206 protein-coding genes, 1 tRNA gene, 1 other RNA gene, 1 pseudogene and 1 riboswitch (1 of these 210 cut by a window edge) are annotated in these 230,686 nt (G+C 34.5%); of the genes and pseudogenes, 81 read left to right on the top strand and 128 right to left on the bottom strand.

The genetic code is table 11. The features are described from left to right. Both CXF59_RS02405 and CXF59_RS15545 read right to left on the bottom strand, forming a co-directional pair. On the bottom strand, nt 1-993 hold a 993-nt coding region (locus tag CXF59_RS02405), incomplete at its 3' end, for a hypothetical protein (protein WP_157824506.1). Nucleotides 994-1,777: 784 nt separating this feature from the next. Then, on the bottom strand, nt 1,778-1,906 hold the full coding sequence (locus tag CXF59_RS15545) for a hypothetical protein (RefSeq protein ID WP_255416289.1): 129 nt from the start codon (nt 1,904-1,906) through the stop codon (nt 1,778-1,780). Nucleotides 1,907-2,531: 625 nt separating this feature from the next. Here CXF59_RS15545 and CXF59_RS02415 point away from each other — a divergent pair. The 3 genes from CXF59_RS02415 (at nt 2,532) to CXF59_RS02425 (ending at nt 6,047) form a co-directional block, all read left to right on the top strand. Beyond that, nucleotides 2,532-3,017 carry a histidine phosphatase family protein gene (locus tag CXF59_RS02415; protein ID WP_101136133.1) on the top strand — a complete coding sequence of 162 codons (486 nt, stop codon included), beginning with the start codon at nt 2,532-2,534 and terminating at the stop codon, nt 3,015-3,017. Between the two features lie 5 nt (nt 3,018-3,022). Continuing rightward, a complete protein-coding gene (gene ppk1, locus CXF59_RS02420; protein ID WP_101136134.1) occupies nt 3,023-5,092 on the top strand; it encodes a polyphosphate kinase 1 in 2,070 nt (689 codons plus the stop codon). A 64-nt stretch (nt 5,093-5,156) separates the two neighbouring features. Continuing rightward, a complete protein-coding gene (locus CXF59_RS02425; RefSeq protein WP_101136135.1) occupies nt 5,157-6,047 on the top strand; it encodes a Ppx/GppA phosphatase family protein in 891 nt (296 codons plus the stop codon). A 261-nt stretch (nt 6,048-6,308) separates the two neighbouring features. Here the strand turns inward: CXF59_RS02425 and CXF59_RS15175 are convergent, their stop codons facing one another. From CXF59_RS15175 to CXF59_RS02455, 6 genes are all read right to left on the bottom strand, one after another. Further along, on the bottom strand, nt 6,309-6,860 hold the full coding sequence (locus CXF59_RS15175; RefSeq protein ID WP_232758596.1) for a DNA polymerase III subunit gamma/tau: 552 nt from the start codon (nt 6,858-6,860) through the stop codon (nt 6,309-6,311). An 89-nt stretch (nt 6,861-6,949) separates the two neighbouring features. Further along, a complete protein-coding gene (gene dnaX / locus CXF59_RS02435) occupies nt 6,950-8,035 on the bottom strand; it encodes a DNA polymerase III subunit gamma/tau (RefSeq protein WP_101136136.1) in 1,086 nt (361 codons plus the stop codon). 131 nt (nt 8,036-8,166) lie between these two features. After that, nucleotides 8,167-9,252, bottom strand: a complete 1,086-nt coding sequence (locus CXF59_RS02440) for a class I SAM-dependent methyltransferase (RefSeq protein WP_101136137.1) — start codon at nt 9,250-9,252, stop codon at nt 8,167-8,169. Nucleotides 9,253-9,349: 97 nt separating this feature from the next. Beyond that, nucleotides 9,350-9,646 carry a hypothetical protein gene (locus tag CXF59_RS02445; RefSeq protein WP_101136138.1) on the bottom strand — a complete coding sequence of 99 codons (297 nt, stop codon included), beginning with the start codon at nt 9,644-9,646 and terminating at the stop codon, nt 9,350-9,352. Between the two features lie 85 nt (nt 9,647-9,731). Then, entirely contained in the window at nt 9,732-10,031 is a 300-nt protein-coding gene (locus CXF59_RS02450) for a hypothetical protein (protein WP_101136139.1), read from the bottom strand. Nucleotides 10,032-10,107: 76 nt separating this feature from the next. Then, entirely contained in the window at nt 10,108-10,419 is a 312-nt protein-coding gene (locus CXF59_RS02455) for a hypothetical protein (protein ID WP_101136497.1), read from the bottom strand. A gap of 116 nt (nt 10,420-10,535) precedes the next feature. Here CXF59_RS02455 and rnpB point away from each other — a divergent pair. Beyond that, nucleotides 10,536-10,865: RNase P RNA component class A (rnpB, locus tag CXF59_RS02460), an RNA gene on the top strand. Nucleotides 10,866-10,994: 129 nt separating this feature from the next. Continuing rightward, entirely contained in the window at nt 10,995-11,927 is a 933-nt protein-coding gene (locus CXF59_RS02465; RefSeq protein ID WP_101136140.1) for a ketopantoate reductase family protein, read from the top strand. Nucleotides 11,928-12,034: 107 nt separating this feature from the next. Here the strand turns inward: CXF59_RS02465 and CXF59_RS02470 are convergent, their stop codons facing one another. Continuing rightward, nucleotides 12,035-12,625, bottom strand: coding sequence for an RsmD family RNA methyltransferase (locus CXF59_RS02470; protein WP_101136141.1), 591 nt, complete (start codon nt 12,623-12,625; stop codon nt 12,035-12,037). Next, a complete protein-coding gene (locus CXF59_RS02475; protein ID WP_101136498.1) occupies nt 12,622-13,443 on the bottom strand; it encodes a DUF3822 family protein in 822 nt (273 codons plus the stop codon). The genes CXF59_RS02470 and CXF59_RS02475 overlap by 4 nt, the downstream gene beginning before the upstream one ends. A 223-nt stretch (nt 13,444-13,666) precedes the next feature. On the opposite strand from CXF59_RS02475, the gene CXF59_RS02480 reads away from it, so the two are divergent. From CXF59_RS02480 to kdsB, 3 genes are read left to right on the top strand one after another with little or no spacing between them, the layout of a single operon-like run. Then, complete coding sequence (locus CXF59_RS02480) at nt 13,667-15,088, top strand: ATP-dependent RecD-like DNA helicase (RefSeq protein WP_101136142.1); 1,422 nt, start codon at nt 13,667-13,669, stop codon at nt 15,086-15,088. Between the two features lie 45 nt (nt 15,089-15,133). Further along, nucleotides 15,134-16,213: an acyltransferase gene (locus CXF59_RS02485; RefSeq protein ID WP_101136143.1), complete on the top strand. Its 1,080-nt coding sequence runs from the start codon at nt 15,134-15,136 to the stop codon at nt 16,211-16,213. A gap of 42 nt (nt 16,214-16,255) precedes the next feature. Beyond that, nucleotides 16,256-16,981 (top strand): 3-deoxy-manno-octulosonate cytidylyltransferase, encoded by a 726-nt coding sequence (gene kdsB / locus CXF59_RS02490; RefSeq protein WP_101136144.1) that lies wholly within the window; start codon nt 16,256-16,258, stop codon nt 16,979-16,981. Nucleotides 16,982-16,985: 4 nt separating this feature from the next. On the opposite strand, the gene CXF59_RS02495 is transcribed toward kdsB, so the two are convergent. Together CXF59_RS02495 and CXF59_RS02500 are read right to left on the bottom strand one after the other, a co-directional pair. Continuing rightward, the gene (locus tag CXF59_RS02495; protein WP_101136145.1) at nt 16,986-17,693 is read right to left on the bottom strand and encodes a potassium channel family protein; all 708 of its coding nucleotides are present in this window, start codon (nt 17,691-17,693) and stop codon (nt 16,986-16,988) included. A gap of 85 nt (nt 17,694-17,778) precedes the next feature. Continuing rightward, on the bottom strand, nt 17,779-18,444 hold the full coding sequence (locus CXF59_RS02500) for a spermidine synthase (RefSeq protein ID WP_101136146.1): 666 nt from the start codon (nt 18,442-18,444) through the stop codon (nt 17,779-17,781). Nucleotides 18,445-18,506: 62 nt separating this feature from the next. Here CXF59_RS02500 and CXF59_RS02505 point away from each other — a divergent pair, with 62 nt between their 5' ends. Then, the gene (locus tag CXF59_RS02505) at nt 18,507-19,058 is read left to right on the top strand and encodes a 1-acyl-sn-glycerol-3-phosphate acyltransferase (RefSeq protein WP_101136147.1); all 552 of its coding nucleotides are present in this window, start codon (nt 18,507-18,509) and stop codon (nt 19,056-19,058) included. 65 nt (nt 19,059-19,123) lie between these two features. Here CXF59_RS02505 and CXF59_RS02510 read toward each other — a convergent pair whose 3' ends face one another. Next, nucleotides 19,124-19,600, bottom strand: coding sequence for a helix-turn-helix transcriptional regulator (locus tag CXF59_RS02510; RefSeq protein ID WP_101136148.1), 477 nt, complete (start codon nt 19,598-19,600; stop codon nt 19,124-19,126). Nucleotides 19,601-19,911: 311 nt separating this feature from the next. Here CXF59_RS02510 and CXF59_RS02515 point away from each other — a divergent pair, with 311 nt between their 5' ends. From CXF59_RS02515 to CXF59_RS02530, 4 genes are all read left to right on the top strand, one after another. Then, nucleotides 19,912-21,066, top strand: a complete 1,155-nt coding sequence (locus tag CXF59_RS02515) for a M14 metallopeptidase family protein (protein ID WP_101136149.1) — start codon at nt 19,912-19,914, stop codon at nt 21,064-21,066. A gap of 78 nt (nt 21,067-21,144) precedes the next feature. Next, nucleotides 21,145-21,624 carry an Lrp/AsnC family transcriptional regulator gene (locus CXF59_RS02520; RefSeq protein ID WP_101136150.1) on the top strand — a complete coding sequence of 160 codons (480 nt, stop codon included), beginning with the start codon at nt 21,145-21,147 and terminating at the stop codon, nt 21,622-21,624. 100 nt (nt 21,625-21,724) lie between these two features. Beyond that, nucleotides 21,725-24,310 (top strand): phosphoenolpyruvate carboxylase, encoded by a 2,586-nt coding sequence (locus CXF59_RS02525; RefSeq protein WP_101136151.1) that lies wholly within the window; start codon nt 21,725-21,727, stop codon nt 24,308-24,310. An 11-nt stretch (nt 24,311-24,321) separates the two neighbouring features. Next, on the top strand, nt 24,322-24,837 hold the full coding sequence (locus CXF59_RS02530) for a DinB family protein (protein WP_101136152.1): 516 nt from the start codon (nt 24,322-24,324) through the stop codon (nt 24,835-24,837). Between the two features lies 1 nt (nt 24,838). Here the strand turns inward: CXF59_RS02530 and CXF59_RS02535 are convergent, their stop codons facing one another. The 7 genes from CXF59_RS02535 to CXF59_RS02570 form a co-directional block, all read right to left on the bottom strand. Beyond that, a complete protein-coding gene (locus CXF59_RS02535) occupies nt 24,839-25,315 on the bottom strand; it encodes a DNA-deoxyinosine glycosylase (RefSeq protein WP_101136153.1) in 477 nt (158 codons plus the stop codon). A 9-nt stretch (nt 25,316-25,324) separates the two neighbouring features. Further along, complete coding sequence (gene recQ, locus CXF59_RS02540; protein ID WP_101136154.1) at nt 25,325-27,439, bottom strand: DNA helicase RecQ; 2,115 nt, start codon at nt 27,437-27,439, stop codon at nt 25,325-25,327. A gap of 118 nt (nt 27,440-27,557) precedes the next feature. Then, nucleotides 27,558-27,974 (bottom strand): DNA primase, encoded by a 417-nt coding sequence (locus CXF59_RS02545; protein WP_101136155.1) that lies wholly within the window; start codon nt 27,972-27,974, stop codon nt 27,558-27,560. Nucleotides 27,975-27,983: 9 nt separating this feature from the next. Continuing rightward, complete coding sequence (locus CXF59_RS02550; RefSeq protein ID WP_101136156.1) at nt 27,984-28,955, bottom strand: deoxyhypusine synthase family protein; 972 nt, start codon at nt 28,953-28,955, stop codon at nt 27,984-27,986. A gap of 92 nt (nt 28,956-29,047) precedes the next feature. Beyond that, on the bottom strand, nt 29,048-30,448 hold the full coding sequence (locus CXF59_RS02555) for an arginine decarboxylase (protein WP_101136157.1): 1,401 nt from the start codon (nt 30,446-30,448) through the stop codon (nt 29,048-29,050). Nucleotides 30,449-30,740: 292 nt separating this feature from the next. Then, complete coding sequence (aroB, locus tag CXF59_RS02565; protein WP_101136159.1) at nt 30,741-31,808, bottom strand: 3-dehydroquinate synthase; 1,068 nt, start codon at nt 31,806-31,808, stop codon at nt 30,741-30,743. Between the two features lie 144 nt (nt 31,809-31,952). Next, nucleotides 31,953-32,234, bottom strand: coding sequence for a hypothetical protein (locus CXF59_RS02570; RefSeq protein WP_101136160.1), 282 nt, complete (start codon nt 32,232-32,234; stop codon nt 31,953-31,955). A gap of 288 nt (nt 32,235-32,522) precedes the next feature. Between CXF59_RS02570 and CXF59_RS02575 the strand changes: the two genes are divergently transcribed. Continuing rightward, nucleotides 32,523-33,692, top strand: a complete 1,170-nt coding sequence (locus CXF59_RS02575; RefSeq protein WP_101136161.1) for a proline dehydrogenase family protein — start codon at nt 32,523-32,525, stop codon at nt 33,690-33,692. A 78-nt stretch (nt 33,693-33,770) separates the two neighbouring features. Here the strand turns inward: CXF59_RS02575 and CXF59_RS02580 are convergent, their stop codons facing one another. Next, a complete protein-coding gene (locus CXF59_RS02580) occupies nt 33,771-35,093 on the bottom strand; it encodes a hypothetical protein (RefSeq protein WP_101136162.1) in 1,323 nt (440 codons plus the stop codon). A gap of 13 nt (nt 35,094-35,106) precedes the next feature. Then, the gene (locus CXF59_RS02585) at nt 35,107-36,894 is read right to left on the bottom strand and encodes an ABC transporter ATP-binding protein (protein ID WP_101136163.1); all 1,788 of its coding nucleotides are present in this window, start codon (nt 36,892-36,894) and stop codon (nt 35,107-35,109) included. 215 nt (nt 36,895-37,109) lie between these two features. Between CXF59_RS02585 and CXF59_RS02590 the strand changes: the two genes are divergently transcribed. Both CXF59_RS02590 and CXF59_RS15655 read left to right on the top strand, forming a co-directional pair. Then, nucleotides 37,110-37,184: transfer RNA gene (locus CXF59_RS02590), tRNA-Val, on the top strand. 46 nt (nt 37,185-37,230) lie between these two features. Next, nucleotides 37,231-37,476, top strand: coding sequence for a GIY-YIG nuclease family protein (locus tag CXF59_RS15655; RefSeq protein ID WP_101136164.1), 246 nt, complete (start codon nt 37,231-37,233; stop codon nt 37,474-37,476). A 177-nt stretch (nt 37,477-37,653) separates the two neighbouring features. Here CXF59_RS15655 and CXF59_RS02600 read toward each other — a convergent pair whose 3' ends face one another. Then, a complete protein-coding gene (locus CXF59_RS02600; RefSeq protein WP_101136165.1) occupies nt 37,654-39,822 on the bottom strand; it encodes a TonB-dependent receptor domain-containing protein in 2,169 nt (722 codons plus the stop codon). Nucleotides 39,823-39,898: 76 nt separating this feature from the next. After that, entirely contained in the window at nt 39,899-40,222 is a 324-nt protein-coding gene (locus CXF59_RS02605; RefSeq protein ID WP_101136166.1) for a DUF6660 family protein, read from the bottom strand. Between the two features lie 172 nt (nt 40,223-40,394). On the opposite strand from CXF59_RS02605, the gene CXF59_RS02610 reads away from it, so the two are divergent. Continuing rightward, complete coding sequence (locus CXF59_RS02610; RefSeq protein WP_101136167.1) at nt 40,395-41,312, top strand: bestrophin family protein; 918 nt, start codon at nt 40,395-40,397, stop codon at nt 41,310-41,312. Here the strand turns inward: CXF59_RS02610 and CXF59_RS02615 are convergent. Continuing rightward, nucleotides 41,309-43,567, bottom strand: coding sequence for an acyl-CoA dehydrogenase (locus CXF59_RS02615; RefSeq protein WP_101136168.1), 2,259 nt, complete (start codon nt 43,565-43,567; stop codon nt 41,309-41,311). The two genes, CXF59_RS02610 and CXF59_RS02615, sit on opposite strands and share 4 nt — an antisense overlap. Before the next feature lie 197 nt (nt 43,568-43,764). On the opposite strand from CXF59_RS02615, the gene CXF59_RS02620 reads away from it, so the two are divergent. Then, the gene (locus CXF59_RS02620) at nt 43,765-44,766 is read left to right on the top strand and encodes an LLM class flavin-dependent oxidoreductase (protein WP_101136169.1); all 1,002 of its coding nucleotides are present in this window, start codon (nt 43,765-43,767) and stop codon (nt 44,764-44,766) included. Between the two features lie 6 nt (nt 44,767-44,772). Here CXF59_RS02620 and CXF59_RS02625 read toward each other — a convergent pair whose 3' ends face one another. From CXF59_RS02625 to CXF59_RS02660, 9 genes are all read right to left on the bottom strand, one after another. After that, entirely contained in the window at nt 44,773-45,705 is a 933-nt protein-coding gene (locus tag CXF59_RS02625) for a transglutaminase (protein WP_101136170.1), read from the bottom strand. A gap of 22 nt (nt 45,706-45,727) precedes the next feature. Next, nucleotides 45,728-46,579: a substrate-binding domain-containing protein gene (locus CXF59_RS02630; protein WP_101136171.1), complete on the bottom strand. Its 852-nt coding sequence runs from the start codon at nt 46,577-46,579 to the stop codon at nt 45,728-45,730. After that, nucleotides 46,576-47,109 (bottom strand): GNAT family N-acetyltransferase, encoded by a 534-nt coding sequence (locus tag CXF59_RS02635; protein ID WP_101136172.1) that lies wholly within the window; start codon nt 47,107-47,109, stop codon nt 46,576-46,578. The genes CXF59_RS02630 and CXF59_RS02635 overlap by 4 nt, the downstream gene beginning before the upstream one ends. A gap of 125 nt (nt 47,110-47,234) precedes the next feature. Further along, nucleotides 47,235-48,359, bottom strand: coding sequence for an SDR family oxidoreductase (locus CXF59_RS02640; protein ID WP_101136173.1), 1,125 nt, complete (start codon nt 48,357-48,359; stop codon nt 47,235-47,237). Between the two features lie 85 nt (nt 48,360-48,444). Further along, the gene (locus tag CXF59_RS02645; protein ID WP_101136174.1) at nt 48,445-49,314 is read right to left on the bottom strand and encodes a nucleoside phosphorylase; all 870 of its coding nucleotides are present in this window, start codon (nt 49,312-49,314) and stop codon (nt 48,445-48,447) included. 121 nt (nt 49,315-49,435) lie between these two features. Next, the gene (locus tag CXF59_RS02650; protein ID WP_101136175.1) at nt 49,436-49,765 is read right to left on the bottom strand and encodes a translation initiation factor; all 330 of its coding nucleotides are present in this window, start codon (nt 49,763-49,765) and stop codon (nt 49,436-49,438) included. A gap of 130 nt (nt 49,766-49,895) precedes the next feature. Next, nucleotides 49,896-49,964, bottom strand: a complete 69-nt coding sequence (locus CXF59_RS15610) for a GxxExxY protein (RefSeq protein ID WP_304529135.1) — start codon at nt 49,962-49,964, stop codon at nt 49,896-49,898. An 89-nt stretch (nt 49,965-50,053) separates the two neighbouring features. Then, nucleotides 50,054-50,152, bottom strand: a complete 99-nt coding sequence (locus tag CXF59_RS15180) for a GxxExxY protein (RefSeq protein WP_232758598.1) — start codon at nt 50,150-50,152, stop codon at nt 50,054-50,056. Between the two features lie 102 nt (nt 50,153-50,254). Further along, nucleotides 50,255-51,205: an isopenicillin N synthase family oxygenase gene (locus CXF59_RS02660; protein WP_101136499.1), complete on the bottom strand. Its 951-nt coding sequence runs from the start codon at nt 51,203-51,205 to the stop codon at nt 50,255-50,257. A 173-nt stretch (nt 51,206-51,378) separates the two neighbouring features. Here CXF59_RS02660 and CXF59_RS02665 point away from each other — a divergent pair, with 173 nt between their 5' ends. The 3 genes from CXF59_RS02665 (at nt 51,379) to CXF59_RS02675 (ending at nt 55,761) form a co-directional block, all read left to right on the top strand. Then, on the top strand, nt 51,379-53,355 hold the full coding sequence (locus tag CXF59_RS02665; RefSeq protein ID WP_101136176.1) for a thiamine pyrophosphate-dependent enzyme: 1,977 nt from the start codon (nt 51,379-51,381) through the stop codon (nt 53,353-53,355). A gap of 69 nt (nt 53,356-53,424) precedes the next feature. Further along, a complete protein-coding gene (locus CXF59_RS02670; RefSeq protein ID WP_101136177.1) occupies nt 53,425-55,173 on the top strand; it encodes a DUF885 domain-containing protein in 1,749 nt (582 codons plus the stop codon). Nucleotides 55,174-55,536: 363 nt separating this feature from the next. Next, a complete protein-coding gene (locus CXF59_RS02675; RefSeq protein ID WP_157824507.1) occupies nt 55,537-55,761 on the top strand; it encodes a hypothetical protein in 225 nt (74 codons plus the stop codon). A gap of 85 nt (nt 55,762-55,846) precedes the next feature. Here the strand turns inward: CXF59_RS02675 and CXF59_RS02680 are convergent, their stop codons facing one another. Further along, a complete protein-coding gene (locus CXF59_RS02680) occupies nt 55,847-57,391 on the bottom strand; it encodes a hypothetical protein (protein WP_101136179.1) in 1,545 nt (514 codons plus the stop codon). Nucleotides 57,392-57,545: 154 nt separating this feature from the next. On the opposite strand from CXF59_RS02680, the gene CXF59_RS02685 reads away from it, so the two are divergent. The 7 genes from CXF59_RS02685 (at nt 57,546) to acs (ending at nt 67,807) form a co-directional block, all read left to right on the top strand. Next, entirely contained in the window at nt 57,546-58,721 is a 1,176-nt protein-coding gene (locus tag CXF59_RS02685; protein WP_101136500.1) for a 2-isopropylmalate synthase, read from the top strand. A gap of 12 nt (nt 58,722-58,733) precedes the next feature. Then, a complete protein-coding gene (gene leuB / locus CXF59_RS02690; RefSeq protein WP_101136180.1) occupies nt 58,734-59,852 on the top strand; it encodes a 3-isopropylmalate dehydrogenase in 1,119 nt (372 codons plus the stop codon). Nucleotides 59,853-59,916: 64 nt separating this feature from the next. Continuing rightward, nucleotides 59,917-61,590: a dihydroxy-acid dehydratase gene (gene ilvD, locus CXF59_RS02695; RefSeq protein WP_101136181.1), complete on the top strand. Its 1,674-nt coding sequence runs from the start codon at nt 59,917-59,919 to the stop codon at nt 61,588-61,590. Between the two features lie 76 nt (nt 61,591-61,666). Further along, nucleotides 61,667-63,361 carry a biosynthetic-type acetolactate synthase large subunit gene (ilvB, locus tag CXF59_RS02700; protein WP_101136182.1) on the top strand — a complete coding sequence of 565 codons (1,695 nt, stop codon included), beginning with the start codon at nt 61,667-61,669 and terminating at the stop codon, nt 63,359-63,361. A 4-nt stretch (nt 63,362-63,365) separates the two neighbouring features. Next, the gene (gene ilvN, locus CXF59_RS02705) at nt 63,366-63,893 is read left to right on the top strand and encodes an acetolactate synthase small subunit (protein WP_101136183.1); all 528 of its coding nucleotides are present in this window, start codon (nt 63,366-63,368) and stop codon (nt 63,891-63,893) included. A gap of 10 nt (nt 63,894-63,903) precedes the next feature. After that, nucleotides 63,904-65,373, top strand: a complete 1,470-nt coding sequence (gene ilvC, locus CXF59_RS02710; protein WP_101136184.1) for a ketol-acid reductoisomerase — start codon at nt 63,904-63,906, stop codon at nt 65,371-65,373. Nucleotides 65,374-65,899: 526 nt separating this feature from the next. Then, on the top strand, nt 65,900-67,807 hold the full coding sequence (acs, locus tag CXF59_RS02715) for an acetate--CoA ligase (RefSeq protein ID WP_101136185.1): 1,908 nt from the start codon (nt 65,900-65,902) through the stop codon (nt 67,805-67,807). A gap of 5 nt (nt 67,808-67,812) precedes the next feature. Here acs and CXF59_RS02720 read toward each other — a convergent pair whose 3' ends face one another. Beyond that, nucleotides 67,813-68,535, bottom strand: coding sequence for a hypothetical protein (locus CXF59_RS02720; protein WP_101136186.1), 723 nt, complete (start codon nt 68,533-68,535; stop codon nt 67,813-67,815). A gap of 105 nt (nt 68,536-68,640) precedes the next feature. On the opposite strand from CXF59_RS02720, the gene CXF59_RS02725 reads away from it, so the two are divergent. The 7 genes from CXF59_RS02725 (at nt 68,641) to CXF59_RS02755 (ending at nt 74,126) form a co-directional block, all read left to right on the top strand. After that, on the top strand, nt 68,641-69,753 hold the full coding sequence (locus CXF59_RS02725; RefSeq protein ID WP_101136187.1) for an NAD(P)/FAD-dependent oxidoreductase: 1,113 nt from the start codon (nt 68,641-68,643) through the stop codon (nt 69,751-69,753). Beyond that, nucleotides 69,754-70,467, top strand: a complete 714-nt coding sequence (locus tag CXF59_RS02730) for a methyltransferase domain-containing protein (RefSeq protein WP_101136188.1) — start codon at nt 69,754-69,756, stop codon at nt 70,465-70,467. Beyond that, the gene (locus tag CXF59_RS02735; RefSeq protein WP_101136501.1) at nt 70,464-71,516 is read left to right on the top strand and encodes a type III polyketide synthase; all 1,053 of its coding nucleotides are present in this window, start codon (nt 70,464-70,466) and stop codon (nt 71,514-71,516) included. The genes CXF59_RS02730 and CXF59_RS02735 overlap by 4 nt, the downstream gene beginning before the upstream one ends. Nucleotides 71,517-71,536: 20 nt before the next feature. Then, nucleotides 71,537-71,965 carry a 3-hydroxyacyl-ACP dehydratase FabZ family protein gene (locus CXF59_RS02740; RefSeq protein ID WP_101136189.1) on the top strand — a complete coding sequence of 143 codons (429 nt, stop codon included), beginning with the start codon at nt 71,537-71,539 and terminating at the stop codon, nt 71,963-71,965. Between the two features lie 133 nt (nt 71,966-72,098). Continuing rightward, nucleotides 72,099-73,373, top strand: a complete 1,275-nt coding sequence (locus CXF59_RS02745) for a beta-ketoacyl synthase (RefSeq protein ID WP_101136190.1) — start codon at nt 72,099-72,101, stop codon at nt 73,371-73,373. A gap of 10 nt (nt 73,374-73,383) precedes the next feature. Next, on the top strand, nt 73,384-73,638 hold the full coding sequence (locus CXF59_RS02750) for an acyl carrier protein (RefSeq protein ID WP_101136191.1): 255 nt from the start codon (nt 73,384-73,386) through the stop codon (nt 73,636-73,638). Beyond that, complete coding sequence (locus tag CXF59_RS02755) at nt 73,635-74,126, top strand: 4'-phosphopantetheinyl transferase superfamily protein (protein ID WP_101136192.1); 492 nt, start codon at nt 73,635-73,637, stop codon at nt 74,124-74,126. The genes CXF59_RS02750 and CXF59_RS02755 overlap by 4 nt, the downstream gene beginning before the upstream one ends. 184 nt (nt 74,127-74,310) lie before the next feature. On the opposite strand, the gene CXF59_RS02760 is transcribed toward CXF59_RS02755, so the two are convergent. Together CXF59_RS02760 and CXF59_RS02765 are read right to left on the bottom strand one after the other, a co-directional pair. Then, nucleotides 74,311-74,907 carry a PolC-type DNA polymerase III gene (locus tag CXF59_RS02760; protein ID WP_101136193.1) on the bottom strand — a complete coding sequence of 199 codons (597 nt, stop codon included), beginning with the start codon at nt 74,905-74,907 and terminating at the stop codon, nt 74,311-74,313. 2 nt (nt 74,908-74,909) lie between these two features. Then, nucleotides 74,910-76,826, bottom strand: coding sequence for a DUF294 nucleotidyltransferase-like domain-containing protein (locus tag CXF59_RS02765; protein ID WP_101136194.1), 1,917 nt, complete (start codon nt 76,824-76,826; stop codon nt 74,910-74,912). Between the two features lie 324 nt (nt 76,827-77,150). On the opposite strand from CXF59_RS02765, the gene CXF59_RS02770 reads away from it, so the two are divergent. Next, nucleotides 77,151-77,513, top strand: a complete 363-nt coding sequence (locus CXF59_RS02770; protein ID WP_101136195.1) for a DUF2237 family protein — start codon at nt 77,151-77,153, stop codon at nt 77,511-77,513. Between the two features lie 442 nt (nt 77,514-77,955). Here CXF59_RS02770 and CXF59_RS02775 read toward each other — a convergent pair whose 3' ends face one another. The 4 genes from CXF59_RS02775 to CXF59_RS02790 all read right to left on the bottom strand — a co-directional run bounded on the left by CXF59_RS02775 (nt 77,956) and on the right by CXF59_RS02790 (nt 82,339). Beyond that, nucleotides 77,956-78,912: an aldo/keto reductase gene (locus tag CXF59_RS02775; RefSeq protein ID WP_101136196.1), complete on the bottom strand. Its 957-nt coding sequence runs from the start codon at nt 78,910-78,912 to the stop codon at nt 77,956-77,958. Between the two features lie 20 nt (nt 78,913-78,932). Beyond that, complete coding sequence (locus CXF59_RS02780) at nt 78,933-79,448, bottom strand: peptide-methionine (S)-S-oxide reductase (protein WP_101136197.1); 516 nt, start codon at nt 79,446-79,448, stop codon at nt 78,933-78,935. Between the two features lie 423 nt (nt 79,449-79,871). Then, entirely contained in the window at nt 79,872-80,588 is a 717-nt protein-coding gene (locus tag CXF59_RS02785) for an SDR family oxidoreductase (RefSeq protein WP_101136198.1), read from the bottom strand. 656 nt (nt 80,589-81,244) lie between these two features. Further along, the gene (locus CXF59_RS02790) at nt 81,245-82,339 is read right to left on the bottom strand and encodes an alkene reductase (RefSeq protein ID WP_101136199.1); all 1,095 of its coding nucleotides are present in this window, start codon (nt 82,337-82,339) and stop codon (nt 81,245-81,247) included. A 1,129-nt stretch (nt 82,340-83,468) separates the two neighbouring features. Here CXF59_RS02790 and CXF59_RS02795 point away from each other — a divergent pair. Next, nucleotides 83,469-84,419, top strand: a complete 951-nt coding sequence (locus tag CXF59_RS02795; RefSeq protein WP_101136200.1) for a sterol desaturase family protein — start codon at nt 83,469-83,471, stop codon at nt 84,417-84,419. A gap of 138 nt (nt 84,420-84,557) precedes the next feature. Here the strand turns inward: CXF59_RS02795 and CXF59_RS02800 are convergent, their stop codons facing one another. The 5 genes from CXF59_RS02800 to CXF59_RS02820 form a co-directional block, all read right to left on the bottom strand. Further along, on the bottom strand, nt 84,558-85,613 hold the full coding sequence (locus CXF59_RS02800) for an NAD(P)-dependent alcohol dehydrogenase (RefSeq protein WP_101136201.1): 1,056 nt from the start codon (nt 85,611-85,613) through the stop codon (nt 84,558-84,560). A 49-nt stretch (nt 85,614-85,662) separates the two neighbouring features. After that, nucleotides 85,663-86,757: an alkene reductase gene (locus CXF59_RS02805; protein ID WP_101136202.1), complete on the bottom strand. Its 1,095-nt coding sequence runs from the start codon at nt 86,755-86,757 to the stop codon at nt 85,663-85,665. Nucleotides 86,758-86,959: 202 nt separating this feature from the next. Beyond that, nucleotides 86,960-87,400 carry a redoxin domain-containing protein gene (locus CXF59_RS02810; RefSeq protein ID WP_101136203.1) on the bottom strand — a complete coding sequence of 147 codons (441 nt, stop codon included), beginning with the start codon at nt 87,398-87,400 and terminating at the stop codon, nt 86,960-86,962. A 315-nt stretch (nt 87,401-87,715) separates the two neighbouring features. After that, complete coding sequence (locus tag CXF59_RS02815; RefSeq protein ID WP_101136204.1) at nt 87,716-88,390, bottom strand: NAD(P)H-dependent oxidoreductase; 675 nt, start codon at nt 88,388-88,390, stop codon at nt 87,716-87,718. 467 nt (nt 88,391-88,857) lie between these two features. Beyond that, on the bottom strand, nt 88,858-90,225 hold the full coding sequence (locus CXF59_RS02820; RefSeq protein ID WP_101136205.1) for an NAD-dependent succinate-semialdehyde dehydrogenase: 1,368 nt from the start codon (nt 90,223-90,225) through the stop codon (nt 88,858-88,860). Nucleotides 90,226-90,665: 440 nt separating this feature from the next. On the opposite strand from CXF59_RS02820, the gene CXF59_RS02825 reads away from it, so the two are divergent. Next, entirely contained in the window at nt 90,666-91,097 is a 432-nt protein-coding gene (locus CXF59_RS02825) for a peptidylprolyl isomerase (protein WP_101136206.1), read from the top strand. Nucleotides 91,098-91,241: 144 nt separating this feature from the next. On the opposite strand, the gene CXF59_RS02830 is transcribed toward CXF59_RS02825, so the two are convergent. After that, nucleotides 91,242-91,664, bottom strand: coding sequence for an Lrp/AsnC family transcriptional regulator (locus CXF59_RS02830; RefSeq protein WP_101136207.1), 423 nt, complete (start codon nt 91,662-91,664; stop codon nt 91,242-91,244). A gap of 106 nt (nt 91,665-91,770) precedes the next feature. Between CXF59_RS02830 and CXF59_RS02835 the strand changes: the two genes are divergently transcribed. Beyond that, nucleotides 91,771-92,490 carry a sulfite exporter TauE/SafE family protein gene (locus CXF59_RS02835; RefSeq protein WP_101136208.1) on the top strand — a complete coding sequence of 240 codons (720 nt, stop codon included), beginning with the start codon at nt 91,771-91,773 and terminating at the stop codon, nt 92,488-92,490. Between the two features lie 155 nt (nt 92,491-92,645). On the opposite strand, the gene CXF59_RS02840 is transcribed toward CXF59_RS02835, so the two are convergent. Both CXF59_RS02840 and CXF59_RS02845 read right to left on the bottom strand, forming a co-directional pair. Next, nucleotides 92,646-93,260, bottom strand: a complete 615-nt coding sequence (locus CXF59_RS02840) for a class I SAM-dependent methyltransferase (protein ID WP_101136209.1) — start codon at nt 93,258-93,260, stop codon at nt 92,646-92,648. A gap of 1,129 nt (nt 93,261-94,389) precedes the next feature. Further along, the gene (locus CXF59_RS02845; protein WP_101136210.1) at nt 94,390-95,001 is read right to left on the bottom strand and encodes a carbonic anhydrase; all 612 of its coding nucleotides are present in this window, start codon (nt 94,999-95,001) and stop codon (nt 94,390-94,392) included. Nucleotides 95,002-96,349: 1,348 nt separating this feature from the next. On the opposite strand from CXF59_RS02845, the gene CXF59_RS02850 reads away from it, so the two are divergent. Then, a complete protein-coding gene (locus CXF59_RS02850) occupies nt 96,350-97,561 on the top strand; it encodes a multidrug effflux MFS transporter (protein WP_101136211.1) in 1,212 nt (403 codons plus the stop codon). Between the two features lie 467 nt (nt 97,562-98,028). Here the strand turns inward: CXF59_RS02850 and CXF59_RS02855 are convergent, their stop codons facing one another. From CXF59_RS02855 to CXF59_RS02885, 6 genes are all read right to left on the bottom strand, one after another. After that, nucleotides 98,029-99,312 (bottom strand): NAD(P)/FAD-dependent oxidoreductase, encoded by a 1,284-nt coding sequence (locus tag CXF59_RS02855; protein ID WP_101136502.1) that lies wholly within the window; start codon nt 99,310-99,312, stop codon nt 98,029-98,031. Between the two features lie 266 nt (nt 99,313-99,578). Continuing rightward, nucleotides 99,579-100,004 carry a hypothetical protein gene (locus CXF59_RS02860; protein WP_101136212.1) on the bottom strand — a complete coding sequence of 142 codons (426 nt, stop codon included), beginning with the start codon at nt 100,002-100,004 and terminating at the stop codon, nt 99,579-99,581. Between the two features lie 1,026 nt (nt 100,005-101,030). Further along, nucleotides 101,031-101,879, bottom strand: a complete 849-nt coding sequence (locus tag CXF59_RS15185) for a carboxypeptidase-like regulatory domain-containing protein (RefSeq protein WP_232758600.1) — start codon at nt 101,877-101,879, stop codon at nt 101,031-101,033. Between the two features lie 201 nt (nt 101,880-102,080). Further along, a complete protein-coding gene (locus CXF59_RS02875; protein ID WP_101136213.1) occupies nt 102,081-103,418 on the bottom strand; it encodes a DEAD/DEAH box helicase in 1,338 nt (445 codons plus the stop codon). 132 nt (nt 103,419-103,550) lie between these two features. Next, nucleotides 103,551-105,095, bottom strand: a complete 1,545-nt coding sequence (locus CXF59_RS02880) for a DEAD/DEAH box helicase (RefSeq protein WP_101136214.1) — start codon at nt 105,093-105,095, stop codon at nt 103,551-103,553. A 108-nt stretch (nt 105,096-105,203) separates the two neighbouring features. After that, nucleotides 105,204-105,734 (bottom strand): DUF6155 family protein, encoded by a 531-nt coding sequence (locus CXF59_RS02885; RefSeq protein WP_101136215.1) that lies wholly within the window; start codon nt 105,732-105,734, stop codon nt 105,204-105,206. Nucleotides 105,735-105,837: 103 nt separating this feature from the next. On the opposite strand from CXF59_RS02885, the gene CXF59_RS02890 reads away from it, so the two are divergent. From CXF59_RS02890 to CXF59_RS02900, 3 genes are read left to right on the top strand one after another with little or no spacing between them, the layout of a single operon-like run. Then, entirely contained in the window at nt 105,838-106,122 is a 285-nt protein-coding gene (locus tag CXF59_RS02890; protein ID WP_101136216.1) for a DUF3817 domain-containing protein, read from the top strand. Next, nucleotides 106,115-107,377, top strand: a complete 1,263-nt coding sequence (locus CXF59_RS02895) for a mechanosensitive ion channel family protein (protein ID WP_101136217.1) — start codon at nt 106,115-106,117, stop codon at nt 107,375-107,377. The genes CXF59_RS02890 and CXF59_RS02895 overlap by 8 nt, the downstream gene beginning before the upstream one ends. A gap of 6 nt (nt 107,378-107,383) precedes the next feature. Then, a complete protein-coding gene (locus CXF59_RS02900) occupies nt 107,384-107,968 on the top strand; it encodes a GNAT family N-acetyltransferase (RefSeq protein WP_101136218.1) in 585 nt (194 codons plus the stop codon). Between the two features lie 115 nt (nt 107,969-108,083). Here the strand turns inward: CXF59_RS02900 and CXF59_RS02905 are convergent, their stop codons facing one another. Further along, nucleotides 108,084-108,467 carry an acyl-CoA thioesterase gene (locus CXF59_RS02905; RefSeq protein WP_091088133.1) on the bottom strand — a complete coding sequence of 128 codons (384 nt, stop codon included), beginning with the start codon at nt 108,465-108,467 and terminating at the stop codon, nt 108,084-108,086. Between the two features lie 72 nt (nt 108,468-108,539). Between CXF59_RS02905 and CXF59_RS02910 the strand changes: the two genes are divergently transcribed. From CXF59_RS02910 to CXF59_RS02935, 6 genes are all read left to right on the top strand, one after another. Next, nucleotides 108,540-108,929 (top strand): glyoxalase, encoded by a 390-nt coding sequence (locus CXF59_RS02910; RefSeq protein ID WP_101136219.1) that lies wholly within the window; start codon nt 108,540-108,542, stop codon nt 108,927-108,929. 253 nt (nt 108,930-109,182) lie between these two features. Continuing rightward, a complete protein-coding gene (locus tag CXF59_RS02915; protein ID WP_101136220.1) occupies nt 109,183-109,896 on the top strand; it encodes an esterase family protein in 714 nt (237 codons plus the stop codon). A gap of 59 nt (nt 109,897-109,955) precedes the next feature. Then, nucleotides 109,956-110,903 carry a RimK family alpha-L-glutamate ligase gene (locus CXF59_RS02920; RefSeq protein WP_101136221.1) on the top strand — a complete coding sequence of 316 codons (948 nt, stop codon included), beginning with the start codon at nt 109,956-109,958 and terminating at the stop codon, nt 110,901-110,903. Between the two features lie 158 nt (nt 110,904-111,061). Next, a complete protein-coding gene (locus CXF59_RS02925) occupies nt 111,062-112,168 on the top strand; it encodes a carboxylate-amine ligase (RefSeq protein ID WP_101136222.1) in 1,107 nt (368 codons plus the stop codon). A 46-nt stretch (nt 112,169-112,214) separates the two neighbouring features. Next, nucleotides 112,215-113,045, top strand: coding sequence for a type 1 glutamine amidotransferase (locus CXF59_RS02930; protein WP_101136223.1), 831 nt, complete (start codon nt 112,215-112,217; stop codon nt 113,043-113,045). 15 nt (nt 113,046-113,060) lie between these two features. Continuing rightward, nucleotides 113,061-114,251, top strand: a complete 1,191-nt coding sequence (locus CXF59_RS02935; RefSeq protein WP_101136224.1) for a hypothetical protein — start codon at nt 113,061-113,063, stop codon at nt 114,249-114,251. A 5-nt stretch (nt 114,252-114,256) separates the two neighbouring features. On the opposite strand, the gene CXF59_RS02940 is transcribed toward CXF59_RS02935, so the two are convergent. From CXF59_RS02940 to CXF59_RS03045, 22 genes are all read right to left on the bottom strand, one after another. Beyond that, a complete protein-coding gene (locus tag CXF59_RS02940; RefSeq protein ID WP_101136225.1) occupies nt 114,257-114,952 on the bottom strand; it encodes a DUF4240 domain-containing protein in 696 nt (231 codons plus the stop codon). A gap of 58 nt (nt 114,953-115,010) precedes the next feature. Then, nucleotides 115,011-116,666: a M1 family metallopeptidase gene (locus CXF59_RS02945; protein WP_101136226.1), complete on the bottom strand. Its 1,656-nt coding sequence runs from the start codon at nt 116,664-116,666 to the stop codon at nt 115,011-115,013. Nucleotides 116,667-116,717: 51 nt separating this feature from the next. Further along, complete coding sequence (locus CXF59_RS02950) at nt 116,718-117,932, bottom strand: acetyl-CoA carboxylase biotin carboxylase subunit family protein (protein ID WP_101136227.1); 1,215 nt, start codon at nt 117,930-117,932, stop codon at nt 116,718-116,720. A gap of 4 nt (nt 117,933-117,936) precedes the next feature. Beyond that, the gene (locus CXF59_RS02955) at nt 117,937-119,367 is read right to left on the bottom strand and encodes a M17 family metallopeptidase (RefSeq protein ID WP_101136228.1); all 1,431 of its coding nucleotides are present in this window, start codon (nt 119,365-119,367) and stop codon (nt 117,937-117,939) included. Next, nucleotides 119,368-120,504 (bottom strand): alpha/beta hydrolase, encoded by a 1,137-nt coding sequence (locus CXF59_RS02960; RefSeq protein ID WP_101136229.1) that lies wholly within the window; start codon nt 120,502-120,504, stop codon nt 119,368-119,370. Nucleotides 120,505-120,641: 137 nt separating this feature from the next. Then, nucleotides 120,642-121,241 (bottom strand): bifunctional phosphoribosyl-AMP cyclohydrolase/phosphoribosyl-ATP diphosphatase HisIE, encoded by a 600-nt coding sequence (gene hisIE / locus CXF59_RS02965; RefSeq protein WP_101136230.1) that lies wholly within the window; start codon nt 121,239-121,241, stop codon nt 120,642-120,644. Nucleotides 121,242-121,348: 107 nt separating this feature from the next. Further along, complete coding sequence (hisF, locus tag CXF59_RS02970; protein ID WP_101136231.1) at nt 121,349-122,104, bottom strand: imidazole glycerol phosphate synthase subunit HisF; 756 nt, start codon at nt 122,102-122,104, stop codon at nt 121,349-121,351. A gap of 54 nt (nt 122,105-122,158) precedes the next feature. Continuing rightward, on the bottom strand, nt 122,159-122,881 hold the full coding sequence (hisA, locus tag CXF59_RS02975; protein ID WP_101136232.1) for a 1-(5-phosphoribosyl)-5-[(5-phosphoribosylamino)methylideneamino]imidazole-4-carboxamide isomerase: 723 nt from the start codon (nt 122,879-122,881) through the stop codon (nt 122,159-122,161). A 79-nt stretch (nt 122,882-122,960) separates the two neighbouring features. Beyond that, the gene (gene hisH, locus CXF59_RS02980; protein WP_101136233.1) at nt 122,961-123,542 is read right to left on the bottom strand and encodes an imidazole glycerol phosphate synthase subunit HisH; all 582 of its coding nucleotides are present in this window, start codon (nt 123,540-123,542) and stop codon (nt 122,961-122,963) included. 64 nt (nt 123,543-123,606) lie between these two features. Further along, a complete protein-coding gene (gene hisB / locus CXF59_RS02985) occupies nt 123,607-124,743 on the bottom strand; it encodes a bifunctional histidinol-phosphatase/imidazoleglycerol-phosphate dehydratase HisB (RefSeq protein ID WP_101136234.1) in 1,137 nt (378 codons plus the stop codon). A 167-nt stretch (nt 124,744-124,910) separates the two neighbouring features. Further along, nucleotides 124,911-125,960, bottom strand: coding sequence for a histidinol-phosphate transaminase (gene hisC / locus CXF59_RS02990; RefSeq protein WP_101136235.1), 1,050 nt, complete (start codon nt 125,958-125,960; stop codon nt 124,911-124,913). Then, nucleotides 125,950-127,242, bottom strand: a complete 1,293-nt coding sequence (hisD, locus tag CXF59_RS02995) for a histidinol dehydrogenase (protein WP_101136504.1) — start codon at nt 127,240-127,242, stop codon at nt 125,950-125,952. The genes hisC and hisD overlap by 11 nt, the downstream gene beginning before the upstream one ends. A 78-nt stretch (nt 127,243-127,320) precedes the next feature. Next, nucleotides 127,321-128,178 carry an ATP phosphoribosyltransferase gene (hisG, locus tag CXF59_RS03000; protein WP_101136236.1) on the bottom strand — a complete coding sequence of 286 codons (858 nt, stop codon included), beginning with the start codon at nt 128,176-128,178 and terminating at the stop codon, nt 127,321-127,323. A gap of 267 nt (nt 128,179-128,445) precedes the next feature. Continuing rightward, entirely contained in the window at nt 128,446-128,958 is a 513-nt protein-coding gene (locus CXF59_RS03005; protein ID WP_101136237.1) for a hypothetical protein, read from the bottom strand. 201 nt (nt 128,959-129,159) lie between these two features. Further along, the gene (locus tag CXF59_RS03010) at nt 129,160-130,278 is read right to left on the bottom strand and encodes an efflux RND transporter periplasmic adaptor subunit (protein ID WP_101136238.1); all 1,119 of its coding nucleotides are present in this window, start codon (nt 130,276-130,278) and stop codon (nt 129,160-129,162) included. 3 nt (nt 130,279-130,281) lie between these two features. Further along, nucleotides 130,282-134,616, bottom strand: a complete 4,335-nt coding sequence (locus tag CXF59_RS03015) for a CusA/CzcA family heavy metal efflux RND transporter (RefSeq protein WP_101136239.1) — start codon at nt 134,614-134,616, stop codon at nt 130,282-130,284. Between the two features lie 67 nt (nt 134,617-134,683). Then, nucleotides 134,684-136,078: a HAMP domain-containing sensor histidine kinase gene (locus tag CXF59_RS03020; protein WP_101136240.1), complete on the bottom strand. Its 1,395-nt coding sequence runs from the start codon at nt 136,076-136,078 to the stop codon at nt 134,684-134,686. Between the two features lie 6 nt (nt 136,079-136,084). Beyond that, nucleotides 136,085-136,747, bottom strand: a complete 663-nt coding sequence (locus CXF59_RS03025; protein WP_101136241.1) for a response regulator transcription factor — start codon at nt 136,745-136,747, stop codon at nt 136,085-136,087. Nucleotides 136,748-136,758: 11 nt separating this feature from the next. Continuing rightward, nucleotides 136,759-138,153 carry a DUF3570 domain-containing protein gene (locus tag CXF59_RS03030; protein WP_101136242.1) on the bottom strand — a complete coding sequence of 465 codons (1,395 nt, stop codon included), beginning with the start codon at nt 138,151-138,153 and terminating at the stop codon, nt 136,759-136,761. Nucleotides 138,154-138,162: 9 nt separating this feature from the next. Further along, entirely contained in the window at nt 138,163-138,372 is a 210-nt protein-coding gene (locus CXF59_RS03035) for a DUF4266 domain-containing protein (protein WP_101136243.1), read from the bottom strand. After that, on the bottom strand, nt 138,365-139,354 hold the full coding sequence (locus CXF59_RS03040; protein WP_101136244.1) for an FAD:protein FMN transferase: 990 nt from the start codon (nt 139,352-139,354) through the stop codon (nt 138,365-138,367). The genes CXF59_RS03035 and CXF59_RS03040 overlap by 8 nt, the downstream gene beginning before the upstream one ends. 4 nt (nt 139,355-139,358) lie before the next feature. Beyond that, the gene (locus tag CXF59_RS03045; protein ID WP_101136505.1) at nt 139,359-139,793 is read right to left on the bottom strand and encodes a thioredoxin family protein; all 435 of its coding nucleotides are present in this window, start codon (nt 139,791-139,793) and stop codon (nt 139,359-139,361) included. 219 nt (nt 139,794-140,012) lie between these two features. Here CXF59_RS03045 and CXF59_RS03050 point away from each other — a divergent pair, with 219 nt between their 5' ends. Continuing rightward, the gene (locus CXF59_RS03050; protein WP_101136245.1) at nt 140,013-142,106 is read left to right on the top strand and encodes an LTA synthase family protein; all 2,094 of its coding nucleotides are present in this window, start codon (nt 140,013-140,015) and stop codon (nt 142,104-142,106) included. Between the two features lie 65 nt (nt 142,107-142,171). Here CXF59_RS03050 and CXF59_RS03055 read toward each other — a convergent pair whose 3' ends face one another. The 15 genes from CXF59_RS03055 to CXF59_RS03130 all read right to left on the bottom strand — a co-directional run bounded on the left by CXF59_RS03055 (nt 142,172) and on the right by CXF59_RS03130 (nt 158,566). Further along, nucleotides 142,172-143,176 (bottom strand): zinc dependent phospholipase C family protein, encoded by a 1,005-nt coding sequence (locus CXF59_RS03055; protein WP_101136246.1) that lies wholly within the window; start codon nt 143,174-143,176, stop codon nt 142,172-142,174. A gap of 514 nt (nt 143,177-143,690) precedes the next feature. Next, on the bottom strand, nt 143,691-144,647 hold the full coding sequence (locus CXF59_RS03065) for a YeiH family protein (protein WP_101136506.1): 957 nt from the start codon (nt 144,645-144,647) through the stop codon (nt 143,691-143,693). 96 nt (nt 144,648-144,743) lie between these two features. Next, a complete protein-coding gene (locus CXF59_RS03070) occupies nt 144,744-145,640 on the bottom strand; it encodes a LysR family transcriptional regulator (protein WP_101136247.1) in 897 nt (298 codons plus the stop codon). Nucleotides 145,641-145,672: 32 nt separating this feature from the next. Next, the gene (locus CXF59_RS03075) at nt 145,673-147,700 is read right to left on the bottom strand and encodes a hypothetical protein (protein ID WP_101136248.1); all 2,028 of its coding nucleotides are present in this window, start codon (nt 147,698-147,700) and stop codon (nt 145,673-145,675) included. 79 nt (nt 147,701-147,779) lie between these two features. After that, entirely contained in the window at nt 147,780-148,526 is a 747-nt protein-coding gene (gene fabG, locus CXF59_RS03080) for a 3-oxoacyl-[acyl-carrier-protein] reductase (protein WP_101136249.1), read from the bottom strand. A gap of 221 nt (nt 148,527-148,747) precedes the next feature. Further along, complete coding sequence (locus CXF59_RS03085) at nt 148,748-150,070, bottom strand: Na+/H+ antiporter NhaC family protein (RefSeq protein WP_101136250.1); 1,323 nt, start codon at nt 150,068-150,070, stop codon at nt 148,748-148,750. A 58-nt stretch (nt 150,071-150,128) separates the two neighbouring features. Continuing rightward, a riboswitch (SAM-I-IV-variant riboswitch) is annotated at nt 150,129-150,225 on the bottom strand. A 109-nt stretch (nt 150,226-150,334) separates the two neighbouring features. Further along, nucleotides 150,335-150,757, bottom strand: coding sequence for a hypothetical protein (locus tag CXF59_RS03090; protein ID WP_101136251.1), 423 nt, complete (start codon nt 150,755-150,757; stop codon nt 150,335-150,337). A gap of 215 nt (nt 150,758-150,972) precedes the next feature. Continuing rightward, the gene (gene sucD / locus CXF59_RS03095; protein ID WP_101136252.1) at nt 150,973-151,845 is read right to left on the bottom strand and encodes a succinate--CoA ligase subunit alpha; all 873 of its coding nucleotides are present in this window, start codon (nt 151,843-151,845) and stop codon (nt 150,973-150,975) included. Nucleotides 151,846-151,931: 86 nt separating this feature from the next. Continuing rightward, entirely contained in the window at nt 151,932-152,294 is a 363-nt protein-coding gene (locus CXF59_RS03100; RefSeq protein WP_101136253.1) for a nuclear transport factor 2 family protein, read from the bottom strand. A 4-nt stretch (nt 152,295-152,298) separates the two neighbouring features. Continuing rightward, nucleotides 152,299-153,228 carry a UDP-3-O-(3-hydroxymyristoyl)glucosamine N-acyltransferase gene (locus CXF59_RS03105; RefSeq protein ID WP_101136254.1) on the bottom strand — a complete coding sequence of 310 codons (930 nt, stop codon included), beginning with the start codon at nt 153,226-153,228 and terminating at the stop codon, nt 152,299-152,301. A gap of 76 nt (nt 153,229-153,304) precedes the next feature. Beyond that, nucleotides 153,305-153,871, bottom strand: a complete 567-nt coding sequence (gene efp, locus CXF59_RS03110) for an elongation factor P (RefSeq protein WP_101136255.1) — start codon at nt 153,869-153,871, stop codon at nt 153,305-153,307. Between the two features lie 135 nt (nt 153,872-154,006). Further along, on the bottom strand, nt 154,007-154,792 hold the full coding sequence (lpxA, locus tag CXF59_RS03115; protein ID WP_016989388.1) for an acyl-ACP--UDP-N-acetylglucosamine O-acyltransferase: 786 nt from the start codon (nt 154,790-154,792) through the stop codon (nt 154,007-154,009). Between the two features lie 80 nt (nt 154,793-154,872). Next, nucleotides 154,873-156,261, bottom strand: coding sequence for a bifunctional UDP-3-O-[3-hydroxymyristoyl] N-acetylglucosamine deacetylase/3-hydroxyacyl-ACP dehydratase (locus CXF59_RS03120; protein ID WP_101136256.1), 1,389 nt, complete (start codon nt 156,259-156,261; stop codon nt 154,873-154,875). Beyond that, nucleotides 156,254-157,297 (bottom strand): UDP-3-O-(3-hydroxymyristoyl)glucosamine N-acyltransferase, encoded by a 1,044-nt coding sequence (lpxD, locus tag CXF59_RS03125; protein ID WP_101136257.1) that lies wholly within the window; start codon nt 157,295-157,297, stop codon nt 156,254-156,256. Before lpxD ends, CXF59_RS03120 begins: the two co-directional genes overlap by 8 nt. Nucleotides 157,298-157,324: 27 nt before the next feature. After that, nucleotides 157,325-158,566: an HD domain-containing protein gene (locus CXF59_RS03130; RefSeq protein WP_101136258.1), complete on the bottom strand. Its 1,242-nt coding sequence runs from the start codon at nt 158,564-158,566 to the stop codon at nt 157,325-157,327. A gap of 190 nt (nt 158,567-158,756) precedes the next feature. Here CXF59_RS03130 and CXF59_RS03135 point away from each other — a divergent pair, with 190 nt between their 5' ends. Genes CXF59_RS03135 through CXF59_RS03150 form a run of 4 tightly spaced genes read left to right on the top strand, consistent with a single transcriptional unit; the run spans nt 158,757 to nt 164,953 of the window. After that, the gene (locus CXF59_RS03135) at nt 158,757-159,251 is read left to right on the top strand and encodes a GbsR/MarR family transcriptional regulator (protein ID WP_101136259.1); all 495 of its coding nucleotides are present in this window, start codon (nt 158,757-158,759) and stop codon (nt 159,249-159,251) included. Nucleotides 159,252-159,265: 14 nt separating this feature from the next. Beyond that, nucleotides 159,266-160,384 carry an efflux RND transporter periplasmic adaptor subunit gene (locus CXF59_RS03140; RefSeq protein WP_101136260.1) on the top strand — a complete coding sequence of 373 codons (1,119 nt, stop codon included), beginning with the start codon at nt 159,266-159,268 and terminating at the stop codon, nt 160,382-160,384. Nucleotides 160,385-160,392: 8 nt separating this feature from the next. Further along, nucleotides 160,393-163,563 carry an efflux RND transporter permease subunit gene (locus tag CXF59_RS03145; protein WP_101136261.1) on the top strand — a complete coding sequence of 1,057 codons (3,171 nt, stop codon included), beginning with the start codon at nt 160,393-160,395 and terminating at the stop codon, nt 163,561-163,563. Beyond that, complete coding sequence (locus CXF59_RS03150; RefSeq protein ID WP_101136262.1) at nt 163,553-164,953, top strand: efflux transporter outer membrane subunit; 1,401 nt, start codon at nt 163,553-163,555, stop codon at nt 164,951-164,953. The genes CXF59_RS03145 and CXF59_RS03150 overlap by 11 nt, the downstream gene beginning before the upstream one ends. A 128-nt stretch (nt 164,954-165,081) precedes the next feature. Here CXF59_RS03150 and chrA read toward each other — a convergent pair whose 3' ends face one another. From chrA to CXF59_RS03190, 10 genes are all read right to left on the bottom strand, one after another. Next, entirely contained in the window at nt 165,082-166,215 is a 1,134-nt protein-coding gene (gene chrA, locus CXF59_RS03155; protein ID WP_101136263.1) for a chromate efflux transporter, read from the bottom strand. Nucleotides 166,216-166,257: 42 nt separating this feature from the next. After that, on the bottom strand, nt 166,258-166,740 hold the full coding sequence (locus CXF59_RS03160) for a GyrI-like domain-containing protein (protein WP_101136264.1): 483 nt from the start codon (nt 166,738-166,740) through the stop codon (nt 166,258-166,260). A 172-nt stretch (nt 166,741-166,912) separates the two neighbouring features. Then, nucleotides 166,913-168,109: a dipeptidase gene (locus CXF59_RS03165; RefSeq protein ID WP_232758603.1), complete on the bottom strand. Its 1,197-nt coding sequence runs from the start codon at nt 168,107-168,109 to the stop codon at nt 166,913-166,915. Nucleotides 168,110-168,244: 135 nt separating this feature from the next. Continuing rightward, nucleotides 168,245-168,754 carry a GNAT family N-acetyltransferase gene (locus tag CXF59_RS03170; RefSeq protein WP_101136265.1) on the bottom strand — a complete coding sequence of 170 codons (510 nt, stop codon included), beginning with the start codon at nt 168,752-168,754 and terminating at the stop codon, nt 168,245-168,247. 431 nt (nt 168,755-169,185) lie between these two features. Next, nucleotides 169,186-169,398 (bottom strand): hypothetical protein, encoded by a 213-nt coding sequence (locus tag CXF59_RS14855; protein ID WP_157824508.1) that lies wholly within the window; start codon nt 169,396-169,398, stop codon nt 169,186-169,188. Nucleotides 169,399-169,586: 188 nt separating this feature from the next. After that, nucleotides 169,587-169,928: a DUF3471 domain-containing protein gene (locus CXF59_RS15190; protein ID WP_232758604.1), complete on the bottom strand. Its 342-nt coding sequence runs from the start codon at nt 169,926-169,928 to the stop codon at nt 169,587-169,589. A 23-nt stretch (nt 169,929-169,951) separates the two neighbouring features. Continuing rightward, the gene (locus CXF59_RS03175; protein WP_232758606.1) at nt 169,952-170,899 is read right to left on the bottom strand and encodes a serine hydrolase; all 948 of its coding nucleotides are present in this window, start codon (nt 170,897-170,899) and stop codon (nt 169,952-169,954) included. 227 nt (nt 170,900-171,126) lie between these two features. Then, nucleotides 171,127-171,336 (bottom strand): hypothetical protein, encoded by a 210-nt coding sequence (locus tag CXF59_RS03180; protein ID WP_157824509.1) that lies wholly within the window; start codon nt 171,334-171,336, stop codon nt 171,127-171,129. Further along, nucleotides 171,333-171,536 carry a hypothetical protein gene (locus CXF59_RS03185; protein ID WP_157824510.1) on the bottom strand — a complete coding sequence of 68 codons (204 nt, stop codon included), beginning with the start codon at nt 171,534-171,536 and terminating at the stop codon, nt 171,333-171,335. The genes CXF59_RS03180 and CXF59_RS03185 overlap by 4 nt, the downstream gene beginning before the upstream one ends. 378 nt (nt 171,537-171,914) lie before the next feature. Then, nucleotides 171,915-172,949: a RelA/SpoT domain-containing protein gene (locus CXF59_RS03190; RefSeq protein WP_101136268.1), complete on the bottom strand. Its 1,035-nt coding sequence runs from the start codon at nt 172,947-172,949 to the stop codon at nt 171,915-171,917. 719 nt (nt 172,950-173,668) lie between these two features. Here CXF59_RS03190 and CXF59_RS03195 point away from each other — a divergent pair. From CXF59_RS03195 to CXF59_RS03225, 7 genes are all read left to right on the top strand, one after another. Beyond that, complete coding sequence (locus CXF59_RS03195) at nt 173,669-175,018, top strand: Na(+)-translocating NADH-quinone reductase subunit A (RefSeq protein WP_101136269.1); 1,350 nt, start codon at nt 173,669-173,671, stop codon at nt 175,016-175,018. A gap of 301 nt (nt 175,019-175,319) precedes the next feature. Next, nucleotides 175,320-176,501: an NADH:ubiquinone reductase (Na(+)-transporting) subunit B gene (locus tag CXF59_RS03200; RefSeq protein ID WP_101136270.1), complete on the top strand. Its 1,182-nt coding sequence runs from the start codon at nt 175,320-175,322 to the stop codon at nt 176,499-176,501. After that, entirely contained in the window at nt 176,494-177,225 is a 732-nt protein-coding gene (gene nqrC / locus CXF59_RS03205; protein ID WP_101136271.1) for an NADH:ubiquinone reductase (Na(+)-transporting) subunit C, read from the top strand. Before CXF59_RS03200 ends, nqrC begins: the two co-directional genes overlap by 8 nt. Before the next feature lie 11 nt (nt 177,226-177,236). Then, nucleotides 177,237-177,917, top strand: coding sequence for an NADH:ubiquinone reductase (Na(+)-transporting) subunit D (locus CXF59_RS03210; protein ID WP_101136272.1), 681 nt, complete (start codon nt 177,237-177,239; stop codon nt 177,915-177,917). Nucleotides 177,918-178,054: 137 nt separating this feature from the next. Next, nucleotides 178,055-178,669: an NADH:ubiquinone reductase (Na(+)-transporting) subunit E gene (nqrE, locus tag CXF59_RS03215; RefSeq protein ID WP_101136273.1), complete on the top strand. Its 615-nt coding sequence runs from the start codon at nt 178,055-178,057 to the stop codon at nt 178,667-178,669. A 19-nt stretch (nt 178,670-178,688) separates the two neighbouring features. Further along, a complete protein-coding gene (gene nqrF, locus CXF59_RS03220; RefSeq protein ID WP_101136274.1) occupies nt 178,689-179,954 on the top strand; it encodes an NADH:ubiquinone reductase (Na(+)-transporting) subunit F in 1,266 nt (421 codons plus the stop codon). Between the two features lie 10 nt (nt 179,955-179,964). Then, nucleotides 179,965-180,972 (top strand): FAD:protein FMN transferase, encoded by a 1,008-nt coding sequence (locus CXF59_RS03225; RefSeq protein ID WP_157824511.1) that lies wholly within the window; start codon nt 179,965-179,967, stop codon nt 180,970-180,972. Here CXF59_RS03225 and CXF59_RS03230 read toward each other — a convergent pair. Beyond that, the gene (locus CXF59_RS03230; RefSeq protein WP_101136276.1) at nt 180,969-181,154 is read right to left on the bottom strand and encodes a membrane or secreted protein; all 186 of its coding nucleotides are present in this window, start codon (nt 181,152-181,154) and stop codon (nt 180,969-180,971) included. The genes CXF59_RS03225 and CXF59_RS03230 overlap by 4 nt on opposite strands. A 172-nt stretch (nt 181,155-181,326) precedes the next feature. After that, on the bottom strand, nt 181,327-181,761 hold the full coding sequence (locus CXF59_RS03235) for a CBS domain-containing protein (RefSeq protein WP_101136277.1): 435 nt from the start codon (nt 181,759-181,761) through the stop codon (nt 181,327-181,329). A gap of 455 nt (nt 181,762-182,216) precedes the next feature. Between CXF59_RS03235 and CXF59_RS03240 the strand changes: the two genes are divergently transcribed. The 6 genes from CXF59_RS03240 (at nt 182,217) to CXF59_RS03265 (ending at nt 187,073) form a co-directional block, all read left to right on the top strand. Further along, nucleotides 182,217-182,525, top strand: coding sequence for a hypothetical protein (locus CXF59_RS03240; protein WP_101136278.1), 309 nt, complete (start codon nt 182,217-182,219; stop codon nt 182,523-182,525). 321 nt (nt 182,526-182,846) lie between these two features. Continuing rightward, the gene (locus CXF59_RS03245) at nt 182,847-184,400 is read left to right on the top strand and encodes a bifunctional response regulator/alkaline phosphatase family protein (RefSeq protein WP_101136279.1); all 1,554 of its coding nucleotides are present in this window, start codon (nt 182,847-182,849) and stop codon (nt 184,398-184,400) included. A 75-nt stretch (nt 184,401-184,475) separates the two neighbouring features. Continuing rightward, the gene (tsaE, locus tag CXF59_RS03250) at nt 184,476-184,883 is read left to right on the top strand and encodes a tRNA (adenosine(37)-N6)-threonylcarbamoyltransferase complex ATPase subunit type 1 TsaE (RefSeq protein ID WP_101136280.1); all 408 of its coding nucleotides are present in this window, start codon (nt 184,476-184,478) and stop codon (nt 184,881-184,883) included. 13 nt (nt 184,884-184,896) lie between these two features. Then, nucleotides 184,897-185,367, top strand: coding sequence for a GNAT family N-acetyltransferase (locus CXF59_RS03255; RefSeq protein WP_101136281.1), 471 nt, complete (start codon nt 184,897-184,899; stop codon nt 185,365-185,367). A gap of 95 nt (nt 185,368-185,462) precedes the next feature. Next, on the top strand, nt 185,463-186,662 hold the full coding sequence (locus CXF59_RS03260) for an alanine dehydrogenase (protein WP_198554624.1): 1,200 nt from the start codon (nt 185,463-185,465) through the stop codon (nt 186,660-186,662). A 36-nt stretch (nt 186,663-186,698) separates the two neighbouring features. After that, entirely contained in the window at nt 186,699-187,073 is a 375-nt protein-coding gene (locus tag CXF59_RS03265; protein WP_101136282.1) for a DUF4258 domain-containing protein, read from the top strand. A gap of 270 nt (nt 187,074-187,343) precedes the next feature. On the opposite strand, the gene CXF59_RS03270 is transcribed toward CXF59_RS03265, so the two are convergent. Continuing rightward, entirely contained in the window at nt 187,344-188,036 is a 693-nt protein-coding gene (locus CXF59_RS03270; RefSeq protein WP_101136283.1) for a uracil-DNA glycosylase, read from the bottom strand. Nucleotides 188,037-188,254: 218 nt separating this feature from the next. Between CXF59_RS03270 and CXF59_RS03275 the strand changes: the two genes are divergently transcribed. Further along, on the top strand, nt 188,255-190,420 hold the full coding sequence (locus CXF59_RS03275; RefSeq protein ID WP_101136284.1) for a DNA mismatch repair protein MutS: 2,166 nt from the start codon (nt 188,255-188,257) through the stop codon (nt 190,418-190,420). An 85-nt stretch (nt 190,421-190,505) separates the two neighbouring features. Beyond that, nucleotides 190,506-190,922, top strand: a complete 417-nt coding sequence (locus CXF59_RS03280) for a thiol-disulfide oxidoreductase DCC family protein (protein ID WP_101136285.1) — start codon at nt 190,506-190,508, stop codon at nt 190,920-190,922. Between the two features lie 443 nt (nt 190,923-191,365). On the opposite strand, the gene ettA is transcribed toward CXF59_RS03280, so the two are convergent. From ettA to holA, 3 genes are all read right to left on the bottom strand, one after another. Continuing rightward, on the bottom strand, nt 191,366-193,060 hold the full coding sequence (gene ettA / locus CXF59_RS03285) for an energy-dependent translational throttle protein EttA (protein WP_101136286.1): 1,695 nt from the start codon (nt 193,058-193,060) through the stop codon (nt 191,366-191,368). A gap of 561 nt (nt 193,061-193,621) precedes the next feature. After that, nucleotides 193,622-193,804, bottom strand: coding sequence for a CAL67264 family membrane protein (locus CXF59_RS03290; protein WP_101136287.1), 183 nt, complete (start codon nt 193,802-193,804; stop codon nt 193,622-193,624). A 46-nt stretch (nt 193,805-193,850) separates the two neighbouring features. Further along, on the bottom strand, nt 193,851-194,855 hold the full coding sequence (holA, locus tag CXF59_RS03295) for a DNA polymerase III subunit delta (protein ID WP_101136288.1): 1,005 nt from the start codon (nt 194,853-194,855) through the stop codon (nt 193,851-193,853). Between the two features lie 101 nt (nt 194,856-194,956). Between holA and CXF59_RS03300 the strand changes: the two genes are divergently transcribed. The 3 genes from CXF59_RS03300 (at nt 194,957) to CXF59_RS03310 (ending at nt 197,303) form a co-directional block, all read left to right on the top strand. Next, nucleotides 194,957-195,406, top strand: a complete 450-nt coding sequence (locus CXF59_RS03300) for a type I restriction enzyme HsdR N-terminal domain-containing protein (RefSeq protein WP_101136289.1) — start codon at nt 194,957-194,959, stop codon at nt 195,404-195,406. Between the two features lie 5 nt (nt 195,407-195,411). After that, nucleotides 195,412-196,398 (top strand): glycosyltransferase family 2 protein, encoded by a 987-nt coding sequence (locus tag CXF59_RS03305; RefSeq protein WP_101136290.1) that lies wholly within the window; start codon nt 195,412-195,414, stop codon nt 196,396-196,398. Nucleotides 196,399-196,469: 71 nt separating this feature from the next. Beyond that, the gene (locus CXF59_RS03310) at nt 196,470-197,303 is read left to right on the top strand and encodes an OmpA family protein (protein ID WP_101136291.1); all 834 of its coding nucleotides are present in this window, start codon (nt 196,470-196,472) and stop codon (nt 197,301-197,303) included. Between the two features lie 267 nt (nt 197,304-197,570). On the opposite strand, the gene CXF59_RS03315 is transcribed toward CXF59_RS03310, so the two are convergent. The 3 genes from CXF59_RS03315 to CXF59_RS03325 form a co-directional block, all read right to left on the bottom strand. Next, on the bottom strand, nt 197,571-198,191 hold the full coding sequence (locus tag CXF59_RS03315) for an L-threonylcarbamoyladenylate synthase (protein WP_101136509.1): 621 nt from the start codon (nt 198,189-198,191) through the stop codon (nt 197,571-197,573). A 392-nt stretch (nt 198,192-198,583) separates the two neighbouring features. Next, nucleotides 198,584-200,917 carry an ATP-dependent helicase gene (locus CXF59_RS03320; protein ID WP_101136292.1) on the bottom strand — a complete coding sequence of 778 codons (2,334 nt, stop codon included), beginning with the start codon at nt 200,915-200,917 and terminating at the stop codon, nt 198,584-198,586. A 187-nt stretch (nt 200,918-201,104) separates the two neighbouring features. Beyond that, entirely contained in the window at nt 201,105-201,872 is a 768-nt protein-coding gene (locus CXF59_RS03325) for a TSUP family transporter (RefSeq protein ID WP_101136293.1), read from the bottom strand. 139 nt (nt 201,873-202,011) lie between these two features. Between CXF59_RS03325 and CXF59_RS03330 the strand changes: the two genes are divergently transcribed. Further along, nucleotides 202,012-202,533 (top strand): hypothetical protein, encoded by a 522-nt coding sequence (locus CXF59_RS03330; RefSeq protein ID WP_101136294.1) that lies wholly within the window; start codon nt 202,012-202,014, stop codon nt 202,531-202,533. Nucleotides 202,534-202,541: 8 nt separating this feature from the next. On the opposite strand, the gene CXF59_RS03335 is transcribed toward CXF59_RS03330, so the two are convergent. Next, complete coding sequence (locus tag CXF59_RS03335) at nt 202,542-203,435, bottom strand: patatin family protein (RefSeq protein WP_101136295.1); 894 nt, start codon at nt 203,433-203,435, stop codon at nt 202,542-202,544. Between the two features lie 83 nt (nt 203,436-203,518). Next, the gene (locus tag CXF59_RS03340; protein WP_101136296.1) at nt 203,519-205,579 is read right to left on the bottom strand and encodes a M1 family metallopeptidase; all 2,061 of its coding nucleotides are present in this window, start codon (nt 205,577-205,579) and stop codon (nt 203,519-203,521) included. 102 nt (nt 205,580-205,681) lie between these two features. Between CXF59_RS03340 and CXF59_RS03345 the strand changes: the two genes are divergently transcribed. Then, nucleotides 205,682-206,416 carry a diphthine--ammonia ligase gene (locus CXF59_RS03345; RefSeq protein WP_101136297.1) on the top strand — a complete coding sequence of 245 codons (735 nt, stop codon included), beginning with the start codon at nt 205,682-205,684 and terminating at the stop codon, nt 206,414-206,416. A gap of 141 nt (nt 206,417-206,557) precedes the next feature. Here CXF59_RS03345 and CXF59_RS03350 read toward each other — a convergent pair. The 13 genes and pseudogenes from CXF59_RS03350 to nagB all read right to left on the bottom strand — a co-directional run bounded on the left by CXF59_RS03350 (nt 206,558) and on the right by nagB (nt 221,849). Then, nucleotides 206,558-206,986, bottom strand: a pseudogene (locus CXF59_RS03350) (SRPBCC domain-containing protein). A gap of 251 nt (nt 206,987-207,237) precedes the next feature. Beyond that, nucleotides 207,238-208,722 (bottom strand): aminopeptidase P N-terminal domain-containing protein, encoded by a 1,485-nt coding sequence (locus CXF59_RS03355; RefSeq protein ID WP_101136298.1) that lies wholly within the window; start codon nt 208,720-208,722, stop codon nt 207,238-207,240. 216 nt (nt 208,723-208,938) lie between these two features. After that, complete coding sequence (locus CXF59_RS03360) at nt 208,939-209,487, bottom strand: DUF1697 domain-containing protein (protein ID WP_101136299.1); 549 nt, start codon at nt 209,485-209,487, stop codon at nt 208,939-208,941. 488 nt (nt 209,488-209,975) lie between these two features. Continuing rightward, complete coding sequence (locus CXF59_RS03365; protein WP_101136300.1) at nt 209,976-210,479, bottom strand: CAP domain-containing protein; 504 nt, start codon at nt 210,477-210,479, stop codon at nt 209,976-209,978. A gap of 494 nt (nt 210,480-210,973) precedes the next feature. After that, nucleotides 210,974-211,462 carry a CAP domain-containing protein gene (locus tag CXF59_RS03370; protein WP_232758609.1) on the bottom strand — a complete coding sequence of 163 codons (489 nt, stop codon included), beginning with the start codon at nt 211,460-211,462 and terminating at the stop codon, nt 210,974-210,976. A 220-nt stretch (nt 211,463-211,682) separates the two neighbouring features. Continuing rightward, nucleotides 211,683-212,327 (bottom strand): pyridoxamine 5'-phosphate oxidase, encoded by a 645-nt coding sequence (gene pdxH, locus CXF59_RS03375; RefSeq protein ID WP_101136302.1) that lies wholly within the window; start codon nt 212,325-212,327, stop codon nt 211,683-211,685. A gap of 85 nt (nt 212,328-212,412) precedes the next feature. Then, complete coding sequence (locus tag CXF59_RS03380; protein ID WP_101136303.1) at nt 212,413-213,318, bottom strand: ribonuclease Z; 906 nt, start codon at nt 213,316-213,318, stop codon at nt 212,413-212,415. Nucleotides 213,319-213,631: 313 nt separating this feature from the next. Further along, nucleotides 213,632-213,964 (bottom strand): ribonuclease Z, encoded by a 333-nt coding sequence (locus tag CXF59_RS03385; RefSeq protein WP_101136304.1) that lies wholly within the window; start codon nt 213,962-213,964, stop codon nt 213,632-213,634. Between the two features lie 52 nt (nt 213,965-214,016). Next, complete coding sequence (locus tag CXF59_RS03390) at nt 214,017-214,943, bottom strand: aspartate carbamoyltransferase catalytic subunit (RefSeq protein WP_101136305.1); 927 nt, start codon at nt 214,941-214,943, stop codon at nt 214,017-214,019. A 59-nt stretch (nt 214,944-215,002) separates the two neighbouring features. After that, nucleotides 215,003-215,542, bottom strand: a complete 540-nt coding sequence (gene pyrR, locus CXF59_RS03395; protein ID WP_101136306.1) for a bifunctional pyr operon transcriptional regulator/uracil phosphoribosyltransferase PyrR — start codon at nt 215,540-215,542, stop codon at nt 215,003-215,005. A gap of 432 nt (nt 215,543-215,974) precedes the next feature. After that, a complete protein-coding gene (locus CXF59_RS03400) occupies nt 215,975-217,594 on the bottom strand; it encodes an ABC-F family ATP-binding cassette domain-containing protein (RefSeq protein ID WP_101136307.1) in 1,620 nt (539 codons plus the stop codon). A gap of 260 nt (nt 217,595-217,854) precedes the next feature. After that, entirely contained in the window at nt 217,855-219,879 is a 2,025-nt protein-coding gene (locus CXF59_RS03405; protein ID WP_101136308.1) for a beta-N-acetylhexosaminidase, read from the bottom strand. Nucleotides 219,880-219,911: 32 nt separating this feature from the next. Further along, nucleotides 219,912-221,849: a glucosamine-6-phosphate deaminase gene (nagB, locus tag CXF59_RS03410; RefSeq protein WP_101136309.1), complete on the bottom strand. Its 1,938-nt coding sequence runs from the start codon at nt 221,847-221,849 to the stop codon at nt 219,912-219,914. A gap of 308 nt (nt 221,850-222,157) precedes the next feature. On the opposite strand from nagB, the gene CXF59_RS03415 reads away from it, so the two are divergent. The 7 genes from CXF59_RS03415 to CXF59_RS03445 all read left to right on the top strand — a co-directional run. After that, nucleotides 222,158-223,627, top strand: coding sequence for an MFS transporter (locus tag CXF59_RS03415; protein WP_101136310.1), 1,470 nt, complete (start codon nt 222,158-222,160; stop codon nt 223,625-223,627). Nucleotides 223,628-223,773: 146 nt separating this feature from the next. Then, on the top strand, nt 223,774-224,958 hold the full coding sequence (locus CXF59_RS03420) for a hypothetical protein (protein WP_101136311.1): 1,185 nt from the start codon (nt 223,774-223,776) through the stop codon (nt 224,956-224,958). Nucleotides 224,959-225,414: 456 nt separating this feature from the next. Further along, entirely contained in the window at nt 225,415-226,032 is a 618-nt protein-coding gene (locus CXF59_RS03425; RefSeq protein WP_101136312.1) for a GNAT family N-acetyltransferase, read from the top strand. A gap of 116 nt (nt 226,033-226,148) precedes the next feature. Then, nucleotides 226,149-227,342 carry an argininosuccinate synthase gene (locus CXF59_RS03430; protein WP_101136313.1) on the top strand — a complete coding sequence of 398 codons (1,194 nt, stop codon included), beginning with the start codon at nt 226,149-226,151 and terminating at the stop codon, nt 227,340-227,342. A gap of 155 nt (nt 227,343-227,497) precedes the next feature. Beyond that, nucleotides 227,498-228,475 (top strand): N-acetyl-gamma-glutamyl-phosphate reductase, encoded by a 978-nt coding sequence (argC, locus tag CXF59_RS03435; protein ID WP_101136314.1) that lies wholly within the window; start codon nt 227,498-227,500, stop codon nt 228,473-228,475. 75 nt (nt 228,476-228,550) lie between these two features. Further along, nucleotides 228,551-229,690, top strand: a complete 1,140-nt coding sequence (locus CXF59_RS03440) for an aspartate aminotransferase family protein (protein ID WP_101136315.1) — start codon at nt 228,551-228,553, stop codon at nt 229,688-229,690. A gap of 58 nt (nt 229,691-229,748) precedes the next feature. Beyond that, nucleotides 229,749-230,686, top strand: the 5' portion of a protein-coding gene (locus tag CXF59_RS03445) for a glutamate-5-semialdehyde dehydrogenase (RefSeq protein ID WP_101136316.1). Its footprint extends 259 nt past the window's final position; 938 of the gene's 1,197 nt are visible here — the first part of the coding sequence; its start codon is at nt 229,749-229,751; the stop codon falls past the right edge of the window.

Here is a 230,686-nt window from a genome sequence, read left to right on the forward strand (position 1 = left end):
AGAACCTCCTGTTGTATTAGCAGTACAAGTTTTAGTAAAAGCAGTACCAGCATTAGCAGAGACTTTAGGGTAAATTGTAACATCATGAGTTTTAGTAGAAGTAGCAGGAGGGTTGGCAGTATCAGTAGCTGTTAATGTTATCCTATATGGGATAGCATTTAAAGTATTATTAATTGGATAAGAATGAGTTCCAAAGGTATAATCTAAAAACTCCTCATCTCCTGGTATTGAAGAATTAGGGTCACTATATAAAATTGGTTTAACAGTTATTAGTGGCGAGCTATCACCATAATTAAGAACAAATGTATAAGGCGCTATAACTGGATTCGCGATTGTACCGTTATAAATTTTTCCCCCTGTAACGCTTGTAGTTACAGTTATATCATTACAAGTTAAGGGATACTTAAAATTAGCCACTAGTGGTCCGTCTACAGTAATATTTTTAACAGATCCATCACAATGAGGACCATTATTTTGTCCCGGAAGGACTTTATTATTTTCGCCCCAAGCTATATAAATATCTTTTAGTTCAAATGAAGCTCCGCAAGTGTATGGCAACTTAGCCACTCGATAATTAATATTTCTATCAATTATTTTACTTTCAGTAGGTGAAACATTTGCTTGCTTAACTGCTATTAAATTTGACGTTACACCTCCGCTCAAATTAGATTGAACTCCGTCAATTAATAATTTAAATTCAACATAGAGTCCATATTTAGAAGATGCTTTATCTATATCTATCCATAAATAGACATCATTAACATTAAATCCAGAAGCATCGCAATTCGAAATTGGAACTCCAGTACTAGTTCCAAGGAAAACTGTACCAATTTCAATAGCATTTGACGTACAAGATGCCGTAGCTCCTGATGAAATTTCATTTGGAGTAGCCATTATCTCAGTCTGCGAATAACCAATTGTTGCAGCAAACATAAAGAAAGCCAGTAAAAGGAAGGTAATTTTAGATTTTTTGTAAGTAGAGTTTGGTTTCATATTGATTTGTTTTAAATCGTTAGAAATGGGGTTGTTAGTAGGAGTAATTCCTTTTTTTTTAGTAATTTTTGCGCACTGATTGATAAAAGGGCGTATTAATTTGTTTTGACTCTATAGGAATCAAATCTATTGTGGTAAAATTTGTTTTATGGGAATCAAAATATGACGCTGTTACTTTCGCTTTTTGAGAAAGCAGAATGATCCAAGACTTTGGGTTTTGGATTTCTGAATATTTAATAACAACTGCTTTAAAAAGAGCTGATATAAGTAAAGTAATTTTTTGTGTCATAAGAGTAGGATCTTAAGTTTTTAAAATGAACGGTAGATTTCGGGCAGAAAGCATTGTAATTTAATAAAACATCTTTTATGTACTATTGTCTGCCAAACTTAAATATAAATAATAGTACTTTATTTTATTCTCTTTGAATAACCTAAATACTCGTTTAAGTACCTTTTTTAAGTACTATTGGACATCAAAAAACTTTTTTTTGGGAAATAACTGAGGTCGAAATATAAATTTTATGTTAAGTTTTAACACAACTGTAGTATAATTAATATGTTAGTTCTTAACAAAAGGGGGTGTTAATTTATATTTCAAAAGATTAAGAAAACAATTTTTTATTGGTCAATGAAATTTAAAATTTTCAGATAGATAAAACAGGGTAACAATAAAAGAGATTATATGTTGTCGCTTTGTTTTTGAATGACGTCAAGCAAGAATTTCGACACACAATTTTAGGATAATTGAGACGGATAAATAATATAAAGAAGGGAGAAGTTCGTTTTAGTCGTTGTTTTTACTTAAAAGCACAAAAGGAAATAGTACTGCTGTGGCTACTAAGGCACATAAACCAATTACTATGGCAGCAAAAAGGCTTATGATCTTTAAGAATATATAGCATATTGTTTTCATATTGATTTTTTTTAAAAGGTGAGATCTGAGCTTTCATACCCATAATTAAACCTACTACTAAATAATGGGACTTTTTATTTTTTTCTTTCAAGTGCCTAAATACTCGTTTAAGTCTTTTTTTTAGAATATTTAACAGGAAATTTTTTTTATTTTGAACTACTAATTAAATTTCATACTTATCATTTGATCGATTTACCTATTGGTTAATGTTTTCTTTTTCATTACAAAACAGCGGCTGAAGCAATCTATTCCATATTTTTCAGGATGTGTAATTTAAACTTGTTATTTTATTTATTCCTTAAGTTATTAGTGCTTATGATCAGGTGCTTATATATTAAATTTTAAATCATAAGAAGGGAAAGCTTTATTGCGACTTTAGTCAATTATTTTTGACTAATTAAGACCTATAAATAGTGTTAATTACAAATTACTAATTTATTCCTCTAATTAATAAGGGTATCTTTATAAAATTGCGTTGGATAATCATATTGAAGGTCTGTATTTTAGATGAAATCTACAGGGTTTTTACTTGAATTAACTAGAAAAAAAAGACTACATAATGATATAAATTGTATCTTTCTAAATCAATTAGTACTTATTAAATATCATAAGAAAATTCCTAAATATGAAAAATCTAATATTAGTAAGACATGCAAAATCAAATTGGGATGCACCGCTGCAAGATATTGATAGACCATTAGATCAAAGAGGAATGAAAGACGCTCATTTGGTTTCATCAAGCATTTTAGATTTTATTCCAAAGACCTATGTAATATGGAGTAGCATTGCAAAAAGAGCTTCCGATACGGCTCTTATTTTTGCCCAAAATATATTATATCCTATTGAATGTATTGATTATAAGGAAGGACTTTATACTTTTGATGAAAAACAGCTGGAAGAAATCATAAAATCATGTGAGAATGTTTTTGACAGTATTATTGTTTTTGGACATAATGCGGCAATTACAAACTTTGTGAATAAATTTGGAGACGTTTCTATTGATAATGTTCCTACCAGTGGGTTTGTAGCTTTAGAATTTGATACAGAAGATTGGGAAGAAATAAATAAGGGGAAGACTAAAAAAATAATAGTTCCAAAAGATTTAAAATAAATATAGTGCTAGAAAAGAAATATATAGATAGAGAAAAAAGTTGGTTAGCATTCAATGCCAGAGTACTTCAAGAAGCAGCAGATGAATCAGTACCACTTTTAGATAGATTGCGATTCTTAGGAATTTTTTCAAATAATTTAGATGAGTTTTTTAGAGTTCGTTTTGCCGCAATAAGGAGATTAAGTCTGTCGGGGAAATCCGGAGCGAAAATTCTTGGAGGTATTTCGGCTCAACAATTAGTAAAAGATATTACTGAGATTGTAATTGACGATCAAACAGAAAGCCTTGTAATTCTAAAAAAAATAGAAACCGAGCTTGAAAGCGAAAATATTTTCATCATTAATGAAAACGAAATTTCAGTTGAGCAGGAAATATATTTAAAAGATTTCTTTATACAAAAATTGAGTCCTGAATTAGTAACCATTATATTAAATGATTTATCTGAATTTCCCTTATTGAGAGATAATATGGGGTATTTGGCCATTAAATTAGTAATGAAAAAAAACTCAGAAGTTCGATATGCCATTATCGAAATTCCAAAAACGATGAATCGATTTGTTGTTTTGCCTTCAGAGGATGAAAAACAATATATAATTCTAATTGATGATGTAATCAGACATAATTTAAAAAGTATTTTTAATATTTTTGATTATAAAAGTGTTTCTGCACATATGATCAAGATCAGTCGAGACGCTCAATTGGATATTGACAGTGATTTGAGCAAGAGTATGCTTGAAAAAATTTCGATAAGTGTAAAAGACAGAATAATAGGGGAACCTGTTCGTTTTATATACGACCAGATGATTGAAAAAGATACTTTGGAATTCTTTCTGGATAAAATGAAGATTGATTCTACAGACAGTATAATACCAGGTGGTAGATATCATAATAGAAGAGATTACATGGATTTTCCAAGTCTGGGGAGATTAGACTTGTTATACACGAAAAATGATCCATTACCCATTCCAGAATTAAGTCTGGAAGGAAGTATCTTGCAAAAGATTAGTGAAAAAGATTATTTATTGAATGCCCCATATCAATCCTATTCTTATCTCACTAAATTTCTACGCGAAGCGGCCCTGGACCCTAAGGTCACAACAATTAAAATAACTTTGTACCGATTAGCTAAGAATTCGCAAATCATAAGCTCCCTAATCAATGCAGCAAAAAACGGTAAAAAAGTAATCGTTCAGATTGAATTGCAGGCTCGATTTGACGAAGCGTCAAATATTTCCTATGCGGAACAAATGCAAACAGAGGGTATTGAGCTTATTTTTGGCGTAAAGGGACTAAAGGTTCACAGTAAAATATGTGTTATTGAAAGAATTGAAAGCGGTAAAGTAAAAAGATACGGCTTTATATCAACAGGAAACTTTAATGAGTCTACTGCAAAGGTATATACGGATGTCACACTATTTACCAGTCATCAGTCGATTCTAAAAGACATTAATAAAATATTTGATTTTTTTAATATTAATTATAGGACATACCGTTATAAGCATCTTATTGTTTCGCCACATTATTCTCGAATTCGATTTTATAAACTAATTGAGAGGGAAATTCTGCATGCATTAGCGGGGAGAAAAACGTATATAAAGCTAAAAATGAATAGTTTATCTGATTTTGGAATGATCGATAAATTATATGAAGCCAGCAATGCGGGAGTAAAAATACAATTAGAAGTAAGAGGGATTTGTTCATTGATTCCTGGTGTTAAGGGAATGAGTGCTAATATTGAAGCCATCAGTATTGTTGATAATTATTTAGAACATTCCAGAATTTATATTTTTGGAAATGCAGGGCAAACAGAGGTTTTTATTTCTTCAGCAGATTTTATGAACCGAAATCTGGATGGAAGGGTAGAAGTGACCTGTCCTATTTACGATCAAGAGATCAAAAAAGAACTCATTGACAACTTTGATCTAGGTTGGAAAGGAAATGTAAAAGCACGTATTCATTCGGATAAACTGGATAATAAATACCGCGAAAGAGGTGGTGATCCTGTATTTAGGGCTCAAATAGAAACCTATAAATATTATCAAAGGAAAGTCGAATTATTAGACGAAACTTTTTAGAAATAGCAATTTTATTTTTAACTTATTCATAAGTAGAAAAGTAAATTCAAAATCATAATAAAGAATGATTAACATAAAGAAATACGCGGCAATCGATATTGGATCAAATGCAATGCGTTTACTAATAGTAAATATTGTTGAACAACAGGGTAAAGAGCCTCAATTTAATAAAAGTTCCTTAGTTCGTGTGCCTATCCGATTAGGACAGGACGCCTTTACTGTAGGTGAAATATCCGAAGAAAATATCGATAGAATGTGCGATGCTATGAAGGCATTCCATCTCTTGATGAAAGTACATAAAGTTCAGGACTATAAGGCATTTGCCACTTCCGCTATGAGGGAAGCATACAACGGAAAGGAGGTTGTAGACCTTATCAAGGAGAAAGCAAATATTAACATAGAAATAATTGATGGAAAAAGGGAAGCAGCAATAATCGCTTCAACAGATTTACATCACCTGTTAAAAACAGATCAGACCTATCTTTTTGTGGATGTTGGTGGAGGTAGTACAGAATTCACCCTTTTTTCAAATAGCAAAATAGTAACTTCCAGATCGTTTAAAGCAGGTACTGTTCGCTTGTTAAATGGAATGGTCTGCGATGTAGTTTGGGATGAAATTGAAAAATGGATAAAAACAAATACGGTAGATTATGAAGAAGTTACCCTGATAGGTTCTGGAGGTAATATTAATAAATTATTTAAAATGTCAGGTGCAGTACAAGAAAAGCCTTTGTCCTATATTTATATGACTGCACAATATTCTTTCTTAAATTCATTGACTTACGAGCAAAGAATTGCGGAGTTGGGATTAAATCCGGATCGTGCTGATGTTATTATTCCTGCTACTAGAATTTACCTCAATGCAATGAAATGGAGTGGAGCAAGACAAATCTATGTTCCTAAAATTGGATTATCCGATGGAATTGTAAAGGCTATGTATTTCGGTAACATATAAACAAAGTTCTTTTTTAAAATCGTTAAAAAATTGAAAACATATGTTATACAAGTGATTACTATCTTGATTGAAATTGTTTTTTCATAAAAATGCTCAATCGCAGAAATCTATTGTAACCATTCATAGATTAAGTATCCATAATGATGATTATCCTTATGAAATGGTTAGTTTGAGATTGAGTTTAATGATTTGGCTGGTTCGGTATAAAAAAATCAATTCAGACAAAAATCGAATTTTTTTTTGATTTTAAGAGATGATTTTTTAGCCGTTTAGGTCTAATCCAAATGTCGTCCTTAACAATTCAATGCTAGGGTTTATTTCATGTAACCTGTTGTACCTGTCTTGGTCATTAAAGTTCTTTTTGTTTTCGAAACTTTCATTTACAATAACGTCAATTGTAATATCATGATTGTGTAAATGACCTTTCAAATGTCCCAACAGACCATTTATTTCTTTTTCAAAATCCAATTTTGAACCTTCATTCGGTAGCTCGAGTGTAATGTCAAATCCATTCAAAACGGGATCATTGATAAGTAATAACGACTCCATAATTTTAAATCCTTTGTCACCTAAACGTTTTGCATACTTAGTCCATTGCACTAACATCTCCGTTTCTGAAAAAGGCTCTGTAGGCAAATCAACTACTTCTTTTACAAACGCTTTATTGCTTTCTTCCAATGCTCTTTTAGCACGAATACTGGATAATGATAGGGCCGAAACTTTAGGCTCATTTGATATTGTTTCCGTGTTTGAAGGAGGACTAGGAGCAGTGATTTCAGTCGTCTTTTCTAAAACAATTTGTTGTGCTTCCACAGCGATTTGCAATGGAACAGGTTGCGCCTCTGTAGCTTTTGTTTGATCAGCTATTGAGTAATCTCTTTTTCTAAAATAGGTAGGGGGGATTATAAAGGACTCAACTTTTTTTTTTCTCCATCAAAAGTGATAGAGGCAAGTTGCATCAAGCATAGTTCAACCAGCAGTCGCTGATTTTGACTCAGTTTGTATTTTAAATCACAATCATTTGCAATAGCGATTCCTTTTAATAGAAAATCTTGGCTGCATTTCTGAGCTTGCAATCCGTACATTTTTTGAGCTTGTTCACCAACTTCTAATAAAGATAAAGTTGAGGGGGTTTTACTGACTAATAAGTCTCTAAAATGGGACGCTAATCCAGATACAAAATGATGTGCATCAAATCCTTTAGAAAGAATGTCGTTAAAAGCCATCAGTAACTCAGGAATTTTATTTTCAAGAATCAAATCTGTAACCGTGATATAAGTCTCATAATCGAGTACATTAAGGTTTTCAGTAACGGCCTGACGTGTCAAGTTCGTTCCGCAATAAGAAACTACTCTATCAAAAATAGACAAAGCGTCGCGCATGGCACCATCTGCTTTTTGCGCAATAATGTGTAGGGCATCATCTTCAAAAACGATTCCTTGATTAGTTGCCACTTCAGCAAGATGTTCTTTGGCGTCTTTTACGGTGATTCTTTTGAAATCAAAAATCTGACAACGCGATAATATTGTTGGAATGATTTTATGCTTTTCGGTCGTTGCCAATATAAAAATGGCGTGTTTCGGCGGTTCTTCCAATGTTTTAAGAAAAGCATTAAAAGCCGCTGAAGATAACATATGCACCTCGTCAATAATATAAACTTTATATTTTCCGGTTTGTGGTGGGATACGGACCTGATCAATCAAGCTCCTGATATCGTCAACAGAATTATTAGATGCAGCATCTAATTCAAACACATTAAAAGCAAAATCTTCAGTTGGGTCATCATACCCTGGCTGATTGATTTTTCTGGCCAAAATACGAGCACAAGTCGTTTTTCCAACTCCTCTAGGTCCCGTAAATAATAGGGCAGAAGCAAGATGATTACTATCTATGGCATTCAACAAAGTATTGGTAATGGCTTTTTGTCCCACCACATCATTAAATGTTTGGGGGCGATATTTACGAGCCGATACTATAAATTGTTCCATAGATTTTTTCCTTCGAAAGCAAATATAGTCATTGCCATTATATTATGAAAATGATACTTTGTTTAATTCTAAAATTATTTGAATAAGAAAATGAACCTTGTACGGTTGAAAAATAAATAGACCTAATTAAGTTAGAGATTTAGGCCTTTGAGGAGTTTTTGTACAGCTCCCTTTCGTTGAATTAAAACTTTGAATTTTAACCCCATACTCATTAAGAGACTGTAGTTAATATAGGATTCATGAATTTTAGCCTGAGAGTTATTTTCATGATTATTTATAATTTCGTTATGGTATTCTTTAATCCCCATTGCAGTTAAAAAATGAGTTTGATTGGTTATTCCGCAGGTTTCTAAACCATTTTCATTTCCCCAATTTGTTAACGCTGTAAAATTAACATGTGAAGTGATATCTTGACTTCCGATTAATTGAAATGGATTGTCATTTTTTTGATGTTTATTGTAGCATAAGAGTGTGCCAGAGCTTCTATGAATTGCATATAAATCAGAAGAACATCCTCCATAATCAATCGTGATTACGTAGCCGTTCTTTAAATGTTGGGACACTTCAATTGTCCATTCTTTTAGCTCTAAATTTACTTCTGTTCGAAAACCGTCTGGTAATTGTATAAGCAAGGTTTTAAAATAATCTACAAGTTCCTTTTTTGCGGGAACTAATACTTCCTTAAAACCATCGCGATAATCTACATATACTTCTTTAAGAATGTCTTGCATCACCACTTGGTGTATTGCAAAATTATCTACCAATTCATTCGATAGGACACAACCGTTAATTATAGGAATGTCTTTTATCGAATCATACCAACTGACTTTTTCGTGCAAGTGTTTCTTTTCAATTTCTTGCATTTGGGTGCTTTTCTCTATAATGCAATAGCGCAAACAATCATATAAATCGCTGTTGTCCTTTAGATAAAGCATAATGTCATGACAGAGAAGACCTGTGCCAGCACCATACTCAACAATTGTGAACGGTTTTCTACCTAATATTTCCCACATTTCCTCGATTTGGCGTCCTATCATTGCTCCAAAAGAAGCGGATAGATTAGCGCTGGTATAAAAATCACCATCTGCCCCAATTTTATTTTGTACGGAATTATAATAGCCAAGCTGCGGATGATACAATGCCATTTCCATAAAATCATGAAATGATATTGGCCCCTCGGCTGCAATTCGTTCTCGTATTATTTCAGCAAGTACCATTAAATACTAATTTGGCTAATTTTATTTTTTGCTTCACATATCAACGATTTAAGGGACTGTTGTTTAAAAATTTGGTAGGTCAAAATGAGGAGTGTCATTACTTTCTTCCTTCAATGCTAAGTTTAATTAGTGCTTGTGCTGCATCACTAACTGAATTTGCGGCAAAACCAGTAACAAAAACACCGTTTTGGCCAGATTTTGTACTTATTCCATAGACTACAGCTTCGTCATCTGGGTTTGTATTTCCTTCGTAACGGTAGATGTGCACAATTTGATAATGGTTGGGATTTTTTACAATATCCTCTTCATGAAGATTAAAATCATAAGTAAATCCTTTTTCCCTTAATTCTTCTAAGGCTTTTGATACAGTGGCATAATGATAAATATTTTTCATGATGTTTTTTAGTTCATTTTTAAATTTACGAGTAGAAAAGTACTACAGTAGCTTCGTTGTAAAAAAAAACAGCGTATTCTGATTTTTATTTTGTCCTGTTTTTTATGCCTATATTAATAAGTGCTTGCGCTGCATCACTAATAGAATTTGCAGCAAATCCAGTGACAAAGACTCCTTTTTTTCCTGAATTTGATTGGATACCATAAACTACGGCTTCATCCCCGGGATCAGTATTTCCTTCGTAACGGTAAATGTGTTTAATTTCATACTTTTGTGGATTTTTTGCAATATCCTCTTCATGAAGGTTAAAGTCATAGGAGAACCCATTTTCATTTAACTCGTCTAAGGCTTTTGAAACTGTGGCATAATGATACATTTGAGTCATGATTTTTATTTTTATGTAAGATTAGTATCTTTAATTTCGAAATTATTTTTCTTTGATTAAAGGGAAAGGACTCAAATTAAGTTCTGCATTGATTGTCATTATTTTCAATACATAACTTAGCCAATACAATTACAGCTTCATTATTTGTCTTTGCCGAAAACCCGGCCACAAAAACTCCTTTTTTACCAGAAGAAGATGTAATACCATATACTATAGCTGAATCGCCTGGATCAGAATTTCCCTCGTATCTGTAAACATGTTTTACTTGATGTTCAGCTGGTTTTTGTATAATGTCCTCTTGATGAATATTATAATCATAGGTAAAGCCTAATTCATTTAATTCGTCAAGGGCTTCAGTGACTGTTGAATAGTGATAAATAGGTTTCATAGCTAGTGATTTTAAATTACAATTAAAGATAACTATTTTAAAATTAAGAGTTTGTAAAATAGCTGGTAAAGTAAAATTTAATATTTGACTTCGAGGTAAAATTGTTGTAATTTCGCCGCACAGACCGCCTTATCGTCGTCTCGTCTTTTTGGACGAGAGGGAGGAAAGTCCGGACACCTTAGAGAAGTATAGCGGGTAACACCCGTCGGTTTTGTCTGTAAAGACAAGATTAGGACAAGTGCAACAGAAAGTATGTACAGGTAATGCTGTAGTGAAACCAGGTAAACTCTATGCGGTGAAATATCAAGTATATCAGCATTTAAGGGCTTCTCGTCCGTTGTTGAAGGGTAGATAGCTTGAGCTTGTTGGTAACAACGAGTCTAGATAAATGATAAGGGTCCTGATTTATCGGGATACAGAATCCGGCTTATAGGTCTGTTTTTTTTTTTCTAACAATTAATAAAAAGGGATTGTGAAATCTAAAAAGAAACCATTAAGAAATTAAGTTTCATTAAGTCGATAGGCTTAATTTTCTCAATTTCTTAATGGTTTAACTTTTATTGTAAACTGTAGTTATGCTAACAAGAATTGGAATTTTAGGGATAGGCGGAGTAGGTGGTTATTTTGGCGGACTTTTGGCAAAAGCCTATGCCGAATCAGATCAATTCGAAATCGTATTTATTGCTCGCGGTGAAACCCAAAAAGCAATTACAGCTTCAGGATTAAAGATCATCACTGACGAAAATGAAATCATTGCCTTTCCAAGTATTGTTACTAATGATCCTGTAACAATCGGGAAACTCGATTATCTTATTTGTGCGACAAAAACGTATGATATAGAAGAAAGTCTTCTTTCATTAGAAAAATGCATTACTAAAAACACAATTATTCTTCCTTTATATAATGGTGTCGATGCACCAGAAAGAATAAGTACTCTTTATCCTGATAATGAAGTTTTACAAGGTTGTGTTTATATTGTTTCGATGATCGAATCTCCAGGAGTCATCAGAAAAATGGGTCCTTATGAGAAATTGTATTTCGGGTCAGATACAGCTCCAATTGGCAGGTTAAAAGCATTACAGACCATTTTTAAAAGTGCCTCAATAGAAAGTTACTTCGTTGATCAAATAGTGGAAACCGTTTGGGAGAAATTTATTTTCATTTCTGCTTTGGCTTCAGCCACTTCGTATTTAGATCAAAATATAGGCGAAATCATAAATAGTAGTTCCAGTAGAGCAGTATATGTTGAACTCTTAAATGAGATCACCATGTTAGCCGCAGTAAAAGGGTTGAATTTGCCCAATGATATTGTTATGCAAACTATTCATAAATTAGAAAAAACACCAAAAAATGCAACTTCATCGATGCATCGGGACGTATTGGCCGGCAGGAATTTTGAACTAGCTTCTTTGACCGAATTTGTAGTGAATGAAGGACTTAAATATGAAATTGAAATGCCTACTTATAAAATGGTATTGGATAAATTAGCAAAGGTTTCCAATAACTAATTAATCCTATTTACTCTTTGATTTAGAAAACTGCATCACAAAGAGTTTATTCCGAAAAAAAGCCCCTTGTTTTCATAGGGGCTTTAGCAATTTAATAAAGATATAGGCTACTCTTCTTCGCCGCCTTCAAAAAGATTATCATCTGACTCGTCTTCACCAGAACTCAATTCGAAGAAAGTAAAAATAGAACCGCCATATGTTTTCTTGAAAGAAAAGTTAATAAGATGATCCAATTTGGTGTATTTAGAATGCTCGATTATCATCATCCCGTCATCATTAAGAGTGTTCTTTTCAAAAACCATCAATACAATTTTTTCAAAAGTCTTTTGATCCAAAGCGTACGGAGGGTCGGCAAAAATAATATCGAAACTAGCATTGTTTCTCTCTAGAAATTTAAAAACATCACTTTTTGTTGCCGCAATATTAAAATCATATTCGGCTGCCACTTGTTTAATGAATTTCACGCAACCAAAATCTGCGTCCACAGATGTAATCGGTGTGCTACCTCTGGAGGCAAATTCATAACTGATGTTTCCGGTTCCTGCGAACAGGTCCAAAATTTTCAAGCCTTCAAAACTAAAATGGTTGTTGATTACATTGAACAATGCTTCTTTAGACATATCGGTAGTGGGGCGAACGGGTAAGCCTTTTGGGGGAGAGATTCGTCTTCCCTTGTATTTTCCTGAAATGATTCTCATGAGTTGAAAAGTATAAAATGATTTCTGTTTTCGGCCTCAGAAAAATAATTATTCCACCGTAAATCGTCAACATCAATAAGTGAAACGTTACGGATGTATTTGTATGCTATTTTAAAAAAATCACTTTCGGAATCTATATTTCCTATCAATTCCAACGAGAAATTTTCAGGATTAAGATTCAATTGCTCTGCGGTAAACAAAACATAATAAATGAAATCTTCGGGGGTTTGATAATCAAAAGAGTTGAATAATAATAACTTCTGATTTTGAATAACAATAATCTCAAAATGCCCTTCACTGAAATGAACCGTCATTTTCTTATCGTCAATATTTTTGGATGCATCCAAAAGGGTGGTTACCAAAATACTATTAGCATGCTTATAATCGAAAGTGCCAAATTGATCAATGAAAAAGTTGTTCATATTTACATAAGGAATATAAACCGAATTGATTTGGTAATTACTGATTTCATCGTATGCAAAAAAATCAGTGTCAAAAACCTTAGTGTTGTATTGCAGATAACTCCCTAGGAAATTTTCGTCAAAAAGCGGTGCCGGAACAAATGTGGACAGATTGTTATTGTGAATAATCAATACATCATCATAGATTTCGTTCAATTCAGGATAATCCCTAAAGGCATTCGAAAATAAATCCTCAATTTTAATTCCTTTATCAAAAGAATCAAAATGAACTTCGTTAAAGGAAGTAATTGTATTATTGAGTGTGTCAAAACAACAAAAAGACAATCCGGCCAAGGAAACTTGAATGGAGAGTTTTTTATATTTCTTTTCGGTAATATTTGTGTTTTGTGTAGACATAATCTGATTTATAATCCATTCTGTCCATAGAAAACAGAAAGGATTAAATGCGATAGCAAACTTACAAATTAAAATAACAATGGCAATCACAAAAAGTAATGACAATAGGAAAAAGCAATAGAAATAAAAAAAAGTCATAAATGAAAATAATATCTGAATTGAAATTGAAATGGCCATTGGTTTTTGATATTGAAACCCTTACTTTGCAGTTAAAATATGTCAGATGAACTCCTCCTTGTTTTATAGCCTTTTAAAAAATAAATTCCCTTTTGTTCCCACATACAAGCAGGATATTTTTTTTCAAAAAATTGCTATTTTTTTAACTGAAACTGATAACGACACGATTTTTGTCCTGAAAGGATATGCAGGAACCGGTAAAACGACCGTGATTTCTACCATTGTAAATAACCTTTTGGACATAAATAAAAAATATGTTTTACTAGCGCCTACAGGTCGTGCCGCAAAAGTGATTGCCAATTATTCTAATAAACCTGCTTTTACGATTCACAAAAAAATATATTTCCCAAAGAAGTCTTCTGGCGGAGGGGTTTCTTTTACGTTGCAACAAAACAAACACAAAAACACCATTTTTATCGTTGATGAAGCCTCGATGATTTCGGATACCAACTCTGATTCCAAATTATACGAAAACGGTTCTTTGCTCGATGATTTGATCTCATATGTGTATTCAGGAACGAATTGTAAGATGATTCTGCTGGGAGACACAGCCCAATTGCCTCCGGTAAATTTAGATATTAGTCCAGCTTTGGACACCCAGACTTTAAGTTTGAATTATGATAAGGAAGTCGAATATATCGAACTTGATGAAGTCATGCGTCAAGAAGAAGATTCTGGAATCTTGTACAATGCGACGGAACTTCGTGAGTTATTGAAAGATTCCTTCATCACCGAGTTTCAGTTTAACGTTAGGAAGTTTAAAGACATCATCCGTTTGACCGATGGCTATGATATTCAAGACGCCATCAATTCAGCATATAGTAATTATAGTATAGAAGACACTGCTTTTATTGTTCGTTCGAATAAAAGAGCAAATCAATATAATGAGCAAATCAGAACTAAAATTCTAGACAAAGAAAGCGAATTGTCATCAGGCGATTTTCTTATGGTAGTCAAGAATAATTATTTTTGGTTGAAAGATTCTGATCATGCCGGTTTTATTGCTAATGGTGATATTATTGAAGTACTGGAGATTTTCAATATCAAGGAATTGTATGGATTTAAATTTGCCAATGTGAAAATCAGAATGATCGATTATCCAGATCAAAAGCCTTTTGAAACGGTGCTATTATTGGATACCATAAAAAGCGAATCACCGTCCTTGACTTATGAAGAATCCAACAGGTTGTATCAGGAAGTGCTAAAAGACTATGAAGGCGAAACCAAGTTAAAGCAATTTCAAAAAGTTAAAGCAAACGAATATTTTAATGGGTTACAAGTAAAATTCTCCTATGCCATTACCTGTCATAAATCACAAGGAGGGCAGTGGAATACCGTTTTCATAGAACAACCCTATTTGCCTAACGGAATTGACAAAGATTATATTCGATGGTTGTATACCGCTATGACGAGAGCAAAAAATAAATTATATTTGATCGGTTTTAAAGATGAAAATTTTGTGGAATGATTTCATTTTTTGGCTATCATAACCGAATATAATTTTTTAAAATAAATGATTAAACCGCTTACTTCATTGCGCTTCTTTTTTGCATTTATGATATTTGTGCATCATATGACTTTTTTGGCAAAAAGTAAGTCATCGACTTTGAGATGGATTCATGAGTCAATATTAAAGGAAGGATATATCGGAGTTAGTTTCTTTTTTATTTTAAGTGGTTTTATTCTTGCTTATAATTACCGTGATTCGATGTTAAATCAGAAGATATCAAAATCTAATTTTTATATCGCCAGAATTGCCAGAATCTACCCGCTTCATTTATTGACTTTACTGATTGCTGTGCCATTGACGTTTCAAAATGTTAATTTTGAAATCTCACTTTGGTTCAAACAGTTGTTTTTTAATTCGACATTGACCCAAAGTTTCGTGCCAATAAAGAAAATATACTTTTCTTTTAATTCTCCGTCATGGAGTATTTCTAATGAACTTTTTTTCTATTTACTTTTCCCCTTTTTAATACTTTTGATTTCGAAACTTAAAGTTCTTAAATACAGTAAAGGCTTATTGATTCCGTTTTTACTTTTACTGCCAATATTGATGCTAGTAATCCCTCCAATCTATTATAAAAACCTATTCTATGTTAATCCATTTTTTAGAGTTTTTGATTTCATCGTTGGGATACTTCTTTTCGAATTATATTTAAAAATAAAAAATACAGAGAAGCTCATTAATTATAATGCCTTGGAGTTTGGTTCCATAATATTATTAGTTGTTTTTTTTATTTTTCATAGCCAGCTTCCATTAGTGGTTCGATATTCCATTTATTACTGGTTACCAATGAGTTTTTTAATACTAGTTTTTGCATTCCAAAAAGGAGAGCTTTCAAGATTATTATCTAACAATACCTTGATTTTACTAGGCGAAGTAAGTTTTGGTTTTTATATGTTTCATCAACTAGTTTTGAAATATTTTACAATGGTAAATAAATCGCTTCTTCATATTACAAATGAATTTTTAATTATTTTGATTATTTTAGTCGTTTCGCTCATAATAAGTTATATCAGTTTAATCTGGTTTGAAAATCCAGTAAATAAATATTTAAAAAGAGTTTTGATTAAGAAAACGAAGTATTAGGGTTTTTATAGAAATATATAATAAATTAATAAACAGAATATCATGAAAATAATAGCCGTTATTCCTGCCCGTTACGCTTCCACTAGATTTCCTGCTAAATTGATGCAGGATCTTGGCGGTAAAACCGTGATTTTAAGAACCTATGAAGCTGCAGTAAACACGAAATTATTTGATGATGTTTTTGTAGTGACGGATTCTGATTTGATTTTTGACGAAATTGTTTCTAACGGCGGGAAAGCCATTAGGAGCATCAAAGAACACGAGTCGGGGAGTGATCGAATTGCGGAAGCAGTTGGAAATCTGGATGTGGAAATTGTGGTTAACGTACAGGGGGATGAACCCTTTATCGATACAGAGCCTTTGATGAAATTGATTGAGATCTTTAGAAAAGATGCTGCCGGCGAGGTCGATTTGGCTTCCCTAATGCGTGAAATTAAGGATGAAGAAGTCATCAATAATCCTAATAACGTAAAGGTAGTCACGGATCAAAATGACTTTGCTTTGTATTTTTCACGTTCGGTAATTCCGTTTCCCAGAGAAAAGAATGTAGGTGTTCGTTACATGCAGCACATCGGGATTTATGCCTTTAGGAAACAAGCCCTGTTGGATTTTTATAGCTTACCCATGAAATCATTGGAAGCATCCGAAAAACTGGAGCAACTGCGTTACCTGGAATTTGGTAAACGAATCAAAATGGTCGAAACAACGCATGTAGGTATTGGAATCGATACTCCTGAAGATTTAGAGAAAGCAAGACTGATGATCTAAGCTATTAGTTACTGTCTTGATCAAAATACCCTTTTGATTTTATTTTGGTAGAGAAAAAATTCAGGAATAAAACCACAAACATCAACACGATCATAGATTGCACACTCACTAAAAATTTTCCAAAAGGGTCAACGGGATAAAAATCACCATACCCAATGGTAGATGAAGTTACCGTACTAAAATAAATAGCGTCAAACCAATGCGTAAAAGGTTTGTTGAAATTATTAGTGAAGGAATACAAAACTGCAAAACCGAATACCATTTCTAAATAATTAAAGAAAAGTAATAACATCGATCTTTTGTAGGAACGCGGTTTTGAAAATAGATCAGAGGCAAAAATCAATGTGGGAATGTATAAAATTGTTTCTAACATTACATATACCATTACTGCAAGAATGAAAGAATTGTTTTGCCAATGATTCATTAGAATCAGTAATGGCAAACTCACTTTTAGTAAAACATAGAAATCTACTGCAAGGTCTTCGTACTCAGCCCCTTTTTTGGAAACCAAATATTTAATATAAATTCCCGGGAAAAACAACTGAGAAGACGAAAGGAATAAACGAACAATTTTTTCTATTCCGTTATCATCCTGATGATCGTTATGCCAAATTGCTTTTATATTCTGGATTCTCTTTTGAATAGTATTGAACTCTGGCTTTGCCATTTTGGTAACATTTCCTAAGAGCAGTTTGCGAATGACTTTTTTCATCAAATTTGGTTTTACTATTCTAATCGAAATTACGAAATATATCCTTTAATTATAAACAGGGACAAATGGGATGTATTAATTTTGATTACACTATTTTTTCGATAACAATTAACTCATTATGAACTTCAATTCTGGGTATTGATTTTATTTTATAATTAGTAGTGCAGAAATCTGAAATGTATTTTTTATTCCTGAGGTTCTGTTGCTCATTCAAAAGCATCGTATTAAAAAGGACATAACCTTTACTTTTTAGCAAGGAGCAAATATTATTGACAAAATAACTTTCATATAAAAAACTAGGCATCGTGGTATCTTGGAATACATCAATGATAATCAAATCATATTTCTCTTTAGTTTTCAAAACAAATTCAAAAGCATCGTCGATTACTATTTCAAGTTGTTCAATTTCATCCAGTTTAAAATAGTGATTAGCCAGTTTTATAATTTCAGGATCAATTTCGACCCCAGTAATTCTACCACCAAATTTAATTTCATCAACTAATGTCTTTACAACACTCCCACCGGCGACACCAAGTATTAGAACGTGCTCCATTTTAATTATTTTATCAAATCCAATGGTCTTTAACCCCAACCTTAGAATACGTTGTAAACTGCCATAGGAATAATTAGTGTTTTCTGAATCCAAAACTAATTCACCATTTGTCCAAGTAACCTCTATAGATTTACTTAAAGCCGATTTTACGGTATGAATTTTAATTGGAACAAAGTAACTAATTATTTTTTTTAGCATCAATGACGGTTTTTATCAAAAATAAGTTTTAAATTATATATTTTGCGACAAATTACTGAGTAATGAAGAAACAAATTTATAAATGGATCTTTTTCCGGCTTATGGGGTGGAAGATCGTAGGCACGATTGATGCAGACATTAAAAAATGCGTAATGATGATTATGCCACATACCAGCGCACATGATTTTTATCTAGGTATTTTTACTAGAGGTATCACAGGATTAGAAATGAATTTTGTGGGAAAAAAGGAATTATTTACTTTTCCTTTAGGCTGGTATTTCAAATATATGGGAGGAGAGCCACTTGATCGATCTGGAGGAAAGAATAAAGTAGATTCAATTGCAGCCATTTTTAGCAGAAGAGAAACTTTTCGTCTTGCCGTAGCTCCAGAAGGAACACGCAATAAAGTAGACCAACTTAAAACAGGATTTTACTATATCGCTTTAAAAGCAAATGTGCCTATAGTTCCCGTTGCATTTAATTTTGGAAAAAAAGAAGTTAATCTTGGGTCTCCGCTAATGCCGACAGGAAATATTGAAGAAGACCTGACTATTTTAAAAAAGCATTTTAAAGGAGTAGAAGGTAAAATTCCCGAAAAGGGATTTAAAGAATAATTCCAACTTAAAACTAGTTGCAGTTAAAAAAGCCAATCCTTTTATGAAACATAGGGTTGGCTTTTTTAGTTTGGCGTAAAAACTTTGAAAGTGCCATCTTTATAAAAGAACACAATTTTTTCTACTTCACTTGAAATGGATTCGTCTACTGCGTTTTGAATATCTTCATTTTTTGTGACGACCCTATTTTTATCGGCATTATTTTTTTCTTCAGAAAATAAATTTTCGGGAGCAATAGATTCTGGAATTGGAGTGGGGGTATTTGGTATGATCAATTCTTCCAATTTGGTTTCTTGTTTTCGACTCGGTTCGTTATTTTTTGGAAAACTGCCTTTTCCATTTAGAATCCAATACAAATCTACATCAGGAAAAACATCAAGAATTTTAAGAATAAAATCCAAGCTGGGTTTGTTTCTGCCGGATAGAAGGTGGGATAAACTAGAGCGCTGTACGCCAATTTTATCTGCAAATGCGGAAGCATTTAAACCATAATAATCCAATATAATTTCGAGTCGTTTAATAAAATCCTCAGTGTTTACCATTGTAAATAGCGGTTGCGATTAGTCTATTTACAAATGTAACATAAACACATGACAATAGCAAAATTACAAGTGTAAATTGTATATAAACTGATAATTCATTGTAATAAATGGATTAAGTAGTAATTTATAAAATACTGATAAAGAATGTTATAAGAACAATATTAAACTACAGTAACATTTGTCAATTAATAACGTAGAGAGTAACAGTACTAACCGTCCAAAGCTGTTTACATTTCTAAAATTAACCACTTCAAACTTGTTTACATTTGTAAAAATAAAGATGTTTACTTTTGTAAATTAAATAATACACTATGGATTTAGAACAATTATTCAATAATAATAAAGAGCAATCAATTGAAGGTAGGTACCTTACTTTACGATCAATCGAACCACTATTGCAACAATTAAACACGGATAATCAACTTTCGGTTGTTGGTGAATCAGTGTTAAAAAAGCCGATTTACAAATATCAAATTGGCGAAGGAAAAATCAAAATATTGCTTTGGTCCCAAATGCATGGAAATGAAAGTACAACTACAAAAGCGTTGTTTGACTTCTTAAATGTGCTGCATAACGGTTCGTCGCTTGCTGCGGAAATGTTACATGCGTTTACTTTTTGCTGTATTCCAATGTTAAATCCTGATGGAGCAGAGGTGTATACTCGTGTAAATGCAAATGAGGTTGATTTAAATAGGGATTCGCAAAACTTAACACAGCCGGAAAGTAGGGTGTTGCGGGAGGTGTTTGATTTATTTCAGCCCCATTATTGTTTTAACCTGCATGATCAGCGTACGATTTTTGGAGTAGAAAGTACTGGTAAACCTGCGACAGTCTCTTTTTTGGCTCCCTCTTATAATGAGGAACGAGAAATAAACGAATCTCGATTGAAGGCTATTAATCTTATTGCAGAGATTAATACCGTGTTACAGAAGTATATACCGGGTCAAGTAGGACGGTTTGATGATTCTTTTAACCTTAATTGTATTGGAGATACCTTTCAGGCACTTGGAGCGCCAACTGTATTGTTTGAGGCAGGACATTTTCAAGATGATTATCAAAGAGAAAAAACAAGGAAGTATATTTTTATGGCGTTAATTTCAAGTTTTATTACACTGAGCGAAAACGATATAGTTAGTAATGGAATTGGCAAATACTTGAATATTCCTCAAAATAAAGTGGTGTTTTATGATTTTTTATATAAAAATGTCAAATTAAATTATGATGGTGTTGAAAAAATTACGAATTTTGCTGCACAATACAAAGAGGAGTTAATAGAAGACGAACTGTTTTTTAATGCTTATTTTGTAGGGATTGGAGATTTGGAAGGGTATTACGGTCATTTCGAGTATGATGCAAAAGAAGCAGAGTATAAAGATAGCGAAGGTGGTTTTCCGAAATTAAATCAAAAAGCTGATTTTTATTTACAAAATAGCATTAAATTTGTTAACGGATTGATGAAAAAATAATATTTTGCGTCAATTTGTTGTTTTTATGTATATTTTTAAACTTTGGATTAGTCAATTATAAATATTAATTAAAGAAATATGAGTAAGTTCCGTTTAGATGAAGTAGATCACCAGATATTAGATATGTTGATTGACAACACAAGAGTTCCGTTCACTGACATTGCCAAAAAATTATTAATTTCTGCTGGAACCGTGCATGTTAGGGTTAAAAAAATGGAAGATGCAGGAATTATAATGGGTTCATCATTAGTACTTGATTATGATAAATTAGGGTATTCTTTTATTGCTTATGTCGGTGTGTTTCTTAATAATACTTCTCAAACTAAATTCGTTTTACAACGTATTAACGAGATTCCTTATGTGACTGTAGCTTCTGTAACTACAGGAAAATTCAATATTTTCTGTAAGATCAGAGCCAAAGACACAAAACATGCTAAGGATGTTATTTTTATGATTGATGATATCGATGGTGTCTATAGAACAGAAACTATGATTTCATTGGAAGAAAGCATTAATGATAAGAAGCGCTTGATGCATACCATATTTAAAAACATGTAATATACTTGAATGCTATATTTTAATATAACCTCAAGTTAGTTCTTGAGGTTATTTTTTTTACAACTATTTTCCGCTAAACCAAACCAACTATAACACAACTATGTACACGCTACCAAAAATCGAACGTTTTAATCAAAACGTCCTCTCTAAATACAATATTTATAATAGCGTATTTATTACTTTGCCATTTGACTCTATAGACAATACAGGGGCATTACTTCCTTTGTTTACAGATGTTTGTGAGAGTGGTTTCAAAAAACTGCAGACTCCGAAAGAAATTGTGGATTATTTCATGAATAAATATTCGCATAGTATTGATGAAGGGGAGAAAATTGATATCATGTTTCGTTTTATCCAATATATCGAGCGTCAAATCGTTTTGTTTGATGCAGTAGAAGATGCCGCTTTTCCTATTGTAAATAATATGGAGGGCAGGGGGTCGTTACGAGATATCAAAGAAAAAGCAGATGCAAAAGGAAAGAGAGAAGAATTGATTGATTTTCTTGAAAACTTTAACGTCAGAACTGTTTTAACAGCTCACCCCACTCAGTTTTACCCTGGTTCAGTCTTGGGTATTATTAATGATTTAACAGAAGCGATACGCGAAAATAACTTACTTAATATAAAAGAGCTTTTGGCTCAATTGGGTAAAACACCTTTTATAAAAAACGAGAAACCAAATCCATTTGATGAAGCGGTTAGTTTAATTTGGTATCTTGAGAATGTGTTTTACAGTACGTCAGGGGATATGGTTCATTACCTGCAAAAAAATGTCTTCCATGGTGAATCGATTCAAAACGCATTGATAAAACTAGGGTTTTGGCCTGGTGGAGATCGTGATGGGAATCCGTTTGTAACAACTGATATTACTTTAAATGTGGCAGAGCGTTTAAGAACTTCAATCTTGAAGTGTTATTATATTGAAATTAGAAATTTAAAAAGAAAGCTAACTTTCTCAGGTGTTGATGTCTTGGTGTCCGAACTTGAACGTAAACTTTACCGTTCTGTTTTTTATTCCAAAGGGGAGATTTATATCACCTTAGAGGAGTTTAAAGCACAGTTAAATAAGATAAAGAGAATTGTTATAGAACAGCATCAGTCTTTATATTTAGATCAACTGGAAGCGCTTCTTATTAAAGTCAATCTATTTGGTTTTCATTTTGCCACTTTGGATATCCGTCAAAACAGTAGAATACATGATGGCGTTTTTAAAGACGTTCATGAATATTATGTAAATTCAAACTCAAACAATTTTCCCGAAAACTATTATGATTTAACAGAAAAAGAAAAATTTGAGGTCTTGTCTAATGTTAAGGGGGATATTAATCCGCATGATTTTGAAAACGAAATAACAAAGTCGACTATCGAGTCGATTCAAGCGATAAAGGTTATTCAGGAAAAGAATGGAGAATTTGGTGCTAACCGTTATATTATAAGTAATAACGAAAGTGCGCTAAATGTATTGGAAACTTTTGCGATGATTCGTTTAAGTGATTGGGAAAAGCCAACAGTTGATGTCGTTCCGTTATTTGAGTCTGTTGAGGATTTACTGAACGCTCACAATATTATGGAGCAGCTGTATACAAATCCGATGTATGCCAATCATTTGAAAAATAGAGAGATGAAGCAAACGATTATGCTTGGTTTCTCAGATGGTACAAAAGATGGCGGTTACTTAATGGCCAATTGGAGTATTTATCAAGCCAAAGAAGCGCTTACGGCGATTTCAAGAAAATATGGAATAAAAGTGATCTTCTTTGATGGACGTGGCGGACCGCCGGCACGTGGTGGCGGTAAAACGCATAAGTTTTATGCTTCTTTAGGCCCAAATATCGAAAATAAGGAAATTCAAATTACTGTTCAAGGACAAACGATTAGTTCTAATTTTGGAACTTTAGATTCCTGCCGTTACAACTTGGAGAATTTATTGAGCGCCGGGGTTACAAATCAGGTGTTTAGTAAAAACAAGAATGAATTATCAGTCGATGAAAAGAATGTGATGGGGCAATTAGCCAATTTAGGATATAAAAAATATTTGAGTTTTAAGAATCACCCGAAGTTTATTCCATATCTGGAGCAGATGAGTACATTGAAATATTATGCTAGAACAAATATAGGAAGCCGACCTTCAAAAAGAGGTAAGTCAGAACAGTTGGATTTCAAAGATTTACGGGCAATTCCTTTTGTGGGTTCTTGGAGCCAGTTGAAACAAAATGTTCCCGGATTTTTTGGGGTAGGTACTGCACTGAAACATTTTGAAGATACGGAACAATGGGACAAGGTCCAGGATTTGTATGATAACTCTCTATTTTTCAAAACACTGTTAGAGAATAGCATGATGTCAATTGCCAAGTCCTTTTTTCCTTTAACAGCGTACATGAAAAAAGATCCTGAATTTGGCGAATTTTGGCAAATCATTTATGATGAATTTTTAGAATCTAAACGATTATTACTAAAAATAGCAGGTCATAAGGAGCTTATGGAGAACTATGCTGACGGTAAAGCATCTATTCAAATAAGAGAGCGTATTGTTCTGCCGTTGTTGACAATACAGCAATATGCTTTATTAAGAATAAACGAACTTAATAAAGAAAGTGTACCCGATGAAAATTTAATAAAAGTATACGAAAAAATAGTAATGCGTTCCCTTTTTGGAAACACAAATGCAAGTAGAAACTCAGCATAAACATACGAAAAATGAAATCAAGCCAATTACCAATTACTGAATACGCTCCATCATATGCGATCTATATTCAACTTTTAAAAGACGTTACTCTAATGGAAGAATTAGAAATAAGTCTTCATGATTTTATCAAATTCGTGCAGAATATTCCTATGGACAAATTCGATTACCGTTACGCGGAAGGAAAATGGACCATCAAGGAGATTATTCAACATCTGATAGATACCGAACGTATTTTTAGTTATCGCGCCATGCGTATCTCTAGAAATGACAAAACGCCTTTGCCGAGTTTTGAAGAAAATGATTATGTTGACAATACCAATGCCAATGAAAGAAACTTGCAGAGTTTGTTGACAGAAATGGCGTTAGTGAGACAATCTACTATAGCTCTTTTTAAAAGTTTTTCAGAGGAACAGCTAACTAGAATGGGGGTGGCGTCAAATAGTCCCGTTTCAGTTCGTGCTATTGGTTTTACGACTATTGCCCACCAAATGCATCATCAAAAAATATTTCAGGAAAGGTATTTATAAATTACTGGAAGCAAGTAGACCAGATTTTTAATTTGTTTTCAATAGACATTGTATTCGCAGGACTGGTTGAAGGCATCACATAATACGTGATGCCTTCTATTTGTCCAAATTTTTTCACGAAATAACGGTGACTTTCCTTTCCGTTAAAAATGATCTTGTGTATACCGATGTATTTCTTAAACAAAGCTTCAAAATCATTTTCTTTTTGATTTTTTATATTGACGTCTAAACTTCCTTTGCGTTCACAATTTTCTAAAACATCCCACAATCCCAATTTATTTATTTGTAAGAGTTTTATTTTTTCTGCGAAAATTTCTGAAATAGGTAAATTATCGAAAAGTGTATACATAATTTTCCAAAAATGATTTCTCTTGTGTGCATAGTACTCTTGTTTTTCGAGAGATGCAACACCCGGCATTGTTCCTAGGATTAGGATTTCTGTCTGATGATTTACAAAATGTGGAAATGAAGTAATCATATGAATAGGTTATTTGTTACGTCTTTCTTTTTCGATAATAGCCAAAGCCAATCTTATTTTGTCGTACAGTATTTTTTCTTCAAGGTAGTCATAATATGGTTTTAAGGTTGTCGGACTTTCTAATTGTAATTTGGCGTTAGCGATCAAACTTACTTCGTCTTCAGAAACAAATTGGTATAAGTCAATCGTTTCTCCGTCCAAATATAATTTCGCCAAATGAGACATAATCGTGCCAATACCTAATTTGCGTTTCAACGCAATTTCCTGAGTAGTTAATCCACTTTGAAATAGTAGTAACGTTTCTTTATATGTACCGGCCTCTTTTTTAGGTTTTACTACTTTTTTTTTTTGAAATTCGATTATTGCTTTTATGAATGCGTCCCCATATTTTTCGAGTTTTGCTTTTCCTACTCCGTCAATAGTAATGAATTCGTCATCACTCATTGGTCGTATTGTTTCCATTTGGCGTAAAGCAGCATCACTGAAAATGACATATGCAGGAACACTTTCCTCTTTAGAAATTTCATAACGCAATTTGCGAAGTGTTTCAAAAAGAGAGTTGGCTGCCGATTTGCTTTTGGTTTCTTTAAGTTCGGTTTTTTCGGTGTTGACTTTTTGAACTGTGGTCAGTTGTACTTTGTCTCCTTCAAATAAAACTTCACGGGCTAATGTGGTCAGGCGAATTTTGTTTTGTCGGTGAAAAGCAATTTCGCAAAGCCCTTGATTGATTAATTGAATGATATACTGATTCCAGTCGTACCAGGATATATCACTACCGATAGCATAGGTTTTTAGATTTTGATATTCATTTTCGAATATATAAGCATTTTTGGACCCCCTTAAGAAGTCAATGATAACCGGCAACGGCTCCGATTCTTTCAAACGAATAATGGCAGATAATGCTTTCTGTGCGATTACAGTTCCGTCAAAAAATTCAGGTGGGTTTTTACAAATATCACAATTACCGCAATTTTCAGTTACCAGTTCGCCAAAATAAGACAGTAATATTTTTCTGCGACAACTTAAGGCATCGGCATACTGTTTCATTCTTTCAAGTTTCGCCAGTTGCACTTCTGCGTTTAAGCCTTGAGAAGCAAATTTTTGCAGTTGGATTACATCTCCATAACTTTCGAATAAAATAGTTTCAGAGGGCAAACCATCACGACCGGCTCGTCCAATTTCCTGGTAATAACCTTCAATATTTTTGGGTAGATTATAATGAATAACCCATCGAACATTTGATTTGTCTATCCCCATACCAAAAGCGATTGTGGCGCAAACTACCTGGCAATCGTCATTGATGAAGTCGTCTTGGGTTTGCGATCGAACAGCGCTGTCAAAACCGGCATGATATGCTTTTGCGTTTATACCCGCTTTTTTAAGTTTTCCTGCAAGTTCTTCCGTTGTCTTTCTACTTAGGCAATAAATAATTCCAGATTCGATTGGTTTAGCACTTATAAAATCAATTATTTGTTTGACTCTGTCGAGTGCTGGACGAACTTCTAAACTTAGGTTTTTTCGATCAAAAGAAGAGATAAACGACTTTGGGTTTATTAAGTTTAATTGCTGGCTAATATCCTTACGTGTAGCTTTATCGGCAGTTGCAGTTAAAGCTAAGATTGGAGTAGAAGGGAAGCGTTTTTTTAAATATCCTAGGTTGATATAAGCAGGTCTGAAGTCATGTCCCCAAGAAGAAATACAATGTGCTTCATCAATTGCGATAAGACTTACGGTGATTTGGCTAAATGCATTTTCTAAATAGGATAAGCTCTCAGGAGCTACATAAACCATTTTTACCTTATTGTTCTTTAGGTTTTCAATGTGTAATTGCTGTTCAGCACTCGTTTGACTGCTGTTTATAAAACAGGCTTGAATTCCATTTGCTTTTAAACTGTCCACTTGGTCTTTCATCAAAGCGATTAGCGGTGATATTACTATTGTAATTCCGGGAAATAAAAGTGCGGGCAATTGAAAACAAATTGATTTTCCGCCACCGGTAGGCATAATGGCCAAGGTATCATGACCGGACAAAATAGTATTTATAATTTCCTCCTGATTCGTTCTGAATTTTTCAAAACCAAAATTTTCCTTTAAAGAGTCATGTAATATTTGGGATGTAATCATTTAGGGAGTAGTGCCTTTTAGTATTAATGCAATGTAAATTATAAAAAAAAAATAATTTTTTGATCTGATAAAAAAAAGGAACTCGATTAAGAGTTCCTTTTGTATTTTTTAGATGAAATTAATCTTCATCGTCGTCGTCATCATCGTCATCAGAATAATCAGACTTATCTGAATCTTCATCATCGTCATCAGTGTCTGGTTTGTCACGATTGTGAAGGTCGTCATCATCATCATCATCGTCATCATCGTCCATGTCATCATTCATCCCCATTCCTTTCATTGGCATAACCGGTTCGATAACATCATCGATTTCTTCGTCTTCGTCATAGTTTTCAATTCGATCAGCTAACTTAGTACTTACTTTCACTAAATAGAAAGTGTCTTCTGTGCGTACTTCAACTGCTTCAATCAATTCGTTTTTACCATTTCTAAAACGAACGATATTTGAATCATCATAACCGTCAGGAAACTTTTCCACTAAAAGGTTTAAAATTTCGTTAGTAAGCTTTGCGTAATCAACAATTACTCTTTTCATAAGGATATTCTATAGATCTAATAAATAAGCAAAAATAAGAGGTGCCACAATTGTAGCATCAGATTCAATAATAAACTTAGGCGTTTTTATATCTAATTTACCCCAAGTAATTTTTTCATTCGGAACAGCTCCAGAATACGAACCGTAACTGGTAGTAGAATCTGAAATTTGGCAGAAATAGCTCCAAAAAGGTGTTTCTGGCATTTCCATATCTTGGTACAGCATTGGAACCACGCAAATCGGGAAATCTCCGGCGATACCACCACCGATCTGGAAAAACCCAACTCCATTAGCAGAATTTTTAGGATACCAATCTGCTAAAAATGTCATGTATTCTATTCCAGATTTCACCGTAGAGACTTTTAAATCTCCTTTAATGACATAGGAAGCAAAAATATTTCCCATAGTACTATCTTCCCATCCTGGACAGATAATCGGTAAGTTTTTTTCTGCTGCAGCATACATCCAGCTATCTTTCAAATCGATTTCGTAATACTCTTCTAAAACGCCTGATAAAAGCATTTTGTACATAAATTCATGCGGTAAATAACGTTCTCCCTTATCATCTGCGTCTTTCCAAATTTTGTAAATATGTTTTTGCAAACGACGGAATGCTTCATGTTCAGGAATACAAGTATCTGTTACTCGATTTAACCCTCTTTCAAGTAAATCCCATTCTTGCTCTGGAGTCAAATCACGGTAGTTTGGCACTCTTTCGTAATGTGAATGAGCTACCAAGTTCATGATATCTTCTTCTAAATTTGCACCAGTACAAGATATAATTTGAACTTTGTCTTGACGAATCATTTCTGCAAAAATCTTTCCGATTTCGGCAGTACTCATTGCTCCTGCAAGAGTTACCATCATTTTAGCTCCATTTGCAAGCTGCTCTTCGTAGCCTTTTGCTGCATCTACTAAAGCCGCAGAGTTGAAATGCAAATAATGCTTTTCTATAAACTGACTTATAGGTCCTTTACTCATTTTATTTGGTTTAAATATTTAAGAATCAATACTTTGAATGGTTAGATTCAAATATAATAATTTTTAAATTGACTAATTGTGTATTTAATTATTTATTTTTTGTCGTAGCCTAAAATTTTTAATACATCGTCGGCTGTTTGTTGTTCTGAGAATACTTCGGTTGCTATAATTCCATTTTCATCTCTGTTGATTAAGATGTGTTTTGGTTGTGGAATCAAGCAGTGATGTAATCCACCATATCCACCAATAGTTTCTTGATAAGCACCGGTATTAAAAAATCCAATATATAATGGTTTTTCTTTATTGTATTTTGGTAAATAGATGGCATTCATATTTTGCTCAGAATTGTAATAATCATCACTATCACAAGTTAAACCACCCAATAAAACTCGTTCGTAAGTTTCATTCCAACGGTTAATTGCCAGCATAATAAAACGTTTGTTGATTGCCCAAGTATCAGGTAAAGTAGTGATAAAAGAAGAGTCAATCATGTTCCATTTTTCTCTATCATTTTGTTGCTTTTGATACAAAATTTGATAAATAGCGCCTCCGCTTTCTCCTACGGTAAAAGAACCAAATTCAGTAAAGATGTTTGGAACGTCAACTTCAGCCTCATCGCAGGCAATTTTAATCTGATTGATAATTTCATCAATCATGTATTGATAATCGTATTCAAAAGCCAATGAATTTTTTATAGGAAATCCACCACCAATATTCAAACCATCCAATGTAGGGCATTCTTTTTTTAATGCGATGTATACTTTGATACATTTTACCAACTCATTCCAGTAGTAAGCCGTATCGTTAATCCCTGTATTGATGAAAAAATGCAACATTTTAAGTTCCAATCTATCATTATCCTGAATTTGTTTTTTATAAAAACTAACAATGTTTTTATAACCAATTCCAAGACGGGAAGTGTAAAACTCAAACTTTGGCTCTTCTTCAGCAGCAATACGGATTCCAATTTTGAATTTCCCGTTAATTTCTGCCTGAAGTAGATCTAGCTCTTCATAATTATCAATAATTGGAATAGTGTTTTTATGCCCGTTATTAATTAATCTTGCAATATTTTCAATGTACTGGTCTCTTTTAAAACCGTTGCAAATAACATAAGTGCTTTTGTTTATTTTACCATTTGCCATTAAATTTTCAACAATATTAATGTCGAAAGCTGAAGAAGTTTCAACGTGAATATTGTTTTTAAAAGCTTCATTCATAATGAATTCAAAATGGGAGCTTTTTGTACAATAGCAGTAATAGTATTTTGCCTCGTATTTATTTTTCTCCATCGATTTACGAAACCAGTTTTTGGCTTTGTTAATGTTATTTGAAATTTGAGGTAAATATGTGAATTTTAATGGAGTACCATATTCTTCAACGAGTTTCATCAAATCAATATTGTGAAACTTTAGATTGTCTTTGTTTAATGTAAATTCTTCTTGTGGAAAGTAATATGTTTGATTTATTAGATCGGAATATTTTGTATTCATGTAGCTTTTAGTATTGCAGATTAATCAAATTGGTATATTAGAATTAAACTAATTTTCAAACTCTAATATTTGCATAAATAATCTGAAGTTTTTCGTGATCTACTTTTAAATGGTTCGACTGATCAAAACAAAAATATTTTTTAATCGAATAAAAACGTCTCAATATCCTTAAAAAAGATTTATTGTTTCGGTTCTCATTTGAACTATAATTTCCTTGTTTTTGATTGTTTTTCATTGTGGCAAATGTAAAAAATAATATATACGTAATCCAATCCTTTTGGCTAAAAAATATTTAAGATTTATAATCGTTAAATGCTTTAAGAATTAATTCATTTTCAACAGATTGATTTATTTTTATTTTACCAATACCTTCTATTAGGGCAAATTGTATGGTGCCATATTCATTTTTCTTGTCATGAATGAGCAATTCTAGTATGGGTTCTATGTCATTTTCAAGAAACACGATATCATCAAAGATTGATTTTATTGTCGTTTTAATTTGAATATACTCGCTTGCACTTATTAATTCCTTGTCGAAAGAGATATAGCTTTCTAAAATCATCCCTACAGCAATGGCTTCACCATGTAATAAGGTAGTTTTATTTTCATTCTCAAGAAAATAACTTTCAATGGCATGACCGAGTGTATGTCCGAAGTTTAGTGATTTCCTAATATTTTTTTCAGTGGGGTCTAATGTTACTATTTCGTTCTTAATTACAACGGAACGGTAAATGAGTTCGTCAAAGTCAGCAAAGTCAATCGCTTTTAAGTCTAGAAATTGTTCCCAATATGCTTTGTCAAAGATTAAACCATGTTTTAGCATTTCGGCAAGACCAGAACGCATTTCATTTTGCGGAAGCGTCTCTAAATAATCGGTATCTATTATTACCATTGTCGGTAGGTTGAAAACACCAATTTGATTTTTTAAATTACCTAGATCAACTCCGTTTTTTCCACCTACGGAAGCATCAACCATTGAAAGCAGGGTAGATGGGATATTAATAAAATCGATTCCTCGTTTGAAGGTTGAGGCTACAAAACCACCTAAATCAGTAACAACACCGCCACCAAGATTTATGACAAGACTTTTCCTGTCAGCACCAAGCTCGGTTAAAACATTCCATATTTGGACGCAAGTCTCAATGTTTTTATTTTCTTCACCTGCTTCAAATTCGATAATTTCGATAGTTAGTTCCGTTTCTAAATAAGGTAGGAATATTGGTAAACACAGTTCATTAGTATTGCTGTCTACTATTATGAACAAGTTAGAATACTTGTTTTCTTTTAAATGAAGGTTTAGCGCTTCATATCCTTTTTCATTAAAATAAATTGGATAATTACTTGCTTGAATCGTTTGCATCTTTTTGGATTAATTGAAAGTGCAAAATAAGGTATTTTTTGCTTAATTCTATTCAATAGACAGCCCATATTTCGAAATAAATATAACAAAAAATATAAAATATATTTAATTGTAGATTAGTTAGCTGAGATTAAAATAGCTCGTTTAATTACAATTTTGCATAACAATATCAGCAGCATTACTATAATTTTTATTTTTAGCCAAGTTTAGATAATTACGGCCCTCTTCATTATTTTTTATCGGAAAGTAGCTTAACCTTAATAGATACTCAGACTTTCCATCATTAAGATTGGGGCCATCTAAAGCTTTTTTTAAATAGGTAATGGCATTATTATATTCTTTTAGGTTGTAATAACAGATTCCTATATTTTGCACATAAATCAGATTACCAAGTTCTGTTTTTAATGCTTTCTTATAGGATAGCAATGCTGTCGTATTTTAAAGCATTTCCAAATTGTATTACTTGAATCTCAACAATATTTTGGTGAAACAATTATTTCCTTCCGATCAGAAGGCTATCGTTAGGAAACATTAATCAGCAAGCCACCAATTAACAATATCTAATTGCAAGTCATACACACTTGTGCCACATGTCAATAGTGGTATTTACAATGAAATATTAAATTTATATTTAATACTAAAATATGGGTTTTAATCCACAGGTTTTTTTTATTTTTGCTACATAGAAGTTATAATAATTACGAAATTAGCAACATGGAAAAAATATTCGATAATACAGAAGTGGCCTTTGCATTAAAAAGCGATACAGAACTTGATAGAGCTTACTTTCTTTTTAAAATGATTTCCATCGAGCCATTGGTCAAAATAGGATCGGCGGTTACTAATTTCGCATTAAATCTTAATCTTCCGGTGGAAGGATTAATACGTGCCACTGTTTTTGATCATTTCTGCGGAGGTATTAATGTAAAAGATTGCCTATCTGTTGTGGATAAAATGCAAACAAAAGGAGTTTCTTCTGTATTGGATTATTCAGTGGAAGGAAAAGAGGATGAGCATCAGTTTGATGCTGCAATGAAAATGACTTTAAAAACCATAGATTTTGCCAAAGAGCGTCAATCAATACCGTTTGCAGTTTTTAAGCCAACAGGGTTTGGACGTTTTGAATTGTATGAAAAATTAGGAGAAAAACAGAAGTTAACTGCGGAAGAACAAGAGGAGTGGGATAAAGTTGTTGCTCGTTTTGATTTGGTTTGCAGTGAAGCTTATAAAAATAATGTATCGTTACTTATTGACGGAGAAGAGAGTTGGATGCAAGATGCAGCTGACGAATTGGTTACTAATATGATGCGTAAGTACAATAAAGAGAAGCCAATTGTTTTCAATACATTGCAATTGTATCGTTGGGATCGTTTGGATTATTTGAAAAAGTTGCATGAAGTGGCAAAGAAGGAAGGGTTTATTATTGGAATGAAGTTAGTTCGTGGCGCTTACATGGAAAAAGAACATGCTAGGGCTAAAGAAAAAGGGTATCCAACACCAATTTGTGCATCAAAGGAGGCTACAGATGCTAACTATGATGCTGCAGTAGATTATATGGTTGATCATTTAGACGGAATGTCTATCTTTTTAGGTACTCATAATGAAGAAAGTACTTATAATTTGATAGATCATATGAAGTCAAAAGGAATAGACACTAAAGATGAAAGAATATGGCTTGGCCAACTTTACGGTATGAGTGACAATATTAGTTATAATCTAGCCGATCATAATTATAATATTGCAAAATATTTACCTTTTGGTCCGGTAAAAGACGTGATGCCGTACTTGATTCGTCGTGCTGAGGAAAACACCTCAGTGGCCGGACAAACTAATCGTGAGTTAGGATTAATAAAGGCAGAGCAAAAAAGAAGGAAAAAAGAATAAGCAGTTTCTGCAAGGAATAAAAAAGGTTTCGTCAGTACAGTACAACGAAACCTTTTTTTATTTTACAATAGTTTCACCTTAGAAAGAAATCTGAAACTGTAGGACTAACATACTTTTACGATCACTTTGAGGGTATTGAATACCTGTTTTTTCGAAAATGGCTCTATTTTGGTAGCCTAAACTTAATTTAGGACCTAAAGTGCCAGTTAGGTAATAATTTGCTCCTAATTCATACAGACTCATTGGATTATTTAATGCATCAAGGTCGGCAATTTGTCCCGCTGCATAAACTTGTAGTCTTCCTTTTGTAGCTGGATTTGTAGGCTTTACAAACAAATATCCTACTTGTCCGTAATATATATTTCCAGTACCAACGCCAATGAATCCATTACCAGAACCGTTTACAAGAGATCCATCTACAATAGCTGGGTCTGGAGTAGAAATACTTCTAGTATAGTTTTTTCCGAAATTACTATTATTGTACGCCGCGTATAGCGTTAGGGCGTCACCTTTAGCACTAATTGGTTTGTCATAAAAAACATCTAAACCTAAAATATTCATATCGTCGTATAAAATCGCTGTAGCATCATTAGGATTTACTCTCCACATTGCTTTTGCCTGCTTTAAATACCCTATGGCTATATTAAATATTTTTTTTGTACCTAAATATGTTCCTTTATTATAAGCCTCAGTATTGGATTCTACATCTGCAAAAGCATAAGTTAACATTCCAGCATATTGTGCCCTAGGTGTATGAGTGCTTATTGTTGAATTTAAATTTAAAGAGCTAGTTGCGTTGCGATACGGATTTGTGATAGCAGCCCGATAACTTAATTTATTAAACAACAATCCTTTAGCATAAATACTTAAATTTCTATTGCCGAAAGTACTAGAAATATTCATGTTTTGTTGATAAATAGGAGCATCGAGTGTAAGTTGAGAAGAAGAACTATTAGCTGAATATCGGGTAGTACCAGCACCCCAAGCTGTTAATCCTCCGCCAAGGTGAAATTGATTATTAAAATGGTATTCCCCTATAGCATCTAAAATAGATAACGGCGCGTTTGATGGACCCGAATTTTGAGTGAAATTAATATTATTTTGCCCTGTTTGAATATGAAAAAACACTTTATCAGTAAGCATTCCCATAGCTTGAATACGCAATCGTCTAACGACAATATCAGTAGATTGTGAGACAACATTATCTCCTATTTTACTATTTGGATTTAATTCTGTGTACCGTCCCCACAATTGAAAGTTCGCACCAAATTTAATATATCTTTTCCCATCTTCAGATAAGTTTACTTTGAAAGGACTTTTTGTTTCTTGCGCTTGGAAGACAACAGGTTTTAAAAACAGCAAAAAGAGTAGGGCAGCTGTTTTAGTTAATTTTTGGTTCATTAGTTGTGTTTATTTAAGAATTACTGAATTGTAAATTACTCAAGTTTTTATATTTTCCATTTTCTAAAGTCATTAGTTCTTGATGCGTACCTTGTTCTGTTATTTCACCATTGTCAAGTACTAATATTTTATCGGCACTACGTATGGTCGAGAGACGGTGGGCGATAATGATACTTGTTCTTCCTTGCATCAAAATCTCCAAAGCTTCCTGTACTAATCTTTCACTTTCACTGTCTAGTGAAGATGTAGCTTCATCAAGTATCAATATGCTTGGATTTTTAAGTAGTGCTCTGGCAATCGCAATACGTTGCCTTTGACCTCCGGAGAGTTTAATTCCTCTTTCTCCCACAATGGTTTCAAATTTTTCAGGAAATCCTTCAATAAAATTAAAGGCATTCGCTTGTTTTGCTGCCAAAAGAATTTCCTCTTCTGTGGCATCAGGTTTTCCGTAAGCGATATTTTCTTTAATGGTTCCTCCAAATAAAATCACGTCCTGGGGAACAATACTCATATTACCACGAAGGTTTTCTAATTCGAAATCATAGATGTTTTTTCCGTCTATTAATATTTCACCTGAATCAATATCATAAAAACGCAATAATAACGAGGCAATAGTTGATTTCCCGGTTCCGCTAGGTCCAACAATGGCGATTTTTTGACCAAAATTTGCCGTAAAATTTACGTCCTTCAATACTTTTATTTCCTTTCTTGACGGATAACTGAAGGCTACATTTTTAAATGTAACATTTCCTCTTATTTTTTCAAGCGAAGAAGCATTTTGCTTTGAGTTGATTTTTTCCGGAGTTTCCTCCAATAATTCAAAAACACGCTCCGTAGCTCCAATAGCTTTTTGGATTTGGGCATACAATTCGGCAATTCCTCCAAAAGAAGCTCCTACAAACGTAGAATACAGTACAAATGAGATCAATTGTCCCACACTCATTTCTCCACTAATGCTCAATCGAACACCAAACCAAACTACGGCTACGATGGCTCCAAAAAGACAAAAGATGATAAAGGAAGCAAAGTACCCTCTGTATTTCCCGCCTTTGATGGCTAACTTCACCACTTCTTTTATTTTTCCGTCATAACGGGCAATTTCATACCATTCATTTGCGAAAGCCTTCACGATACTAATTCCCTGCATCGTTTCCTCAACGATAACTTGACTTTCTGCTACCTGATCCTGAACACTTTTTGAAAATTTTCGAATAAACCGACCAAAAACAACCGCTGCCACAGCTACTAATGGAACGACTGATAACATTAATAAAGTTAACTTGATGCTTTCGGTTGCCAATAGTGCCACTCCACCTACAATTAAAATTAGTTGTCTTAAGAATTCAGCAATGGTAGAAGTTAAAGTATCCTGAATCTGTGTAATGTCTGAACTGATTCTACTGTTTAGTTCACCAACACGCTTTTGCGAAAAGAAAGACATGGGCAGCTTCACTAGGTTGCTGTATAAGGATAGTCTAAGATTGGCCAATGTATGTTCCGTAAAATTAATAAACATTGATAATCTAAAAAACGAAAAAATGGATTGCATAAAAAGAATACCAATCAGCATTAAAGCAATATTATTGGCATCAGTGTAACTTTTATTCTTTACACTGTCAATTAACATTCCCATCAATTTAGGAAAAGCCAAAGCCGTGGCTCCAGTAAATAATAAAAAAACTAATCCTACATAAAACTTCCAACGATGATTTTCTGCATATTTGAATATAAGAGTTGCTTTATTGAGAGAACTTGCAGTAATTTTTGATTTAGGTAAATCATTTTCTTTGAACCTTGCCATTATTTGCTGTTTATGATGCAAATGTAATACTATAGTGATTCATTACAAAAAAATAGTGACTATGAGTATTTCTATTAACTCGCTGTCTTGCAGTACGAAAGGGATTAGGGCAAAATTATTATTAATTTATTTTTATTTTTTGCTTGTAAATACAAATTCTAAATGTATATTTGCACCAGCGAAAACGGATGAGAGATTATTCGAATTGCAAATTAGGGCAATTAGCTCAGCTGGTTCAGAGCACCTCGTTTACACCGAGGGGGTCGGGGGTTCGAACCCCTCATTGCCCACAAAACTTCTCAAGAAATTGAGAAGTTTTTTTTTGTAACGTATTTTATGGAATTTATAGTTTACATTCTTTTTAGCGAAACAAAAAATCGATATTATACTGGTTTCACAGCTAATTTAGAAGAACGAATAATTCGATATAATCACAAGAGCAAAGATTTTACAGCTAATGTAAATGACTGTAAGGTGTTATATATTGAAAAGCACGATACAAAACAACAAGCTAGTCACAGGGAAGCACAAATTAAATCTTGGAAAAGTAAAATTAAAATACTGGAATTAATTTCAAAATAAGATTATCTCTGCTTCTTCGGAGCATTCCGATGACATCGAAAGAGGTCGGGGGGCGAACCCCTCAGTACCCAAAGAAAACTCCATTATTTATAATGGAGTTTTTCTATTTTATACTAACACCGTATGATTTTTTTAAGGATCAATCCCAAAAATATCGAGGTTAATGATTTATGAATTTTAAATTTTTATTTTAATTCCCGCATTTACTACAAATCCGTCTAATGGAGCATAGATGTCTTTGAAAACAGGATTTGAAATTGTTCCGGTGTATATACTACCAAATTTGGTTTGTCTTGTATCTGTATAGTTTTCAAAATTGCAATAAACTGAAAAATTCTCCCATAACTTTTCGATCATTAAACCGAAAATCCAATACTCTCTTGCTGTAGTGCCATTGTTTAATTTTTGTGGGCTATAATAATATCCTTCTAATCCTACTTTCCATTGATCTTCTACTTCATACATCAAAACATTATTTAAACGGTGTTTAGACGTTAATGGATTTTCAGATTTTATACCAGAATCATCTATCGATGCATTGGTGTAGGTGTAACCAAGAAATAATTTAAAATCCTTATATCCCAATTTTACATTTGTTTCTGTTCCTTTTGTATTTAAATAACCGTCAATGTTGACGAACTGATAGCTGTCATCCGAAAAAGGGGTTAATACAAGTGGATTGTCAACATTAGTAAAAAAGAATAACTGATTGACAGATAATGATATATCATTAGTTATATAAGTCTTATAATTAATATCGAAATTCACGCCATAACTCTTTTCTAGGGTATTAAAATCGCTATCTATAGGGCGTACATTTTGGTATTGAATTCGTTCGCTTTCTTCAGTAAATATGGTTGGTGTTTTATAACCCAATCCTCCACCAATTCTAGAAGTAAGTTGATTATTGATTTTAAATAAACCTGAAACTCGTGGTAAAAGAGAAAAGCCATAATCAACAACATAATCACCTCTAAGCCCTGTTTCTATATCCAGCCAATGGTTCGCTTTTATAGTGTTTTGGACAAAAGCGCCGTACGTTATTTGATTGTAATCTCGCAAAGGAAAAGTAGTGTTACCGTCTTCTTTAAAATTATCAGTATATAAGTTAGCTCCCGCAACCCATTCAGAGATTACGCTCTTATAAGAATAGGCAAGTTCTGAAAACGTACTGTTCTGCAACCCGTCAAAAATATAATCTGGAATAGTAACGACACGGTTAAAATTGTTAAAGCTATTTTTGAATATTACTGATGCATTTTCATTGAATTTATGTGTAATAGTGAACTGCGTGCTTATTCTTTGTGTTTTATTCTTTTCAAAATAACTGTTTGGATAGCTACTTTCATCTTTGATATAATCTATGTTTCCACCAATTCGATTTTCAAATACCGTATTGATACCAAAGTCAAGATTTGTATTCTCATTAAAGTAGACAAATAATTTTGGATTAAAATTAAAACGTTCAAACTTGGGGATAGCAGTAAGCTTAATATCCGCAGGATCATAAGGAGCGTTTCGATCATGTGATGCAAAAACGGTCAATCCAATTTTATTGAATCTTTGCGAATAAAACCCATTAATATCCAATCCAAGAGCAGAAGTTCCATTAAGTAGAAAGCGTAATTCTCTTTCTTCTGATGGGGTTTTAGAAATAAGATTAACTAAACCGGCAATTGCTCCACCACCATATAAAGTAGAAGCGGATCCTTTAATTATTTCCACTTGTTTCAAATCTAAAGGTGGTGTTTGTAGTAATCCCAGCCCGCTTGAAGCTCCAGAAAAAACAGGAAAACCATCTTTTAATATTTGAGTGTATCTTCCGTCTAATCCTTGAATTCTAATAGATGAATTTCCTGAAGTGGCAGATGTTTGCTGCGTTTGTATACCGGTACTTTCATTTAGCATCATTCGGATATCGCCTGGCTTCATGTTTGCTTTTTCTTCTAATTCTTCTCCAGCTATAAATTCCACTCTACTAGGAATGTTACTAATACTTCTGGTTCCTCTGGTTGAAGTGATAACAATTTCATCCATTTCTTCAGCTTCACTTTGTAACAAAACTTCTAAAAATTCGCCAACAAAAGGTATTGTAAACGATGCAATGTGTTTGCTATAGTCTTCAATAGAGAAAGATACTGTATAAATACCTTCTGGAAGGTTTTTAAAAATAACAACTCCATTTGCATCAGATGTAGATACTAAATTCGTTTTCTCAATTTTAGCTGTGACAGCATTTACAGGCTGATTAGTTTCAGCATCTTTAATATGGACTTTGATTGTATTCTGTGCTTGTGCAGTGCTAATAGTTGCTATAGCCACAATCAATAAAATATATTTAAACATTTAAATTTTCTTAATATTAATAAACATAACGAATTTGCCTAATCTCAAAATCAAGCAAGTAAAAAACTGTTTTACACTAAGTGCTTTTAGGCGGTTGCCAAACATTACAAATGAAAGAAGAATATACAAATTTATCATACGATAATGGTTGTACTATTTCATCCGTAGAAAAATCTAATTTTTCACTGATAGCTGTGAAACTGAAGCTTATTGCGAAACCAATGCAGCTGCCACAAGAATAAAAGGGAGAACACTTTCCGTTGCAGTCATTACCGCAATCATCAGAATCATTTTCACAATTTTTCTCTACACCACATTCTGATTGTTTAGCATATGCAGAGCAAGGCACTGTTGAAAGAAACAGCACAATAAACGATAAAATTGTTACCCATATTTTCACGTTGCAAAATTAAAGATAATATTTACGATTAACTTATGATGTTACAATTTTCTTTTAATCTTACATAAAATGATTTTCAAGTAGAACACAGCTTAAAAAGATCATAAAGACTATACTTTGCTTTCTAAGAAAACTTCATTCTTAAACTCCCAAAAAGCATTAAGTTTGCGTTATGATCACTAAGAAAAAAACAAACTGGTTCAGGATGCTCTTTGAGTGGAATGGATCCGTGCTTCCTCAACTTTTGCCGCGTTTATTTATCCTCTTTGGCTATTCTATGTTAATCGTCTATTTTAGAGATGATTTACTTAATCATAATATCTATATCAATCCTGCAATTTTCACTCTTTTCGGAATTGCCCTCGCGATATTTTTAGGGTTCAGGAACACCGTAAGTTATGATCGGTTTTGGGAAGGAAGGAAATTATGGGGTGCATTATTAAATGATACGCGCTCTTTAGCCAGGCAGGCGCACACGCTCGTTGAAGGAAATGACTATAATAAGGAACGAACTCATTTTATTAATCTGTTAACTGCTTTAGTCCATGCGTTAAAACACCAGCTGAGACAAACTGACGCTGATGGTGATTTAAAAAGACTACTACCTGATTCAGATGGTAATAAATTTAAAACTGCTGTTTTTAAACCAATCATGATTTTGAAAGAACTGGGTGTTTGGGTTAACAAAGCGAAACTTTCCGGGAGGATAGATTCGATCACCCAAGCCAATTTTGATGTAAATTTGAATAAACTGTCAGATATCATAGGTGGCTGCGAAAGAATCACCAGTACGCCAATTCCTTATACGTACAACATCTTATTGCACCGTACAGTCTATATTTATTGCTTTTTACTTCCTTTTGGTTTTGTTGAATCAACAGTTTGGATAACACCTTTTGTAATTGTTTTTATCGCTTATACTTTTGTTGCTTTAGAAGCAATTGCAGATGAACTAGAGGATCCCTTTGGTGTTGAACCTAATGATTTAGCCTTAGACGCTATGTCTGCTATGATTGAAAGTACGCTATTGGAAATTGATAATAAACATATTGAACCTAGTAAAAGCGCTAACGGGTACTATATCACTTAGAATGCAATTGGCGCGGCAAGACAACTGTCAGGAATATTAAATGCTTTTACCAAAGAAACAGCGTCCGGTCTAATTTCCCAGCATAGCTGATTGACCATCTTGCGTATGGCTTTTGTTTTTACCGCTTCCATATAACCATCTTCCAGATACCATCCTTTATTTTTTTCAATCTGTGAAAGTGCATACAATTGATATAATTTCAACATAACTTCCTTGCTATTTTTGTCTTCAATGGCTTGTATGGATTCTTGAAACTGCTCTAATACAACTCGTTCGAGATAAGCCTGAGCGACGTCAATCATTTGATGCTGCACAATATTAAACGCATCATAAGGATCAAGTCCGCTATCAATCAGTTTTTTTATTCGCTTTGCTGCAGACGCCAAAGTCGTTTTTTCTCTATATTGAAAAGCATGTAAATGAAACTCCTCATCAATTAAATGCGAATCATCCGTTTTTCTGGTTACTATTGGATTCTTTTCAGAAATAGCAGTTTTGGCATTCTCATAAACATAATTAATCATTCCCATTGCATCCATTTTTCCAAATGATTTTCGGAATTCTGATAAACGATTTTTAGCAACCAATTGCATTAATACAGTATTGTCACCTTCAAAAGTAGTATAGATTTCGGTATCATTTTTTAAAGCATCAATACGATTTTCGGATAAATAACCCTTTCCACCAATAGCCTCGCGACATTCCTGTAAAACAGCAGTTGTACTCCAAGTAGAGTAGGCCTTCATACCCGCAGCAAGAGCTTCAATTTCCTGCATTTCAGATTCGTTTTTATCAATGAATCGATTCGTAACGTATTGTAAAGCAAAATGGATTGCATATGTTTTTGCCAGTAACGGAAGGAGTCTGCGTTGATGGATACGGTAATTTAATATTGGAACTTCTAATCCGCCTTCTGGCCCAAATTGTCTGCGCCCGTCGCTATATTTAATCGCAATAGTTAATCCGGATTTGGCTGCAGCCAAAGCAGATCTAGGAATCCCAATTCTGCCACCAACTAAAGTTCCTAGCATGGTAAAAAAACGTCTGTTATCACTTGGTATTGGGCTTTCGAATTCTCCCTTTTCATTTATCGAGGCAAAGCGATCTAGCATATTTTCTTTTGGGATCACTACATTTTCAAAACGAATTGTACCATTATCAACTCCATTAAGACCCATCTTAAGTCCGCAGTCGCCAATAGTAATGCCAGTTAGAATTTTACTATTGATATCACGTAGCGGAACGATAAATGCATTAACACCATAATCAGTTTCACCAATAATTAATTTAGCAAAAACCGTTGCCATTTGTCCGTGTACAGCAGCGTTACCAATGTATTCTTTTTGTGCCTTTTCATGCGGTGTATGAACAGTAAATGTTTGGTCTCTATGATTATAGGTCGCCGTTGTTTCCATTCCTTTGACATTCGAACCGTGATTCGTTTCTGTCATTGCAAAACAGCCAGGGAGTTTTAGTGAGCCAATATCTTTTAAGTACTTACTGTAATGTTTTTCAGTGCCAAGGGATTGAACGCTCATTCCCCAGAGTCCAAATTGTACGCCAAACTTGATTACTAAGCTTAGATCATGGTAACTCAAGGTTTCCATGATTGCAAAATAATCTTGAATGTTTCCGCCACCGCCATATTGTTTTGGATAGCCCATATTACCTAGATTTTCATCTGCGAGGATTTTACACCAATCATAGACTTTTTCACGATAAACGGCAGTGTCCGTTGAAATTTCATAAGCAAACTCAGGACGGCTGATAACAGATTTTACTTTTTTAATAATTTCGGCTTGTTTTCCGTCCAGAATTTTAGTCAGTTTTTCTATTTCAAATCTATTGCTAGTCTGATAATTTGAAGTAAAGGTAGTTTCATTTTTTTTGAAATCGCCCATTGCTTCTTCACCTGAAAGACCTAAATCATTTTCGAGTTGTAAAAAAGCAGGTCCAAGATCGTTGATAGTTTTATCATTTTCAGAAAGTAAAATTGAAATATCAAAAAGGGATCTGATTAAATGGTTTTTCTGAAGAATAATTTCAATTTCAGATTTCCAATCAGCCACGACTTCTCTAGATGGAGGTGATGAGACAGCAATTTTTGAAAGAAGAAATTCCTGTTCCTCTTTCGAAAGCCAGTTCTGGGAAACGATAAACTTTTGTAATGTCAAGAATTCTTTTTGGCTCAAGAGATCATCAGACCATACAAGATAAAAAAGAGGGATAAAGGCTTTGAGTTTAGAATTTTCCATAATGAATTTGAATTACGTTTTTAAACTTATTCAAGATAGCGAAATTTAACGATTGAAAATGAAAACTAAAAAGAAAATAGATGACTTTCAAAAAACTTGAGTTCAACATATCCTTTTTAACTTCCTATTAGTATTTCATTGTGTCAATACAAATAATACAATCCTTACTTTTGTGGATAGAAGAATAAAATAAATCCATGAATAAAAATAACCTCTCCCAAACAAAAATATCAGTTTTAGACCTCGCAATAGTAAGGGAAGGAGGTACGACTTCTGATACTTTTAAAAACAGTCTAGATATTGCCCAAAATGTTGAAAAATGGGGGTATAACCGATTTTGGTTAGCAGAACATCATAATATGCCAGGAATTGCCAGTAGCGCTACTTCTATATTAATTGGACATATTGCTTCAGGAACAACTACTTTAAGAGTAGGTTCAGGAGGTATTATGCTGCCTAATCACGCGCCGCTAATCGTAGCAGAACAATTTGGAACACTAGCCACACTTTTTCCTGACCGAATTGATTTAGGATTGGGTCGTGCTCCCGGAACAGATCAATTTACGGCAGCAGCCTTGAAAAGAGATCAACATGCGGCCATGGAATTTCCGGCTAACGTGGAAGAATTACAATTGTATTTTTCAGAAGGGAATAAAAAAGGACGTGTTCGCGCTATTCCTGGCGAAGGAGTAGATATCCCAATCTGGATTTTAGGCTCCAGTACCGACAGTGCTTATTTAGCAGCCGCTAAAGGATTGCCCTACGCATTTGCAAGTCACTTTGCCCCAGCCCAATTAATGACCGCAATAGCGATATATCGAAATAATTTTCAACCTTCAGAGCAATTAAAGGAACCTTATGTTATTGCTTGCGTCAATGTAATTGCAGCCGATTCTGATCAAGAGGCGGAGCGATTAGCGACTTCTTTTAAGAGATTGTTCCTCGGAATTATAACCGGAAACAGACAGCAGCTTAAAGAAGCGGTTGATCCAGGGGAAGGTTTTATGGATCCAATGGAAGAAGCAGCATTGCAACAAATGATTGCCTACACCTTCATAGGAGGACCTGAAAAAGTAAAAAGAGAACTAGATTATTTTCTTGAAAAAACTAAAGTCGATGAATTGATGGTGGCCACTGCTATTTATGAGCATGAAGCCAGACGTCATTCCTATGAAATCTTGGGACAATTAAAAATCTAGTAACACTTAATAAAGCGTTAAGGCACCCAGAATTTCTTCTGACATGAAAGGACCTCCTGGGTATTTAGCGGTATAATCAAGGTTAAGCCAAACTTGACCACGTTCATCGATATGATAATGTAATTGCTTTTTGTAGCTTTCCTTTTCAAAAAGTACATTTTTAATCAAATAATTGACTGTTTCCAGATCATTTAAGGTACCTATTAGAATTTCAGGGTATACGTGTCCTTTAGTATGAATAAGTCGGGGAGTTCCTCCAATGGCTCGCACAGCAGCAGCCATCAAAATGGAATGGTCATCACAATCTCCCGAAAAATAGTTCAATGACTCACTGGCAGTTGCTATATAGTCCCCGTCTTTTGGGTCACTTACATAGTTCCAACGACTGTTTATTTCTTTAAAAACGGCAAAACATTGAATTATGGTTCTATAATCAGAGTAGCCTTTTATGTTTTTGAAGTGTTCTGAAGTCGCCATAACAGCAAAATTCCTGACTCTGGGATTTTGATATTCAATGGCATTGATAATTTTAGATTTATTAGGAAACGGCAACAGTTTAGCAATGATTATATCTTCCGGGTTTGGGTTATCTGACATGGTATATAACATCGAATCATAATCCTCATAAACACTGTTGAATCCATAATTTCCTGACGCTGTACCATAAAATAAAACTAAAATATATAAGAAGATGCATGCAATAATAATAGTTCTTAAAAGCCTTAACACCAACTGTATTGCCACGATTATAAGTAAGAAAAGGAATATTCTGTCAATATTGAAAAACCAGTTCAATTCTATTAAATTCTGATGGGCTATTATGAAAAGAGGAATCGCAATTAAAATATTCATGACAAAAATAATAACATCATCCCAAGGTTTTTTCACCTTAAGTTTCTGTATACTTTTATTAAAAGAAATATTTTTAATGTTTACCATAGTTCCCCCAAAAAATCAAAAACTAGATTAGTTTTACAATTTTATCAAAAGTACCTTTTTTATCAATGATTTTAAGTTGAAACAGTTGATTTTGAACATTGTTTAACATTTCAATTGTTAATGGTTTTTCTGACCATTCCGTTAATGCTAACCATTCTTGAATATCTTCAGTTTTTTGGTTGTAATTACCGGCCAGTATTTTGTCAATATTTGGAATGTCTTTGAAGTTTTTGGTCGTTTTATTTATACTGCTCAATATGTTTTTAATCGTCTCAGGGTATTTTTCTAAGATTTCGTCACGTACAGCAATCACAAAACAGGCCCAAGGAGTAGGGCAATCGCCAATTCTTCTAAATATTCCTTTATCTACCAGTGGTTTAGTCATAAAACGTTCCCACATGAAATAATCGACACTGCCATTGCTCAAGGCTTCAACAGCCCCGTCTATGGTGTTTACAATTTCAAACTGAAGGTTGTCTGTTTTCCAACCTTGATTATTTGCATTTACGTAAGCCATTAATTGAGAACCGGAACCCAAACGGGAAATAGCCACTTTAGTGTTTTCTAAATCGGAAAGAGTTTTATATTTAGACTTGGCTGCTACATGAATGCCCCAAATTAAGGGGGATTGTACATAAACCTGAACAATTTTACTCGGGTTTCCGGCAACGATATCTTTGACGATACCTTCCGTAAGTATTACCGCAATGTCAGTCTCTCCATCACGTAGCATCTGGCACATTTTTCCAGTCCCCTCAGGAACATCGGTCCATTGTAAATCAATGTTATTTGCGTTAAAATCGCCTTCTTCGATGGATAAGTGCCAAGGTAAATTGAAATGTTCCGGTACTCCGGCAATTTTTATTGTTTTCATTTTAGATAGTCTATTTTGTCTAATTCATACCAAACGCACGGAATGCTATCATGATTGTATTCAGAAACCAATCGTAATCCTATTTTTTCCAAAATTCTTCTGGAGCCAACGTTTTCAATATGTGCGGATGCATAAATAATTGCAAGATTCATTTTAATAAAACCATAATGCAGCCAAGCTTTTGCAGCTTCATAACCATATCCTTTACCCCAAAATTCTTCTCTTAATCGGTATCCAATTTCATAGAAATTGAGGTGATTATTTTCCGGTTCCTTGATGAACTTTAATCCCGCCCAACCAATAAATTCATTTGTTTCCTTAAGTATTATAGCATAACGACCAATTGCATTTTGAATATATTGAATCTGGAGACTTTCTATATAATTCATTGATTGTTCAATAGATTCAACAGGATTGTTTCCCAAATAGCGATGTACATTAGGATTTGAATCCAAAAGAAACATTCTTTCGGCATCCGAAGTGACTATCGCTCTTAGAATTAAACGTTCGGTTTCAATCATTATTTTCATATTACAATGAATTATTATTTTTACCACGATAACTCTCCGCTTCAGGAGAATTTAGTTATATTAAGTACCAGAGCATTAAACTGGAATCACGTAGTTAATAAAAGACTTAAAATAGGTTCTTAAAATTACACATTAATATCTTTAAAATTATTTAGTTTGGCGTACCGAATCATATTGGTAAACGCCTCATTATCAATTTTTGGTATTTCCAGAATAGAATTTAATAAAGTCGTATCATATTCATTGGGAGCAGTTATGAAATAGGGTTTTAGATGTTTGCCAATACTTTCATAATACAATTTTTCGATGGTATTTTTATATTCAAAATCCACCATGTTTTTGATTAAAGTGAAGTTCGTATATCCTACTTCTTTCATGATTAATTGTAATCCTTTGGAAAATTTAAAGCTTTTGTCATTCACAATGTTGAGTTGAAGAATGTCATTTCTTTGAAAAGTTTTGACGATAACTTTGGCAACGTAATCTACGGGAATAATATTCAATCCTGTATCTTCATTAATTATAAAACGTACATTTTCCTGTTCATTTCGTCTTTGTGCGGTAAAATGAAAAAATTTCGCCAAAAGATAAAAGACCATATATTTAGAAATGAAATAGTTGTTCTCTTCGCTAAGCATTTTTCCGCCGATGACACTTGGACGTAAAATTTGATATGGTAACCCTATCGCTTTACATTGATCTGCGATAAAGTTTTCTGAATGAAATTTGGCATTTTCATAGGCATTTCGATGCTCCGGAATAAAATCTAGATTATGAAAATCATTGTCAATAAGCCCTTTTCTTTCGCCTGAAGAGAAAGCAGTACCTATATAAATAAATTTTTTTATGAAGGGATGGAATAGATTAAAAATATTTTTTGTAACCGTAGTGTTCTCATCGAAAATTTTATCCTGATGAACTTCATCGGTAGATAAATTAACGTAACCCGCAGAATGGATGAAATACGCTCCTTTAATATTATCTGAAAAATCCACATGGATGGAAGCCAAATCCGTATCAATGACCTCTAAATATTCGTGTAGTTTTGTTATTCCTTTGTCTCGCAGAATTTTAGGGGTGTAGTTACTTGATAATAATTCGTTTATTCTATCTACCGCCGCTATTTTCCCTTTATTTCGGGCAATTAGGAAAAGTTTTCCTTCTATTTTAGTATTGATGAAAAGCTCCAAAATTTCATACATAATATGAGACCCTAAAACTCCTGTAGCACCTGTAAGTATTATTTTCATTATCGTTTTGTTCTAAAAACAAATGTAGTTTTAAAAAATTTAATGAAGAACTTTTTAAAACTACAAATAGGATAATTTGAAGGTATTAATTTTTAGCTAATTTATCTAAGGTGTAGGCAATCAATTCATCCACTGCTTTATAAGGATCAGCGCTAAAAGTTCCAGAGGCACGATTGGCGATAATGGCATTTAGCGATAAGGCATTATGGCCTAAGAGGGCCGAAAGACCATATATTGCAGCAGTTTCCATTTCTAGATTGGTAATTATGTTATCTTCAAATTTAAAATTATCCATTTTAGAATTCAAATTCTCATCTTGGATATTCAAACGCAATACACGACCTTGAGGTCCGTAAAAACCACCGGCAGTTGCCGTAATTCCTTTATGCATCTTGTTACTTTCTATTACTGTTTCCAGTTTTTCTGAACAGGCAATTACGTAAGGCTTTCCTTTGCGCACATCCCAATTGGTATGTTTCACAAAAGCATCTTCCATCGCTAAGTTTGACACTTCATCAATAAGATAGGAGCGAAGCATGTTATCCAAGCCTAAGCCGAATTTAGCCATCACAAAACTATCGACGGGAATATCAGCCTGTAAAGAGCCAGAGGTTCCAATTCGGATGATATTTAACGAAGTCAGCTTTTCTTTTCGTTTGCGAGTTTCTAAATCAATATTTACCAAGGCATCCAATTCATTGATTACGATATCAATATTGTCAGGACCTATTCCTGTTGACATTACTGTAATTCTTTTGCCTTTGAAAATTCCCGTTTGGGTTTTGAATTCTCTTTTCTGAGTCGAAAATTCGATGCTGTCAAAAAATTGTGTGATTTTTTCCACACGGTTTTGATCGCCCACAAAGATAATGTCGTGAGCAATATGTTCCGGTTTTAGATTTAAGTGATAAACACTTCCATCTGGGTTTAATATTAATTCTGACGATTGTATCATATGTTTTTATGTTTTTTCCTCACCCCAACGCTCTCCAATGAGAGAGAGTCAGTATCGGATTTAGATTGCAATTTTATTTATATTGTTTTGGGTTCTTGCCTCCGGGGAAGCTAGGAGGAGATTATCCGCCCACGCGTTTTACTTTGAAGCCTTTAAGCTTTAATATTTCCATAATCTTATCGCGGTAATCTCCTTGAATGATAATGGAATCATCTTTAAAAGTCCCGCCAACGCTTAACTTGGTTTTAATTTCTTTGGCAAGAATTTTAAAATCGGCGTCTGAGCCTTCGTAACCTTCAATAATGGTAGTGACTTTTCCTTTTCTTTTTTCGAATTTGCAAATCATAGGCTCTTTTTGAACGTATAATTCATGAGGTGCCTCTTCCTTTGCTTCTTCGGGAGCCGGTTCGTGATCTGGAAACAGATTTTTTAATTGGTCTTGTAAGTCCATGTAATATTTTTTTTATTGAATGCTGATTGATGTGAGTCTTTTAAATTAGCATTTTATGTTTTATTTTTGAATGCGGATGATGCGGATTGAAAACAGATGGTCACGGATTTTTTTTATATACCTTTCTCATCTATTCAGGCTTTTTACCGAAATTTAAAAGTAGTCCTACTTCGCAATGAGTGGCTTTTAAATAATTGATTAATTAAAATTCATTTTCTTCCACCATGTAATCCCGCGCTTTTAATTCTAAAATAACTAAATCATTTACAATTATGTGGCAAAGTATTCTCATACTTTAACTTCCTTGTAAAAAACCTTAATCTTTTTCTGCGCTTCGACTGTGAAACCGCTTTCTTTAAGTTCGCAATACAACGCATTATGATACATTCTTTCTAGAAAACCATAAAACTTAATTTGCTAATGGTTAAAAAGTAAAAAGACATTAAGCATACACCTAATGTCTTTTTACAGATAGGATAAATTTAAATATTATTTCTTAATTAATCCTAAATCTACTAAACGTTCATACAAATAGTCACCGGCAGTAATGTCTTCAAATTGTTTTGGATGTTCTGAATCAATACAGTTTTCTAAACAATTTAACGGCATATCACTAACAGGGTGCATAAAAAACGGTACTGAATAACGTGAAGTTCCCCATAATTCTCTCGGTGGATTAACCACTTGATGAATCGTAGATTTCAATTTGTTATTCGTATACCGAGACAACATATCGCCTACATTAATAACTAATTCATCTGGTTCAGCAATGGCATCAATCCAATCTCCATTGTGGTTTTGAACCTGTAGCCCTTTTCCTTGTGCACCCATTAAAAGGGTTATCAAGTTGATATCACCATGAGCAGCAGCGCGAATAGCATTTGCTGGCTCTGAAGTAATAGGTGGGTAATGAATAGGTCTTAAAATCGAATTTCCGTCTTTGGCAAAATTGTCGAAATGAAATTCATCTAAACCTAAACGTAAAGCCAAAGCTCTCAATACATAAACACCGGTTTTTTCCAGCATTTGGTACGCTTCTTTACCTACAGCATTGAAACGAGGTAATTCTTTAACTTCCACATTTTCGGGGTATTCTGAAGCGTATTTTGAATTTTCACTCACATATTGACCAAAATGCCAAAACTCTTTCAAATCCCCCTCTTTTCTACCTTTGGCATGCTCGGTTCCAAAAGAAACATAGCCCCTTTGCCCTCCAATTCCTGGGATTTCGTAGCTGTGTTTGGTTTCCAATGGTAAAGCGAAAAAATTTCTTATTTCACCGTATAATTCTTCTACCAATTGATCATTTAAAAAGTGACCTTTTAGTGCTACGAAGCCAATATCTTCAAATGCACTTCCGATTTCATTTACAAATTTTTGTTTACGTTTCGGGTCGTCCGAAAGGAAATCACGCAAGTCAACACTAGGAATATTTTGCATACAATACTTATTTTTTAATAACTTAGAAGGCGTCAAAAACATTTCAATCACAAATATATTAAATAATTTTTGAACAGCATTTTAAATGAGATAAACAAAACAAAAAAATATAACAAATTTAACCAAAACTGTTATATTTATTTATCTTTGAATTACGAAATAAAGCCAATAAAATGAACTTTGACAGAAAAAATCTTACTGACGACACTTTATTAGATCTATATAAACGAATCCTTAAGCCACGGCTAATCGAAGAAAAGATGCTGATCCTGATTCGTCAGGGAAAGGTATCCAAATGGTTTTCAGGAATCGGACAAGAAGCCATTTCGGTGGGAGTGACAGCTGTTTTGGATAGGGATGAATACATCCTGCCAATGCATCGAAATTTAGGGGTATTTACCGGTCGTGATATTCCACTGTACCGTTTATTCTCGCAGTGGCAGGGAAAAGCCAATGGTTTTACCAAAGGAAGAGACAGAAGTTTTCATTTTGGTACCCAAGACTATAAGGTGATTGGTATGATTTCGCATCTTGGGCCGCAATTAGGCGTTGCTGACGGAATCGCGTTAGCCAATAAGCTAAAGAAAAACGGAAAAATTACGGCAGTTTTTACAGGAGAAGGCGCTACTAGTGAAGGGGATTTTCATGAGGCTTTGAATATTGCCTCAGTTTGGGAGTTGCCTGTTATGTTTGTAATAGAGAATAACGGATATGGTCTTTCGACACCTACAAACGAGCAGTACCGTTGTGAAAACTTGGCCGATAAAGGAAAAGGATACGGAATGGAAAGTCATATTGTTGACGGAAATAACATTCTGGAAGTATACAACCTATTGTCAGAATTGAAAAGCTCCATGATTGAAAAACCACGTCCAGTCTTATTGGAGTTTAAAACCTTCAGAATGCGCGGACATGAAGAGTCGAGTGGCACTAAATATGTTCCTCAAGAATTAATGGATTTATGGAGCGCAAAAGATCCGGTAGAAAATTACCGCAGTTTTTTAAAAGAAAACGGAATCCTTTCTGATGCGTTTGACAATACGCTAAAAAGCGAAATCAAAAAAGAAATCGATGAAAGTCTGACTCTTTCGAATGCAGAACCGGAAATTGAATCGACATTAAGTGAAGAATTAAATGATGTGTTTAAAAGCTTTACCCCTAAGGTTATTATCCCTTCTAAGGATATAGAAAAAATAAGATTTATTGATGCCGTTTCTAACGGATTAAGGCAGTCTATGGAACGTCATAACAACTTGGTAATTATGGGACAAGACGTTGCTGAATACGGTGGTGCTTTTAAAATTACCGATGGATTTGTAGCACAATTTGGAAAAGAACGGGTGATCAATACGCCTATATGTGAGAGTGCCGTAGTTTCTGTGGGAATGGGATTATCTATTAACGGATACAAGGCGATTGTCGAAATGCAGTTTGCCGATTTTGTTTCGACGGGATTCAATCCAATTGTAAACTTATTGGCTAAGTCACATTACCGTTGGTTGGAAAACGCAGATGTTGTGGTTCGCATGCCTTGTGGCGGGGGAGCTCAAGCAGGACCCTTTCATTCACAGACAAATGAAGCTTGGTTTACCAAAACACCCGGTTTAAAAGTCGTGTATCCTGCCTTTCCATATGATGCAAAAGGATTATTAAATGCTTCTATTAACGATCCGAATCCGGTGCTATTCTTTGAACACAAACAATTATATCGTAGCGTGTATCAAGAGGTACCAAAAGACTATTATACCTTACCGTTAGGCAAGGCCGCTTTATTGAAAGAAGGAAATGAGGTCACGATAATTGCTTTTGGAGCAGCGGTGCATTGGGCTTTGGATACATTAGGAAATAGTACTGAAATTTCAGCAGATTTGTTGGATTTACGAACGTTGCAACCTTTGGATACTGAAGCTATTTTTGCTTCCGTTAAGAAAACTGGAAAAGTGATTATTTACCAAGAAGACAGCCTGTTTGGAGGTATTGCCAGCGATATTTCTGCGATGATTATGGAGGAGTGCTTTAAATATTTAGATGCCCCAGTAAAAAGAGTGGCTAGCTTAGATACCCCCATTCCATTTGCAAAAGCACTAGAAGATCAATATCTGCCAAAAGGCCGATTCGAAAAAGATTTACTGGCTCTTTTAGCTTATTAATTATAGATTTTAAAATGCTGTTCAGGGAACAGCATTTTTTTTTACCTTTATTTTTGTTAAATTGCAATTATGAAAAAAAATATCCTCTCCATTCTGTTCCTAGTTTTACTGTGTTCATGTCAGAAAAAAGAGAAAATGACAGTTCCAAGAGATTCAAATAAGAACTTCGAAAAATACAAAGAAGGCTTTGTCACTACTCTTTGGGAATTGTATCCGGATTGGGCAGCTAGTCAAGGATATCACAAGCTGGACAGTGTTTTGGTAGTTTCAGACTCTAGTTATATAAAAAGACAACTAGATTTTGCTCATGCTCAACTGGATTCGCTGCAAAACTACGCTTTGGAAAACCTTACGGACAATAATATTATTGATTTTTACATGATACAAAATCAATTAAAAAGTTCGATTTTTTCAATTGATAAATTAAAATCTTACCAATGGAACCCGGCAGAATATAATGTGAGTGGGGCTTTCGCTGAAATATTAAATGGAAAATATGACTCTTTAGAAGTCCGTCTACATAGTTTTAATATGAAAATGGATGCGGTTCCTGCTTATTATGAAGCAGCGAAAGTAAATATAAAAAACCCAACGCTAGAGCATACTACTCTTGCTATTTCTCAGAATTTAGGAGGTATATCTGTTTTTGAAGAAGACTTGATTTCCGCTGTGGCTAAAAGTAAATTATCCAATACCGAAAAGAAAGTGATTAAAGAAAAAGCAAAAACAGCAGTACATGCTATTGTGGCTTACACCAATTGGTTAAAGGATTTGGACAATAAAATGCCTCGCTCTTTTAGGTTAGGCGAGAAATTGTACACTGAAAAATTTAATTTAGATATTCAGTCTAGCTATAGTGCCGATACTATTTTTGTAAAGGCAGTAAGTCATAAAAAGGAACTGCACGAAAAAATGTTTGCATTAGCATATGCATTGTGGCCAAAATATATGAATGCGACACCAAAGCCAGCTGATAAGTTACAACTGATTAAAATGGTAATAGACAAGATTTCGCTTCAACATACTACACCTGCTAAATTTCAATCAGAGATAGAGAAACAAATACCTGAACTGGTGGCATATGTAAAAGCCAAAGATTTACTTTATATTGACCCTTCAAAGCCTTTGGTTGTACGCAAAGAACCGGCGTACATGGCGGGGGTTGCAGGAGCATCTGTTTCGGCACCTGGTCCGTACGATAAAAATGCTAATACCTATTATAATGTAGGTAGCATGTCGGGTTGGAGTGCAGAAAAATCAGAAAGCTACTTAAGGGAATACAACGATTATATTTTGCAAATCCTAAATATACATGAGGCAATACCGGGACATTATACCCAATTAGTGTATAGCAACCAATCACCTAGTCTTATTAAAGCGATTTTTGGAAATGGAGCTATGGTAGAAGGCTGGGCAGTCTATGCAGAAAGAATGATGCTGGAAAGCGGATACAAAAACTCAGACGAAATGTGGTTGATGTATTATAAGTGGAATCTGAGAACGACTTGCAACGCGATTTTAGATTATAGCGTCCATACAAAAAACATGAGTAAGGAAGAAGCTATGAATTTATTGGTTACCGAAGCTTTTCAGCAGCAAGCGGAAGCGGAAGGGAAATGGAATCGCGTTAGTTTATCTCAGGTCCAACTGTGTTCTTATTTTACAGGCTACACTGAAATTTATGATTTTAGGGAAATGCTTAAAAAGGAGGAGGATGCCAAATTTAACCTAAAACAATTCCACGAGAAATTCTTGAGCTATGGTAGTGCTCCAGTAAAATACATTAAGGAACTAATGCTGAAAGAGATAAAAAAATAAATCAAATTCAGCATTCCGTTATTTTTAGAATTTTAAAATAACCCAATATGTAATAGATGATTATAAAAAGGATGATTGTTCCTATGCATCCGCCATCTTTTTTTTTACGCAGTAAACGGCTATCATTGTTTTAAAAAATCCGTTAATCTATCTTTATATTTTGATAAAAATAATGATTTAATGAATGCTAAAAAGAAGAACAGTCAATTTTGAACAAAAGCGGGCTAGTACAAATGATTATAGAACAATGTTTTCATTATAATTAAAGAAATTATGAAACCTTGAGACACTATATTTTGGAAACTATACTTTGATAGTGTAGTTTTGGAAAAAAAAAATAGAATCTTAAATTTGATTGTAAAGATGAAGCCGTTAAATGAAAAATTAATACTGAAAGACGCCACAATACATAAAGTGCAATTTGATACAGAATGGTTTTATAAATTGGATGACATGGCGTTTTATTTAAAAGAAGATTTATCAGAAGTTGACTTTATCTTTTTACCCTTCACAATTGATGGAGAGCAAGAGTTTGTAAAGTGCAGTTCTTTTGAAGATATTTATAGGGGCAGAATCGAATTCAAATAGTATACGAAAAATAAAAGTCCGTCTCAAATCAAATTTTAGACGGACTCTTTATGTACTGCAAATTGATCGTAGTTTACTTAATTCGCTAGCGATTATTCACTTTCGCTTTCTCTCTTATTATATCGGCAATCTTTCTGTTTTCAATTTTACTTTCTAGCCAGGAGATGATATCTAAATATAGGAAAGCCCTTTTTTCATACGTTTTTTTTTCTAACTCAATAAATCGTTCTCTCATTTTTATAAACTCCTTCTTGATATCACTTGGGTAAAACGAATTTAAGTTTTTCATGAATCGAATGATCTCTTTCTGCACTTCCTGCATGTCATTCATTTTTAATAAGAACTTGTAGGTGCTTTTTAATTGAGATTCCAAATTAGAATCTTTACCCATTTCATAATGTTCTATTAGATAAAGTAGTCGTGCAAAACACATCAGATCCTCGCGCATCGTAAGATTCTTGTTGTTTATTATCTTCTCAAGATAGAATATGGATTCGGCATATTTTTCAGTACCAAAATAAATACAGGCAATTTTATAGTAAAACATCATTTCGTGATGTTCATCTAAATGCTCACTATGTAGTTTAATCTTTTCCAAGACTTCAGGAATCAGATATTCGCTTTCTTCAAAAGTACCTTCTAGTATGTGGTAATTTAATTTGTTGTTGTACAGATAAAGGAAAGACAGTGAAGCAATATTATCATTAACTGGAAAACGAGAATCTTGTATGGTCTCTTCTAATTTGAGTAGGTATTTTTTAAATTTAGATTTATATTTTAGCATGAATAAGGACTCCAGCAAATAATGATTTCCTTTTATGAAAAATACCGGATTTAAATAAATCATAGTGGGATTGTCATAAAACAGCGTAACCCATTTGTAGGCGTATTTGTAGCTTGCTAGAAAGTCCTGAGACAAAAAACTACGCCAAAGATTAGCATTGTAGAACCAATATTTTTCACGGAATCCAAATTTGTTTTCATCTAATTTAGCAATATGCTTGTTGAAATAATCGTCGATATACTGATGCTCTTCATCACTTTTTACATAACCAGTCTTCAGCATGGTGCCATAAAGCTGCAGAGACAAATTTGATAACTTACTAGAAATGGTATTTTGATAGTTTAATTCCTTGGCCTGAATTACTAATTCATCCGCTCGCCCTTTTATACTTCGGGTAATGTATTGTGACTCTATCAACTTTTCAAACTCCACAATTTCAAAAGCCATATGCTTTTCGTCGTTTTCTAACGCGATACTCTTTGTCTTATCTAAAATTTTCAAACTCTGCTTGTACAAGCCTTTGTTGTATAAAATTGCGGCAAAATCAATTTGTTCTCTTAGTTGATATCGAATGTTTTGGCTCGGAATATTCAACCGAATACTCACTAATACTTGTTTGTATAAATACGATTTAAGATTCGATAATTGTACTTTTTTGATGATTCCACTTTTTAAAATAAGTTTTTCATCGTAGACTTCAGATTTGTCTAAAATATTAAATAATTCGATAAATTTTGTATTCGAACTTGCCTCAAGTCGGCTTGCAAAAATCTTAAATTGTCTTTTTTCAGATTTAGACAAGGATTTTATCAGTACAAATAAAAAATCTTTTTGATGGTTAGCCATTGTATAATGTATAAGCTTAAATGTATGTATAGCAGTGTTTTACAAAGTATTTTAGGTCTTTATAAACAGTATATTTCGTCAAAGTGAGTTTTAGATTACTGTAATGAAATCTAACTTTGTTATTGAGAGGTGAAATTACATTAAATAAATGAAAATGAATAGAGAGAAAGTCCAAATATTTGATACAACTTTAAGAGATGGAGAACAGGTTCCTGGATGCAAATTAGATACCAAACAAAAACTCGTTATAGCAAATCGATTGGATGAAATGGGTGTAGATATAATTGAAGCCGGATTTCCTGTTTCGAGTCCGGGAGATTTTTTGTCCGTTTCTGAAATTAGTAAAATTGTAAAAAACGCTACCGTTTGTGGATTAACCCGAGCGGTAAAAAATGATATTGATGTTGCCGCAGCTGCTTTAAAATATGCTAAAAGACCACGTATTCATACGGGAATAGGTACTTCAGAATCACATATTGTCCATAAATTAAATACAACAAGAGAGGATATTATAGTTAGAGCAAAATTTGCAGTCGCTCATGCTAAATCCTATGTGGAAGATGTAGAGTTTTATGCTGAAGATGCCGGAAGAACCGATAATGATTTTTTAGCACGAGTCTGTGAAGAAGCAATAAAATCAGGAGCAACAGTATTAAATATACCAGATACGACAGGCTATTGCTTGCCAGAAGAATATGGCGCAAAAATTAAATATTTACGTGAAAATGTAAAAGGTATTGAAAATGTTATTCTTTCCTGCCATTGCCATAATGATTTAGGAATGGCAACAGCTAATTCTATTGCAGGTGCAGTAAACGGAGCCAGACAAATTGAATGCACGATTAATGGGATAGGAGAAAGAGCAGGAAATACTGCACTTGAAGAAGTAGTAATGATTTTCAAACAGCATCCTTATCTAAATTTATATACTGATATCGATACTAAGCAATTGAATGAAATGAGTCGTTTGGTTTCTGATAGTATGGGAATGATAGTACAGCCAAATAAAGCCATAGTAGGGGCAAATGCCTTTGCACACAGTTCAGGTATTCATCAGGACGGGGTCATTAAAAACAGAGCCACTTATGAGATCATGGACCCTTTAGAAGTAGGAGTTAATGAGTCTTTAATCGTTCTTACTGCCAGAAGTGGTAGAGCGGCATTGGCGTACAGAGCAAAAAAAGTAGGATACGAACTTACAAAAATACAGCTAGATAGAGTATACATCGAGTTTTTGAGATTTGCAGATATAAAAAAAGAAGTAATTGATGATGATATACACCAGATCATCGAGGCTTGTAAAATAGAAAGTGATTTAATAAGAAATTAATAACAGTTAGCCATGAATTTAAAAATAGCAGTATTATCAGGAGATGGAATAGGGCCTGAAGTTATCTTACAGGCAAAAAAAGCATTATATGCTATCGGGGTTGTATACAACCATGAATTTGTTTTTGAAGACGCACTGATTGGCGCTGTTGCTATTGATAAAACCGGAAGCCCGCTTCCTGAACAAACATTAAATCTTTGTATCAATACGGATGCAGTCTTGTTTGGAGCTATCGGTGACCCGAAGTATGATAACGATCCAGAAGCAAAAGTACGACCGGAGCAGGGATTGTTAAGATTGAGAAAAGAATTAGGTCTTTTTGCAAATATCCGACCTATAAAACCATATCCTACATTATTAGATGCCTCTCCTTTAAAAAAAGAAATAATTGAAGGTGCTGATTTTATCATTTTTAGAGAATTGACCGGTGGTTCTTATTTTGGAGAGAAAAAACTAAATGAATCCGGAACTATAGCTTCTGATTTATGTGAATACTCAGAGGAGGAAATTAAAAGAATTACACATTTAGCCTTTAAATCGGCACAAAACAGAAGAAAAAAGGTGACAATGGTTGATAAAGCCAACGTACTTGAAACTTCACGTTTATGGAGAAGAGTGGTTAAAACTGTAAGTGAAAATTACCCTGATGTCGCTTTAGACTTCTTGTTTGTAGATAATGCAGCCATGCAAATCATATTGAATCCAAGACAATTCGATGTTATTTTGACGGAGAACCTTTTCGGTGATATTTTGTCCGATGAAGCCAGTGTAATAACAGGATCTATCGGATTATTGGCCTCAGCATCTTTAGGAACTAGCAATGCATTGTTTGAACCAATACATGGATCTTATCCGCAAGCCAAGGGCAAAAACATTGCAAATCCGGTCGCTTCTATATTGTCTGCTGCCATGTTATTAGAACATTTTGGACTTTATGAAGAGGCTAAAAAAATATATGACGGAGTTGAGATTGCGATAGGATACGGAGTAGTAACTACCGATTTGAATCCGGATTCTAAATATGGAACAAATGAAATTGGGGAGTTTATCTCTAATTTTATTTTAAGTAAAGATGACCTGATGTACTTTAATAGTAGTAATGTTACTATTGGGCAATCAACCATTTTTTAAAAAAAAAAACAGAAATAGATTATACTTTTTAATTAAATAAAAAAATAGAGATACAGCAATATAAATGGAATTAAATAAATATAGTAAGACCATAACTCAAGACGAAACTCAACCTGCAGCACAAGCGATGTTGTACGGAATTGGTTTAACTGAAGAAGATTTAAAGAAAGCACAAGTAGGAATAGTTAGTATGGGTTACGAAGGCAATCCTTGTAACATGCACTTAAATGATTTAGCTAAAGATATTAAATCAGGTGTCTGGAAAGAAAATTTAGTAGGTCTAATATTTAATACGATCGGTGTAAGTGATGGTATGTCAAATGGTACTGACGGGATGCGTTTTTCTTTAGTTTCCAGAGATGTCATTGCAGACTCCATAGAGACAGTTGTGGGAGCGCAGTGGTATGACGGTTTAATCGCTATTCCAGGTTGTGATAAAAATATGCCAGGATCTGTAATGGCTATGGGGAGATTGAACCGCCCATCGATTATGGTGTATGGAGGTTCCATTCATTCCGGTAAATGGAAAGGAGAGTCTTTAAATATTGTTTCTGCATTTGAAGCATTAGGAAAAAAATTTAACAACACGATTACTCCTGAGGACTTCAAGGGAGTAATTCAAAACGCGTGTCCTGGAGCAGGAGCTTGCGGAGGAATGTATACTGCAAATACCATGTCTTCAGCTATCGAAGCTTTGGGAATGAGTTTACCTTACAGTTCGTCTAATCCAGCATTAAGCGAAGAAAAAAAACAAGAATGTCTTGATGCTGGAAAAGCAATCAAAATCTTGTTAGAAAAAGATATTAAACCAAGAGATATCATGACCCGTGAAGCCTTTGAAAATGCGATTACAATGGTATCTGTTTTAGGTGGTTCTACCAATGCGGTAATGCATTTAATCGCTATGGCTCATTCTGTTGATATTGAAATTACACTCAAAGATTTCCAAGTTATCAGTGATAAAACACCATTACTTGCTGATTTGAAACCAAGTGGTAAATACCTAATGGAAGATCTGCATGAAGCTGGAGGCGTTCCTGCAGTGATGAAATATTTATTAAAACAAGGATTGCTACATGGAGATTGCTTAACCGTAACCGGAAAAACATTGGCTGAAAATTTAGCTTCTGTTCCATATTTGAATGACGGTCAGGAAGTGATACACGAAATTCAAAATGCCTTAAAAGCAACAGGTAATATTCAGATTTTATTCGGAAACCTAGCAGAAGAAGGTTGTGTTGCAAAAATTAGTGGAAATGAAGGAGAATATTTTGAAGGAGACGCGATTGTTTATGAAAACGAACATGATGTCATCACCGGAGTCCGAAGTGGTGAAGTTAAACCTGGAAATGTTGTTGTCATAAGGTACTGTGGACCTAAAGGTGGCCCTGGAATGCCTGAAATGCTTAAACCTACTTCGGCCATTATGGGTGCTGGACTTGGAAAAAGTGTAGCCTTAATTACCGATGGTCGTTTTTCTGGAGGTTCACATGGCTTTGTTGTGGGGCATGTCACGCCAGAAGCTTTTGATGGAGGTGGAATCGCATTAGTAAAGAATGGAGATATTATCACGATTGATGCAGTAAAAAACACAATTAATCTGAAAATTTCAGAGGAAGAGTTTGCATCGAGAAAGGCAAATTGGGTACAACCTGATTTAAAAGTAAAAAAAGGGGTATTACTGAAATATATAAGATCAGTTTCAAGTGCGTCCACAGGATGCGTAACGGATAAATAATTTATAAAAGGAATTGAATTGTATAAAAGGGATGTGAAAGTTCTTTTTAGATTCTTAAAAACAATAGATATAAGCAATGGGAACAAATAAAATATCTGGTGCAGAAGCTGTAATTAGATGCTTATTGGAGGAAGGAGTGGATTTGGTTTATGGCTACCCTGGTGGGGCTATCATGCCAGTTTATGACGAATTATATAAATTTAAAGATCAATTACACCATGTTTTAGTACGCCACGAACAAGGGGCGACACACGCTGCACAAGGATACGCAAGAGCCACCGGAAAAGTGGGGGTAGCAATCGCAACTTCAGGTCCTGGAGCCACAAATCTAGTAACGGGAATCGCGGATGCACAAATTGATTCTACACCGATGGTCTGTATTACAGGACAAGTTGGTAAGCATTTGTTAGGATCTGATGCCTTTCAGGAAACGGATATTATTGGAATTTCAACTCCTGTAACCAAATGGAATTATCAGATTACCGAAGCTTCTGAGATACCTGAAATAATGGCAAAGGCTTTTTACATTGCACGATCAGGACGTCCAGGACCCGTTTTAGTGGATATCACTAAAAATGCGCAATTTGATGAGTTTGAGTTCAGTTATAAAAAATGTACAAAGATTAGAAGTTATAATCCAAAACCAACTTTAAACATTGAAAAAGTAAAGGAAGCTGCGGAATTAATCAATAATGCTAAAAAACCCTTTATTCTTTTTGGTCAAGGAGTTATTTTAGGACAAGCCGAAGAAGAATTCAAAGCATTTGTTGAAAAATCGGGTATTCCAGCTGCATGGACTATTTTAGGTCTTTCTGCATTACCAACGGAGCATCCTTTAAACGTAGGCATGTTAGGAATGCATGGAAACTACGGACCCAACGTATTGACCAATGAATGTGATGTTTTAATTGCAATTGGAATGCGTTTTGATGATCGCGTTACAGGAAATTTGGATGGATATGCAAAACAGGCTAAAGTAATTCATTTTGAAATTGATCCGTCTGAAGTGGACAAAAATGTAAAGACGGAAGTGTCTGTTTTAGCTGATGTTAAGGAATCATTGACCGCTTTACTTTCTTTTATCGAAGGAAAAACACATGAATCTTGGCATAATAAATTCAAAGAATTATATGAAATTGAATTAGAAACGGTAATTAACGAGGAATTGAAACCTAAGAAGGAAGGAATTTCAATGGGGGAAACTATTGAAATGATCAACAAGCACTCTAAAGGTGATGCGATCATGGTTTCTGATGTGGGACAACACCAAATGTTTACCTGCAGGTATGCCAAATTCAATTCTTCTAAAAGTAATGTTACCTCTGGAGGATTAGGAACGATGGGATTTGCATTACCGGCAGCTATTGGTGCTAAAATGGGTATGCCAGACAGGGAAGTGGTTGCAGTTATCGGTGATGGTGGATTCCAAATGACGATACAGGAATTAGGAACTATTTTTCAGACGAAAGTACCAGTTAAAATTGTTATACTCAATAATGAATTTTTAGGTATGGTGCGTCAATGGCAACAGTTGTTTTTTGATAAGCGATATGCTTCTACTGAGATGACCAACCCGAATTTTGTCGCTATTGCAGAGGGCTACTATATTAAAGCAAAAAAGGTAATCAAAAGAGAAGATTTAGATGCTGCTGTCGCTGAAATGATGGCTTCAAAAGATTCTTATTTACTCGAAGTTATGGTAGAGAAGGAGAATAATGTATTCCCAATGATTCCAACAGGAGCTTCTGTTTCTGAAATCAGATTAAGTTAATATTATGGAAAATAAAACATTCACTATTTCTGTTTATTCAGAAAACAACCTTGGTCTATTGAACAGAATATCAGGTGTATTCTTAAAAAGACACATTAACATAATCAGTTTAAATGTCTCAGAATCAGAGATTGAAAATGTTTCTAAGTTCATTATTGTGGTTCACACTACAGAAAAATGGGTGCGAAATATTGTAGGTCAAATCGAAAAACAGATTGAAGTCATTAAGACTTTTTATCATACTGATGAAGAAACGATCTTTTTAGAAAACGCAATATTTAAAATAGATTCGGCTCTATTATTTGATGAAAAGCAAATTCAAAATATAATAAAAGAAAGTAACTCGGAAATAGTTACCGTATCTAGAGACTTTTTTGTGATTTCAAAGTCGGGAAAACGTTCAGATATTAATGACTTATATAACAAGTTAAAACCTTTCGGAATCATGCAGTTTGTGCGTTCAGGAAGAATTTCAGTTTCAAAGGAGAAGATGCAAATATCACTATTATTAGAAGAACTAAAAAACAAATAAAAATTAGACAATGGCAAATTATTTCAATTCATTACCACTTAGATTACAATTAGAACAATTAGGCGTTTGCGAATTCATGGACCAATCAGAATTTGCTGATGGTATAAAAGCTTTAAAAGGAAAAAAAGTAGTCATTGTTGGTTGTGGAGCCCAAGGTTTGAATCAAGGATTGAACATGAGAGATTCTGGATTAGATATTTCTTACGCGCTGAGAGCCGAAGCAATCTCCCAAAAAAGAGCTTCTTTTACAAATGCTGCTGATAATGGTTTTACAGTGGGCACTTATGAAGAATTAATTCCAACGGCTGATTTGGTTTGTAACCTAACGCCAGATAAACAGCATACCGCAGTAGTTACTGCTATCATGCCTTTGATGAAGAAAGGATCTACATTATCTTATTCACATGGTTTTAATATTGTGGAAGAAGGAATGCAAATTCGTAAAGACATTACCGTTATTATGTGTGCGCCAAAATGTCCAGGATCTGAAGTACGTGAGGAGTATAAAAGAGGTTTTGGAGTACCTACTTTAATTGCCGTACATCCGGAGAATGATCCAAACGGAGACGGTTTTGAACAGGCTAAAGCCTATGCCGTTGCCACTGGGGGTCATAAAGCAGGAGTATTGAACTCTTCTTTTGTTGCAGAGGTAAAATCAGATTTGATGGGAGAACAAACTATTCTATGCGGAATGTTGCAAACGGGCTCTATCTTATGTTTCGATAAAATGGTCGAAAAAGGAATTGAACCCGCGTATGCTTCAAAGTTGATTCAATACGGTTGGGAAACAGTAACTGAAGCGCTTAAGCATGGAGGAATTACAAATATGATGGATCGTTTGAATAATCCTTCTAAAATTGAAGCCTATCGTTTAGCAGATGAATTAAAAGAAATCATGCGTCCGTTATTTCAAAAACATATGGATGATATTATTTCAGGTGAATTTTCAAAAAATATGATGATTGACTGGGCTAATGATGATGTTAATTTATTGACTTGGAGAGCGGCAACTGCTGAAACTAACTTCGAGAAAACGGCTGCTACTACAGCCACTATTTCTGAGCAGGAATACTTTGATAATGGCGTGTTAATGATTGCCATGGTGAAAGCAGGAGTGGAATTAGCTTTTGAAACTATGACACAAACAGGTATTATTGAAGAATCAGCTTATTATGAGTCTCTTCATGAATTGCCTTTGATTGCGAATACAGTAGCCAGAAAAAAATTATATGAAATGAACAGAATCATTTCTGATACAGCGGAATATGGTTGTTATTTATTTGATCACGCATGTAAGCCGTTATTGACTGATTTTATGAAAACTATTGAAACCAATGTTATCGGAAAACCGTTCTCTAGTTCAAATAGCGCAGAAAATGCAGTGCTTATCGCCGTTAACAAAAGTATACGTACACATCCAATTGAAGAAACGGGAGAGTGGTTGAGAGAGTCAATGACTGCTATGAAAAAAATCGGATAATTAAAAAAACGGGAATTGCCACACACGCGGGTGTGCTGGAGTTTGCTCTATATCATTTGTTTTTCTGGTATTTTGGGTCAGTAATCAGTATATTAAGACATTGATAATGGATATAGAAGCTTGTTACATTCACTTAACTTCTACCGAACTAAAAGTTAAGTGAAGTAATTCCTTTAAATATAGTTTCGTTTCTGAAATCGTTAAAATAATAATAATTTAATGTAGAACGACTGTCTTCTAGAATAGTAGTATTGAATATTTTTACATCATGAGTTTTGGTTACTCAATGGTGTTTGTTCAATAGTAAATTAATTGCTATGATTATTGTTAATGAAAGAAGGCGGGGTAGAAAATCTACTTCGTCTTTTTTATGTTTCATATATTGTCGAAAAACACTTTGTTATTACCGAATACTTATTTATGCTGCTGCATTATTATCGAGTATTTAATTTTTAAAGGCAATTAATAAATTTATTTGTTTTTGGAATCGAATGAATTTTAATACTTTTATAAAAAATAAAAAAGGATGAGCTACTATAAGATTCAAAACTTCGAACAATACTTCAAACATTATAACAAATCTGTCCGTGAACCCCGAAAATTTTGGGGTAAAATAGCAGAAGAGAATTTTACGTGGTATCAACAATGGGATAAGGTTGTAGAATTTGATATGGCTGAAGCTGAAATTAAATGGTTTACCGAGGCAAAAGTAAACATAGTGAAAAACTGTATTGATAGGCACCTTAATAAAAGAGGAGATAAAACCGCAATCATTTTTGAACCGAACGAACCGTCTGAGGAAGCTTTGCATATTTCCTACAATGAATTGCATCAAAGGGTTTGTAAAATGGCAAATGTTTTGCGAGAGAAAGGCATTACCAAGGGAGATAGGGTTTGTATTTATTTACCGATGATCCCTGAATTAGCTGTTTCAATTTTAGCTTGTGCCAGAATTGGAGCCATACATTCTGTTGTTTTTGCAGGGTTTTCGGCTTCTGCAGTAGCGAGCCGAATAATGGACAGTGATTGTAAAATGGTAATCACATCAGATGGTGGCTATCGTGGCAATAAAACAATCGCATTAAAAGAAATAATTGACGAAGCGTTAGAAAAATGTACATCTGTAGAAACGGTATTGGTTGTTAAACGAACCAACACTCCGGTAACGATGAAAGAGGACAGAGATATTTGGTTGCAACCGCTATTAGATGAAGCTTCAGACAACAGTGTTGCAGAAATAATGGACTCCGAAGATCCTTTATTTATTTTATACACCTCTGGGTCAACAGGAAAACCGAAAGGAATGGTACATACCACCGCCGGCTATATGGTTTATACAGCTTACACTTTTAAAAACGTATTCAATTATGAAGAAAACGACATCTTTTGGTGTACGGCAGATATTGGTTGGATAACAGGGCATTCTTATATTCTTTATGGTCCCTTATTGAATGGAGCGACAACAGTAATTTTTGAAGGAGTTCCATCTTATCCGGATTTTAGTCGTTTTTGGGAAATTATCGAAAAACATAAAGTTACGCAATTTTACACTGCGCCAACAGCCATTCGCGCTTTGGCAAAAGAGAATGTGCAATATGTTCAAAAACATCATTTAAAAACTTTAAAAGTAGTTGGTTCCGTAGGAGAACCAATTAATGAAGAGGCATGGCACTGGTATAATGACCATGTGGGGCAAAAAAAATGCCCAGTAGTTGATACCTGGTGGCAAACCGAAACAGGAGGAATCATGATCTCTCCAATTGCATTTGTAACGCCGACCAAACCCACTTATGCAACCTTACCGTTACCGGGAATCCAGCCAGTATTAATGGATGAAAACCGCAATGAAATAGAAGGAAATCAAGTCGTAGGAAGTTTGTGTATTAAATTCCCATGGCCGGGGATTGCAAGAACAATTTGGGGTGACCATCAACGATATAAGGACACTTATTTTTCTGCCTTTCCAGGAACTTATTTCACTGGCGACGGTGCTTTACGTGATGAAGTGGGCTATTACAGAATAACGGGGCGTGTTGACGATGTAGTTATCGTCTCAGGACATAATCTGGGTACCGCTCCAATTGAAGATGCCATTAATGAACACCCTGCAGTTGCCGAAAGTGCTATTGTTGGTTTTCCTCATGATATAAAAGGGAACGCGCTCTATGGTTATGTGATTTTAAAAGAAAGTGGCGAAATCAGGAATAAAGAAAATCTTTTTAAAGAAATTAATCAATACATTTCAGATCACGTTGGGCCTATAGCCAAACTGGATAAAATTCAGTTTGTTTCGGGGTTACCCAAAACACGTTCCGGTAAAATTATGCGTAGAATCCTTAGAAAAATTGCTGAAGGTGATTTTTCTAATTTCGGAGACACTTCTACTTTATTGAATCCGGAAATTGTGGACGAAATAAAAGATAATAAAGTTTAATAAAGTTAAGGTTGAGAATCTGTCGAAAGATTTTCAACCTTTTTTCTATCATTTATAATGAACAGATAAATTAGATAAAACGAAGTAAAATGCAATATTCTATCAAAGGTGTTTAAAACTACATCTTGAATAAAATAAGTTCCAATAGCGGCAAAAACATCGTTGAAAATTAAAGCAAAAGCACCAAAAAAGTAATAGTATGCTTTTTTATCACCAAATTTCCCGAAATATAAAACGGCTGTAATACCAAGAAATACAGCAACTACTGCATTAAAAATTAAAATAATATTAAGATAACTATCACTAATAACAGTCATTAAAATATATAAGATTGCAATTAAGAACACGCAATTCATGGCTAATATAAAAAGTGAGAATCCTTGTGGTACCGTGTAAAGCTTTTTAGTTTTAATTGAATTAAATCCTAAATTTACTAATGCTAAATAACAAAAGAAGGATGCTATTAATGCAGTTCTAGATAAATGTACTGAATCATCCCAAAACAAAATTAAAAGCTCATTTAAATAAAAGAAAATAACATATAAAAAATAATTTAGAGTAAGTTTCTTAAAATTAGTATTTGCCACATAAATTATAAAACTTGGAATAATAAAAGGCTTAATATAAATAACAAGAGCAGGATTATAAAAAATACCAGCACAAAAATAGACTACTAATAGAGTGATAGGTATAAATAAAAGTGATTTCTTTATATTGATTGTATCCATAGATAAAACAAATCTAGCACTTTAATATTTTTATTACAAAAATTCTGTAAAATTTTATAGAGTTTTGAAAGAATTTGTTGAACTAAATTATTAAATTTACAACATATGATACAAAATTCTATAGTTATTGTTGGTGGCGGATTGGCAGGACTTATAGCTGCTATCCATCTGAAAAACAATAATTATAATGTTTTAGTAATAGAAAAAAACGAATTTCCTAAACACAAAGTTTGTGGCGAATATATTTCCAACGAAGTTTTACCTTATTTAAAATCACTTGGATTAGACATTAAATCGTTGCATCCTAAACACATTGATAAACTTTCCTTTTCATTAGTTTCTGGAAAATCTATAAATACAACTTTGCCTTTGGGCGGATTTGGAATAAGTAGATACGAATTAGATAAGTATTTATATAATGAAGCAAAAAATAGGGGCTGTACAATTGTTCAAGAGACAGTTTCGAATGTTGAATTTTTGGATGGTAAGTTTTCAATCACCACAAATTTGAATACCTATTATGCTTCAATTGTCCTTGGAGCTTTTGGGAAAAGGTCAAATTTAGATATTAAATTAAAACGCAACTTTATTCAGAAACAATCGCATTGGCTCGGTGTCAAGGCGCATTACAAACTAGATTTTCCAGAAGATTATGTTGGGTTACATCATTTTAAAGGAGGATATTGTGGCGTTTCTAAAATAGAAAATAATTTAGTAAATATATGCTATCTAGCAAATTATGAAACCTTTAAACAGCATAAGTCTATTGAAGATTATCAAATGAATGTAGTTTGTCAAAATCCAAATTTAAAAGAAATTTTTAAAAATGCTGTAATTCAATTCGAAAAGCCTTTAACGATTAGTCAAGTTTCTTTCGAAGAAAAAAAATGTATTGAAAATCATATAATTATGATTGGTGATACTGCCGGATTAATTCATCCTTTATGCGGAAACGGCATGGCAATGGCTATTCACAGTGCAAAACTGGCGGCGGAGAATACAATACATTTTCTAGAAAACAGAATAAATAGAGCTGCCTTAGAAAAAAATTATTTTAACGATTGGAATAAAAATTTTAAAAAAAGATTGCAAGCAGGTCGTCTTTTAGGAAAACTATTGCAACATGAAAAAACAGCACAAGCTGTATTGAAACTTTTAATTACCTTTCCTTTTATATTACCCCTAATAATAACAAAAACGCATGGTAAACCAATATAAATGGCTATAAATACAACCCATAGAACTAATGAATCTGAAATAATGGATGACTTTCAGCTCGAAGGGTATGAATTAAGAGATGCCTTAGATAAAATCGCTAAAATAAATCAACTATTGGGCGGAAACAAGTTAACTTTACTAGGTGTGAAAGAGCTGATTGCCAACAATCCCAAAAGAACTGAAATCACGATTGTTGATGTGGGTTGTGGTAACGGGGATATGTTGAGAACACTGGCCGATTATGGTTTACAGCATAATTTGACATTCAATTTGATAGGGGTTGATGCGAACAACTTTACGGTCAATCATGCGATTGATTTATCAAAAAAATATCCAAATATTACATACCGTTGTGAAGATATATTTGACAAACCTTTTGAAGAATTAAAGTATGATATTGTATTGTGCACCTTAACGTTGCATCATTTTAAGGACGAAGAAATCATTAATATCATGACTTCGTTTTATGCAAATGCCAGCATTGGGGTTGTAATCAATGATTTACATCGAAGCGCCGTCGCTTACCGTTTATTTCAATCATTGTGTTTTGTTTTTCAATTGAATGATATGTCCAGAGAGGATGGTTTGGTTTCGATATTACGAGGGTTTAAAAAAGAAGATTTGCTACGTTTTTCGAAAAAATTAAATTTTAAAAAATATAAAGTCCAATGGAAATGGGCTTTCCGATACCAATGGATAATTTCAAAGATATGAGTGTAAAAATAAATACAGTGACAAAACAGCTGCCGAAATATTGCAGAACCACCGAAGAAATTATTCCGTTTCTGGATGCCTGGCTCACGGGGCAAGACGAGCGTTTTATTAGAAAAGTGAAAAAAATATTTGAGGGGGCGGCAGTAGACAAGCGCTATTCCATTATGGATCCTATCGAAGTTTTTACAAAAACATCATTCGAAGAAAGAAACGATATTTATGTTCGTGAAGTAATTGATTTGGGAGAAAAGGTACTTGAAAAAGCATTGTTGAAATCGGGTTGGAAACCAGAAGATTTAGATTACATCATCACGGTGAGTTGTACCGGTATTATGATTCCTTCATTAGACGCCTATTTAATTAATAAATTGAAGTTACGTCAGGATATCGTTCGACTTCCAGTAACTGAAATGGGATGTGCAGCTGGGGTTTCAGGGATTATTTATGCCAAGAACTTCCTGAAGTCCAATCCAGGCAAACGCGCTGCGGTAATCGCAGTGGAAAGCCCGACCGCAACATTTCAGCTCAATGATTTTTCGATGTCCAATATTGTAAGTGCCGCCATTTTTGGCGATGGAGCAGCTTGTGTCTTACTTTCGTCTCACGAAGACGATGACGGTCCCGAAATTCTAGCGGAAGAGATGTATCATTTTTATGAAAATGAGCATATGATGGGTTTTAAGTTGACGAATACCGGTTTGCAGATGATTTTAGATATTGAAGTACCCAATACCATCGCATCCCATTTCCCAGCAATTATTCATCCTTTTTTGGAAAAAAATAATCTAAAAATTGATGATATGGACCATCTGATATTTCATCCAGGCGGAAAAAAAATAGTTCAAACAGTTGAAGCCCTATTTTCAGATTTAGGTAAAAACATTGATGACACAAAGGAAGTTTTACGTTTGTATGGTAACATGTCGAGTGCGACCGTCTTGTATGTTTTGGAACGATTCATGGACAATAGGCCTCCAAAAGGAGAAAAAGGATTAATGTTGAGTTTTGGTCCCGGATTTTCAGCACAAAGAGTATTGTTGCAGTTTTAGTTAATGAAGATAGAAAAAGAATGAAAAGTCAAGAAATTATATCAAAACTACCCTATTCGAAGCCATTCCTGTTTGTTGATGAAATCATCCAAATCAATGAAAACGGAGTGGAAGGCAGCTTTACTTTCGACGAAAACTTAGATTTTTATAAGGGTCATTTTGAAAATAATCCGGTAACACCTGGCGTGATTTTGACCGAGACAATGGCTCAGATAGGATTAGTTTGTCTTGGCATATTTATATTGGATCATAGTTTTAACAAAGACACTTCAATAGCTTTAACATCAACTGATATGGAATTTATTAAACCTGTATTTCCCAAAGAGAAAGTGACGGTTGTGTCAGAAAAAATATACTTCAGGTTCGGTAAACTAAAGTGTAAAGTGAGTATGAAAAATGAGGTTGGTCTTGTTGTTTGTACCGGAGAAATTGCAGGAATGATTGTCTAATATTTCTTTTATTCTTCAGTCGTCTCTTCGAGTGTTTTTTGCTTTGTATAATTTGGTATTAAAAATATAAGAGTTAAGCTAAAATGTATCGAGAAGCTTTGATACAATTTTAATGATATAAAAGAATAGTTCAATGAATAGGAGAGTGGTAATAACGGGACTTGGTGTAGTTGCCCCAAATGGAGTAGGTCTTGACGCCTTTACCCATTCAATTAAAAACGGGATTTCTGGTATTAGGAAAGATCCAGATTTGGAGCGCCTGCAATTCTCGTGTCAGATCTCAGGGAAACCCGAAATTTCCACAGAACTGTCGTTACATTATTTCACGGAATTAGAACTGCGAAATTTTAACTCCTCAGGTATCTTATATGGTGTAATTGCAGGAATGGATGCTTGGAAGGATGCTGATTTACCAATAGTGCATAGCGAGAAGCCGGACTGGGACAGTGGAACTATTTTTGGAACAGGAACCTCAGGTATAGATAAATTTCGCGAAAGCATTTATAAAATCGATGATCTGCAAACCCGTAGATTAGGAAGTACGGCAGTAGCCCAGACAATGAATAGTGGCGTTAGTGCCTATTTGGGTGGGAAATTAGGTTTGGGAAACCAGGTGACCACTAATTCTTCTGCCTGTACAACAGGGGCCGAAAGTATTTTAATGGCCTACGAACGCATCAAGTCAGGACTAGCTAATCGCATGCTCGCCGGAAGTACAAGTGATAGCGGACCTTATATTTGGGGTGGTTTTGATGCCTTGCGTGTTTGCACTTTTAAGCACAATGAAACTCCAGAGCAGGGTTCAAGGCCAATGAGCGCCAGCGCCTCGGGATTTGTACCCGGAAGCGGAGCGGGTGCCTTCGTGCTAGAAGATCTGGAAACGGCACTTTCACGAGGGGTACGTATCTATGCTGAAGTGTTAGGTGGAAATATAAATTCGGGCGGACAACGTGGCCTGGGAACAATGACAGCTCCAAATCCTATAGCGGTTCAAAAGTGCATAAAAGATGCGATTGCCAGCGCGGGTATCCAAGCAGATGAAATTGACACCATTAACGGACATCTGACTGCCACATCAAAAGACAGTTTAGAAATAGCGAATTGGAGTGAAGCTTTAGGCAGAATAGGCATCGACTTCCCGTATATCAACTCTTTGAAATCAATGGTGGGTCATTGTTTGTCAGCAGCCGGGAGTATAGAAAGTGTTGCAGCTGTATTGCAATTGCACCAAGGATTTATTTTTCCTAATATTAATTGTGAAGACATTAATCCTGAAATCACAAGTATAATCGATGTATCGAGAATCCCCAAAAAATTGATTGAAACTGAATTAAAAATTATAGCTAAAGCCAGTTTTGGTTTTGGGGATGTTAACGGCTGCGTAATTTTAAAGAAATATACCGTTTAAAAAATTAAACATGAACAAAGAAGAGACTTTAGTACAATTAAGAAATATCATAAAGCCCTACATCAATAACGAGGAAGGTTTTGAAAATTTCACAGAAAACACAGATTTTATAGCCGATTTGAATATCAATTCGGCTAATCTGGTAGATATAATTTTAGATGTTGAAGATCATTTTAAAATCCATATCGACAATGAATCCATGGAAAAAATGGTTGATGTGAAATCGACATTGGAAATAATAGAAACCAAATTGGCTGAAAGGTGATTGGAAACGACATTGTAGATTTGGCTTTAGCCCGAACAGAGAGCAATTGGAATCGACCTCGTTATTTGAATAAGATATTTACGCCAAAGGAACAAGTGCTGATTTCAAGAGCTGAAAATCCAGATATCATGGTATGGAATCTTTGGAGTAGGAAGGAAGCAGCCTACAAAATTTACAATAGAGTAACGGGAATACGGGGATTCTTTCCCCTGAAGTTAGAATGTATTTACGAAAACACCCGTAAGGGCTCCGTGCGATGCAACGGATATACCTTCTATACGAAAACTGAAATAGTAAAGGATAAAATACACACTGTCGCAGTTACTGACAAAATGGATTTTAAAACAGTATTGGAGCTGGGACCTGAAATAAAAATAATAAAAAAGAAGGGAATTCCATTTATGATTGAAGACACCACTGATGTTATAAAACCAGTTTCATTAAGCCATCATGGGCGTTATAGCGCTTCTGTAGGACTAAATAAATGAAGTATACTCATGGATCACAAAAACAAGTAACCCATAATACTTTGGTAGATCAAACTTCTAAATACTTATTTGGCTCCGATTAAAATAATTAATCTGTGAAGAATTGTGTAATCTGTGCCAAGTTTTTGGATGGGTAGTATAGCAATGGTATAAACTTAAAGTATGGACTTAAAAACATAATGGCTTACTTAATACCTAATCTTGACTTTAATTTTAGAAACAACAAAGCTGTTTTATAAGCGTCTTCTGTTGACGAATTTCTATCGCTATGTGGGATTTTATAAATTTCGGATAATTGATTCAACGAGAATTGCTTATCAGTAATATCGTTTAATTTCAGATGCATCATATCAATATCCAAGGCTTCATTTTTCAATCGACCACACTCTAATTTTTCTAAGACTACATTGATCATTTCAACATCAAAGTCGACGTGGTGTCCCACTAAAACGGAATTTCCTATAAATTCAATTAGGGATTTTATAGCATCTGTTTCCCCTAATTTATTCATCTTGCTTTCAATGATAAATTCATTTGAAAGCTTATTGTCATGCAGGTATTTGTATTGCAGTAAAATGGTTTCAAAACTGTCACCAATAAATATACTGTCATCTACTACGGCGAAAGCGCCAATAGACAAGATCACGTCTTTATGCGGATTCAGTCCTGTAGTTTCGGTAGAGATCACGACATACCGATTCGATTTTTTATCGAATTTCGAAAGATATGTTTTCCAGAATTCAGGAAGTTCTTTATTTATATTTTTAATCCATTCTAGCATAACTAGGAAAATTGAGTCAGTTGAAACTTATTTTTAATTAATTCTTCTAATTCCCTCATTGGAGTTAGCGCATTTTTCAGCTTTTCTTTATCAATTTTTGACAACTCCTCTAAATTTACAAACTGACCGGAGTCTTCGTTTTTCAAACCCTCCACTGTTTTTAACTTTGATAAAGTTAAGAAAGCTTCAGCACAATTTAGGTATATTTCCGAATATTTTGGATCGTTAATAGCCAATTGCTTAAAGCGGGTATAAGTGTTGTTAATCCCCTTAATACCATGACTTAGCGTAAATAAACGGGCGCCATCTATAAGCGGCATCAAAGCACGGGTCTTTATGTTGAATTTATCTTTATTGGGACCCGTTTCTTCAACAATAAACTTTTTGAAAAAACTTAAAGGCGAATTTTTTCTCAAAGCGTCGTTTCCTAAAAAGTCAAAGAATAAGGTATTGTTATTCGCATTTTTGAAAACGACATTGCTAATCGCGTCTTCAATTTTTGATTCGCCAAAAACAAGTTCATAATCAAAGAATATACTGCTCAAATTATTACTGTTTTCACCGGGAGTGTTCATCCAGCTGTCATACTGTTTTATCCAGTCTGTCAATGATTTGCACCACAACATATTGCTTGCCATATGTCCGTTAGGGCATAATTCATAGCCTATTTTTTCAAGTGTCAAGGTAGTTTTTTTACCTAATTCAATAAAATAATCCTTTACCTTTCTGTACTTTTCTGTGGCTACATCTTCAAAAACCAAAAAGCTATCTTGATCTGTAAGCAGCAATTGCTCTTTCCTTCCCTGGCTGCCAATACTTAACCAAGCAAAGCGAGCAGGAGGGGAGCCCAAATCTAAAATGCTAAGTTCGATTGCCCGCTTTAAAAGTGCAAAATTGATCTCAGCCGTTATATTGGAAATGTGGGAAAGGGGAATATTTTTATAAATGGAAGTTTGGATAAGATCTGTGAGTCGTACCCGAATTTGCTTTAGTTCTTTCGAAGTTTGAGCACGCTTAATTTCTTTAATCAAAACACCGGGATTACTGGCTTGTGCCACAATCAAATCGTGTTCTGAAATAACTCCTTTTACATGCGATTTATCAGTCCCGTCCACTGTTACGCATAAATGGGTGACATTGTTTTTTAACATTAGTAATTGTGCTTCTGCTAGCGAAACATTCTCCGGTACCGTTACCACAGGAGACGACATGATTTTATCCACTGAAACAGTGATTGGAAATCGGCCCGTAGCAATTTTAGAAGACATATCCGTATAAGTAACAATTCCGATAGGAGTGCTAGCCGCACAAACAACAGCGCTATTAACTCGCATTTCAGCCATAAGCTGAGCCACTTCGCTGACAATGCTGTTGGCAGTTGTTGTCAGTGGGGTATTATTGTACGATAAAGTTTGAAAATATTGCATCTCAGATTGTTGGTCCGTGTAAAATACGGTATCTGAAATCAGACTTCCACGTGAACTTTCATTGTCTTTAGAACTGGGTTTATTTGTCGCAAAATTCTCCAGTAAATAATTTAAAACGGCGGTATTATTCGCTACAAACGGTCGGAAAACAGCAATAGGAATAGCGTAAACTATACTTTCTTCGCGTGCCTTTGCCGTCATTCGATAATTATTTTTTGCGAAAAAAGGACGCAAACCAAAAATAGCACCTTCGTGACATTTATTTAAAATCGTTTCTTCAGCATCAGCTATAACAGATAAGTGTATCACTCCTGAGGCAACAACATAAAAGCTGTCGTGTAGTACATCATTAAACTGGAACAGTGTTTTGTTTTTTTCCAAGTTTACTACGCGGATACTCGCAGCAATATCAGATAACTCTTGAAAAGTTAATTGATCAAATGGCGCGTATTCCTTTAAAAAGTCAGCAAAGTGTTCTACAATCGTGTTCATAGTTCTGTAATAATGTCCAGCGGTAAAAATAATAAAATAAATATTTATATGCTTGCATATCGAATCTTAATTCTTGGTTTTATTAAATAGTAGTTATTCTCAGTTTTTAGTAGAGATAGAGGCTGTATAAAATCATTTTACTTACGATAATTTAAATGAAGTATTTGTTTCATTATAATTTCTATTTTACATAATATAAATTATAATTCAATTATATTAATCCTTTTTATTATCAAGTATCAAGATTTATCCATTATTATATTCTTTAGACCACAATACTTTTATAATCAAACTATCTTTGTAAAAACTAAAATTCTTATAATCATGATTACAACATTAAACGTTTTCGGACAACCTTTAGAAAACTGCTCCTGCGATCCAATGACAGGTTATTTCCGCGATGGTTTCTGCAATACTATTTCATCTGACTCTGGAACTCATGTTGTTTGTGCAATTGTGACAAATGAGTTTTTAGAATATTCATTAAAAAAAGGAAATGATCTAATCACGCCAAAGCCAAACTGGAATTTTCCTGGATTAAAAGCTGGTGATAAATGGTGTTTATGTGTTTCCCGCTGGAAAGAAGCTGAAAAAGCTAATGTGGCTCCAAAAATAGATTTGAATGCAACACATCAATTGGCATTAGAATATGTATCATTAGAATTATTACAACAGTATTCTATTTAAGACGTTAAGCAATCAATCTAGCAACTGATTCGCCACTTGTCATAGAGACATTTAAAGATTCATTAAATTTCATATCTCCCGCTAAGTAAATAGTGTCGGAAAATTTAAACTGGCTGACTACCCCGATAATCAAAGTGTTCTAAATCTGGTAAAGCTTTTTTTATTTTGTAGCGCTTTATAAAACGCTTACTAATAATGCTACAGTTGTTTTTCAACTCGGTTAATACTTGTTGTGTAAAAAATATTATTTATTAAAGCATCGGCATCAGATACTAAACCAATAATCGGTTTTTTCAAGGTGTCGTGTTCAACCTCAAAATAAAGATTATCAGAGGCTTTACATGCAAATGCCTTTTCTAAACCTAATATTTTAGATGCTGATGGCTCAAATAAAATCTCATTTTTACTGTCGGCGTTATATGATATAGGCTAAAAAAACTTATCAATTCCAAGACAGCTCATTTCTTTCTTCCCAGTATTTTTGAGAATCAGTTTTAAAGGAGTTTAGTACTTTTAATTCCTCGTTTTCAAGTTTGAAATTATAGGCTTTTATGTTTTGTTCAAGTTGTTCTATGGTTGATGCGCCACTAAGTAGGTATGTTGGTTCTAAATTATCCATGACATATCTGAGTGCAATAGCATCTGTGCCTACCTGATATTTTTTAGCCATAGAGTCTACAATCTGATATAGCTTTTGATAATGGCTAAATTTTTCGTTTTTAAATATACGGCCGTTTGCCAAAGCCTCTTTAATGATTACTGTTTTTCCAAGCTGAAGCAAATGCTTTAAAATGGCGTGTGTCGATTGTTCAAAAATATTATAAGTCACCTGATAACTATCAAACAAGTCCTCATTTTCAACTTTAATTATTAATGCTGCTTCAATAATTTCACTTTGATTTGTTCCACTTGTAGTGATACCAATTTGTAAACCTGTTTGTTTTTTTTTTTCGTAAAGCCGTTTTAAAACGTCTTTGTTATCCAAGATGCCACTTTCAAAAGTCGCAGAATGTACCTGGTATATGCTCAATTCGGGTTGTAGCTCTTTTGAAATTTGCCACTGCTCCAAAAGTTTGTCCAAAGAATGCTCTTTGACTTCGTGAGCTGCGCTAAAACCTAATTGCCAATTTGCCACATAGGTGTATCCCCATTTTGTACTTAGGCTAACACCCTCGTGTTGGTATTTAGAATTCCAGTTTGTTAAGAACTCCTCGCCCTTTCCATAAGAAGGAGCTGTATCAAAATAACGAATACCACTTTGATAGGCAAAATTAAGAACACTAAAAGCATTCTCCATAAAAGCCTCTTGGGATTTATCATGATTACTGTAATCCCTAATATTGATATATTCAGGTCTCCCTAAAGCCGCCAACCCTAATCCTATTTTTGTCTTTGACATACAATTACTATGGTTATAATTTATTTTAGATGTTTTAATTTTTCTGGATTTACTGCACTTGAAAATTGATCTAATAACAGCTTCAGTTTAGGGTTTATAAAGCTTTCGCAGAAAGGTTTCTTTGGGTTATTATAATAGTAATTGGTTATTTCTGCTCTTGAAGCTTTAAAATTTTGAAAAGGAAACACTTGTGTTATTAATTTATTTTCTGAAAGCTTTTGAAATGTTGCAATGATTTGCTCTACTTCCAGTTTTTGGACTTCAGAAAATGTGTAAACTGCCGATCTATATTTATGGCGCATAGAATGGTTTGAGGTGCTCTTATGCGTATGTAAGTGAATTTCAATTAGTGTTTTAACAGAAATTTCATCCGAATTAAAATATACGATAACAGCTTCAGAAAACGAACTGTTATCTCCTATCGATGCCACATACCCTTGTTCTACTTTTATAACACCCAGTAACGACTGAAATACAGCTTCGGTGCACCAATGACAGCCGCCACCTAAGGCTATTTTACTTTCTTTTTTTGTCATATTACTTTGTAATTTATTTGTTTAAGTCTTTATCTGAGGGAGAACACGCAATGTTTTTTATCCAATTAATAATAGATAAAAAAAAATATTTTTATCTAGACTCCGCAGCTCTTCTAAGCTACCTATATTTAATTCGACTTCAAAATAAGTGTAAGTTAAATGTAAGTCCTCTAAATACTATTTAGGGTAGCTCTAGCCACCACAAAATGTAATTTCTGGTGTCATTTAGACAATTGTTTAAAAAAAATCAATGACTTAGCAAAGCTTTAAGTGAAATATTATCTTCTTAAGCTATAAGATAATAACATGGTGTTGCTATAGTTCCTAATTAATAATCCAGTAATGGATACACATGCTATTATCAACAATTAGAAATTATGGGCTCTATAGAACTCATTTACTTTTAAATAAATGGCTCAATTTTTATTCAAAAGGGTTCGTTGCCCAAATAGTTACTTCAGGGATAAATCCTTTGTTACGCATTTCTACAATCGAAATAATAGTATGTGCAATATCTTCTGAACCTAGTTTGTTAGATTGTTCTTTGCGCTCGTCGCGATTCTCTCGCGATCTGTAAGTAAATGCAGTTGTGACTTCACTTGGATTTACTAAAGTTACTCGAATATTATATTTTCGCAATTCAGCCTGCCAAGATTGAGTCATACCTCTAACTGCAAATTTTGATGCGGCGAAAACTGAACCTTGTGCAAAACCTTTTTGGCTAGCGGTTCCTCCAATATTTATAATATTGCCTGAGCTTTGCTCCTTAAATTGGGACAAGAATTCTTGAGTTAACAAGGCCATTCCAAATACATTAGTATTGTACACGCTTAATAAATCGTTTTCTGTAATTTCGCCGAGAGCTGGAAATGCTCCAATACCAGCATTATTTACCAAAGTGTCAATTTTCCCGTCTAATAAAGCTAGTGCCTCTTTGGCCTTTTGTGGTATTGATTTTAAATCACTAATGTCAAATGATAATGGAATCGCACCTATTTCGTCAGCTACTTTTTTTAGTTTGTTTTCATCTCTTCCTGTAATTACAACTTTAGCCCCTTTAGCAATAAATTGTTTAGCTGTCTCTTTTCCGATTCCGGAACTCCCTCCCGTAATTAGTACTCTTGAATTATTAATTTCCATTTTATTATTTTAATAATCGAAAAAAAATCCGATTTCTACTATATTATTTATCAGAAACACTGCCGTTTTTAAGAGCATTATGATCACCCACAGTAAAAGTAATCTTTAAATTTAACGCAGCAAAAATTCATTTTTTTTAAAATAGACATTATTTTGAAATCTTTAATTTTAGTAGCAACCCACATCGAAGCTACAGTCGCTTTGAATAAAGAGTAAACCATTATATTTTTTTAAAGCTGTTTTGAGGAATAAAAAGATTAAAGAAATGTAATAGTTGCTAGAGTTTTTTTACTAAGCTATAGTTAAGATAAAGCTATATATATTCGAATTTATTGAAATTTGGTATCACAGAAAAAGAAGGCATTCCGCTTTAGATTACAAAACAATTGAAGACTTATTGATAAAGAAAAATAATTTTAAAAATGTTGCTTTACTAATACTGAGAGTTTTCTTTGCATATCCACAACATAAATAGAGACTATAAAAGGTTGTTTCTATCCATTAACTCGGTACTTGATTTAAATAAAAAATCGGCATCTAATATTATATTAGATGCCGATTTTTTAATGCGATTTAAAATGACTGTTCTTCTTTAAGCACTATGGTATATGTTACAAACTATACCTTAGTAATACAAACAATCAATTTAACTCAAATTATTTAGAAGCGTTTGGATAATCAGTATATCCTTTTGCTCCTCCTGTGTAGAACGTATCTTGATCACCTTCTGCAAGAGCCAAGTTATTTTCAAAACGTTCTACTAAGTCTGGATTAGCGATGTACGGCTTACCGTATGCTACTAAATCTGCATATCCTTCTTCAATTACTTTATTCCCTTTTTCTTGATCAAAGCCGGAGTTAATCATTAATGTTCCATTATATAAAGGACGGAAATGCTTCGCTATCTCAGTAACAGCGTATGGTATTGCTGAAACATCTGTAAATGGCTCGGAAAGATGAATATATGCTAAGTTATAGTCATTTAATTTTTTAATGATGTATTCAAACGTTGGGATTGTGTCTTCATCCATAGTCGTTCCAAATGGACCATTTAATGATGGATTAAAACGGGCTCCAATTTTTTCTTCTGGAATAACTTGTTTTACAGCGTCTAGCACTTCAAAAAATATACGGGCTTTGTTTTCAATACTTCCACCGTATTCATCTAATCTATGATTAGCCGTTCCGTTAAAGAACTGCTGAAACAAATAACCATTAGAGGAATGTATTTCTACTCCATCAAATCCGGCTTTTACGGCATTTATAGCTGCGTTTTGAAAATCTTTTACCGTAGTTTTAATATCTTCAACGTTCATTTCCCTTGGCGTAACAGTAACTTTAAATCCTTCTGGAGTAAATGCCTTATCGTTAGGATTGATCGCTGACGCAGATAAAGGTAATGCCCCGTTATGAAAATCAGGATGAGACATACGTCCTACATGCCACAATTGAATAAAGATTTTCCCACCTTTATCATGCACACGTTTGGTTACTTTTTTCCAACCTTCGACTTGCTCATCTGTGTGGATACCGGCAGTATTGATATATCCTATAGCATCAAGAGACACTTGCGCGCCTTCTGTAATAATTAAACCTGCTGATGCACGTTGCTCATAATACAAACCATGTAGATCATCAGTTGGCACATTGCCTTCATTATCTGCTCTACCACGCGTCATAGGTGCTACTATAACTCTATTTTTAAGGTTAATATTTTTATTATATGGTGTTAATAAATGTTGTTTGCTCATGTTGTCTTAATTATAAATTTTTAATAATGACAAATTTACAATACTGTAGCAGCAATGTCCTTGATCTAAATCAATTGAGATAGATTTAACTTTTAAGTAGATAATCACAAGCGCTTACATTGCTGTATTTCATAAAGAGGTAATTCCAATGATTAATTAAAGTTTACGTCTATAAAACAAGCATAATTCTTCACACTCTCTAAATGTCTATTTATCTTATATATTATGTTTGCTACTCTTCCAAACATAATTTTTATTGTTAACCATTTAAATCGCACAATTAACCATATAAAACCTATGATTATTGAGTGAAAAATTATTTTAATTGGTGAAAAAACTAATAATTATTTTATCAAATTTAGTATTTATCACATCATATATAGATACTTAACTATAAATTTATTCTTATTAGAAAAAATTTATACTATGCCTGTAGATTACTATTAGAGGTTCAAATGTATAACTAGTGTAAGACTTTATTTTTGTCTGCTTCTTCCCTATTCTGTTACTAACTAAACCGGTCTAATTAATAGCTACGACATAAGTATTATTTTAACATTCATTGTTTAGCTTTTATATTATAATCGTAGAAAACTTAACAACAGTCTCTCCATTATATTGATAAAGTCCTCTAATAAAACACCTATGGATAGCACTTAAAGTGGTAGCTGTTATAATGCTATCCATACTATGAGGTGTTTGTTATTACGATTGATTAACTAACTATTTTTAGTATTAATATTCTCTTTTGAATTTAAAATATAATTCTACAGTATCTGTCGGACATTGCTTAAGGTACTCCGTTAGTAAGACAATACAATCAAAATACCATTTTGCCTTTCATTGATAAATCTAATATTAAATAGCTTGCAGTATGTAATTTTTAGTGAGCAGAGAAGCTACAGGTCTGAACAAATCACGGAACACTGTATTCCGAGCTACAATAAAACAGCTCTAAATAATCAGTTTTGGGAAGTATCTTTATTAAAAAGTTTAACATATTACAAAGATGAAAGATTTTACGACGCTGCCCGAATTAGGATAAATGAAGTATATTGCCCTAATTAAAAATTTAAACGTAATTAACGTAATTACTGTTACAACAAATCTTCTTTAACACTACTACTAAATGGATTTTACAAACCCCTTAGTTTATGGAGTTCCTTGTTTTTTAGGCTTTATCGCGATAGAGCTTACCTACAGCAAAGCTTTTGATGACAAACAATTATATAAATGGAAAGATTTATTATCAAGTTTATCACTTGGTATAGGATCTGCAATAGTCGCTGCCCTCGTAAAAACAGTTGCTGTAATATTAGTTTTTAATTTTGCTTATGACCTCTTCAATCCAATGGTGGATGGAGTTCGTACCAATATTATGGGTTGGGAGTCTTTTGGCTATGCTTGGTACATTTGGTTGGCTTGTATGCTTTTAGATGATTTTTCCTATTACTGGTTTCATAGACAAAATCATATGATCCGCTTTTTATGGGCAGCACATATTGTACATCATTCTTCAGATAATTTTAATTTGGGAACGGCTGTCCGCAACGGTTGGTTCACTATTTTTTATAAACCTTTTTTTTATGTTTGGATTGTAATCATTGGTTTCCCACCAGAAATGCTTGTTGTTTGCATGGGTATTGAAGCTATATGGCAGTTCCAACTGCACACACAGTATATAAAAAAATTGGGGTTTATAGATAAATTTGTTAATACCCACACCATGCATCAAGTACACCACGCTCAGAATATTGAATATATGGACAAAAACCATGGGGGCTTCCTCAATATTTTTGATAGGATTTTTGGAACTTGGAAAGAACTAGATGATTCTATCGTTATAAAATACGGAGTTTCTGTACCTCCAGACTCTTATAACCTGTTTGTTATTTTAACCCACGAATACAAAAACATTTGGCAAGACATGAAAAAATCAAACAATTGGTATGACAAATTCATGTATGTTTTTGGCCCTCCTGGTTGGAGCCATGATGGAAGTACCCTTACCATAAAGCAAATAAGGAGCGAAATGGCAGAAGCATCTAAAAGTAGCGTTGTAAAAACTGTCACAACCTAAATCTATAGGCTATATATCTTATCTGTTTTTGGGAACAGAAATGCAACTTAATTTAACTCTGTAGTTTACTGCAAATAAAAACAGCATCTAAAATTACTTTAGATGCCGTTTTTTTTATAAGCTGTAAATAAATTGTTTTTATTTAAGCGATTTCATATCAATTACAAATCTGTATTTAACATCATTACTTGTAATACGATCATAAGCTGTGTTAATATCTTGCATATTGATAAGCTCAATATCACTAGTAATATTATGTTCGCCACAGAAATCTAACATTTCTTGTGTTTCCTTAATACCTCCAATTAAAGAACCAGCAATACGCTTACGTCCCATAATGATGTTTCCACCATGAAATGGCTTTAACGGTTCTACTGCACCAACTAAAACCATTGTTGAATCAATTTTAAGTAACCCTAAATATGGATCCATTTCATGACCTACAGGAATGGTATTTAAAATAAAATCGAAACTATTTTGGTGTTCTTTCATGTCGTCTTCATCTTTGGAAATTAAAACTTCATGAGCACCTAAACGTTGAGCATCTTTTCCTTTTTCTGGGGATGTTGTAATCATAACCACATGTGCACCTAATGCATTGGCAAACTTAACACCCATATGACCTAATCCTCCTAAACCTACTACTCCTACTTTATCTCCTTTTTTTACGTTCCAATGACGTAAAGGTGACCATGTAGTAACTCCTGCACATAATAGCGGTGCAGTTGCAGCTTCGTCTAAATTTTCTGGAATGCGTAGTACAAACTTTTCATCAACAACTACTGACGTTGAATAGCCTCCGTAAGTTTGTTTTCCTTCAAGATGCTTATCTGGACTATTGTAAGTAAATGTTGCTCCATCTTCGCAAAATTGTTCTAAATCTTTCTTACAAGAAGAACATGTCTGGCAAGAGTCTACCATACAACCTACTCCTACTAAATCACCTACTTTATGGCTACTAACAGCTTTTCCTACCTCTACTACACGACCAATGATCTCATGTCCTGGTACTACAGGATAGGTTGATCCATGCCATTCGTTTCTTGCTGTATGTATGTCGCTATGACAAACACCACTATAAGTGATATCAATTTTCACATCGTCTGTTCCTACAGCTCTTCTTTCGATATCTAAAGGTTTTAAATCTTCTGTTGATGCTGTTGCACCATATGCTTTTACTGTTGTAGTCGCCATTATTATGTTATTTTTAAAGTTACTATTAATTCGAGTTCTGTAGTACTACTTATTTAGAAGCTACTGGATAATCTGTGTACCCTTCTGCTCCTCCCGCGTAGAACGTACTTTGATCCCACTCTGCTAAATCTAAGTTATTTTCAAAACGTTCTACTAAATCTGGATTAGATACGTATGGCTTACCATAAGCTACTAAATCTGCATACCCTTCTTCAATCACTTTATTTCCTTTTTCTTGATCAAATGCCGAGTTAATCATTAATGTACCGTTATATAAAGGACGGAAATGTTTAGCTATCTCAGTAACAGCATATGGTAATTCTGAAACATCTGTAAAAGGTTCAGAAAGATGCACGAATGCTAAATTATAATCATTCAATTTTTTAATGATGTATTCAAACGTTGGGATTGTTTCTTCATCCATAGTCGTTCCGAAGGGACCGTGTAATGATGGATTAAAACGGGCTCCAATTTTTTCCTGCGGAATGACTTCTTTGATCGCGTCTAGAACTTCAAAAAATATACGGGCTTTGTTTTCAATACTTCCACCATACTCATCCGTTCTGTGGTTAGACGTCCCGTTAAAAAACTGCTGAAACAAATATCCATTAGAGGAATGTATTTCTACTCCATCAAAACCAGCTTTTACCGCATTTGCAGCTGAATTTTTAAAATCTTGTACCGTAGTTTTAATATCTTCAATGGTCATTTCCTTGGGCGTAACAGTATCTTTAAAACCTTCTGGAGTAAATGATTTATCGTTAGGATTTATAGCTGAAGCGGATAATGGTAATGCACCATTATGAAAATCGGGATGCGACATACGTCCTACATGCCACAGTTGAATAAAAATCTTTCCTCCTTTATCATGCACACGTTTGGTTACTTTTTTCCAACCTTCTACTTGCTCATCTGTGTAGATACCAGCTGTATTGATATAACCGACAGCATCACGAGACACTTGCGCGCCTTCTGTAATAATTAAACCTGCTGATGCACGTTGCTCGTAATACAAGCCATGTAGCTCATCCGTTGGAACGTTGCCTTCATTATTTGCTCTACCACGTGTCATAGGCGCCATGACAACTCTGTTATTGAGGTTAATATTTTTATTATATGGTGTTAATAAATGTTGTTTGCTCATGTTATTTTTTCTAAATTATTATAATTACAAAAATACATTACCGGAACATCAATATCATTGACCTACATCAATTAAAATAGATTTAACTATTTCCCTAACTCTACTTAAGTTTTTTGGAGTGATTCTTAAATAGTTTGTACCGAGTCATGCTTAAAATGATCAGGTCCCTCCAGGACAAAGGACGCTATTTATGAAAGTGTTTCTAATCCAGTTGCTCAAGGGCATAGAACAATCGATTTTGGGCCCCTTCTTGAGAGCCAAATATGGAGCGAGACAATATTGCGTCCTTTGTAATTAAAAGCCATTGCGGAGTTCCTTCTGAATCAAATTGATCATAAACCAAATGTCCTTCATCCAGAAAAATAGGAAAAGGAAGTTCATGTATTCTAAAAATGCTCTTAATATCATTTTCGGTAACTTTTGTATTAGTGAAGTTGCTGTGTATACCTACTACTTGTACCCCTACATTTTCTTTCTGTAATTGGTATGCCAAAGGAATCGCGCGTCCAGTACACCCTAAACATTGGTTGTTATAGATTACAGCCAAAATAGGTTTCCCTCGGTACTCATTTATAAGATCGATTTGGTTGCCGTTAAAATCCTGAACCAGAATTGAATCAACAGCTGTATTTTCTTTATTCATTTATTGCAGGTTTAATTTAAGCTTGCTGCGGCAAAATTGATAAAACGAAATTACCCGTCGGGTGTAATTATTTTTTTTCTGATAATTTTAGTCATTTCAAGTAATTTTCGATAAAAAATTGTTCCATCAAGAAGAAAATTTTATTAAAAACTTCTATTCCAGTGTTTTAAATAATTATCGTCAGCGGGTAACAAAGTTATGATTTAATAGCCTCTATCGCTTTCCTTTTTTGTTACTTATAATAAAAATGGCTCCAAAGTTTTGACACTTTGGAACCAATAATTATTTTTTTGACTAAATTGAAACATATAGAAATTACATCCAAGTAATAATATCTTCTGTATTTCTTCTTGATTTATGGTTTGCTGGATCTTCTTTTCTGTAACCAAAAGCAACCATAAAGGACAAACCGTATTTATCTGTATCCACACCAAACTTTTCTCTCAATAAAGTCTCTGCTTTTTCTTGATGAAAACCTTCAATAGGACAACTATCAATACCTACTAAAGCAGCTGATGTCATCATATTTCCCAAAGCAATGTAGGTTTGTTTTGATGACCAATCGAATAATTTTTTATCCGTATCTAAATCAAAGTCATTCTCTTGAAACTCTCTGTAGAATTTAGAATACATTTCTATGGTATCTGCTGGCCATTGTTTGACGTCTTTCATCATCGACATGATATAATCGGAATCGTGTTTCACCATTGGTGCTTTCATAGACAAACCCAATACAAAATGGCTTGCAGTATCTAATTTTGCCGGTGCTCCCCAAGCTACTGGTTTTATCAATTCACGCAACTCTTTGTTTTGTACAACAATAAAATGCCAAGGTTCGAAACCAAAAGAACTTGGCGATAAATGTGCGGTTTCTAAAATAAATTCAATGTTTTCATCTGAAATAATTTTAGTAGCGTCAAACTCTTTAGTCGCATGTCTAAATTGAAATGCGTTGATAATGTCTTCTTTTGCTATATTAGGTGTGCTCATATTCTATTTTATAAAATTTTACTGAGTGCAAATCTATAATACTTTAGCAGAAACCTCCTTGACCTAGATCAAGTAAGAAAGATTTATCATTTTCATAAGTACCTATCTTTTCTGGATTTACTCTTAGGTTTTTTAAATAGCCCCATTAAGGTAAGGACATATAAAATATTTATTTATTTTCGTCGAAATCCAGAAGGTAAAGCGACTTACTTAGATTATTATTTTAAAGTTGCGTATAATCGGATTATAGGATAATAAGAGTATATCACATACATTCTCCCTCCCTCCTAAATCGTAGTATAAAAAGTGTTCTGTAGAAAGGAAGTTTATTTCTGAAGGTTTAATTCCTCGAAGTTTTAATTTATTTTCCACAGATTAACTGATTTTTTAAAAATAATTTTTTAATCTGTGGCTATTATTTTACTAAAACCTTGTGGACTATGCCCACAACGTCGTTTATTTATCTTTTAAGCAATCCAAATCGTTTTTGTATTCACAAATTCACGAATTCCATAGGCAGCCAGTTCTCTTCCGTAACCACTGTTTTTAATTCCGCCAAAAGGTAATCTTGGATCAGAAACTACTAACTTATTGACAAAACTGCTTCCTGCTTCCAGTTGTAAAGCTAATTTTTCTCCGCGTTCTCTGTTTCCAGTGAATACTCCAGAACCCAAACCAAATTGCGAATTGTTTGCCAGTTCAACGGCATGAACATCATCTTTTGCGCGCATTACCGAGGCTGCAGGACCAAATAATTCATTATCAAATGCTTCCATTCCTGGTTCCAGATCAACTAATATTGTTGCCGGATAGTAGGCACCTTTTCCTTCGGGAATGACTCCTCCTAGAACCAAGCGTCCCCCTTGTTCTATTGTTTTTAATACCTGCCCGTGCAATTCATCTCTTAAATCATGCCTTGCCATCGGGCCGTAGTATACGTCTTCGTTAGTTGGATCGCCCATTTTTGCAGCTTTCATTTTTTTAGTAAATAAAGCCAAAAACGCATCATAGATGGCATCATGAACTATAAATCTTTTAGCTGCAATACACGTTTGCCCGTTGTTTTGTAATCGTCCAAAAGTAGCCAAATCAGTTGCTTCTTCTAAATCGACATCATCCAGGATAATATACGCATCACTACCTCCAAGTTCCATAACCGTTTTCTTTAGGTTTTGTCCCGCAATTGAGGCGACAGAACGTCCGGTAGCGTCACTTCCGGTAAGCGTAATGGCGACAATATTTTTATTTTCAATAAGTATTTTTACGTCTTTGGCCTCCACATTCAAATTCATGAATACTCCTTTAGGGAATCCTGCTTTAAGGAAAGCGTCTTCGATAGCAAAGGCACATCCTTGAACATTGGAAGCATGTTTTAAAACGCCTGTGTTCCCTCCCATTAATGCTGGGATAGCAAAGCGAATGACTTGATAAAATGGAAAGTTCCAAGGCATCACAGCTAAGATTACTCCTACAGGTTGAAAGGTAACATAACTTTTTGTTGCTTCCGTTTTAACGGTTTCATCAGCTAATAATGTGCTTGCATGTTCTGCGTAATATCGGCATACCAAAGCACATTTTTCAATCTCTTTGCGGGATTGCCCAATCACTTTACCCATTTCCCTAGTCGCCAGTTGGGCGTATTCCTCCTTGTTCTTGTCAAAAACATCGGCTAATGCATACATTAACGTAGCTCGTTCTTCAAATGTTTTTTGTTTCCAATGATGATATTCCTTTTTTGATGCTGCTATTTTATCTAATGCTTCTCTACTTGTTATTCGATTGTATTCACTTATTTTCTCTCCCGTTGCCGGATTTATACCTATTCTACTTGCCATTGTTTGTGTTTTTAAGTATGTAATGTTATTTTTGTATCCTAAAATATAAAAGTACTAAAAAGGCAGGCAAATAATTAATTGCGTGAGGATAATTCCTTAATTTTGTCACGAGTACACACTTTTATCCTATAATTGGGAGCTTTCAACTATTTTGCTGCCTCTTTGCTTCCAAATCTAGGTACTGACAGCAGTGTCATGCTTTCCATAGCATTAAATAAAGAGGATCAAAATCTTAAAATTTTCAACAGTAATCATCAATAGCTGCATAATTCGTTGTTTTTATACGGATTAGTTGCTAAATCGTTCTTTATTTTAAATTAAATCTCTTTATTGGTTCTTTGGCGTGGTTTTGGCACATATGGGAAATGTAAGTTTAAATTTAAATACGCAATGGGTAAAAATTACGCAAATCGTATTTTTAAAATTAAAAAAACAATTTTATGATTCAAGTTAAAGAGAATAACACTGTAAAGGTACATTACGTAGGGAAATTATCTGATGGACAAGTATTTGATACGTCAGAAGGAAAAGAGCCTTTAGAGTTTACTTTAGGACAAGGAAAATTGATTGCCGGATTTGAAAAAGGGTTAATCGATATGAAATTAAACGAGAAAAAGACGATTACTATTTCAAAAGAGGAAGCTTATGGCGAATCTCGTGAAGACTTAATTCAAGAAGTAGATAAAAGTCAACTTCCTGAAGATATTACACCAGAAGTTGGAATGGGACTTGTATCTAAATCTGCTGACGGAAACGAAATGAATTTGTTAATCGTTGAAGTTAAAGAGTCAACTATCGTAATTGATGGTAACCACCCTTTAGCAGGTAAAGAGCTAACCTTTGATCTTGAAGTAGTTGATATTCAATCATAAAAAGCAATAAGTTTATCTATAAACGGGACGGTATTTGTTGAATTTAGTTCAATAATTACCGTCCCGTTTTTTATGGCATCGTTGTAATAGAATGGCTTTATTATGACGCAACATTATGATATTAAGTTTTAAATATAATTAACATTACTTAGTATCAGCTAAATCAGATAAGATTAGATGTGTTGTGGGTTCCCCAAACAATAATAGGCGGTCTATAAACCGTTGTAGATGCAATTGATCGACCAAAACGACTTTCATAAAAATATTATGCGTCCCCGTAATTCTATGAATTTCACTGATTTCTTGAAAATCATCTAATTGACTACAAAAAGTTTTGAGCTTTCCGCTAAACAACTTAAACAGAATAAAAACTTCTAAACCAAAACCCAATTTCTGATTGTTCAGTTTAAGTTGGTACCCCTTAATGACTTCGCTATCTTCTAATTTCTGGATGCGCTCTCGTACTGATGACGGGGAGAGTCCAATTTGTTTTCCGATATCTACATAAGAAACTCTTGAGTTTATTTTGAGTTTTTCAATTATTTTTAAATCTAATGCGTCGACCATAAATAAAGTTTTAATTGGGGTAAAATTACATTTATAATATTGAATAATCCTGATTTGCCCGTTGAAAAGATTTTAACAACCGTACTTCGAGCCGTACTTTTGTACCATGGATACAATGCTATTGTTGCTTACAATTGGGATTTTTACAGGTTTTTTTATACAGACAATAATTGGTTTTGCAGGGGCTTTAATAGCACTGCCTTTTTTACTTTTTGTAATGCCGCTATCTGAGGCGGTGTGTTATATCTCCATTTTTTATTTTATCTCAACTCCTATTTATGTTTATAAGGAATGGAAGCATATTGATAAAGAGTTAGTCAAAAAATTAGCGCTATCCTCTTTCATTGGTGTTATTGTTGGTATTATTGTCTTGACGTACGGCAAACCGATAATTCTCAAGAAAGCCTTAGGTATATTTATAATTCTATTTGTCTTTAATAGTCTAAGAATCAATAAAGTACTTCCCTCAATAACTAAAATGAAACATCTATTTGGTTTTATGGGTGGCTTTTTCTCGGGACTATTTGCTACCGGCGGTCCTATATATGTCATTCTTATTAAAAATGAGACTAACGATGTAAAGACCTTTAGAGCGACCATGTTTGCTTCGTTAGGATTAGTGACGGTCATGCGAATTCCTATTTTAGTATTTGGGGGGTTTTTGTCATGGAACCAACTTTACAATTCTTTATATGTGTTGCCTTTTTTTATACTCGCCTTATTTTTAGGTAAAAAAGTGTATTTAAAATTAGATGATGTCCTTATAAAGAAGATCATTTTAGGATTGTTATTTATTTCGGGTGCTCTGCTGTTGATAAACGAATAATCTACTTGATTTCAAGCACCAATAAAAAATATATCGCTTAAAAAATGGATTTGTGACTTGCACTTACCTACTAAGCTGATTGATGATACTGTTATACTTTTTTCAATAAAGTTTTTCTTTCGAATAACGACTTGTACTGTAAAATTTACTTGGGTTTATGTACTCGCAGTTCCCCAATAATTATAACTAAGAGGTTTCCATCCTGGTATATAAATGGTTTCTAATTTGATATTTTTAAAACCGCTATCTTTTATAATTTGAGGTATATTTCTATTTAAATTGCATCCCCCAGCAACTTCTTTCCAAATGGGATTTATAAAGTCTTGTACCTTTTGAACTCCTTTTTCTGGAGCAATTCCGTGTTCACAAAACAAAAGAAGTCCTGTTGGTTTCAATACTCTTCTCATTTCTTCTAATGCCTTTTTTGCATCAGGAATAGTGCAAAGGGAATAAGTAACTACTACGGTGTCAAAACGACCATCATCAAACGGCAGTTCTTCTGCAGAAGCAATCATAAATTTAAAATTAAACCCTAGCTTTTTTGTATCAATAGTACATTTCTTCCAAGTCTCTTCAAAAGGGTCAATTGCAGTAAGACAAATCACTTTTTTGTTTTCATAAAAAGGCAAATTTAAGCCAGTCCCAATACCTATCTCTAAGACGTTTCCTGTAGCAATAGGAATTATTTTCTTACGTTGTTTTGCAAAAGAACTCAAACCGCAAGCGATATTTATTAGACTTGGCAGTATGTACTTAGTGTATATTCCCATTATTTTATGTTACTAGATTCAATTAATTAATGCAGCTCTCAGGAAAAGCGATATGATAATTTTTTAAAAGAAGGGGCATAAAAGTCCTCTCTCAAGAATAGGACACATTACCCTTATTTGCTCCTAACCAAAGTTGTAAACAATGAGTTATTTAACCCGTGAACAAAGATATACTATTAGTGTCGAGTTTAAGTAAAAGCGAAATCGCATTGTTCATTAAAAACGATAAGTCGGTATTGACTCGAAAGCTAAAACGCAATTATATTGTACACAGTGGTAAATATGATTGTAATTTAGCACAGTAAAAATATGAAAAACGATAACAAGGAAAACCTAAATTAAATGATTAGACTTTCGCAATTAGAGGACAAATTAGAAAATACTTGAGTTAAGTCCGGAACAAATCGTGCGGATTTGTTTAAAAAACGGATTATCTTGTGTTTCAACAGCGTCTATTTATCAGCTTATTTGGAAAGTAAAAAAGAGAAGAGTTTCTGTATCTAAATGTACTAATAACTGGGAAAAAGATATAGAAAAGAGGAAGTGCGAAAGATTTCAAAACTGTCTTAACCAAAAGGCTACTAATTGTTGATTTACAGCAACGATTTGGAGATTTAGAAATAGGTACTGTAATAGGAAAGAATCACAAAGGAGCTGTTGTAACTATAAATGATAGAGCCACTAGAAAACTGAAGATAAAAAAATAAAGTCTAAGGAAAGTGAGTTGCTTAAGCAAGCGATCATTGAATTATTACAGAATTGGAAGTCTCATTTGTTTACTGCGAGATCTGATAATAGAAAAGGCGTTGTAAAAGCACTAGAAATCGTAATGAATCTCTCTTGAAGAGATACCCAACGGAAAAATTATAGAAATATAAGAAAAATTAAATCATCGTCCGAGAAAAGATTTAATTCTGAAACACCAAATTATATGTTTACGTAAAAGGCTGGATTTTTACCTTGAATCTTGTAAATAAAAAAAACCTGAAACTTCAAGGTTTTAGGTTTTTTTTATACAACCAGTAATTAAAATACTAAATAAAAAGTATTAGTGTTAAAATTACATGTACCGCTTCTTTGTAAAATTCATATTGAATTAAAACTTTAGAAAATATACGGGTGTTTTATTTTAAGTTGCTTCACCAAATTTTGTTGCTTCAGGAATTTCAATTAATTTTCCTGATTTTACATCAAAAATATATCCGTAAACTGGAATATAAGAAGGTACCAATGGATGGTCCTTAATTCGGCGAACATCTTCAATAATACTTTCTGTTTGGTCGGCAATGGTTAAAAAAGAAATATTATTTGCTTCTTTAGAGCCGCCTTCTTCACTTACATTTTTCCAACCGTTTTGGTCTACTGATGCGGTAGAGAGACTTTTAGAGAGTAAATCACGGATGATTTCATCGGTAAAAAGGGTCATGCCACAATCCGTATGATGAATAACAAACCACTCAGCAGTTCCTAAAAGTTTGTGCGAAATTACTAAGGAGCGAATGGCGTCATCGCTCGCCCGTCCACCAGCATTTCTGATCACATGGGCATCACCTTCTGACAAACCTGCATATTTTGCTGGATCAAGACGCGCATCCATGCAAGTAAGAATTGCGAATTTTCGTGCGGGAGGCAATCCTAAATCTTTTTTTTCTCCAAAATTGACAGCATAATTTTCATTTGCATCGAGTACTTCTTGGTGTACTTTACTAGTTTCTTTTTGTAGTAAATTATTTTTTGTCATGCTAATTTGAGGTTATTATTTTTATTGTTTTTTGTACTTAATTATATGTTGCTTACTAATTTTCTAATACAATTTTATTTTTAATTTTAATTTTTTAGCAATTTTGAGAACATCGGCCAAAGCGTCATTTAAGGTAACTTGCTTGCCTCCTCTTTGAATAACAATGGGTATTTCGACATACGATGCATCGTATATCTCGATTAAATTAGCTGCCGTTTTTAACTTAGTAAGAGCACGAAAACTTGGAACGGCAACAAGTTTTACTTCTGATTTTTTAGCTGTTAAATGCCCAAGTATAACAAAGTGTATAATTTTTCACTCGTGATCATTTTGCAATTTCAAATGATTTATCAAATAATAATTTATTACTTATTATTAATTCTTCTCATTTAGATCAGTAAATAATAAAGAGCTAATTTGAAGCTGTGAAAATTCAAATTTATATTCTATGTCATTTCTTCAAATTAATGATTTTATAGCAAGATCATTTCTTAATCAATATTAGCTAGAATTTGACTCTGTATACCCATACTTTTCTGTTACTGCCAAGGTACTCGAAAACAAAATTTCTTCCAAAGTAAATCAATTAAAAATTAATTAATTAGAAAAAGCAGCTCTGATTTTGTTGTTTTTTCAGCTGAAAAATGTAAATATTTAATCGTTTCTATAATAGGTACACCCAAGCCAACATTTGGTTACTACATTAATAATAATACACTTATTGCTAGAGATTTGAGCTAAACTTTCGGGGCTATTAATATTCATTTTATGTCTGTTTAAATTACTTCATATCTTTTTCTACTAAAACATCTACTTCAAAGGAAGTAGTCGCTTACGCGAAAAGTTGTACTGGAGTAATTACAAATAGTAAGGATAGAATTTTTTGTTTTAACTACTGTTTTTTATCTAACAAAATAGACCTTTTGAATTTTTCCTTTTTTCGATATTATAAATAGCCGTTGCATCACTGAATTTACCTCCCCGTTGCACATTATTTTTATCGATAACAACATTCTTGGATAATCCTGCGTCTTAGCTCGCAAGACTTAGTCCTTATTGGCTGAGTAGTTCGCTGCATAGGGAACGACTTCCAAATAGGCTTTTGAGAAACGATAGTCCGAAGCAAAATCTCTTGTCCCTTGCATATATGGGCTATCAAATAGCCTCACTAGTAATGAAAGGCCTTTACAAGCGAAGAACTGTTTTCCACTTTTTGACCGGGAAGAGTGGAACGAATTGGAGAATAGCTCCCACAAAAAATAGTAACAAATGGCAATTTTATATAGCAATACTACAGCTGTTTTAGCATTTTAAATATTTACCTTTGCAAAAAATTTAAGAAGTAATTTTGAGTACAAATACACCTAGATCCAAATTAAAATATTTTCAGTTAATCCTAATTTTAGGTTCTCTAACCGCACTGGGACCATTTTCAATTGATATGTATTTACCCGGGTTTTCGGGAATTGCAGAAGATCTAAATACTACAGTTGCTAAAGTATCCATGACCCTATCCAGTTATTTTATTGGGATTTCTGCAGGACAATTGCTGTATGGCCCATTACTTGATCGTTTTGGAAGAAAAAAACCATTATTTATTGGATTGTTGGTCTATATTTTAGCCTCTTTGGGTTGCGCGTTTGTTGGCGATATAGATACTTTTATTGGTTTGCGTTTTATACAAGCAGTAGGCAGCTGTGCCGCTACGGTAGCTGCTATAGCAATGGTTCGAGATTTGTTTCCCGTAAAAGAAATTCCAAAAGTACTTTCGTTATTGATGTTGGTCGTAGGGCTTTCGCCAATGTTAGCACCTACTATTGGTGGGTATGTAACAGCTGCCCACGGATGGCATGTTGTATTTTTAATTTTAATGGGTATTGGAATCGTGGTTCTTTTGGCTGCTCATTTTGGGTTGCCACATACGCACGAACCGGATACTTCTATTTCGTTGAAACCAAAACCAATTATTCTTAATTTTTGGAGCGTAATGAGAGAACCCCAGTTTTATACGTATGCTTTTACGGGAGCGATTGCTTTCTCTGGCTTGTTTACGTATGTTGCCGCCTCTCCTATTCTATTTATGGATGTTTTTAAAGTAGATGCCAAAACCTATGGTTGGATTTTTGCCTTTATGTCATTGAGTTTTATCAGTGCCAGTCAGTTGAACTCCTTGTTGCTTAGAAAATTTAGCAGTGAGCAAATGATTTTTGGAGCTTTAATTGTGCAATCTGTTATTAGTGTCACTTTCTTGATTGCATCTATAAATCACCTTTTAGGATTATATCAAACAATTGGTATGCTGTTCATTTTCTTGGCTTGTTTGGGTATTTCTAACCCCAATACCGCTGCGCTAACTCTAGCTCCATTTACAAAAAATGCAGGCAGTGCCTCAGCATTAATGGGTGCGATTCAGCTGGGATTAGGTGCTTTTGCTTCTTTTGCTGTGGGTCTTTTTGTTAAAGATTCTATGGTACCTATGGTAGTGATTATGACAATCAGCACCATAGCTGCATTGATTTTCTTAAGTATTGGTAAGAGGAATATTATTGTTAAACATTAAGGCAGGGCTATTACTTTTTAAATATATAAGTAAAAAATAAAACTTGAGGATTAGGGTACAAGCAAATATAAATCTCAATTATTGAAGCAAATAAAGACTTATACTTTCGCTTCTTTACAAAAAATTCCCGCTTTTAGATTGAGAACAGAGTGGTTGCTATAATTGATTGTCCATTTTAAATTATAGTACCTGTATGGTTTAAAAAATGAAAGTGAATCATCGTTATTAATCAGACTAATAGACTTAGATGACTTGTAATTATATGGTTTGAAAAAAATATTTATTCCTTAAAATAAGTAAAGTCTCTATTACTATGGTTATATTTTTAAAGTATTCAAGACAACTTAGATGACTTAAATCATCATAAAAAAACATAATCCAAACAAGTAAACTTGTCTGGATTATGTTTTTAAAATTTATAGTTCAATAAATAAGACGTTCAATTCTTTATACGTCTATAAAATCAACTAGTTCGTTGCACTGCTAGCTTTTTTCCTCGTCTTATCTGGTCTTATAATCATTCTAAGCGATTGATCTTGAGAAAAGTAAGAGATCATCCAGTTGAAGAAGGTTTGTACTCTGTTACGGTATGTTATTAGTGAAATAAGATGGATAAATAACCATATAAGCCAAGCGAAGAATCCATTGAAGTGTAATTTTGGGCTTGGAATATCGACCACAGCCTTATTTTTACCTATAATCGCCATCGACCCTTTGTCGTTATATTTAAATGGGATTAAGGATTTCTCTTTTTGTGTTAATTTGAAATTTTTTGCCAAATTCAGCCCTTGCTGAATAGCGACCTGCGCTACTTGGGGATGTCCATTAGGAAAACCGCTATCAGTAACTTGGATACAAGTATCACCGATAGCATAAATATTTTCAGTCCCGTTTACCTTGTTGAACGCATCGGTAGCCATTCGTCTTCCACGACCATAACTTTCTGCGGGAATACCGTCAAATACTATAGCTGAAACACCGGCAGCCCAAATTAAATTTTTGGTCTGGATCGTCTCTCCAGTCGATAAGAATACTGTGTCATCGACATAATCAACAACTTGGGTATTTAATTGTACTACAACCCCTAAATTAGTCAGTGCTTTCAGTGTATCATCCTGTGACGCTTTACTCATAGGTGCCAACAAAGCATCTCCCCCATCAACTAAATAAATATTACTTGCAGAAGTACCTAATTCAGGGTACTCTTTTTGGAAAATACTCTTTCTCATTTCGGCATACATACCAGAAACTTCTACTCCGGTTGGTCCTCCACCAGCAACTACAATAGTCAATAATTTACGACGTTCTCTGGTGTCCTTACAAATCGCTGCTTTTTCTAAATTTTTTAATATAGTATTGCGCATTTCAATGGCATCATTCAATGTCTTCATTGGAATGGCATTTTTCTTTACATTTTCCATTCCGAAATAACTCGTTTCAGCACCCGTTGCAAAAACAAGGTGGTCGTAACTCATTTCTCCATTATGAAGTATAATTTTATTTTCTGAAGGCACAACTTTCAATAACTTTCCAAGACGAAACTGAAGGTTTTTTTTACCTGCAAAAAATTTACGGTAAGGATAACTAATACTAGAAGGTTCTAGAAAGGCAGTAGCAACCTGATAAATAAGCGGCGGAAAAAAGTTATAGTTGTTTTTATCAACAAGAGTAACCTGGACACCTTTTTGATTTAAAAGTTCCGTGGCAAGATTAATACCCGCAAATCCTCCGCCTATTATTACAATATTCATATGATGTTTTTTAATAGTTTTGATAAAAATTTTGCCATAAAGGTAAGTCATTTATAGCAGGCTGTCAAGAGACAAAATGATAAAAACGACGATATGATCATTTTAATATTGTAAACGCTGCATGGCTTGGACGTGCGATAATTTAGATTAATTTGGAGTTATGTTATGCAAACGATTGCGTATTCTAAACGAGGCTAACTTGATTACGTAATTTCTGATTAAGCACTATTAAAAAATTGCAGATTCTACCATGTTGTACCTCATTTTTAATACTCTTTTTCATATTTTAAACCTGGTCCGTCGCATTGTTGCCAATTGCTGAAAAATATATTTTCTGATTGAAAATACATTTCTTCTTTCAATAGGGAGGAACAACTTCCAATGATTTCGCTTTCACTGCTATAGGTAAACTGCAATATGTTGCCGTTTGAAGAGTTAACAAGACGATAGGTTCCGGAAATTTGAGTTACGACTTTATTTTTTTCTCTGGATTTTGTAAATGTTCCGTTGGCATTTAATAAATAAAATTCTTGCCATTCCATATTGGAACCAGTCGTTTCAGAATTTGCCATCCTTCCAGTCATTTGAGTAAGTTGCCATTTTTCCTGGTAATCCTTAGATGTACTTATATCGTTACTTGAACAAGAAAGTAGCGTAGCTAAAAATAAAAAGAGAATCGTGATTTTTTTCATGAAGTGGGAATTTATTTTTTTATTACAGAGCATAAACTCCATAAAAGGCAGCAATAAATTAATTATAACTTCTAAGTAGCAGTCCTAAAATGCCGCCAATCCAAACGGATTGAGATGGCTATAAACCATAAATAACCTGTTTTTGCTCCATCTAACATAGTGAAATTTTATTATAAACGATCAAATACATGCCCCTTTTCTTATTTCTAAATTAAATAAGAAACTAAAAAACCATTGCCCTAATCTTTCTAGCATTGCAATGGTTTTATATTTTTAAAACAGGAAAATTAGTATTTGATTTTTTTTTAAGACCGTCACGCCCTAATTGATCTATGCTATCGTCGTGTTGCTACATCAGAGCGATTTGTATATATAATAGTAGCGGCATACGTTTTTTCAAATGGAATGCCTAAAAGTGATATCCTTTCTATTTCAGATCTTAGGTTGGAAACAACAGTTTCTGAGGAAGTTGCTTTGGTTTGTAAATTGTCGATAAGTCGTTTTTAAAAATTTAGAAAGTCTACGTTTGCTAAAAGTTTGTTTTTTAAAACAGAAAGAGAATCGATGACATTTGACTGTAATTTAAGTAACGAAGTTGCTCTAATCACTTTATAACCTTAAAAATTATTTGATTTATTAATAAGAATGTCAAACTGATATTTGACAGTGGCTGAATCAATTAATTTATTTGTGGGTTGGCTAAAAATTTTTGTTGTAATAAGTAATAGGATAATTGCCGCAATTGTCATTTGTTTGATGAGTTAGAATGCTCTGAATTCATAACTAAGTCTACCACTAGTTATTACTATTATTGCAGAATTTTCGCACATTTAATTAAAGTTGTTTGGCGTTTTTATCAGATAAAGAATGTTGAAATGAATTTTCACCCCGCTGCAAAGACTCCTGACTTTATGCCTGCAAACTAAAATCGCAACAAAAATAACGAACTGGTGCCTTTGCTCAGCCTACTTTGTTGTGCAGCGTCACGTTGGGATTATAGTACTAGAATAATTTAGTCAGTCTTTTTTATTTAGAATATTCTTTCACTTTTAAATGTATTCCAGGTCCTATATTTAACATTAATTTTTCATTTTCCCATTTAAGATTAATATTGTCTCTTGAAACATAGGGACCGCTGAAAACAGCTGATGAAAATTTAATGGCATTTTCTTGATTTGTGATATTTTCTTTGTTTTCAAAATCGATCCATTCTACAGCTACTAAAAATTCACTTTCAAATGATAGATCCTGATTTGATAAGTCTAATTTAGCCATGCCACTTTTTGTAACTGTAACAACATTCTCTGTTCTATTGATCTTTACTAAATCAATAGTACCCTCCACAATAGTATAAAAATTGATTCTGAAAGTTGCAGATTTATATCCTAATTCCGGGAGGTTAAATTGAACATTTTTTAAGTCATAAACTTTATTCTTTTTTACTGTAATTATTTTACCAATTTCAGTGCCTAAACTATTTGAAGTAAAGTTTATTAAAATGCTTTCCGTTTCTGTTTTAGTTCCTACAATTTTTTCTTTTACTTTTCTCTTTTTATTCGAAACAATAACTTCTTTTAAATTCTCAACTTTAGCGTTGAGTAGAATTTGATCTTTTTTTAAAGAAATGCTGATTGTCTTTTTGTCAAAATTCATATGTGAAAAAATTAAATAATCATTTTCTGTTACAGATGTATTTTCAATAGAAAAGTTTCCTTCCAGATTACTTACCGTTCCGATAGCTTTTCCTTTAACCGATATATTTACGTAGGGGATTCCTTTGCCGTATTCGTCGATACATTTCCCTTTAATCTGGGAATAAGAAGGATAAACTAAAAATAAACAAGCAATCAATAATAGTGTAGAATATGATTTCATTTCTTTATAAGTTTCTATTATGACGAATTAACTTGTTTATTGTTACAGTTTTCACACTTATTTCAAGATTACTAGCAAGTAATAAAATCATCAAAGAGGTATAACTTTTCTAATGTTTTAACTATATAAAGAACAAAAAAAACCATTGCCCCGCTTATTCAAGCATTGCAATGGTTTGTCATTTATAAAATAGAAAAAGTACTATTTCATTTTTTGTCTTTTCACCGGTTTTTCTACCGGCTCGTTTTTGTTTTGCAACAAATAATTAGCCAATAATTTTTCGATTAATTCGTCCTTAGTCAAATGATGAAAAACGGTTTTTATTTTAGTTTTTAATTCCGTATCAACGTCATGGTTGGGTTTGGTTTTGAATATTTGTTTAGCCCATAAAAGAGTATTGTTCTCTTCGATGCTTAACGAACTTGGTTTTTTAAATTCAGTAAATTTGATTCCCAGTTCTTTTTCAAAGTCGGCAATATCTTGTACCTCTTCTTCTTGCAGTACCGTTAAGGATAGTCCCTTTGCTCCTGCTCTGGCCGTTCTTCCGCTACGATGTACATATGATTCATACGCATCCGGCAAATGGTAATTGACGACATACGAAATTTCCTTTACGTCGATTCCTCTGGCAGCCAAATCTGTCGCTACTAAGATATTGATGTGTCCTTCACGAAATTGATCCATGATGCGGTCCCTAATTCCTTGTGACAAACTACCGTGCAAGGCTCCCGAAGAAAAACGATTGATAGCTAAGTTTTTAGCTAGTTTATTTACCGCCGCTTTAGTCTTGCAAAAGATGATACCGCGTTCTCCTTCTTTTGAATTCAGGAAATGCATTAAAACGTCTAGTTTCTCAATAGGATCCACAACAATATACTCGTGATCGATTTGTTGATTTCCTACCGTTTCCATATTAGCGCTCACTTGAACTACGTTTTTATTCAAGTAGTTCTGAATCAACTGTTTTATGGTTCCCGGCATAGTAGCCGAAAACAATAATGTTTTGTGTTCTTTTGGTAATTCGGAAATAATTTCATCCAGGCTTTCTTTCAGAATCGTCACCATCTCATCGGCTTCATCTAAAACAAGAAATTTGGTTTCCTTCAGATTGATTGCTTTGCGCTGTATTAAGTCAATTAAACGACCTGGCGTTGCCACAACAATATGTGTGGGTGCAGCCAAGCGCTCGATTTGCGGTTTTATTGGGATGCCACCGCAGGTTGCTGCAATAGAAACTTCAGGAAGGTATTTTGCAAAATCTTCCAGGTTTCTAAAAATCTGATGCCCTAACTCTCTCGTGGGAACCAGAATAAGCGCCTGCACCGCAGGTGAACTGGTGTTTATTAATTGTAAAAGAGGTAATCCAAAAGCTGCTGTTTTTCCGGTACCGGTTTTAGCAAGTCCAACTAAATCAGTGGTATCTGCTAAAAGTAGCGGAATTGCTTTTTGCTGAATTTCTGTGGGTTCAACAATTTTCAACTCTGAAATTGCTTTTAGAATTGGTGCTGAAATCCCTAAATCAGAGAATTGTTTTGGCATTTTATTGGATTTATTATTTTATAAAAAATAGTTGTTTTGTGTGCTGGATTCCTAGTCCTAATGGAAACGGCATCCTGTTGTGGTGGTGTTCACCACAACAGATACAGCGTACAGCGGGAATTGCTCTATATATTATTCATCATCAGGTTCGTTCATAATTCTCTCACGATACTTCTTCCCGATCATTAATGTCATTTTTAATTTGTAATCATCAACCAGCCATTCTCGGTAGTTTTTACTGCACTGGCTTAGACATTTAGAATAACGCTTAATACGGCAGTCAATATCGTCATCCAGTTCTCGTGACAATGATTTGGCTTGCTGCAATGTTTCCGTGTTGTCCACACACATCGAAGAATGTTGTTCTAACGATTTGTCTAAAACTACTTTTGAACGCAGGTTTTGTGCAATGATGAGTTTGTGTTCTTCATCGACATCAAATCCTACTTCGGCAGTTTTACTAAACTTCGCTCGTAATTCTGGTGGCATGGAATACTTGAAATACAATTCTATCTCGGTGTCATCACGTAAATTTTCTAGATAAAACTCAGGTGATTTGAAGATGTGTTGCCAGTTTACAGGCTCACTCCACAAACCGAATCGGGCTGCGTTATTTCCTAAATCGATTACGGTAAACATATCTTTGTTAGGCAGTTTTCTGGAACCACGGCCAATCATTTGATAGTATAAAGTCAACGATTTTGTAGCTCTGTTCAGAATAATGGTATCTACGGTAGGCTCATCAAAACCGGTGGTTAGGATCCCAACCGAAGTCAAAATCGCATCCGGTGTTTTCTTAAACCACTGTAAAATATCTTTACGTTCCTCTGTGCTGCTAGTATTGTCAAGATGACGAATAGGATAACCCGCTTCTCTGAATGTTTCATAAACGTATAACGAAGTATTGATTCCGTTATTGAAAATCAAAGTCTTTTTACCTAATGATTTTTCTGTATAGGCATGCAATAATTTCTCCTGCATCGCCATGTTAGTATATAAATCATCGGATGATTTAACGGTGTAATCCCCGTTAATCCCTACCTTCAAAGAGGTCAGACCTACATCATAACTGTATGTGATCGCTTTTGCCAAGAAACCATTTTCAATCAATGAATTGATAGTGTCCCCTACGATTAATTCATCGTAGCTTTCATGCATAGGCAACTTTATATTTGAACTCAAAGGAGTTGCCGTAACTCCAAGAATAAAGGCATTGGTAAAGGAACTCAATAACTTACGGAACGAGTTGTAGTGGGCTTCATCGATGATAACCAGTCCTACATTATCTAAATGCAGTTTCTCATCATTGATACGGTTTTTCAAAGTCTCTACCATGGCCACAAAACAAGAATATTCGTTTTGGTCCGGGAGGTCTTTTACCTTACTGTTTATAATTTTGTTTTTTACATCAAAACCTTTTAACATCTTAGAGGTTTGTTTACACAGCTCAATTCTGTGTGTCAAAACAACTACTTTTTTGTCACTTTTAGATAAATAGCGACGAACGATTTCAGAGAAAACAACCGTTTTACCACCACCGGTAGGCAGTTGATATAACAGGTGATGTTGTTTTGGTGCATTGTCTATCCTTTCAAAGATGGAATCAATATCTCCTTTTTGGTATCCATAGAGCTCTTTTCGGTCTTCTTTTTCTACTTCTATAGTATTTTCAAGCATTGTATTTTGTTGGGTTTTTGCAAAAATACACCTAAAAAACAGTTATTCTGTTATATATAATTTAAAATATAGGGATGGATTGAAGAAATTTCTGTTATGAGGGAGTTGCTAATACTCGAATCTCTCGATGATTGCGTTAAATTCCGACTCGTTTTTCCAATTTTGTGTCATCGTTTCCTTATGAATACCATTAATCCTGGTTTTAAATTCATTGAGGATGCCGTTTGCAATCATATAAATCACTGCCTGCTCAAATGAGTTCAGCATACTTTTATAAAACAGCTCTTGTTTTATCGCGTTTTCTGAGGAGAATGCCTGTGCAATTTCGACATTGTAAAGCATTACATCCGTTATTATAAATGGGTCTACGCCCAAAGTAATAAAGTGTTTGATGTACCTCTGGGCAACGGAACGGCGCATTTTAGGCTTTTTGCGCTTCTTGGCAGTCGTTTGAATCGGAAAATATTCATTCGAAATTTTAAGCTTGCATTCTTGCAACAGTGTTTCTTCCTTTGGGTTAAACACAAAGTTATAATACACTTTTACAGGGCTGAATTTCTCATACAATTCGAGAATCTGCTCTTCGAGTTGCTCTTTCGTAAGTTCGTTTAAATATTTTTTTAAATCGCGTTTGCTCATTTTAGAAGTTTCAGACTACAAAAGTAAAAGACTTTAAGATTGAATACCCATAAAATCAATCCTAATTACTTAATTTTGCCCATAATTAATAAAAATAAAGTAAATGCTCAAATTTTTTAAGGTCGTAGCCATTCTGGAAGGAATATCTTATTTGGCGTTGTTTTCGAATATGCTTTTTATCAAACCAACTAATAGCGATCTATATCATAGTTTGCTATATCCTATAGGAATGAGTCACGGCGTCCTATTTATCGGGTATGTTATACTGGCGACTTTATTAAAAAAATCTCAAAATTGGAATTTTAAGACTTTTGCGATTATTCAATTAGCCTCTCTTATTCCATTTGGTACTTTTTATATAGAGAAAAAATACTGCGGAAATGTTTAAATTCATAGAAAAAACATTCACTTTTTTTTATCCGATACTCCGTAAATGGGGCATGGGATATAGTTTTGCGTCCTATTTAAGTCTGTTTCTAAATATAGTTCTGCTCTGCGTTTTGGCATACACCATGTATGTGGTGTTCCGTCTGGTTTTAGTAACTATAATGATATTCATAGCGCGCAAGACCAGAACGAAATTTGATGATTTACTGGTAACCAATAAAACAGCTAAATACATAGCCCATTTAATTCCATTATTGTTCATCTATAAAGCGGTTCCTGTCATTCTGGAGCGCTATGAATACTGGGAAGGGCTTTTTGGAAAATTAGTGGGAATCTATATCGTCATCTTAGTACTTTGGATTATTCGTACGATTTTTAATGCTTTACGGGATTATCTAAAACTAAAACCTCGATACAGCGATAAACCCATCGATAGTTTCATTCAGGTTATTATGATTGTATTGTGGATTGTTGGAATTACGATTATTTTATCGCGATTGTTTGAAATTGGTCATACAGAGCTTTTAACTACTTTTGGAGCTGTATCTGCTTTGATTATATTAATTTTCAGAGATATTATTTTAGGTTTTGTAGCCAGTGTGCAAGTGTCTATAAATGATATGATTCGAATAGGCGACTGGATAACCATGGGTAAATTTGGTGCTGACGGGGATGTGATTGAAATCAACCTGACTACGGTGAAAGTTCGAAATTTTGACAATACCACTACGACCATTCCAACCTATAGTTTGAGTTCTGATTCTTTTCAAAACTGGCGTGGTATGCTTCATTCTGATGGGCGACGTATAAAAAGACATATTCTGATTAAAGCCAGCAGTATCCGCTTTTTGAATAACGAGGAGTTAAAAGACATGCAGAAAATTACCCTCATAAGTGATTATATTGATACCCGAATGGCTGAAGTCGATAAATACAATGTGGATAATATTATTGATAAATCGCTTGCGATCAATGGTCGTAACATTACTAATTTAGGATTGTTCAGAAAATATATTACTCAATACCTTAGTAATCATCCGGCCATAAACAAAGACCTGCTTTTACTCTGTCGTCAATTGCAATCGACAGCACAGGGCGTTCCGTTAGAGGTCTATGCTTTTACAAGCGACAAACAGTGGCAAAATTATGAGTATATCATGTCTGATATCTTTGATCATGTTATAGCGTCAGTACCTTATTTTGGTCTTGAGTTATACGAATTGCCTTCTAACAGTGAATTTCTAAAACAAACATAAATTTTAATGCTTCTAATAAAAAAAATAGAACTCTTTAGCTCACGATTAAAACTAAGGTTGATTGACAACGCCGATTTAAATGCGATCCATATTTTGCATTCTTTAGCAGAAACCGATGAATTTAATGCGTTGGGAATTCCTAAAAATCTTGGCGAAACCAACAGCATAATCGAGCCGTGGATATTAGCAAATAAAGAAGCAGAAATTCAAACTTATACCTTCGCTATCGAAGAAAGAAACACGAATCAATTCATTGGTTTATTTGGACTTAAATTAGGGACGAAAAAGTACCGAAAAGGTGAAGTGTGGTACAAATTACATTTAGATCATTGGGGAAAAGGATTTGGAACAGAAGCGCTTAATAGGGTTCTCGATTTTGGTTTTGATGATTTGAATTTGCATCGTATGCAAGCGGGTTGCGCGGTAGACAATATTGGTTCCATTAAAGTACTTGAAAAGGCAGGAATGCTAAGAGAAGGACGGGGAAGACAACTACTACCATTGAAATGGGGTTGGTCTGATAATTTCGAGTATGCCATTCTAAAAACAGATGACAGAAACACAAATCTGCAAACAAAAGATAACCTTTGACCGCCACAGCCTCACAGATTACAAATATGATTTTTGAAAATAGGTGAATCTGATTAATACTTCAGACATAGCCCTGGGCTCTCCCCGAGCTATTTTGAATCAGTTTTCGAATTAGCTACAGGCGATTTTTCACAAACTCAATCTCTGTTTTACCATGTGCTTTTGGCTTGCCGTCCTCTCCCAAGTTGACCATCGTAGTGCTGGCTATTGAAATAATCGTTTCGCGGGTCATCATATTTCGAACCTCGCATTTTAGCGTAAGGGAACTGTTTCCAAACTTTACCACATCAATACCAATTTCGATAATATCTCCCTGCTTTGCGGAGCTTCTAAAATTAATTTCCGACATGTGTTTGGTCACCACTCTTTGATTTTCTAGTTGAATAATGGAGTATAAAGCCAATTCTTCATCTATCCAAGCTAGTAATTGACCCCCAAATAAAGTTCCATTTGGATTTAGGTCTTCCGGTTTTATCCATTTTCTTGTGTGAAATCTCATCTTTTTTATTTTTTATAATGCGAAAGTAACCTATCTCCGCTCATTTTTTTATAATTTTATAGAAAAAAAAAGATGGATCAAAGAGATGTTTTTTTAAAAGAATTCCGTGGAGGTACAATAGGAAGTGTCGGTACCCAATCCTCATCAGAGGAAATGTTTCAGAATCAGGTCCTGCGACCAATCTTAAAGCTGCAAAATGATTTATTTATTGCTTCTTTTAAAAATTATTCAGCCAAGTACAACCGCGATTTTCATTCTCAAACCACCGAGAAAAAGTTGGCAACCATTGAAAATGCAATTCAAAAGGACATTAAATACCGAAATGCATTAAAAGGAATCGTAATAGGATTATTCACGATAGAGGAATATTTGTTTTATCTCAAGAACTCATCAAATCTTAACAAAAGAATGATGACCATGCTAATTGAAAGGTTAAAAAGTCAAGTAAAACTGTTTGAATAGCGTTTTATTAAATTTTCTGTTTCCGTAAAACATTGATTTTATATAAATTAACTCCATTTTAATCCAAAACCACAGCCTACCACTATCGCTTTTATTTTAATATTCTCAATAAAATCAAGCTTTAGTGGCAAAATTATATGAATAATAAAAAATTTAGGTATCCCTACTATTTTTAATATAAAAAAAGGAATTATATAAGTAATTTATATAATCTGAACGAATATTTTCATTATTATTGTTAAAAGCAAAGTATATGAAAGAGGAATATTTCAAGTGGTATTCTCCCAACCTAAGTAGAGAGATTGAAATGTTAGTTTTTGGACATTCCGGATATCCAATAATCCTATTTCCCACTTCAATGGGAAGTTACCATGAAAATAAGGACATGGGCCTTATAGAGTCTGTTAAATGGTATGTAGAGCAAGGATTAATACAAATATTTTGTCCAGATAGCATTGATAAGGACAGCTTTTACAACAAGCACATTCACCCCGTCCATCGCATCGAAAACCATGTCAAATACGATAAAATGATATGCCACGAAATTGTGGAAAAAATAAAAAACAATACCCCGTCAGGTAAGGTTGCCGTTGCCGGTTGCAGTTTTGGGGGATATCATGCCTCCAACTTTGCTTTTAGACACCCCGGTTACGTCAGTCATATGTTTTCTATGAGTGGTGCTTTTAATATCAAAAGCTTTCTGGAAGGTTTCCATAACGATGATGTGTTCTTTAACAGTCCTAAGGATTATTTATATGGATTAGAAGATCCCGAATTATGGAAAATGGATATCGTTCTAGGTACTTCCAATTGGGATATTTGTTTTGACTCCAATCTTAAATTAAGCAAGGTTTTGAGCGAAAGAAATATACATCATTGGCTTGATATCCGTCAGGACAGAAAACATGACTGGCCGTTATGGAAGGAAATGTTTCCACATTACTTATCCCGAATCAAATTTTTATAAAGTCAGGGATTGAGCACAAAAAACACAATAGCATTAATTCATAAGTCAAAAAATAAAAAATGAAAAAAATTGGAATTTTATTTGGGATGGAAGAAACCTACCCTCAGGCGTTTATAGACCGTATTAATTCGAAAAACGAAAAAGGAATTATTGCTGAGGCAGTTTCTATTGAAAAGGTTGTTCAAAATAAAGACGGAGAATATGCAGTAATCATTGACCGTATCTCTCAAGACGTTCCCTTTTATCGTGCATATCTGAAAAATGCCGCATTAACGGGGACAAATGTGATAAATAACCCTTTCTGGTGGAGTGCTGATGATAAGTTTTTCAATAATGGATTGGCCGATACTCTTGGAGTGCCGTTGCCCAATACTGTTTTGTTACCCTCTGCAGAACATCCAACAGATACTACCGGTAAATCATTCAGGAACTTAAAATTTCCGATGGATTGGGAAGGTATTTTTGATTACGTGAAGTTTCCTGCATACATGAAGCCGTATGCTGGTGGTGGATGGAAAAACGTATATCGTTTAGAAAACAAAGAAGAATTCTGGCAGAAACATCAGGAGACAGGCCAACTGGTTATGATGCTTCAGGAAGAGATTGTTTTTACTGAATATTTTAGAGTGTATTGCCTCGGCTGTAAAGCGGTTAGAATCATGCAATACGAACCAAGAAATGCACCTCACCTGCGTTATGTGATTGATGGCCCACCAGTGGATAAAAAATTACTCGCCACCGTAAAAGACTACACCTTGAGACTTTGCAAAGGATTAGGTTATGATTTCAACACAGTGGAGTTTGCAGTCCGTGACGGCATCCCCTATGCCATTGATTTCGGTAATCCTGCACCTGATGCTGAATTAACCTCTGTAGGCGAAGAAAACTTTGAATGGGTAGTGGAAGAATCTGCTAAAATGGCCATTGCTGCTGCAAAAAAACAAAAGCCAGGAAAAATGAATCTGACTTGGGGAACTTTTATGAAAGATGCGGTAACAGCGAAATAAATTTCTCAGGAATCCGAGTGCATCTCACAGATAGTCTTAAAGGATCGGGAGAAACTTGTATGTCGTTTAAAAAAGCAGGTGTATTGTATCCTCCTGTATCTTCAGGCACGAAAACTGCATGACTTCAGGAAGGAATTGCTTTTAAAAAAATTTAAAAAATGAAAAAATTACCTGCATTCACACTTGGTGTTGAAGAAGAATATCAAATTATCGACCCTGAAACGAGAGACTTGCGTTCGCATTTGTCGAAAATTGTTGATGGAGCCAAGATCATATTAAACGAACAAGTAAAAGCAGAAATGCACCAGTCTGTCGTGGAAGTCGGGACAAATATATGTAGGAATGTACACGAAGCCGAAAAAGAAATTAAATTTCTACGAACGAAAATTGTTGAATTAGCAGATAAACAAGGATTGATTGTGGGTGGCGCCGGAACACATCCCTTTTCAAAATGGCAAGACCAGCCTATCACTGACGACCCGCGATACCATAACATTGTGAACGAGTTGCAGGATGCGGCACGCTCAAATTTAATATTTGGAATGCATTGTCATGTGGGAATTGAAAATCGCGAAATAGGATTAAAATTAATGAATCAAGCTTGTTATTTTTTGCCTCATATATTTGCGCTTTCGACTAATTCTCCTTTTTGGGAAGGCCGACATACCGGCTACAAATCCTTTCGAACAAAAGTATTTGATAAGTTCCCAAGAACTGGATTACCGGAATATTTCGAATCAGTAGCCTCCTACGATAATTTCCTAGACACCTTGGTGAAGACCAACTGCATTGATAACCCAAAGAAGATTTGGTGGGATTTGCGCTTGCATCCCTTTTACGATACGATTGAATTCCGCATTTGCGACATGAGTTTAACGGTTGAAGAGACCATGTGTATAGTCGCTGTCATACAGGCCGTTGTAGCTAAGTTATATAAGCTGAACCAGCAAAACTTAAGTTTTAATATTTACAGACTAGCACTGATAAAAGAAAATAAATTCCGGGCTTCACGTTATGGAATCGAAGGGCACATGATTGATTTCGGACTTCAAAAAGAAGTGGAAACAAGAGTGCTGATTCTCGAATTATTAGATTTTGTCGATGATGTCGTAGATGAATTAGGAAGCCGTGATCAAATTAGTTATGTGCATCAGATATTAAAAAACGGAACTGGAGCAGCTAAACAATTGGCTGTATTTGAGAAAACGAATGACATAACAAAAGTGGTCGATTTTATAACGGATGAATTCACTAAGGGCTTGTAAATTATTAGATTACCTTTGTTACCTACTTTGATTAAAGAGAGCCCCCATGAATAAGAAAAAAATAACAATAGCCCTTTTAGATATGTACGACGGAATACCCAATCAGGGAATGCGCTGTCTAATTGACATAATAAACCGATTTACTCCTTTAGTAAGTTTCCAAATATATGATGTAAGGAGAAAATGTGAAATACCCGAAATCGGTCAATACGACATCTATATTTCCACGGGAGGCCCAGGAAATCCATTAGTTGGTGACGGGACCTGGGATATAAAATATTACGAATTTATTGATGCCTTAAGCAAATGGAATCTTGAAAATCCAGTAAAAAAGCACGTGTTGTTCATTTGTCATTCCTTTCAGATGGCTTGCCAGCATTTTGGTCTTGCGGAAATCACGAAAAGAAATGATACTTCCTTCGGAGTGATGAAGATGCATAAGACGATAGAAGGTCAAACTGATCCTCTTTTTGAAGGATTAAATGATCCTTTTTATGCTATTGATTCCAGGGATTACCAAGTGGTACAGCCTAAGCTAAGTGTTTTTAAGAAAAAGGGCGCCAAAATTATTTGCTTGGAAAAGATAAGAGACCATGTGCAATACGAACGCGCAATTATGGCCGTGCGATTCACGGATTACTTTGTGGGAACACAATTCCATCCTGAAGCAGATCCCATAAGTTTCGTTTCCCATCTTAGAAACAAGGAGGCCAAAGAAAAAATAAAAAGCATGAAAGGCGAAAAGAAATTCAAAATTATGCTTGAAGATTTAATGGATGATGACAAGATCTACAGAACAAATGAAACTTTGATTCCTAATTTTCTTCGTACAGCCATAAATGATCTGATGAAAACAAAAAAGATGTTATCCAATTAACCCCACCAACCCGTCATGATTTCAAAATATCGAAAACTATTCAATGCGCAATTCACGGAAAAAAAGTATCAGCAATTAAAAGCTGATATCGCCTCCGATTTTGATTATGAGCCCACTTTTCGAATAGGGGAAACTCCTTTTTTTATATCTGACGAGCTGAAAGAACAATTAATCGAGGGCTGTAATAATGTTATATCTTTGATTCAAAAAGAGGAATTTAAGTCTTTGACAGATAAAGCACTGGAGTTAAACAATAAAGTGCCCAATGAAGATGACCACACTACTTTTCTGGCCATTGACTTTGGAATCTGCGAGGAGGATGGCGCTGTAATTCCAAAGTTGATAGAAGTGCAAGGATTTCCTTCCTTGTATAATTACCAATCTAATTTATACGATAAATTCGTAAATCAGTATCCTTTCCTCAACGAGTTAACTCCGTTCTTTAATGGTATCGACCCAAAGGAATATCTGAAGATTATAGAAGAGGTAATCTGCAACCATCATCCCAAGGAAAATGTCATTTTACTCGAAATAGAGCCGGAAAAGCAAAACACGAAAATTGATTTTTACTACTGTAAAAGAGATATCGGAATACCGGTTGTTTGTGTAACGGAACTAATTAAAAAAGGCAGACAGCTGTTTTATAAAAATGAAAATGGCGAGGATGTACTTGTAAAACGAATTTACAATAGGGTAATTTTTGATGAATTGGATTTGCGGACAGATTTGAAATTAGAATTCAGTTTCTCCGATGATCTGGACGTCGAATGGGCAGGGCATCCCAATTGGTTTTTCAGAATCAGTAAATTCATACTACCTTTCTTAAAAGGGAAATATTTCATCGAAACGACATTGTTGAGTGACTTAACTGAAATTCCTGAAGATTTAGAAAATTACGTTTTAAAACCTTTATTTTCTTTTTCTGGAACGGGGGTTATTTTTCATGTAACGAAAGAAGATATCGAAGCTGTCGTGGAAAAAGAACTTTATATTCTTCAAAAAAAGGTCAACTACATTCCTATAGTACAATCCCCTGACGGTAAGGTAAAAGCGGAAGTCCGCATACTATGTGTTTGGAAAAAAGAAGATGCTGCTCCTACTCTATTGTGCAACCTCGTGCGTTTGAGCCGAGGCGAAATGATTGGAGTGAAATTCAATAAAGACAAAGACTGGGTTGGTGGAACTATAGGTTTATTCGAAAGATAACTGTCCTATTTCCAAAGTTTTTCAAATAGAACTGGGCAAACTTTCCCCATAGTTGTAGGCTCATCTGGGTTCCAATTGAATTTTAACAAAGGATAGTTTTCGTCATTTGTCACGAAAGTATCATAGTCGATATAGGAATATAAATCTTCGCCCGTTTTGTTTTTAAATGCATTCATCGCCACATACCAAAACCCTTCAAACTCATAGGATTCCTTGCCTTCAATAACTTCATCGATTAAAGTGTCAGGATTCGATTTTACGTGGTAAAAAACTTCTTTACCCTGGGAAATCAACCAACATCTAAAATACTCAAATCCGCCATCAGAGCAACCGCCGCTTACAATATAAGCCGCACACCATAATTCTGGATTATAGCTGTCAAAAAGAAGTTTGTCTGTTCTTAAACGGAAGCCTATCATTTCTTGGGGAGTCAACTTCTCAATTGCTGAAACTAAATAAAGTTCTTGATCCTCTTGATTTGTGGTTTCATGCAGCGAACTGTCAATTAGTGCCCAATAGACTTCCTCGTCTAACATTTCACTCGATTTTGAAAGCGATATGGAATCAAGATTAATCGGAGCCACAATATCAAAGTTTTCAATATTATCCAATGACTCTCCCTGATTTTGCGAATTGTTTTGACCAAAAACAGTAATACTGAAGAGTAAAAATAAAGATAATAGTGAAATGGAATTTCTCATAAAACAAAAGGAATTTGACAATTTGGTTTTTTATACACCTGTGTAAAATTAACTAATTTTATTCTGTTATATCAAATTCCGCTACATAAAAATTAGGATCAATTTTAAGTTGTGGCTTTTCCGCGGTAATGGTATCACTTGCCCAATCTGTATTTGGTTTAAGCCATTTTTCTTCGCCGTTCAGGAAAATTTTAACCGGCATATTGAAGCCGTTAACACAGTTAGTCCAGCGAAACCCCAGGGTACTGTCTTTGAAGAAGTACTCTAATGTTGGTATTCTGGTGTCCCTTAAATATTGATTAAAGAAAGGCTCTAAATCCATTCCGACAGCGACACTCAAATAATCTTCAATCTGTTTTGTGTTAACCGTCTGATGATAAAAAGTGCTGTTTAAACCTCTTAATATAGTTCTCCATTTTTCATCGTTATTTAGAATTTGGCGTAAATTATGCAGCATATTGGCACCTTTGTAGTACATATCACTCGAGCCTTCATTGTTTACATCATAGTGACCTATAATTGGTTTATCGTTTTGAATATTTTTCCTTATTCCTCTTACGTATTCAAAACCGGCCTCTTTCCCATAATAATATTCGACAAAAAGACTTTCAGAGTAGTTGGTGAAACTCTCATGAATCCACATATCTGCGATATCTTTATAGGTGATGTTATTGGCAAACCATTCATGCCCAGATTCATGTATAATGATAAAATCAAATTTAAGACCCCAGCCTGTTCCGCTCAAATCCCTGCCTCTGTATCCATTCTTAAAGCCGTTCCCATAGGTGACTGAACTTTGATGTTCCATCCCTAAATAAGTAGCTTCTACCAGTTTGTAACTGTCTTCATAAAACGGATAAGGTCCAAACCAGTGCTCAAAAGCTTTCAGCATGCGAGGAATATCTTTAAATTGTTCTTTAGCTTTCGCCAAATTGTCTCTCAAAACATAGTAATTACAATCTAAATCTCCTTTTTCCCCTTTGTATTTTTCCGAGAAGGAAACGTAATCCCCAATATTTATATTTACGCCATAATTATTGATGGGATTTGACACATACCAGTTAAACGTTTTTGTTCCGTCCCTTAATTTTTTAACACTAAGCAAACGACCGTTAGATACATTAGTCAGATTTCCGGGAACGTTTACACTGATAAGCATACTTTCTACCTCGTCGTACATATGATCCTTGTTAGGCCACCATACACTGGCGCCCAACCCCTGACAAGAAGATGCTATAAATGGGTTACCATTGCTGTCTTTTTTCCAAGTAATACCTCCGTCCCATGGCGGGTTGACAGCCACTTTTGGTTTACCACCATAGAAAACGGTAAGTTCCTTTACAGCACCTAATTTTTGAAGCGCAACCAACTCAATAAAAAAGACATTCCCTTCTCTATTATATTCTAGTTCGACGCCATCCTGGATTACTTTATAAATTTCTAAAGGATTTTGCAGATCGATTTGCATTCGGTCGTATTCTTGTACTACTTGATATTTAATGGTATTGGAACCTGTTATGGTGCTGTCCTTTGGGTTCACTTTAATATCCAAATGATAGTGCTTCACGTCCCACCACTCTCTTTCTTTAGTAATACTTCCCCTCAAACTGTCCTGTTTGGTAAACACCACTTCCGACTTATTTAAAAGTCCTTGGGCAGCACTACTATTTGAAATGAATACTGCAGCACAAATAATAACAAAATTTTTTTTCATGAATGCGGAAACTTTTAATGCAACTCTATTTTTAAATTGGAACTATTACTATTAATGCAGTTTTGAAATTTTATCCTGTGGCACTACAACAGTATAATCAGCAACTAAGCGATCCACATAATCATTCAATAATTCTAAAACCCGTTCACTTTTATCAGACTGGATCACTAATCCGGCATGGTAATCTAAAGGGACTCTAAAGCAAACTTCGGGATCTGAAAAAGAAGATAAATCAGGATTTTGATATTTAGACAAAGTCAATACAATTCCTGCATATCCTTTTTTTACTTTTGGTAATTTATATTTTTGATCTCTTACCAATGCATCTTCAATGGCAGCCCATTCTTTCCAAAGATTAATGTTTGAAGCAGCTTCTACCATTTCAGCTAGATGCGCTCCACCTACTCGTGATGATGTTTCCAGAAAATATATTTCTCCATCTTCATCGCTTTTTATAAATTCCGTATGCGCGGCACCATGTTTCAATCCAAAATCTTTAATGACCTGCTCATTCATCTTTTTTATAGCCTTGTCGTCTTCCGAATTATAAGGAATATTGGAGCTGCGAAAAACGCCGCCTGCCTGTGATATTTCCATAGGAGTGGCTAAATATTTTGAAGCCAAACTAAAAATCACTTTACGATTTGAAATCAAACTGTCACAATGGTAAACAGCTCCTGGTTTGAACTTTTCCAATAAGTATTTGAAACGGTTATTCCCCATTTCGGTAATATGAATCCATAGCGTTTCCTTATCGTATACCTTTATAATACCGGATGCTGAGGCTTCAGATCGTGGTTTTAAAACCCACGGAGGAGAAACAGTATCAGCGAAAGTATTGATGTCATGATCATTAAATAAAGAACAAAAAGCAGGAATGGCAATACCACAACTCTTCGCTCTCATGCGCATCGCCAGTTTATCCCTGAAGTAGCGTCCCGTAGTTTGTCCCATACCATCAATTCGCAGATTCTCTCTAAGATAGGTTGCTTTTTCTACATCATAATCATCCAATGCTACAATGGCATCGACTTGATTCGACTTCATCAAATTACCAACACCGAGTAATAAATGCTCTAAATTCCAATCGATATCCTGACCTTGCATGTAAAAGGTTTCGTCTATATGATCATGTGGCCATGGTTTATCTCTCAGTTTCTCGCTGGTTATCAGGTAGACTTTGTTGCCAAGACTTTTTAAATGAATTAAAAAATCGGCTCCTTTGAAATAATTCGAAATACAAATGAAGGTTTTAGGATTTTGCATGAGCTTATAAATTTTCTATGAACTTGGTTAGTAAATGTACTCCGTAGGCCGTGGCATGTTTGCTTTTTGCAAATTCACCGTCGCCAAATGTAACTCCGGCAACATCTAAATGTGCCCAAGCAGTATGCTCTTTTGTAAAATATTCTAAAAATTTAGCCGCGCTAATGGCACCAGCAACTGGTTTCCCGCTATAGTTTTTCACATCTGCAATATCACTTTCTATATCTTGTTTATAGACATCCCAAAGCGGTAATTGCCATAGACGTTCCCCTACTGAATCTCCTGCTTCCTGCAGTTTTTTTGAAAGGGATTCATTATTGGTAAACAAAGCGCCACATTCGTAACCGAATGTCCCTACACTGCTTCCGGTCAGTGTAGCGATATCCACAATATATTCCGGTTTATAATTTTTTATCAGATAAGAAATACCATCAGCCAAGACCAAACGGCCTTCAGCATCAGTATCAATAATTTCAATTGAAGTACCGCTGTAACTGTGAATCACATCACTTGGCAAAAATGCCTTTGCGTCGACAGCATTTTCTGCACAAGGAACGATAGCGGTGACTTTTACGGGTAATTGCAAATCAGCGATCAATTGCATGGCACCAAACACGGCAGCACCACCAGCCATATCACACTTCATATGAACCATTCCCGCAGTTTTTATGTTTAAACCTCCAGTGTCAAAAGTGATTCCTTTTCCCACCAGGCCAACATGCTTTAAGTGCGGAACCGTTTCTTTTGGAGTATAACTCATCACTACAAATTGCGGCTCATTTTGGCTCCCTTTTGCGACAGCTAAAAAGGCACCCAGTCCTTCTATTTGACAAGCTTCCAGACCAAGAATATTTACCTCAAATCCGTATTTTTCCCCTTTGTCCAAAGCCCAATTTGCCAGATACTTCGGAGTCACCTTGTTTGGCGGTAAGTCAACCAGCGCTAAAGTTTGAAGTTGGGCGCGAGCAATTTTTATCGCTTTATCGATTGTTGCAGAATAATCTTTTGAAGATAAAATTTCCAGTTCAAAATCAGGATTTAAAAAGGGATGCTCTTCTCCTTTTTTAAAATGACCTAAATTATAAGTACCTAACAATAACCCGGAAACTGTCGCTTCTACTTCTTCGCTACTGAACTCTTCCGGTACAAATAAGGCAACACTTTTTCCAAAAGCTTCTTTTTCTTTGAAAGAAATTCTTCTGGCTATTGTTTTTAATGCCTTATAATCTGTCGTTTTACCCAACCCGATAAAAACGTATGTATTGTCATTTTTTTCGGCTAAATAATAAGTGTCTTTCTTGCCGTAGAAAACTTTTGAAGAAATTTCTAAACCTTCAAACTTAATTGGAACAATACTTTTAGCAGTAGTTTCAAAAACGGGTATTAAAACTGTTCCTGAAAAATTTTCTAATTTATTTATTTCTTTAGTTTTCATCTAATTGTCTTTTGTGTTAAAAAAAAGCCATTCAATAGCTTTAGGGAATTCATCACTCCAATACGTTTCGTTGTGTTTTCCTTCCTTATTAATGCTCAGATTAATTTTCATTTTATCTTTTACAAACTCACTGGCAATAGCGCGCTCCTTGAAGTTTTTCACATGTTCTATCATCGTGTCACTTTCATCGCCGCCGGCATATAAATATATTTTAGTGTCCTCTGTACCTTCTTCGTCAACTTTTATTTTCATATCGGGTTTAACCCAAAGTGAAGGAGAAAAAATCATCAATTTACCAAACACTTTAGGGTATCTCAACCCGCTAAATATGCTGATCAATCCGCCCATCGAACTGCCGCCGATTCCGGTATTAGCGCGATCTTTTTTGGTACGGAAATTATTATCCACAAACGGTTTCAACGTTTTAGTGACAAAACGAATGTATTTTTTTCCCTGTCCTTTTCCTAATATTGTTCTTCCAACATTGTATTCTTTTATTCTGTCTTCTTCAGCATGTTCAATGGCGATTATAATAATTTTGCCAATTTTATACTCCGACATTACAGCCAGTTTTTTGTCAATTTCCCAATTGCCATATTCGGCATCCTCATTGAACAAGTTCTGGGCATCCTGTAAATACATTACCGGATAGCGTTCCTCTGAAGTATCATAATCGTGAGGAAGTAATGCCCAAATTTTTCTAGTTCTGTTAAGCTGGGGAATTTCAAATTCATCAGAAATAAGTAGGACTTGCGGCAAATAGCTTTGTTTGAATGGCAGCCAGTTCTTTCTCCACCTTCCCACATGTTCATTTTGTATTCCTGTATGTTTCGTTGTTGACCTGTTTTCAGTACGGTTACCGCTGCCGTCAATTTCCACTTCACTCCAGTCCCCTTTTGTAAATTTATACAATAATGTTTCCGGATAGTCAAAATCATGGGTGAATTTGAAATGATATAATCCACTTCCAATTTTCTCCATCACGAATTCCTTATCCTGCGTACGCCACTCGTTAAAATTACCCGAAAGATAGACCGGACGTAAATCATCTTCATCGGTAGTTAGTATTATGTGGAGTCCTGTTTTTATGATTGTATCGTTAGGTTCTAAAGTGCTGCTTGTATTGTCATAATTCATAGCTTGTGTTGTGGTATTTCGTAAAATAAATAGTAAATATAGTGGATTGCAGGCTGAAATAAAAGAAAAAAGAAAACCCAACAGTAAATGAAATTACCATTGGGTTTTATATAGTTTAATAAACAAGAAAAAGATCTCTATTTCTGGCGACTTTTTAATACGTCAACTACATCATTGATTTTGAATCCTTTCGCCTGAAGCAGAATTAGGTAATGAAAAAGTAGATCGGCACTTTCACTTAAAAACAAATCATCGTTATCATCTTTTGCTTCAATAACCACTTCAACAGCTTCTTCACCAACTTTCTGTGCGATTTTATTGATTCCCAATTTAAATAAAGAAGCCACATAACTCTTTTCAGAATCTGCATTTTCTCTTCGTACTTGAATAGTATTTTCTAGAGAAGAAATAAAACCGTAATTCGTCTTGTTTTCTGTTGCCCAACAAGTATCAGTTCCTTTGTGACAAGTAGGACCTTCCGGCTTTACCTGAATCAACAAGGTATCATTGTCGCAATCATTTTTGATATCAATCAGGTTCAAGAAATTGCCGCTTTCCTCACCCTTTGTCCAAAGCCTTTGTTTTGATCTGCTGTAAAAAGTTACCTTTTTAGTCTCTACTGTTTTTTGATATGCTTCTGCATTCATATAACCCAACATTAAAACAGCATTAGTTTCGCTGTCTTGAATTATGGCAGGAATTAATCCATCGGTATTTTTTGAAAAATCTATATTCATTGTATTTGTTTTTTTTGGAAAGAAAAAAAGAACATGGAGAATAGACGATAGACGAAAAAGATAAAAATCACGGTTCTTTTCTAAGTCTATTTTCTGTGTTCTTCCATCTAAATTCTAACTTCTATATTATTATTTTTAAGTTCTTTTTTTAGTGTTCTAATTTCGATTTCTTTAAAGTGAAATACACTTGCCGCCAATGCTGCATCTGCTTTTCCTACTGTAAAGCTATCAACAAAATGTTGTATGTTACCAGCACCGCCAGAAGCGATTATAGGAATATTGACCACACTCGAAAGTTTTGCCAATGCTTCATTTGCAAATCCGTTCTTCGTTCCGTCATTATCCATGGAAGTAAACAGAATTTCCCCTGCCCCTCTTTGTTCCACTTCTTTTACCCAATCAAATAAATTTAATTCTGTTGGCACTTTGCCTCCTACCAAATGAACAATCCATCGACCGTCAATCTGCTTGGCATCAATAGCGACTACCACACATTGACTGCCAAATTTCTGTGCCAAATCATTGATCAGTTGTGGGTTTTTTACTGCCGAAGAATTGATAGAAACCTTATCCGCTCCATTCTGAAGCAAGATCTCCACGTCCTCCACGGATGAAATTCCGCCACCTACCGTAAATGGAATATTAATCGTAGAAGCCACTTTTCGAACTAAGTCAACCAAGGTCTTTCTTCTTTCTTCTGTCGCAGAAATATCTAAAAACACTAATTCATCAGCTCCTTCAGCTGAATAGATTTTAGCTAATTCCACCGGATCACCAGCATCACGTAAATCTACGAAATTTACGCCTTTTACGGTTCTACCGTTTTTTATATCTAAGCAAGGAATGATTCTTTTCGTCAGCATGTCTTTTATTGTTTTTTTTGGATAGACGCACTTCAATACGTCTTTACGCAGGAGTTACCCAATAATGTATTGTTCTAATTGTTTCAATGAAATCCTTCCTTCATAAATCGCTTTCCCAATTATAGTTCCTTCACATCCTAACTCCGCTAATTTTGGCAATTCATCAAAGGTAGAAATTCCACCCGAGGCAATTAATTTTATTCCTTTGGCTTCTGCCAAAATTTTAGCATATAAGTCAAAACTTGGACCTTCGAGCATACCGTCTTTTGCTATATCAGTACAAATGACATGTTGAATGCCTTTAGCTTGATATCCTTGTATAAAAGGGATTAAGTCTTCATCGGATTCTTCCAACCACCCTGATATGGCCACTTTTTCATTGTTGGCGTCCGCACCAAGTATAATTTTATCAGAACCGTATTCTTGAATCCATTTTTCGAATAAAGCTCTGTTTTTGATAGCAATGCTGCCGCCTGTAATTTGATTGGCGCCACTATCGAAGGCAATTTTCAAATCGGCATCCGATTTTAAACCACCACCAAAATCAATTTTCAATTTTGTTTTAGAAGCGATTTGCTCCAATATTTTATAATTTACAATTTGGCTTGACTTTGCTCCGTCTAAATCCACTAAATGCAAATATTCGATGCCGTGTGCTTCAAATTCTTTGGCAACCTCAAGCGGGTTTTCATTATAAATGATCTTGGTGTTGTAATCCCCTTTTGACAAGCGAACACATTTTCCGTCGATGATATCTATGGCAGGTATTATTCTCATTAGATTTTTGATTGTAGATTAACGATTTTTGATTTCAGATTGTAATTGAAATTGATTTTTGCGATTGCCATTAAAATATTTATAACTTAAGAAAATTTTCTAGAATTTTTTCCCCCACATCACCACTTTTCTCGGGGTGAAACTGGGTTCCGTAAAAATTATCTTTTTGCAAAGCTGATGCATATTCCACTTCATAATTTGTGGTGGCAATCGATTCCGCACAATCCGGTGCATAAAAACTATGCACTAAATACATATATTCGTTTTCAGCGATTCCATCGAACAAAGGAGACTTCAAATTATATATTTGATTCCAACCCATCTGTGGTACTTTAACTTTTGGAGTAAATTTAATCACATCCACATTAAAAATACCCAGACCTTTTGTATCCCCTTCTTCCGAAGCATTGCACATCAACTGCATCCCTAAACAAATTCCTAAAACAGGTTGTTTTAATGTTGGAATTAAACTGTCTAAACCACTTTCCAAAAGCATTTTCATCGCTGAACTGGCTTCTCCCACTCCTGGGAAAATCACTTTATCAGCTGCTTTGATTTCGTCAGGTTTGTTACTCAAAATAGCTTTGAATCCCAATCTTTCAATAGCAAACATTATGCTTTGAATATTCCCTGCTCCATAATTTATGATTACTATTTTCATTTATTTTTGTTTCAAGTTTAAAGTTTCAAATTATTCTACTAAGCTGAAACTTTAAAGGACTTTTTTAAAGCATTCCTTTCGTGCTAGGTAAAATCATCTTCTCTGTATCGCGTTTTACGGCAACTTTTATCGCTTTGGCGAAAGCCTTAAAAATAGCTTCAATCTTGTGATGTTCGTTTTGTCCCTCGGCTTTGATGTTGATATTTGCTTTGGCACCGTCAGAGAAGGATTTAAAGAAATGCAAAAACATCTCTGTTGGCATTTTCCCAACCATTTCGCGTTTGAATTCGGTTTCCCAAACCAACCAGTTTCTACCTCCAAAATCAATAGCTACCTGTGCTAAACAATCATCCATTGGCAAACAAAATCCGTAACGCTCAATACCTAATTTGTTACCCAGTGCTTTGGCAAAAACTTCACCTAAAGCAATCGCAGTATCTTCGATGGTATGGTGCTCATCCACTTCCAAATCTCCCTTTACAAGAATTTCCAAGTCCATTTGTCCATGACGTGCAATTTGGTCCAGCATATGATCAAAAAAAGCGATACCGGTTTCAATTTTACTTTTTCCGGTTCCATCCAGATTTAAATTGATGTAAATATCTGTTTCATTAGTTTTTCTTTCAATCGTAGCTGAACGTGATTCTAACTTCAGGAATTCATAAATTTCTTTCCAATCAGTTGATTGCAGTGTAATAACTGAATCTAACTCTTCTCTTTTAGAAGCTATTTCAGTATGCCCCGCACCTTCCGTAGTATTAAGAAAGATTGCCTTTGCACCAAGATTTTTGGCTAATTCCACATCTGTCAAACGGTCTCCCAGTACGAAAGAATTCGCTAAATCATACAGAGGGTTATCAATGTACTTCATCAGCATTCCCGTTCTTGGCTTGCGCGTTGGTGCATTATCCTCCGGAAAAGAACGGTCTACAAAAATATCATCAAAAAGAACGCCTTCATTTTCAAAAGCTCTCAAAATGAAATTTTGAGTAGGCCAAAAAGTGTCTTCAGGAAAACTGTCTGTCCCCAATCCGTCTTGATTAGTCACCATCACCAATTCATATTCTAATTCTTTCGCTATTTTAGCCAAATACTGAAATGCTTTTGGGTAAAATTCTAATTTAGACAAACTGTCTAATTGATAACCTTCCGGTTCTAAAACCATAGTTCCGTCACGATCTATAAAAAGTACTTTTTTCATTTGTTATGATTTAAAAGAGACACAAATTTCACAGATTAGCAATCGCTTAAGTTCTGTTTATTTTGAGTTCTATTTTCTTACTATTTTTCTAAAACTATTTTATTTTTAATAACTACACTTTCAAAATAACACTTCTAAAAATTAGTGGTGATTACTGAAGTTTGTGTTTAAATTGTTATCAGAGCCTCAATTAATTTTTTGTTTTCTTCTGCTGTTCCAATCGTTAATCGCAAACAATTTTCACACAAGGGTTGTGTTGTTCGGTTGCGAATCACAATTCCTTTAGCAATCAATTCATTGTATCTTTTATTAGCATCATCTACTTTTATTAAAATAAAATTAGCTTCTGTTGGATATATTTCCGAGACAAATTTAACCTCAAGTAATACTTTAAGTAAATGATCTCTTTGTGTTATAATAGAATCAATTTCTATTTCTATTTTTTCTTTATCTGCCAAACGTGTTAAAGCTCTTTTTTGAGTAAGTTCGTTTACATTATAAGGAGGCTTTATTTTATTCAAAACTGCAATAACCTGGCTTGAAGCATAACAAATCCCTAAACGTATACCGGCTAAACCATATGCTTTAGACAAGGTTTGAGTAATAACTAAATTTGGATATTCGTCCAATTCATTAACCCAACTTTGTTTCTTTGAAAAGTCGATATAAGCCTCATCAATAACCACTAAACCATTAAAATTCTGTAGCAAGGTTACTATATTTTTATCTGAAAAGGAATTCCCGGTTGGATTGTTTGGAGAACATAAAAAGAGTATTTTCGTGTTTTCATTTACTGCCTCTAAAATAGCATCTACTTGGGGTTCAAAATCGTTAGAAAGCAATACCTCTTTATTCTCGACAGCGTTAATACTTGCCAAAACACCGTACATTCCATAGGTAGGTGGCAATGTTATTACGTTGTCTGTATTCGGTTCGCAAAAAGCTCTGAAAAGTAAATCTAATACTTCATCACTCCCATTTCCTAGTAAGATCTGATTTGGTAGAATTTTTCGTTGCTTTGCCAAAACTGCTTTTACACTGACTTGCTGCGGATCTGGATAGCGGTTCACACCAGTCTCAAAAGGATTTTCATTAGCATCCAAAAATATCATTTGGGCTACATCAAAATCTTTAAACTCATCACGAGCAGATGAATATGGCTTCATTTTTAGTACGTTTTCACGAACTAATGTATTTACATCAAAACTATTTTTCATCTTCAATCGCTTTTAATCGTAAAGAAACTGCATTTCTGTGCGCTTGTAAGCCCTCTGCCTCAGCCATGATTTCTATCGCTTTTCCAATATTTTGAATTCCCTTTTTTGATATTTTTTGAAAAGTCATCGATTTAGTAAAACTATCTAGATTTACACCGCTATAATTCTTCGCATAACCGTTCGTAGGTAGAGTATGATTAGTTCCAGAGGCATAGTCTCCCGCGCTTTCCGGAGTAAAATTACCTATAAAAACAGATCCTGCATTGTCAACCCCATCACTATAATATTCTTCTGATTCCGCACAAATAATAAAATGTTCCGGCCCGTATTTATTTATTAATTCTAAAGCTATGGTATCATTCTCTACGAAAATCAATTTTGAATTGGCAATAGCCTTTGCGGCAAGCTCTTTTCTTGGTAAAGCATCTAATTGAATTTCAATTTCATTTTCAACTTCATCAATTAACTCCTTTGACGTAGACACTAAGATTACCTGACTGTCGGCACCGTGTTCTGCTTGAGACAACAAATCAGAAGCGACAAAAGCAGCAATAGCGCTATCATCCGCTACAATCAATAGTTCCGATGGACCTGCAGGCATGTCAATTGCTACACCAAACTGGGTTGCTAATTGCTTAGCTACCGTTACAAATTGATTCCCGGGACCAAAAATCTTATATACTTTTGGAATCGATTCCGTACCAAAAGTCATCCCGGCAATCGCCTGAATACCCCCTACTTTTAGAATTTTAGTGACTCCGCATAAATTAGCGGCATACAATATGGCTGGATTTATATTCCCTTTTTTATCTGGCGGGGTACACAATACAATTTCGTTACAACCGGCGATATTTGCTGGAACAGCAAGCATCAACACGGTAGAAAATAAGGGCGCCGTTCCTCCTGGAATGTATAAGCCTACTTTTTGAATCGGTCTTTTTTCCTGCCAGCAATTAACTCCTTCTATAGTTTCTACTTCAACTCGACTGGTTTTTTGTGCCGTGTGAAATTTGGTAATATTTCCCTTAGCAAGAATAATAGCCTCTTTTAATTCAGTGGAAACAGCTTCGATAGCGGCATTTATTTCAGTTTCTGTTACCTCTTGATTAACGATCGTCACGCCATCAAATAACGAAGTGTATTTTGAGATTGCTTCATCTCCTTTCTTCTGCACTTCTTTGAAAATTTCTTTTACCGTAAGCTCAATATCATCTATCGTTTTAGTGGGTCTTTCGAGTATAGTGGACCAGGTTTCTGGCAATGGGTTGTATATTTTGTTCATTTTTATATAATTTAAATTCCAAATTTCAACGCTTACAAGTTTTGGAATTTGTGTTTTCAATATTGCATTTTTATTTTTTTACAGTACCATTTTTTCAATTGGACAAATCAATATCCCTTCTGCACCAGCCTGTTTCAACTGATCCATGACATCCCAAAAGCTATCTTTATCTATTACTGAGTGCACACTACTCCATCCTTCTTGCGCTAATGGCAATACGGTTAAACTACGTAAAACGGGTAGGATTTTTCCAATTGCATCAATTTTATCGTTAGGTACATTCATCAAAATGTATTTTGATTTTCTGGCTCTCAAAACAGATTCAATTCTAAATTGCAAGATGTCAATTAGTTTTTGAGCTTCAGGAGTTACTTTAGGAGAAACAGCTAATACTGCTTCACTTTTATAAATAATTTCAACTTCTTTTAAGTTATTTTTAAATAAAGTACTTCCACTAGATACAATATCGACAATGGCATCTGCAAGACCGATATTAGGAGCAATTTCTACGGATCCGGAAATTTGGTGAATATCAACCGTCACGCCAAATGAATTGAAATACTCATTAACCGTATTAGGATAAGAAGTCGCAATACGCAATCCATCTAGGTCTTTGATTGAATTGTATTCAAATGTTTTTGGAACAGCAACCGAAACTTTGCATTTTGAAAACCCAAGTTTTTGGATTACCTGAATCTCTTTTCCTTTTTCTACTAGTAAATTATCTCCAACAATAGCGATATCTACTACTCCATCAATTAAATATTGAGGAATATCTGAATTTCTTAAATATAATACTTCTAATGGGAAGTTTGAAGCTTCCGCTTTTAGTTGATCGATTCCATTGTTTATTGAAATCCCGCAATCTTTCAAGATCTGAATACTATCCTCGTTTAAACGTCCTGATTTTTGAATTGCAATTTTTAGTGTACTCATTGTAATGTTTTTTTTGTTTGTTTGTAATATTATGCTTGAGTACAAAAGGGTATTAAATAAAAAACCCGTTTGATGTACTCAAACGGGTTTTAAAATATGATGATTTACCTACATATGATTAACACATCGCTTGAGAGCAATAATGGAAATGATGATGATGTAATTGTATTGTGAACATAATTGTTTTTATTTCTGATGCGAAGATACTCAAAAATATGTTTATAAAGCTGTTTTTTATATAACTTAATTTTACTAAATAATTAAAAGCTACTTTTCCTCCTTTTCTGTGATAACATCGGCTGGCCCTACATTATCATCATCACTACTGGAAGTCGCACTATCTTCTCTTATTTCAGTATGACGAATGTTCCCGCCTGAATTTCCAACTTGTGTTCCAAGATAAACCGCCCCAATACCTATCGCCAAGACTATATATGAAACCAATGTGGCTTTCGCATGCTTTTTTATATTTAGAAAAATTCCTCCAATGGAAACAGTACCCAATAAATATAAAACAATTGCTAACTTTTCAGCGAGTTCTTCATGCTCGTGAATAATTTGGTGCCCAATGTTAGGCATATCTTCCACCATTTCTTCTGCTCCCTCTCCCGTAGCCATGCTCAATGCAGCAAAAATAGCAGATACTACAAATAAGCAGTAGGCGGTATTTTTTACGGAATTATTCTTTAAAGCTATTCCGGTCACTAAGGTTCCAAGTCCAAGAATAGTTCCTATTATAGGAAAATGGTTTACCACCAGGTGTAAATGAGCATCGTTCATAGTATTCAATTTAAATAATTAGTATTTATTTTATTAATTTTTGTTAATTTCTATCGTCATTATAATAATTATTCCGCCAATGAAACTTCTATTGGACAACTAACACCATATCTAATAGCTCCTATTGGCAATTCGGAGAGAAATAACGTCAACTTCAGAATACAATTGGCTTTTCCAATTGTTTGAAACCACACTTTATTTTTAGTTAGCCATATCAAAAACACCTTTTATTAGGATTTTCGAGCTAGAGTCAATTTGGTCACTTGAAATAATTTCAACATATTTTTCTGACTTCTCCCCTATTTTAACCGCCACTTTTTTAAAGAAATAACTGTTGTTTTTTTCTTCGTTCAATAAAAGCACAAAATTTTTGTTGTTCTCTGTAATTAAAGCTTCTGTTGGGATTGCCATCCCTTTTTTAGAATCTACCACAATAGCAGCTTCCACAAACATTCCAGTAATTAATCGTTGCTTCATTTTATCATCTAAATGTCCATGGACATTAATTGTTCTGTCATTTCCTTCAATAGATTTCCCTACCAAATGTACTTTGGCGTTAAACACCTCTTTTGTAGCTTCTGGCACTGTAAAATTGATATCCTGCTCCACTTTTACTTTTAAAATATCTTTTTCAAATACATTTAGTTCTAAATGCAAATGATCTGTTTCAATGATTTCAAGCATGGTATCAGAAGGAGCGACATGCATACCTACATTAGAATTCATCACCACTATATCGCCCGACATAGGGGAATAAATAGTAATTATCGAAGTCAATATCCCTTTTTCAACATTGGAGGGGCTAATATTTAATAGCGATAGTTTAGCTCTTAAACTTTGGTACATTCCTTTTGCCACGCGATAATCACTTTCAGCTTTCAAATAGTTTTTTTGAGATGTGATCTTTTCATCAAATAAGGTTTTTTGACGCTCGTATTCGGATTTTAGATATTTAATTTTCTCAGCGACCTCCAGATAGTCTTTTTGAATATCTAAAAACTCTGTATTTTCTAAAGTTAGTAAAGCTTCTCCTTTTGTTACTTTATCACCCACTAAAAGGGTGGTTGATTTTACATTACCACCAACGAAAGTAGTTACTTTTGCTCTGTTTTGTGGCGGAACATCAATTTTTCCTGCTGCTTTAATAGTTACTTCAAAATCTTGTTCAGTAGGGCTTGCTATTTCCATTGCCGAAGATTTAAATTGCTGTACGGTAACCATAATCGACTTATCATCCTTGACAAGTGCTTCTTCCGTTTTAGATTCCTTACACGAAAACAGAACGATTGATAAGGCGAATATATATAATGTATTTTTCATTTTTTAGAAATTAAGGTATTGTGAATCAAGTTGGGTTTTGTTGAACTGAAGTACATTATCCAAATACTCAACTTGAATGGTAGTGGCATTCTCTAAACTTTGAATGTATTGAAAGAAATCGATTTCACCGTGTTTATAACTCAAATTCGCCACCTTAATAATTTCATCCGACAGCTTTTTCCCATATTGGTTATAGTACGTAATCGCTTCTTGATATTTTGCTAATTCGTTCTTTTTTTGTCGAACAAATTGCTCCATTTTTTGTTCTTCATTTTGCTTGTGTTGTTCCCAGCTTTGTAATTCAAGTTGAGTCACTTTAGATTTTGAAATATTCCCAGAGAATAAAATAGGAACAGCAATTCCCAGCTGAAAACCATTCAATGATTGCGTCAAGCCTTTATTTGATCCCCTAAAATATTCTAAATTTAGATCAGGCAACCAATGTTGTTTTTGAAGTTTAATTTGGCTTTCGTAAACACCCGTAACGCTTTCTAAATATATCGATTGAATAGTTTTACTTAATTCTTCAGTTAAATTAAACAGAGGAGTGATTGAATTGTTTTTTATCGCTATCTTTTTATCCGTTTGAATCAATGAATACAATAAATCATAATGTGCTTTTTTATCATTTTCAATTTGAAAAAGGGTAGTTTTTATTTGTCTAAACTTGGCTTGTGCCGTTATTTTTTCCAAATAATTAGTTTCGCCTAATTCAAAACGTCTGTCGCTTGCTTTTGAAAAATTTTGGTACAGATTATCCAAATAGAAATACATTGTTTCTTGATTTTGTAAATACACAATGTGATAATATACTTTAGAAATTTCTAACGAAAGTTTGTTTTTTTGAATTTCAAAACTAGCTTTCTCCTTTTCATATTCCTTTTCATAAACTTTTTTCTGTGCTCCATAAACCGTTGGAAAAGAAAAGCGCTGTTGCGCCCCAAAAACATTCAACTGTTTATTATTAGATGCTAAATTATTTTCATCGTAATTGAAATAGATATTGGTTTTTTCAAAGGTGTAAGCACTTTTTATATTGGCCTGGTATTTATCTACCTGCAATTGATAGGCTTTTAAATTTTTATTATTAGCAATCCCTTTAACAATCAAACTATCTAATTCGGTATTTGATTTTTGTGAAAAGGCAAATGAAGTACTCAACAACAATAGAATTAGATAGCTATCACTATGGTGTTTTTTAAATTTTGCTTTTTTAAGCTCTTTGCCATCAAAAACTTTAAATAAAACGGGTAATACAACCATAGTTAATATTGTAGCTGTAAAAAGCCCTCCAATAACTACCGTTGCTAAGGGTCTTTGTACCTCTGCTCCTGCAGAAGAAGATAGTGCCATTGGTAAAAATCCTAAAGCAGCGGCGGCAGCCGTCAGTAAAACAGGACGTAATCTGTCTGTAGTACCTTTCAATATCAGTTCATCAATGTTCTTCATTCCTTGATGTTTTAATTCTTTAAAATGTTCAATCAATACGATTCCGTTGAGCACCGCAATACCAAATAGCGCAATAAACCCAACACCAGCTGATATACTAAAAGGCAAACCTCTCATCCATAAAAATAATACTCCTCCCACTGCAGAAAGCGGTATCGCTGAATATACCATTAATGCTTCTTTTATCGACCCAAAGGCAAAATACAATAAGATTAAGATCAAGAATAATGCTAGAGGAACCGCAACCATTAATCGGTCTTTAGCACTTTGAAAGTTTTCGAACTGTCCTCCATATTGAACATAATAGCCAGGAGGTAGTTTGATTTTTGTATTCACGATATCTTGAATATCAGTCACGACACTTTGTAAATCCCTGTTTCGCACATTAATTCCCACCACAATTCTTCTGTTTGTATTGTCTCTGGAAATTTTGGCTGGCCCTTCCGTATACTCGATAACAGCTAATTCTTGTAACGGAATCTGTTCTCCATTAGGAGTTGAAATATATAAATTTTTTAAATCATCAATATCATGTCTATTGGTTTTATCCAAACGCATTACCATATCAAATCGTTTTTCACCTTCAAATACATTACCCACTGTTTTTCCTGCAAATCCAAGAGCAATCATATCATTCAACTCTGCTATATTCAAACCATATCTAGCAATTTTTGAACGGTCATAGCGCACAGTCATTTGTGGCAAGCCTTCCGTTTTTTCAATAATAATGTCGGAGGCTCCTTCTACCTTAGCGATAGCTTTTTTGATTTCACGTGCTTTTCGTGACAATACATCTAGATCTTCACCAAATACTTTTACTGCTATATCAGATCGGGTACCGGAAATTAATTCGTTGAAACGCATTTCAATGGGTTGTGTAAATTCAATTTCCATATTTGGAATCTGCTTTTCAATAGCGGCTTTAATTTTATCTGCTAATTCATCTTTACTATCTGCAGACACCCACTCTGATTTTGGCTTTAACTTTACAATAACATCGCTTTCCTCCATACTCATTGGGTCAGTAGGAACTTCAGCGGCGCCTATTCTACTTACTACTTGATCTACCTCAGGAAAGTTTTTAAGAATTATTTTTTCGATTTTAGTAGTAGTCGCAATAGTTTTTGTCAAGGAAGTACCCGTTTTTAAAACCGGTTGAATTACAAAATCGCCTTCATCTAAGGTGGGTATAAACTCCCCTCCCATAGTAGTAAATAACCCTCCTCCCAAAACTAATAACCCCAAAGCGCCGTACAGTACTTTTTTTGTATTGCGCAATCCCCAAGTTATAATGGGAAGATACCACGAATTTAATTTCCTAATTAATCTATTAGAAAACGAATTAGGATTTTCTTCTTTAGGTTTCAAAAACAAAGAAGAAACAACGGGAACATAGGTGAAACAAAATATCATGGCTCCTACTAAAGCAAAGCTAAAAGTCATTGCCATGGGTTTAAACATTTTACCTTCGATACCTGAAAGAGAAAGAATTGGGATAAATACAATTAAGATGATTAACTGTCCAAAAATGGCCGAATTCATCATTTTAGAAGTACTATTGTATGTGATTTGGTCAATTTGTATTTGCCTATCTTCTTTAGAAAGGGGGCCTAATTGGACTGCTTTACTGGCTATTTGAAACGCAATAAACTCAACGATAATAACGGCTCCATCAATAATAATACCGAAATCGATAGCACCAAGACTCATCAGGTTAGCATCAATTCCGAAAATATTCATCAATGAAATCGCAAATAATAGACACAATGGAATAACAGAGGCTACTACTAATCCAGATCGCCAGTTCCCTAGCAACAAAACCACTACAAAAATAACGATTAGACAACCTACAATAAGATTCTCCGCAACTGTAAAAGTGGTCTTACCAACTAATTCACTACGTTCTAGAAATCCATTTATATAAACTCCGTCTGGTAATGATTTTTGGATTTCAGTAATTCTAACCTTTACATCATTGATTACTTGTTTAGAGTTAGCTCCTTTTAGCATCATCACTTGACCGAGTACCTTCTCGCCTTCTCCGTTACCAGTGATGGCACCGAAACGATTCGCATGGCCAAAGCGAACATCAGCCACATTTTTCACATAAATAGGTATTCCGTTTGTATTCTTTACCACTATGTTTTCAATATCTTCTAGTGATTTTACTTTTCCTTCGGCACGAATAAAGTAACTCTGATTTACTTTTTCGATATAAGCACCACCAGCAATACTATTATTGTTCTCAAGCGCCGTAAAAACATCTGTAGTACTGATGTTCATGGCTTTTAATTTAGAAGGAGTTATTGCAATTTCATATTCCTTTAAGTAGCCCCCCCAAGTATTGATTTCAACCACCCCTTTTACTCCTGATAATTGGCGCTTTACTACCCAGTCCTGAATGGTTCTTAAATCAGTTACTGTGTATTGGTCTTTAAATTCGGGTTTTACTTCTAATGTGTATTGATAAATTTCTCCAAGTCCTGTAGTAATAGGACCCATTTGTGGAGTTCCAAAACCGGCTGGAATTTTTTCAGAAGCCGATTTTATTTTTTCAGCAATTAATTGCCTGGGTAAATAAGTTCCTAAATCATCCTCAAAAACAATGGTTACCACGGAGAGGCCGAATTTTGAAATAGAGCGAATTTCTTTAACATCCGGCAAGTTTGCCATTTCAATTTCTACTGGATACGTAATGTACTGTTCAATATCCTGAGTCGAAAGGTTTTGTGATGTAGTAATAACTTGTACCTGATTGTTAGTAACATCAGGGACTGCACCTATAGAAATTTGAAATATAGAATAGACTCCAAAGCCAAAAATTCCTAAAGTGAATAACAAAACTATAAGTTTGTTTTTAAGACTAAAAGCAATAATTTTTTCAAGCATTTTTTGTTACTTTATTTTATATTTCAAAAACACAGCAAATAGATAGGGACACTCACAGTCTAAAGAACTACTTAAAATCTTCTTTGTCATAGCTTAAAGTTACTGCTGTCCCAACACTTTCTTGACTCGAAATTTGAACATCAATACTAAGTAATAAACATAGTTTTTTCACTATTGACAAACCCAACCCTGTTCCTTTAATTTGAGGATGATTTGTTGCATTAGATCTGAAAAATTGATTAAAAACTTTCGATATATCCTTTGAGGAAATCCCTATGCCGGAATCGATTATACTGCACTCAATTTTATCATCATCATCTGTTGTAATAATAGCTAATTTAGTATTTTTATCTGAATATTTTAGTGCGTTAGATATCAAATTATTAATTACTATCGAGAATAAATAAACATCAGTTTTGATATAGTAGTCCTTTTTAAACTCAGTTACAACTTGTATATTTTTAGTTTGAATTGTGGTAGAATATCTTGAAATTGAATCTAATATTACTGTATTTAAATAAATTTTTTCCTTCTTTAAGCTTTGCTTTTGATTTTCAAATCTCGCGAGCAATAGCAACTGATCTACTAGATTGTTTAGCCGATCTACTTCATAAATACAAAAATTAATTTTTTCTTCGTACTCTGCAGCGTTTCTAGGCTTTCTTATCAAAACCTCCAGAGTCCCTTTTATCACAGTCAACGGAGTCCTTAATTCATGCGAAGCATCAGACGTAAATTCTTTTTCTCTTTCAATCGTGTTTTCGATTCTGTCTAATAAATTATTTATTGTTTTAGATAGAACATAGAGCTCATCAAGGTTCTGAGGTAATGGAATTCTAGAGGTCAGATTATCTTTGGTAATAATGTTAGAAGTCTCTATAATAGAACTAATCGGTTTTATACTTCTTCCAGCAATAAAACGTGCAATCAGAAAAAGGACAACTAGAATCAAGGGATAAGCAATAATCAATACTTCAAATAAATTTTGAAGAACCATAGAGGCGTCTTCCAGAGACATCGCAATTACTAAGTAACCTATTTTTTGCGTTCTATTGTATATTGGAGTCTGTATTTGCCGAATTTTGTTATGTAATAATTTTGTGTCAAACAATTCATCATCGGCAATATCCTTATGAAACTGTAAGTTTTGCTTTTTTAGATTGGGAGATTTTTCGATTAAATTCCCTTTACTATCTAAAAACTGAATAAAAACGGGGTTTACATCAACAGTGTTGTGTTCCCTTTTTTTCCATTCTTCTAAATGAATAAGGAAAATAGCATTGTTTTTTATTTCAATTTCGTTCAAGTGATTCTTTACTTCCTTACCAATATCATTATTAAGACGGTTGTAAACACTTAGTTTCACAATAGAATAAATAGTAAAAAACACCACAAAAATCAACAAAGCAGTGGTGATTATGTAATTGAAGGCAATTCTATTTTTAAATGAAAATTGTTGCATTAGCAGTTAGTCATTTGCGATGTAACCCACACCGCGAACTGTTTTTATATAGTCTTCTTCTATTTTTAAATTTAACTTTTTACGGATAGCATTTATAAAGACATCAATAACGCCAGTGTCATAATCAAAATGAATATCCCAAACATCTTCTATAATTTGATTTCTGGTACACACTTTTCCTTTGTTTTTAACTAAGTAGCACAAAAGATCAAACTCTCTGTTTGTCAACTGTACTAAAGTTTTATTAGACAAAACACTGTGCTTTGCAATATCAATTTGTATCGCTCCAAGTGTCAAAATAGTCAATTCATTCTGATTTCTAAAATGAATTTTAATACGTTCAATCAATTCTTCAAAACTAAACGGTTTTTTAATATAATCATTTGCACCCGCTTTAATACCCTCAATTGTTTCTCGAACCGTGTCTCTAGCCGTCAAAAATAGTATTGGTGTGTCTACATCTATTTTTCGAATAGCTTTACACAAATCTAATCCAGTCATTTTTGGCAACATCCAATCTAAAAGAATTAAATCAAAATGATGCTTCTGTATAAGTTCGAATCCTTGTAACCCATCAAAAGCGCTGGTAATTTGATATCCTTCCTCTTCTAAACCCTGTTGTAAAAACTGTACGATTCCTACTTCATCTTCCACTATTAAAATATGCATATCCCTTTTATTTATTCCAGTAAAAATTTGAAACCTAAAGAACCAATATTTGCAGACAAACCGTCACTTCTAGTATAATGATTCAACCGTAAATCTATTGATTTTAATCCTAAAACAAAGATTTTAGCACGAGTAAAAATATCGGTGTAGGTAAATCCTAAGCCATATTGATTGCTGGTAAATTTTGACAAATCATAATCAGAGGTATAATATTTCTCCGTTGATATATGCTTTTCATAAGGCGCAAAATAATCTGAAGCCGTTTGGGTATAGTAACGGAACATAGGATACGCAGTGAAGCTGGAGCTGATTTTAATGGGCAGCTCTATAGATGCCGTATGGGCCTGAATTCCCCAGTTATCCTGATAATATCTATAGTACGTTCTGGCAACCACATATTCATTGATATAAAAATTTAATCGTGCTCCTATCGGAATTTTAAAATGGGTACTTGGCAGTCGCTCTTTGTCATCAGCTAATTGATATACACCCTTATTTTCTGAAGTGTTGTATACTGGGATATATTGAGCTTGACCGACATAATAATTTGCTTTATCAGTAAAATAGACTCTTTGATATGGAGTTCCCAATAGGCCTTCCTGTTGCAAAACATCCATAAAAACAGATAGTTGAATCTTTTTTGTTAGTATCTGAGAAACTGAAATAGAAGCGGAATAGGAATTTCTATTTGTCTTTTCGTAGGGTTCAAAGGCAGCTGGTAGATAGGCTTGCGATCTAGCACCATTTTGCTCGAATACAGGAACGCCAGAAAAATATCCAGTGTTCTGAAAACTAGCTCCGTATTGTGCGTATTCTCGTAATTCAATAGGATAAATAGGTCTCCACTGATCTAAGTAGGCATTGGCTTTAACGCTTACTTCGGTATTTTTTTCATTGAATAACTTGGTAAACCCACCTCCGAAACCAATTGATGTATAGTCATACTCATTTGAAAAAGAAACATCAGCATTCCAAATGTCATTTCTATCGTCCGAATTATGACTATAATTCACACTAGCAGAGGCTAATTGATCACTCCTTGAAGCTCCAGATGATGCTTGCCATGGAGTAGGACTAGATGCCCCAGAGGCTCCTGAATCATCATATGGATTAATATTGCTTGAAGAAGCAGAAGTGTAAGCCGAAATCCCGACATCAAAAGTCAAGACATCGTCATCATTTAGCGGAACTGCGACTACAATATTTGATGCGATGTCAGATAGTTTTTCTGAACCTATTCCTCCGTTAACGGCTGAATGTACACCATCTTGATTGTAATAACTCAACAGTACGTCAACTTCAGTATTTTCTAACACTCTCTTTTTAAACGTGGCCGTCGAATCTTTAACTTGGGCAATAGCAGCAATGTTTATTAACAGTGCCATCATAAATACTATTTTTTTCATTTTATTATATTAATTACAACCACATCCACCACCTGTTTTTCCTCCATTTGCCCCTGCTGCGGCCTCACGATACACCTGAAAAGTAGTTTCGTACTTTTCAGCTGCTTTCGCTGCTAACTTCATGTCGGGATCATTTATGTATAATTTGTCATATTCTTTTACCACTACACAAGATTGCATAGTTGCCAAAACAATTACAAAAAGAACTAATTTATTCATTGTTAAATTTTTTTAAATCGATATTTTTTGAAGCAAATATTTTTCCCTTATCATCTACATATATACATCCAATTCCTGGTAGTTGATTCACTAAATCCAGTCCTACATCGACACCCATAACAAAAACACCGGTTGCTAATGCATCAGCAAATTCTGTTGATTTAGCAAAAAGGGAAACACTAATTACTCCTGTTGCAGGGTATCCCGTTCTGGTATCTATAATGTGTGAATACCGTATTCCGTTAAACGTCACGTACTTTTCATAGCTTCCTGAAGTCTCTACAGCACTATCTTCTAATGGAAAAGTGGCGAAAATTTTATCCTTGTTCAATGGATTTTTAATTGCGACTTTCCATTTCTCTCCATTAAGTTGTTTTCCCCATGTATTGATATCCCCAGACACGTTTACAATTCCGGCAACCACACCTTTAGAAATAAGTAATGCCTTTATTTTATCAGCAATAAATCCTTGACCAATACCTCCCAATCCTAACTTCATCCCTTCCTCCTTGAGAAAAATAGTATTGTTTTTCGTGTCAAGAATTATATTTTTATATCCCACTTTAGCAACCGATTTTTTAATTTCTTCCGGCGTTGGCATAGCGGTCATACTTCCGTCAAATTTCCAAATTTTATCCATTGAGGCATAACTGATGTCAAAAGCGCCAGAAGTTAATTCTGATATTTTTATGGAACGTTGTACTAAATCAAATACTTCTTGAGGTACTTTAATTGGCTTTATACCAGCATTTCTGTTGACTTCAGATATCGGCGTTGTTGGTATCCAATCTGAAATTAAGTTTTCAAGCCGTGAGACTTCGGCTATAGCCATGTCAATATAAGTATCGGCTTCAGGAATATCTTTTGCTTCAACGATCATTTCAAACGGACTACCCAACATAGACAACGACCTTTTATGGGTAACCTGCGCTGATGCCAAGATTCCGGACAATAAAAAAAAATATAAACTTATACGTTTCATCCTTTTATTTGATAAAGGAATTAAGTAGGGCAATATATTCGTTTGGAGAAACGTTTTTATAGCTAGTCTTTCCCAGTACTGTGCCCTTAGAATCCAAAACTACAACTAAGGGAAAAACTCCCTCTTTATTATATCGTTCGGCAAGTCCATCATTTTGTTTTTGGAGATTCGAATCTAATTGATTTTGTTTTTTCTTAGGAAAATCGGCCCGCTCTAATATTAAATTAGATGCGGCATATTCCTTAAATTCTGCGGACTGCCAGATACTCTTATCTAATTTGATACAGGGCGCACACCAATCTGATCCTGAAAACACTAAAACTACTGGCTTGCTTTGGCTAGCAGCCTCTTTTTTTACGAGTTCAAAATTGGTTTTCCAATCTTGGGAATAGCCTAGACTAATAACAAAGAAAAACACCAACACCATTACTTTTTTCATTACCATTTAATTTAAAATCGATTGTTATTACTTCCATCAAAATCAATTTTGTAAGTCGTCGATATATGAAACGATTTTACATTCAACAAAGGTAAATCAAAACAAAAATGAATACGGATAGGTCCCTCTATTCTTAAGTAAAAATTAAGAATGATTAGCAGCTAAACATAGGTTATTTATTACTCCAAAAACATTAGATTTGCTTCAAAATAAGTTCCTATGGCGTTCTATAAAAAATTATCTCCTTTTTATAATCTTATTGTGTTCTATGTGGCAGTTAGTTTCATTTTAAGAATAACACTGCTCTTCCATCCCATCACAGATACCACATTTATGTGGACAGATGAAATCAAGATTTTTATACTTGGTTTAGTTTCAGACATTTTTGTCTTTATACTCGCCACCGGTATCTTGTGGCTGTATTTAATTTTCATATCAAACGGGAAATACCTTAAACCTTACGGCTATATTATTTTTGGATTATTTGTAGCATTATTTCTCTACATCGCTTCAGGAAAATCGATACTAAATGAATATGGTGGAGCATTGCCTAAGATTGGTTTGACTTTTGTAGGCATAAAAACTTTTTTATTTGGACTTCTTCTCTTTCTACCAAAACAAAGAGATAAGATTAGATACTGGCTTTTCGCCTTCGTGATGTTCTTATTTGTAGTTTTAATATTACAAAATGGCATCAGCGAATACTTCTTTTGGAATGAATTTGGAGTGAAATATAATTTTATAGCAGTCAACTATCTCGTTTACACCAATGAAATTATTGGAAATATCATGGAGTCCTATCCAGTAGTTCCTTTATTTTCAGGACTTTTTATAATTGCCGGTATCGTAACTTATTTTATATTAAAAGGATCCCGAAGTTATATTGACAGCATCCCTACATTTGTTGAAAAAATTAAAATATCGGGATTGTATTTCGTTCTGTTTGGACTTTCGTTAGCAGCTATTCCTTTTTTGGCTACTAAAGAGAATTCACAAAATATTTTTTCAAATGAATTACAGTCCAATGGGGTATATAAATTTTATTTGGCTTTTATGAATAGCGAATTGGACTATTTTAAATTTTATAAAACACTACCCGAAAAAGAAGTTTACACCTTGTTAGATCAACAAATTTCAGGTCTGTCCGGAGAATCTACTTTAAGAGAAATTAAAAGTGCTGCTGCCGAAAATCATAAAAATGTCGTTTTAATTACTATAGAAAGTTATAGTGCAGAATTCATGAAGGCCTATGGTAATGAGCAAAATATCACGCCATTCTTAGATAGTCTAGCTTCACAAAGTTTACTTTTTACTAATTTTTATGCTTCAGGGAACAGAACAGTTCGCGGTTTAGAAGCCGTAACGTTATGCTTTCCCCCTACAGCTGGTGAAAGTGTTGTAAAAAGAGAAGACAATAAAAACAAGTTTTCAACGGGAAGTGTTTTTAAAGCAAAAGGATACAATGTAAAGTATTTATATGGTGGCGATGCTTTTTTCGATAATATGGAAAATTTCTTTTCAGGAAACGGATATGATATCGTTGATAAAAAAACATTCCAACCCAACGAAATTACTTTTGATAACATCTGGGGCGTTTGCGATGAAGATATGTACAATAAAGCTATTGGAGTAATGAATAAGGAAGCCACAGAGAACAAACCTTTCTTTAATCATATCATGACCGTAAGCAATCACAGACCATTTACGTTTCCCAATGATAAAATAGACATCCGCGGTGATGCTAAATCACGCGAGGGTGGTGTGAAATATACTGATTTTGCTATGAAGAAATTTTTCGAAATGGCAGAAAAGCAACCGTGGTTCTCGAATACGGTCTTTGTTATAGTAGCGGATCACTGTGCCTCGAGCGCAGGTAAAACCGAACTTCCGGTAGATAAATACAGGATTCCGGCAATGATTTACAGTCCAGGATTTATTCAACCACAGCGCTATACCAAGCTCATGTCGCAAATCGATATTATGCCAACTCTTTTTGGGTTATTGCATTTTAGTTACCAAAGCAAATTCTATGGCCAGGATGTAATGCAAGCTGATTATAAGCCAAGAGCTTTTATTGCAACTTATCAAGATTTAGGAATGATAAAAGACAATGTTTTGACTATTATCTCGCCAAAACAAAAAGTCAAACAATTTAAAATGACTTTGTTGCCGAAGGCTGGAGTTGAAGATGATTTCCAAATTTATTACGATCAAAAGCCTTTGGAAAAAGAAAGAACCGATTTATTAAATGAAACCATCTCTTTTTATCAAACTGCTTCAGATATGTTGAAGAAAAAGAAATACCAAAAATAGTAATGTAAATAAAAAAGCCTGTGAAATAATAGATCACAGGCTTTTTTTATCCAAGAAGATTGCTTTTATTCCACATCTTTATCGCTTTCCATCCCAAAAAGATCTCCTTTTTCAAATAGTTTGATATCCTGCTTTAAGGCCTTGCGGTTGCGTTTCGTAAGTACTTCAGGATCTAAATTGCTTACATCCGGTTTTCCAGCATTTACCCATGCTGTATACCAGAAGCTTGCCGTTGCAGTAATTGCTTTCTTCATTTGGCTTTCGACCATCCCGTTTAATGCAGTATGAAATTTAGCAGCGTATTCGTTCGAATATTTCGTACCATTATATTTGTTTTTTATCACATTTCCATCTGCATCAGTTACAAATATTTGATTTAAAGGTAATGCTGTTCTCAATCCTTTATCTGCCGCCAAAAGCGGAGCTACCAGAATATGGGTATCCATGATCATGTCCCATGTCGCTTTATCGACGTCCTCATAATAGTGAGCAGGAGCTACAGTAAATTTATAATCTTTAACAAATAATTCTGGAAGTCTGCTTTCCCATAAGGAATGAATTCCTTTTTGGTCCGTCAATTGTCCGTCGTGATTGTCTGAAGTATGCAAAGGCATATGGGCATCAGCTATATAATGTCCCAATTCAGCTGCAATAAATAAGATTTCTGATTTTCGTTTGTCTTTAAATGCTTGTGTCAATTTTGCCATCATATCTTGGATATGCCATGGCAAGGTTCCGTTTTTTGACAAAAATTTGTCATCATATTTCTTTTTTGCTTCTGCCATAGTCTTTGGAAAACTATCGGTACTCCCAAAATTCTCCATGTCAAAATAATGCCTTGGATTCTCAGCTTTATCTTGCAAAATATACTTCCTTAAATCGGGAACGGTAGATTCTTGTGTTATAAAATCAATATGATTGTAAAAGAAAATCTGTAGCGGTTTTGGTAAAGCCATGACAGCTGCTTTATTAATTCTCTCGTGCCCAACAATTCCCCATGATAATGTTAGAAATCCAATAAATATTGCAGTTAGCAACAGTATTGTAGGCTTAAATTTGATGTTTATCATTACATTTAGTTTTTTGAAGGACAAATATATCTGTTTTTCAGACAATTTAAAAACATCTACTTTAAGATTACGTAAATTAAGAAATAACTTATCTATTATTATGTTTTGACACCAAGGAAAAAACAGAACTTTTATTCATAATTTACGTTTAGCGATTTTACCGTTATTTGTAGTCGAATTGTAAATATTACTGCTGTCTTGGCTTTAATAACTCTGGCGACTAATGTTACGGGACCTTTTGCGTTCTTTGCTGATGAAGTTATTAAATAAAATTATACTGGGGCAATCATTTTTGCACAAAAAAACGAGAGAAAAAGATTGAATGCCAGTATTTATTTAAGGTTGTCGATAATTGTCTTCTTTTTTATCGGAAGTATATCTTGAGGTTTCCTCTTTACTTTTCACGAGATAAAGACTCTTTCTATCGCTGCTTTTTCCCTTTTAATAATGCTTCTCTATGATTACCTCCAACTGCAAGTCTTTATAATAAAAAGAAAAAAATTCACTCGAGTTCCTAAATAAAATACAGAATTGAAAGTAAGGCTGCTATTGCGATAAATACCCAAAGCAAAACCCCTTGCACCAGGGGCTTCGTACCTACAGACTTTAACACGGTATGACTTAATCCCGCTCCAATTAAAAACAAGGTAATAGTAAGTCCTATTTTTGCCATAGCTACCAAATACGGTGCTACCATAGCCGTTTGTGGCACATATGTATTTAGTATCATAGCCAAAATAAAAAATGCAATAAAATAAGGAATTTTGATTTTACTCGATTTGTTTTTAAAAACCGTTGTGGTAATCAAAGCAACGGGAATGATCCATAAAGCCCGTGCCAACTTTACGGTTGTGGCAATCTGCAGCGCCTCAGGGCCATATTTATTAGCAGCCCCTACTACTGAACTGGTATCGTGAATCGCAATAGCACACCAAAGACCAAATTCCTGCTGGGTTAAATGTAGCCAATGCCCAATTGCCGGAAACAAAAACAGAGCGATTGAGTTCAGGATAAAAATGACGCCTAAGGCAACCGAAGTCTGTTTTTCATCTGATTGAATTACTGGTGCAATCGCAGCAATTGCGCTACCTCCGCAAATCGCGGTACCACATGAAACTAAATGAGATATTTTGCTATCAATTTTCAACCATCTACCTAAAAAAAAACCTAAGAGTAACGTACTAAAGATAGACGCAACAGTGAATAAAAAACCCATTTTCCCAGCAGATAAAGCACTGTTTACGTTCATTCCAAAACCTAAACCTATGACAGAAAGTTGAAGCAATACATTGATGGCTTTTGCATTGAATCTTAAAAATGGATTTCCTAAAATGTTTGCCGCAACTAATCCAAGCAATAAAGCTAAAGGAGGCGAAATTAAACCGGAAATGCAAACCAATATCAATATGGCAAAAATTAATTGCTGTACTTTAATATTGATATTAAAAAAAGGAAAAGTGTTTTTAGGGATGATTTCAGGCTGATTTTTCAAGGTGAAATTGTTTAATTAGTACCTAACAAAGATGCAGGGATAAATCGGTATTTGCCAATCATAATAAACAATCCGCTATAACTTTAAATTATAATACCTTGAAATATTTTTAATAAATAAGTCTGACAGAGCGTTCGCTTTTCCGTGTAAACTAATGATGTAAAAATAACGCTCAATGATTAGATTATCGACATCAAGTATTACTAATTCATTGCTTTTCAGTTCCTTTTCAATAGCATGAATTGAAATAAAAGCAACGCAATTAGAGTTCATTAAATAGGACTTGATGCTTTCTGTACTTCCCAATTGCATCTCGACAATCAATTCGGACATCTTAATTTTTAAAGGTTTCAAAGCATGTTCAATTACTTCTAATGTTCCCGACCCTTGCTCCCGCATTAGAAATCGCAATTGCAAGAGATCTTGCTTTGTGATTTCTCTTTTGTTTACCAATGGATTAGTACTGTTACAGACCAGTACCAATTCGTCTTTTAAGAACGGCGTATATTTAATCGCTTTATTTTTCGACTGTCCTTCAACAATACCCGTTTCTATTTCTTTATTCAATAAGGCACTTTCAATCTGTTCCGTATTCCCATTGCGCAAAATAACTTTGATTCCTTGCATTTCCCCATGAAATCGGGCTAATAACGGCGGAATTATATATTGCGAAATGGTGGTACTGGCTCCCAGACGCAGCATGCCGTTCTGTTCTTTTATAAGAGCACTCATTTCATAATCGATTTCACGATAAATCTCAAAAATATTTTTAGCCTGTTTTACTAATTGTTCCCCAGCCTGAGTCAGAGAAATTTTAGAGCCAGTTCGGTCAAAAAGTTTTACTTTATACGCTTCTTCCAGTTCTTGTATGTGCTTAGATACAGCAGGTTGGGTAATAAATAACTCTATTGCTGCTTTAGTGAAACTCAATCTGGTAGCGACCGTAAAAAATACTTTTAATCTAAAATCCATAATTGTATTGTTTTGGTTAAACCAAATGGAGTTTACAACAATCCGTTGTATTTCCTAACAAACCATTCGGTTGCAAGTAATGAGACAATCAAAATCAACAACAAAGTCCAATCAATCAATGGCGATCGGGTTACTTTATTTTTCTCTATTGTCTTATAATTATCATCTTCTAAAAGAGACTTAATCAGTACATACACTTGGTCGGGAAAATACACGGTCCCTTCTGTTTGCATTGCCAACTGATTTAATTTTTCCGAGTCGGGATTGACAAATTGTTTTTCTCTGTCGAAATCCAAAATTTCAAAATGACTGGAATAACTGGTATTTGAATTCAGTTCTTTTACAAAAAAATTATAAGTTCCTGCATCAAGTCCGTCCAAATTCACTTTGTAGAAATTATTCCCTTTTAATAAGTCATAGTTTTTAGTTTGCTTCGTTCCCGTATTCGTTACGATAATTGTCAAACGGGCTTTCTCGTCAAATTCATAATTTTTATTGAAGTATTGAGCTGATATTTCAATAGCATCGCCTGAATTATAAAAACTTTCATGATTAACAACCAATGCTTTTTTAGAACTACTGGACGCCAGGTACTGGATTGTTTTATCCATAAAGACGTCAAATTCAGCAAAGGACTGTGTATTAAGATGACTTTGTAATCGCCATTTCCAAATATTTTCACCCAAAAGAAATGCACTGCGCTTTCCTTTATTTTCAGCGTATACTAACAATGGGGAATTGGTATCCATGGTTCTGATTTTAGAGGATAGTAAAATGGAGGCATCTTCCTTCACTTCAATTTTCCCAAAGGCATTTTCCAATGGAGGAAAAGTTTCAAAACCAATATTATCTATTGCGAACAAATTAAATTGGGCGTTAAAACCCGCCAAATAATTCTCTTTTTGATTACTCATTTTGAATATTAAAGTACTTTGTTCCTGATTTAAAAACGAAAAATCAGTACTGGTTCCGCTAATAATAAAAGTACTAGTTCCTGCCGATTTATTCTCTTCAAAAATGGGCTTAAAGGCTCGAGTAGGTTGATACAAAATAAAGATATCATATTCTTTTAATGAACTGAAAGTATTTGGTTTAAACACAGTAACTTTACGTTGTGCATTAGATTCAATAGAGCGTTTTAAAGCACCAACATCGGGATGGTTTATTGCTGTTACCAGAGCGATATTTGTTTTTTGATCGATCACCTCTACGGCAAAATTCTTCGTATTATTATAGGTGTTTTTCTCTTTCTCATCACCAGTGACAGTTGCTTTGAATGTTTGAGAACCTATTTTATTTGCCGGTAAAAGGACATTTAGAACTGCGGTTCTTTTAGAGGAAGAAAAGGAAACACTTTGCTTCGTCAAAACTGAATTCCCTTGTGATATAGTAAAATCAGCTGACAGTTTTTGATTTCCAGAATAGCTGAGGAAAACTTCTACAGGAAATTTATTCTTGTAAAAAGCATATTTATTGACATTGAGCCGAGTTATTTTTAAGTCGACTACCTTAGTGGTATCCCCTAAAATGACAGGGAAAACTTTATTGGTAGGATCAAAACTATAGACATAATCATTACCCGTAGTCTGGTTTCCGTCAGTTAAGAGTATTATTGGAAAAGTGCTGTTTCTGTTCCTGTTTTTTAATCCTTTTGAAATACCGTCCAGATTAGTCTGGGTTCCCTTGAAATCAAATTCCTTCGAGGACAAAAACTCAGAGTCAAAACGATACGACTGAATGTCAAACTTCTCTTTTAAGGGCCCGTTAGCCATTATTGCGGCATATAAGTCTAATGCTTTTTTACTAGCATCTAAGACCTCAATAGAACCTGAATTATCTACGACAATCGCTAAAGGGGGCTTAATGGTTTCCAGCGTATTTCTCGTAATTATGGGGTTAATCAACAATAATAGAATCCCAAACAACGATAGAAAACGCAATAAAGCCAAAAACAAATTCAGTTTTGAATTGTTTTTGGCTTTATAAAAATATTGATAAAAGGACAAACCACCTGCTATTAGCAAAGAAAGTAAAAGAAGTAGAATTGTTGATTTATTCATGTTTTGTTATACAATTTAGTCGCAGTTTTCAGTCTCAACTCTCAGTAGAATACTACTAACTGAGACTGCAAACTGTATACTATGTTAACATACCACCGTCCACATTCAATACTTGACCCGTGATATATCCGCTCATATCTGAAGCAAGAAAAAGACATGCATTGGCAACATCTTCAGTAGTCCCTCCTCTTTTCAAAGGAATACCGTCTCTCCAACTCTGAACTACGTCATCATTCAATTTAGCGGTCATCTCCGTTTCAATAAACCCTGGTGCAATAGCATTACAACGAATATTACGCGAACCTAATTCAAGTGCCACCGATTTAGTAAACCCAATAACACCTGCTTTTGAAGCAGCATAGTTGGTTTGACCTGCATTCCCCTTCACTCCCACTACACTACTCATATTAATGATTGATCCGGCACGTTTTTTTAAAAATGTTCTTTGAATCGCTTTGGTCATATTGAATACGGATTTCAAATTGACATTAACAACTTTATCAAAATCTTCTTCAGACATACGCATTAAAAGGTTGTCCTTAGTGATTCCGGCATTATTAATCAAAATATCAACGGTTCCAAATTCAGCTAAAACAGCATCAACCATAGTTTGCGCTTCATTAAAATCGGCCGCATTGGATTGGTACCCTTTGGCTTTAACTCCAAGCGCATTCAATTCATTTTCTAACGCTAATGCTGACTCAACAGAAGAACTGTAAGTAAAAGCAACATTTGCTCCGTGTTTTGCAAATACTTCTGCAATTCCTCTGCCAATTCCGCGACTTGCACCAGTAATGATGGCAACTTTTCCTTCTAGTAATTTCATATTCTAAAAATAGTTTAATATTTATTTGGAGCTATTTCTGCTACGCGTTACAATCTTCTGTCTTTCAAAAAATACAAAAGGATTTTCACTATATCTTCATTCACTGAACCCCTATTAAAATAAAAGTGAAGTAATCAGGACTAGTAATACTCGTCAAATATAGAATAATTAGTTTTTTAAAAAAAATTTCAAATTCAATAAACTTGGAGCAATACCAAATTTTATACTTTCAAAAATTTATTTACCATTTTATCCCAATACGAACTATAAATTGCCAATAAAGTAAAGCTTAATAAAAACAAATGGTACCACGCATTACTGATTAAATCAAAAAAGTCCAATTTGCCATTGGCAAAACTCAAAATCAACAAAACTTGTGCTCCGTAAGGTAAAATTCCCTGAACAATACAAGAAAAGATATCTAAAATAGCTGCTGTCTTTTTTGGATTCAAATCATACTCATCATTAATCTCCTTTGCAATCGGTCCCGTAATTACAATCGAGACAGTATTATTGGCTATAGCCAAATTAGCAAAACCAACCAAAGCGCCGATTCCTGCCTGCGCTGATTTTTTACTTTTGATCCGTCTTTTAATTTGGTACAATAAATAATTAATTCCGCCTGCTTTTTCCACCATGGCAGCCAAACCGCCCGTAAGCATTGACAATAAAAAGATATCAGTCATACCGGTAAAACCCTCATATGTCTTTTGGATAAACTCCATGAACGTAAAAGATCCTCCAATGTATCCTATGATACCTGCTAACAGTGTACCTATAATTAAAGTAGAAAACACATTAATTCCAAATAAAGCCAAAGCAATTACCAATATATAAGGTATGATAGGAATCCATTCAAAACTAACTCTTGGGAGATCAACAGCAACAATATCCGAGTTTAAACCGAGGTAAAAGAATAGAATTACGGTGAGTAACGCGGCAGGAAATGCAATAAACAAATTGATTTTAAATTTGTCTTTTAATTCACAACCCAAGGATTGTGTTGCCGCAATGGTAGTGTCAGAGATCATGGAAAGGTTGTCCCCAAACATGGAACCACCTAATAAAGCGCCAGAAATAAGTGGCAATGAAGCTCCACTTTTATCTGCCAAGGTCACCGCTATGGGTCCTAAGGCAACTATCGCCCCTACAGAAGTTCCAGTAGCAGTTGATAAAAATCCTGCAATCAAAAATATTCCTAATGGGAAATAAGCCACATCAATAGTACTGATTCCTAAATTAACAACGGCATCAACCCCGCCCATCGCTTTACTAACAACAGCAAATGCACCAGCCAACAAATAAATCAAGCACATGGTCATGATTTTACTTTCTCCACAACCTGCAATTAAGGTCGCCACTTTTTCATCTGTGGAAGACTTGAACAGTAAAAAGGCGGCTATAATACCCACCATAACAGCAACAGGAGATGGAAACGCATAAAAATCATGCAATACAATGCCGGCGCCCAAAAAGGTAAAAATAAAAACAAATAACGGAATCAAAGCGTAAGGATTTCCTGTTTTTTTCGAAAAAATGGTCATAAAGTTAATTTAAAAATGAATTAAATATGACGAAAAACAAAAGCTAAAAAATGGGAATGCAAACAACATTTTTTCCAAAGGATTTGGCTTATCGTTTTAGCACCTTGCTCGTTGTTGCAGGTTGCTATCTCATAATGAGATTCGTGATAACGGCTGCAAAAGTAATACATTCTGTAGTGAAAAACGATAAATAACTTACTTTTTTAGCATAAAAAAAGCCCTACCGAAGTAAAGCTCATTTATAAATATATAGACTGAAATGTTCTAGAAAGCAACATTCCATCTTGGTAATCTACCGTTTTCATCTAAGAAGTTTTGTAAAACTTGTCCTTCTACGGCAGTTGGAATTCCTTTAGTTTCGTCATTGAATGTTTCGTACCAAACCACTTCCAGTAAACTAATGTCTTCTTTTTTCATTTGCGTTGGCCAAGAATATTTTCTTCCTGTTTTTGCAAACTGGTGTCCTTCAACAATCTTATCCTTTAAGCCACCATTTTTTATTTTTAAAGTTCCGTCATTTTGTACAGTTCCTGTAGACCCTACCATGATTAACTCTTTTTCTTCTGCTACTGCATATACTAAAAACACGCCGCTTCCTTCTGAAGCATTACAAACTTGTTCTAAGCTATCATCTGTAGCAAATGAAAATTTGTCATTAACTTTAAATTTTTCTAAATCTTTATACATATCGTTTTATTTTTATTTGAATTGGCTTCCTCAAAAAAATTCCCCACAAAATCGTGAGGATCATCTAAACCATTCGTTCCTATTTATTATTATTAAAGTTGAAGCGGTAAAGTAGCTATTTTTAATAAAGTGCAAAGGTATTTCTTTAATTCTATTTTATAATAAAAAAGCCCCACAAATGTGAGGCTTTTTTTATTTTAGTTTAAAATAGCGGACTATCCTAAAACTTCTTTTACTTTTTTACCAATTTCAGCTGGAGAATCTACTACGTGTATTCCACATTCTCTCATGATTTGTTTTTTAGCTTCTGCTGTGTCATCAGTTCCACCTACAATAGCACCTGCATGACCCATTGTACGACCTGCTGGAGCGGTAACTCCTGCAATGAATCCTACTACTGGTTTACGGTTACCATCGGCTTTAATCCAGTGAGCAGCATCTGCTTCTAGTTGTCCACCTATTTCACCTATCATTACGATACATTCTGTTTCTGGATCATTCATCAACAACTCTACTGCTTCTTTTGTAGTAGTTCCAATGATTGGATCTCCTCCAATACCAATTGCAGTAGTAATACCCAAGCCTTGCTTTACTACTTGGTCAGCTGCTTCATATGTTAATGTTCCTGATTTAGAAACAATACCTACAGTTCCTTTTTTGAAAACAAAACCTGGCATAATACCAACTTTAGCTTCACCCGGAGTAATAATCCCTGGACAGTTAGGCCCTATTAATCTGGCGTTTCTTTCCTTAACATAACCATTTGCTTTGATCATATCAGCTACAGGAATTCCTTCTGTAATAGCGATAATCACTTTTATTCCTGCATCAGCAGCTTCCATTATTGCATCCGCAGCAAAAGCGGGTGGTACAAAAATGATAGTAGTGTCAGCTCCTGCTTGTTCTACAGCATCTTTTACAGTATTAAAAACAGGACGGTCTAAATGAGTTGTCCCCCCTTTTCCGGGAGTTACACCACCTACAACGTTTGTTCCGTACTCAATCATTTGAGAAGCATGAAACGTTCCTTCACTTCCTGTAAATCCTTGAACAATTATTTTGGAATCCTTATTAACTAAAACACTCATGATATATATTTTATGTGATTTTTAAAATTTGTCTTGCAAAAGTAAGGTTTTGAAATTATTTTCAGGCCTTTTCTTATCAAAATATATTATGATAATTGACTCATTTGATAGCCTCTGTATAATTTATTGTCTTTTACTTGCCAAATGGATATAAAATGTGCCAGTAACATCTCTTCTCTAGGGTTTTCGATTGTTTTTACAAAATGAGAATAGCGTACGGTAATCATATCATTTTCTGTAATAATGTGACTAACCCTAACCTTGGAGCGAACATACGCTCTACCCAATTCTTCGGATATATTTATTAATCCATCATAGTCTAACTGAACAAAGCCCTTACTACTATTCCAATCTAATACGGCATCCGAGTGCAAATATTCTTTCATAATAGTACTGTCAATAAGTGCATCTGATTTGTAAAAATCTTGAACGAGTTCCTTTGCTGTCATATTATTATTTTAATTTATTTAAAATCTCTGGAATTTTTTTAATATTAGCCAGTTGTTTTAATTTTTCTCTAGATTCTTGTATTGGTGTTCCAAAATAGGATTTCCCGCCTTCAACCGACTTTGTCACTCCTGTTTGACCTAGAATCACTGCTTTCGCACCGATTGTGATTCCGCTAGTAGTTCCTACTTGTCCCCAAATAGTAACTTCGTCTTCGATGATAACGCAACCTGCAATTCCGGTTTGAGAAGCAATTAAACACTTTTTTCCAATTACAGTGTCATGTCCCACATGAACCTGATTGTCAATTTTTGTTCCTTCGCCAATAATTGTATCACCTGTAACCCCTTTGTCAATTGTACAAAGTGCTCCTATACCCACATTATCTTTTATCACTACTCTTCCGCCTGAAAGCAATTGATCGAATCCGTCGTCCCGCTTTTTATAATAAAATGCATCCGCACCAAGAACCGTTCCTGCATGAATGATTACATTATTTCCAATTATAGTATTATCGTAAATTGCAACATTAGCATGAATCAAACAATTTTTACCTATCACAACATAGTTACCAATAAAAGCATTGGGCTGGATTACAGTCCCCTCCCCTATAACTGCTGAAGTAGAAATGGAAGCGCCTGAAGACTCAAAAGGCTTAAAATGCTTTGTTAATCTATTAAAATCATTAAACGGATCTTCTGATATCAATAATGCTTTTCCCTCTGGGCAGTCTACTTTCTTGTTAATCAAAATAACAGTTGCTGCTGAATTTAAAGCTTTTGTATAATATTTAGGGTGATCCACAAAAACAATATCACCCTTTTCCACAACATGAATTTCATTCATTCCAGATACCGTAAAATCTGCATCTCCAACATATTCACAGTTGATAATATTGGCAATTTCTTGCAGGGCATAAATTTTTGGAAATTTCATAAATTTAATTAGAAAATGTATTAATTAGAAAATGTGATAATTACCTAATTGACACATTTTCTAATTATAAAATTATTTATTCTTTTACACGCTCCATGTAAGAACCTGATGCGGTATCAATTTTAATTTTGTCCCCTTCATTTATAAACAAAGGCACATTTATAGTAGCTCCAGTTTCAACTGTTGCTGATTTGGTAGCATTCGTAGCTGTATTCCCTCTGATTCCCGGTTCAGCATAAGTAACTTCAAGAATTACAGACGGCGGCATATCTACAGAAAGAGGCAATTCCGTTTCTGTATTGATACTTACCATAACATTTTCTCCTTCTTTTAATAAATCAGGTGAATCCAATATGTTTTTGTTCAAAGATATTTGCTCAAAAGTTTCTGTATTCATAAAATGGAAATCATCTCCTTCTGGATATAAGTATTGAAATTTGTGGTTTTCCACTCTTACTTCTTCTATTTTATGTCCGGCAGAAAATGTATTGTCTAATACTTTTCCATTAGTTAAACTTCTCAGTTTAGTTCTTACAAAAGCAGGTCCTTTTCCCGGTTTAACGTGAAGAAATTCGATAATCTTGTATATGTCATTATTGTACTTAATGCATAATCCGTTCTTGATGTCTGATGTTGATGCCATTTGTATGTTTTTTTATTAATGTCCCCTCCCAAAGGAAGAGAGCCGAAGCTGAGAATTAGTTACTTGTTATTTATACTATTTTTTTGTTTTGTATGATTTCAAATACCCGACCTCTCGAGAGGAATACTTTGGGTATTAGTAATTTCCTGTATATCCTTTCATCACCCCACGAGATGAGTTTCTGATAAAATCCAGTATTTCGTCACGTTCCGGAGTTGCTTCCATCTCTGCTTCGATAATTCCTATAGCTTGTGTTGTGTTATAGTTTTTTTGATATAAAATTCTGTAAATATCTTGAATTTCTTTGATTTTCTCCGTTGTGAACCCTCTTCTTCTTAGTCCAACCGAATTTATCCCCACATAGGACAAAGGCTCTTTGGCCGCTTTTGTAAAAGGAGGAACATCTTTACGCACTAATGAACCGCCTGATATCATAGCGTGATCACCAATATGGATGAATTGATGGATTGCTGCCAAACCGCCTATTACGGCAAATTTACCAACAGTGACATGACCCGCCAATGCAACACCATTCACAATTATTGCATTATCTCCAATATGACAATCGTGCGCAATGTGAGCTGTAGCCATAATCAAACAGTTGTTTCCAAGAGTAGTTTGACCGGATGCAATTGTACCTCTATTGATAGTAACACATTCTCTTATAGTACAATTGTCACCAATTATAGCCAACGACTCTTCTCCACCAAATTTTAAATCTTGTGGAACAGCAGAGATAACTGCACCAGGAAATATACTGCAATTCTTTCCAATTCTTGCGCCTTCCATAATGGTCACATTAGATCCTATCCAGGTACCATCCCCAATAACTACATTATTGTGAATTGTTGTAAAGGGCTCAATGACTACATTTTTGGCGATTTTCGCGCCAGGATGAACATATGCTAAGGGTTGATTCATCTACTTTTTTTTATTGTTTATATATATATAAAACAAAAACCGTGAAATGATATACTTCAGGGTTTTATGATATTTCTAATTTATGGTTTTTTGGCAATCTGGGCCATTAACTCAGCTTCTGCGACTAATTTACCATTAGCATAAGCGTTCGCTTGCATATGACAAATCCCTCTTCGTATCGGTGTAATCAAATCACATTTAAAAATCAAGGTATCACCAGGTAAGACTTTTTGTTTGAACTTAACGTTATCAATTTTCATAAAATAAGTCAAATAATTTTCAGGATCCGGAACCGTACTTAGAACTAATATCCCTCCTGTTTGTGCCATTGCTTCCACAATTAACACTCCAGGCATTACTGGCGCTTCAGGAAAATGTCCAACAAAGAAATTTTCATTCATTGTAACATTTTTCATTCCTACCACATGACTTTCCGACATTTCTATAATTCTGTCAATCAATAAAAATGGAGGTCGGTGCGGAAGAACAGCCATGATTTTATGAATATCCATCAGCGGCTCCTGGTTTAAATCAAAAACAGGTACATAATTTCTCTGTTCAATTTTTATGATTTTAGCCATCTTTTTGGCAAATTGTGTATTGACGAAATGACCTGGCTTATTCGCAATAACTTTACCTTGTATTTTTGTTCCAATTAAGGCTAAGTCACCTACTACGTCAAGTAGTTTATGTCTTGCAGCTTCGTTAGGATAATGCAGCGTAAGATTGTCTAATATCCCGTTTGGCTTCACATTAATCGTGTCTTTCCCAAAAGCAACTTTCAAATTCTCCATTGTACCCGCGGATATTTCTTTATCTACGTATACAATAGCGTTATTCAAATCGCCTCCTTTAATCAAACCGTTTTCCAATAATGATTCCAATTCATGAAGAAAACTAAATGTTCTAGATTCGGAGATTTCTTTTTTAAATTCAGAAATGTCTTTCATAGTAGCATTTTGAGTCCCTAGAATTTTTGTCCCAAAATCTACCATAGTAGTAACGCTATATTGATCACTTGGCATTATTAAAATTTCGCTTCCACTTTCCTCATCAGTAAATGAAATAATTTCTTTTACCACATAAATATTTCGTTTTGTATTTTGTTCTTCAATTCCTGCTTTTTCAAGCGCTTCAACAAAATATTTAGACGAACCATCCATTATAGGAAGCTCTGAAGTATTTAGTTCGATGATGACATTGTCCAAATCGCAACCCACTAAGGCGGCTAGCACATGTTCCGGGGTTTGTATTTTAACTCCAAGTTTTTCTAAATTGGTGCCACGTTGTGTATTAACTACATAGTTTGCATCTGCCTCAACAACAGGGTGTCCTTCTAAATCTACTCTGACAAAAGTAAAACCATTATTTGATGGAGCAGGTTTGAAAGTCATTATAACCTCTTTACCAGTGTGTAATCCAACTCCTGTTAGCGAGATTTCTGTTTTTATAGTCTTCTGTTTAACCATTATTCCCGTTTTTTTGGTTTAATATTTGTTTTTTTAATTCTTCTAATTCTGCGACGATTTTTGGTAAGTTTTTAAAGTGTACATAGGACTTACTGTAATCATTGTATCCAAATGTTGGACTTCCTTGTAAGATTTCATCATCCTTAATGTTTCTTCCTACACCCGATTGTGCCTGAATCCGAACATTATTCCCTATGGTCAAATGTCCCGCAATTCCGACCTGGCCGCCAATCATTCCATTTTTACCAATTTTAGTCGAACCTGCAACGCCAGTTTGAGCGGCAATTACGGTGTTCTCCCCTATTTCTACGTTATGGGCGATCTGAATTTGATTGTCCAATTTTACTCCTTTTCTTATAATCGTAGACCCCATTGTAGCTCTATCTATTGTCGTACAAGCGCCAATATCTACGTCATCTTCTATAATGACATTTCCTATTTGCGGAATCTTTTTAAAGGTTCCATCAGGATTAGGCGCAAAGCCAAAACCATCAGCCCCTATAACTGAGCCGGAGTGTATAGCACAATTATTTCCTATTACCGTTTGCTCATAAATCTTAGTGCCAGCAAAAATAGTGACATTATCTCCAATGACGACATTATCCCCTATAAAACAATTGGGATAAATTTGGACATTATCTCCTAAAACCACATTTGATCCTACGTAACTGAAACTACCTAAATATAAGTTGTTGCCATATTTAGCATTCTCTGCTATTACAGAGGGCTGCTCTATTCCGCTTTTATTACCTTTCGCCTGATCATAAAACTCCAATAATTTAGAAAAAGCTATATAAGCATCATCTACTTTTATCAAGGTTGTTCTTAATTCAGATTCGGGAATAAAGCTTTTATTTACAATCGTGATCGTAGCCTCAGTGCTATAAATATAGTTGTTGTATTTCGGGTTTGATAAAAAAGTCAGTGAACCTTCCTTACCTTCTTCAATCTTAGACAACACATATACTTCAGCATTGGGATTCCCAACAACTTCACCGTCTAATATGCCTGCTATTTGTTCTGCTGTAAATTTCATTGCCACAAAAATATAAAAAAATAGATTTTAAATGTTCATTTCCACAAGTTGTTTTGGGAAACAGATGTAATATTTGGTCACAGATTTAGATAATGATTTTAAATTCAACTGGTCTGAAGATTCAATAACATCCTCGACTGTCTTGTCTTTTTTCAATATTCGTATCGGTTCCGCTTCCTTACTGTATGCCTGATTTTTTATTTTTCCTTTGAAAATAAAATAGTTAGCTTCCAGCAAGCTGATATTGTTTTCCAATGCAAAACGTTCTTTTAAAGGGTGTAAATCTTCAGTAGCCACTTTTTCACTGGTTAATTTTATTTTCAATAAATCTCTATTGATAATCATTTTACTCAATGAAGACAAAATAAAATCGCTCTGACGTTGCCATCCTTTTAGCGCACTAATGATGTCAAAATCATCCAATTGAGCAAATAAGTCTAAAGTTCCCGCATCAAATGTATCCATTGTGACTTTATGCTGCAAGAAATACTGCAAAGGTTCGCTACACGGCAAAACCACTCCTTTCCCGGTTAATTCTTTCGCACGTTTCAGGATTCGGGTCAAAATTAATTCGGCCACTAAACTGGTTTTATGCAAGTAGGCTTGCCAGTACATTAATCGTCTCGACATCAAAAATTTCTCAACAGAGTAGATTCCTTTTTCTTCTATTACCAAAACATCATCCACAACATTCATCATTTGAATCAATCGCTCTGAGTTGACATTCCCTTCGGCCACACCCGAATAAAAACTATCGCGTTTCAAATAATCCATACGATCCATATCCAGTTGACTAGAAATCAGTTGTAACATAAACATGCGATGATACTCCCCTTTAAAGACCTCTATGGCCAAATCCAACTGTCCATCAAATTCAGCGTTTAACTGATGCATAAACAACAAGGAGATTTCCTCGTGATGTACATCTTCAACAATACTTTTTTCCATCGCGTGTGAAAAGGGTCCATGCCCGATATCATGCAATAAAATAGCAATATATAGCGCGTTTTCTTCTTCTTTAGAGATGGCAATGTCCTTAAAACGCAATACTTCAACTGCCTTTTGCATCAGGTGCATACAGCCCAAAGCATGATGAAATCGCGTGTGATTCGCACCCGGATATACCAGATATGATAATCCCATTTGGGAAATACGTCTTAGACGTTGAAAATAAGGGTGCTGTATTAAATCGTAAATTAAAGCATTGGGAATGGTAATAAACCCATAGATGGGATCATTGAATATTTTTAGCTTATTGATTTGACTCACTATAAGTTTGTTTTTAGGTCAACAAATATAGGTAAAATAGATTTTATCCAATAATGTGTTTTTAGAGTCCCTAATTACTGGTGAAAAGATAGTTTTTCCCGGCGCTTTGGACGTATAAATTAATTTCGATTAAATTAAGTTCTTTTAGTTCGGTGTTTTACGAACTAATCGTACATTTGCAAAAAAAAGTATGGACAGTTTAAAGAGAGAGAGAGAGGAAATCATTGAGCTATCCGGTATTCATTTTGAGTCTTTATTTAATATATCGCCTTTAGCTGCAAGAATTTTAGGCGTACTTATTATTGATGGATGTAAATCGGGCTTAACCTTTGAGTCTATAGTCGAAAAATTATCTGCCAGCAAAAGCTCGATATCTACCAATTTAAATTTACTCCTAAAAATGGAGAAAATATACTATTTCACCATAGCGGGTGATCGAAAGAAATATTTTAGAGTAGCACCTTTGAGTGAGCGACTATTGAATTATAAAAAAATGCTCGAATCAGAAAAATTTGTAATTGATAAAATGCTTCAATATCGTGAAAAAACAATTTCCTGTCCTGAAGAAAAATGCAATCTAGAGAATGTAAAAGCGTATAAAATTCATATTAGCGAAGTGGAAGAGTTGCTTATGAAAACCATCGCCAAATTTAAAATAATAGAATCAATTAATAATAATCAATAATAAATTAAATAAAAATGAAAAAAATTTCATTATCTATAATAGCTTTTTCGCTGCTACTTTCCTCATGTGGAAAGAAAGAAGAGCAAGCTGCAGTGCAAGGACCGGCACATTTCCCCGTACAAGAAATAGTAATGCAAGATGCCACCGTATACCAAGACTTTACTGCTAATATTCAAGGACAACAAAATGTAGAAATCAGGCCTAAAGTAAGCGGATTTATTCAAAAGATATATATTGACGAAGGTCAAGTGGTTAGAAAAGGGCAGCTTTTATTCAAATTAGAAACGCAAATGCTAAATCAAGATGCTTCGGCTGCAAAAGCAATGGTTGCAGCGGCGCAAGTTGAAGTAGATCGTTTAAAACCACTTGTAGACAGAAATATCATCAGTAACGTACAATTGGCAACAGCCAAAGCTAAATTAGCGCAAGCGAAAAGTGCCTACGGAAGTGTTGTTGCAAATATTGGTTACGGAACCATCTATTCTCCCGTAAACGGAGTAATCGGAAGTTTACCCTTTAAAGAAGGTAGTTTAGTAAACTCGACTGAGCAAATGCCTATGACAACAGTATCAGACACGAAAATTGTGCGTGCCTACTTTTCTATGAATGAAAAACAAGTATTGTACTTTAATAGGATATTTAAAGGATCCACTACTGCCGAAAAATTAAAGTCAGCTCCTGCTGTCAGCCTAATATTAGTTGACGATTCAGAATACAACCAAATGGGAAAAATAACTACCATGAACGGATTAGTAAATCCAACTACGGGTACAACAGAGTTTAGAGCGGAATTTAAAAACCCTGAAGGTATTTTAAGAAGTGGAAGCAGCGGAATCATTCGTTTACCAATTGTACAAAGCAATGTTGTTCTGATACCCCAAAAGGCTGTTTTTGAAGTACAAGGAAAACAAATTATCTATGCTGTTGAAAAAGGAAACAAAGTCAAATCAAGAATTATAGAAACCAATGGAACTTCTGACTTGAATTACATTGTAACTGCCGGACTTGCAGAAGGGGATGTTGTAGTTATTGAAGGTGCTTCAAAACTAAAAGATGATATGGAAATTGTTCCAGAGCCTATTAAGAATGAGGTACAAGCAAATGATGCTAAACAAACTACAACTAAAAAATAATTGCAAAGATGTTAAAAACTTTTATAGAGAGACCTGTACTCTCGACAGTAATATCGATTCTAATCACCATATTAGGTGTACTGGGGTTGATGTCCTTACCCGTAGAACAATATCCCGAAATAGCACCGCCGACAGTGCAAGTTACCGCTAATTATACGGGAGCAAATGCTGTAACGGTGCTAAACAGTGTAGTTATTCCACTGGAAGAAGAAATAAATGGTGTAGAAGGAATGACGTATATGACGTCTTCGGCAGCTAATGATGGTTCGGCTAAAATTTCTGTTTATTTTGCATTAGGAACTGACCCGGATATTGCTGCGGTAAACGTGCAAAACAGAGTGGCACGTGCCACTAGTAAATTGCCGACTGCAGTAGTACAAACTGGCGTTACCACAATAAAGAGTCAAAATAGTGCTTTGATGTTTTTTGCCTTATATTCCAGCAACAAAGCCTATGACGAAGTTTATATTCAGAATTATGCTAAAATCAACCTGGTACCTAAACTGCAGCGTGTTAGCGGCGTAGGTCAGGTAAATGTATTTGGGGCTAAAGATTACTCCATGCGAATTTGGATTGATCCTGAAAAAATGGCTGCTTATGGAATGGCTCCTAAGGATATTCAGGACGCTTTACAAGAACAAAACGTTGAAGCAGCTCCAGGAAAATTTGGAGAGAATGCAGATGGTGTTTTTGAATATGTTATTAAATACAAAGGAAGACTTTCAGAAATAAAAGATTATGAGAATATTATAATTAAATCTACCGGAAACGGAAACTTCTTAAGAATTAAAGATGTAGCCACTGTTGAGTTAGGCGGTTTTAACTATGGAACTAAGAATATTGCTATGGGTGAAGAGGGAGTTGTAATGGGCGTTTTTCAAACTTCCGGCTCCAATGCCCAAGACATTACCACAGAGATTATGTCTATCCTAGAGGAGTCAAAGGTCGATTTCCCTCCTGGAGTTGATTATATTATTCCTTTTAATACTAAAACATTTTTAGATGCTTCTATAAACAAGGTGATTTCTACTTTAATTGAAGCTTTTTTACTGGTTTTCCTCGTTGTTTATCTATTCTTACAAGACTTTAGGTCAACATTAATTCCTGCTATTGCGGTACCGGTTGCTATTGTAGGTACCTTTTTCTTTCTGCAAATATTTGGGTTCTCCATCAATATGTTAACGCTATTTGCAATGATTCTGGCCATTGGTATTGTCGTCGATGATGCTATCGTAGTCGTCGAGGCGGTACACGCCAAACTGGATGAGGGCGCTACGTCCGCTAAAGAAGCTACGCTTTCTGCGATGAACGAAATTACTGGAGCCATTGTTTCTATTACCATAGTGATGGCAGCAGTATTTATTCCGGTATCGTTCTTAGGTGGTCCATCGGGCGTATTTTACCAACAATTTGCTGTTACTTTAGCGATTGCTATTTTAATTTCTGCGGTAAATGCCTTGACTTTAAGTCCTGCATTATGCGCATTACTATTAAAACCACATCCAGACTCTAAGCATCATGATGCTAATTTTAAAGACCGTTTTTTCATTGCTTTCAATACTAATTTTGATCGAATGAATGCCAAATATGTGCGATCACTTCGTTTCCTAGCTGCAAAAAAATGGATTACTGTTGTTGCCTTATTAGTGTTTTCCGGAATTACGGTGCTATTATTCCAAATTACTCCTTCTGGATTTATTCCAAATGAGGATAGAGGTATCATTATGGCCGATTTAACACTTCCTCCTGGTACTACTTTGGAAAAAACAACAAAGACAGTAAGAGAACTAGATTCCATCATTGCTTCGATGGATATTGTTGAAGCCCGAATGAATATTGTAGGTTACAGTTTGCTAAACGGGGTAAATGGAGGTTCGTATGCATTTTCGGTACTTAAATTGAAACCCTGGAGTGAACGTACTGAAGACAATCAATCTGTAGATGCGGTCGTTGGGCAATTGTTTGCTAAAACTGCCGTGTTAAAAGAAGGCCGTGCCTTATTCTTTACACCTCCAAGTGTACAAGGTTTTGGTAGTGCCGATGGTTTTGAATTGAAGGTACAAGACAAAGGAGATGATGACTGGCAAACGGTTAGTAAAGTGACTAACGAATTCTTAGGGGAGTTGATGAAACGTCCTGAAGTTCAGTATGCCATCACTAATTTCAATCCTAACTTCCCACAATATCAAATGGATGTCAATATTGAAAGAGCCAAAGACGCGGGAATAGCTATTACTGATATATTTAATAGCATGCAAGGCTATTATGGTGGATTATATACGACTGATTTCAACAAGTTTGGAAAACAATACCGTGTAATGATTCAAGCAAAACCTGAAGATCGCGCCAACCTTGAGTCTATAAACAATATTTATGTTAAGAATGCTGCGGGTCAACAAGTAGCGATCAGTCAGTTTGTAGATTTTAAAAGAATATATGGTCCTGAGTCCGTGGCTCGTTTTAACATGCTTAAAGCAGTTAATATAAACGGTAAAGCTAATCCAGGGTACAGTTCTGGAGATGCCATTAAAGCCGTTCAAGAAGTAGCTGCACAACATTTACCAAAATCATATACCTATGAATTCTCAGGAATGACTCGGGAAGAGATTCTTGCAGGTAATCAAGCCATTGGAGTATTCTTATTGAGTTTAATCTTTGTTTACTTCCTATTAAGTGCGCAGTACGAGAGTTATTTAGTACCACTATCTGTATTGCTTTCACTTCCTGTAGGTATTGCAGGAGCGATTGGTTTTGTAAACCTCGCCGGATTAGAAAATAATATCTATTTCCAAGTGGCCTTAATCATGTTGATAGGATTACTCGCCAAAAATGCAATTTTGATTGTGGAGTTTGCTATACAAAGGAGACGAAACGGAATGGATCTGACAAAATCTGCTATTGAAGGTGCAAAAGCACGTTTGCGTCCGATATTAATGACCTCCTTAGCTTTCATCTTCGGATTGATGCCATTGGCACTAGCCTCTGGAGTTGGTGCTGTAGGAAACCGTTCTATCGGAATGGGTGCCGTTGGAGGGATGCTTGTAGGAACTATTTTTGGAGTATTTGTTATTCCGATTTTGTTTATCATCTTTCAAGGATTACAAGAACGTATTTCTGGAATACCAGTAAATACTAAAGAAAATGATGTTGCACTTTTAGAAGAAGAAAATGAAAAATAAAATATACAGAGTCGCACTATTAGGGCTAACAGTAACGGTAATGCAATCGTGTTTTGTTGCCAAAGACTATAAACGTCCGGAGTTAAAAACAGCAGATTTGTATCGAAATGAAGTAGTGTCAACGGACACTACTTCATTAGCCAATGTCGCTTGGGACAAAATATTTACCGATCCTCTTTTGCAAGGCTATATTTCAAAGGGATTACAGAACAATTTAGACATCCGCATTGCCATGCAAAATATTGTGGCTGCACAGGCTACCATGAAACAGGGAAAAGCGGGCTACTTCCCTAGCCTATCTGTGGGAACGGACTGGACGCATCAGATGTTATCTAAAAACAGTCAGTTTGGAGCTTTCCTGCAAGATCGCAGTACAGATCAATATCAATTGTCAGGAAACCTTTCTTGGGAAGCTGATATATGGGGGAAAATAAGAAGTAACAAGCGCGCCACCAATGCTGCTTACCTGCAAACTACAGCCGCAAATCAAGCGATAAAAACACAATTAATTGCAAATATCGCTACTGTTTACTATCAGTTGCTTTCTATAGATGCACAAATAAAAGTAGCGGAGGAAACTTTGATTAATCGCGAACAGAGTGTTGAAACTATTCAGGCTTTAAAAAAAGCAGGTACTGTTACTGAAGTGGGCGTCAAACAAACAGAAGCTCAAAAATATGCTACTGAAATCATCATCGCCGATTTAAAGAATACGATTATTATCCTGGAGAATACCATGAGTACTCTTTTAGCAGCACCTTCAGCTAAAATTGAACGTAGCACCTTTGAATCTCAGACGATGCAACCGGCAATAACTTTAGGGGTTCCCGCCAGTTTATTGAGAAACAGGCCTGATGTCATTGCAGCCGAATACAATTTGATTACTACTTTTGAAATGACAAATGTGGCCAAAAGTGGCTTTTACCCCTCTTTAAGAGTTACCGCAACTGGAGGGCTTCAAAGTATTGATTTAAAAGAATGGTTTAGTGCTAATTCTATTTTTGCCAATATAATCACTGGTTTAACACAACCCATTTTTAATCAAAGACAAGTAAGAACGAAGTTTGAAATTGCCAAAGCCAATCAGGAAAAAGCGTATTTACAGTTTGAACAATCGCTACTAACTGCCGGTAAGGAAGTTTCGGATGCCCTGGCCCAGTACAATAATGAAACCTATAAAATTACCATTCGCGAGAAGCAGGTAGATGCACTTAAAAAGGCAGCTAATTATTCTGATGAATTATTGACTTATGGTATGGCTAATTATCTGGAAGTATTAATTTCTAAAAATGATGCTTTAAATGCTGAACTAAGTTTAGTAGACAATAAATTTCAACAATACAAAGCCGTAATTCAATTGTACAAAGCACTTGGTGGTGGATGGCAATAAAGTATTACGACTAAAAATAGAAGAGATTTTTAATTCAAAAAAGCCACTGAGTATAGTACTTAGTGGCTTTTTTATATTTTAACAACAACTACACTTTCATAAACATTCTTAAAAAGAACAAGCTTCCTTTAGACTAACATCAGTAAATAGCCTACTAATGCACCACCCAAAACTATAAAGGCACTGTTTATTTTCTTGTACTTAAATACAATTACAATACTCAATACTGCTATTAAAATCGTTCGCCGGTCCGTTATGGTATCTCTACCCAATTCATAACAGATGGATACGATTATTGCAATCGAAGCCACATTTACAGCATCTAGAAATACGGCAAAAGGCTTCGAATTTCTCATCTTTTTTACCAAAGGATTCAATAATGCCACAAATACAAACGAGGGTACAAATATCGCCAGCGTTGAAATGAGTGCCCCGGATATTCCATTGATTTGATAGCCCACAAAGGTAACGGAGGAAAAAACAGGTCCCGGTGTGAATTGTCCTACCGCAATGGCATCAATTAGTTCGGTTCGTGTGAGTAAACCTTTGGCGACCAACTCGGCATCCAAAAAAGCAAAAAGCACATAGCCACTTCCATAAAGGATTGCCCCTATCTTTAAGAAAATCAGAAATAAATTGAAGTTTGTGGGTGCCAGTAAAGCCGTTTTAGAAACTGGAAAAAGCATCAGCGGAATCCAGTTGTTCCCTTTTTTATCCGAGATTTTGTTCGTGAATGAATTCCAAAACAAAGCCAGGAATCCAGCGCCAAAAAGAAGCATAATTTCATTGAACTGCAACAGCGAAAGCAGTAATACAATACATCCTATAATCCCTAATTGAACTGTTTTTAGGGATTTTTTTGCGAGCGGGAAAATAGCGCCCAAAATAATGGCAATGATGGCGGGTTTTATACCGTATAAAAAAGGTTGAATTTCAGGTAGCTGCCCATAGTCTTTATAAAGCCAGGCAAAGATTCCCGTTAGCATAACGGCTGGAACAATAAAACAGATTCCAGCAACAATAAGTCCCTTCCATCCTGCCCTTTCATGACCAATATGGATGGCCATTTCGGTACTGTTAGGACCTGGAATCAAATTAGTGGCTCCTATTAAGTCTAAAAAATGTTGCTCCTCAAGCCACTTTTTTTTAACCACCACTTCCTCTCGCATCATGGAGATGTGCGCGGCAGGACCTCCGAAACCTATAAATCCTAACTTTAAAAAAAGTGCGGCCACTTCCTTTAATTTTTGCTTTTCATTCATTACGATCGCTCGATTGTTATTTTATTTCTGACGGCCAAGTTACTATTTTTTCTCTTTGACGGGAATCCAAATTTCCTCTTCAGAATCAGGATGGTCATTTTTGTATTTATCGCCCAAGATTTCAAAATGAGGCCGATGATCTAAAACATACTCGGAACTCGGTAACCAAGTAGCAAAAATATATTCAAACGCTGCAGGAGCTCCGCTCGCATCGCCTGTATAATTAAAAACAGCATAAAGGCCACTGTTGATTGTAAAAGAATCCATTCCGTCAGGAATTATTTCAAAGTCAGTAACCGCCATGGCTGTCCAATACTCAAACGATGCAGCGGGATTAAAATTATCATAAAAGTTAGGACTGAATAATTGCATCGAGTAATAATCCGTGCCAATGGAATTTAAAACTTCTTTTCTTCTCGGCATAAAACACTTCCATAGTTCCCTCGATTTATAGTCACTATAGGACATCGTCATTCGCATGCCTGTAATTTTGGTTTCGGGAAATATTGTTAGTCTTGGAATCATTAACGGGTAATTTTAAATTAGTTCTACGAATGTACTTTAGTATATTTTGCTTTAGCTTCAAAAAACCTTTTGCAACAAATAAAAGGATTAATGAGATTAAATCGGTGTTTAGTTTTACCCTGCAGACACTCCTACTATTAATGGAGGATTTGTTTCGAAAAAAAGCTAGCGATTAGTTCTTTTCATTGGCACTCAAAACACGCAATAAGTTTCCACCTAATATTTTGTTGATGTCCTTTTCACTATACCCTTTTTCTAGCAGTGCTTTTGTAATTAGTGGATACGTTGTGACGTCATCTAATTGTTGTGGTGGCAATTCAATACCATCAAAATCAGAACCAATTCCTACATAATCAACGCCAACTAAGTTAATGATATATTCAATGTGCTTGATTACAAGATCAAAAGAGGCTCGAAGGTCTTGTGCCTCTATATTGTATTTTTTGTAAATTGTCGAAGAAGCAACGTGGCGGTTTTGAACTGCTAGCATGATAGAATCTTCCTCGGCCATGTGCTTTTTAATAAACGCATCTTCTCTCTTTTCTATAGTAGGATCAAGAAATCCAGAATTAAAGTTTACTTGGATGACTCCGCCGTTCCTAGCAATTGCCTTGATCTGGTCGTCTTTGAGATTGCGCTGGTGGGGACAAAGTGCGTAAACTGAACTGTGAGAAGCGATTATAGGTTTGGTGGTAGTAGCGATAACATCCCAAAAAGTCTGTTCGCCTACATGAGAAATATCAACCATCATTCCCAATGCATTCATATGTTGTACCAGCTTCTTTCCAAAATCAGTCAGGCCTTTGTGTTTTAAATCTTTGTTGTGTGTTTCGTCAGCAGCACTTGTTGCCCAAGAAGTAGAATTGTTCCAGGTAAGAGTCAGATAGCGCACGCCTCTTTTATAGAACGTATCGAGTTTATTCAGGTCATCTTCGATTTGATGGCCACCTTCAACGCCTATCAATGCAGCAATTTTGTGTTGCTTCACTGCTTTATATAGTTCAGCAGTGTTGGCTACTTTTATAATTTTATCTGGATTGCGTTTGACAGCAGCATCTAAGCTATCCATTTGACGCATTGCAAAATCATAGGGATCAGGTTGCTCTCCGTCACTAAAAACAGAAAAAAATTGCACATCCATTCCCCCTTCTTTCCATCGTTTTAAGTCGCTATGTGTTTTCCCGCGCAAGTCCTGATCTAAAGCGACGCCGTAGTCCATTGCTTGTGACAAGAAATCATTGTGTGTATCTACAAGAATCGCTTTGCTATGAATGTTCTTATAAGTTTGACTTGCTTTCTCGACTTTCACTTGGGCTAGACATGTCAATCCAGTCAATAATACCAAACCTAAACCCATCACTTTTTTCATGTCTTTTTGTTTTAAAATATTATTTTTTAGCTAGACTTGTCGTACTTCATGTTACACAATAATTCCTTTGCTAATGCTTTTGAATCAGTGCATATCCTTTTTCTTGTAGGTACTGCTAAATTGATACTTTCTATTCTAAAACGCTAATTTATATAGTAATACCTCTTCGGTATCATCTGTTAGTTTGATGTTTTTTTGAAACTGAAGGCCCAGTTTTATCAATAATTTCTGAGAACCAATATTTTTTTCTGAAGTAATTCCATTAATTTCGGTTAAATTGAACTCACTGAAAGCGAGCCCTTTTAAGGCATCTACACTTTCAAAACCGTAGCCTTTCTTTTCATATTGCGGAAGGAAAGCAAACCCGATATCAATGCCTTCCAAGCCCTCTCTATCGTAAAGCCCGCAGCACCCTATTTTTGCCCCGTCAAATTTTCTGGTGATTGTATAGTTGCCAAAACCAAGTCTTTCGATTTGAGGTATCATCTTATTCGTAATGTAGGCGGCAGCATCTTCACTGCTTTTTAGATTCCTATCCCCAATAAACTCAATCCATTTTGGGCTGTTGAAAAGCTCTAAAATAAGTTCGGCATCTTTCGTGGTGGTGGGTGTCAGAAATAATCGCTCTGTTTCAAATGTTTTCAAGTCCTATTAAATTTTAAAATTGGCATTATGTATTTTTACCTAAAAATTCCGAATCGCTTTCCGAAATTAAACGTAGTAAATATAGTTGATTTATACTACAAAAAGAAGCATAGTTCAATCCTATTTTACGGCCCTTTATATTATTAGTAAATTGTTTCTTCTTAAACTGTTGCAATCAATGCTTTTTCTCCCGAAAATCCTTCGTAGAGAATAGATAGCCGCCGATTCCTTTATTCTGTTTTATTTTAATATCTACCTCTCCAATTTCACTAGTAATCAAATCCTGTTTCCAAGCTATTTCTAGCCCATTTGAATGGGTATTTATGTCAAAATCATAAAGCGGGGAATAATATTTTTTTCACAGTCAAAACCTTCGTCAAAAACATAATTATTAAAAAATTTTAGCGTATTTTTCTTATATTTTTCTACAGTCATAATTTGATAGGTCCTATTAACTCCATCTGCTGCGCCATGATGTTTCCCACATCATTAATTCCTAAGTATAAGCTAGAACGACCACTATTCAACATACGCTTAGCATCAATGGTTAACTTAGCTTTTTTCCCCACGCCAACTTCTACGTAACTCTCTTCATCATTCAAAGCAACTAACCTTACATTTTGATCAAAGTTTAAAGAGGACAAGATTCCGTTATTCTTTTATTTATGACCGTCCGGTTTTTAAAGCATATAAAAACATCAAATAAACTTTCATTATTATTTCTATTTATAAAATTAGTGGCGAAGTTCTTATGATTTTTAAGCAGCCCCGTGGCTTTCATTTTATTCGAATGAGTTTCCCATCATCTTTAATATACAGAGTCGAGTAACGGTTATTTTTTTGTCAAAACATTTTTCGTTCCGCCCTGAATGATTGTCATTTGATTTACTGTTGGATCAAATTCTAACGTAATTCCAGCGGCTCTAAATTCGAATGTATCTTTTTTAATAGCTTCCAGCGGAAAAGCACCCTGCCCAGTCGCTTGTGCTATCAATTTCGTATTATCTTTTGTAACTGTTATTACCAAAGGAAAACTGGAACTTGCATATTCTCCTAAATAGCGGTCTAACTCTTCTGTTTTTAGGTCTAAAGTAGTAAACGTAGGGATTTCAAATTTTCTATTGTAGTAGCTCGATAAAATGGCAATCACAATATCATTATTTCCATAATTCATTCCGTTTGAAGTAATGGCAACACTCAGTTTACTTTCTGGAAAATAGGACAATGCCGAACGAAACCCATCGATTCCTCCGGTATGTCCGTACCTATCTTATCATAAAACGGTACTTGAAAAAACCCCATCCCGTATTTATCTTGGATTGTTTTCATTTGTTCCAATGAAGCCGCAGAAATCAATTTTCCACTAAATAATGCCTCTATAAACTGTGTTAAATCAGATGGAGTAGAAACCATGGCTCCAGCTCCCATTGGGATTGACATGTCCGTTTCGGTTTCTTTATTCCATTTGTCCGTATAACTGTACGAATAACATTCGTTATTAGCGATGCTTATTTTTCCTCCAAAGTAGGTGTTTTTCAAACCTAAAGGCTTCGCAATTTTTGTTTGTACCAATGTGGAATAGGGGTGTTTGTAAACTTCTTCCAGAATATAACTCAACAACACATAATTAGAATTGCTGTAGTCTCCTTTGCTATTGGGTTCAAAAACACTTTTGCCTTTCGCAATAATAGCAATCATTTCTTTCCTAGTTTTCGGCTGAGCGCTGTAGCCTTCATAATCAGGAGCGCTGGTAAAATTATATATTCCACTGCGGTGATTTAGTAAATTGCCAATGGTAATGTTAGTCGCATTTTCAACCGAAGGGAAATAGCCTTCCATAGTTTGATTCAGACTTAATTTCTTTTCTTCGATGGCTTTAAAAATTAAGACCGAAGTAAACATTTTAGATATAGAACCAATTCTATATTTCGTGCGAGCCGTTGCTTTTTTATTGCTTACGATATCTTCCTTCCCTATTGCATTGGTATAAATAATTTTCCCGTTTTCCAATACAGCAACACTTCCCATATACTTGTCATTTGTTTCCAGAACTTGAAACAGGCTATCAATTTTTACTTTATTGAAGTTTTGAGCAAATATGGGTAATGAAACAAGTACTACTAAAAAGGCAAGGATTTTTTTCATATTGTGTTTGTTTTTAATAGTTTGCGTATTGATTAAGTAAAAATAGGTAAAACTTCTTTTTGTTGCTGCTCTTAATGGATACATTACTTTTTTTTGAAGGCAATTACATTTCCGCTTCAGAGAGACTGGCACAATAGACATAAAATACGATTGATACATCATCTTTTCTTTTCGACAAAGCAAATTCCTCCGCGTACTTCGCAATTGCCTAGCAAGGCTTAAAACCTTTATTTCCCGGTACTCTTTTCCCTATTTCTAATTTCTAAGTAGGACTTCATAAATAGCGCGGCGATTGCCAATCTAAACAAACGATACACCCAAATATTAACCTCCCAAAAGAATAGTTTGTGTGTCGCTCCGATATCAAATAAGGAGTAGATGAACGAAATTAAAAATAAAATAGCCAATGCTAAATAAACGTTTTTGTGCATTCTCATAAAAAATTATTTGTTCTTGTTAGTTTCAAGTTTTTGTTTGCGCTTACTTTAAATAAAAAACCAAAAACATTTAATGTAAATCCAATAATAAGTACAGCCCCAGCGATTACTTGTATTCTTCCAGATTCCGGATATTCGATAATTAAGAAGATTGCTGTTGCCAATACAATAAGGCTAAGTAGGTAGATTATGTTTTTCATTTGTGATTGCTTTGTTTTTAAATATTTTATTAAACTTTTTATTTTGCTTATCGTTATTTTTGAAATAGTAGCACTCCTTACGGACTCAAGCGAGGACATTCTTTGCGGGGAGAGATTGCAAATATAAGCTAGCTTTGGTGGTTCCAAATTTGTTCTTTTGAAACGGTAGCAATGACTATTTTTTTTTCATTAAAAGTGATTTCACCATTTTTGATTATATAATTCTGTTTCATAGAGATATCTTTTTTTCTAACGTCTCGCAGTTTTTAGATGATTTGTGCTTCGTAAGCACTGATTTTTAGGCTTAACGAAAACTTGATGCGAAACGTTAATTTAACTAAGCTCCAGCTAGCTCAAATTGGCTGTTAGCCAACGTTTTTATACGTATTTACGTTCTTTACAGTTAAAATTCATTTTTTCAATTGCTTGTATAAACTCTGAAGTATCCAAAAAATAACTAGGATAAGCTTTTTTTAATGTTTTAATAGAAGTTGCAGAAACTAAAACGACAGCATTTTCATTCTCGTTAATAGTTTTTTCAAGTTTTAAATATTCATTAGTAGCATACTCAAACTGATTTTTATTGAAGATTTGAATATTTACAAACATTTCAATTATGTTTATGTTCAATAAATAGTAGTCACCAGGAAAATTATCAGATTCAATCTTATTAGTTGAAACACGAATAGCCTTCAGTTTAGTTAAAATATTAAGTTCCTCACAATAATTATAGCACTTTATCATTAGCTCTTCCATTGTAAATTCGGAATGATCATCCATTAAGGGAAGTTTTTCTTTAAGTGCAAATAGTGAACTAACAATTTTGAAAAAATCAAGCCATTCATCAGGACCTTGATTAGACTTTAAAGAAGTCTTTGTAATTATACCCGCTGTTTCAACTGCTGTTGCCCAATTGTGCTGTAATTTTGTCCTTATTTGTAATTCAAGTTTTAAGCCGTCGTATATATCTTTTGTAGAAGAATAGGTATAAATAAAATGTATACTGCGATATCCAGTATTTTTAGGATTTTTAACGTAATCCATAACTTTTTCAAGTTTATGAGCCATCTTTTGGGAACTTAAAGCATCATTTAATTTTCTTAAATCTTTAACGTCTTTTAGTACAGCTCGATATCCTCCAATATCTTGCATTCCTCCTAATCCCATACTTGGATTCAAGTCTAATTTATATTCTATGGAAGTTAACCGTTTTAATCTCTGTGAAACCAAATTTGGCTCGATTCTATTTTTTGTCAACAGCCTTAATAAGCTGTTTTTTAAAACTACTAAAGGATGTAAATGATTTGTTCTCCAGTTATTAATTAAATTTAACGCTTCTTCTACATCATTTTCTGATTTAGATGTAACTAATTTTTCTCCAGCTTTTGAAATTTGTTTTCTACTGTACTTCATTAAGTAGTTGATATTTATGTTCCTGATATTAAATGTTGGCTAACTAGTATATAACATATAGTTAATACCTCTTTTAATTAAATTCTCTCTCTTTACACGAAACAAAAATCCACAACAAAAACAAATGCGCTGCATCTTCTTGTTGTGGATTAATTTTGTTTTTCGTGGTGTTCAAATATAGGATTTATTTTGTTAAATCAATTTTTTAAATTTTTCACTGTCAAATATATTGAGAACTAAGTTTCTATTGTTACGGTTTTCCTCATATAGGTTAGTCATTAAATTTCTTTTTAACTTTTCTACTACTGAAAAAATCACTTTTAATCAACATTGATTTTTTAATTCTTATAAAACGGATTCGTGATTTCTAGCCCTGATGGAAGCGGCATCCTCTTTATCCTGGCTTTTCGGGATGAAGAGATATAGCGCACAGCAGGACCTATCACACTTGAAGCCACAATCGCTCTGCTCCTAAATATTATTTGAATGCTATTCCATTAAAAATCATTTATTTATAAAAACGAAATTTCCTTTTAGTTGAATGCAATTCTTTAATTAAAGTATCTTTATTGTTGCTATATCGACACAAATTCATTAAATTAGTGTCTCATTCTTCCGTTTTTTAACAAAAAAAATAGCATACATAATAGTATAGCATATACAATTACGTTCCAATAACAGAAAATCATAAGTACTACCCACTAAAAATAAATTAATGTATGAGTGAATATATTAAAATTAAACGGGGATTGAATCTCAAATTGATCGGTGAAGCTGCTAAGTCAGTATTGCACCTGCCTCTGGCCGAAATATTTGCTTTGAAGCCAAAAGATTTTGTGGGGCTAACACCTAAACTATTAGTGAAAGTAGGAGCTAACGTAGAAGCAGGGACTCCCCTGTTTTACGATAAAAAGAATGAAAAAATCAAGTTCTGCTCTCCGGTTAGTGGTGAAGTAATTGAAATTCTTCGTGGAGACAAAAGAGTCATTTTAGATATAAAAATCCTTGCCGACAGGGAAATAAAATACCTCCTCTTTACCAAATCGAATCCCAACCAACTTTCCCGAAAAGAAATCATTGAACAACTATTGAATAGCGGTGTTTGGCCATTTATTCGCCAACGTCCTTATGGCATTATAGCGAATCCGAGCGAAAACCCAAAAGCGATCTTCATTTCTGCCTTTGACACGAATCCATTGGCTCCTGATACTGATTTTATCATGTCTGGGAAAGAATCTCATTTTCAAACGGGATTAGACGCCTTACGGCAATTAACAACTGGAAAAATACATTTAAATGTTCAAGCGAATACTGCTCCTGTCTTTAGTCAAGCTCAAAATGTACAAATCAATACGATATCAGGTCCTCACCCAGCGGGAAATGTTGGCGTGCAAATTCACCATATTGACCCTATCAACAAAGGGGAAATAGTATGGTACATCAATCCACAAGATGTAGTCATCATAGGAAAATTATTTGATCAAGGAATATTTGATGCTAGCCGAATCGTTGCAGTAACTGGTTCTCAGGTTAACAATCCCAAATACTATAAAACGATCGTAGGTTCTTCTATAAAAAATATTCTTACTGAAGCAGGTCTGAAAAAAGGCGACAACAGAATCATCAGTGGTTCTATTTTATCTGGCAGCCAAATTCCAGCTGACGGTTATTTAGGTTTTTATGATTCACAAATTACCGCTATCCGTGAAGGAAATGAATATGAATTTATGGGTTGGCTGGCGCCAGGCTTGGATAAATTTAGTGTCTCCCGTACCTTTTTTTCTTGGTTGACCCCAAATAAAAAACACAATTTAAATACCAATTTACATGGTGAAGAACGTCCCTTTGTAATGACCGGACAATATGAAAAAGTTTTTCCCATGGATATTTATCCCGTACAACTTTTAAAATCAATCTTAATTGAAGACATCGATATGATGGAGAAATTGGGAATATATGAAGTAGTAGAAGAAGATTTTGCGCTCTGCGAATTAGTCTGTACATCAAAGATAAAATCGCAAGAAATCATACGTCATGGTCTGGATATGGTAAGAAAGGAGTTTAGTTGATATTTATTTAAACCATAGAAGACCTATAAGTTTTTTTTATCTGTCACAAGTTTACAGGCAAACCTTAATTGAAAACCAGATAAGTCAATTTAATTAGATAATAGATTTGTTGTTTAGTTAATGACTTTTTTTTAACCATATAACATATAATAAGTTTTTTCAATCTGTAAATAGTTTAGGATAAGGCTTAATTGAAGACTATATATAAGGATTTTACAATTACATGTAAATAATTAACTAAGAACACATAAAACACATACAATCTAATAGTTACCAAATTTAATCTTTAAACAAACTGAATTTGAAGCCACTTAGAAAATTACTGAACAATGTTAAACCTAATTTTGAAAAAGGGGGGAAACTGGAGAAATTATTTCCAGCATTTGATGCGTTTGAAACTTTCCTGTTTGTACCCAATCATACCACAAAAAGCAAAGGCACACACATACGTGATGCTATCGATTTGAAACGTACGATGATATTAGTGGTGCTCTCTTTAGTTCCCTGTTTACTATTCGGAATGTGGAATATTGGCTACCAACACCACCACGCTTTAGGGATTATGAATATTTCTCTCATGGATAATTTTATTTTTGGAGCCATCAAAGTACTACCCTTAATTATAGTTTCGTACGGAGCAGGATTGACGACGGAGTTCATTTTTGCCATTATTAGAAAACATACCATTAATGAAGGTTTTTTAGTTACTGGTATGTTGATTCCGCTAATAATGCCAATTGATGTCCCCTTGTGGATGTTAGCTGTTGCGACCATTTTTGCAGTTATTATTGGAAAAGAAGTTTTTGGTGGTACAGGAATGAATATTTTAAACCCTGCGCTTACCGCCAGAGTGTTTCTGTTCTTTGCCTATCCAAGCAAAATGTCAGGGAACCAAGTTTGGATAAACACCAGTACCGACAAAGGACAAGCCGTTGTTGATGCATATAGTGGTGCGACACCATTGGGCGATGCTGCAGCAGGTTTTGCTGATAAAGTTCCGAGCATTATGGAATCATTTATAGGGATTATTCCCGGTTCTGTAGGGGAAACATCTACGATTGCCTGCTTGATTGGAGCCGGTATTTTATTATTTACGGGAATTGGCAGTTGGCGCATTATGGCCTCAGTTTTTATAGGTGGACTTTTGATGGCTGTGATCTTTAATTTGTTTGGATTGAACACCTTGATGCAAATCACCCCATTACATCATCTAGCATTAGGCGGTTTTGCCTTTGGAGCTATTTTTATGGCCACTGATCCTGTGAGTGCAGCACAAACGAATACCGGAAAATACATATATGGTTTTTTAATAGGACTGTTGGCGATTCTCTTTAGAGTTTTTAACCCCGCTTATCCTGAAGGAATGATGTTAGCTATTTTATTTATGAATGTAATGGTACCTTTAATAGACCATTATGTAGTGGAAGGTAATATCAAAAGAAGACTAAAAAGACTTAAGCCGATACAAAATCAAAATGGATAAAGACAGTAATAAAGCCACGTTTATTTTTTCCTCCGTTATGGTGGTAGTCATTGCCGTACTGCTGTCATTAACAGCGATAAGTCTTGCGCCCTATCAGGAGAAGAACATTAGGATTGAAAAAATGAAAAACATTCTAACCAGTGTTTCAATACCAACTGAAACTGCCACGACCGAAGGGGCATTTAAACAATACATTACTCAGCAAATTGTATTGAATAATAAAGGTGAACAAGTAATAGGGAATGTTACGGCTTTTGACATTGACCTTAAAAAAGAATTAGATAAAGTTAAAACAGGAAAAGAGGCTGAGCAGTTGTTTCCGCTCTTCATTTGCAATAAAGAGGGAAAATCATTTTTCATTATCCCAATAAGAGGAAAAGGACTGTGGGGACCGATATGGGGCTTCATTTCTCTAGAAAGCGATATGAATACTGTATACGGAGTCAGTTTTGGTCACAAAAGTGAAACACCAGGTCTTGGTGCTGAGATTGAAACGCAAAAATTTCAGCAGCAGTTCGTTGGGAAGGAAATATTTGATGAATCAGGCCAATTTGTTTCCGTTACCGTAATTAAAGGAGGTGCAAAACCAAATGATATGCATGGTGTTGATGCTATTTCGGGAGCAACAATCACGAGCAAAGGAGTGACCGAAATGTTTGAAAGAACATTACGCAATTACATTCCCTATTTTAAAAAAAAGGAAGCAATAGTATTTATAAACTAAAATAACAGGATATGAGCAAAGATACAATCGCAGTTCCTGCAAAACCTAAAAAGACAAAAGAGCCTTTATTTTCTCCAAAAAATAAAAGACTTTTATACGATCCATTAAATGATAACAATCCCATTACCGTTCAGGTATTGGGTATCTGTTCCGCATTGGCTGTTACGGTGAAAATGAAACCTTCCATTGTAATGGCTCTCGCGGTAATAGTAGTTTGTGCCTTTTCAAATGTTATTATTTCATTTATTCGCAATATCATTCCAAACCGCATTCGAATTATTGTTCAATTAACTGTTGTTGCTGCTATGGTGATTTTAGTGGATCAATTTTTAAAAGCTTTTGTGTTTGATGTAAGTAAGCAGTTATCCGTTTTTGTCGGGTTAATCATTACCAATTGCATCATCATGGGACGCTTGGAAGCCTTTGCCATGTCGAATAAACCTTGGGCGTCATTTTTGGATGGAATAGGTAACGGTTTTGGGTATGGGTTGATATTAGTAATCGTTTCTATGATTCGGGAGCTATTTGGTTCTGGAGAACTGATGGGGTATCGCATCATTCCGGAGTCTATTTATAAGTTAGGTTATTTCAACAATAGCCTTGTCATCATGCCTCCGATGGCGTTAATAATTGTCGGTATCCTTATCTGGATTCAAAGAAGCAGAAATCAAAAATTAATTGAATCGAAATAATACCATTTAGGAATTATAATTAGACCAATAATTATCTATTACAATACCTGTATAAATTGAAAAGAGTTTTTTATTTAAGACTATATTAAAAACATAACTGGTATAATTTTCAACAAACGCGATTTAAACATTTTATCATGGAACACATCAATATATTTATAAAAGCCATTTTTATTGAAAACATGATATTTGCCTATTTCCTAGGCATGTGTTCCTATTTAGCTATTTCTAAAACCGTTAAAAGTGCTTTGGGACTTGGGCTTGCGGTGACTTTTGTATTATCTATCTCGGTTCCGGTTTGTTATTTGTTAGAAAAATATGTCTTAAAAGCTGGTGCCTTACAATGGTTATCACCCGACTATGAAAACGTTGATCTTAGTTTTTTAAGCTTTATTATGTTTATCGCGACGATTGCCTCTATAGTACAATTAGTAGAGATGATTGTTGAAAAATATGCATCGGCATTATACAGTTCCCTGGGTATATTCTTGCCGCTAATTGCGGTAAACTGCTCGATCCTCGGAGGTGCATTATTTATGCAAGAAAGAGAATATGCGAGCTTAGGTGAAGCTACTGTGTTTGCCTTTGGTTCTGGTGTGGGATGGTTTCTAGCCATAGTTGCTTTATCTGCAATTCGAGAAAAATTACGATATTCTAATGTTCCAGGTCCTTTAAGAGGTTTAGGGATTACGTTTATTTTAACCGGATTAATGGCTATTGCATTTATGAGCTTTATGGGGATTTCGTTATAAATCTATAATCAAATTGAAAATGATAATATTAGGTATTAATAGCACAACAATAATCAGTAGCGTAATTGTATTTTTGCTCTTCATTTCGCTACTTGTATCTTTAATTCTGTATGCCAAGTCAAAGCTTACGCCTTCAGGATTAGTCAGGATAACCATAAACGAAGACGATCAGCTTGAAACGGAAGCAGGTTCAACACTGCTTTCCACGCTGTCCAATAAAAAAATATTTTTACCCTCAGCCTGTGGTGGCGGTGGTACCTGCGGAATGTGCAAATGCCAAGTATTATCAGGTGGTGGCGAAATACTGCCCACAGAGACACCTTATTTTTCAAGAAAAGAACAGCAAGCAAACTGGAGATTAGGATGCCAAGTAAAAGTCAAACAGGATATGGAAATAGTTATTCCTGCATCCGTAATGGGTATCAAGAAATGGGAATGTGAAGTAGTTTCAAATGATAATGTTGCCACCTATATCAAAGAATTAGTGGTTAAGTTGCCCGAAGGTGATTTTTTAGACTTTGAGTCGGGTTCTTATATTCAAATAGATGTTCCTGAATGCGAAGTCGACTTTAAAAAAGATATTTACAAAATTGATGACCGTTTCAAAGAAGACTATGACAAATTTGGTATTTGGGATTTAAAAATGAAAAATCCAGAGTCCATTTTTAGAGCCTACTCTATGGCAAATCATCCGGCGGAAGGCAATATCATTATGCTCAACATTCGGCTAGCCACCCCTCCATTTGACCGAAAAGCAGGTGGCTTTATGAAGGTTAATCCGGGAGTCACCTCCTCTTATGTCTTTTCGCTAAAACCGGGTGACAAAGTCAATATTGCCGGTCCTTTCGGGGATTTCCATATTAAACAGACGAAAAGAGAAATGATTTATATAGGCGGAGGTGCAGGAATGGCGCCATTACGTTCTCATTTATTCCATCTTTTTCATACCTTAAAAGAAAAAAATAGAAAAGTGAGTTTTTGGTATGGAGGAAGATCTTCTAAAGAAGTTTTTTATACCGATGAATTTAAAGAGATAGAAAAAGAATTTCCGAATTTTGATTATAATATAGCGCTGTCTGAGCCATTACCTGAGGATAATTGGACGGGGTATACCGGATTTATTCATAACGTATTGTTTGAAAATTACTTGAAACACCATGAAGCTCCAGAAGATGTTGAATATTATATTTGTGGTCCGCCAATGATGAATGCGGCAGTATTTAAAATGCTCGACGAACTAGGAGTTCCACCAGAGAATATTGCATTTGATGACTTTGGAGGCTAAAAATAATTTTATGAAAAAAATACTATTCCCTATTTTCAGCACGCTAATTATGCTAACGAGTTGTTCTTCCGATAAGAACGAAATAGTAAAACTCGAAGGAAATTCACAAGGAACAACCTATCACATCACTTATCTATCTGATCATGCTATTCTTTACAAAAAAGAAATTGATTCTCTGTTAACCGATATTGACGCATCGATGTCAACATGGATTCCAAATTCGATAATTTCCAGAATAAACAACAATGAAGATAATGTTATTATAGATGACTATTTCAGGACAGTGTTTAAGAAATCCGTGGAAGTATCTGAAAAAACAGAAGGAAATTTTGATATCACAGTGGGTCCATTAGTAAATTCCTGGGGCTTTGGACCCACAATAAAAAGTAGTTTAGACAAAACCAAAGTGGATAGTTTACTGCAATTGGTGAATTATAAAATGGTGAGCTTAAAGGATAATAAAATCATAAAAGAAAAACCAGCCATTAAAATTGACTTTAATGCCATTGCACAAGGCTATTCAGTAGACGTAATCGCTGATTTTCTTCAAAGCAGAGGGATCAACAATTACTTAGTAGAATTAGGAGGCGAAATAAAAGCCAAAGGAAAAAAAGGAAATGCAGAATGGAAAGTAGGTATTGATCAACCTAGTGAAAAAAAAGGGGAAGAAAGAAAATTAGAAGCCATTATAAATTTAAACAATCGGGCACTGGCAACCTCTGGCAATTACCGCAAATTTTATATTGAGGGGAATCAAAAACTGTCTCACATCATTGATCCTAAAACAGGTTATCCAGCTAAACATAATTTACTAAGCACTACAGTACTTGCTGACGATGGAATTACGGCTGACGCTTATGCTACAGCTTTCATGGTTATGGGTTTAAAAAGATCGATTGCCTTTATAGAAAAAAACAAAAGTTTAAATTTGGAGGTTTATTTTATTTACGACGAAAACGGACAATGGAAGACCTACACGTCCAAAAGTTTAAAGCAACGGATAAAAGAATTGGATTAAGATTTACATTTTTCCTGTGGCTTAGCGCCACAAATACTACATGACTCTCCTTCTCCCTGTATCAGTGGATTATTACTGCTGCAAGTACCTGAAAAATGTCCGTTTTTTTTCACTAGGATTTTAATGGCAATACCTGCCATTCCCAGTGCTAAAAGTAGAATAGAAAGAAAAATAGTTGCCATAAAGCATTTCTTAAAGTCATAACAATTATTATTTAAATTAATAATATTTCGCTATTGTGGCGATAACTTGTGCCGATTTTTCGGCATAGTTAATAAATAACCCTCCAATAGCTTTCGGCATTATTGGACTCTATTAAAAACACAATCGGTATCAGAATGAATTTAGTTCTAATTAAGCTTTGGTGCCGTGGATATAGGAATCTAAATGATCAATCGTATTTTTTTGTAGCTCAATAATGGATTTTACCACATCACCAATAGAAACAATTCCAACCACTTGTTCATCTAACAAAACAGGTAAATGCCTAACTCTTTTGTTAGTAATTAAATCCATGCAATATTCTAAATCATCAGTTGGCTTTACACTAATAATTTCTTTATCCATGATTTCATGAACAAAGGTATCTTTTGAAGCTTTATTCTTCAAAACAATTTTTCTTGCGTAATCTCTCTCAGATAATATTCCTTTCAAAACATTATCTTCAATTACCAGAACAGCTCCAACATTTCTTTCTCCCATTATTCTTAAAGCTTCATAAACTGTAATGGTAGAAGATATGGAGTGGACTTCATTTCCTTTTTCGTTTAATATTTGATTTACAGTCATAGTAGATGGTTTTACATTAACTATAAATTTAATAAAAAAATAAGTGAAATACTATAAGATCATTGTAATTTTTTATCATAAGCTCAATACCTTACGTTAAACAACGCCTTGAAATAATTCAATTACATTGTTTTTTGTGTCCAAACAGGAAGATTCACCCCCTCTTTTTTTCAGATGAAATATAAGACTTCAAAATAAGTACTTAGTGGTTTTTTTAATAATTAACTGAGGTATGTTGCTATCTATGCTTATTTCTCGTCTTATGAATTGAATTTGCGTTGGGGATAAAAGTGGAAACCCTTTATTATTTTTCTACGAAATAATAAAGACTGCAATAACCCTACAGCTATCGGGAAACACAACCTGCCAGTAACGGGACTGAAAGTCAAGCGACGCTATTAAAATTAGTATTTAAGCTTCAGATATCAGTTTTCAAATTGCAATGAATTTAGGGTATGGATAACGTGCCAATTACGATATCCGTGATTTTTATTCTGTTGCGATTGCCAATGAACCCTGAACTGAAGATAATACCTGCTTTTTTGAATATCTCTGTTTTAATGTTAGCATCCTTTGCTACAATCTCTTTTTATCGGCTCATTTACTCTTGTTTACTTGCGACCGCCGAGGCAACAATTCCAATTAAATACACGTTCTTCATAAAGAGAAGTTATTCTGTTGTTAGCCTACAACAGGCTGCTATTGCACTAACTGCATCCATCCCTTTTGTTGCAAGCGGATTATACCTTAAAAAAGCGCTTTGATAGCTAAAATTATATAGAATTGCCAATAAAACAGTTTTAATTACGTTTAACTTTCTAATTAATAATGTGTTAAATTTATGATGTGGAAGTTAAAAAATAGAGTGCGGAGGTTAGAGAATAGAAGTTAGCGTTTAGAACGTAGAGGTTTCGAATTTTACGATTCGTCTTTACTTTATATTATTTGCTATCTATTCTTTATTATTCCCTGCAAGAGGCCCTAATTTTATAAAGAAATTTTATCATAATATTAGGAAATAAGCGCCAAAAAAAGCTTTAAATTGGCATCATAATTAGAACTTTTGAACACTTTTTATAAAATATATGGATAAGATAAAAATACTTTGGGTAGACGATGAAATCGATTATTTGAAACCCCACATATTGTTCCTGGAAAAGAAAAATTACAGTGTCGCAACCTGCAACAATGGTCGCGACGCAATTGATATATTTGAAAACGAGAATTTTGACATCGTTTTCTTAGATGAAAACATGCCCGGCATGAGCGGACTGGAAACCCTCTCTGAAATGAAGGAGAAAAAATCTTCCGTTCCCATGATCATGATTACCAAAAGTGAGGAAGAATACATCATGGAGGAAGCAATAGGTTCTAAAATTGCCGATTACTTGATCAAACCGGTAAATCCGAATCAGATTTTATTGAGTCTGAAAAAGAACTTGGATCACTCACGCTTAATTTCGCAAAAAACCACATTGGATTACCAAAAAGAATTCCGAAAAATCTCCATGGAAATGGCGATGGTGAATTCCTATGAAGACTGGGTGGAACTTTACAAGAAATTGATTTTTTGGGAGCTTAACCTGGAGAATATCAACGATCACGGGATGATTGAGATTTTGGAATCCCAAAAAGCGGAAGCCAATTCGCAGTTTGGAAAATTTATTGAACGCAATTATGAAGACTGGTTTTTACCAAAAGCGGACAAACCCGTGCAATCTCATACTTTATTCAGAGAGTTAGTCGTTCCCGAAATCGTAAAAAAAGACAAACCCATACTATTTGTAGTCATAGATAATTTGCGTTATGACCAATGGAAAACATTTGAGAGTGAAGTCTCCAACTACTATAAACTGGAAAAAGAAGTACCTTATTTCTCTATTCTTCCAACGGCAACCCAGTATGCCAGAAACGCTATTTTCTCTGGTTTGACACCGCTGGAAATGGAAAAGCAGTTTCCGCAATATTGGAAAAATGATCCCGAAGAAGGTGGTAAAAACCTATATGAAGCGGAATTTTTATCAGCGCAACTAAAACGTTTGGGACTGAACATCAAAGAAGATTATTTCAAAATCACCAACTTGGCAGCTGGTAAAAAGCTGGTAGAGAATTTTAAAGGATTAAGAAATAACGACCTGGTTACCGTAGTGTATAATTTTGTCGACATGCTATCTCACGCCAAAACGGAGATGGACGTGGTCAAAGAACTCGCTTCCGACGATAAGGCGTATCGTTCGTTGACCTTAAGTTGGTTCAAGAACTCTCCGCTGCTGGAAATCATCCAACAGGCACAAAAAATGGGATTCAAACTGATATTAACCACGGATCACGGAACCATAAATGTAAAAAATCCGTCGAAAGTTGTGGGCGATAAAAATACCAGCCTTAATTTGCGCTACAAAACGGGGCGGAGCCTGACATATGAGTACAAAGATGTCTATGCCGTCAAAGAACCAAAAAAAATAGGGTTACCGGCCATTAATATGAGTAGTTCTTATATTTTTGCCAAAAACGATTTGTTTCTGGCCTATGTAAATAACTTCAATCATTATGTGAGTTATTACAGAAATACCTATCAGCACGGTGGGATTTCGCTGGAAGAAATGATTATTCCGTTTTTAATTTTTAATCCAAAATAAGAACGCAGCCGTTAGTTCTAAGTCTCTAGATTTAAAGACTTAGAACTTTGGACTTAAACAAGAAGACCTATGCTTATGGAAATTACCTTTTCATTAGATGAAATCGAAAATACAGCACGCAGAATTGTCGCTGAAAACCCCAAAAAAGTGATCCTTTTTCACGGGGATATGGGTGCCGGAAAAACCACTTTTATCAAACAATTAGCTAAAGAATTGGGTGTCACGGAAGGGACAAGTAGCCCAACCTTTTCTTTAGTTAATGAATACCAAACTAATGATAATCAAATAGTTTACCATTTTGATTTCTATAGGATAAAAAATGAAAATGAAGCATTAGACATGGGAGTAGATGAATATCTATATTCTGGACACTGGTGCTTTATCGAGTGGGCGGAAAACATACCAAATCTGATTCCCGATTCCCATTCCGTCATTACCATAAAGGAACTAGCGGGCGGCAAACGTTTATTAGAATTAAGTTAAATAGTCAAGTATAATGAATCCAGAACACCAGGTTATAATTATCCCTTTTTCTTCCGATTTAAAGGAACCGATAAAAACGTTGAACATAGAATGGCTCAACAAATATTTTAAAATCGAACCCAAAGACGAACGGGTCCTGTCCAATCCACAGGAGGAGATCATCGATAAAGGAGGAATGATATTTTATGCCAAATACAAGGATGCCATCGTAGGAACTGTGTCCTTGTTAAAGATGAACGATACCATATTCGAATTAAGCAAAATGGCCGTAACCGATAGTGTGCAAGGCCTTGGAATAGGAAAGAAGCTGATGGAACACTGCATCAAAGCTGCCGAAGAAAACCATATCGAAAAGATTATTATCTACTCCAACCGAAGACTGGTTCCAGCCATTTCTTTGTATAGAAAATTTGGTTTTGAGGAAATTCCCGTGGACGAGGGTATCTACGAAAGAGCCGATATTAAAATGGAAAAATTATTTTAGGGCTTTAAATCGTTCTTTTTCGAATATTTATACCAGCTGAAAGCATTTTTTTTTAATCTTTTTGCGTAATTTTACCTCTTATAATCACTTTATCAATGTCAATAGCAATAACTCCTTTTACTAAACAACAGTTATTACCCCAGGAAGAAAAACTCGAGGTGGCCAGAAAAAAAAGCGATCTTTTTATCGGTATTCCAAAAGAAACCAGTTATCAAGAACGTCGTATTTGCCTGACTCCGGATGCGGTTAACTCGCTGTCTTTTAACGGACATCGCGTGATGATAGAATCAGGAGCCGGTGAAAGTTCAAGCTACTCTGACAAGGAATATAGTGATGCTGGCGCAGAGGTAACCAAAGACACAACCAAAGTATTTGGCTGTCCCATGATCTTAAAGGTAGGTCCTCCTACCCTTGCGGAGATCGCCATGATGAACAACCAGACAATACTTATTTCATCGATTCAGTTAAAAACGATGAAGAAAAGTTACTTTGAAGCCTTGAGTAAAAAGAAGATAACTGCTTTAGCTTTTGAATATATAAAAGATGAGGACGGTAGCTATCCCGCTGTACGATCGTCCAGTGAAATTGCAGGAACCGCCTCCATATTAATTGCGGCTGAGCTGATGATTACCAATGAATTTGGAAAAGGTCTACTGTTTGGAAACATAACTGGAGTCCCCCCTACAGATGTGGTTATTTTAGGTGCTGGAACAGTAGGTGAGTTTGCTGCTAAAACAGCTATTGGACTAGGAGCCAGTGTAAAGGTTTTTGATAACTCGATCACAAAACTACGTCGCCTACAAAACAATTTAAACCAACGCATTTTTACCTCCACTATACAATCCAAATCGTTACTGAAAGCATTAAGGCGCTGTGATGTTGCCATTGGAGCGATGTCTGGTGTGGAACGCTGCCCAGTTGTTGTTACTGAAACCATGGTTGAACACATGAAAGGTGGAGCAGTAATCGTCGATGTCAGCATCGATACAGGAGGCTGCTTTGAGACCTCAGAAGTCACGTCCCATGAAAAGCCAACCTTTATTAAAAGCAATGTAGTGCACTATTGTGTTCCCAATATTGCTTCCCGCTATTCAAAAACAGCTTCACTGGGTATCAGTAATATTATTTCTCCTTTTTTAATGCAAATTGCAGAAGACGGTGGCCTTGAGAGTGCTATTCGCTGTGATATGGGGTTAAAAAACGGAGTCTATTTTTACCATGGTATCCTGACAAACAAAGTCATTGGCGATTGGTTTGATTTACCTAATAACGACATCAATTTAATTGTGTTTTAAGTTAACTTTCCTTTACCTTTGCAAAAAAAATAATTCATGAAATTTTTCCATCGTTTCGCCTACTATTTAGTGGGATTAGTTATAGGTATATTTTTTGTTTCTCTTATATTTAGCGGAAAAGATACCCGCTGTAATTATTTTCCAAATGCTAGAGTTTTAAATGATATTAGAAACAAACCGTTTGACTATTCTGCAAAAGCATCCAAGGTATTAGCAGAAAAATGGATTGACACTATCGATATCAAGAACACATTAGAGTTTGGAGATGTGGATTTTGACAAAAGTAACACTGAATTCCGTAAAGCCAAACTATTCGTGATTGAAGGTAAGACCACTAAAAACCAAGCAATCATATTGAAAATCAGCAACCGCGAGGACAAGGCTATTCTGGAAGAAATCATAAAAAAATAACGGCTTTATTTAAATAATAATCGTTTGTTTTTTGCTAACTATTTAAGGCATTGAAGTTTTTATTATACTGACTTCCATGCCTTTTTTATGTTTACTTAGTACCAAATTTTTTTCTTTTTTCACCATATAAGTCATTGAATTTTTCTTTTATCAAACTTGAAACGGTTTATCTACTTCGACAATCCCACTAATTTCTATATAAAAGCGGAGCTTTCTTTTTTATGCACAAACAAAAACGGATGTTTCTATGTGTTAAAAAAACTCACGTTATTAAAAAAGACTCCCATTATTGAAAATCCAATCAATTTCGGTTTTACCACTTGCCTTCAAATAGGAATTTGTTTTACTGAAATGTTTGTTTCCAAACCATTTTCCCTGATTTGCACTCATTGGCGACGGATGTCCCGACTCTATTACTACATGTTTGTTGCGGTCTATTTTAAGTCCTTTTTTATTCGCAAAATTACCCCAAAGCAAAAACACTACCTGTTCCTTACCATCTGAAATCTTTTGAATTACCGCATCTGTAAAAAGGTTCCATTTTAAATGTTTGTGACTATTGGGAGTATTCTCTCTTACTGTTAAAGAAGCGTTTAAAAGTAAAACACCCTGCTTTGCCCAAGGCTCTAAATTACCGGATCCCGGTAAAAAAATAGTTCCTAAGTCATCACTTATCTCCTTGAAAATGTTTCGCAACGAAGGTGGTATCCGTATTCCATCATTTACAGAAAAAGCCAGTCCGTTAGCCTCCCCTTTTCCATGATAGGGATCCTGACCAATGATTACTACTTTTAGCTTATGAAAACTGCAGTAATTAAAAGTGGAAAAAACAAGGTCCTTGGGCGGATAACAGGCATGAAGTTTATATTCTTCATCCGCATTTTCCATTAAATTATGAAAGTACGGCTTTTCAATTTCATCTGCTAAAATTGCCTGCCATTCTGAATCAAGATTGAGTTTCATAGTGTAATGTTATGTGGCAAATATACAGTAACATTAGGAAGTCATTTCCATAATTAGCATAAAGAAGTCACTGATTATTTCTTAATCTTGATACTTTCTCTTTATCAAGGATGGTACCATAGAATTTAACTATCAATCTATCGCAAAGTACCCTCTGTGAAAACTCTTTTTAACAGGGAATCTTCGTAACTTTGTTTCACTGAAACTTAGAAAAAAGAATGATATCCATTACTGAAAAAACCTTACAAGATTTACAATTTCCAACCGTACTCGAAACCATTTCGACCATATGTAATACAGATATTGGGAAACAAAAAGCGCTAGAAATAACGCCTTTCAAAGATAAAGACACGTTAATGCAGGCTTTGCTGCAGACTTCTGAATATGTCTCTTCCTTTCAAAATAACAATGCGATTCCAAATCATGGTTTTGATGCCATAAGTCACGAAATTAAATTTCTGGCAATCGAGGATAGTTTTCTAGAAGTAGGCAGTTTTAGAAAAATTGCAACCTTGTCCTCAACCGTTAATTTTCTATTGACTTATTTTAAAAAATTCGATGATTATTATCCGCATTTAAATAGCAGAGCCTCCCAAGTGGAGTTAACCAAAGACATTATTAGCTCCGTTGATGCGATCGTAGATAAATACGGAGAAATAAAAGATAATGCCTCCCCTGATTTATTGAATACCCGCAGGGACATCAACTCCGTTCGAGGTAAAGTTAACCAGAGTTTTGGCGTATCGATGACCCAATACAATAGCTTAGGTTACCTCGATGACATCAAAGAAAGTTTTGTTCAAAACCGCCGAGTTCTAGCCGTTTTAGCCATGTACCGACGTAAGGTAAAAGGATCTATATTGGGAAGCTCGAAAACAGGAAGCATTGCTTATATCGAACCAGAGACTACCTTGAAGTATTCCCGGGAATTAAGTAATTTAGAATATGAAGAGACCGAAGAAATCAACCGAATTTTAAAACAATTATCGAATGATATCCGTCCGTTTTTACCGTTGTTAATTCAATATCAAGATTTCCTTAGTGACATCGACGTTATCGCCGCGAAAGCAAAATATGCCAACCGAATTAATGGTATCATGCCTGCAATTACAAATAATCGCAGACTTTACTTTAGGGATGCCTACCACCCTATTTTGTATTTGAATAACAAACAGAAACAAGAAATTACGCATCCGCAAACTATCGAGTTGCAACAAGAAAACAGGATTATTGTAATATCTGGACCTAATGCCGGTGGTAAAACAATCTCTTTAAAAACAGTTGGATTACTCCAATTGATGTTACAATCGGGAATGCTAATTCCAGTTCATGAACGTTCAGAAACTTTTTTATTCGACAGGATACTAACAGATATAGGGGACAATCAATCTATTGAAAATCATCTAAGTACGTATAGTTACCGCTTAAAGAACATGAACTACTTTTTAAAGAAATGCAATGATAAAACCATGTTCTTGATTGACGAATTTGGTACTGGGTCAGATCCTGAGTTAGGAGGTGCCTTAGCGGAGATTTTTCTCGAAGAATTCTATCATCGGGAAGCGTTTGGAATTATAACGACACACTATTCTAATCTGAAGCTTCTAGCAAATGAATTGCCTTTTGCAACAAATGCTAATATGATGTTTGACGAAAAGTCATTGGAACCATTGTATAAATTAGCTTTGGGCCAAGCAGGAAGTTCCTTTACTTTTGAAGTAGCGCTGAAAAACGGAATCCCATTCAGTCTGATCAATCGTGCTAAGAAGAAAATTGAGGTTGGAAAAGTACGCTTTGACAAAACCATTGCAAACTTACAAAAGGAACGATCAAAGATGGAAAAAACTTCGCAGATGCTAAAGGAAGAAGAAACTAAAGCACGCGAAGAAGGAAGGAAGATGGAAACGATTAATATCAAGATTAAGCAAAAACTAGAAAGCTATCAAGAGCTGTATGATAGTAACCAAAAAACTATTTACGTTGGTCAAAAGATAGAAGATATAGCCAATAGATATTTCAACAACAAAAGCAAAAAAGATCTTATTGCTGATTTTTTGAAAATCATTGAAATTGAAAATTCAAAACGCAAGAAAGCTACTCCAAAAGAGGCTAAAGCAATTGTAGAAAAGAAGAAAGAAGTAGTTGCGGAAATTAACGTACATGTAGATGAGATCAGGAAAGAAAAAAAGGAAAAGAAACTGAAACCTGTAGTTGAAAAAGTGAAAGTTACTTTAAGATTGGGAGACCGGGTGCGTATGATTAACGGAAAAGCAGTGGGAACTCTAGACAATATAGAAAAGAATAAAGCAACCGTAAATTATGGCGTGTTTGTTTCCAAAGTCAGTTTAGATGAATTAGAACTGGTGGAAGCGATGAAAAAGTAGAAGAAAGTGTTCAGATTGCAGTAGTCAAATTTCAGTTCTTAGTTAACAGATTTTAAACAGCATTTTAACATAGCAAAGATAAAAAATGGAAAACTTACCCAAAGACAAAAAAATTATACTATTTGACGGAGTCTGCAATCTGTGCAATTCAGCAGTACTATTTATAATTAAACAGGATAGTAAAGACCTATTCCGATTTGTGGCGTTACAGTCTGACCTAGGAGAAAAAATCATTAACCACATTGGGATAGACTCCCAAAAATTGGACAGTATTATTCTATATGAGCCAGGAACTGCTTATTACTATAAATCAGAAGCTGCCTTAAAAATAGCATCTAAATTAGATTCTTTCTATAGTATGTTAGTGGTGTTTAAAATTTTACCAACTGCATTCAGTAACTTTATATACGATTGGATTGCTAGAAATAGATACAGATGGTTTGGAAAAAAAGACAACTGCATGATTCCCACACCCGAATTGAAATCAAAATTCTTAGGATAAACACTATTTCCTGATTTTTATCATTTTATTCTACTGTCAAAATTTATATTTTTGATTGATAAAAAAATACACATAAAAAACAGAGTACTTATCACTGTGGATAGCGGTACGAATCATTGTTTTCGTCGTTGGTTTTGTATACTTGGCTTTGGGTAGCTACTGTCTTTCTGTTGATGAACAGCGATAAGAAAATAAATAAAACAGCAGACTTTAGGATCACTTTATAACACCTATGCAGCGGTTATTTAAATACCTATCTGTTTTACATACTCTATTGTAGCGTTCCTGTATGTCGAAACTACATACAGCGATTTATTCCCTATTTTTACAACACTAAATTGAGCGATCCTAGAACGTCGTGTTACTTTAATTATAATTCAAAACCAACAAAAAAAGGATGCCGTAATGGACATCCTTTTTCTTATTGTATCAAAAAACTAAAATTAACTTCTAATTAGTTTTCTGTATTTCAAACGCTTTGGAGTTAAATCCCCACCTAAACGTTTTTTCTTATTTTCTTCGTATTCAGAGAAACCACCTTCAAAATAATATACATCAGAATTCCCTTCAAACGCAAGAATATGCGTACAAATTCTATCTAAGAACCACCTGTCATGCGAAATTACCACCGCACAACCTGCAAAATTATCAAGTCCTTCTTCTAAGGCACGTAGTGTATTAATATCCAAATCATTGGTAGGCTCATCCAGTAACAAAACGTTACCTTCTTCTTTCAAAGTCATGGCAAGATGTAAACGGTTACGTTCTCCACCAGAAAGTGTCGAAACTTTTTTATTTTGATCACTTCCTCCAAAGTTAAATCGGCTTAAATACGCGCGAGAATTAACTTGACGTCCTCCCATCATAATTAATTCTTGACCATCACAGAAATTTTCCCAAATAGATTTATCAGGATTTATATTGGAATGCGCTTGATCGACATATGCAATCTTAACTGTATCGCCAATAACAAATTCACCTGCATCCGGTTTTTCTTCTCCCATAATCATTCTGAAAATAGTCGATTTACCAGCACCGTTAGGTCCGATGATTCCAACGATTCCAGCTTGTGGTAATGTGAAATTTAAATTATCATATAATAATTTATCACCATAGGATTTAGCAACGCCCTTGGCTTCAATTACATTAGTACCTAAACGTGGACCATTAGGAATATAAATTTCTAATTTTTCGTCTAGTTCTTTTTGATCTTCATTAAGCATTTTATCGTAGTTCTGTAAACGTGCTTTCTGTTTCGTTTGACGCCCTTTAGCACCTTGACGAACCCAGTCCAACTCACGTTCTAAGTTTTTTCTACGTTTTGAAGCCACTTTTTCTTCAAGTGCCATTCTGCTTGATTTTTGGTCCAACCAAGATGAATAGTTCCCTTTCCATGGAATACCTTCCCCTCTGTCCAACTCTAAAATCCAACCTGCAACATTATCCAAGAAGTATCTATCGTGTGTTACAGCTATTACCGTTCCTGCATATTGGGCTAGATGCTGCTCTAACCATAGTACACTTTCTGCATCCAAGTGATTCGTTGGCTCATCCAGTAATAAAACATCAGGTTGCTGCAGTAATAGACGGCATAAAGCAACACGACGACGTTCCCCTCCAGAAAGGTTCTTTATAGGAGTATCTGCATCAGGAGTACGTAAAGCATCCATTGCAATTTCTAATTTGGTATCAATTTCCCAAGCTCCTAATGCATCAATTTTGTCTTGTAACAAAGCTTGACGGTCCATTAGTTTGTCCATCTTATCTGCATCTTCATACACTTCCGGAAGACCAAAGCTATCATTAATTTGGTTAAATTCCTCTAGCACTGCCATCGTTTCAGCAACACCTTCACGAACAATTTCGATAACAGTTTTACTGTCATCAAGGATTGGCTCTTGCTCTAAGTACCCCACGGTATAGCCTGGTGCAAAAACAACATCTCCCTGATAGTTTTTATCCGTACCAGCGATAATTTTTAATAAGGATGATTTACCTGAACCATTTAGTCCTAGAATACCAATTTTAGCTCCATAAAAGAAACTCAGATAGATATTTTTAAGAACGGGTTTATCTGCTCCTTGATAGGTTTTACTCAATTTTGACATTGAGAATATTACTTTTTTATCGTCTGACATAAACTATTTTTTAATTGTTTTTAATGATTTGGAGTTTTTAGATTGTAATTAAAATACTTTTCAACCACCATTATAACATACAAAATTAATAAATTTTTTAAAGTGCAAAGGTATTATTTTTTTGGCAAGAAAGCCTCCTTAAACTAGAATGAATAAATCGTCTTATTAAAATATTTTTTTAACTAAATTCAGCGCTGGTAATGCGTTATAACTTATCATTTCAAGATTTGATATCACAAAGTTACAGCCCGCATCTGAATTATTATTAACCTCTATTGAAACATCATTTCTATCCACAAGTTTTTTAAACAAATTTAATCTAATACCTGTACTACTTTCTCCATTAAAACTCTACCCTAAAGTATGAAATATCTAGAAAATCTTAGTTTGAAATAGTGATGTAGATTAATCCTGAACACGGAATTAATAGGATTAATATTAACTGAGATTTAATTGATACTTTTTCCAACATAAATACTTCTAATTTTATTTTAGAAACATATTACAACAAAAAAACACTATTTAGCTAGTGTTTTTTTTTATTTTTTTATAGAATCTATTTTATAACCTTCCTTTTAGTGAGCTAAAAACCCAAGCATTTGCCAAGAAACCGACACCAACAGCTGCAAAACCCCAACCGGAAACGTCACTGTATTTAAAAGCGCCAAGACCTATTAACAGAAACCCCATTAATATCATTATAAAAGTAGCCCATCCTAAGATAGTATTCTTATTCATTCCCATAATTAAATCCTTTTTTAATAAAGTGCAAATATCGTGAATTTAACCACTAGTTAAATATATTGTAGAGCATTTCTCGTAACAAGTCGGAATTTGACATGGAATTTGCTCCTACACCTTTGCTTTTTACATCGATATCTCGCAAAGAAGCCACTATCTGACTTACCTTTTTCATAGGATAATTTTTTAGTGCCACATCATATTCTTTTAGAAAATAAGGATTAACTCCAATAACAGCTGCGACATTTTTCGGGTTTCTATCTTTAAGTCCGTGGTATTTGAGCAATTGGATAAAAAAACCAAAAACTAGACTAGTAGTCACCACCATGGGATTCTCTTTCGGATTGTTCGCGAAATTTTCTGCAATGGTGTAGGCTTTTAGTTGGTTCCTTTCGCCTATCGCTTTCCGAAGCTCAAACACATTAAAATCTTTGCTGAATCCAATGTTTTCTTCAATATCTTTAGGAGTGATCGCACTTCCTTTGGGTAATATAATTTGTAACTTCTGTAGTTCATTGTTTATTTTTCCCAAGTCTGTTCCCAAAAATTCAACAAGCATGGCGTTGGCTTTGGGTTCAATGGTATACTTTTTACTGGCTAATATCCGTTTTATCCAATCTCCAACTTGGTTCTCATATAGTTTTTTGCTTTCGTACACTAAGCCGTTTTTCGCTAGTACTTTGGTTGTCTTTTTCCGCTTATCTAATGTTTTATATTTATAACAAATGACTAAAACGGTAGAAGGCATCGGGTTTTCTGCATAGCTTTCAAACTTGTCAATAGTACGACTCAAATCTTGTGCTTCTTTCACAATCACCACCTGACGTTCCGCCATCATCGGATAGCGTTTGGCTGTAGAAATAATATCTTCCACAGAAACATCCCTACCATACACAACGGTCTGATTGAATCCTTTTTCTTCTTCAGACAAGACATTTTTTTCAATGTAGTCTGATACGATATCAATATAGTACGGTTCGTCCCCCATTAAAAAGTAGATCGGTTTGATGTTCCCGGCTTTTATATCATTCAGAATTTTTATAACCTCGTCCATTTTTTCAGTATTCAGTGTTTAGTCACAGTGTTCAGTCATAATGTTATAAATAACCATCACTTTAAACGGTAAACTTTAAACATTTTAATTATTTTTGCTTGATGCAGCAATTAGAATTTTCTTCTTATCCTTTCCGCTTCAAAAATAGCGAAAATAAAGTGTCTATTTTTGACGAAATCAGGAAAAAATTTATCATTCTTACACCGGAGGAATGGGTTCGTCAGCATGTGGTACGATTTTTATTGGAGGAAAAAAAATATCCTAAATCGTTGATTAATGTAGAAAAAGTACTTAAGGTCAACGGATTAAAAAAAAGGTATGACGTAGTGGTCTACAACACAGACGGCTCAATATGTGTCTTAATCGAATGTAAAGCTCCCCAAATAAAAATAGCCCAGGACACATTTGACCAAATTGCCCGCTACAACATGACCATGAAAGCGGAGTATTTGATGGTAACCAACGGAATGAATCATTACTTTTGCCAAATGGATTTCGAAAATGAAAAATACCAATTTCTGCCCGAACTCCCTGAATACATATTTAAATAATCAAGATGAATATAGCAGTCGTTATCCTTAATTGGAATGGTGTACAATTATTAGAGCAATTTTTACCTTCGGTAATTGCATATTCCCCAGAAGCCACTATCTACATTGCTGACAATGCTTCTACAGATGAGTCCATCTCTTTTGTCGAACAGCACTACCCTGCCGTTAAAATTGTAAAAAATACTGATAATTATGGTTTTGCCAAGGGGTACAATGAAGCACTGAAACACATTGATGCCGAGATATATGCTTTGGTTAATTCTGACGTAGAAGTAACGGCAAACTGGTTATCACCTATTATAGATACCTTCAGAAACGAACCTCAAACCGCTATTGTACAGGCTAAAATATTAGACTTTAAAAATAAAGAATACTTTGAATATGCCGGGGCCGCAGGTGGCTTCATCGATAAATATGGATACCCTTATTGCCGAGGACGACTCTTTGATACCATCGAGAAAGACAAAGGACAATACGATGATGAAAGAGAGATATTTTGGGCTTCAGGAGCTTGTTTTTTCATCAGAAGTTATGTTTACAAGGAACTCCACGGATTCGACGATGATTTTTTTGCCCATCAGGAGGAAATCGACCTGTGCTGGCGTGCTATAAATAAGGGATATGCAATAAAGTATAATTATAAATCAACGGTGTATCATCTGGGCGGAGCTACCCTAAAACAGGGTAATCCAAAAAAAACATTTTTGAACTTCAGAAATTCATTACTAATGTTAACCAAAAACACACCCTACGACAGTTTGCATCGTATTTTATTTAGCCGAATGATTTTAGACGGAATAGCGGCAATACAATTTATTTCGCAAGGGAAATTTTCGCATTTTGTAGCGATCCTGAAAGCCCACTATTCTTTTTATACTTTATTTTCAATTACTTACAAAAAAAGAGGAAGTTTTCAGACAAAAAAATACTATAATATCAAAAGCATCGTTTACCAATACTATGTAAATCGTGGCAAGGTCTTTGCACGCTGATTTTAACATTAAATTTTATATTTTATTAACTTTTTTAAAACTATTTTTGTAATTCACTAAACATTAAATTCATGAAAAAAATTGTAATTGCCTTATCCGTATTAGCCCTTTTAACCTCTTGTGTTTCTAAAAAGAAATACACAGATTTAGAGGCGAGAAACAAGGAAACTCAAGATTTATTAAACAGTTGTACCGTAAAATTAAATTCTTGCTTAGAGGAGAAGGCGGGTCTTACAGCTACAGTTGCCGGTTTAAAAGATTACAACCAAACGTTGATCAGTACTTCTAAAGATATGACTGTATTGACTACTAAAGGTGCACAAAACGTTGAAAAAGCACTAGAGTCTATTAAAGAAAAAGATTTAAAAATTACCAGAATGCAAGATGCGTTAACTAAAAAAGACAGTGTTACACTTGCTTTGGTTACAAGTCTAAAAAGATCAGTAGGATTCAATGACCCAGATATTGAAATTAATGTTGAAAAAGGGGTTGTATTTATTTCTATTGCTGATAAATTATTATTCAAAAGCGGTAGTTATATCGTGACTGATAAAGCAAAAGGAGTTTTAGCCAAAGTAGCTAAAGTAGTAAATGACAAACCTGATTTCGAATGCATGGTTGAAGGTCATACTGACAGCGTACCTTACATCGGTAACAGCATATTACTTGACAACTGGGATTTAAGTGTGAAACGTTCTACATCAATTATTCGTGTATTAACGAATGAACTAGGTGTTAACCCAGCACAATTAATCGCTGCAGGTAGAAGTTCTTACATTCCTTTAGTAGCAAATGATTCTGCTGCTAACAGAGCTAGTAACAGAAGAACTCGTATCGTTGTATTGCCTAAAATTGATCAATTCTACGAAATGATCGAACAAGAAATGAAAAACCCAAAACAATAGTTTTAAATTTCATAATGTAATTTGCGCAATCAAATTACAGAAATAGAAAAACGTTCCGTATTTCGGAACGTTTTTTTTATGCTTTTTTTTAAAAGAAAAAGCAAACCGTTTGGTTTGCTTCCATGTATCCTTGATACTTTTTAATAACCAATTAAATATTGATTAAGAATAAAATACCATTCTTTTTTATAACTCTATTCTTTTTTACAACACTGTATAAACTAAAGAATCCTACATTTAAATATTTATTCGCCGGCTACCCTCTTTTTATAAAATATCCAAACTTCCTTTCCCTTCACGCAGGACCGTAGGTTCATGACCAGATAGGTCAATTATCGTAGAGCCTACATTATCGCCATAACCGCCATCAATAACTAGATCAACCAAGTTTTGCCATTTCTCAAAAATAAGTTCAGGATCCGTAGTATATTCAATAACATCATCTTCATCGCGAATGGATGTGGAAACAATTGGATGCCCTAATTGACGAACAATTTCCAAAGCAATGGAATTATCTGGAACGCGTATCCCAACAGTTGTTTTCTTCTTGAATTCCTTGGGCAAATTAGTATTACCTGGTAAAATAAACGTATAAGGCCCCGGCAAAGCTCTTTTTAATAGTTTAAAAGTCGCCGTGTCTATTTGCCTTACATAATCAGAGATGTTGCTCAAATCACTACAAATGAATGAAAAATTAGCTTTCTCCAATTTAACTCCTTTTATCTTAGCGATGCGCTCCAAAGCTTTTGTATTTGTAATATCACATCCCAAACCATAAACCGTATCAGTTGGATAAATTACTAAACCACCATCTCTTAAAACCTTAACTACTTTAGCAATAGCCGCTTCGCTGGGTTTGTCTGGGTATATTTTTATAAATTGAGCCATTTTTTTATTTTTTTTTATTATTCCCTCATCTCTTCTTGTGATTTTCAATAGTAATGCGACAGCTTTACCACGTAATTTTGTATCAATAAGACGATAATTTACTCATTATTAGTACTGTATTTACAGCAATACATTTTATTATCCATCAACATTTGTAAAACTGTAAAAATCACTCGAACGGATAAGCTATTCTATTATTTAATATCCGTTATTAAAAACATAATCGAATCTTCGATTGGCTTCAACTAGTACCGGAGGAGCTTTACTATTTAAAATGGTATCGAGAAGTGCAATACATCACAAGATTCTCGATATTTTTTATGTTCCGCTATGCTAAATAAAAAACACTCGAACAGGCGCACAAAATAATATGAAACTCCTAACAAAATGAGTTATCCAATTATATCTAATTTCGCAAAACGCAATAATAATTTTTTTATACCACCGACATCAAATTTGATCTCTGCTTTTTTATCGGCTCCCACTCCATCTAAGTTCAACACTTCTCCCTTTCCAAAACGTTCGTGCATCACGATATTTCCGGCAACCAATTTATTGTCAAATAGATTAGCACCTGCTGATACGGATTTTCCGTCAACAGGTTTCAATTTACGAATATTTATTTCAGGACTAGCAGCATTTCCTTTGATTTGTTGCGGAGGTGTTCCGTTGGCCGGTTTAGCCGTACGCAATTTGGATTTATCCACATCCCCAAAAATGTCACTGTCAATCATCGGTTTATACCGGTAATTATTCTCAGCAGGGGTCAGGTACTCTAAGTATTGTCCGTCTATTTCTTCAATAAAACGAGAGGGCTCACTATCTGTAAGTTTACCCCAACGGTAACGCGACTGCGCATAGGTTAAATAGGCCTGATGCTCTGCACGTGTCAGCGCCACATAGAACAAACGTCGTTCTTCCTCCAGTTCACTTCTGGTGCTCATACTCATCGCACTTGGAAAAAGATCTTCTTCCATTCCCACAACAAAAACATGTGGAAACTCCAGTCCTTTGGCTAAATGTATCGTCATTAATGCCACACGGTCTTCGTCGCTAGTATCTTTGTCTAAATCTGTCGCCAGAGCCACATCTTCCATGAATTCGGATAAGGCACCACGAGCGCCGTCAATTTCTTTTTGCCCTTCAGTAAAGTCCTTGATTCCGTTTAACAGTTCTTCTATATTCTGTATTTTAGCCATTCCTTCTGGTGTGGCATCTTTTTTTAATTCCTGAACCAATCCTGTTTTTTTAGAAACATGATCTGTTAAAAAGAAAGCATCTTGATTTTCATTTATCACCTGAAAACTTTGAATCATGGTAACAAAATCCAACAGTTTTTGTTTGGTTCCCGAGTTCAGTTTTAAGTCAATTTTATCGATATTTTGCATCACCTCAAAAATGGATCTTTTGTAATGATTGGCGGCTACCAGCAATTTTTCAACTGTGGTATTTCCAATACCCCGTGCCGGATAATTGATCACCCGCATCAACGCTTCTTCATCCTTTGAATTGATAACCAATCGCAAATAACACAGCACATCTTTTATTTCTTTCCTTTGGTAAAAAGACAACCCACCATAAATTCGATAGGGAATGTCTCGTTTTCTCAATGCGTCTTCCATCGCACGCGATTGCGCATTGGTACGATATAAAATAGCAAAGTCACCATTATTCATTTGGTTTTGCATCTTTTGTTCGAAAATCGTTCCGGCAACAAAACGGCCTTCTTCAGCATCCGTCATGCTGCGGTGCACTTTTATTTTCGGACCTAAATCATTGGCTGTCCAAACGATTTTATCCAATTTGGTTTTATTCTTATCGATGACCGTATTTGCCGCTTCCACAATGTTTTTTGTCGAACGGTAGTTTTGTTCCAAACGAAAGGTCTTTACACCTTCATAATCCTTCTGGAAATTCAGTATATTATTGATATTGGCTCCACGAAACGCATAAATACTTTGTGCATCATCTCCCACCACGCATATATTTTGGAATTTATCCGATAATGCTCGCACAATTAAATATTGGGAATGATTCGTATCTTGATACTCATCCACTAAAATATAACGGAAACGGTTTTGGTATTTCCCCAAAACTTCGGGAAAACGAGTCAAAAGCTCATTGGTCTTCAACAATAAATCATCGAAATCCATTGCTCCGGACTTGAAACATTTATCTACATAATTTTGGTATAATTCCCCCATACGAGGTTTTTTGGACATCGCATCCGCTTCTTGCAGGTCACGATCATTAAAATAGGCCTTTACGGTAATCAAACTGTTTTTAAAGTTGGAAATCCTACTTAAAACCTGTTTGGGTTTGTAAACATCCCTGTCCAATTGCATTTCTTTAATAATTCCGGAAATAGCGCGCAGCGAATCCTGGGAATCATATATCGTAAAATTAGAAGGATATCCTAACAAGTGTGCTTCCGATCGTAGAATTCTGGCAAACACAGAGTGAAACGTACCCATCCAAAGATTCTTGGCTTCACTGGATCCCACAATGTCAGAAATACGCTTTTTCATTTCACGTGCTGCCTTATTGGTAAAGGTTAGCGACAAAATATTAAATGCATCCACCCCCTGATTCATCAAATAGGCAATGCGTATCGTCAAAACACGCGTTTTACCCGAACCGGCACCGGCAATTATAATCATGGGACCGTCTTTTTGCAATACGGGTTCGCGTTGTGCTTCGTTAAGTTGGGCAATGTATTTTTGCATGGAAATTATCTATTTTTACAAAAATAAGAATTTAAGAATTAAAAAACAGATTTGATTTCTTTTCATTGAACTTCAAAATCAAAATTCTGAACAGCCCTTGTAACCCTAGTTTTAAAAGTTTGAAACAAGAAATAGGCAATCGTGAATAAGGCCATTTTTCAAACTGAATCATCCCTACTAAATCATCTTATTTGAAAAACACATCGTACGCAAACCGCACTAAGGTTCCAACAACAACTACCAAAAAGAATATGCGGATAAAACCGTTTCCTTTCGTGATAGCGAGTTTTGCCCCCAGCCATCCGCCAAAAGCGTTACTTGCAGCCATTGGCAAGGCGATCGCCCAAATTATTTTCCCTTTTAACATAAATAAACAAATAGAACCGAAGTTAGTCGCCAGATTGACCATTTTAGCGTTCGCAGAAGCGTGAAGAAAATCAAACCCCATCAAAGCGATGAAGGCCACCACTAGAAAACTTCCGGTTCCCGGACCGATAAAACCATCGTAAAAACCAACAATGACACTAATAAGAATCGCATTCCAAATCTGAGTACTTGTAGAAAGATCTTTCGCTATATGTTGGCCAAAATTTTTCTTTGCATAGGTATAAATAGCCAATAGCGAAAGAATAAAGAGCAACAATGGTTTCATAAAATCATTGCTCATATAAGTCAATAAAGTAGAACCCATGAAAGCCGAAGGCAAAGCGACCGCCATCATTATCAGTAATAATTTCCAGTCCATCGTTACTTTTTTTAAGTATTGGTAGGCTGCAAATGAAGTTCCACTGAAAGCAGGTATTTTTAAGGTTCCAATAACGGTTGCAACGGGTAAATTAGGCAATAAAATCAATCCTGCAGGAGTTTGAATGAGTCCACCCCCTCCAACAATAGCATCTATAAATCCTGCAGCAAAAGCAGCCACGCAAAGTAAAACAATAATGTATGTTTCCATCTATATCTATAATTCAACAGGTCTGCAAGGGACGCTTATTTTTTTCAGTAAAAATAGCGTTAGCCTTTCTAAATTATACTATAATTAATGAGTTATTAAATCAAAAAGTATATTTTTGTCTTACAAAATTTAAATCAGTATGGACTCTACAAATATCGTTGAAATATTAGCATACACTATTCCATCATTAATTACTGGAGCTGTTGCCTACTTTTTATTTGATTCCCATTTCAAAGACCAACAAAATACTAGACGCTGGTTGTTGCAAAAAGACCATCAAGCAGCCACATTACCTCTGCGTTTACAAGCTTACGAGCGCATGACTTTATTCATGGAACGCATTAATCCTTCTCAATTGATGGTGCGAATTGCCCCTCTTTCAGAAGACAAAGATGACTATAGGAATTTTGTAATCGCGCAGATTGAGCAAGAATTTGAACATAATTTAGCTCAGCAAATTTATATTTCAGAGAAATGCTGGTCTATTATAGTTACGGCTAAAAATGCGACAATCCAGATGATTCGTTTGGCTGCAAAAAACGAAAAGGTAAAAGATGCCGATGGTTTGCGAGAAGCAGTTATCAGTGATTTACTGGAAAAACCATCTCCAAGCAGTGCCGCATTAGCCTTTATTAAAAATGAAGTGGGAGAATTATGGTGAAATTATTTTTAATCACTTATGATTTCACTTTTATTCAGTGCATAATCATAACCTTCCTGCCACCATTTATGCATCTCTATACTATTAAAATACAGCGCGTTATCAGTAAGATGGGTTGGTGTGTAAAATAAATTTAAAGTTACATGTTTATGTTTTGAAGCTAAAATTCCTAGGGCGATGTCCTTTTTTTTGACCTGTTCTAAAACAGTCCCGAATAAATTGATCAATAATGAAAAGGGGTTACTACTGATGATTTTTTTTTGAACGTTTACTTCTGTGTTCAAGATAATGACATCAATTACTGTTGCACCTCGAATTATCGCTTCTCTAATTGGAACCAAATTGGTAAAGCCTCCGTCGCCATAGTCGCAGTCGTTTTTTTTTACTAAACTCATGAAAGGAAGATAGTTACATGAAATCCAAATCCAATCGCAAAACTCAGCATAATCGAAGTCTTTCAACGACTTATATTCTACTGCATTTTTACTCAAATTGGATACCGTAATAATAATATCCTTGTTTCCGGCTTTTAATTCTTCAAACTCTTCAACGGTTATGGATTTTGTAATTAATTTTTTCAAATTATAACTTTCACCAAATGTTTTACTTCCTCGGATGAGATTCAAAAAAACATTGACATGACTAATCGAAACATCAAACCCTCCGTTTGCATACTTTACAACAAAAGGAAGCCTATTAAAGATACTTCTTTGATTTACAGAAGTAAATATCTCTTTTATTTTTTCAGTTTTATTTAGAGCCAAGTGTGGAATTAGTAAACTTCCAGTTGAAGTACCAATAAAAATATCGTATTTATTTTTTTTCTTTTCTAAAAGATATTGTGCGACACCTCCAGCAAATGCCCCTTTACTACCTCCTCCAGAAATCACTAATGCCCTCATAGATTTTTTTTTGATGTATAATAAAAATGTGATATAAGTCTTTTTTATAGTCCTCACACACAATTAATTAACTAAAAGTACTATTAATTTAGTAACCGAATCAACTGAAATCGTTCTTTTTCGTCTAACTGAGGTAGAATTCTTTCAAACGAAAGTACCATTTCTTTATCTTTCAATAACTTTCGGATGTTATCTCTTCCAAATTTAGAAAATTGCCACATATGATGCGTTGTCGAACTTACCAAGTTTTTTAAAACAACATCATTAATCAGATGAAAACCAATCAGTTTTTCCAAAGCTTTTTGACGTGTAATGGCCTCGTAATTGGTAGAGGAATAATTGATCAGCTCTGTCATCAGAGCTGTTTTGTCCGCTTCATATTCTGGAGTAGATAGCGCTAGTGAAAGCCATAACGTTTTTAGATTATGATCGCTGAAACCGATCCAATCTTTGGTTTTTTCCAAATAGGCTGCTCGCTGCTCTGGGAAATTATTCCATAAAAAAAATAAAGCAATCTCCTGTGTCTGATACGATTTATCGTTTAATAAACTTTCATATTGCACTCTGAAATCCTCTGGAATTTTTGTCGTCGAATTAGCAACAGTTTGACGAACTTGTACATTGTTACTCGCTAGAGCCAACTCCAACAGCTGCTTTTTAGCCTCAAACTTTTCGTTTTTTAGCTGATCAACAACCGCTTCTTTTACCGTATAATAAGCCTCAGACTGAAGTATCGCTGTCATAAATTCTACTTTCTCTGACAGTGGTTTTTTCTTCAGCTTATCGAGTTCAAATAATAATTTTGAAGTTTTATTTTTATTCAATAACTCATTGATGATATTATAATTAAACACCGTAGACTCAAGCCATACTTTACTAAATTTATCCGTGTCAAAATCAGACACTTTATTCACTTCTTGAAAGAAATTCTGCGTTTTTACACTTTGAAAAGAATATTTTTCCAAGTAATTGCGTACCGCTTTTTTAAATGCTTTATCGCCTATTGCTTCATGCAAAGCGAACAATGCCCACGCCCCTTTTTGATAAAAGCTTAAGGAACTGGCTTTTTCATTAAGAACCGGAATTGTATCCGTTCGGGAAGCATATTTAATTTGCTGTGCTGTTTCGTATAATTTAGAATAAAAATAATCGTCTCCATAGATTTCTCGTTCTACCAATAAAGCATAGTAAGTAGCAAATCCTTCCTGTAACCAATGGTGTTTTCCGCTTTCGGCAGTGATTAAATCTCCAAACCATTGATGTGCCAGTTCGTGTGCGTTGACATTGGTATAATTACGGTCTTCAAAACCGGTGGAATCGACCACATACCTGCTAGAGAATAAGGTTGCCGAAGTGTTTTCCATTCCGGCATAAAGGAAATCACGGACGGGAATTTGCTTATACACTTTCCAAGGGTACTTCACCCCTATTTCCTTTTCCAGAAAATCAAACATTCGAACAGAATAACGGTAAGCAGGTTCGTACCTCGCCGCATCTTTGTGTTCCAAGAATAACTCTAATCCAGTTCCGCATTTCGTTTTTTCCGTGTACTTATCAAATTTACCAATCGCCAGCATCAGCAGATAAGAACTCATGGGTTTTTGCATCCGATATTGCCACAGGGTCATGTTGTTGTTCGTCGTTTTCTTAGTCAATATTCCATTAGAAATCGCCTGATAATCCTGATTAAAAGCAAGCTCTATATTAAAAATCACTTTTTCATTCACATCATCAAAACTCGGAAACCAATTACTGGTATACTTCCCTTGACCCTGAGTCCAGATTTGCAAATCATCTGCAGTTTCAGAACCTACGAAATACAAAGCCTGCTTAGGTGTTGCTGTATATTCAAAACTAATTTCATTTCTACCTTTTTTTAACGGATAGATAATTTGTAATTCTTTCGCTGTATTTACAAAAGGCACCGCTAAATTATTAAGTTTTACGGCTGTAAAATTCATATTTTGTGCATCAATTTTTATGGTATCAATAGGTTTTAATACCTCCAACCAATAATGTAACGAACCCGCAACAGATTTCTCTTTTGCATCTAAAGTTAATTGACCAGAAACCGATTTAAAATCAACAAATCTTGTCTGTTGGGCGCAAGCTAGCGAAGAGATTAAAATAAACAGGTATTTCATTCAAGAAAATTTAATTAAGTAAAAGCCAAAGTTACAAAGGAATCAGGAACAAACAGAAGTAATTTTGTAAGTTCACCAATAGAAATTTACAATATAAAAATCTTGAAAAACAAAGCCCTATTTAACTGGAGCAGCGGTAAAGACTCTGCTCTAGCCCTTTATAAAGTCTTGCAAGATCCTGAATTTGAAATCAATTGTTTACTGACCAGCGTAAACCAAGAATTTCAGCGGGTTTCCATGCATGGTGTCCGTGTAGAATTATTGGAACAACAGGCCAAAAGCATCGGATTGCCACTGGAGATCATGCAAATCCCAGAAATGCCGACGATGGAAGTGTATGAAAGCGTGATGCAGACAACATTGGGAAAATTGAAAAATCAAGGTGTAACCCACTCAATTTTTGGTGATATATTCTTAGAAGATCTGCGTAAATACAGGGAAGACAAATTAGCCACTATGGGATTCGAAGGCGTTTTTCCACTTTGGAAAGTGCCCACCTATGATTTGATACAGGAGTTCATTGGATTGGGCTTTAAAACCATTGTAGTTTGTGTCAACGAGCGTTTCCTCGACAAAAGCTTTGTAGGAAGGATAATTGATCAGGATTTTATCAACGATTTACCTGAAAATGTAGATGTTTGTGGGGAAAACGGTGAGTTTCACACCTTCACTTTTGATGGTCCTATTTTCTCAAAACCGATTGATTTTAAAATTGGCGAAATCGTGTATCGTAAATACGAAAAACCAAAAGAGGATTCCTCAAACACCGCCTGCGACTCTGATGCAACAGATGCGTTTGATTACGGATTTTGGTATTGTGATCTGGTGGAAAAATAACGGTTCTAATAAAAAAACTCCCAAGGTCAGAAGACTTCGGAGTTACTGTTTTTTTTTTTGCAAAGATTACTTAACCACAGCAAGGCTGATACAGCCAATCTTTGATTCCTTGAAAAAGAAAAAGTAAAAATAGTGTTGTTTTTAGACTTTCCATTTTGAAAAACTTATTTGTTGCAGACGCGTTTCGACATATTTTTTAAAATTGGCCAAAATAGCCTGCCATCCTTCTCTTTGCAATTCAATCCGATTTTCAGTTTCTGCTTCAAATAATTCTACCACCTTGGTTTTATCGCGCTCCTTTATGAAATTAATTTTTACTTTTCTTCCGTCGTCTGCAGTATACGTAATCTGTTCATGTATTTGAACTTCGTCATATATTCCACTAAAATCAAAACTGGCACTGCCGTCCTTGGATTCCATCTTATAGTGGAGTTTCCCCTAGATTCGTAAATCATTCTCTACCCAAGTAGCATGCCAATCCTCGGAAACTACATTCCACGTAACAATATTTTGAGGCGAAGTCCAATTTTTCCAAACCGTTTCTATTGGCGCATCAATTATAGCTTCCACCGTAATAATTATTTTCGTATTTTATTCCATAACGCTTTTTTTTTAAACACTTTACTGTAAAAGAATTTACTAACTTAAGTATAAATTTAAAACAAAATCTCCGAAACTATTCCGAATATTATCATACGAAACAGAACTAGAATGTATTTATTTTAAGAGTAATTAGCACAAAAAAACTCCGAAATCAACTGATATCGGAGTTTTAATTGTACAAGTGAATCATAAAATCACTGTTTATGTATCTAAATATATTAGTCTAAACTAGGCAAAGTAAAACCGTCGAGCACACTATTTTCTTTCATCAGCGCTTCAATTTCCTCCGACTTTCTCGGAGCTTCCCCAGATAAGTTTACTGGCTCATTTGCTGTAACTAATATATCGTCTTCGATTCGCACGGCAATTCCCCACCATTTTTTATCACAATCACTTCCCTTAGGAATATAAATCCCTGGTTCTACCGTAAGAACCATACCAATATCAAATGTGTCGTATAGTCCCGGATCATGAACATCTAAACCTATATGATGTGAGGTTCCATGCGGAAAATAGACTCTTGACTCCTCTTCTTTCGCTATAATCCCCAGTTTCATTAAACCTGCTGTGATCACTTTCCGTGCTGCAATATCAGGCGAATTAAAGCTATTTCCCGGTTTTACAGTGGCGATTCCAGCTTCTTGTGCTTGATAAACTAAATCATAAATTAGTTTCTGCTCTGTCGAGAATTTCCCATTAGCAGGGATTGTTCTGGTTACATCGGCGGTGTAGCCGTGGTACTCCGCACCTAAATCCATTAAGACTAAATCATTTTCGACCTTCATTTTACTATTCTCTATGTAATGTAAAACACAGCCATTATTTCCTGCACCTACAATTGAAGGGTAGCCTTCAAACTCACAACCATACTTTTTATAAACAAATTCATGAATTCCTTGTATCTCTGTCTCGGACATTCCGGGGTGCATCGCTTTCATTATTTCACGCTGTCCCATGGCTGAAATCCGAACTGCCTTAGTCAGTAATACTAATTCTTCTTTGGATTTAATCTCACGTAAACTCGCCATATACGTTTGTATCGACTGGGTATCGATAGTTACTTTTTTTTGAGTTATGCTTTTTTTATTTCGAAACTCATTCTGGAGATTGCGATCTATTTTTTGCTCTGCTTTTACGTTGTATCCCACTTGATTCTTAAATGCTTCTGCCAATTTATACAAATCAGCTTCATCACGTTTCGAATCCCGGTAATCATCTTTAAATTCCTTAAAAAGAACCGAACTGAAGTCGGCATAATTGATGCCTGAATTCAAAAACTCTTTGCCGTTATAAGCGACGTCAAAACCTAAATTATTCTTGGCCCCTTCAGTGCCTAAACGAATTCCGGTCCATTGCTCTACTCGAGTATTTTTTTCTTGAACATAAAGAACTTCATCATAGGTTTTCCTAGATTTATTTGTTTGTTCATTCGAGAAAATAACTAAAACCGAATTGGGTTCTTTGTATCCTGTTAAATAGAAAAAATCAGGATCTTGGTGATACACATAATCTACATCATTGGCTCTATTACGAACCGCATTGCCAAAAAATACAGCTACACTATTATTAGGCATTTTACTGCGTAGGGCAGCTCTTCTTTCTTTGTGGAACTGGGAAGTTAAGTAATCATTGGGAGTACCCGTTTGCCCGAAGGCAAAACAAACAAAAAAAATACTGATGATAATGGAAAGTTTGAAATTCATCTCTTATAAATTAAGGTTTCTGATAATCAATAGAATTAATTACGGAGTAGTAAATATAAATCGTTTTTGCATCTAAACCATACGATTTACTAATTCATGAGTAGATGTAAACAAACTATTTTAAATTCAGTTTAAAAAAAAATGCTAATTCGCAGCATACAAGGATAGTATTTTGCGAATCAGCAGTTAGTCTATTTTCAAAAGGCATCTCTTAATCTAAGTCATTTCTTCATACATCTTCAACAATTGTGTCACTGTGTTCCAGTTTCTAATTGTTGCCGTTAGGTTTAGTTTTTTCTCAATGTATTTCTGATCTAATCTTGTTTTCCCAGCCCCGACAGCATATTTAATAAAAATCCGATTGCCGTCTAGATGCGCTTCATCAGGTTTAAATTGGCTAATTTTCAAATCATTGATATTTTCAGAACGAAGCTCTTTAGACACAAAAGCAACGTATAATTTCTTCGTATCTACTTCTTTTTCTTTCAAAAAAGGATTATTGGAGAAACAAGCTTTAAGATCTGCCGCATTGAGAATGATTACTGGCACGTCACCACCAAAGACTTTAAAAATTTCCTGCTTGATGATAAAACCCACTTTGGCGGCATTTTCTTCTTCTGTGGTTACAAAAACATTCCCTGATTGGATATAAGTTTCCACTTTTGTAAAACCAATGTTTTCCAATGTTGTTTTTAGTGCGTCCATTTTTATCATGTTGTGACCAGAAACATTAATGCCACGAAGCAGTGCGAGATGGGTTGTCATTTTATATTTATTTTGAATGTTCCAAAGGTATTGTGTTTATCCCAATTTACACAATTTCTTATTTTATAAATAATGAGGAAAGTCCTGCAAACGATTAAATCAAAGTAAAGAAGTGTAGTAACGTGATTTAGTTTTGAGACATCAAGTAATTATGTACGGTCTAAAACCATATTTCCACTTTCAATCTAGAATACAAAAAGAGATAATACTTTTTTTTAAAAGTTCAAGAAAGAGATTGGAACTTCATAATATATTGAGCTACTCTGCAATTATATTTTTTAATTCATTTTAGAGTAACGCTATTATAAATATAGTAGATAAGGTATTGAAAGTACTTCGTTAAAAAGATATAACGAGGATACATGAAAGATAATAATAGCTTAACTGGGTCTTTAAAGAGAAAAAAACACAACACTTTAGTTTCCTAAAATAAAAAAAGAGGCTGCGATTTGGGAAAAGACAGCCTCTAACTAAAAAAAATAAATGAATTATATTTTTGCAAATATGTTGGTATAATATTTTTTACCAGTGACAGCATTTTCTCTTATTGAAATTCCAAAATGAGTAAAATTGCCAACCATATTTTCTTTGTGACCTGGACTATTCAACCAAGCATTTACTGCTGCTTGAGGACTACTATAATTATAAGCTATATTCTCGCCTACTGTTTTAGCTCCAAGGGTTTTTATAATATTTTCAGAACGGTTTACAAAACCATCATGATTAACTACATTATTAGTGATCATGTAATTATTATGACCTTCTGATTCACCAGAGATGTAATTAATTTTTTCTAATGAACTAAGACCAATACTTACTCTATAGTTGTTTATCAGTTTCATAGTTTCCAATTCACTACTGCTGTAACTGTAGTTCACAACAACTTGTGCTTTTGCTTCTACTACAGATGCTTCAGAAGCATCAGAAGAACAGGAATTTAAAGTGAATATAACTGCTGCTAGCATTACGGCACGGAGTAAATTTGTTTTCATAATTTAGTAGTTTAAGTTTAAAGTAGATTGTGGGGCAAACTTCTTTAATGTTGTTATTAGTATGTGTTCTAATTCTTGTCAAACATACATACAATTCCGTTAAAACTACAAATATCATCGACGAACTACATGTTTTTATTTAATAAATAGTATTTAACTTACTTTTACAACAATTAAAAGTTAAAAATATTTAGTTTTAAACTATCAGAGTATACTATTCTTTCATTTACTCTTAAAATAAGAGGCAAATTATTAGTACTCAAATTAAACACAATGTGAGAGCTTTTATCATATTGCTTATTAGGCAATTTTATTTATGAAATATTGGATATAATCTAGAGGAAATTACTTTTCACCTTAGCGCTTAGCGCTGAGAGAATAACACTTGCTGAAATAAAATGTGAATTATGATAAAACAGCTATATACTTCCCAAAAATAAAAAAAGAGGCAGCAATTTAGGAAATGCAGCCTCTCATTTAAAAAAATAAAAAAATTATATTTTTGCAAATATGTTGGTATAATATTTTTTACCAGTTCCAGTATTTTCTCTTATTGAAATTCCAAAATGACTAAAATCACCAATTATATATTTTTTGTGAGCTGGACTATTCAACCAAGCATTTAGGACTCCTTGAGGTGTACTATAAACATCAGCTACATTTTCAGCCACTGATATGGCACCTAAAGTATTCATTATATCTTGAAATCGCACATTAAAACCATCATGACTAAGTGTATTAGTAATAATCATATAGTTATTGTGTTCTTCTGCCTTTAAGGAACTAAAATTGTTTTTTGTTAAAGAATTCAAACCAATACTTACTCTATATGCATTTATTAAGTCCATAAGTTGGATTTCAGAAGTAGTATAAGAATAGTTAAATAAATCAGATGGGGATTCTTTAAGTCCTTTTTTTGCTAATGCTGTGGATTCATCTGATGTTGTGAGAGTTTCATAAGGATCAGCAGAGCAAGAATTCATGGCAAATAGTACTGATGCAAGTAATAATACGAACAGGGATTTTAATTTCATTAATTTTTGCAGTAGGTTAATTACAAATCAGTCACAAGAATAACTGAATTATATATTTATTAATTTATTGTGTTTTAATAGTTTCTAAAACTACCTTTTTTGCCGACAAAACCCTAAAAAAACCGACAACCGACACTAAATTAACAATTAACCATCTCTTTTTCTTACATTAGGGAGAGAGACGCTCTATTTTCCAAGAGAAATCTTCTTGACTGGTATATCGTATCCTGTCATGCAGGCGATTGGGCCTACCTTGCCAAAATTCAACTTCCTCCGGAACAACTAAAAAACCACCCCAATGCTTTGGTCTCGGAATTACTATACTTTCAAAATCTACTTTTAATTGTTTTAAATTTTCCTCAAGATACGTACGAGAAGGGACAACCTCGCTTTGATTAGAAACTATGGCACCTAACTTGCTTCCTTCAGGTCTTGAATTAAAATAATTATCAGAAATGATTTCTGAAGTCCTTTGGGCAATACCCTTTATTATCACCTGACGCTCCATACTATGCCAAAAAAAAGAAAGACATATTTTAGGGTTCGCTTCAATAGCCTTGCCTTTCTCCGAATTATAATTGGTATAAAAGATAAATCCTTCTTCTGTGAATTTTTTCAACAACACTACTCTGGATTTTGGAAATCCGTCTAAACCAATTGTAGCAACTGTCATTGCATTAACTTCTTCAGTTCCACCTTGATCCTTTATTTCATGAAACCATCCGTTAAAAAGGTTTATTGGATCCTCCGGAATGGCAGATTCTAATAACTCGCTCTTATCATAGGACTTTCTATAATTACTTAAATCTTGCATTTATTTATATATTACGATTATTAAATTATCTTTTTTTTAAATCTAAAACTATTGGTCAGTCTTTTTAAAAAGACGCTGGCTTTGTTTAAAAATCAAAACTTCGACCATCGTCAGCTAATAGCACCTCTGGAAAAATGATTTCTGCTTCCTCCTTAAAGAGACCGATATTCTCATAACGGGTAGAATAATGTCCTATTATCAATTTTTTTACCTTTGCTTTCAAGGCTATTGTGGCCGCTTCTTTTGCTGTTGAATGCATGGTCTTTCCTGCTAGCCCTTCTTCTGATTGTAAAAAGGTTGCTTCATGATACAAAACATCTACTCCGTTTATCAGTGGAATAATTGCCTCATTATATGCGGTGTCGGAACAAAAAGCATAACTCATTGGCGGTTTTGGATCGAATGTCAATTGCGCATTTTCAATTACCCTTCCATCCTCTAGCGTGATATCTTTTCCGTTTTTGATGTTTTGGAAATAGCATTTGTCAATTTCATAATTCTGAACTGCATCCGTATTCAGTTTTCTTTTGTCTATTTTTTCTTCGAATAAAAAACCATTGGTATAAATGCGATGTTTCAACGGTATTGTTTTTACGACCACTTTATCATCTTCAAAAACAATTTCACTTACATTTGATTCTAATTCATGGAAATGTAAACCATAATTAGTCCATGAATTGGCTAATCGCAATTGCAACTTTATAATTTCTTTGATCCCCTTTGGTCCATAGATATGTAAATCAGTATTCCGATTTAGTAATGTAAACGTCGATACTAAACCTATCAATCCAAAGAAGTGGTCTCCATGCAAATGCGAAATAAAAATATGGTTGATTTTAGAAAATCTGATTTTGTTTTTACGCAGCTGTACTTGTGTACCTTCTCCACAATCAATTAAAAACAGTCTGTTCTTAATTTCTAGAATTTGGGAAGTAGGATTAGTAAATGTCCGGGGAGTTGCTGCATAACAGCCTAGGATTGTTAGTTTCAAGTTATATTTTAAAGTTTAAAGTTGGCTTATAATTAAAAAAAAACAGACCCTTAATTACTTGGTGTAGAAAATTGAGATAAAGTAACGCTATCCACTATCCATTTTTACTTTCTTTTTTATAGTTTCTAATCTGCAAAATCATTGCAATTACCAGTAGCCCATTCGCAATTAAGTCTAAATAACTAGTTGATTTATTTGTGAAAATATTGCATAAATTTACACCCAATAAAATTAAAAAACATACTAATAACACTATTTTTAAAACGTATAGTTTCTTTGGGTCGTTATAAAAGTAGATACTTCTTATTTTTGTTTAAAAACCCAAGTCTCTTTCAATCTCTTCCATTTCAATAGTATCATGTGCTTCCAATATAGACGGAACGACAGCTAATTCATCAGGAACGGCATTGTAATCTAAATCTGAAATTACAATTACAAAAGATTTTTTTGCTTTTTTATGTTGTTTAGACAACGGCAAAAATAATTTAACGTCATCTAAAGTCAAGTCTTTATGATGCAAAAGATTAATTATAATATTATGTTTTTCGAAGGTTTTATATTGATGCGTAACTTTCATCAAAAAAGAAGTAAAATCCCCTTGAGTGTCTTTGATTGTAATTGTGTGGCCTTTTTGTTCTACTTTCATTGCATTAATTTTTCAGGATTACTGTCTAACTAAGGTACTACCTTTTTTTATATTACTGAATTTTTGAAGCCAAAAGATAGATTACCGCCATCCTTATTGCTACACCATTTTCAACTTGATTCAATATAACAGATTGATGAGAATCTGCCACTTCAGAAGTAATCTCTACTCCCCTGTTTATAGGTCCGGGATGCATAATTACGATTTCCTTGTTTAAAGAATCTAATAATGTTTTATCGACCCCATATTGTTGTGCATACTCTCTGGTTGACGGAAAATAATTCACATCCATTCGTTCATTTTGTACACGCAACATATTAGCGACATCGCACCACTCTAGCGCTTTACGCAAATTAGGTTCCACTGTCACTCCCAGTGATTCAATATGTTTTGGAATTAGCGTTTTGGGTCCGCAAACTTTGACTTCAGCTCCTTGCATTTGCAAAGCGTATATATTTGACAATGCTACTCTCGAATGCAATACATCGCCTACTATAACTACTTTCTTCCCTCCTACTTCACCCAGTTTTTCTCTAATTGAATAACTGTCCAGTAACCCTTGGGTAGGATGTTCATGTGCGCCGTCACCTGCATTTATGATACTTGCTTTTACATTTTTGGACAAAAAGTAAGCTGCTCCAGGGTTAGAATGGCGCATCACCACCATATCCACTTTCATCGAAAGAATATTGTTAACAGTATCAATTAGTGTTTCTCCCTTTTTTACAGAAGATTGAGCAGCTGAAAAACTAATGACATCTGCAGACAATCTTTTTTGTGCCAGTTCAAACGAAAGTTTTGTTCGTGTACTATTTTCAAAAAAAATATTGGCAATGGTAATGTCTCGTAACGAAGGTACTTTTTTAATGGGACGACTAATGACTTCTTTAAAATGATCGGCTGTTTCAAAAATAAGGTCAATATCACTCTTGTTAATATATTTTATACCTAATAAATGATCTACGCTTAATTCTTTCATTCTTTTACGATTATTTTATTTTTATAAAATCAGATTCTTTACTATCTAAAGTAAGGCTTCTAATTGGTAACTAAATACACGACGTCTTCACCGTTATTTTCGCTCCATTCTACCTTTACCTTTTCATTGTTGATGGCATCGACCTGTCTGCCCCTGTAATCAGGCTGTATAGGTAAATTACGACTAAAGCGTCTGTCAATCAAAACAAGTAATTCAATTTCTGCAGGCCTTCCAAAAGATTGAATAGCAGTCAAGGCAGATCGAATACTACGGCCCGTAAACAAAACATCATCAATAAAAATTACTTTCTTGTTCTCAACAATAAAATTAATTTTAGTTTCATTTGCTTCTAAAGGCTTATCAGTTCTTCGAAAATCATCTCTAAAGAAAGTAATATCCAAGAGTCCTAATTTTATTTCAGGCGTATTATATTCATTTTCCAAAATTTTTTTAAGTCGTTCTGCCAAAAAAGTTCCTCTAGGTTGAATCCCTATCAAGATAGTATCTTTAAAGTCGAGGTGTTTTTCAATTAGCTGACAAGCCAAACGGTGCAGAATGATATTGACTTCTTTAGAATTGAGCAATACTTTTTGAGTCATGGTAAAGTGTTGTGTTTGGTTTCACAAATATACGAATTCCAATTTATGATTTAATAATTATAATCCGAGATTAAAAATTCATTTAGGCAAAAGAACAAATATAAATAATTATATAAATCCTGTTGTGACATATCCACTTAATTTTATCCAACCTAATAATTAAAACTGAGGTTTAAATAGAAAAGTTATGCCAAACTAGTTAATTAGAGTATTACTGCTGTTAACAGTGGTATTATCGCTGACAGGACGTTCCGTTGTTAATGGAATATTTAAAGCTGTAATGGGTGTGGGTGTTTTTATAGTAATCGCAATGCTAGCGATAACCCTCTTTACTGTGAGTGAATTATTTGGAAATAACGAAATGCTCTGATACAAAAAAACTCCTACAGCTAGGCTACAAGAGTTTTTTTTTTAAAAATAGTTTAATATCCCTTATTTGGCATACATCTTAGTTCTTAATTCCTGGACTTTTTCATCATCTAAATAATCATCAAAAGTCATGTAACTATCAATAGCCCCATTTGGTGTTAATTCCACCACTCTGTTACCGACAGTTTGAGCAAACTCATGATCATGGGTAGTAAAGATTACAGACCCTTTATAGTTTTTCAATGAATTATTAAATGCCTGAATTGACTCTAAATCTAAGTGATTTGTTGGCTCGTCTATCATCAATATATTGGCTCTTTCCATCATCATTCTGGACATCATACAACGTACTTTTTCTCCTCCTGATAACACTCTGCATGTTTTCAATGCTTCTTCTCCTGAGAAAATCATTTTACCAAGGAAGCTACGAATATTAACCTCATCACGTTCTTCTTCTGTTTTTACCCATTGACGCAACCAATCCACAAGTGATAAATCATTTTCAAAATAAGAATGGTTATCTACCGGCAAATAGGCTTGATTAGTGGTTACACCCCAATCGAAATTACCCGAATCAGCCTTTTGGTTTCCATTTAATATTTCGTAAAAAGCGGTCGTTGCACGAGAATCTTTAGAGAATAATACAATTTTATCTCCTTTGGCCATATTCAAATCAACATTTTTAAACAATACCTCTCCATCAATAGAGGCACTAAGATTCTGGATATTCAAAATTTGATCTCCTGCTTCACGCTCCTGGTCAAAAATGATTGCAGGGTAACGACGGCTCGAAGGTTTTATCTCAGATATATTTAATTTACTGATCATTTTTTTACGGGAAGTAGCTTGTTTAGACTTGGCTACATTCGCACTGAAACGACGAATAAATTCTTCTAACTCTTGTTTCTTTTCCTCCGCTTTTTTATTTTGTTGTGCACGTTGTTTCGCGGCTAATTGGCTTGATTCATACCAAAAAGTATAATTTCCCGAATAATGGTTTATTTTACTATAATCAATATCCGAGATATGAGTACAAACTGAATCTAAAAAGTGACGGTCATGCGACACGACGATAACGGTGTTTTCATAGTTTGCCAAGAAATTTTCTAACCATTCAATAGTCTCAAAATCCAAATCATTGGTAGGTTCATCCATTATCAGTAAATCTGGATTTCCAAAAAGAGCTTGTGCCAAAAGGACACGAACTTTAATTTTCCCCTCCAAGTCTGCCATCAATGTAAAATGATGCTCTTCGCCAATACCTAGATTTGATAGCATTGCAGCGGCATCAGAATCAGCATTCCAACCACTCATTTCTTCAAACTGGACCTGCAATTCCCCTATTCTATCTGCATTTTTATCATTATAATCTAAATAGAGTTCGTCCATTTCCTTTTTGATCGAATATAAAGTCTTGTTCCCCATAATTACGGTTTCCAATACGGTATGTTCATCAAACATATTGTGGTTTTGACTTAAAACCGACATACGTTTCCCTGGTTCTAAATGGACATGTCCTGATGTAGGATCCATTTCACCGGAAATTATTTTAAGGAATGTAGATTTCCCAGCTCCATTGGCTCCGATAACTCCATAAATATTACCATGTGTAAAGGTGGTATTTACTTCGTCAAACAAAATTCGCTTACCAAACTGAACCGATAAATTATTAACTGTTAGCATGTATTTTCTTTTATATAATTTTTTGCAAAAGTACAAAAAAAATAACGATTTTTTAAATCTGTAAAATACATATTTATAAAATCAACTGACCACAGCCTAAAAAAAGAAATCCTGACCACTTTTAGTCAGGATTAAAAAAGCATCTTTCTTATTATAAGACAGTTAATTAAATAAAAAACAAAAAAAACCCTATCAACAAACAAAAAAAATAAAGCAAAAAAAATATTTTAATGTCTCTTTTTCACTACTGAATTGGATAGTTATAGTAGCTTTTTTAAACTATCATAAACGGCTAATTCCACATCGGCTGAATTTCGAATAGTGAATTCTTCTAATAACGCATTCAATGCCTTTTTATCGACATTTTGTTTTTCTTCAATTGCTAATAAAAGTTGCTTTGAAATCGCACTTAAATTATTAGACATCGGCAAAACAGGTTGAATTAAAGGCGCATTTGCACTAAGGCGAATTAAATCCGTATTCATAGCTATCCATTGTTTTAAAAAATCAGTGACTATTTTCTGATTCTCTAAACTTCTGTTTTCTAAATACTTGTTGACCGCTTTATTAAATTCATAGGCATCTGAAGCATCGGCTGAACAAGCATCTGCAAACAGCGTTAGTGGAGAATACATAAAATACTTTTTCCCACCACCGTTGCGTTTATACATTTTATAAGGTTCGCAAATGTTAGTAAAATCATTCACCGCTTTCGTATCTTGATAATTAGTGATATTCCTTAAAATCACTTCTTTATTTCTAATGTGTGTTATTCCTACTTCTTCCAGTCTGGAAGAAATTACTTTTAACCTTTTGTGCATGCTACTTAAATCGGTAACAGTATCATTTGACCATAATCTTTCGGCAATTGCGGCTGTTCTAGGCCATATTTTTGAATCTATGTTCAAAGGCGCCGCAAGTTCGCTCCACATAGCAGCCTCCCCTCCCAGTATTCGCGCCTTCTCTTCCGGAGAAAGAACAATGTTTTTGGGTAATGGATCGTTCAGGTAATGACTATCCACGGTGAGCATCAAATCAATATAATACCCATTAGACAAAACTGTATTGTAGCCATTCTTTGCGGCTGTAATGAGCGCTCCACCTGCACTAACCCCTTCATTACCTCCTCTCCACGCATGGATAATGGCATCTTTGGACATGTCTTTTGTCATAATCTCCTCCCAGCCCATCAGTCGTTTATTATGCTTCTTTAACATTGGTATCAACTTCATGTTAAAATAGGTTTGCAAGCCGTGATTACTTGTTATTTCATTCTTTTTTTTAAAGTCTCGGATGGTAGGATTTGCATTCCACTCTTTACCGTTATTTTCGTCTCCGCCGATATGAAAGTAGTTACTGGTAAACAACGGACACACTTCATCAAAAATTTCACCAAGTAATTGATATAATTTAGGATTCGTAGGGTCAAGTGCCGAATCATAAATTCCGGATCTTCGTCCAACAGAATACGACGTGCTGCCACTTTGTTTACTCCCTATTTCAGGGTAAACAGAAAGTAAAGCCGAAGCATGACCGGGAATATCTATTTCAGCTACTACCATAATCCCGAGTTCATCGGCATATTTGACAATATTTTTAATTTCTTCTTGCGTATAATAATCCCCGTCTGAAGCGAATTCAGTCAACTTTGGATGTTTTTTTATTTCAATTCTCCAACCTTGATCATCAGCTAAATGCCAATGGAAGACATTCATTTTCATGGAAGCCAGCGCATTAAGGTTTCTCTTGATAACATCAACCGGTTGAAAATGCCTTGCTGCATCTATCATCAGTCCTCTCCAGGTAAATCGTGGCGAATCCGTAACTTCTACTGCCGGAAAATAAAATGAGGTTCCATTATTTTGCATTAATTGCAACAAGGTCTCCAATCCATGCAAAGCACCTAAATCAGTTGTCGCATTAATTATAATCTTGTCGGATACTATCGAAAGCTGATAGCTTTCGTCTTCGTTTAATCCCACCTTTCCCTTTCGCTCGCAATATATCTGTAATTCTGCTGCAGGGAATTCGTTAACTTTAGTGACAAACGCTTGTTCTAAAAACAATCCAGTTCTGCCATCTAACCTTCTTATAAAGTTAGTTACCCCTTTAAATAGTCTGGGATCCGGGTTACCTATAATATTGACTTTGAATTGTTTGGTTAACGAAAAAGTACCTGAAGTCAAATTTATGTTTTGTGGCCAAGGCATAAGGTCTAATTGCTCTTTTGTAATTTGAGCATTCGACACAAAAGCGACCAACAATAGCATTACAATGTATTTCATAGATTTTTTTATCCGTTTAAAATTTAGTTTTTTTAATAATCAAATCGCTTAAAAGCCTCAATAGCTTCATATTCCGGCAGCCCTAAGGCATCATAAAGTATAGCGGTATGTTTATTGCGGTCTTCGGCTCTTACCCAAAATTCTCTTGAATCATTCCCTTGATACATTACCCTGTCCTTTTGGGACTGATGGTGCAAAATAGCATTCCTTTTTAATAACACTTCGTCTGGACTTAAAGGCACTGCCATATCGATTTCGTGAAGTTCCCACTCATGCCAAGCACCGCGATACAACCACAACCAGCAATTATCCATGTATGATTGGGATTTTAATTGTTTCATTGCCGCAAATATAGCATTCAAACAAACTTCATGTGTACCATGGGGGTCTGCCAAATCTCCTGCAGCAAAAACCTGGTGTGGTTTTATTTTTGCGATAATAGCGGCAACAATAGCTATATCTTCATCGCTTATCGGCTTTTTCTTTATGTCCCCTGTTTCGTAAAAAGGCATGTCTAAGAAATGAATGTTTTTATCTTGCAATCCAATACATCTTGTTGCGCCGAAAGATTCACGACGCCTTATCAATGCCTTTAGCTTTCTAACTTCTATCGAATCAACTTGATTTTCCGTTTTATTATTTAAAAACTCGATTACTGAAGAGAAGTTAATTTCAGCAGCATCCACACCAACAAAATCATTAGCTACTTCTGCAAATTTTAATGCTTCATCGTCTGTAACCGCAATATTTCCCGAGGTTTGATATACGACATGGACATCATGCCCTTGCTTTATCAATTTCGAAAAAGTACCTCCCATTGAAATCACATCGTCATCGGGATGAGGACTAAAAAGAATCACTCTTTTTTTACTTGGACTCGCTCGTTCCGGCCGATAGGTGTCATCTGTATTAGGTTTTCCACCCGGCCATCCCGTTATAGTGCGTTGCAATACATTAAACATATTAATATTTAAATCATACGCAGATCCTTCTTGCGCCAAGAGATCAGACATTCCGTTATTATTGTAATCTCTGTCGGTCAACTTTAAAATTGCTTGATCTGTCTTTTGGCACAGCCAAACAATAGCTTTACTTTTTAGTTCTTGAGTCCAAATACAATCACCGACTAACCACGGGGTTTTAAATCGGGTTAACTCTGATGCTGCCGATTGGTCTAAAACAAAAGTGGTATTCGTGTGATTCTGCAAAAACGTAGCGGGAACTTCAGCGCTGATGTTTTCCTGAATTGTTCTTTTGATTATATCGGCTTTATTTTGACCCCAAGCTATCAAAACAATTCTCTTAGATTGCAAAATGGTGGAAATTCCCATGGTAATTGCTCTTTTTGGAACATTGTCAGTACCATTAAAATCTGACGATGCATCAACTCTTGTAATGTGATCCAAAGTAATAATTCTCGTTCCGGAATTGATATGCGATCCTGGCTCATTGAATCCAACGTGTCCAGTACGTCCTATTCCCAGCAACTGAAAATCAATTCCTCCTGAATTTTTTATTTTGATTTCATAATCGATACAATACTGTTTTATGTCTTCAATGGAGACAGTTCCGTTAGGTATGTTGATGTTTTCTTCCTTTATGTCAATATGATCGAAAAGGTGTTGGTGCATGAAATAGTGATAGCTTTTGTTGTTATCCACCCGCATGGGATAATATTCATCCAGATTAAAAGTAATCACATTCCTAAAACTAAGTCCTTCTTTTTTATGCATCCGCACTAATTCGTAATATACCATTATAGGTGAAGAACCAGTTGCCAACCCAAGCACGCAGTTTTCTTTTTTCTGTTGTTTGGATTTAATCAAGTCAGCAATTTCTTTAGCAACAATAATAGAGGCTTCTGCCGCATTTTTAAAAATTACGTTATGGATCTTCTCAAACCGAGTATCTTCAAATTTACCGGGGCTTTCATAGCTTATATCTGGCTTGTGGTCTAAATCACTTTTCATATTATTTTGTTTAATACATATTTATAAAGGTATGAAAATTTTTACTCGATATAAATACCGTTATTTTACCAATTCCGTCTTCTTTTAAGTTATTAAAAGTTTAAATTGAAGCCTTTATTAGAAATTAATTCTATCCGATAGGATGTTAAAAAGAGAAAAAAATGAAAAAAAATCATGCTTTTATAAAAAAAAGTGATTATTCTATAATTTTAATAAGATTTATTCAAAATTGTTTTTTTTTAATTTGAGTAACAAATATATTTACCGCCGTTCTATAAAAGCTAATCTTAAAAAACTATCCGAAAATTATGAGTTCAGAAAATTTACAAACCAAATGGGGACAATTTATTTCCTTGATAATAGTGTTCTTCTTTTGGGGTTTTGTTGGCTCTGCCAATGACATATTAATACCTGTTTTCAAAAAGGTTTTTATGCTGTCACAAGTTCAATCTCAACTCGTAGCTTGGGCGTTTTATGTAGCGTACTTTGTAGGATCAATTATTTTCTTCTTAGTATCATTAAAAGTTGATGTTTTACAAAAATTTGGATACAAAAAGACATTATCTGCTGGTTTATTACTTTCTGCATTTGGTTCTTTTATGTTTGTTCCTGCAGCCACAATGGAGAGTTTCCCTTTCTTCCTTACCGCTTTATTTACAGTAGGACTAGGCTTTTCAATTCAGCAAATTGTTGCTAATCCACTAGCTATTAAGATGGGAAGCCCCGATACTGGCGCACACCGCTTGACGTTAGCAGGGGGAATCAACTCTTTTGGAACTACTATCGGTGCTATTTTACTAGGAATCGCATTATTTGGAATGGGAAATGATAAAAAAACAGACCTTTCTTTAGAAGATATAAAACTACCTTTTATAATTTTAGGGATTGCTTTTATTGTAGTTGCTATTTTTATGAATTTTTCTAAGATTGAAAATCCAGCAAAAACAGAAAAAAAAGTTATTACAGACAATAGTGATACGTTTAGGATTTTAGACTACCCGCAGCTATATTTAGGAATGTTAGCTATTTTTATTTACGTTGGAACAGAGGTAACCATAATTAGTAACTTACCTGCTTTATTGCATACCGTGGAGTTTGGTCGAATCTTAGAAGATTCTGTATCACCCTTTATAGCGTTGTATTGGGGAAGTTTGATGATTGGCCGTTGGAATGGTGGTGTAAATGTTTTTAACACCTCGACCCTTGTAAATACTGCACTTAAATTCATCGTACCTGCAGTTGCATTTGGAGTAATTATCGGCGCTAATATTTTTGCTGAACATGACGTTTCTGCATTTTATATTTACCCAATCTGGATTTTATTATTTATTGGAGTAAGTTTTGTAGGTGGTAAAAATGCAGGAAAAACATTAATGCTTTTTGGAATATCAGGGTTATTAATGATGCTATCGGGATTAGTTTGCACGGATACTGAAATTGCTAAATTTTTCTTTATCTCAGGAGGCTTATTCTTATCGATCATGTGGCCATCAATCTTTGATTTAGCTATTGCTGGACTAGGTAAAAATACTGGAAAAGCATCCTCTTTCTTAATCATGATGATCCTTGGTGGAGGAGTTATTCCATTGATCCAAGGAGGAATTTGCGATATAGATCTTACTAGTCCAGCTGGAATATTTGGTATTTCATGGACACACTTCTCTTATGTGGTACCGCTCCTTGGTTTTGCTTATTTAGGCTTTTATGGTTATTACTGTCCTAAAATCTTAAAAAGACAAGGTATCGGTCGCATTGAAACCGAGGGAGGAGGACACTAACCTTATTTTTATTGACAAATTATTTTATTATAAAAGATTTTTATTCAAACTAAAAAAAACCGTCAAAGTAGATTTGACGGTTTTTTTGTGGCATCAATTTTGGAATCATAACGTATATAAAATATATTTGTTTAAAATTATTAAATATGAAAAAAACTTTACTCCTACTTTCTCTTATAATCGTTCTTGCTTGCTGTGGTGTGAAGAGCACGCAAAGCTTATTAAGTTCCGGTAACTATGACGCGGCTATAAATAAAGCAGTCTCTAACTTACGCACCAATAAAGACAAAAAAGGAAAACAAGATTACATCTACTTACTCGAAGAAGCATTTGCAAAAGCGAAGGAGCGCGATTTAGATGCCATCAATTTATTAGCCAAAGATGCAAATCCCGCCCAATTGGAAAAAATGTACAATACTTATCTGCAACTCAACGGGCGACAAGAAAAAATAAAACCTTTGCTCCCTTTGCGATTGATTAGAGAAGGGCGCAATGCCATATTTCCTTTTGATAGGTATAACGACCAAATCATTGACAGCAAAAATGCCCTTTCCTCCTATTTATATGCTAATTCAAAAAAGCTGTTGTTAACAGAGAATAAAATGAATTTCCGTAAAGCATATGATGATTTAGAATATTTAAATAAAATAAACCCTAATTATAAAGATGTTTTGAGTCTTATGGACAATGCGCTGCTCAAGGGGTCTGATTATGTCATGGTGGAAACAAAAAACCAAACAAATATGATTATCCCTGCCCGTTTACAAAATGATCTGTTGGACTTCAGCACCTATGGATTAAACGACAAATGGACGGTATATCATACATCTAAGCAAAAAAGTGTTAAGTATGATTACGGAATGGTTATTCGTTTCAATCAAATATCTATTTCGCCAGAACAAATAAATCAGACAGAGTTCGTAAAAGAACGCAAAATTAAAGATGGCACAAGAAAACTGTTAGACGACGAGGGAAAAGAAGTCTTAGCTGAGGACGGCAAAGTAATCATGGTAGATAATTTTAGAAATGTGACCGTGCGCATTTATGAATTCAAACAGTTCAAATCTTGCCAAATTACCGCTATTGTAGATTATGTACATTACCAAAGCAACCAACTTCTACAATCATTTCCTTTGACCACTGAAACTGTCTTTGAAAATATTTACTCTACATACAAGGGAGACAGGCGCGCCTCAGACGATAATTACTATTCTTATTTTGATAACAGTAGGTTGCTTTTTCCAACAAATGAGCAAATGGTTTATGATACCGCTGAAGATTTAAAATCTAAAATAAAAGATATAATCATTAGAAATCCATTTAAAAATTAATCTATTTATAAAACTCCTTGAGCATCAAATTCCTCAAGGAGTTTTTTTTTGAAATACAACAAAGTATTGAAATTTTGTTAGAAAATGAAAAATAAGTATTCTGTTATAAAAATTAGTCTACTTTTACCCCAATGAATAATACACTCCTAAATATAAATCCAATCTCACGGATAATCAAACCTACTACTTCACCCGAAGTACGGATGCTATTAGTATAGTTTCCAATATTGTTTTGTAAATATTTTTATTCATTTATTATTTTACCGTTTTGAAATCACATTTATTTTCCATTGGAATAGTATTTTCCAAAATCATCATACCGTTTACAGTACTTTATTGTTATTCAATTTATTGCACTATAAATTCGTATTTTAGTTCTTTTATTCAAGGAAATAAAAAAAGTGTTTTAGAGCCAACTTACAAATCATTTTTTAACTCAAAAAAGCAACTCTTGTAATGAATATCTCCATTGTTATAGCCCAGGAAGAACATTTTAAGTACGCACAAATTATTTGCGATACCATAGAGTCATCTGCATTATTGAGAGGAACTGGAATTGCAAAAAGAACTCCAGAATACATCCTAAAAAAAATAGAAAATAAGGATGCCGTTATCGCTTTGGACAATGGTGGTTTTGCTGGTTTTTGTTATATCGAAAGTTGGCAAGACAGCAATTATGTCGCACATTCAGGATTGATTGTGCATCCCGATTACAGAAATTTAGGATTAGCCAAAAAAATTAAATCTAAGGTTTTTGACTACTCTTTAAAAAAATATCCAAATGCTAAAGTATTTGGTATCACAACCGGTCTGGCCGTAATGAAAATCAATTCTGAACTGGGATACAAACCAGTTCCTTTTTCTGAACTGACGACGGACCCCAGTTTTTGGAAAGGATGTCAAACCTGTACCAATTATGAAATTCTAAAGAGTAAAGAGAACAAAATGTGTTTGTGCACTGGAATGCTTTATGACCCGAAAGAAAAAGCTAAAGTCCCTCCAAAACATCCTTTTAATGTCCGGATTTGGAACCGCTTAAAAAAAATTAAACAAGCCCTTTTCTTAGAAGACTAACCCCCTTCACAACCTTCCCAAAAGGGAATGAGCATAAAAAAAGGAGATAAATAACTAAAAGAATAAATATAATCTGCTAACGGCTTAAAGCCAATGGCCTATAATAGCTCAAAAAAATGAAAAAAGTTGTATTAGCATATAGTGGAGGTTTAGATACCTCATATTGCCTTAAGTATTTAAAAAACGAAAAAGGATATGAAGTTCACACCGTATTAATCAATACAGGAGGTTTTGATGATGCAGAATTAAAAGCAATTGAAGAAAGAGCCTATGAATTAGGGAGTGCAAAACACGCTAACCTAACCATAGTAGACAGATACTATGACAAAGCCATTAAGTACTTAATTTTTGGTAATGTTTTAAAAAATAACACCTACCCTTTATCCGTAAGTGCCGAACGTGTTTTTCAAGCTATTGAGGCTATAAAATATGCCAAATCAGTTGGAGCAACAGCTATTGCTCACGGAAGTACAGGTGCAGGAAATGACCAAATCCGTTTTGATTTAATTTTTCAAGCTATCGCTCCTGAAATTGAAATCATTACTCCCATCAGAGATTTGAAATTATCAAGACAGGAGGAGGTGGACTACTTATCAAAAAATGGAGTACACTATTCTTGGGAAAAAGCACAATATTCTATCAACAAAGGACTTTGGGGAACAAGTGTTGGAGGAAAAGAAACATTAACGTCAAATCAACCACTTCCTAGTGAAGCTTTCCCTTCTCAATTACAAAAAGAGGGAGAAGAAAAAGTGACATTAACCTTTGAAAAAGGAGAATTGGTAAAAATTAACAATATAAAAAAATCACCGATTGATAATATTGTAATTCTTGAGAAATTAGCAAACGCCTTTGCTATAGGTAGAGACACACATGTTGGTGACACTATAATCGGTATTAAAGGAAGAGTTGGTTTTGAAGCCGCTGCTCCCCTAATCATCATCAAAGCACACCATTTATTAGAGAAACACACGCTTGGTAAATGGCAACAATACTGGAAAGAGCAACTAGGAAACTGGTACGGAATGTTATTTCATGAAGGACAATTTTTAGATCCTGTGATGAGAAACATCGAGACTTTCTTGGAAGACACTCAAAAAACAGTTAACGGAACGGTAACGGTATCATTGAAACCGTATCACTTTACACTTGACGGAATTGAATCGGATAATGATTTGATGAATAATGAATTTGGTCAATATGGCGAAATGAACAATGCTTGGACATCTGATGATGCGAAAGGATTTATCAAGATACTAGGAAATGCGCAAAACATATTTTCGTCAGTAAATAATGAAACGCACGAGTAATTAACTGCTACTTACTTTTCATAAAACTATTAAGAAATTAAGAAACAACTAAATGTTAAAACTTAATGACACTTATATTCTTAATGGTTTAAAATAAAATTATTTTAAAATAGATTGTTTTTGTTAAGCCAAAAACATTTCAAAAATAAAAAAATATGATTAATGTTGGAATAATAGGAGGTTCAGGGTATACGGCTGGGGAATTAATCAGAATATTAATGTTTCACCCTAGCGCAAAACTTGATTTTGTTTACAGCACTACCAATGCGGGTAAGCAGCTATCAGTGGCACATCATGATTTAATGGGCGATATTGAAATGAATTTTACCGATACCGTAAATCACAATGTAAATGTAGTTTTCTTATGTTTGGGTCATGGTAAATCGATTCAGTTTTTAGAACACAATCAATTTGCAAGTCATACTAAAATCATCGATTTAGGAAATGATTTCAGATTAACAAAAGACAAGGAGTTTAACGGAAAATCGTTTGTTTATGGTTTGCCTGAACTGAATAAAGCCAATATTAAAAACGCACAATACATTGCAAATCCAGGCTGTTTTGCCACTGCAATCCAGTTGGCTTTACTACCTCTTGCAGCTGACGGATTATTAAATAACGATGTACATATCAATGCTACAACGGGAAGTACTGGCGCAGGAGTCAGCCCATCAGAAACTACACATTTCAGCTGGAGATCAAATAACATGTCGCATTACAAAGCATTCGACCACCAGCATTTAGGAGAAATTAACCAAAGTGTGAATCAATTACAAGCCGATTATACTAACGAACTGATTTTTGTACCGAACAGAGGGGATTTTGCAAGAGGAATTTTTGCAACTCTATACACTACTGTAGAAGAAAGATTAGAAGATTTGGTTGCTAAATATGAAGCTTTTTATAAAGACCAACCTTTCGTAACCATTACCGCTGCCAACATTAATATGAAACAGGTGGTACAAACGAATAAATGCATCATTAGTTTAATGAAAAAAGGCAACCGGGTACTAATTACTTCAATAATTGATAATTTAGTAAAAGGCGCATCAGGTCAAGCCGTCCAAAACATGAATTTAATGTTTGGATTAGAGGAGTCTACAGGATTGCACTTGAAGCCAAGTGGGTTTTAAAAAAAATTATTTATTTGGTTAATCGGTTAATCGGTTAAACAAATCAAAAAATAACTGATTAAACATTTAAAAAAAATGAACTTATTTGACGTTTACCCATTATACCCTATTACCCCTGTAAAAGCATTAGATTGCATCATTACAGATGATAAAGGAATCGAATATTTAGATTTATACTCTGGCCACGGAGTGATATCTATTGGTCATACTCAACCTGATTATGTAGCTAAAATCAAAGCACAATTGGATAATTTAAGTTTTTACTCCAATGCGATTCAGAACCCTTTGCAGATAGAACTAGCGGATAAACTCGGAAAACTTTCGGGTTATACAGATTACGGCTTATTTTTATGCAGCTCTGGAGCGGAGGCCAATGAAAATGCTCTAAAAATGGCGTCTTTTCATACGAATAAGTCAAGAGTTATCTCTTTTCATAATGCTTTTCATGGACGTACGTCTGCAGCTGTGGCAACTACAGATAATAAAAAAATTATTGCACCAATTAACGCGCAACAAATTGTCACTTTCTTGCCATTGAACGAGATTGATTTGGTTGAAGCCGAATTAAAGAAAGGCGATGTTGCTTGTGTTATCATCGAACCTATTCAAGGTGTTGGTGGTCTTGACCAAGGAACGACCGAGTTTTTTCAAGCCTTAGAAAAAGTGTGTAAGGCTAATGACGTCGTTCTAATCTTGGATGAAGTACAATCTGGTTTTGGAAGAAGCGGGAAGTTTTTTGCGCATCAATATCATGACATAAAACCTGATATAATTTGTATGGCAAAAGGAATGGGTAATGGTTTTCCCATTGGTGGTATCTTAATTGCTCCTCATTTTGAAGCAAGTTATGGTTTATTAGGAACTACTTTTGGTGGAAGTCATTTGGCTTGCGCAGCAAGTATCGCCGTTTTAGATATCATCGAAAGTCAGAATTTGATGGAAAACGCTAGCAATGTTGAAGCGTATTTCATGGAAGCAATAAAAGTGATTCCTGAAATCATTAAGGTAAAAGGTCGAGGATTGATGCTAGGCGTTGAGTTTGACTTTGACGTAAGTGCTTTAAGAAAGAAAATGATTATCGAGAAACATATTTTCACAGGTGGATCCAGTAATAAAAATCTATTGCGAATTCTTCCACCATTAACGATTACGACGGAAGCGATTGATACTTTCATTGTTGCTTTGCAAGAGTCATTAGCAGAATTAAAATCATAAAAACGAATAAACCATTGTAAAATTTTTAAACTTTGACTATGATTATAATTTTAGAAATATGAAAACAGTATTATCCATAGAAAAAAGAAATGCAGTTTTAAGTAGAATGGCTGCGCTTCTAGAACTAGAAAGAACAGCTATAAAAACTACAAACCAGCAAGATCTTGCCAACTATTCTGGTGGTGTTTTGGCTATGGAAAAACGCTTGCTCATTGATGACGCTAAAATTGACGGAATGATTCTTTCCTTACAACAGCTAGCCATTCAGGAAGATCCTGTAGGGCAAGTTCGTTTAAATTTTACACATGATAACGGATTAAAAATCAGTAACAAAACAGCTGCTTTTGGCACTATTTTGATCATTTATGAATCCAGACCGGACGTAACTGTTGAGGCGGGCGGAATTGCTTTCAAATCAGGAAACAAAATTTTACTGAAAGGCGGTAAGGAATCCTTACTTTCCAATCTTAAAATTGTAAACCTTTGGCACCAAGCCTTGACTAACAATGAAGTAGCTACTTCTTGGGTAGAGTATCTGAATTATGACCGAACTGAAACCCAGGCTTTTTTAGAAAAACCAACGCAAAAAGTAGATTTAATCGTTCCCCGTGGTGGTGAAAACCTGATTAATTTTGTTAAGAAACACGCGACTTGCCCAGTAATTGTCAGTGGTAGAGGAAATAATTTTGTCTACGTAAACAAGGAAGCTGATTTAGATAAAGCTTTAGCTATCATCATTAATGGTAAAACGTCAAATATTTCGGTTTGCAATGCCTTGGATAAAGTTCTAATTGATACTAATCTTGAGAACTGGGAGGCTTTCGCCCAAATAGTAGTGACTGAGTTAAAAGAAAAAAACGTTTTAGTTTTGGGAGACGAAAGCATCTCAAAAGCAACTAATGTTCCTCAAATTGAATCCGATTTAATTTGGTACGAAGAGTTCTTAGATTATAAAATTGTCATTGGAACAACCAATTCTGATCAAAAAGCAATCGA

This window comes from Flavobacterium sp. ALD4, assembly GCF_002836475.1.
Classification (GTDB): domain Bacteria; phylum Bacteroidota; class Bacteroidia; order Flavobacteriales; family Flavobacteriaceae; genus Flavobacterium.

Bases quoted from the DNA above. Each gene is read 5' to 3' on its own strand.
- CXF59_RS02765 (WP_101136194.1), bottom strand. From the start codon at position 76,826: ATGAACACGATTGTAGAACACTTTGCTGACTTTTTAAAGGAATACGCG.
- CXF59_RS02770 (WP_101136195.1), top strand. From the start codon at position 77,151: ATGATTACAACATTAAACGTTTTCGGACAACCTTTAGAAAACTGCTCC.
- CXF59_RS03415 (WP_101136310.1), top strand. From the start codon at position 222,158: ATGAGTTCAGAAAATTTACAAACCAAATGGGGACAATTTATTTCCTTG.
- CXF59_RS03400 (WP_101136307.1), bottom strand. From the start codon at position 217,594: ATGCTAACAGTTAATAATTTATCGGTTCAGTTTGGTAAGCGAATTTTG.
- CXF59_RS02685 (WP_101136500.1), top strand. From the start codon at position 57,546: ATGAATAGAGAGAAAGTCCAAATATTTGATACAACTTTAAGAGATGGA.
- CXF59_RS03320 (WP_101136292.1), bottom strand. From the start codon at position 200,917: ATGCAAAAATACATTGCCCAACTTAACGAAGCACAACGCGAACCCGTA.
- CXF59_RS02525 (WP_101136151.1), top strand. From the start codon at position 21,725: ATGTACACGCTACCAAAAATCGAACGTTTTAATCAAAACGTCCTCTCT.
- nqrF (WP_101136274.1), top strand. From the start codon at position 178,689: ATGATAATATTAGGTATTAATAGCACAACAATAATCAGTAGCGTAATT.
- CXF59_RS03020 (WP_101136240.1), bottom strand. From the start codon at position 136,078: ATGCAACAATTTTCATTTAAAAATAGAATTGCCTTCAATTACATAATC.
- CXF59_RS02910 (WP_101136219.1), top strand. From the start codon at position 108,540: ATGGATCAAAGAGATGTTTTTTTAAAAGAATTCCGTGGAGGTACAATA.
- CXF59_RS03355 (WP_101136298.1), bottom strand. From the start codon at position 208,722: ATGAATTTCAAACTTTCCATTATCATCAGTATTTTTTTTGTTTGTTTT.
- CXF59_RS02960 (WP_101136229.1), bottom strand. From the start codon at position 120,504: ATGAATTATGACAATACAAGCAGCACTTTAGAACCTAACGATACAATC.
- CXF59_RS03105 (WP_101136254.1), bottom strand. From the start codon at position 153,228: ATGAAATTTCCAAAAATTTATGCCCTGCAAGAAATTGCCAATATTATC.
- CXF59_RS03335 (WP_101136295.1), bottom strand. From the start codon at position 203,435: ATGAGGGCATTAGTGATTTCTGGAGGAGGTAGTAAAGGGGCATTTGCT.
- ilvD (WP_101136181.1), top strand. From the start codon at position 59,917: ATGGAATTAAATAAATATAGTAAGACCATAACTCAAGACGAAACTCAA.
- aroB (WP_101136159.1), bottom strand. From the start codon at position 31,808: ATGCAAACGATTCAAGCAAGTAATTATCCAATTTATTTTAATGAAAAA.
- CXF59_RS03370 (WP_232758609.1), bottom strand. From the start codon at position 211,462: ATGAATTCTTGCTCTGCTGATCCTTATGAAACTCTCACAACATCAGAT.
- CXF59_RS03255 (WP_101136281.1), top strand. From the start codon at position 184,897: ATGAATCCAGAACACCAGGTTATAATTATCCCTTTTTCTTCCGATTTA.
- CXF59_RS02440 (WP_101136137.1), bottom strand. From the start codon at position 9,252: ATGGTACTTGCTGAAATAATACGAGAACGAATTGCAGCCGAGGGGCCA.
- CXF59_RS02845 (WP_101136210.1), bottom strand. From the start codon at position 95,001: ATGACAAAAAATAATTTACTACAAAAAGAAACTAGTAAAGTACACCAA.
- CXF59_RS02905 (WP_091088133.1), bottom strand. From the start codon at position 108,467: ATGAGATTTCACACAAGAAAATGGATAAAACCGGAAGACCTAAATCCA.
- CXF59_RS03185 (WP_157824510.1), bottom strand. From the start codon at position 171,536: ATGAAAAACATAATCTACCTACTTAGCCTTATTGTATTGGCAACAGCA.
- CXF59_RS02885 (WP_101136215.1), bottom strand. From the start codon at position 105,734: ATGAGCAAACGCGATTTAAAAAAATATTTAAACGAACTTACGAAAGAG.
- CXF59_RS03385 (WP_101136304.1), bottom strand. From the start codon at position 213,964: ATGAAAGTAGAACAAAAAGGCCACACAATTACAATCAAAGACACTCAA.
- recQ (WP_101136154.1), bottom strand. From the start codon at position 27,439: ATGATTACATCCCAAATATTACATGACTCTTTAAAGGAAAATTTTGGT.
- CXF59_RS03265 (WP_101136282.1), top strand. From the start codon at position 186,699: ATGAAATTTTTCCATCGTTTCGCCTACTATTTAGTGGGATTAGTTATA.
- CXF59_RS15185 (WP_232758600.1), bottom strand. From the start codon at position 101,879: ATGAAATCATATTCTACACTATTATTGATTGCTTGTTTATTTTTAGTT.
- CXF59_RS02500 (WP_101136146.1), bottom strand. From the start codon at position 18,444: ATGCTAAAAAAAATAATTAGTTACTTTGTTCCAATTAAAATTCATACC.
- CXF59_RS15545 (WP_255416289.1), bottom strand. From the start codon at position 1,906: ATGAAAACAATATGCTATATATTCTTAAAGATCATAAGCCTTTTTGCT.
- CXF59_RS02575 (WP_101136161.1), top strand. From the start codon at position 32,523: ATGGAAAAAATATTCGATAATACAGAAGTGGCCTTTGCATTAAAAAGC.
- CXF59_RS02930 (WP_101136223.1), top strand. From the start codon at position 112,215: ATGAATAAGAAAAAAATAACAATAGCCCTTTTAGATATGTACGACGGA.
- CXF59_RS03360 (WP_101136299.1), bottom strand. From the start codon at position 209,487: ATGACAACCCATCTCGCACTGCTTCGTGGCATTAATGTTTCTGGTCAC.
- fabG (WP_101136249.1), bottom strand. From the start codon at position 148,526: ATGAAATTACTAGAAGGAAAAGTTGCCATCATTACTGGTGCAAGTCGC.
- nagB (WP_101136309.1), bottom strand. From the start codon at position 221,849: ATGAAAAGTGATTTAGACCACAAGCCAGATATAAGCTATGAAAGCCCC.
- CXF59_RS03195 (WP_101136269.1), top strand. From the start codon at position 173,669: ATGAGTGAATATATTAAAATTAAACGGGGATTGAATCTCAAATTGATC.
- CXF59_RS03315 (WP_101136509.1), bottom strand. From the start codon at position 198,191: ATGGCTCAATTTATAAAAATATACCCAGACAAACCCAGCGAAGCGGCT.
- CXF59_RS03165 (WP_232758603.1), bottom strand. From the start codon at position 168,109: ATGAAAAAAGTGATGGGTTTAGGTTTGGTATTATTGACTGGATTGACA.
- CXF59_RS02735 (WP_101136501.1), top strand. From the start codon at position 70,464: ATGAGTGTAAAAATAAATACAGTGACAAAACAGCTGCCGAAATATTGC.
- CXF59_RS03230 (WP_101136276.1), bottom strand. From the start codon at position 181,154: ATGGCAACTATTTTTCTTTCTATTCTACTTTTAGCACTGGGAATGGCA.
- CXF59_RS03340 (WP_101136296.1), bottom strand. From the start codon at position 205,579: ATGAAATACCTGTTTATTTTAATCTCTTCGCTAGCTTGCGCCCAACAG.
- CXF59_RS15655 (WP_101136164.1), top strand. From the start codon at position 37,231: ATGGAATTTATAGTTTACATTCTTTTTAGCGAAACAAAAAATCGATAT.
- dnaX (WP_101136136.1), bottom strand. From the start codon at position 8,035: ATGGAACAATTTATAGTATCGGCTCGTAAATATCGCCCCCAAACATTT.
- CXF59_RS03390 (WP_101136305.1), bottom strand. From the start codon at position 214,943: ATGAAAGAATTAAGCGTAGATCATTTATTAGGTATAAAATATATTAAC.
- ilvC (WP_101136184.1), top strand. From the start codon at position 63,904: ATGGCAAATTATTTCAATTCATTACCACTTAGATTACAATTAGAACAA.
- CXF59_RS02635 (WP_101136172.1), bottom strand. From the start codon at position 47,109: ATGAAAATAATGATTGAAACCGAACGTTTAATTCTAAGAGCGATAGTC.
- hisA (WP_101136232.1), bottom strand. From the start codon at position 122,881: ATGAGAATAATACCTGCCATAGATATCATCGACGGAAAATGTGTTCGC.
- CXF59_RS02530 (WP_101136152.1), top strand. From the start codon at position 24,322: ATGAAATCAAGCCAATTACCAATTACTGAATACGCTCCATCATATGCG.
- hisC (WP_101136235.1), bottom strand. From the start codon at position 125,960: ATGAAAAATAGTTTTGATGTAAATACATTAGTTCGTGAAAACGTACTA.
- CXF59_RS03280 (WP_101136285.1), top strand. From the start codon at position 190,506: ATGGAAAACTTACCCAAAGACAAAAAAATTATACTATTTGACGGAGTC.
- CXF59_RS02625 (WP_101136170.1), bottom strand. From the start codon at position 45,705: ATGGTAAACATTAAAAATATTTCTTTTAATAAAAGTATACAGAAACTT.
- CXF59_RS03440 (WP_101136315.1), top strand. From the start codon at position 228,551: ATGAACTTATTTGACGTTTACCCATTATACCCTATTACCCCTGTAAAA.
- CXF59_RS03005 (WP_101136237.1), bottom strand. From the start codon at position 128,958: ATGAACGATGCTCATTTACACCTGGTGGTAAACCATTTTCCTATAATA.
- CXF59_RS02745 (WP_101136190.1), top strand. From the start codon at position 72,099: ATGAATAGGAGAGTGGTAATAACGGGACTTGGTGTAGTTGCCCCAAAT.
- CXF59_RS02780 (WP_101136197.1), bottom strand. From the start codon at position 79,448: ATGACAAAAAAAGAAAGTAAAATAGCCTTAGGTGGCGGCTGTCATTGG.
- hisH (WP_101136233.1), bottom strand. From the start codon at position 123,542: ATGAAAATAGTAATCATAAATTATGGAGCAGGGAATATTCAAAGCATA.
- CXF59_RS15180 (WP_232758598.1), bottom strand. From the start codon at position 50,152: ATGTATCATAATGCGTTGTATTGCGAACTTAAAGAAAGCGGTTTCACA.
- CXF59_RS02475 (WP_101136498.1), bottom strand. From the start codon at position 13,443: ATGTCTACACAAAACACAAATATTACCGAAAAGAAATATAAAAAACTC.
- CXF59_RS02815 (WP_101136204.1), bottom strand. From the start codon at position 88,390: ATGAGCACACCTAATATAGCAAAAGAAGACATTATCAACGCATTTCAA.
- CXF59_RS02730 (WP_101136188.1), top strand. From the start codon at position 69,754: ATGGCTATAAATACAACCCATAGAACTAATGAATCTGAAATAATGGAT.
- CXF59_RS02895 (WP_101136217.1), top strand. From the start codon at position 106,115: ATGTTTAAATTCATAGAAAAAACATTCACTTTTTTTTATCCGATACTC.
- CXF59_RS02520 (WP_101136150.1), top strand. From the start codon at position 21,145: ATGAGTAAGTTCCGTTTAGATGAAGTAGATCACCAGATATTAGATATG.
- CXF59_RS02840 (WP_101136209.1), bottom strand. From the start codon at position 93,260: ATGGGAATATACACTAAGTACATACTGCCAAGTCTAATAAATATCGCT.
- CXF59_RS03035 (WP_101136243.1), bottom strand. From the start codon at position 138,372: ATGAATAAATTAGTTCTTTTTGTAATTGTTTTGGCAACTATGCAATCT.
- CXF59_RS02820 (WP_101136205.1), bottom strand. From the start codon at position 90,225: ATGGCAAGTAGAATAGGTATAAATCCGGCAACGGGAGAGAAAATAAGT.
- CXF59_RS02610 (WP_101136167.1), top strand. From the start codon at position 40,395: ATGATCACTAAGAAAAAAACAAACTGGTTCAGGATGCTCTTTGAGTGG.
- CXF59_RS02645 (WP_101136174.1), bottom strand. From the start codon at position 49,314: ATGATACAATCGTCAGAATTAATATTAAACCCAGATGGAAGTGTTTAT.
- CXF59_RS03420 (WP_101136311.1), top strand. From the start codon at position 223,774: ATGAAAAAAACTTTACTCCTACTTTCTCTTATAATCGTTCTTGCTTGC.
- CXF59_RS02535 (WP_101136153.1), bottom strand. From the start codon at position 25,315: ATGATTACTTCATTTCCACATTTTGTAAATCATCAGACAGAAATCCTA.
- chrA (WP_101136263.1), bottom strand. From the start codon at position 166,215: ATGAATGAAAAGCAAAAATTAAAGGAAGTGGCCGCACTTTTTTTAAAG.
- CXF59_RS02545 (WP_101136155.1), bottom strand. From the start codon at position 27,974: ATGAAAAGAGTAATTGTTGATTACGCAAAGCTTACTAACGAAATTTTA.
- CXF59_RS03425 (WP_101136312.1), top strand. From the start codon at position 225,415: ATGAATATCTCCATTGTTATAGCCCAGGAAGAACATTTTAAGTACGCA.
- CXF59_RS03275 (WP_101136284.1), top strand. From the start codon at position 188,255: ATGATATCCATTACTGAAAAAACCTTACAAGATTTACAATTTCCAACC.
- CXF59_RS03150 (WP_101136262.1), top strand. From the start codon at position 163,553: ATGAAAAATAAAATATACAGAGTCGCACTATTAGGGCTAACAGTAACG.
- CXF59_RS02880 (WP_101136214.1), bottom strand. From the start codon at position 105,095: ATGCTTGAAAATACTATAGAAGTAGAAAAAGAAGACCGAAAAGAGCTC.
- nqrE (WP_101136273.1), top strand. From the start codon at position 178,055: ATGGAACACATCAATATATTTATAAAAGCCATTTTTATTGAAAACATG.
- holA (WP_101136288.1), bottom strand. From the start codon at position 194,855: ATGGACGAGGTTATAAAAATTCTGAATGATATAAAAGCCGGGAACATC.
- CXF59_RS03015 (WP_101136239.1), bottom strand. From the start codon at position 134,616: ATGCTTGAAAAAATTATTGCTTTTAGTCTTAAAAACAAACTTATAGTT.
- CXF59_RS02935 (WP_101136224.1), top strand. From the start codon at position 113,061: ATGATTTCAAAATATCGAAAACTATTCAATGCGCAATTCACGGAAAAA.
- CXF59_RS03235 (WP_101136277.1), bottom strand. From the start codon at position 181,761: ATGACTGTAAATCAAATATTAAACGAAAAAGGAAATGAAGTCCACTCC.
- CXF59_RS03260 (WP_198554624.1), top strand. From the start codon at position 185,463: ATGTCAATAGCAATAACTCCTTTTACTAAACAACAGTTATTACCCCAG.
- CXF59_RS02890 (WP_101136216.1), top strand. From the start codon at position 105,838: ATGCTCAAATTTTTTAAGGTCGTAGCCATTCTGGAAGGAATATCTTAT.
- ilvN (WP_101136183.1), top strand. From the start codon at position 63,366: ATGGAAAATAAAACATTCACTATTTCTGTTTATTCAGAAAACAACCTT.
- CXF59_RS03180 (WP_157824509.1), bottom strand. From the start codon at position 171,336: ATGAGAATGCACAAAAACGTTTATTTAGCATTGGCTATTTTATTTTTA.
- CXF59_RS03300 (WP_101136289.1), top strand. From the start codon at position 194,957: ATGCAGCAATTAGAATTTTCTTCTTATCCTTTCCGCTTCAAAAATAGC.
- CXF59_RS02915 (WP_101136220.1), top strand. From the start codon at position 109,183: ATGAAAGAGGAATATTTCAAGTGGTATTCTCCCAACCTAAGTAGAGAG.
- CXF59_RS02785 (WP_101136198.1), bottom strand. From the start codon at position 80,588: ATGGAAATTAATAATTCAAGAGTACTAATTACGGGAGGGAGTTCCGGA.
- CXF59_RS03240 (WP_101136278.1), top strand. From the start codon at position 182,217: ATGGATAACGTGCCAATTACGATATCCGTGATTTTTATTCTGTTGCGA.
- CXF59_RS02550 (WP_101136156.1), bottom strand. From the start codon at position 28,955: ATGAGTAAAGGACCTATAAGTCAGTTTATAGAAAAGCATTATTTGCAT.
- CXF59_RS03090 (WP_101136251.1), bottom strand. From the start codon at position 150,757: ATGTATAAAGATTTAGAAAAATTTAAAGTTAATGACAAATTTTCATTT.
- CXF59_RS02600 (WP_101136165.1), bottom strand. From the start codon at position 39,822: ATGTTTAAATATATTTTATTGATTGTGGCTATAGCAACTATTAGCACT.
- CXF59_RS03270 (WP_101136283.1), bottom strand. From the start codon at position 188,036: ATGAAACTCAATCTTGATTCAGAATGGCAGGCAATTTTAGCAGATGAA.
- CXF59_RS02615 (WP_101136168.1), bottom strand. From the start codon at position 43,567: ATGGAAAATTCTAAACTCAAAGCCTTTATCCCTCTTTTTTATCTTGTA.
- argC (WP_101136314.1), top strand. From the start codon at position 227,498: ATGATTAATGTTGGAATAATAGGAGGTTCAGGGTATACGGCTGGGGAA.
- CXF59_RS03305 (WP_101136290.1), top strand. From the start codon at position 195,412: ATGAATATAGCAGTCGTTATCCTTAATTGGAATGGTGTACAATTATTA.
- CXF59_RS02810 (WP_101136203.1), bottom strand. From the start codon at position 87,400: ATGAATAAAGAAAATACAGCTGTTGATTCAATTCTGGTTCAGGATTTT.
- CXF59_RS03430 (WP_101136313.1), top strand. From the start codon at position 226,149: ATGAAAAAAGTTGTATTAGCATATAGTGGAGGTTTAGATACCTCATAT.
- hisF (WP_101136231.1), bottom strand. From the start codon at position 122,104: ATGCTGACGAAAAGAATCATTCCTTGCTTAGATATAAAAAACGGTAGA.
- CXF59_RS02620 (WP_101136169.1), top strand. From the start codon at position 43,765: ATGAATAAAAATAACCTCTCCCAAACAAAAATATCAGTTTTAGACCTC.
- CXF59_RS03365 (WP_101136300.1), bottom strand. From the start codon at position 210,479: ATGAAAACAAATTTACTCCGTGCCGTAATGCTAGCAGCAGTTATATTC.
- ilvB (WP_101136182.1), top strand. From the start codon at position 61,667: ATGGGAACAAATAAAATATCTGGTGCAGAAGCTGTAATTAGATGCTTA.
- CXF59_RS02660 (WP_101136499.1), bottom strand. From the start codon at position 51,205: ATGCAAAATATTCCTAGTGTTGACTTGCGTGATTTCCTTTCGGACGAC.
- hisG (WP_101136236.1), bottom strand. From the start codon at position 128,178: ATGAGTACACTAAAAATTGCAATTCAAAAATCAGGACGTTTAAACGAG.
- pyrR (WP_101136306.1), bottom strand. From the start codon at position 215,542: ATGACTCAAAAAGTATTGCTCAATTCTAAAGAAGTCAATATCATTCTG.
- CXF59_RS02465 (WP_101136140.1), top strand. From the start codon at position 10,995: ATGCTAACAAGAATTGGAATTTTAGGGATAGGCGGAGTAGGTGGTTAT.
- CXF59_RS02945 (WP_101136226.1), bottom strand. From the start codon at position 116,666: ATGAAAAAAAATTTTGTTATTATTTGTGCTGCAGTATTCATTTCAAAT.
- CXF59_RS15190 (WP_232758604.1), bottom strand. From the start codon at position 169,928: ATGAATTATGGAAATAATGATATTGTGATTGCCATTTTATCGAGCTAC.
- CXF59_RS02950 (WP_101136227.1), bottom strand. From the start codon at position 117,932: ATGCAAAATCCTAAAACCTTCATTTGTATTTCGAATTATTTCAAAGGA.
- CXF59_RS03050 (WP_101136245.1), top strand. From the start codon at position 140,013: ATGGCGTTCTATAAAAAATTATCTCCTTTTTATAATCTTATTGTGTTC.
- acs (WP_101136185.1), top strand. From the start codon at position 65,900: ATGAGCTACTATAAGATTCAAAACTTCGAACAATACTTCAAACATTAT.
- CXF59_RS02795 (WP_101136200.1), top strand. From the start codon at position 83,469: ATGGATTTTACAAACCCCTTAGTTTATGGAGTTCCTTGTTTTTTAGGC.
- CXF59_RS02750 (WP_101136191.1), top strand. From the start codon at position 73,384: ATGAACAAAGAAGAGACTTTAGTACAATTAAGAAATATCATAAAGCCC.
- CXF59_RS02455 (WP_101136497.1), bottom strand. From the start codon at position 10,419: ATGAAACCTATTTATCACTATTCAACAGTCACTGAAGCCCTTGACGAA.
- CXF59_RS03325 (WP_101136293.1), bottom strand. From the start codon at position 201,872: ATGGAAACATACATTATTGTTTTACTTTGCGTGGCTGCTTTTGCTGCA.
- CXF59_RS03310 (WP_101136291.1), top strand. From the start codon at position 196,470: ATGAAAAAAATTGTAATTGCCTTATCCGTATTAGCCCTTTTAACCTCT.
- CXF59_RS03120 (WP_101136256.1), bottom strand. From the start codon at position 156,261: ATGGTTAAACAGAAGACTATAAAAACAGAAATCTCGCTAACAGGAGTT.
- CXF59_RS03330 (WP_101136294.1), top strand. From the start codon at position 202,012: ATGGACTCTACAAATATCGTTGAAATATTAGCATACACTATTCCATCA.
- CXF59_RS02940 (WP_101136225.1), bottom strand. From the start codon at position 114,952: ATGAGAAATTCCATTTCACTATTATCTTTATTTTTACTCTTCAGTATT.
- CXF59_RS03040 (WP_101136244.1), bottom strand. From the start codon at position 139,354: ATGAAACGTATAAGTTTATATTTTTTTTTATTGTCCGGAATCTTGGCA.
- CXF59_RS02470 (WP_101136141.1), bottom strand. From the start codon at position 12,625: ATGAGAATCATTTCAGGAAAATACAAGGGAAGACGAATCTCTCCCCCA.
- CXF59_RS02725 (WP_101136187.1), top strand. From the start codon at position 68,641: ATGATACAAAATTCTATAGTTATTGTTGGTGGCGGATTGGCAGGACTT.
- CXF59_RS02480 (WP_101136142.1), top strand. From the start codon at position 13,667: ATGAACTCCTCCTTGTTTTATAGCCTTTTAAAAAATAAATTCCCTTTT.
- CXF59_RS03030 (WP_101136242.1), bottom strand. From the start codon at position 138,153: ATGAAAAAAATAGTATTTATGATGGCACTGTTAATAAACATTGCTGCT.
- CXF59_RS02675 (WP_157824507.1), top strand. From the start codon at position 55,537: ATGAAGCCGTTAAATGAAAAATTAATACTGAAAGACGCCACAATACAT.
- CXF59_RS02875 (WP_101136213.1), bottom strand. From the start codon at position 103,418: ATGCCAAAACAATTCTCTGATTTAGGGATTTCAGCACCAATTCTAAAA.
- lpxA (WP_016989388.1), bottom strand. From the start codon at position 154,792: ATGAATCAACCCTTAGCATATGTTCATCCTGGCGCGAAAATCGCCAAA.
- CXF59_RS02510 (WP_101136148.1), bottom strand. From the start codon at position 19,600: ATGGTAAACACTGAGGATTTTATTAAACGACTCGAAATTATATTGGAT.
- CXF59_RS02670 (WP_101136177.1), top strand. From the start codon at position 53,425: ATGAAAAAAAATATCCTCTCCATTCTGTTCCTAGTTTTACTGTGTTCA.
- CXF59_RS03175 (WP_232758606.1), bottom strand. From the start codon at position 170,899: ATGAAAAAAATCCTTGCCTTTTTAGTAGTACTTGTTTCATTACCCATA.
- CXF59_RS02485 (WP_101136143.1), top strand. From the start codon at position 15,134: ATGATTAAACCGCTTACTTCATTGCGCTTCTTTTTTGCATTTATGATA.
- hisB (WP_101136234.1), bottom strand. From the start codon at position 124,743: ATGAAAAAAGTACTTTTTATAGATCGTGACGGAACTATGGTTTTAGAA.
- CXF59_RS02555 (WP_101136157.1), bottom strand. From the start codon at position 30,448: ATGAATACAAAATATTCCGATCTAATAAATCAAACATATTACTTTCCA.
- CXF59_RS03245 (WP_101136279.1), top strand. From the start codon at position 182,847: ATGGATAAGATAAAAATACTTTGGGTAGACGATGAAATCGATTATTTG.
- CXF59_RS02680 (WP_101136179.1), bottom strand. From the start codon at position 57,391: ATGGCTAACCATCAAAAAGATTTTTTATTTGTACTGATAAAATCCTTG.
- CXF59_RS03225 (WP_157824511.1), top strand. From the start codon at position 179,965: ATGAAAAAAATACTATTCCCTATTTTCAGCACGCTAATTATGCTAACG.
- CXF59_RS03045 (WP_101136505.1), bottom strand. From the start codon at position 139,793: ATGAAAAAAGTAATGGTGTTGGTGTTTTTCTTTGTTATTAGTCTAGGC.
- CXF59_RS03145 (WP_101136261.1), top strand. From the start codon at position 160,393: ATGTTAAAAACTTTTATAGAGAGACCTGTACTCTCGACAGTAATATCG.
- CXF59_RS02805 (WP_101136202.1), bottom strand. From the start codon at position 86,757: ATGAGCAAACAACATTTATTAACACCATATAATAAAAATATTAACCTC.
- kdsB (WP_101136144.1), top strand. From the start codon at position 16,256: ATGAAAATAATAGCCGTTATTCCTGCCCGTTACGCTTCCACTAGATTT.
- CXF59_RS03085 (WP_101136250.1), bottom strand. From the start codon at position 150,070: ATGACCATTTTTTCGAAAAAAACAGGAAATCCTTACGCTTTGATTCCG.
- CXF59_RS02665 (WP_101136176.1), top strand. From the start codon at position 51,379: ATGAACTTTGACAGAAAAAATCTTACTGACGACACTTTATTAGATCTA.
- CXF59_RS03070 (WP_101136247.1), bottom strand. From the start codon at position 145,640: ATGGATTTTAGATTAAAAGTATTTTTTACGGTCGCTACCAGATTGAGT.
- CXF59_RS02450 (WP_101136139.1), bottom strand. From the start codon at position 10,031: ATGACTCAAATGTATCATTATGCCACAGTTTCAAAAGCCTTAGACGAG.
- CXF59_RS02495 (WP_101136145.1), bottom strand. From the start codon at position 17,693: ATGAAAAAAGTCATTCGCAAACTGCTCTTAGGAAATGTTACCAAAATG.
- CXF59_RS02515 (WP_101136149.1), top strand. From the start codon at position 19,912: ATGGATTTAGAACAATTATTCAATAATAATAAAGAGCAATCAATTGAA.
- ettA (WP_101136286.1), bottom strand. From the start codon at position 193,060: ATGTCAGACGATAAAAAAGTAATATTCTCAATGTCAAAATTGAGTAAA.
- sucD (WP_101136252.1), bottom strand. From the start codon at position 151,845: ATGAGTGTTTTAGTTAATAAGGATTCCAAAATAATTGTTCAAGGATTT.
- CXF59_RS02790 (WP_101136199.1), bottom strand. From the start codon at position 82,339: ATGAGCAAACAACATTTATTAACACCATATAATAAAAATATTAACCTT.
- CXF59_RS02760 (WP_101136193.1), bottom strand. From the start codon at position 74,907: ATGCTAGAATGGATTAAAAATATAAATAAAGAACTTCCTGAATTCTGG.
- CXF59_RS02415 (WP_101136133.1), top strand. From the start codon at position 2,532: ATGAAAAATCTAATATTAGTAAGACATGCAAAATCAAATTGGGATGCA.
- CXF59_RS03160 (WP_101136264.1), bottom strand. From the start codon at position 166,740: ATGATTCCAAGACTAACAATATTTCCCGAAACCAAAATTACAGGCATG.
- CXF59_RS02825 (WP_101136206.1), top strand. From the start codon at position 90,666: ATGATTCAAGTTAAAGAGAATAACACTGTAAAGGTACATTACGTAGGG.
- CXF59_RS02720 (WP_101136186.1), bottom strand. From the start codon at position 68,535: ATGGATACAATCAATATAAAGAAATCACTTTTATTTATACCTATCACT.
- CXF59_RS03190 (WP_101136268.1), bottom strand. From the start codon at position 172,949: ATGAAGTACAGTAGAAAACAAATTTCAAAAGCTGGAGAAAAATTAGTT.
- CXF59_RS02650 (WP_101136175.1), bottom strand. From the start codon at position 49,765: ATGGACTTACAAGACCAATTAAAAAATCTGTTTCCAGATCACGAACCG.
- CXF59_RS03010 (WP_101136238.1), bottom strand. From the start codon at position 130,278: ATGAAAAATACATTATATATATTCGCCTTATCAATCGTTCTGTTTTCG.
- CXF59_RS03405 (WP_101136308.1), bottom strand. From the start codon at position 219,879: ATGAAATACATTGTAATGCTATTGTTGGTCGCTTTTGTGTCGAATGCT.
- CXF59_RS02860 (WP_101136212.1), bottom strand. From the start codon at position 100,004: ATGAAAAAAATCACGATTCTCTTTTTATTTTTAGCTACGCTACTTTCT.
- CXF59_RS03140 (WP_101136260.1), top strand. From the start codon at position 159,266: ATGAAAAAAATTTCATTATCTATAATAGCTTTTTCGCTGCTACTTTCC.
- CXF59_RS02775 (WP_101136196.1), bottom strand. From the start codon at position 78,912: ATGTCAAAGACAAAAATAGGATTAGGGTTGGCGGCTTTAGGGAGACCT.
- CXF59_RS02830 (WP_101136207.1), bottom strand. From the start codon at position 91,664: ATGGTCGACGCATTAGATTTAAAAATAATTGAAAAACTCAAAATAAAC.
- CXF59_RS02630 (WP_101136171.1), bottom strand. From the start codon at position 46,579: ATGAAAACAATAAAAATTGCCGGAGTACCGGAACATTTCAATTTACCT.
- hisD (WP_101136504.1), bottom strand. From the start codon at position 127,242: ATGAACAAAATATACAACCCATTGCCAGAAACCTGGTCCACTATACTC.
- CXF59_RS02505 (WP_101136147.1), top strand. From the start codon at position 18,507: ATGAAGAAACAAATTTATAAATGGATCTTTTTCCGGCTTATGGGGTGG.
- CXF59_RS03025 (WP_101136241.1), bottom strand. From the start codon at position 136,747: ATGCATATTTTAATAGTGGAAGATGAAGTAGGAATCGTACAGTTTTTA.
- CXF59_RS03135 (WP_101136259.1), top strand. From the start codon at position 158,757: ATGGACAGTTTAAAGAGAGAGAGAGAGGAAATCATTGAGCTATCCGGT.
- CXF59_RS03055 (WP_101136246.1), bottom strand. From the start codon at position 143,176: ATGATAAACATCAAATTTAAGCCTACAATACTGTTGCTAACTGCAATA.
- CXF59_RS02740 (WP_101136189.1), top strand. From the start codon at position 71,537: ATGAAAAGTCAAGAAATTATATCAAAACTACCCTATTCGAAGCCATTC.
- CXF59_RS02425 (WP_101136135.1), top strand. From the start codon at position 5,157: ATGATTAACATAAAGAAATACGCGGCAATCGATATTGGATCAAATGCA.
- hisIE (WP_101136230.1), bottom strand. From the start codon at position 121,241: ATGAATATAGATTTTTCAAAAAATACCGATGGATTAATTCCTGCCATA.
- leuB (WP_101136180.1), top strand. From the start codon at position 58,734: ATGAATTTAAAAATAGCAGTATTATCAGGAGATGGAATAGGGCCTGAA.
- CXF59_RS02900 (WP_101136218.1), top strand. From the start codon at position 107,384: ATGCTTCTAATAAAAAAAATAGAACTCTTTAGCTCACGATTAAAACTA.
- pdxH (WP_101136302.1), bottom strand. From the start codon at position 212,327: ATGCAAGATTTAAGTAATTATAGAAAGTCCTATGATAAGAGCGAGTTA.
- tsaE (WP_101136280.1), top strand. From the start codon at position 184,476: ATGGAAATTACCTTTTCATTAGATGAAATCGAAAATACAGCACGCAGA.
- CXF59_RS02925 (WP_101136222.1), top strand. From the start codon at position 111,062: ATGAAAAAATTACCTGCATTCACACTTGGTGTTGAAGAAGAATATCAA.
- CXF59_RS03100 (WP_101136253.1), bottom strand. From the start codon at position 152,294: ATGACAGCAAAGGAACTCGTTCAAGATTTTTACAAATCAGATGCACTT.
- CXF59_RS02800 (WP_101136201.1), bottom strand. From the start codon at position 85,613: ATGGCGACTACAACAGTAAAAGCATATGGTGCAACAGCATCAACAGAA.
- CXF59_RS02835 (WP_101136208.1), top strand. From the start codon at position 91,771: ATGGATACAATGCTATTGTTGCTTACAATTGGGATTTTTACAGGTTTT.
- CXF59_RS02580 (WP_101136162.1), bottom strand. From the start codon at position 35,093: ATGAACCAAAAATTAACTAAAACAGCTGCCCTACTCTTTTTGCTGTTT.
- CXF59_RS02920 (WP_101136221.1), top strand. From the start codon at position 109,956: ATGAAAAAAATTGGAATTTTATTTGGGATGGAAGAAACCTACCCTCAG.
- CXF59_RS02445 (WP_101136138.1), bottom strand. From the start codon at position 9,646: ATGAAAAATATTTATCATTATGCCACTGTATCAAAAGCCTTAGAAGAA.
- CXF59_RS02955 (WP_101136228.1), bottom strand. From the start codon at position 119,367: ATGAAAACTAAAGAAATAAATAAATTAGAAAATTTTTCAGGAACAGTT.
- efp (WP_101136255.1), bottom strand. From the start codon at position 153,871: ATGGCATCAACATCAGACATCAAGAACGGATTATGCATTAAGTACAAT.
- CXF59_RS02855 (WP_101136502.1), bottom strand. From the start codon at position 99,312: ATGAATATTGTAATAATAGGCGGAGGATTTGCGGGTATTAATCTTGCC.
- lpxD (WP_101136257.1), bottom strand. From the start codon at position 157,297: ATGAAATTTACAGCAGAACAAATAGCAGGCATATTAGACGGTGAAGTT.
- CXF59_RS03290 (WP_101136287.1), bottom strand. From the start codon at position 193,804: ATGGGAATGAATAAGAATACTATCTTAGGATGGGCTACTTTTATAATG.
- CXF59_RS03075 (WP_101136248.1), bottom strand. From the start codon at position 147,700: ATGAATAAATCAACAATTCTACTTCTTTTACTTTCTTTGCTAATAGCA.
- CXF59_RS03210 (WP_101136272.1), top strand. From the start codon at position 177,237: ATGAGCAAAGATACAATCGCAGTTCCTGCAAAACCTAAAAAGACAAAA.
- CXF59_RS02585 (WP_101136163.1), bottom strand. From the start codon at position 36,894: ATGGCAAGGTTCAAAGAAAATGATTTACCTAAATCAAAAATTACTGCA.
- CXF59_RS02640 (WP_101136173.1), bottom strand. From the start codon at position 48,359: ATGAAAATAATACTTACAGGTGCTACAGGAGTTTTAGGGTCTCATATT.
- nqrC (WP_101136271.1), top strand. From the start codon at position 176,494: ATGGATAAAGACAGTAATAAAGCCACGTTTATTTTTTCCTCCGTTATG.